The following is a 230,686-nucleotide window of genomic DNA, read 5'->3' as shown; positions in this document are numbered from 1 at the left end:
CCAGCACCTCAATGCTGTCTACATTGGCAAAATAAGACGCAATATGAGAAGCAGTTTCTTCAGCAAGGATGCGTTCAAAGCTGTATTTCACATCTTCAGCTGTCATTTCATTGCCATTGTGAAACTTAACGCCTTCACGCAGATTGAACACATAGGTCTGATCATCCGGCTGTTCCCACTCAACGGCAAGGTCGCCGACCACTTCCATTTTGTCATCGAACTTAACTAGACCATTGTATATTTGGGAATAAATGCGGACAGAAGAATGCGCTGGTGTTTTATGCGGATCCAGTCCAGCAGGCTCCTGGTCATTGGCAATCTTTAAAATTTGTTCCGCTTTTTTGCCGCCTTCACCGGCTTCTCCTGAAGTTTCACTTTTTCCTGAACAGGCTATTAACATCGATGCTAAAATAGCAAGTACAAACAGCAATTGAAAACCCTTTTTAGACACTTACTTTTCCCCCTTTTTTTATAAAAAATATTGCCGTATTTCTTCAAAAATCTCTCTTCTGAACGGATTGATATTCTTCGGCTCATCCACATGCAGCCGGTTCGTAAGAAGCACTGCCTGCAGATTTTTCTCCGGCACAATCCAAAGGGCAGTCCCGGTAAAGCCCGTATGGCCCACGCCTTCCGGAAAAGGATCTGAGCTGTGCCAGCCTAATCCCCTGTTTTCAACGATATTCTCCATGGATTTTTTGATCAGATCAGATTGGATAAACTCTGTATCTGCCGCATAACCCCTTTTCAAATACAAGTCAGCTATTCCGCTCAAGTCTGCAGCAGTTCCAAATAAACCTGCATGCCCTGACTCGCCGTTAAGAAAATAATAGGCATTCCCATCATTGACTTCGCCTATAATGGGCTTGCCCGTATCTCTCCAGCCCGCGAATTCCCTATGTCTGCTTCGGCACATGTCCATCTCTATCTGATTGCCAAACTCCGTGGCGGCAACATCAATCTTGTGAATCGGGCCATACGTCAGGCGGCTTAATTTCAGCGGGGAGGCCAGCTCTTTTTCAACGATTTTCTGCAGGCTGCTATCATGCATTTCTTTAAGAATTTCACCTAGTAAAATATAATTCAGATCACTATAGACGACCCGGTCTTCTTCCTGATGCTTCAGTTCAATGGAGTTTAAAATCTCATAGAGGCTACTGTTAGGCAGTTCTGTATAGAAGGGATACCAGGCAGTCAGGCCTGAAGAATGTGTTAATAATTGCCTGATTGTGAGAGGCGCCAGTATTTTAATGCCGGCCGCTGCAGGAAGACAGTGTTCTAATGTTGTATCCAAGGACAATCGGCCTTGACCTGCCAGCTTTAAAATCAATGTTGAGGTGATTATTTTCGTTACACTTGCCAGGTCAAATACCGTATCTATGGTAACTTCATCGCCCGTCATTGTGTTTCGCTTGCCATAGGCCTTGAACAATATTTCCTTATCATTCTGCTTAACGAGGCAAACACCGCCGGCCATATAATCTTTATCCATGTATTTCTGGAATATTTGGCTGATACTCTCTTCAAGAGAATTCATAGGATTTTCCTCTTTCGGGCTAACCATGATGTACCTGCTCCACGGCACCCCGGACAAATCCATCCGCTTTAGCCAATAGCTGCAGCGCATCTTCATATATAACGTCTGAGAGAAGCATTACGATGGCTGGTTTTACTGAATATTCCGTCTTTTCAAGAACTTCTGATGCTGTTTGATAATCAGTCCCTGTTGCCTCACAGACAATCTTCTTCGCCCGCTCCCTCAGTTTAAAATTAGAAGCATTAACTTCAACCATTAAATTTTTATAAGCTTTTCCCATTTTCACCATGGAGGCTGTACTGATCATATTCAATATCATTTTATGGGCTGTTGCAGCCTTTAATCGGGTCGATCCTGCCAGTACTTCAGGCCCTGTCTCCACTTCAATCTTTATGTCAGCATGCTTGCTAATTTCAGCATTTCTATTGCTGGTCAGGCTTACTGCCATAGCGCCGATTGAACGTGCATATTGAAGGGCTCCTACCACATAAGGGGTCCTGCCGCTTGCTGCAATCCCTATGACAACATCATTGGCAGTTAAGCCCCGTGCCTGGAGGTCATCCTGGCCAAGCTGTTCATTATCTTCGGCACCCTCCACCGCTTTCATGAGAGCCCGGTCGCCCCCAGCAAGGACACCTTGGACCATTTCGGGGTCTGTACTGAAAGTTGGCGGGCATTCTACTGAATCCATCAAACCCATCCGCCCGCTTGTACCTGCGCCTGTGTAAAACAGCCTTCCGCCTTTCCGGAACGAAGCAACAACAGCTTCCACTGTTTGTTCAATTTCCGGAAGTACCTCCTGGACTGCCTGTGGAATAAAAGAGTCTTCTTCGTTCATGAGTCTCAGTATTTCAATCGTCGCCATACGATCCAGCGCCGTGGATTTCTCGTTATACATTTCTGTTGCCAGTTTTGTTAAATCTTCCATTTACCTACCATCCTAATTGTATTGATAGAGTTAATAAATTGATTGAATCAGCTTTACCAGGCGATCTTGCCCATGATTACTTCTTTGGATGCCCCGGTAGCCGCTGGTAAATTATTAGGCTGCTTGTGGTAGCAAAGATATCCGAATATCGCAAAAGCAATCGCTTCTTTTGCATCGCTATTGATGCCAAGCTCCTTAGTAGAAGCGATTTTCACCGTTGCCGGCAAATAGTCTTTCAGTCCTTTTATCATACTCGTATTGTTAAGCCCGCCGCCGCTGATATAGATTTCTTCCACACCGTCGTCCTTGATGTGTTTCTCTAACGCTTTGCCAAGCGAAACAGCCGTCAGCGCAGTTGCAGTCGCAATCCTATCTAATTCCGGAATGTTTCTGCTCTCAGCCTGGTCCCATAGATCCCTCGCATACTCAATGCCGAATTGCTCCCTGCCTGTACTCTTAGGAGGAGCTTCTTTATAATAAGGATGCTCCAGCAGCTCCCTTAGCCACTCCTGGTCAACCTTTCCGTTCGCAGCAAGATTTCCGTCCTTGTCATAGCTTTGAGCTCCATTGGTATGCCAAGCAGTGAATGCGTCTATAACCATGTTCCCTGGCCCGGTATCATTCGCAGTCACTTTTTCACCGGAAGCATTCTTAGGAAGCACTGTGATATTGGATATCCCTCCAATATTGACGAGCACCCTTCCCGACTCTTCCGACCTGAACAGGATGTAATCCAGGAAAGGAACTAAAGGAGCACCCTGCCCTCCTACTGCCACATCGCGCGTCCGGAAATCGCCGGCCGCAGGGATTCCAGTCCTTTCGGCAATGACGGATATGTCACCGATTTGCAGTGTGTTTGGCCGGTAATAAGAATCGTTCTCCTTGTAAACCGGATCATGAAATACGGTCTGTCCATGTGAACTGACCAGGTCAATCTCCGACACATCAATTCCGGATTCTTTGATGGCAGCTAACACACCATCGGCAAAAACTTCCCCCAGCAGCATATTCATAGACGAAATTTCAGGAGATAAGGTATTGGGGACAACCACCTTTTCCAGGCGGGCTTTCAGTTCTTTCTCGTAGGGAATTGTTGTAAAAAAAACCAGCTCAAATTCCATCTTGCCGTTCACTTTTTGCACATCAACAATCGCAATATCCATCCCATCCAAAGAGGTACCCGACATGATACCGACCACTTTCATTCTCGGAAAATCCAAACTCTCACTCCTTTCAAAATTTTTGTAAGCGCTTAACTAGTATTCTATGGAAAACAAAATAAAATATCAATACTTTTATGAATTTTTTGAATTATTTTTTCAGAAATTGGGACATAGGGATTAAGGAAATTTTTTCACAATCTGTTACTTGCCAAACTTAAAGCTATTCCAACGACCCTTATTATTATAAGTATGAAGAAAGTATTGCTACAATAAACCTGCAAGTGGCGCTCAAGAGCAGTTTGCCCAGGGCATCCCGCTCGGCCGCTATGGCGAAAGTGAAGATATTGCCAGCCTGGTGGTATTTCTTTCTTCAGATGACAGCAAATTTATCACTAGCTCACAATATCGCTTCGACGGCGAAATGGCTGCGTTATAGCAATAGCAGAAAAAAGCTGACTCACCGCTTTTCGAGTCAGCTTTTTCTTTTGAAAAGATTAATGTGCTTTTATAGGTTTATCCGCCTATAGGAGTGGTAAAAACTTAGTTGAGGCTTATTTTAGAATTGAGGGGTACTAATACAATATGAATTCAAACGCTTTTACTTACAGCAAGTTCATGAATTTCGACGAAGCGGCGGACAGCATCCTAAGAATGATGAGCAGGATCTTAAATATAAACACACTTTTCATTGCTAAAAATGACCAAAGGACAAATGAGATTGTTAAGGTTGTTAATCATGGGGATATCTTGCTGAGGGAAGGAGATTCCCTTCCTTTTGAAGAAACTTTTTGCAAACTGAGTGTGGATCATGGCAAGAAGGTCCTGTTCATTCCTGATATTACAAAAAGCGATTTATCAAACGCGCTAAATGTGACACGGAATTTAGGAAGCGGCAGCTTTGTAGGCCTTCCTATTTTTTATGAGGATGGGAGAAATTACGGGACCATCTGCGGGCTGGATACGGAAACCTTTGAACTCACTGAAGAACATGTGGAGCTGTTTGAGACGATGAGCTCCCTGCTCTCCTATGTGCTGGAGCTGGACGATGCGAACAGGCAGATTCAAACACTCTCTGCACCGCTCGTGCCCATCACTACGGGAGTAGCCATTCTTCCGATTATCGGCAATATCAACGAATTCCGGCTGGAGACCATCATAGAATTGGCCCTCACCAGAAGCGAGAGCCTGTCACTTGAGTTTCTAATCATTGATCTGTCAGGGATACTCCAAATCAACGATATGGTAAGCTCTTCCCTATTAAAAGTTGCCAATATGCTGAGCCTTATTGGAGTAACCCCAATACTTACCGGTATCCGGCCGGACTTGGCATTAAACGCAATCAGCACAAATACAGATTTAAAATCAGTAAAAACCGAGGCCAGCCTGGAAAGTGCTTTGAAGACGATTGGGTTTACACTGAGCAGAGATGAAGGCAGAAACGGAGGGACTAGCTCACCGTCCCGCTCCCTTTTTAGGTGATACTTCATAATCAAACGTTTGATTAAATGCTCTTAAAGCCAGAGAGGGACAGTAATTCTGTCCCCTCCGGCCAACAGCAGCAAACTTTATGAAACATAGTTGTGAAACAAGATTTCTCGGGAGGTGCCTGTTACCCAATATTTTCCACAACAGCCTCTATCACCGAATCTACATCCGCTTTCCCGTGGTACCAAACATACATCACGGTTTTCCCCTTAGAAGCAAATACCTTTTTAATACCCTCTTCCTCATAAACAATCAATTCACCCAAAGCAGGATGCCATTTTTGCACATACTCTTCCATGCTATCTTCATACCTGTATCTTTTCACTAAATCAGAAAGAAGATTATCGGCGAGACCAGCTATGCTGAGCTGATAGACCTGTGTTTGAATGGAAGGTGAATATCTGCCGCTGCCATCACCCCACTTCTCTCCAATAACTTCTCCGTTTTCATCTGTTTCATATTGAACTGGTGCCAATGGACTCCAGTCATAGGAAATGCGGTTGCCCCAATCCACATCGTCATCTACATATGAGGGCTCAGCCCGGATCAAGTCCGGATTCTGTTCTATATCTGCCAATCTCACAATCGGCAAGTCTATGTTTCCTTCAGGCAATGTTTTAGTATCCATCATAAAAAGCTGTGCGAATGACATAGCAGCAGTGGAACCGGCTGTTACTATAAAAAGCAAGGCAATCACCGTATTCCGGCGGAAGCGCTTCTTCCACGGAGCACGGTGATCGATCGGTTTTCCTTCGGCCAGTTTTTTCCGCAGCGACCGAATAGAAAATGCCGCCTGGAGTGAATTGTATGCCGAGTAACCGAGAATGATAGTTAAAATTGTTTGTGTAAGCACATTGCCCTTCACCATCATCAAAATTGGTGTTCCGTCAAGGAACCATATAGAAGCCAGCATCCCAAACGTCAGCAGTATCAAAATCGTTACGGTCCAGGCAGTCTGAGCATACTTTTCGTCCAGTGCCTTTAATGTGTATGATTGCTCGGCTGGATCTGTATGGAGCTCAGGTGCATGAAGCTCAGCCTGTGAGGAAAAGACATGGAAATAACTATAGCTTGTAACATAATCCCATCCGCTTTCAGCATACATCTCGACTTGCTCACTGGTGATTTCTTTACTGAACGATACATCAATTCTGTACTTCATCTTCTTCGGTTCACCTTTGGCAAACTTAGCAAACCGGCTCCCCATCTTTTTAAGGTAAAGCCCTTCTGCTGCCATGTCTGTGAACCAGCTTTCATGCTCCCCGATCCGCCAATAGTCATCGGGCCGGAGTTTGCGCACAGTTTTACCCATTCCCCTCACCCTCCTCTAAAATCCGGCTGTCTTCAATCAGGGCTTTTAACCGGCCATACTCCACACGCAGGGCCTGTTCCCCATCAGTTGTAATTTTGTAGGTCTTCCTTCTGCCATCGTTTTCAGCCAGGGAAATGAGTCCGTCCTTTTGCATCCGTGAAAGCACTCCGTAAAGTGTTCCCGGTCCCATATTCACTCTGCTGTTTGAAACTTCAGTAATGGCTTGCATTAGCTGGTAGCCGTGATTAGGACGCATGAGTGCAAGGAGTACATAGTACATGGCTTCGGTCATTGGCCCTCCGGTGTATGCCATTGGTGGGTTCCTTCTTTCATTGTTGAATTATTTTGTTGCTCAATATTATGCAACACGATATATCGTATGACATAATATTACAGAATGAGATACCTTTTGTAAATACTTTCCTTTCCCTCTCTCGTGAACAATCAAATGACTTTGTTGAGTATACATCTTCTCTTCAAGTGTCTTTATCTAAAAATTTCTTGATTATATCACCATAAACCAAATACTCTTGTCTAAGCTTACAGTATTCCAAAAATACTCTCAGCATGGTGCAAAAAATTTTATACCTCGAGTTAACAGAGTATTCAAACGAATTCCACTTCACTAATAATGGGGAAGTGAATTTGTCTGTTCGGCATATGACAATATACATATAATGAGTGTAACCGGTTACAAGAAACAACTACTAGTAGAGTGGTGAATGTATGTTAACGGCAAGAGAATTCCAACTAACAAATAAGCTTCTGAATATGAAATCTCCTTTAAGGATAAGAGATTTATCAGTGGAGTACGGGGTTAGTACAAGGACCATCAAATATGATTTGGAAAATGTTCGCGGTTGGTTCAGAGAGCACGGACAGACTGTGAATTCTCAGACCAATAAGGGAATTTGGGTTGAATGTGATGATATTGAAAGAATGAATTTGAGAGGTATATTAGCGAGATTTGAACGATCCAATATTTTTCCTGATCAAACCATCCGTGTGAAAAAAATCATCGTATCTTTACTATTAGCGAATGGGTATAAAACGGCAGTTGAACTTTCAGAGGAACTAGAAGTCAGCAGAAATACGATTATAAGCGATCTTCTACAGGTAGAAGAATTCTTAAAGTTTTGGGCCATTGATCTGGAGCGAAAGCAAAGAACAGGTTATCGCCTCATTGGCAATGAGCTGCAGCTGAGACTCATGCTGGAACATCTCATTTACAACGACTTAGATGATTATGAAATCTACAAAATGACTACACGGATCACCAAAAAAGAACGGAAAGCCGAAATCGGCTTTATATTGGATGAGCAAATAAGGTCCGTCTATGAGCTTACCGAGAATCATATGAGCAAATTGTATACCCCCTCTCTGGCCCGGTTGATGCGCCTGTCTGATTTGCTGAAGCTGCTGCTGCGCATCACTTTTTCTGTTACAAGACTAAATATGGGACATACGATCAATAGCTATCGTGTTTTAGACAGGTCACATCATGAAGATGATCCCTCCTTTTTTCTGATTTCTGTAATGGAACAGGTATACACGGACATGAAGCTTCCGCTGTTGGAAGAAGAGTTTTTATATATTTCAGGCGGTCTGGAAAAAGAGATTGAGCAAATCGATATTGTTGAAATAACAGAAAACATTATCCATTATGTGAGCCAGGAAGAAGGAATCGACTATAAAAGAGACCCTAAATTATATAGTAACTTGCTCTCCCATCTGTCGCTTAGGCTGCAAAACGGATACTTATACCTGAATGAAATTAATCCAATAGAGGATGAAATAAAACGCAATCATTCTTCGTTGTTTTATAGTGTTCAGGATGCCTGCAGACATTTTATAAAGCAGCATGCGTTTATTGCTCAAGATTCTTTTATCTCCTTAATCGTTCTTCACTTCCTTGTATCCTATGAAAATACCTTTAATTCTAAAAGAAAAGTAAAGGTTTTATATGTATGTTCAACTGGAAGAGGTGTCGCACGCCTTATTAAAAATAGAGTGGAAAGAGAAATACCTGCTGTCGATATTGTCTCTTACTGTTCTTTATTGGAAGTTGAAGAGATTTGCCAGGTTGAAGAAGTCGATATGATAGTCAGTGTTTTTCCAGTAGAAACAAACATCCCGGTTGTCGTTGTAGAGCCGCTGCCCATTAAAAGGGATATAGAGTCGATCCGGGAACAAGTTCGACTGATCATTGGCTCAGATGCTGTGGAGACGAATCATCTCCTTGAAAATCATGGATTAAATCCAGTAAGTGAAGACAGTGAATCTATTAGCCAGGAAATCATCCTAAAGGGCTTTGAGATTGTTCATGCTTTAGGAGAAGCCTTCCCGATCGATCCAAAGGATTCTTGGAAAAATGCTTTTATGATGCATGTTTTCTTAATGGTTCACCGCTATCACTTTGATAAGCAATATGATCAATATCTATATACCAGCCATCAAATGCTGGACGGTGATGAGGAAATGATTAGGAAAGTACAAACTATTCTGGAAGAGAAGGGTCTTAATGTTCATGAAGCTGAAATCATCACCCTTCTGCAATACTTAAAAAAATGGAAGTGATTGAATGAATGAAGGTGTAATCGTACAAAACGGCTTTATTATTAATCCGGAAACCTCCGTTATTGAGAAAAATGATATTGGAATCATTAATGGAGTTTTCGCTGAAGTTGAAGATGTTAAAAATTCAGGAGACAACATTCAGTACATAGATGCATCAGGCTATTATGTCTCCCCAGGATTTATAGATCTGCATGCTCATCTTTTTAAAGATTATACCGAGTTAGGCATCGATCCAGATCTAGTTGGTATAGAACAAGGTGTCACAACAATCGTGGATGCCGGGAGTGCTGGATACGATAACTATCAGACCTTTAGAGAAACGGTTATTGAAAAAAGCCAGACTGAAATATTAGCTTTTTTAAATATATCGCGAAAAGGGCTATGTAATGGGCTTTCAGAGCTTTCCAATCTAAATGAGCTGATGTCCATCGAGGAAGCAAAAGAAATCTTTCAAAAAGAGGAAAGCATCGTTGGCTTAAAGGCACGCATGAGTGGATCAGTTGTAAAAGACAGCGGCATCAAGCCGTTAAAACATGCCAGGTATCTTGCAGATGAACTAGGGAGGCCTATCATGGTCCATATTGGAAATCCTCCTCCCAATCTTCAGGAAATCTTCCCTCTTCTTCAAAATGGAGACATTGTTACACATGCTTTCCATGGAAAGAAACATGGGATACTCACTGAATCGGGAGATATGATTCCAGAGGCAATGCGTGCGATTGAACGGGGAGTCCGATTTGATGTCGGGCATGGGACTTCGAGTTTTAGCTATAAAACGATGAGGAAGTTCAGGGACAAGTATGATATCGCCTTTACGATAAGCACGGATATCTACAAAAAGAACTATTCAAACCCTGTAGGCAGCCTTATGATCACGATGACGAAACTCCTTTCACTGGGATACTCACTAACAGAAGTTGTTAACGCTGTCACCAAACGGGCAGCAGATTCTCTCCATTTAACGGAGCAAGGAACACTCCGGATTGGATCAGTGGCGGATGTTACCATCTTTGGCCTCAACGAAGAAAGTGAATCTGCCTTAATAGATTCGGAAGGTGAAGAATTGAGTTGTTATCAGGAAATCACACCATATATTACCCTCAAAGCAGGAAAGGTGGCATACGCAAAGTAATATGGAAGGGAAAATACAAGAATTACACCAGAAAAGTGAAGACCCGCATTTATGCAAGGAAATTATGGCCTATGTTGAAAGTCAGTTAGATAAAGAAAATATTCAGATGACCGAAGCCCAGAAACTATCTTTATTGTCCCATGTTTCAGCAATGATCTACCGCTCCAAGCACCAGGAAAAGCTTCAGCCTGTTGATAAGATTCTGTTTCAGGAAGTATCAGATGAATCGATAGAGATGGCAGGCAATGTATGCAGTAAATTAGATAATCTTCATGAGGATGAAAAATACTTGCTTTCTATTCACTTTGAAACTGCTAAATTCAACAATTCATTATAAGGGGGAAATGTTAAAATGAACCAAGTTACAGTTGTTATTGGAGATCGATTAGGAAAAGGGCAAAATGTAGCAAAAGGAGTAGAAGCTGCAGGCGGCAAGGCAATCGTCATTTCCGGTGTCGGTGCAGATATGCGCCTTGGAGACGTAATGAATGCAGAAAATGCTGACTTGGGTATTTCGTTCTGCGGAAGCGGCGGTGCCGGGGCGATTACTGCACAAACTAAATACGGATATCCGGCACATTATGGCATGCGTTCTATCGACGAAGGAGTAACAGCCATTAATGAAGGAAAAAAAGTTCTGGGATTTGGATTTATGGATCTTGAAGAATTAGGAAAAAGAGTCACTGAAGCCTATCAAAAGAAGGTCCAGGGATAAATCGATGGAAAAAACAATTCAGCACAGAGTCAAAGTTGAAGGCAAAGGAAAATCCAAGGAACTTGCAATCAACACAGCGCTGGGACAAATCCAGAAAAAAGTAATGGATGAGTACAAGGCGATGATCATACGCATTGAACCTTTAAGCATCAATGTCATAGAAGCCATTGAACACATTTACACTGAACGCTTCCTATTATTCTTCTTCCCAAGAAAAAGGCATGTGTACAAAGTGGTAATGGACGTAGATGTTAATATTACTCTCCTAAAAGTACAAGACATCCATTTTACAACCACAGAGTCTCCAAGCGGGATTGTAGAGAGTATTATCCGAAATGAGCAGATGGCGAATAAATAAGGGGGAGAAGCTATGGAGATGTTTGAGGTAGCAATAAAATCAATTATTATTGGTGCCCTTGTCGGGATTGGTGTAGGTGCCGGGGCTGCCCGTATGTTCCATGCACCAAAATCGCAAGGAATGGGAGCGTTCCGAACTTTAGGGGAATTGAATGCCTGTGCAGGAGATGCTGCATCCCACTTTTCATTTGGATTAGGCTTCTTTTTCAATGCTTGGGCTTCCTCTGTTGGGGCCGGTGCCTTCACACAGGATGTGGACCACCGCATAATTCCTAACTGGGCGGCAGCCGTATTGATGCGCAAAGGAAAACGACCGGAAGACACGCTTCATAATCCGAAAAAAATGGCCATATCGGGCGCCATTATGGGCATTATTGTTGTTGCCTTTTTAAACCTGACTGCTTCAGCGATTCCGGAATCATTACAAGCAATCGCTGTAAAGGTACTCGTGCCTGCAGCAAACCTATTGATCAATCCGGTTATGCCGGTGATTTTCTGGCTGGCTGCATTGGATGCCGGCAAACGCTCAGGTTTTTGGGGAACGGTTTTCGGCGGTGCGGCACATATGATTATGGGTAATGCAGTTCCCGGGGTAGTACTGGGGATATTGATCGGCAAAGGTGTCGATGACAGCGGCTGGAATAGAGTAACCAAAACATTGATTACATCCGTTATTTTGCTTTTTGTTCTGAGTGCGTTCTTCCGCGGGTTCGATGTTCGCCTGCTGGAGAGCATGTATATCACTCCTCCAGAATGGCTGCTGGATTTCCATAAACTATTAGGATTAGAGGTGAAGTAACTTGACAACACAGACAGAGGCTTTAAATGAAAAAGATTTGTATAAAAACTTTTGGTATGCAGATTGGTCTTTCCCTATTTTTGTAGCGCTTCTTTCCGCAGGAATATTTGCTGGAACCCATATGTATTATGTTTACAAAATCGGCGCCTTCAATGATGTAGCGATCGTCGCCATGCTAGAAGCGGGGATTCAAGGAGCAGGATATGGGGCAGCAGCAGCTTTTGGGGCAAGCTTCTTATTCGCACGTGTTTTAGAAGGGGCGCTTGTAGGGATCCTGGATATCGGGGGATCACTTCAAACAGGTATTGGCATTGGGGTTCCTGCCATTTTGCTGGCATCAGGAATTACAGCTCCAATCGAAAACTTTGTCCTTTCATTAATTACAGGTGCCCTATTAGGTGTCCTTGTTGGATATGCTATTCTTGGAATCCGCAAATTTACAGTTGGACAGTCGAACTCTACGTTTGGTGCAGATATTATGATGGGAGCAGGAAATGCCGCCGGGCGATTCCTTGGACCGTTGATCGTTATTTCTGCTGCAAGTGCCTCTATTCCTATCGGTATTGGTTCAACCATTGGCGCAGCAGTCTTCTACATCTGGAAAAAGCCGGTAGCAGGCGGTGCCATTTTAGGGGCTATGATCTTTGGAGCCATTTTCCCAATTTCTTTAGAATAGGAGGAGCAGATAATGAGTATTTTTGAATCGTTTGGATTACGGAAAGTAATCAATGCAAGCGGCAAGATGACGGCGTTAGGCGCTTCTGCTGTCAGCGACGAAGTATCAGATGCACTAAAGCAAGCCGCTCAAGACTATGTAGATATTGATGAGATGATGGAATTTGCGGGCTCTGTAATAGCCGAATATACAGGGGCTGAAGACGGCTGCCCCACCTGTGGCGCTGCTGCAGGGATTGCCATATCAACAGCATCAGCTATTACTGGGAAAAACCTTTCTCTGATTGAGAGAATGCCAGATTCCGAAGGATTAAAGAATGAAATTATTATTCAAAAAGGACAACAAGTTCATTTTGGTGCCAGCATCGCTCAAATGGTCCGCATCGGCGGCGGGAAAGTAGTAGAAGTCGGCAATGCTAATAAAGTAGAGGCTGATCATATCGAACAAGCCATTACTGATAAGACAGCTGCCCTTCTCTATATAAAATCCCATCATGCTGTCCAAAAAGGCATGCAGACCATTGAAACGATGATGAAGATTGCAAAAGAACACAATATACCATTCATTGTCGATGCTGCGGCGGAAGAAGACTTTAAGAAATACATCCAAATGGGTGCTGATATCGTCATCTATAGTGGCGGAAAAGCGCTGGAGGGTCCTACATCCGGCTTTATATGCGGCAGCAAGGAATGGATGGAAGCCTGCCGGATGCAATACAAAGGAATCGGCCGGCCAATGAAAATAGGCAAAGAAGGCGTGGCAGGTCTTATTGCCGCTTTAAAGCAATATCCCTTTAAAGAAGATAATGCCGAGGAACAGATCGAGCGTATGACTAAGCTTAACCTTTCCCTGGCAGAGGTTGAAGGATTGACCTGCTCCATCAAGCAGGATGAAGCGGGGAGAGCCATTTATCGCGCACAGATCCAGGTGGATGCCAGCAAGACCGGTGTTTCTGCTCAAGAACTCCTGCATCGTCTTGAATCTGGCAATCCAGCAATCTATTTAAGACATCATTACGTAAATGTCGGCATTCTGTCAGTAGATCCCCGTCCCCTGCTTAAAGGCCAAGAGGACATCATAGCAAATGAAATCAAGAATATACTTAATGAGGTGCAATCTTAATGGAAGCTAAAGTCATTTTTAATGTATTAGCAAAAGATGTAGAGAATGCTAAAGAGATTGTAGAAGAAGCAGGCGATCGTGTGCTGGTCGGGATCATGGTCAAGAACTTTCCTACGACAGAAGCAGCCATTGAAATTGTTGATTTATATAAAGAAAACCATATCCCTGTTTCAGTGGGGCTAGGAGCAGGAGATCCAGCTATGTGGAAAAAGGTTGCTGATGTTTCAGCCAAAACCTTGCCGGATCATATTAATCAAGTATTCCCTGCTGCCGGCTATACACTTGGCCGCATGGAACAGCTTGATGCTTCCCGTACGCTTGTTAACGCGCTCATCGAACCATCTGGAACTCCTGGTGAAGTATATATCTCAACAGGACCGAACAGCTCAGACTTCAAAGAAAAGATATCCTGTGAAATGGCGGCAAATATGCTGGCTGAAATTGGAGTGGATTCTGTCAAATTCTATCCGATCAATGGTGACAAACGTTTGGATGAAGTGGCAGCAATGGTCAAAGCCGCTGTTAATGCCGGGATCAAGATTTTTGAACCAACAGGCGGAATTGAAGTTGAGAATGTCCATCAAATTGTCCAAACATGTCTTGATAACGGTGCTGAAACGGTTATCCCGCACTTATATACCTCATTAGTTGATAAAGAAACAAGTAATACAGAAATTAAAAAGATCCAACAGCTATTGCAGCTGGAATGGAACTGATCATAAGTAATAATGGTAAAAGGAGCTTTCTATGTGATGGCTCCTTTTATTTTTTCGGGAGGCTTAATAGATGGGGAAATATGCCGTCATCTTCGACATGGAGTTATTGTTGATAGTGAACCCGTTTACCGGATGTGGAGTCAGGAGTTATTTCAGCATTTAAATATCACTGCTCCGGAAGAAATAAGGGTACAGCTGATTGGAGGAAATGCAAAAAACAAATGGAGGATTATCAAAGAACGCTGCCAGCTGTCACAGACGGCAGAAGATCTTATCAAATTCCAGCATACCTTCTTTCATTCAAAAGAATTTTACTTTGGAGATATCCTATTTCCAGGAGTTCGCACATTGATCCAAAATCTAAAAAGAGAAGGAATTAAAATCGCACTAGCTTCTTCCTCTGATAAAGGTCGAATCTATAAAGTATAAAAAGACTGCGATATGGAACATTCATTTAATATGGTTGTATGCGGAGATGAATTTACGGACAGCAAACCACACCCTGATATATTCCTTCACACCGCCAGCTTATTAGATTTAAACCCGGATCAGTGCATCGGAATCGAAGACTAATGGCTTATTAGCAGCTACTCGGGCAGGCATGAAAAAAATTGGTGTTAAGCACAAAACTAAATCAATGGATTTATCATTGGCAGATTTAACTATTGCCTCATTTGAAGAGATAACTCTCGAGATACTAAAAAGATCGATCTAAAGACAAAAGTCTGGCACTCAATTCAGCAAAAATATTTGAGTGCCTACCTGCAAAAAGGGTTAGACCTTTCAACTAACAGTTTGCCAGCTTACTTTTTTGGAAATACACCACCCTAACCTGAAATCAGGCTTATCTCCTTCACCTTACTCTCAATCACCGATTCCACATTCTCCCCTCCATGAAACCAAACATACATCACTGTATTCCCTCTGGAGGCGAACCCACGTACAATCTATGGTCATTTGAGAATTGATGATGCCCATTAAATTCACTGAGGATTAAGCCGAAAACTATACAGCCTTTCCTGCCCCGAAACAAACAATACATCAATTAACCCTTCATATAATCAGCTGTGCTAAACAGAATTCAGCATACCAGTTCATCCATAACACTAGCTGACCGATAACTCATTTTACTATATGGAAATAATTATTAAGTTTGTTTTAATACTGGAATTTACACGACTTTAGCCATTCCCTTCATTACGAATGTTACAATATGATTGCAAATGGATAATATTTTAGGGGGATCATATTTATATGTTTGGCGTTATTTTGTTTTTAGCCTGGATTGTATTTTCAGTGCTGTTTATTGTTTCACTGGTTAAGAAAAATGGGAAGGCCAAAAGAAACTTTCTAATTGGGCTTGCTTCATTTGTACTTTTTATTGTGGTGATTTCTACTACCACTGAAACTGACTCTGATGCAGATGTTGCTGAAGAAACTGCTGCAACAACTCAGGAGAAAAAACCCGAGAAAAAAGAAGAACCTAAAGAAGAACTTTTTGTAAAACTCGAGTCCTCTGCATACAGCAAAGAAAAAGATGCGGTGACAATCAATCTTACAACCAACCTGCCCGAGAACACTGAGGTTTATGCCAGCTTCCGGGGAGAAGGAGAAACTGACTTCCCATTGGTTCCAGACAGCGGTAAAGTAAAAGGTGGAAAAGTTCAAGTTGTAATTGGTGATTATGAAGATGAATATGATGGTCCTGAATATGTCATCAATGGTACATACCCTGTATCAGCAAGCTTTTCTGTGAGTAAAGATTTGGAATCAAATAAGCACTTATTTGAATTACTTGGAGAATTTGAAGAAGTAAACAAACAATATGCATTTAATGGTGATCTGACAGAAACTGAAAAAGGCTATATGGTAGAGGACATTTCACTTGGGGAAATGGAAATTAAAGATGCCTATACGCAAGAGCAAGTTGATAAGATGAAGCTTGAAAAGAAAAAGAAAGAGGCAACAACAATAGACTTCAAGCAGCTTGATAAAAATCCAGACCGTTATACTGGTGAATATGTAAAGTACACAGGTGAAATTGTTCAGATCCTTGAAGGAGATGATATGACCAACATTCGCCTTGCCGTCACAAAAACTTCTTACGGCTACAATCCAGGAGATATCATCTTCATAGAATATGAAGGTTATACAGATTTCGTCGAGGAAGATGTTGTTACAATTTATGGAGAGGTTTATGGTAAATACAGCTATGAATCACAGGCTGGCTATAGTATTTCTCTTCCTGGGATTGTTGCGGATATTATTGAATAATTGATTTAGTGGAGACCATAGGTAGTATGGTCTCTTTTTTATGTAATGAGAGCGTTGTTTATATCGCACAAGCGTAAGGCTACTTAACATACTCTTGCATTTGATTTAAAAACAAAACATGGTGTATTTCTGGAATATAAAGTTTCCCTTTGAATTAATTCTAAAACAAACTAGGCATAAACACTCCTGTTTTTGAATGTATCTGCCTTGTTCATTATTTGGTTACTATCAAGGTGAAAAATATATTGTTTTATATTAACATCGTTTCTCCTTAATCAAACGTTTGTTTAAGTTAGGGCTCCCTCCTCAAACATCTCATTCTTTTACAACTCAATCCATCTCCTCAAACAATTCATCCTTCTTCACAGTGATCTTCTCCTGCGCATCCTCCTCAAGCTTCCCAATATATTCAGCCAGAACACTTAAACGCTCATCCGCCATTTCCGTTATCGCCTCTACATCCTCAGACTTAACTTTCTCCTGGCTCTCAAGCTCCTTAGCTGCCCCCTTCAGTACCTCATTCTCCAACCCAGCCATATTCATAAAATTACTTTTAAGCTTTTGTACGTCTTTACGGAGTTCGACACTCTTGAAATTGATATCAATGCCGTTCATTGCCTTTTCGTTATTTTTCCGAATGGAGGAGATTGCCTCACCCATCAGTTCATTGAGTGTATTGGTCAGCTCGAGCTTGGAGTTGACTGTATAATATTTTCCGTTGCCCGCTTCAGCTGTTTTCTTCAGCTGAGTCTGACCAGCATCATCCACATCAAAACCGATGATATGCACCTTCACATTCAGGTCGGAATCTGCCAAAGCTTTCGCTTCCTTTACCGGGTCGCCATCACAGGTCTCTATTCCATCACTTACTATATAGAGGATATTTTCTGTATCCTCTCCCGCTTTTTTCTTTAGGTCCTCGTATCCTGCCTTGATGGAAGCCGCCAAAGGCGTCCAGCCGCTCGGCTTGAATTTGCCTAATGCCGCCTTGAACGCAGCTTGATCATAAGTATTGGCGTCATACATAACCTCGGTGCTTGCACAGGACATGGCTTTATCCTTGTCATCCCCAGTCCCTTTGTGGCCGTAGGTACGCAGAGTCATGATGGTATCCTCTGGAAAACCGGCAGCAAAGTCCTCGACCGCCTCTTTGGCCAGGTTCATTTTCACACCGCCGTTTACCTGTCCATTCATGCTTCCGCTTGAGTCGATCTGGATGCTGATATTTTTTGTTTTCTGATCTTCCTCTTCTTCACCGTACTCCCCGAAGGCAGGCTCATAATTGGCCAATGCATCATTAACTTCAGAATAATCAAGTGCAAACCAATGTACCAGGCCGTTGTACACTTCTTCTGCAGTCATACCGTCAGCTTCGAAATCTGCCATAATCTCTTCCTCACTCATGTTTGCTTCGTCCGATCCTTCATCCATCGCCTTTTCTGTTACTTCCCCAATTTGCTGCTTTACTATTTCTTCTGCTGAAGTAGCCGCTTCAGGATATTGGATCGGCTCTTTCTCATCTTTGTCCTCTTTTTCAGCAGCTACTGAATCTTCCGCTGCTGACGGCTCTTCCTTTGAACAACCTGTAAAAACCAACAGGACTGCCAGAATAGACACATAATAGATTTTACGCAATGATAAAACTCCTTTTCATCCAATTTTAAGATAACCCTTAGCAAACGGAAAAGAATTGCCAAGCTAAGGATCAGTGACATTGAAAAACTTTCATTTTTCAAAAATTTCCTTTTTTGTACTATATATTAACTATCACGTGTTCTTAATTCCGTCAAATACACTCGCAGGATTGTCGAAGTTTGTCTGTGAATATCTTCCTGAAATCTCTTTTAAATCAAGATTTTCTTAACGTGACTAAAGTCCAGTATCAAGACAAAAAAGGAGAGTTAATGCTGGATGTAATGTAAGAAATCAAGCCACTTTTTAATTTCCGGATTTAAATTTTTTGGTCTTTAAGATTATTTTTAAGTAAATCCATAGCAAATTAGGCAAAAATAAATAGCGCTGCACGATCACTAAAATGTAATCCTGCAGTGCTATTTCCATCTACCTCTCACATGCCCAATTATCCTTATCCCGATCATGTGTTGACTCATAAGCAGGATGCCCTTTTGCTACACCGTCCGGATAATATTCTTTCATAGCAGTACAATTAGGAAAAGACGATGGTGCTCCTGGAATCACATAAAGCCCGTCTCCATGATCTACTGGCTTTGATGGTGAGCTTTTGCCTTCTGATTGCTGCTTCAGCAGTGCTAACTTAGCCTTGGAGGGTGTTTCGTATTTAACCTTATTGCTTTTAGGCACAAAGCTTCCCCCGCCTACTCCATAAAAACCGCCCTGGTTTCCTTTATAGCTGTAAACCCTGAATTCTTCTCCGGCTTTTAGTTTTCGAACAACTTTAGCAGATCCTTTTGCATCCAGGCTAACCAATTCAGTATTGGAAAGAATCGTTACCTTTCCAATCTGACCAAGCTTTAGCTCGGTTTTCCCCCACATTACTTTAGCGGCAGCATATGTATCAACCAATGAAAAACTTAAGAATGAAAAACCAAGGACAAGACCCATCACAAACTTTGCAATCCTATTCAATATCAATTCCCCCTGAGCAGATTAGTATTTTTGTACTATAATTTAAAATATACAAATATTGGAGAATTGTTGCAATAGTTTTTGGGATTTATTTGTATACTAATTTTTCTCCACCTTCTCCCTCTTAATCTATCACAAATTCGGTCCAAAACAAAACCATTTAAATCTCTCATTAACAGGATACAAATTATCTTATCAATGAACTCCCGACGTTTAATTCAAGACTAGTATTATAACCGGTTCGACAAGGGAATTTTTACTAGGACTTTTTGTATAAAATGTTGCTCCCTAAATATTGTTTTGATTGTATAATTGTTCTATAAGGTATAGGAGGAGAGAAATTTGTTTTCTAAGCTATTTAAGTCTTTCATCATGTTTTTGCTGTTAATTGGTTTTGCTTCTTACAGCGTTCAAACAGCCAATGCAGCTACTAAGATTATGTGGGGTAAAACAGAACTAAAAATAGGCCAGATAGGTAAGGTTACTATTTTATCAAATACAAACTTGGTTAAAATGGCCAGCAATGGTTCATTGACTACTGTCCGTACGTTGAAAAAAGGGGAAGAATACCGGGTTTACAGCTATAAGAGCAATCATGGCGGTCTATATGGCGTAGGCGGCGGGAGTTTTGTCCAAAAAAATACAAAAGTTAAATATGAAACTCCATCTAAAGCAAAACTAGCTCTGCTTAAGGCGCAAAGTGTACCTAGAGAATATACTGCAGCGCTAAAAACAGCGGAGTTATATTCGGATATGATGCACATGTCAAAGGCAGGAATTTATGATCAATTAGTATCTGAATATGGAGAGAACTTCCCTACAGCAGCCGCTCAATATGCAATCAATAACCTGAAAGTTGATTGGAAGCAAAACGCCTTAAAGAGTGCGCAATCTTACGCAGAATTGATGCATATGTCAGACGCCGAAATCTATGATCAATTAACTTCGGAATACGGAGAAAAATTCACTGAGGCAGAAGCCCAATACGCGATAGATCATTTGTAGAACAGGAAAAAGCCCGACCACAACTGTGGTCGGGCTTTTATTTTGAACTTTTGTTTGGTGATTCAAACAGACTTCATTCCAGCATTTTAATACTACACCGAATCTGGAGTCTGACCCCGATATTCTGGGCCACGGGACCCGTCCCCTTGGCTCGAAAGTGTTTTTAAATTTTATATATTACAAGTTGTTATGAACAGATGCGCCTGTTCCTTTCTGACGCAAAGAACCTTTCCTAACTAACAAGAAGTAAGACAAAAATGCCAGCAAGCTTGCAGCCAAAATTATAATCCCCATTGGAAGAGCGGAGTACTCACCCGCTACTCCAACAAGTGGAGCTGTTAAGGAACCAAGAAGGAACGGCAGCACCCCTAATAAAGCAGATGCACTTCCCGCCACATGCCCTTTCGTTTCCATGGCCAGGGAAAATGACGATGTGGCGATAATACTGATGGACATGACTAAAAAGAAAATAGGAAGCGCCACAAATAGAAGCGGTGCCTTTAGTAAAATGGCTATTAGCAATAATACAGCTGCTGTATTGGAAAGCCATAATCCAATTTTCAAGAATGTTTTTTCCGGTATATAATCTGATAATCGGCCAACCAGTTGAGTTCCTATGATTAAGCCCACTCCATTGACTCCAAATAAGAAGCTGAATACTTGAGGGGAAACTCCATAAATGTTTTGGTAGACAAAAGAAATACCTGACACATACGCAAAGATTCCGGCTGTTGTAAATCCTTGAGTAAAGGCATATCCAGCAAATTCACGGTCCTTTAATAGCATTCCAAAGTTCTTAATGACTTGCTTGAAATTTCCCGGCACCCGTTTTTCAGCTGGCAGCGTTTCTTCCAGTTTCAAGGAAACAATGAATGTGAAAATCAAGCCGATACTTGCCAGGACAATAAAAACTCCTTTCCAGCTCGTAAACGTCAGAATCGCACCACCTATTATTGGCGCGATAATGGGACCAAGATTTCCAACCAGCATTAAAGAAGCAAAAAACTTCGTTAGTTCCCTTCCGCTAAACAAATCCCGTACAACGGCTCTTGAGATAACCAATCCTCCTGCAGCTGCAAAGCCTTGAATAAAACGGGAGACGATCAATGTATAAATATTTGGTGCGATGGCACAAGTGACAGAGGATATAAAATACAAAGTAAGGAAGATGAGCAATGGTTTACGGCGGCCATGCACATCACTCATAGGTCCTATAACTAATTGACCTAATCCCAGTCCTAATAAACAAGTGGTCAAACTGATTTGGACCAATGAAGCATTTGTGTGAAATTCATTAACAATAGTAGGAAATGAAGGCAAATACGTGTCAATCGTAAATGGACCTAAAATGGCCAGAGACCCCAACAGAAAAGCTAGCTGTACTCTTTTAGTCTTTGATAAATTCAATTTTCTATCGCCTTTCTAATGAAGTAGATTAATGTTTGAGAGTTCCTTTGTCATTGTATAACTTTATGCAAGGTTTTTCACAAAATATGCCCAGTTTTAATTAAGCTTTTTTAGTTAACCTTTCATATAAATAGATTGAGTCCCACGTGGACCGGCTAAAAAGAACCAAGGTACCTGTCCCTGTGGCAGCTGAAAATTCTTCATTATTTTCAGCCGCTAATATCTCTTGATCGCTTTTGGCAGAGGTTTCTTTGGTGGATTGGTCATCTGTCTTAGAACTTTTATCTCAAGCAGGTTCGGATCACTTTGCTTCTCTTCAACAGACTCGGTATCATTTTTCTCTCTTTCTGGGAAAGTGTGATGTGTTAAGACCACTGAATGTATTCGTTTGTTTACTAACGCGCAAGGCTAGTGAGTCAGGGCCCCGCTTTCTTATCTTAACAAGAGTCAGGATTATGGTACCAAAAAGGGGACAAAGGCCAGCTCCAGCTGACTTTTGTCCCCTTTTAACTTATTACAGATAGAAGCCATTAATACCCATTCTCTAAAGCACCTGCCAGGCCATGAATTAACCTGTGAAAATGCTGTCCATTTCCAAGATTGTAAGGGGCCTCGTAGATATCCACGTATTCTTTTGCTGGTGGATAAATTCTATTAAATAATGTTTCTGATTCAACTGTATCCACATATGAAATTGGGAGTGCCCACGCATGAACTTGTCCTTCATCCACATATCTAACACCAGAAGCAGTAAGTAAACCGTTACTTATCTTTTCCATCGTATTAAGTGGGATACCGTTTTTATCTTTTTTTAGTTTATTATATTCATCTAATGCTTCTACTCCATTAATAGCAGCCTTATAAAATATCGAACTCTCACCAGCTGTATATTTGCCTACCACAGCCGAACCGAAAATACTTGATGAAAAATATCCCACATCCATGTTGCAAACACGTTCTCCGCTGCTTGCACCAATAAGCCATACACCATTAGCCTGCTGGGTATATTTTGTATACAAGCCGAATTCTTTCATCATCGCTTCATTATCAGCGCTTAGCTGCGCAATATTCTTATTGTAAGCTGCTAACCCTGCAGCATATACAGCAAGGACATTATTCGCTTTTGTATATGCTTTTAATCCGCCTGCACAAGAATAGTTATGCGTCGGGGGATTTGTCCAATCTGAGCTTTTAAAACCGAGTTTTGAAGATTTTTTTTGACTCATTTCATTAATAATATCCGTCATTAGATTTCTATACGCCGTATCTTTAGCGCTCCCTGGTTGAATTTTTAAGTATTCGATGCCTTTTGAAAAAGCAAACAATACTAATCCAGCATCAGGATTCTCAAAAACTTCAGCTTCCCATCCTCTGTTTTTATGCATCTCCATACGCAAATCATCCAAAAGAGAGATTGCATCCGTTCTTACACTGCTAGCTAAAGTAGGATTTGAGTTTTTAATAGTATTGTACAAAGTTGCCAAGAAAACTACATCAATTGCATTTCTTTGGAGTAAAACATCAAGCTCAGGCTGGTGCTTTCCACCCTTAAAGTATGAGTTATAGATACTTATTGATTCATTAACATAATTCATATTGTCCGCTGCTAAGGCCTTATTATTCCACGGAGCTGCTAACGATACCAGCAAAACGACTGCTAAAAGTTTCTTCAAAAATTTAGTCATATATTTCCTCCTCGTTTTTCATGTTAGGGCTTATCAGTATGCTCATTGTATCTTACTTTATAACTGTATCCAGTGATGGACGATAGTTATTGTGTTCTGAGTATACCCAAGCGTCTTTACCGATGCGGTACCAGCCATTACTATATTCTGAAACTAGATACTGGTCTTCTATATTTACATACCCATCGGCCCCTGCATCCGTATTGATTGGATAATCTGTTCCTGGACCTGTTCGGATCACTGATGCCTCGATACCTCTGACTGTACCTAAGCGCTGGTTTAGATTCAAGTCTGGCTTCACCTTAATTCCTTCAATCAAGACCTGTTTTGGAGTAGCAATGCTGCCAGAATTGGTGCCTTCCATCGTGATACTGATTGAGTTGGTCGGCCTATAGACAAAATGCTCTGAATATACCCAGCCGTTAGCTGCAACTTTGTACCAGCCATTTTCATAGCCGGAAACCAGATATTGATCTTTAGGATTAACATACCCGCTGTTCCCCAGAGCTTTGTTTATTGAATAAGATTTGTCCGGGCCTGTTCGGATCACGGTTGTTTCAAAATTCCGCACAACACCCAGTTTTGAATTTAGATTCAGATTGGGTTTAATATCTTCTATTGTAATAGAAGGGCCAGGAGTCGGTGTTGGTGTTCCTTCAGTAATGTAATTTAAAGGATTTACGGCATTTGTTTTATTTCCATTCCAAGTACCATTATGTACTTCGAAATGCAAGTGCTGTCCTTCGGAATCTCCGGTATTACCCATATAGCCAAGTGTCTGCCCCGTTGTAACCTTTTGACCGGCACTTACAGACCTGCTGGACATATGAGCGTAAACAGTTTCCCAAACAGCGCCATTTATCGTGTGTTTAATAAAGACTACATTTCCATATGACGTAGAATAATAGGAACGTGAAACAGTTCCTTCCCTCCCCGCTTTAATAGGTACAGATACTCTATTGGCAATATCTACACCATGATGATCAGGTCTGGAAGGTATCCTGAATCCATCGGTGATAGTGCCTTGAGCCGGCATAATAAAATAACCTGCAGCTGCACTTCCTTTTATGTTAGGAAAACTAGCTAACACTAAAACTAGCACAAGAAAAGAGGACAAAAATCTAATAGTTTTTTTCATGCTTACTCCCTTCGCATTTGTTATTTTCTTACAATAATCATCCTAAATTATTAGTAAGCTCAATACAACCTATTATTACCAAATAATTACTGGTAAATAATGTAATTATAGTTAAAAAAATTACTTGTATTCTATGTGAATTTTCTTTTATATGTCAGTTTATTAAAGAAAAAAGACTGCCAGAATTAAATCCAGCAGTCCTTAATAGGCATTCTTATTAACTAATCCAGCATATATAGTTTTAAAAATTATCTTAATATCAAAAAGAATAGTCCAGTTCTCAATATAAAAAACATCATGTTCAATTCTGTCAGCAATGGATGTATCACCTCTTAAACCAGACACCTGCGCCCACCCTGTAATGCCAGGACGCACATGATGTTTTATCATGTATTTAGGTATGTCCTGCCTGAATTGGTCGACAAAGTGAGGACGTTCCGGTCTCGGACCCACAACGCTCATATCGCCTTTCAAAACATTAAAGAATTGCGGCAGTTCATCCAGACTGGTTTTTCTTATAAAGCTCCCCAGCTTCGTTCTTCTTGGGTCATCAGCAACCGTCCATTGTGTATCAGACGCCGACTGTTCCATATGCTTCATGGAACGGAACTTATACATATTAAATGTCCTTCTATTTAAGCCGACTCTTTCTTGTTTAAAGATAATGGGTCCTGGGGATGTAAGCTTTAATACAGATCCAATAACAATCATAATAGGCAGGGTTAAAATTATGGCAATCAAGGCGAAAGCTATATCAAAAACCCTTTTTAAAAATTTGTTGGCAATCTCATCTAAAGGAACATCTCTGACATTTACAACCGGAAGATCCCCAAATAATTGAAAGTGAGGGGATGCAGGCAGAACATCATAGAAGTCCGGGATAATAGACACTCTGATTCCTGCTCTTTCGCATATCAATATAATTTCCCGATATTTAGGATAGGCACTAAAAGGAAGCGCAATAATTACTTCATCTATAAGTTTAGTTTCTAAAATAGCCTGTAAATGGCGTACAGATCCCAATACAGATTTATAGGGAGAAGGCAGGTCTTTACAATAATCATCCAGGAATCCAACGACATCCATTCCATACTCTGGATGGCTTTTCAGCATATCATAATATTTTCTTCCAAGCTTTCCTGCTCCAACTATTAAAACGAATTGCTTATTATACCCCTTTGCCCTCAAACGCCGCAGGGCTTGCTTTATAAAATAGCGATAAGCTGAAGTTGTAAATAAACTCATTAAAAAGAAGACAAGTAAGAATATACGGGAAATATCCACCGTTTTTAACGTAAAAAGGACACTTAGCAATATGAAAATACTAATCACATGAGCCTGAAATAGTTTTGCAAGCTCAGAGGCAAATTTTGTTTTTCTTTTTGAGGCATAAAGTGTACCAGTATACGCAGCTAAAACATAAATGATTGCATAGATGGCGCCCCAGAACCAATAATCAGCAAATGGAAGCCTAGCTGCAATATCTTCTTCCAAAAGGTTGAATCGAATTAACCATGCCAGCCCGAAAGCTATTTGGATAAATACAAAATCTACACCAGCATATACCTGGGATAGAAATTTTTCCCTTCCTCTTATCATTAAATCACCATTTTAATTATTTTTAATTAAATTTTTCATAAGAGCCAATCCGAGCTTAGCCGCAATCCCTGTAACAACAATCAGATTAACAAGTTTAGAATAATTGAAGGACAGATTTTTCTTATGAAATAAATACATTGCCCGATGGAATTCATATACAATTTTAATAGGTTTTTTCCGGCTGCTCGCACCTTTATAATGAATGATTTCAGCTTCGGGGTTATAGGTAATCTTCCATCCGGCATTCTTGATCCGAAAACACCAGTCTATATCTTCCCCATACATGAAGTACTCTTCATCAAGCATGCCCACTTCTTTAATTGCTTCCCTTCGAACTATCATAAATGCCCCTACTAGACAATCAATTTCATGGATCTGATCGAAATCAAGGTGATTTAGGTGATAGCCATTAAAACGTGGATTATTAGGGAACCTCTCATCAAGTCCCAAAAAGTAATACATAGAAGCAGATGGTGTTGGAAAGCCTCTGTGGCAAGCCTTATCAAGCTTCCCATCAGGCAGTGTGACTTTACACCCACTCGCCCCAACATCCTGATGTGAATCCATATAACTTATCATTGTATCTATAGACCTATTTTTTACAATTGTATCAGAATTTAGCAGCAAAGTATATCTCCCAGATGCCAATCTAATTGCCTGATTATTCGCTTTTGAAAAACCTGCATTCAGTTTATTGGATATTACCTTAACTTCAGGAAATTTTTCTCTAACAGCTTCCACGGATCCGTCAGAAGAATTATTATCCACCAGGTAGATTTCAAAACTATATTTATTCTCTGCAGCATAGATAGAGCGGATGCAGTCCACTGTAAGTTCTTTTGTATTGTAATTAACGATTATTATACTTACATCCAACTTTAAATCCTCCACTACCATATTCCTTGAAAATACTTAATGACATTTTGGCTTTTGGCAACGGAAGCTTTCAAATGAATCGCCTTCCTTTTCTTCCACATTCCAGACAGGTTTTTTATAAATAGCATCCATGCCTTCAATATTTCCGGCTCTCTAACCATTGCATAACAAAAACTTGTCATCTCATATACAAAAATAAAAGGAAAATGAATGAACAATCCTTTCAAGCTATCATTCTTAAATAAATAAAAATATCTATTAATATATGAATGCTGTCTAATTTTAACAGGAACTTGCTTCCGAAGCCGTTTCTCACTCCAGCCTCTTTTATGAAGCCCTACAGCTAAGGGGACAAATTCCCCTTTCCAGCCTGCCAGTCTCGCCCGCCAGCAAACATCTACGTCTTCCTTATATGCAAAAAAGGCCTGATCATAAAACTCATTATTATAGGATATATCTTGTATCATCTTTCTTTTATACATAGCTGCTGCCCCGGAAACACCAAAAACTTCGGATATGCTATCATATTGGCCGTCATCATAATCTCCTGCTCCCCTGTCGATTGCACGGCGGTTTTTCTTCATTATAATCCCGGTACTATCCAATATATTGTCCTCTACACTCCGATATAATTTTCCTGTTGCCATTCCTATTAGAGCACTTTCCTCCATCCTTGAGACAAGGAAGCGAATATAATCCGGATACAATATAACGTCCGGGTTTAAAACAAGTACGTAGTCAGTGTCAGTCTCTTGAATAGCTTGATTATGGGCTTCTGCAAAACCCGTATTTTTTTCGTTTTGAATAAGGGTGATATGATTTAAAGTCTGTACTTTTTGTATAGTGCCGTCAGTGGAGTTATTATCCACAACAACAATTTCATTTATCGGGTAGCTCTGCAAGTTCAAGGCTTCGAGGCACTGTGCTATATCGTTTTCACTGTTATAAGTGACAATATGTACACTGACTTTATTCATCCTTCTTCACACCTATCTAAAAATCTCATCTTTTATGATAATGGTTCTAACAAAAATAAACAATCTTATCAGGGATTGTTTACTTTTGAATTTATTTACTTTTCATTAGCTGAAAGGAACTCAGCTAAGGCCAGTTTCCAGTGGCGCAATTCTTTAAATCCATTCACCCTTAAAGCAAAATTATCTAATACTGAGTATTGCGGCCTTTTAGCCGGTCGAGGAAACTGTTCCGTGGTTAGCTGATTAACCTTTATATCCATATTCTTTATTTCAAAAATAGCTTCAGCAAATTCAAACCAGGAACAACTGCCGCTGTTGGTAGCATGATATGTACCAAACCTATCAGTCTGGATTAACTCTACAATGAATTCAGCCAAATCAAGCGTATAAGTGGGAGATCCATTTTGATCGGCTACTACACCCAGCTCTTTTTGTTTCTGTGCCAGGTTAAGCATGGTTTTTACAAAGTTTGGTCCATATTCACCATACACCCAGGCAGTCCTTACAATAAAGAACTTGCTGCTCAGTTGTTTTGTCAGCTCTTCACCAGCATATTTTGAACCTCCATAAACACCTAGAGGATTTGTTGTATCATACTCTCTGTAAGGTCTGTTTCCCTGGCCATCAAAAACATAATCTGTACTTATATAGCATACTTTTGAACCGATTCGTTCTGCTGCTGCTGCAAGATTTCTTTGGCCATAGGCATTTACTGCATATGCTAAATCTTCTTGCTCCTCGGCGAGGTCCACTTTAGTAAATGCAGCAGCATTAATAATGACATCGGGCCGGACTTTATCCACTTCTTCTATGACCAGCTTATCATTTGTTATATCCAGCTCTTCCTTTGTATACGCATAAGCCTCAAATGATGTCTGCCTCATTAGATTAACTAATTCCGATCCTAATTGGCCGTTTGCACCTGTAATCATTATTTTCATGACTGCAGTTTTTTCCCGTATTGTTCTTGATAATACTCTTGGTAGCTTCCTGAAATGATATTTGACCACCATTCTTTATTTTCCAGGTACCAGTCAATCGTTGCCTTTAATCCTGTTTCAAAACTGTAAACAGGCTCCCAGCCCAGTTCATTTCTCAGCTTGGATGGATCAATTGCATATCGTTTATCATGTCCCAACCGGTCTTCTACATACCTGATAAGAGTCTCAGGCTTATTTAGATCTTTTAATATTTCTTTAACAACCTCAATATTAGTCCGCTCATTATGTCCTCCGACATTGTAAACTTCTCCGGCCTTGCCCTTATGCAAAACCAGATCTATTGCTTTACAATGGTCTTCAACATGCAGCCAGTCCCTGACATTCAGTCCGTTTCCATAGACGGGAAGCTCTTTATCATTCAATGCATTAATAATCATCAAGGGAATAAGCTTCTCCGGGAAGTGAAAAGGACCATAGTTGTTAGAGCACCTTGTTATATTAACAGGCAATCCATAAGTTTCATAATAGGCACGCACTAAAAGATCTGCACTTGCCTTGCTCGCGCTATAAGGACTATTAGGTGCCAAAGGCGTTTCTTCTGTAAAGAACCCTGTTTCACCAAGAGTTCCATAGACTTCATCTGTCGAAATTTGAATGTACTTTTCAACTTTATACTTCCTGGCTGCATCCAGCAAAACCTGAGTCCCTTGAATGTTTGTCCTCACGAAAATCCCTGGGTCAGAAATACTGCGGTCCACATGAGATTCAGCAGCAAAGTTAATCACAGCATGAATGCCTTGCTCAAATATAGATTCAACTAAAACTGGATCAGCAATATCCCCTCTTATAAACTCATAATTTGATCTTTCCGCTGATTCACTTAGATTATACAAGTTTCCTGCATATGTAAGGGCATCGAGATTAATAACATGGTAATCAGGGTAAGTTCTTACCGTATAGTTTACAAAATTACTCCCGATGAACCCTGCACCGCCTGTTACAAGAATCTTTTTCATTTTTTAGAACTCCTAAAAATAAAATTATTTTCCGCTTGAGCTAAAGGTGGATGGGCTTGGTCTTTAGCAGATAATATTGGGTTCGTCACCGGCCAATCGATTTTCAATTCCTGATCATTCCATTGTATGCCCCGGTCGAACTCTGGGGCATAATAGCTATCAACTTTGTAAAGAACTTCAGTGTTTTTGACTAACGTGCAGAAGCCATGGGCAAATCCTTTGGGAACCAACAGCTGCCTTTTGTTATCCTCACTTAAAATAAAGCCCTGCCAGGACCCAAAAGTAGGCGATCCTTTCCGAATATCCACTATAACATCATAGATAGCTCCCCGAGTAGCTCTAATCAGTTTGGTTTGGGCATACGGTTCCAATTGGTAGTGAAGTCCTCTGACAGTCCCGGATTCTGCAGATAAAGACTGATTGTCCTGAATAAAACTGTAGTCTAAACCATTCTCTTCGAATGCGCCCGCATTATAGCTTTCCATGAAAAAGCCCCTGTTGTCTCCGAATACATTGGGTTCGATGATATATGCGTCAATTAAATAGGTTTTTTGCACTTTCATTTAATATCAATCCTTTTATTTGCTTCTTTTGACCAAATCCAATAAATACTTACCATAACCATTTTTCTTTAACGGTGATGCCAGTCGAGTAAGGTCATCCTTCGTTATATATCCTTTCCGAAAGGAGATTTCCTCCAGACAGGCCACTTTCAGGCTTTGTCGCCGTTCCACTGTCTCAATAAATGTAGAGGCTTCAAGCAGAGATTCATGTGTACCTGTATCAAGCCATGCAAATCCTCTCCCAAGCAGCTCTACGTCAAGCTCCCCTAATTCTAGATAGGCTTTATTGATATCCGTGATCTCCAGCTCTCCCCGGTCAGACGGTTTGATAGACTTTGCTATCTCAACAACACGATTATCGTAGAAATACAAGCCTGTAACAGCATAAGTGGATTTAGGGTCAGAAGGCTTTTCTTCTATAGAAATTACCCTTCCACTATCATTAAATTCAACAACTCCGAACCTCTCAGGATCCTTAACATTGTAACCAAAAACAGTTGCACCGGATTCTTTCGAAGCTACTCGCTCAAGTACCGAGGTAAATCCATGCCCATAAAAAATATTATCCCCTAAAATCAAAGCTACAGAATCGTCACCAATAAACTCTTCCCCAATAATAAAAGCTTGAGCCAAACCATCTGGTGTAGGCTGGACGGCATAGGACAAAGATATCCCTAAATCCTGACCGTCCCCCAACAGCTGTTCAAATCTAGGTGTATCCTCAGGAGTTGAGATAATAAGAATCTCCTGAATACCCGCCAGCATCAAAATAGACAGCGGGTAGTAGATCATTGGTTTATCATATATAGGCAGTAATTGTTTGGAGACTGACATTGTTAAAGGATATAGGCGTGTGCCGCTTCCGCCGGCTAGGATAATTCCTTTCATGTAACTCACAACCTTTATATCAAGTATAAATTCTATAATCTTAGGTATTCTTGTTCAAGTCTCCTACTATTCGAGGAATAAAAGGGAAAAGAACAGAGCTTTCAATAAAATTGTCCATTCTACTCTTTCCTTTAACCCCAACATTATTATCATTATTAAATTTATCACATAAATATAAAATGTCCTTGGAAATCAGTTCAGGAGTTAACATTGAAGTAGAATATATATTATCATGCCAATTAGTAAGATTTTTGTTTTCAAAACTATTTGTTAAAACAAGAATTCCAAAGTGCGCCATCTCTAGGGGAGGATAGCTAGGATGCGGTGAGACCATTAATGAGATCCCAATGGCAGAATCATTAAGTAGTTGAGCATAAGATACTATATCTAATTTCCCTAAAGACTTAACTTTCGCATTATTCCCTAGGTCAATATTTGAATGGTTTTCCCCAGCTGTTACAATCTCCCACTCTTCAATATCATCTTGAATCCAAACCCATCTTTTTAAAGCTTCAATTATTAATGTGAAAGCATTTCTTGATACAGAGGGCCTCCCATAAATCAGAACCTTCTTCTTTTTTTTGTTGCTTTTATCCACTCTAGATTTTAATTGGGGATGAAGCTGAGGTTCAAATGCATAAGTAGATGAAAATCTGTATCCTAAATCTGAGAAATAACTTTGTAAGATAGCTGTGTTGAAAACAGCAATTTGAGGACCATTATACATATATGTACTCTGACATAATACGTATTGACTTGACCAAGAATAGAATCCAGGTTCATAATCCTGAATAAAATATATTAACTTATTAATTGATTGACTAAACATGTTAGATTGCCACTGTACAACCCTTTGAGCAGCGTAAGCAGTCCACCATGCCGTAGCAATAAAATAATCATTACTGCCTATTGGTATAGTTTTATTATACCTATCACTAAAAGGAACAATTTGTTTCTCCGCACTACTATCTGACATGCAGTCTACAAGTTCGTAATCGGAAAATTGCGATATAGACTTTCCGTCGGGAATAGCATCAGTAAGAATTATTCTCTTGGTATAATTTCCTTCTTCCGCCAATTCATTAAAAAATCTAAGCGCCGTTGCTATCCCCCCAAACATATGCTCTTGGTTAATTGACGGGATAATTATGTTTATTCTTCTATTGCTATAAGTAGATTTTCGAGGATCAAAAGGAGTTATCTCGCCTATTGAAGTATTAATGAAGTGTGTTTTAGCACTATCATATGTCCTCTTCATTATACTGCTTTTCTTTGCAAATCTCTTTATTGTTGATAACATCCAATCTCCTCTTTCTTCATTTTTGGAACAAGACTCATTAAATCTAAATTATTATTAAAATAAGGATCTCCTTCTTCTCTAAATGGAGAATAATGTTCACTAGAATAGGTAAAATCGGATTCAGGTACATGAGAATCTCTAGTTTTGGATTCTAGATGATAGAGTTTAACATGTGGGTCATATATATTCACATAACCAAGTTTATAAGCTCTTACAGAAATTTCAACGTCACTACCACACACTATAAAATCTTCGTTAAACAGTCCAATTTTAGCAATTGTTTCTTTTGATATTGCTAAACACGCCCCTGTAGAAGCTAGAACATTTCTAGTGACCATAGGAGAAATAAAAGGCGAACTGAAATGAACAGGCTTACTTCCTTTAAAAACATGGTCTGCCCAACCTCCCATTCCAAGTATTACACCTGCATGTTGAATTGTTTCATCTTCATATAATAGTAATCCACCAACGGTACCAACATCAGGTCGTAAAGCTTTCTCAGCCAATCTATCTAACCAATTTTCCGTAATTATAACTGTATCATTATTTAGAAAGACATAGACCTCTCCATCTGCGGCTTTTATTCCATGATTATTTAATTTCGACCAATTAAAATCGTAAAAAGCATTCAGCACTTTTACATTATTGTTAGTTTTTACAATATTATCAAACCAAATATAAGTTTCTTGCTTTTCCGAGTTATTGTTTAAAATAATTATCTCGTAATTTGTATAAGTAGTCTTACCTAAAATACTCTTAATACACTGTTCTAGTAAGGATAAATTATCTTTGGTTGGAATAATAATACTAACCATGGGTTGAGGGTCTGGTAACTTGTATCTTACATCATATACGAATAAATCTTTTTCTTCATCCACCCAAGCATTACCATCTCCATATACTCGATTCACATGTTCTTGCAATGCTTTAAGGCCTGCAATTTGTGAATAAGGCTTAGATGCTGGATTAATTGCAGTTGAAGTTTCTATCTCTCGCCAAGAGTAAAGTACTTTGGGTATATGAAATATCTTAGATGTATGTTCACTCATTCTTAAAATCAGATCATAATCTTGACTACCATCATATTCTTTTCTAAAACCGCCAATACTTTCAAACAAAGACTTTTTAAAAACTATTAAATGCCCTAAATACATTTGTGATCTTAATAAATCAGGAGACCAATTTGGTTTGAAAAACGGAAGTTTTCTTTTACCATGTTTATCAATTTTATCTTCGTCAGAATATAAAATATCGGCATCTTGTTCATTTAAAGACTTTACTATCTCAAATAAAGCATCATTTGTAATCTCGTCATCATTATCCATTAAAGCAATATACTCTGCATCGGATAAAGAGATTGCTTTATTGGTAGCTTCTGATATTCCATTATTGCTTGGTGAGAAGAAAACTTTTATTTTATCGTTTTTTATATTCTTTAAATATTGTTTTGTCTCTTCGATGTCAGACCCATCATCAACTATACACAATTCCCAATTTGTATATATTTGGTTAACAATCGATTCAATAGCTTTCTCTAACCAAATGGGCTTAACATTATAGACTGGCATTGCAATTGAAATTTTAGGTTTATAGTCAAAATTATTTATTTTTGTGATGTAGTCATTCATATCAAATTTTGTCTCTGGTACATATATTTCCAATTCATTTTTTACCTTATTCTCGATTTTAAATTTGACGTTTTTTATTCCCTGCAACTTGATATCCTGTAAAGTTTTTTCCAATAAAACGGGATTAGCTTTTAACATTTGAAGAAGTTTAAAAAGTTTTTTTGATTTCCCTCCAATTTTAATTGGTCTTGCTAGCTTAAATAACCCTTTCACTCTATTTTTTATTCTTAATGCCTGAGCGACTTGTTCTAATTCATATACATGCTGCGTCAATGAATAATTACTCTCATTTAAATCTTTATTTTTCTGCAAAATAGTACCCAAAGTAATTTCTTTTTGCTCTATCTCTTGATTTAAATTCATTATTTTCTTTACTTGCACATCATTTATTTTTAATTGTTTTTTTAGTTCCACTTTTACATGACTTAATTCGTCTTTAAGTATCTCTATTTCTTTCTCAGTTTCTAGAGACTCTTTAACTTTATTAATGCCTTTTTCTATTTCGATCCTTTCTACTAATGAATAGAAGCTTTTCTCCAAATCATCTAGTTGGTGTAATACTTCTGTATTATTACTTTTAGAACTTTTAGCTATTCTTTCATTCATGATAAGTTGAACTCGCTCAATAATTTCATTCTCTTTTGAACAGACAATGAATTGTCGATAAGCTGGTGTACCATAGTCTCTGTCAAACATCTTAGAATTGTAGAAGTCATCTAATTTAAATCTGTATGGGTGCAACACAAAATTACTAGCACCCGCGAAGTGAACTCTCATTAATTTTTCCCAAACATTTAATGACCCGTGAGAAAAATGAAAATAATTTAAACCATTTTGCTGAACAGATTTTAACGTATCATCTAATTTGGGCAACCCTATTTCAATATGTTCATCTAACCATTTATAAGTTTGACCATACAGAACCTCATAATAACTATTTAATCTTATTTCCGTTTCTCTTACATCCTGAGTATGAAAAGGAGCACCGATAATAAACCCCAACTTTGAAACACGGCTTAATTCACTAATAAATGCCTCTTTCCTATTTAAAGGAATATGCTCGTAAACATCTAAAGCAACAATAAAATCGAATGAATTGTCATCAAAATCCATATTAGTAGCATCGCCTTCAATGTAAGCATCATTGCTCTTCAAATATTCTGGGACTACTAAGTCTAAATAAGTTATCTTTATATTTGGTAAAAATCTTTCTAAGTTTTTATGACTATTTGCTCCCACCTCAAGAATATTAATCTCTTTTAATTGTGGTAACATATTGAGGATTAATTGTACATGTTTATAACGCTGATATTGGTCAAAGGGTATATTCGATATCATTCTATAATTCTCCATTCATGTTCTATGTGTAATAATCCTTCTGTAAAGTAATTACTATCTACAGTGAATTGAGAAAACTCATTTTTGTAATCTATACAAACCAAACCACCATTAGTAAATAAGCCAATATCTAGAAAATAGGTTCCTGCTAAAAGGGGAATTCTTGGTATCCTATACTCTAAGGTATGGTTACCTAGGGTAGAAGGAATAATAGTTTTATCTAAGTAAGTGTTTGGACCGAAAATGTACTTTCTATCGTTACTATATATAGCAACTCCAGCTAAAAAGTTATCAATCTTTTTTTTATAAATTTGATAATCAATAGTAACAACTAATTCCTCGAATGTATTTAGTCTACTATTGTTCACTTTGACTGAATTAATTTTTGCTATTAAACTATCATCCAGACCATCTGTTTCTTCATCTTTAGAAATATTCACTGGATCTTTGCTGCTTTTAATAATTTCTAATTGAAGAGTATCCTCGTAATAATTGACTACTTCACTTGATGTTCCATCTAATACTAATTGGCCTTCCTTCAACCATATTGCTCTATCACAAAACCGTTTGACTTGTTCACCCGCATGAGATACAAATAAAATAGTTGCACCATTATTTTTAATCTCATTCATTTTTTCTATACACTTTATTTGAAATTTCGTATCCCCCACTGACAAAGCTTCATCAACTATTAACACGTCAGCATTTACATTTATGGATATTGCAAATGCTAACCTTACATACATCCCACTAGAATAAGTTTTGACTGGCCTGTCAATAAAGTCCCCTATATCAGCAAAGTCAGTGATATCTTTGAATCTCTCTTTCATCTCTTCTCTTGAGAGCCCCAGAATCGCCCCATTAAGGTATATATTTTCTCTCCCAGTAAACTCTGGATTAAATCCACTTCCTAGTTCTAGTAGAGCCGCAACTCTTCCATTTACCTTCACTTTTCCACTTGAAGGGGACAAAGTCCCTGCTAACAATTGAAGTAGTGTACTCTTACCAGAACCATTTCTTCCAATAATTCCAACTGCCTCTCCCTTATTAATTCTTAAATTAATATTTTCTAACGCAGTAAACTTCTGATAATATTGCTTCCTTTTAATTAATCCTTGCTTTAGTCTATCTATGGGTCGATTATATATTTGGTAGACCTTATTAAGATCTTTTACTTCTATAACAGTATCAGAGAACATCTGCAAAACCACTCCTTGTTTTTTTAAACCAAAGGAACCCTATTGCTGCAATTAATATCCCAATTATATTTCCAAAAATCAGCCATTCCCATCGTGGTAATAAGCCCCAGATAAATATCCTACGCATATCTTCAACCGTATAACTAATAGGATTTAAAAAAAATAAAAATTGAAGGTTTGTAGGAATTGAAGATATGGGATAAAATATAGGACTTAAAAACATTAAAGCAGGAACTCCTACATTTACAATTTGATTAATATCTCTAATATAAACCCCTAAGGAAGATATAAGCCAACCAAACCCAAGGGAAATGAGACATATTGGCAATATTACTAACGGAAATAATACAATAGTCCAATAAACTTGACCTAAAAAAATATAAACTGCAAGCAGTAAAATTATTAAACTTATTATTGCATGGAAGAGTGATGAACCTAACGCTACTATCGGCAGTATTTCTAATGGAAACACTACTTTTTTCACAAGATTTGCGTTACTCGTAACTAATGTTGGTGATCTAGTTACCACTTCTGAAAATACGTTGAATATTAGTAAGCCCGCAAATAATAAAAGCGCAAATTCAATTTTACTAGTGTCTTGATTAATGCCCCATCTTGCTTTAAAAACAACACTAAAAACGAATGTATATATTGCTAACATAAGTATCGGCGTAATAAAGGACCACATTATCCCTAAAAAAGATCCCTTATATCTAATAAATATTTCTCTTTTTATAAACTGGTTTATTAGATTTAGATTTTGAGTCAAATTTTTAATTTTCATAAATTATTTTTCCCCTTATTGGCAATTACTCAATTGCGTGCAGCCCTATCCCTATTAACATAGGAAAAGGATAGACCAGCATGTATCCAAAAAATAATGTTAATTCCTAATAAGGAATCATTAAACAAATATTGTGTTGCCCAAGCCAGCATGAATATCAGTAGCACGGAGCCAATTTTATAATTATTAATGACCAAAAAAAATAAATGTTTTAAAACCACAAATAGAAGTATGCAGAGTATTATTAAAGCAGGAATACCGCAGCCGAATGCTATTCCTACATATGCATTATGCGGCTTATCAACTACCACTGTATAAGTCTCAATATTCGCATGCTTACCAGGATCATTCTGAGGAAAATGATACGTGAAAGTATCTAATCCATAACCTAATAATGGACGTTCTTTAATTAGATCCCACGCTTTACCCCAAATGTATAGACGTCCAGAGCCTGCTCCTACTCCGGACTCTGGTAATTCCGGAAAATTATATTCAACTTTCTCTGCGGCATACACATGATGTGTAAATTGGCCGGTTAAACCAACATCTTTATTGTCATCAAACGGATTGTTAGAGACAAAAAAACCTATGCTTTCGTCCCATACTTTAGAATTATGACTGCTCATTAAGGACAAGATAAGGCCGCTTAAGAGCACAAAACTCATACCGACTATGATAAATTGTTTTTTGTTTTTTGATTTAATAATAAGTAATATGATTAAAGGTGAAACTGCTAATAAGGTTACAAACCCACTGCTCGATAATGAAGCCAGCAGCATAGAAAAAGCTGCCAATGAGAATAGTAGATTTATCAAGCTTCGTAGTCTGTTTTTGTCCAATAAAGACCAGGTCAAGAGTAGGCCAATAATAACAGCGGAAACTCCGCTTACGTAGTTTCCATGATTAATAGTGGAAATCAACTTCGAACCTTCATTTATATGTGAGCCTTCGGGCATATTTGAAAACAACAGATTCTTACCAAAGTCAGTCTTCAAAATATCAAAGCCATAGAATCCAAGCAACCCTAAGGTAGTATTGATCAATACAAATGGATACAAAACATAAATAAACCATTTAATATTCTTAGAGCTTAATGTTATGTTTGAAGCGATAAAAAAGAGGGTAATATAGCATAAGTAAGTTAGAGTACCTTCGTGACGATTGTACATTCCAAATAGCGCTAAACTCTTATTTGGGGCGAAAACTGCTGAAAGAACAATCAATACTGCAAGTATTCCAGTCAGCAGGTTAATTTTAGATTTTGGAATCATGTATCCCAAAATCACTACTTTATATAGGAAAACTATCGCTAACCCTATTGTTCCGATTAGAAGAACGACAAACTTATAAAAAGTAAATATATCGCTTTTCATTCCGGTATCAAGGGAAGTTCCAGTAACCAACGGGCTTGCAAATTCAGAAAAATGGACTCTTGCTATTAATGGGACAACTAATAAAATTAGCAATAATCCCCAAACTAATATGCTATCCGCTTTTTTCATCTCAAGCTGGTCTTCAGATAACTGCACTTCTTCCTTCCGATTAGATACTCTTTCTTTTATCTTTTCACCAAATATCTCATCAAGTTTTGACATATAATCACCTTTGCTGTTCTGTTTCTATTTGTGCTAATAATTCATCTGCCCTTTGCACATATTCATCTGGCAGCCCCACAGCTTTTCCGTGCTCGATATACTGCTGAGAAATACCCAACTCACCTTTATAAAACAACATTTCTCCAAATTGAAGCGAGAAAAGTGGATCTTGTACAATAAATGGCATCTGATCAACTGCCTTTTGATAATAAAGAGCTGCTTTCTCAAAATCACCTTCCATAGCATAAATTAACCCAAGATTTCTTGTTATATTAGCCTGGTCATGGTATTTATTATGCAGGTGTAACATTTTTTCCTTTGCGTTACCTATTTGGTCCTCTTGCATTTCACCTAGCGCTACTTGATACTGCTGAAAATCCTCTATATACCTTTTATCCTGATTTTCCCCAGCAATATATGTATATATAGTCCCTGCTCCCACAAGTGCAACTAAGCCTAATAGCACAAATTTTCGATATTTATCTTTCATATTAGACTCCTTTAACCAAAATTCTACAAATATTACTCTTACTAATTTTATTGGAAAATGTTTATATTATCAATAGAAGTTACCAGATTTGTAATTATATAATATTTACCAATAATTATATTAAAATAAGGGCATTTAAAAAGACCGGGGATAAAATCCCCGGTCGATCTTTCTTTATCCATTATTACTGGATAGAAATCTGCTTGAATGTTGTAGCATTTCCGTTTACATCAACAATATCGATTGTGTTTGATGCTTTAACAGAAAGACCAGATAAAGAAGATAGGCTTTCTGATAATGTGATAGTTACTTCATTACCGTTAATAACTTCACCTGTTAATGCTTCTGCTAAAGGAGTAGTAGAAGTACCTTGGAAAATTTCGAAGTCACTTCCCGGAGTGCTTCCATCTCTTACAGCTTCACTGAATGTAAGCTTAATAGTATCAGGGCTAGTTACTACTGCAGAAGTTACAGTTGGAGCAACATTTTCAGTCAGGTTAATAGTTCCCCTTGCTGTATTTTCAAGAATACCGCCTAATGCTGTTTTAACACCAGAAACTGAATAGTTGCGAAGACCTGTGAAAGTTACAGAGTCAGATTTAAGAGTTAAAGTAACGATCTTTTTCGCTGGATCTAAGATTTCTGCTTTTTCAACAACAGCTCCATCAATAGTGTAGTTTGCAGGATTTGTTGCAGTTGCACCGTCAACCTCTTGATTAAACGTTACTAAAACTTGGCTGTTTCCAGTACCTTTTGCAAATGTGTTAACAGCTTGAGGAGATACATTTCCAACTACTGAATCTGTTCCGCGTGTAAATTTAATTGCTCCTGTTTTTGCAGCATTTTCAACAGCAGAAACATTTTGAACTAATCCACTTGGAAGGTTAAGCGTGTACGCAGTTCCCTCTACCAGGTTAAGATCAGCTAGAGCTACTTTAAAGGAATTCGAAGAACCTTCAACAGCAACTAATTCATTAGCTTCAACCGTAACAGACGCACTATTGTTAGTTACATAGTCTTTAACACTGCTTCCAGTTAGTGTGAAACCATTTGTATCCTTAAGTGTAACAGCTTTATCAAAGGCAAGAACTAAATATTCTTTTCCGTCTTTAGCGTCTTTTGTTACTTGTGCAGAAGCTAAGACTGGAGCCACTGCATCAGCTTTAAATTCCACTAATTTAGAATATGCAGCACTAGTTTCTCCGCTTAGGTCAGTAACAGCACCCGCCACTAAACCAACTGTTTTAACACCATTTTGTGGAGCACTTAATGTTAATACATATTTTGTAGGGTCTGTTTCACTTTTTGTGATTTCTGAAACTGCAACACCCGTTACATCACTAGTAGTGAATCCAGTCACTTCTTCGCTGAATTTCACTTCAACTTTATTTGGAGCCACAACATTTAATGCAGATACTGTTGGTGCTACTCCATCTTTCTCACCTTTTTGTACTGCCACTGTAGCAGGGTTTGGCGTTAACAGGTTATTAGCATAGTCCATTGCACCAATAAACTGAACAACAATTGCTTTGTTTGTCTCAACTGTATTAGCAGAGAGGTCAACAGTTCCAAATTTACCAGAAGCGTCTAAATTGAAGCTTGCTCCAACTACTGCAGAACCATCAGTATATTTAAAGGAAACAGTTCCTGCATTTGAAATTGGTTCTGAGAAGTTAACTTTAGAAATTGTAGGGCTTACTCTTTCTGCACCTGCAATGGACGGAGCAGTAGTATCATTAACATTAAACTTAGAGATATATGATTGTACAAAATCTCCGTTAGTAGTCTCCACTGCTTCTTTATTTATGTTTACTGTGTATTCACCGTTCAAGCCAGTGTTAGCTGTAAGAACAACAGTCTTTTTGTCTGAGCTTAATTCAGCAGTGAAAGTTGGGCTGTTTGGGCCAGAAACTGTAATATTCTTTAATACCTTTGTAGAAGCAGTTATTACAGAATCAGCTTTGATTTCTTTGTTGAATGTAATTGATACTTCTTTAGCATTTAAAGCACTTACAGCTTTAACAACTGGAGTTAGTTGCGCTTCTACTTCTCCAATTGATTTTGTAAGTGTCGCTTTCATAGTTGCATTTTGAACTTGGCTGATGTATTTATTTGCTTCCGCTAAGTGTTTCTCAACTTCCGCCATATTGTTAGACTCAAGAGCCTCACCAGCAAGGTCTAATTCCATTTTTACTGTTACAGCATAAAGAGCGCTGTCGCGAACCGCTTCTGCAGCTTGCTTGTATTGTCCGCGGATTTCATCGCGAGTTGATTTACCGTATACGCGGTCCAGAAGCACACCTTGTTTGCGGATTTCTTTTGAAAGCTCGTGGTATGCAGTTTCAGTTGTATCGTTGATAGCGCCTTTAGCGATTTGAGCAGAAAGAACGTCTTGCTTTGCTTTAATCTTTTCGCCGGCTGTGATTGCATCGATATAGTACATAGCACGAGTGATATGTAGGTTCACGTTTGCTTCAAGGTCAGCCAGGTAGCCAGCTTTTTGAGATGCAGGCAACTTATTTACAGCAGCAACCGCTTTGTCTCGAGCAGCTTTAGCAGCATTGTATTGTGCCCATGGGCGAGTTGTGCCATCAGCTGAACCTTCAGTTGAGATAGCCCACTTTAATACTGTACCAGCATTCTTAGCTTCGTTAACTAATTTTTGAGCATCAGTTTGAACAGATGCGTCGGCTGGTGAAGTTGCTACAAATGCTGTAGCTGCAACAGCTGTTGCGCTTAATACCTTGATTGCGTTTTTCTTATTCACGGAAAAAGCCCCCTAATAAAGTTAGTGTGTAAAATTGACCAGTTGTTATTAAAAGCAGACCCTTAATCTAGATACCTAGGATAAAGTTTCTAAACTTTTAACAGTTTAATAGAAGTCGAGGTAATATCTAGCATTCCCTCTCCATAGAATATGGTAAATCATTATAGTATTTAGATAAATGATAAATTCTTTCCAATGATATATTTATTTGGATATACAGGAAATATAATACATACTATAATCAAGTTTCTTCTATTAATATAGTAAAAAACCCAGAAGAAAAATTTCTGGGTTTTTTATGAAGGAATTTTATTGTTGGCAATATTCTATTTGTCCTTTTCCTTTTCCGCTTCGTTTAAAGAATACTTCCAGAGGTCTGCCTGATTGCGGAAATATAGGTCGCCGTTGTAATTTTGGACTAGATCATAAGCTCCGTCCTCTTTTAAAATTTCATAGTATAGAGTTTTAGGATTCGCTTTGAAGAGCTTTCCTTCGACAGTCCCATAAATATTACCGTCCAAACCTTCAATAATATTACCGTTATGGAATCGGCCGGAAATGAGGTTAAGTATTTGCTGTGTCTTTATCTCTTTTGTGTCAGGGTTGTATGAAAACAAGGTTCCATCCGCCATTCCCCAGATCACATTATTCTTATCAACCATCAAACTTGTAATCATACTAGCACTCATTGGGAGATGAATGTATTCAGGTTGTTCTGGACTTTCTGGACGGAAGCGGAAAAATCTTGCTCCGCGATCATTCACTTTATAGTTGGCGTGGATAGATGTGCCTCCGTATACATAGCCATTGTGGTTGGTAAATGAAACCAAACTCTGATTATAGATATAATTTTCATGCACTTCATATTTATTTTCTTTTAAGTCGTATACTGCTAGAGCACCGCCGCCAATACTTGTCTCTGGATAAGTACCCACAAATACTTTATTCAGCTTTGGCATAGCCATTATGGCTGTAGATCTTGATTGACCAAAGTTGCCGAGCCTCATCATTTCCCGAGGGTTTGTAACAGACCATGGCTTTGTTAGATCAAGCTCCAATACACGAGCGTTTGGATATGCACCAATATATAGCTTATCTCCCATCAAAGACATAGATTCAATTTGGCTAATGTTTTGGAAAAGCTTTGACGTATTATCTTTCGTGTTATAAATGGCCAGCCCGCCGGACATATAGCCATTTATGAAGATATTTTCTTTCTTCTCATCAGCCAGCATCGTATACAGAGTGACTGGCTGGGCTGGGAGATCAAGCTTTGTAATCTCATAATAGCCTGTTTGAATATTGTATCTGAACATATTGCCTGCATTATCTATCTGGCCAACCAGTGTCAAACCAGGATATAACTCTTGATCATTCAATTCAACAAAATCCAGATTGAGCAGCTCCGTGCCTTTTAACAATGGAACTTGGAGATCTGTTGTCTCTTTGGTCAACAGGTTGTATTTAAAGAATGAATTGTCTTTTGAAAAGTAAATCTCATCCTCCAGAATATTTGAGACAGTTCTGGAGTTAAGCTCCAACTCATCAATCTTTTCCAATGTACTTTTGTCAAAAATGATTAACCTATTCGATGGATCCATTCGGGCAAACAAATAATTATCCTGGACCTTCAAGTCTCTTATGTACTTATCATCCTGGTACTCACTCGGAAGAAAAGCGGTCTTCTTTTTCGTTTGAAGATCATACTTCACAAGCTCTGCCTTTGAACCAACACCTATATATAGAGAATCATTTTCTTCATCATAGATAAGGGATTTCGCAAATTCTTTCTTATTCATAATCTGACCGAAGTTATTTAAGACTTCAGTCTCTGGTTCATATAAAAAGACAGATCCGCCATAAGCAGTTGAACCAAATATCTTTCCATTGGCTGCATCAATATCCTGAATAGCTGTGTCCTTCGGGTTTGTTAGCTTATTCCCGTGATCTACAAACTCTTTTGTATTCGGATCATAGCTATACACATTTCCATTCGTTGTACCGCCAACCCATACTATACCCTTTTCGTCAACATCTAAACCCCATGCGCTTGTAGAATTCGACAAAGTGAAGACGTCTACAGTTTGGTTTGTGTTTAGGTCGACAACTGCCAAGGCTGAAGGTGTGCCGTGCATGATGAAGTACATGTAGTCATTTCCAAGATTGTCAGTTCCAGAGGTGGCCGTTAGTGCTGATGTTTGGAAAACCTTTGGTCCTATGTTATCTATTGGGGTAAATTCATCTATATCTTGATTACTCCCTTGTGCTTTTACATCCACATTGCCCATAAACACTAGGGCCATTCCTGCCGCCAGTAAGTTTCTAATTAACATCTTTTCCCCCCTCAAAATAAAAAGAGAAGCTGCTATTCGCAGCTTCTCCTAAAACAGCAGTCTTATTGTACTCGAATTAAGCTTGGGATTTTCGCAAGCAGGTTATCTTGGTTGTTCACACCGTTTACAGACTTCAGGTAAACCGGTCCAGCATGATTGAATGAGTTATTCACAGCTGAAAGGTTAGAGTAAACTGGTTGGCCAAGAGTAACTGTTACACGGTTAGTTTTGTTAGTACCTGTTACTACTTTTGTATCAGCAGTTGCAGTTCCAACAGTGTAAGTAGCCTCAACGCCTTGGTTATCTACAAATGTTAATGTATCGCCATTTTCAAATGTAGCTGTATCACCAGTAGTGAATGTGAATGAAACTTGTGCTCCAACGTTAACTAGGTTAGTTGAAGTTACAGTTGTTACTTCAAACGCACCTTCTTTAACATAAACTACTTCGCTAACTGAAGATGTTGTTCCAGGAGCTTGGACTCCAGTTGGCAACTGAAGTACTCCAAATTGGTTAAGAGCATTCTTATCAAGGTTTACTTGAGTAGAATAGTTTCCAGCACCATCAACTGGTGTTGAACTATGAAGTACATAGTTAGTGCCATCGTAGCGGTAAATATGAGCAGTGTATCCTGCTTGACCTTTACCAGCTAAAACAAATTGCTCGTCTGGAGCTACACGGAAAGGATCTGCAGCTGTTGTATCGCGATTTGGATTAGTTACAGTTAAGTCAGAAAGAGTCTTCTTAAAGATTACATTAAAGTCAGAAATCTTGCTTGATCCACCATTGTTTTGGTAGTTTACTCTTACTTTGTTACCTTCTGCTAATGCTGCTTCAAAGTCAGCAAGGCTAACTGGTGTACCATTATCAAGTACTGTATCGTTAGTATCGTATGAATACCATTGAGGAGATCCAGAAGCAACAGTTCCAATAAAGAACTTGCCTGCTTTATCTACATAATTAACAGTTACTTCAGTGCTGCCAGTTGCAGTACTTGTATTTGACGCCTCAGTTACAAAGTGAGTTTTGCCTGTTTTAACTTCTTTTCCAGTTGTTTCGTTTTCAAATGTTAATGTTCCAACTGCATCAGAAGCTGTTGCTCCAGCACTCTTAGCAATCTTAACAGTAACTTTACCGTCAGCGTTAGGTACTGCAGTTGCAGTAGTCCTTGCAGTTACGTTAACTCCGTTAACAGCCACAATTGCCACATCACCTGTTGTAGTAAGGTTTACTACACCTCTGTATGCAGAGTTATCAGCGTTTTTGAATGTAGCAGTGAACACACGGCTGCCGTCAGCCTTTAAGTATACTTCAGAATTGTTGTCAATTACTAAAGAATTGTCAGCTGGGTTAGCAGGTGTAGAGAAAGCTACACTTGTTTTTGCACCTTTGTAAGACAGTGTGTAAGTTTTTCCAGCTGCTTGAGTAGTTGTTGTTAGTGTAACTGTCTTTGCATCTGATGATAATTTTGCATCAGTAACAGTAAGACCGTTATCAAAAGCAAAGTGTGCAATTGAAACAGCGTCAACAGCTTTGTTGAAGTTTACAGTTACAGTTGTGTTGTTAACACGAGAAACAGATACTGGTGCAAGTGGTAAAGAAGCCACTACATCGTTTCTGTCTTTAGTAAGTTGATCTTTGAAAGTCGCGCTAACTTGGTTCATCCAAGCATTAGCTTTTTCTACATGCTCACCAGCTTTTTTGTAGTCGCCAGCTTTAACTGCTGCAGCTGCATCAGCTAAGTGCATGTGAACAGTAACGTCTACTTGTACAGATTTAACTGCATCTTCTGCAGGTTTTTTAGTTTGATCAAGGATAAGCGCACGAGTTGATTGACCATACACACGATATAGTAACTCAGCTTGCTTACGAACTTCTTTAGTAAGAGCATGGTAGTTTGCTTCTACTTTATCAAGGTCTTTAGAAGCAATTGCTGCTTTCAACGCTGCAGTTCCTGCCTCAATTTTCTTTCCAGCAGTGATCCCGTCAATGTATGCCATCGCACGAGAGATTTGAACATCTGCAGCTTGTAAACGAGCTTCATAAAGTACTTTATCTTTACCGCTTGTTTTAGCAACAGCTGCTTTAGCTTTTGTAGTTGCATCTTTAGTTAAGTTGTAAAGTGCCCAAGGAGCGTTTGCTCCATCAGCAGTACCCTCAACTGAGATTGCCCATTTAAGAGCACCTGCTGCATTTTCAGCGTCTTTTACTAATGCTTCTACGTTTACAGCTGCATCAGCTTGGTTAGCTGGAGCCGCTGCTACGAATGCTGTAGCGGCGATTGCTGTAGAAGTAGCGAGTTTGATTGCTTTCTTCTTCATAAACTTGTATTCTCCCTTCAGCTATGTAGTGCTTTTTTATTTTGTAGCAATGAATACCATGGTTGTTTATACCTATTTATTCACCGCTTACCTAACTAGTAAAAAAGTATACTAGAGAGCTAAATTAATTGCAATAGTTTCCAACTAATTATTTTTTTGGTAAGACGGGATTAATTTGCCACCAATGGTCTTCTTTTCAATATTAATACATATCTTACTAAATTTCTACAATTTTCTGCTGAAAAATGCACTTTTTAATAAATTTGTAATAAATTTACTTTTGATTCTGGTAAAATCACACCCTGCTATTCTATTCACCTTTTTTCCAATTATACCTTAATAAAATAAAAAAATGGGTATATCGGAAAATTTTTCATGTACTTTCCTTCTAAATTTGGTAAACTATTCTTAAGAAGGTACTTTCCTTCCAAAAAGGATGCTGCTTTCTTTAAACTTGTATTTAGTACTGCGTACTAACCTTCTGCTTCAGCGCGGGGAAAGAGCTGCCAATTTATGGCGGCTTTTTTTCTTTTTAAGGGTGGTACATTGTTCCTATCCATTGTAAAATTACATTTATACATATATGGAAAGAAAAGGTGGATTACTATGAAAAAAGGATTAAACCTCTTTGTCACCCTAGTTTTAATTGGAACTGCTGTCATCTCTTTTCATACTGCAAAAGGATATGCAGCGACTATTCCATCAGTTGAGCACACCTATCCTTCATCCAATGATCAGTTTGTGCCAGTCGATACGGACATAAAGATTGAATTTAATGCCGCAGTCAGAAACGTAAATAGCAGTAGCATCACCGTTTATGAAAACGGAGTGTACCTTCCTTTAAGTGTAGATGCCTACAAAAAAAACGGGAATACGCTTTCAATTATTCTCAGCAAACCATTGGACTTCAATAAGACTTACTTTGTCAGCCTGTCCGGAAACTCTGTTGAACTTGCGAACGGGCAATATAATCAGAATTTAAACTTTTCTTTTAGAACGAATTACTATGACTTTTACGAACTGATGGTCATTAATGAAAAGCGTCTAAAGGACCTTCTGGCTGCTTACTCTCCCAGACAGATCATGGCCGTGGCTCCCAAAAAATATATCAATGAAGTAACCGTGCTGCATAAGAAGCAGGGATCACTGCAGGAAGATCAGTCTTCCACGAATGGTATTACCAATATAGATGTTGTTACTAAACCAGAGGATGTGGGTTATGTTCATGTTGATATTATGAAGGGAGATAAGGTTCTTAAGCATCAATATGCGAGCAAGGTGACCGCCGATCCAAACATCAAAGCTAAGTCAAAGAACAATACTTTTACCTTTGATGTTGGATTTTCTAAGATGCCAGATTTCTACGATGTGAGGGTTAAAGTCTTTAATCGGGCCAACGAGTTGATAGATACAAAAATCATTAAGTTTTCCGCAGCTGAAAAAGTCATAACGGAATACAGTGATTCTTATAAATACAAAACCGATGGAGCCGTGATATCTTTCCATGAACTGTTATCAGATGATAAGCTGTTCAGCACTCTTCTCAGCGAGCATGATATCCGTGATTTAAAAGTACAGGTAGTGGATAGATAATGTCTGTTAAAAAAACATTATTGATCCTATTAATTCTTTTAATTCCTATCAGCCTAAGAAGCTATGCAGCTACCGAAGAGGTCAGTCTTGATGAGAGAGTGATCAGCGATCCCCGGAAAAGCTGGGTCGTCACCTTCAATCACCCTATAAATTTGGGGTCAGTGAAAAAGGAAAACGTGTACATTATTGATCATATTGGAAAGCGGATTGACACCTCCTTGAACGTGCTGGGTGAGGGTAACAAGCTCAACATTTCCCCTAATACCCCTTATTCACTGGATAAAACCTATTTTTTGCATATTAAGGGAAATCTTCGGTCAGGAAAGAAACTTTACTTAAATCAGCATACAATTGTTCCTTTTGCTTTGGAGGGTGGAAAAGCAGCCAAAGCTATGGCGGTTGAGGCAAGTAAAGCTGCCGGGACAAGCAAGGGGCTTGGATCCAATAGCCCGAGTAAATCTTCCTCCAGTAATAAAGAGCCTGCAGATGCAGGCAGTGAAAAGGATGAAGAAAAGCCAAAGTTTATTCTGAATTCCGAGGTAAAGCAGCATGAACACTTTGCTGAAATTATTGTGACTGTCAGCGATGAGGTGACAAGTGTAAAAGCAGGCTCCGTTGAGCTGGATTATAAGGGAAATAATCAGTTTCTCCTCTATAAGCCTGGAGCGAAGCCAGGCGATACTATCCTGATTAAGGGATACAGTATGTCCAAAAAGGTACTGGAAACAAAGGAGATAAGCATTCCATAATGAAGAAAAAATCACCGTACAAATTAATGATGATCAATATGTTCGTTTTTACCATGATATTGGTGAACCTGGCTATCTGGCCATTGATTTTTTCACATTTTGATAATAAGGAAAACACAGGTAAAACCACTGAAGCTGGAGCAATTTCCGGACCAGCTGAAATAGATGCGGTTTCTGAGAGTCCTGCAGACAGTGAGTCTAATGAAGATAGTGAGCCTACGGAACCTTCAGGCAGCCAGGAGAAAAGCGAAGATCTTTTTAAAATTGTAGAGATTAAATGAAACTTTTTTTGGGGGTGCCTCGTCTTAATATATGACACTGGTACATTGAGCAGTGAATGGTCCATGGCTGGTGCTTACCTAACTTGGCAGATCGCTCTGCCCTTTTTAGCCGGTACAGAGATTTTCTCTGCTGCCGGCTTTTTCTTTTTTTTGCTTTGGGAATGATAAGGTGTGGTGATGTTTTTTGGATATTAAGTTAGTGGCTATCATATTGTTTACGATCATTATACATACAAGCGAGACGCTCGCTTACAGCATCCGCCTTGGCGGTGTGAGGCTGAGAAAGATTGCTGTGTCGCTCTCGCTTACGGGGATAGTGCTGCTTGTTGCGCGAACTTCCAACCTTGTTCAGGCTCCCCTGCTTGGCGGTGTCATTGACAGTGCCAGGGTAAACGAGGCAATTAATGTGGAGGGGACTTTTCGGCTTGTTCTGCTTAGTGCTTCTGCAGGTACACTTCTGGCCATTGTCCTGTTTCCTACTTTTACAAAACTGGCGATCTTTGTGATTAAGCGGTTTGAGGCTGAGGGTTCAGTGTTTGCTTTGGTCAGTGCCACTAATATAAGCAAGCTGAAAAAGACCGGCTCTTATGTGAGGCGGCCCAGGTTTCAAATGCTCGAGAGACTGAGGGTCGGCGGCATTCCGAAGCGGATCATGCTGATGAATATGATTGTGACGGCTATTTATACGACCGGGATTCTTTCAGCTTTGTATGCTTCGCTTGTAAGTCCCGATCATTCCACGGCTTCCAGTATGGCTACAGGGCTGATTAATGGGTTTGCAACAATCCTGCTGACATTGGTTCTCGACCCTCGTATCGCGCTTTTGACTGAGAAAGCACTCACTGAGGAAGGGGGCGCCGACAATATGGCTAAGATGTACGGCTGGCTTATGATTTCTCGTTTCTGCGGAACACTGCTTGCCCAGCTGCTGTTCTTGCCTGCTGCTTATTGGATTGCTTGGGTTAGCGGGGTTTTGAATTAGGGTCAGACCCCTACTAAGTACCTAGCCTTCTTTCTTATGTGCCACTATATCCCTTTTTCGGATTGATACTGGCTTAAAGATGGTAACGGCATATAGCAGGCACAACAGTCCCGGGAAGATGAAAAAGAAGATTGTCCCTGTACTGGTGTTTATAAAATCAAGGAGCCGGCCGGCTTTAGGAATGGTTATGCCTGTGTAGACGCCGGTGATTTGTTGTGGCTGGACTGCTTCCTTGTCAGGGAATTGATTCTTATCCCCTTTTGTTACAAATGACATCTTACCATCCTGATTACTTACGTGGACTATTCTATGAGTTACTGAATAGTCTTCTTTTGTGAAGGTAATGATATGCCTGCTTTTAGGCCTTCCAGAGTTATGTATTCTTTTCATAATGGCAATGGAGCCTGTTGGAATAACAGGCTCCATTGAACCGGATAAGACCTGTTTGGCTTCGTAGCCAAACAGGCTTGGGTCTTCTCCTGTTAGTTTGGATGAAAGAAGGGAGAAGATAATAACAATTGATAGAGTGAGAAAACTGTAATATAGAGATCTAAGCATCCCTATTAATCCGGTTGCCCTGCTGTGCTGCTTTCTTTAGCTTCTGGCTGCTGCTCAGCTTCAGCGGGTTTTTCCTGGGCAGGCTGTTCTGCTTGTTGTGATTCCTCTTTAGCTGGTTCCCCTTCTTTTTGCTCATTGTTGCCTTTATCCTCACCTGGCTTTTCAGCTTCTTCTTTCTTCTGTTGTTCTTCTGCTTTTTTCTTCTCTTCCTCTTCCTTCTTCTTTTCCTCCTCTAACTTTTTCTGTTCTTCTTCTTTTTTCTTTTCCTCTTCTTTTTTCTTCTCTTCTTCCTCCTTCAGCTTTTTGAGGCGTTCTTCTTCTTTTTGTTTTTCAATGAGCTGCTGGATTTGGGTGTCGATGTTTGCAATCTCCTGCTGAAGGATTATTATTTTTGATTTGAGACTCTCATTTGCCGCTTCAAGTGACTTGATATTGTCCTCAAATTGTTTGGATTGTTCTTCGAATTGTTTTACCTGCTCTTCAGTCTGCTTAATTGCTTCTTCCATTTTCTCTGTGTTCTTTTCATTTTTTCCTTCAATCACAATTAAAGCTTTCAAAATCATTGGGAAAAAGTCAGGATCATACGCGCATGGCAATTCTACCAGTTCCCTTGCCTCTTCAATAAATTTCTTAATTTCTTTAAACTGGTCTATTTTATTTTGGATGTCTTCTTTTACTTTAGGCAGCGCTTCGCCAGCTATCGTTCCCAGCTCCGTCTGCAAGGCTTGCAGGTCTGCTGTTAGCTCATTAATTTGGCTTATCTTGCCTGTATTGACTTGAATTTCACTCTCAGCCGCTGTAATTTCAGATGACACCTGAGCCTGAATGGCCTTCAAACCTTCAACGGTTGATGAATCGCCTGGAGGTACTGATGAGGATGGAGGGGCAGCCTCCCCTTCTGTATCTTTTGTTATCTCACCGGCTTTTTTGGTGAATTCCTCAATTTTGAGTTCCTCAATTGTACCCAAGGCCTCTTCAAGCACTTCCTCCATTTCTTTTGCCAGCTCTTCTGCCTTATCTTTCTGTTCTTCTATGTAACTAGGGAAGATTAAACATGCTTCAATCGCAATGTCCTGCTCTTCCGAATCATTAAATTCTCCGTAAGTTGTAGTCGTCAGTTTTGTACTTCCGAGCAATATAGAAGAAATAGCAATGCCTGAAGTAAACACTCTTCTTAACCGCCTTCTTTTTTCCTCGAGCCTTTTCTTAATGCGTACAGACCTGGGATCCATGAGCACCCCTCCTTTTATTCTTTATAAAGAACAACTAGTGCAAAAAATATCTGTTTTCCTTAATAATACTATAATTATACAACAACAGGTCAAATATTCAACAGTTTTTTCTTTATATAGAACTATTGTAAACTTAAAGATGATGAAAGATAAGGCACTAGATAGTCGACTTTTGGCTGGGTGTTCCCTTTGACGAACTTACTTATGGTATCAGGATTATCTTGAAGTATAATCAGTTCGCTGAATTCAGGCTGCTTCCCCTCTTTGATTATGGCGATTGAGTGCTGTTCGAATACTGTTTTAACTTGTTCTATATTTAATTGAGTTTTGCACTCGAATATGACAGCCCAATGGTCATACTCCCCACCGCTCTTCAAGTACATGGGGCGAATCCGGTATTGCTCGGGGTTCAGCCCCATTTCCTCCTGGATTTCTCTTTTAATATTTTCTTCCAGGTCAAAGCAGGTGCCGTTCAGGTCTGTTTCATCAATTCCTCCACCAGCAAACTGCAGACGGTGAGGTGTCGAGGTATGCTTATTCATCTGTCCGAAAATAAAATGGCTATCATTAGTATGCACAGCCGCACATGTATAGATAACTCTGCACGGATAATCACAACCAGGATGGTTGATGGTATATAGATAATGCATATAATCTGTTTTTTGTACTTGTATATGAAGTTTTTCCGAAGAGTGCTCGGCCTCTCCGATGCAATAAATAACACCGTTTTTTAGTGTGGGGTTTTCCTCTGTCCTTTTTTGCCAGTATTCCTCTTGGCTCTTACGGATTGCTTCAGGAAGGTTCAATGGTCTATCAACGTATTCGACTATCACTTTTTCTGGCATGGCTTGAATCTTTATTTCTTTCACTGTGTTCACCATTTTCCATTTTATTATTATCCCTTATGTAATATTCTACAGATAGCAGGAAGGCTCCTGCTCATTTCCAGTAAAATCAATTAAAGGAAAAGACCGGCAATAGATACGTCCCTTGCCGGTATTTTAGGTAAAAAGTAGGGGTCAGACCCCTACTTTTATCTCTAGATAGATACCCTTTGCCATCTTCTTGGCTGTGCTGCTTGTCCATTTTGGATGGATGAGAAGCAGGTATTGGCCTTTTGGCTGAAGCTTTGCTTTCGGCGTGATGGTCATGGTGCGCTTGTCATTTGATTTTACTTCGACCGCCACTTCTTGGCCGCCCAGTTGAATGAGCTGGACGTCGTCCGTTCTGAGGCCGGTCCAATTCATATCCATGTTCATGGCCACTTTAAAGGTTTTTGTTACTGGTACGTTGTTGAGCGCAGGCAGCTTTAGATAGCCTGGGTGCTGTGCTAAGAGCTGATCCCTGTGGGAAATTTGAAGCTCCTCGTTTTCTGTTGTAATCACGTCTGGCTTCACACCTATTTTGTTGACTGCCGTCCCTTTTGGTGAATAGAAATGGGCTGTTGTGAGCTTAAGAAAGCTGTTGTCGCTCAGGGCGAACAGGGTTTGCATGGAGCCTTTTCCGAATGAATTCTGTCCGTAGAGTACAGCTCCCTTCTGCTCCTTCACAGAAGCAGAAAGCATTTCAGAGGCACTGGCACTATATGGATTGATCAGTATATGGGTTGGCTTTGTGAAGTGGACCTTTTGCGGTATGGCTTTATAAACTTCTTCAATTCCGCTCTTATCCCGGAGCTGGAAAGCATCCTTTACGCCAGGAAAGAAGCCGGCTATTTCCTGGGCTGCCGTTACATGACCGCCTCCGTTGTTGCGGAGGTCGAATATCCAGCCTTTTACCGCTGGCATGCTTTTGATTGCCGCTTCAATCTGCGCTCTTGAATTTTCAGCAAAGCTGTTCAATCTCAGGAAGCCTATACCGCCGCCCAGCATGGCGGTCTCTGTGTTTGGCAAGTGAATGACCTCTCTGGTCATAGTAATTGTTATTTTCTCGTTTGTCTGTGCTTTTATTATCGAAAGCTCCACCGCGGTGCCTGCTTTTCCGGAGATCAAGGAAATGGCAAATTGCACAGACTCTCCTGCCAGGCTTTGGCCTCCTGCATGGGTAATGATATCCCCTGCTTCAAGCCCCGCCTTCTGTGCCGGACCTTCTTCAATGACAGAAAGAACCTTTATGCCAGCCTTATCTTCTTCCAATGTCACTCCTATCCCGACAAGCTCTCTTTCAATGGTATTGAAGAATCTTTCGTATTCCTCAGTGGACATGTAGACAGAGTATGGATCGAGATAGTCTGTAATCCTTTTTGCTGTAGGCTGCTCGAGAACATGATCCGGAACATCTTCTACGTAGTAATTACTTATGATCTGCCTGATTTCATCCAGCGGTTCTGCGGCTGATGCGGGCTGTGCGGAAAACACCAGCAGGAAAGCCATCAAAGACATTAATGCTGTTTTAAACTGTTTCAATTCTTTTCCTCCATCACTAGGTTGATATATGACTATTTTAGTATGATTATCCAAAATTTGATAGCTTTCGACAAGGTCTTTTTAATCTTGAAGTTTTTTAATTGATACTTGGCGGAGTTGAAAACTCTCCCTTTTGTTTGCCTGCTGTAATATAGCTGGGACCTCCATTCATATTACAGCTTGAGAGTGCCTTTTCTCCTATCTTATTCTTTGAGCAGAAATAAGGAAAATCGACACGTTTCCCCACTGATATACTGGGTAAAGGATATGGATTTATAACTTTATTTTGTGGAGGGATGTATACATTGAAGGTTAAAACTCTATCATTCTTAATTTTTACGGTGCTGCTTTTGACAGGACTGACGGTGGCAGACGGAGAGGCTTCGGCTAAAAAGCTGGATGCTCCGCACATCAAGCAAATGCCCGAGCTTCCGAGAGGCTGCGAGGTTACCAGTCTCAGCATGCTGCTTCAGGACCAGGGTGTGAACATCGGTAAAATGCAGCTGGCCAAGGAAGTGAAAAAGGTGCCATTCAAGACGAATGGCGTTTACGGGAATCCTTACGATGGATTTGTAGGGAATATGTATACATATGGCCTTCCGGGACTGGGCGTCTATCACGGACCAATCTTCGATTTGGCCAATAAGTATTTGCCGGGGAAAGTGGTTGATTTTACAGGCAGCAGCCCTTCTGCCATTTATAAGGCAATCGATATGGGTAGTCCTGTCTGGGTCATCACCAATACACAATTCAAGCAGCTGCCGGGCAGCTATTTCCAGACCTGGAATACTTCCAGCGGCAATCTGAAGATTACATACAAAGAACATTCTGTTCTTGTCACTGGCTATGACAGCCAATATGTCTACATAAATGATCCTTTATATAATAAGAAGAATCGCGCTGTTCCGCGCAAAAATTTCGAGGCTTCCTGGATCCAGATGGGCAGCCAGGCGATTGCGGCCATCCCAAAGGCGGATTGGGATAAAGAACTTTCGGCTGGCCAGATTGGCAAGCTGACCATCATGAAGCCGATTACGCTTTGGGACCGGACAAGCACCGGGCTGAAGGCTGGCCGTGTGCTGCAGCCATTTGAAACTCTTAAGGTGTGCGGCTATGATGGGAAATACGGCGGCCAGTACAAACTGTGCGGCGGAGGCTACGTTACCAATATGTCTGGCTTTATCCGTTATGAGACACCTCCTTCCAGCATGCTGCAGGAAAGGGCTGTGGCTGATGCACAGAAGGTCCTGGCTGCGGCGAAGTCCTATGCAGGGAGTCTGAAGTGGGAGATCCAGACGGATTATCGGAAAGGCAAATACCCTGGTGATGTGGCCGGTTATCCAAATATGACCTATTTCAATAAAACGAAGGAATATATGAATCTGTCACAGGCTGCCATCGGCCGGGTCGGGGATGCGGCAAAGAAACAGGCGCTGCAGAATGAACTGAATGCAGATGTTATGACTTATTATAAGCGGGCTGTCGGCTATATTGATGCTGTCACTTCCGGGAAGAAGCTTGTTGATATGGCTCATTCCATGGATGCTGCAGTCATGGCCGACCCGCTTGGGGATGCAGGTGAAGCGAAGTATCACCAGCTGTCTGCAGAAGTCCGAAAAAATGCGGTTCTTTTGTATCGAGTCTATGGACAATCGACGCGGGAGGCTGTGCTTACTGCCTATAAGAAGCCGGCAGAGGATATGATGGCGAAACACCGCTATACAGTTACAGCGAAAATGATGATGGATGACTTCAAAGCCCTTGATCAGGCGAAGGTGGCCCCTGAAGAGTATAATCTGCGGGCGGCAGAGCTGAAGGCTGTTGTTGGGCAGATTAAGGATGCTGGTGTTCGGGAGAGATTCCTGGCGGAGTTAAAGTAAAGGCTGGGGTCAGACCCCTACGAAAGTAGGGGTCTGACCCCAGTTTAAATGCATAGGATTAGAGGTATAGATTTAGGGTACATATACTTATTTGGGAGGTCATTATGTTTAAAAAAATCAGTTTATTGGGAATTGCTGCTGTATTGTCTTTTGGTTTGCTCTTTATGCCTTCTTCTTCTCCAGCCAGAGCAGCAGAGCTGATCGGGGTTCCTTGGGGGAAAACGATTTTGATTCCTTCACAGATCGGGAAAGTTACTCTTTTGAAGGATTCCCCTCTTTATAAGCTGTCAAGTGATGGCAAGCTTTTGCCCGGGGGCTCCAGGGTTAAGGGAAGTGAGTTCCGGGTGTATCAGTACCAGGATGTTCATGGCGGGCTTTATGGATTGGGGGCTGGCCTTTTTATCAAGAAAGATCCGGCAGCTGTTAAATATGAAACCCCTTCGACCCATAAAAAGATGCAGCTGGCAAGGGTAGTATTCTTTGATGGCAATATCCTCACCCAGCTGGAAAAAGGCGTCTTTAAGGGGCAGCCGTTCTCCATCGACGGAACCACCGATATCAAAAAGGTCTTTGATTATTACAAGAAAGTTCCTGTATCGATTGAATATCAAAACGATGCATTGGCCCAGAGGTTTGGGCAGTACAGCTATTATAACTATTACCCGTATGACCAGAATGTCCATGCGATCTCATGGTTCAATGATTATCTCGCCCCCATTACTCCCTATATGATCAGGGAACGGGTCGGCAAGCCTGACTGGGAGGGCATAAGCGATAAGGATGGTCTCTGGACGATCAAGTATACGCGAGGCGGCTACGAGATGTACTTTACCTTTGATAAAGGAAAAGATTCGCAGCTTAACAATATTTTACTGAAGAGAATTAATTAATTAATTAATTAATTAATTGATAGAAGAAGAGGGTCTGACCCCTACTTTCGTAGGGGTCAGACCCTCTTCTTCGTTTGCTTTTAGACTCCCGTTAAATGCGGTATAATAAAGGAATATGTATTTTGTCGGGATGTTTTTATTTTTATGTGCTTTTTTGTGTTTTTTCATCCGGTTTTTGCCGGGTTAAAGTATAGGGGGGATTATAATGGCGCAGATTCCTGAGCGGTATTTGGAGGGGCTGCAGTTTGCTGCGGGCGAGCTGAAGAGCCTGCTGAGGCCGGAGGACCAGGAAGATCAGAAGGTGGTCCAGAAGGGCCTGCTTTTGTATCATCAGGGGCTTGTGCATCAGCTGAAGTATGAGGGTGACCAGATTACGGCCGTGGTCCAGGATGTGACTCCCGCGAGGGTATCGCTTGATCTTGACTTCATTAACCATAGTGATTGCTCCTGTCCCCATGAAGGGTTCTGCCGACACCGGATGGCTGCGTTTTTCTATCTCTTGTCCCAGGGCAGCAGTGTGGCCGCCTGGCTCAATGACTGGCGCCAGCCGGTCAAGGAGACGAAGACGGCGGCCCTGCAAGGGCTAAAGACGGCAAGGGATCTGCTGAAGGCGAACAAACAGCAGGAAGAGCCGGATTATGATAACTGGAAATCTTCATTTGAAGAAAGCTTTGATAAAATCCTGCGGGGCCAGGGTGACCCGAAGCCCTATGTGATGGCAGAGCTGTTCCAGGTCCATCTGCGGCGCCTTAGGGCGGCGGCCCCGGTCGAGCAGGAATGGCGGCTCCTTTATATGCTGATTGCGCATATTGTCTCTTTTAAAAAGCTTATCTCCCTAAGCATGGAGCTCGGCTATTTCGAAGATACGATCAACCGCTATTACCGCCATCTCTTCCATCAGATGACCGAAGAAGCGGCTGACATTACAGGCAAACTGACGGTCCAGTCTGTGCCCTTTGCGTTTGATCAGTTCATCGGGAAGCTGAAAGAGGAAACAGCGGAGCTTCTGACGAACGATTTCGAGATTGAGTATGAACGCGCCCACCTCTACCGTCTGCTCTGGACCCATCTCTTTAAAAGCAAAGAATGGCGGGAAGAGGAAGTCAAGAAGCTTAACGGCCTTCAGGAGGAGACGACAATGCCCCTGGTTGTCGGGGTGACCCATCTTCATATCCTTCTTCGTGAGGATGAAGATGCGATGCGGAATATCCAGGTCCCTAACGCGGAGATGACGCCATATATGTTATACTGGCTCGACTATTTCACCGCCCTTAAGGAATGGAAGCGGATGGCTCCGTTTGCTGAGGTGTTTGTCTCACGGCTGAAGGAGTATCTGAGCTGGAACAATGAATATAATGCCAGCATGGATTTTTCCAGGACGGCTTTGAAGGCACTGCGCCCCTATACCGGCGAGATGCGGAGGCCTGATTTGTATGAGAAAGCCATGATCCAGACGCTGCCGTACAGCTACCGGGAATATGAGGATGTTCTTTTTGAACAGGAAAACTATGAAAAGTGGGCAGAGCTGCAGGCTTATATCGGCTTTGATATCAGCATGCTACCTTCAGAGCGGATCAAGAGGATTCAGCAATCCGAGCCTGAAATCCTGCTTGGACTTTATCATCAGTCTGTGCAGGGCCATATTAACATGAAGAGCCGGGATCATTACCGGGAGGCTGTCCGTAAGATGAAGAAACTGCGGACCATCTATAAGAAATTAAAGCGGCAGAATGATTGGGAGCTTTTTCTGGAAATGATTCTTGAAAAGACCAGGCGGCTGCGTGCTTTTCATGAAGAATGCAAAAGGGGTAAGCTGATCGATGCTTAAAACACGTTTTATAAAAGTGAACGTCCAACAATATGATAAAGATACTTTTTTCATTGGAGCTTCTGATGAGCACGATAAGTGGATGGTACCAAACGAATGGCAGAACCTGCTGTTCAACAATCATAAGGAAAGCTTTTTCGGGACGATGCTTGCACCGGCTGAGCTGGATGGCGCCCCCGGCCTCCTGGTCAACGGCTGGCAGCTCGCTACGCTGTTTGCGAACGAGCAGTTCAACCGCCTGATCGAATGGGACTGGGACGAAACGGCCGAGATCTGCCTGGCTGCCGGACATGCGCTTGAGGAATCCATTCTTGAAAAAGAGTGGGTGCCTGACTTCAAGGCTTGGGAGCGGAATGAATTTCACTGGGCGCTGCCTGAAAATGTTCTTTACGAGTTTGATGATTCCTTCTGGGAGCGTCCCCTTGATGAAGGAGAAGAGGAACGCTCTGTCAAAGCCTTCGTCCAGCATTGGTTTGACCGCTCTCTGAATGATTATTTGAACCGCAATAAAGAAATGAAAGAAATGTTCGGGAAAAAAATAGACAGCCTGCAGAATGAAGATATTGCGCCAAGCCAGCTGGCTGCTTATTTTGACGAAGAAAGCTGGCAGGAATGGATCGGGCTGAAGGAAAATGATGTCCCATTTACAATCGGACTTAAGCTTGAAGAGCCTGCTGATATCGACAGCTTCTGGGACTTGTCTATTTTTCTGCGAGGAAAAAAGGATCCCGATCTGTTTGTCGATTACCGGGATGAAAGCAACTATCCGCGCGGCTGGATGAAGTATCAGGAGGTCATTGAACGGGAGCAGCAACGCTGGATCAATGTCTTTCCATGGCTGAACGGCGACCGTGGCATCTCCACCCGCCTGACAGAGGATGAAGCTTGGACTTTCCTGACAGAAGCCAGCGAAACACTGCTTGCTCTTGGCGTTGAGATTCTCCTCCCTTCCTGGTGGCAGGCGATGAAGAATGCGAGCATGAAGGTGAAGGCTAAGGTAAAAGGAACCTCCGGCAGCCACCGCCCTTCCTTTGTCGGCCTGCAGGCGATGCTTGATTATGACTGGCGCTTCAGCATGAACGGAGTCGAGCTGTCAGAGGATGAATTCAATAAGCTGGTTGAAGAAAAGCGCCGCCTAGTGTATATTCGCGGCCGCTGGATCAAGCTTGACCACGGCTTTATCCGCCAAATCCAGGATTTGATGAAGAAAGCGGAAAAAGAGGGGCTTCATGTCCGCGATTTGATTGAGCAGGAACTGTCAGGAGAAGATGATTCCGAAGACGAGCTGGATAATCCGAAGGCATTCGCCCGTATCCAGATTGAATTGAACCGCCAGTGGAAGCAGATGGTGAAGCAGCTGCGCGAAGTGAACAATATCCCGCTCGCTGATCCGCCGGAAGCACTTCACGGCGAACTCCGTCCCTATCAGCAGCTTGGGATGAGCTGGCTGTTATTCCTTAGGAAATACGGATTTGGTGCCATTCTCGCTGATGATATGGGGCTCGGAAAAACCGTCCAGCTCATTTCTTATTTATTGAAGGTTCGCGAGCAGGAACAAGATGGTGCCTCTCTCATCATCTGCCCGACGTCGGTGCTCGGCAACTGGCAAAAAGAGATTGAACGATTTGCCCCTGATCTGAAGGTTTATCTCCATTATGGACAGAATCGCCTGAAGGGTCAGATGTTCACGGAAGAGGCTGAGAAAGCAGATATTGTTTTGACATCCTATGGACTGACCCATCTGGATTTGGCTGATTTCGAGGCTGTCACCTGGAGCTCGATCAGCATAGATGAAGCCCAGAATATTAAAAATGCGCAGACCAAGCAGTCCCGGGCAGTCCGGAAGCTGCGCGGCAAGCATCATATTGCCCTGACCGGGACGCCGATGGAAAACCGTCTCAGCGAGCTGTGGTCGATTTTCGATTTTACCAATCATGGCTATCTCGGCAGCCTCGGGCAATTCCAGAAACGGTTCATCCTTCCGATCGAGAAGGAAGATGAAAAAGAAAAAGTCCAGCAGCTCCAGGCAATCATCCGCCCCTTCCTCCTGCGACGGACGAAGAAGGACAAAGAAGTTGCCTTGAATTTGCCGGATAAGGTTGAGCAGAAGGAATATTGCCCGCTGACCGCAGAACAGGCATCGCTTTACGAGCAGCTGGTCAAAGACACTTTTGCCGAGATTGAGAAACTGTCAGGCTTTGAGCGCAAAGGGCTTATTCTCCAGCTGCTCAGCCGCCTGAAGCAGCTTTGCAATCATCCTGCACTTTACTTGAAGGAAGAGAAGCCTTCGCATCTGCTGGAACGGTCATCCAAACTTGAAAAGCTGAACGAGCTCGTCGATGCCGTCCTTGAGCAGGAGGAAAGCTGCCTCATTTTCACCCAGTATATTGAAATGGGGCATATGATCCAAAAGATCATGAAAAAGCGGCACGGAATTGATGTGCCATTCCTGAACGGGAGTGTCTCAAAGAATGAGCGCGACCGCATGATCACACGATTCCAGGATGGGGAGTTCCCTGTCTTCCTTCTGTCCCTGAAGGCCGGCGGGACCGGATTAAATCTGACAGCGGCGAACCATGTCATCCACTATGACCGCTGGTGGAATCCTGCGGTTGAAAACCAGGCAACAGACCGCGCCTACCGGATCGGCCAGGAACGCTTTGTCCACGTGCACAAATTGATCTGCACGGGAACATTGGAAGAAAAAATTGATCTTATGCTCGAGAAAAAGCAAACATTAAATGACCAGGTCATCCAGAGCGAAAGCTGGATTACGGAGCTGTCCACCGATGATCTTCGCGATCTTGTACATTTGGCATAAATATTATAGGGTCCGCTTCTGTCTTTTGTACTCCGCAAGAGATGGCAGCGGACTTTTTTCTTTCTTTTTTACACGGCTGTCAGGCATTTGGATGGCAAAAGCAACCTTCGTCCGCATAGTCCTATTCGGCATGCAGAAAGAAAGAGAGCTGCTGCGTCGGCTTCCTTCGTAAATCAAGGCTGGCTGATCTGTCAGCTTATCACTGTTGTGAAGAGGCAATAGGATATCGCTGGTTCTGCAGGAGTGTCCGGAGGTGCTTTGTTCAAGAGGAGTTTGGCCATAACAGTTTGCCTGATACGGCTTTAATAGCTGGAGGGCATCAAAGAAGCAGGGCTCAGAATCCAGTTTGATTTCCTTTGTGTCTATCTTATGAAGGTACAGCATATACTTTTGTTTTTTCTCCATTCATTCGCTCTCCTTTTTTTTGGGATATCTTTTCCAATTGTTATTTCGACATATTCCTGCAATTTCCTTCAATAATATAAAGAAATATAGGAATTTTTTACCACAAAATTCCTTCTAACAACAGGAGCTTGCAGCGACTTATAATGAATGAAAAGAAAGCTTTTACATTTTATATAAAGACAGGAGAAAACGATGAAAATCATTGCCCCAATATTGCTGTTCTGCCTCTTCATTGCCGATGTTCCCGCTGATGCAGCAGAACCCGCTGCAGCTTTCACCGGCCATGCCGCCCTGATTTCACCTTCAGGAGATTATGCTTATATTCAGGAATATAATTTGTACACAGGAGAATACACGACTTATTTGTATGATATGAAAAATAAAAGAAAGCTGTCTTCCTTCCCTCACAGGATCGACAGTGATTTTTCCAAAAGCGTCCATTTTACTCCTTTAGGAGAGTTAATGGTAACTACCCGTTCTGACGGCACCCATTTTTACCATCCTCGCACAGGCGGGCTGATCCGGACGCTTCCCGAGTCCAGTTCGCTAAATAACCACTCCTTTCAGCCGGGCGGGCACCTTCTCGCCCTGGCGAACCAGGAAGTGGAAAAATATGATCCTGAAGGCTATTATCTGGCAGTCTATGATACAAGGAACTATGAAAAGATATATAAGATCAATTTCCCTTATGCCCGCACAGCGGCTGCTGCTTTCAGTCCTTCAGAAGACATCCTTGCTGCGGGCAGCAGTTATGAAGACACCATTTCCTTTTACAAAGCTTCAACCGGTGAAAAGCTTTCTTATAAGCTGCAGGATACTTCCTTTATCGGGGTAGATGAAATTGATTTCTCCCCGGATGGGCAGCGTTTGTATATCCGAAATGAAAATAGTGTCCATCTTGCGGTGAAAGTAAATGGAAAGTGGCAATGGAAGCAGGCGCGCGCCCTCTTCTCCGCAAAAGACAGCCACCTTGGGAGAATTATTCCAAGCGATGATGGACGCTATCTGTTTGCCTATACAAATAATGGTTTCTGCACCTATGATGCCTTCAGCGGAAAGCTTCTTGTACAGAAGCCCGGGTTCCAGAATATGAGTCTCAGCTTGGACCAGGAATGGCTGATAGCCAATATCAACAATTACAGCAATATCCAGCTTTTCAGCACTGCAGCCCTTTTAGCAGGCGCTGATAGCAAAACAGCTGCCGAAATGCAGGCGGAAAGGTATCTGGAAGAAGCAGAAAAGCATGCCCGCGCCTTGAAGTGGCAAATTTCTGTTGAGTACACCAAGGTAGTTCAATATCCTGATATGTCTGTATTTAACTTAACAAAGGATCATTATATCCGGGCTAAAAACCTGATCAACAGCATGGACGGCACCTATGAGCTTGAGTACAGGCTCACCAATGATATAGAGCTGCATTATTTCCGGGCCATCGGCTATATTGATGCTATCACCTCCGGACAGAAGATCGTTAATCAGGCAAAGCGCTTCAATCAGCTTTACAGCACCGCTCCGGCAGCCGACGAAACTGAAGCAGCCTACCATGCCTTGTCCGGTGAGATCCGCAAGCAGGCTGTGCTCTTATACCGTGTATATGGACAGACAACCCGCAACAGTATCCTTGCCAAGTATAAAGCGCCTGGAGAAAAGGCTTTACAGTCAGCGCAAAAGGCCATTACCGCCAAAATGCTGATTGACGATTTGGCTGAAGCCTCCTCTGCGGAAGGAAAAGCAGAACTGAAAAAAAGCATTGAAACGCTGCTTGCCAACATGGACCAGGATGGGGCCTATCAAGCCCTGATGCTGAAATATAAAGCAGTAAAATAAAGCACAAAGAAAGCCGGCACTCCCCCTCAGGAAAGTGCCGGCTTTCATTTTACATTTCTTCTTTACCAGGGTCAGGCTTGCCCGGATTTTCCGGCTTTCCTGGAAGACCTGGCTTCTCAGGCTTTAAAGGATTGCCCTTATCAGGGACTGGAGCTGCTCCTTTATCAGGTGTTTCTCCTTTATCAGGCTCCTTTTCGCCTTTTTGCAGCTTATACAAATCAATTGTTTTCGCTGTTTTATTGCCTGCAAGGTCAACTGCTTCAAAGATGAACTGATTTGGTCCGTCCTTCAGCTCAAGCTTGACTTTCTTCAGGACCTTTTCAATATTCCTCATTGCATATGGCTCTTTGAACTCATTGTAGAATAGTTCGCTGCCATTTAATGAGATGCGAAGCTCATCGAAATTGTCTGTGACCTTAACATTGACAACCGGATCCTTCGCATTATGTTTTACATACATACTGGACGGAAGCCCGGTGACTTCTACTCCTGGAGCTGTTGCATCGACCATTACTGTACGCTTGAAGGAAATGGTGTTATCAGCAGCGTCTGTTGCTTTTACTTCAAAAGAATGGACACCGTCCTCGAAGTGAAGAGTTGAAGTGAATTCATATTGCTCTTTCTCTTCATTGTAAGTCAATTCAACTTCCTGCCCATTGATTGTGAATTCCTTCATATCGGATTCTTCTTTAATGGTGCCTGATACATTCAGATCATTTGTATTATAGACTTCTAGTGCAGCAGGCTCGTCCAGGTATACATATGGAACAGTTTTGTCATTGCTGCTTTCACCGAGTTCAGCTTTCGCTTCAGCCGAATTTCCAGCGTTATCGTATGCAACAACTGTCACTTCTTCTTTCTCGTCCAATGCTTCCGGAAGTTCGAATTCTTCTGTATCACCGCTTAAAGGCTCAGACAGAATAGTTTCTCCATTCACAAGCACATCGAGGTAGGATAAACCGGAACCATTTTCATTGTCAGCTGCTTCAATTTTTACAATGCTGTTATCTTCTACAAGATTCGCTTTCACACTTGGTGCCACAGTATCAACTTTTACAGGAATCCTGACACTCTGCCAATCAGCTCCCTTAAAGTCTACTACTGTCTTAATCTCAAAATAGTACTGTCCATCCTTCGCAACGGCATTGTTTAGCTTGCCGTCCCAGCCCCATGCAGGGTTCAGCGTATAGTTGGACCCGTTGCCGCGGTCATAATAATGCTTGCGGAGATTGTTCTCTGTACGAAGCTTCCTTAGTGTTTTGCCGCTTTCATCCGTAATGGCAAAATCTGCTTGTTTTGCATTTCTCAGGAATGACAGGACAGGGATGATCTGATCCTGTACTTTGTCCCCGTTTGGAGAAATGGCAATGGCTTCTTTCTGGAAAAGATCTTCTACAGGGTTATAGCCCAGATAGTTATAGTTGTCTGCGCTTTCGGAAACAGCCCCGGCCATTCCATAGAATGAGCTTTCGTCATATTTTGTTCCATCCAAGATCGGTGCCTTGTCCCAGTCTCCTTTAAATCCAACATAAGGAACGGTAAGTTCGGCATTTACATCATTAGGGTCTTTCAGTGTTACATATCCTTCTACAAAATAGCCGTTCGGGAACACTTCATCGATAGCTACCGGTGTCTCCCAGTCGCCAGTGATTGAAGGCTCTACTACCTTTGCATTGCTCACATCGACAGATACCTTTATGGTCGCAATGCCTTTCGCAGGGATATTGACAGTGGTTGCATCCTGGCCGTTCACCTTGATGGAAGAATCAAGGATCTTCTGTGCTTCAAGGCCGTCTGCCGCCCATCCAAACTCGCCGTATGCCGCAAAGTCTGTCTGGAGATTGGCAGCCACATCATACTTCACTTTCTTATTGCTGTAGTTTTTCGCTTTCAATGTGAATTCAAATGTATTTCCTACTTCTTTCAGTGCTACTTTAGCTTCATCTGTTGATGCTTCGGTTACGATTACCGGAGTCTGCAGGGCAGAGTTCAGTTGCATGATTCCTGCACCCTGGCGGCGCGGAGAGTATGGAAGTTCCCAGCCGAATGCCGCATTTACAGTTCCCTGGTCGATGATCGGCTTAGCTGTGTTCATCATAAGGTTTTTCGCAATATTGACACGGTCAAAGCCTTCCACAACAAATTCATTATCGACTCTTTCAAGAATCAGTGCAGAACCGCCGGCAACATGAGGTGCTGCCATGGAAGTACCGCTCATCATTCCGTACTCGTTGTTTTCAAGCGTAGAATAAATCTGGCCGCCCGGCGCCGTGATCTCTGGTTTGAAATCAAGGTTTGGGGTCAGACCCCATGAAGTGAAGGCACTCATTTTGCCTGCTTCCGGGTTGGCTGATTTTACTTTTTCTCCATTGAACGTCAGTGTTACCTTCTCTCCTGCTGCAAGGGCAGCCTGGAGCTTATCTCCATCCTGTTTCAGCATGAACAGCTGCGGGATTTTGATGGCAGGGTCTGACTGCATGTTGACGTAGCCGTCAGCATTGTTGTAAATGATGACGCCGACCGCACCTGCTGCCTGGGCATTTAATGCCTTTTCAGTGAAAGCAAGTTCGCCGCGCTTAATGAGGGCATATTTGCCCGCTACGTTAGAAAGCTCTTCTGGCTTTCCAAGTCCGCCATAAGCTACTTCAAATGTCTTTGTGGCCAGACTGTTCGGATGGACGCTTCCTGCAGACAGGAAAGCTGCTTTTCCGCTTTCCGAATCGAATGAATAATTTACTGCATCAAGGTCCATATAAGAATTTTCTACAGAAGCTACCTGCAGTGAATCATAGGAAACTCCAGGAGATCCTGAGACACCTACGTCAGGGTTGGAAGCCCAAGGATTGGCAAAGCCATTTCCGAAGTGGGCGGAGTTTCCTGCAGAGATGGACATAAGGATGCCGTTGTTAACCGCTCTTTCAACTGCTTTTTGCTCCTGGTCTTCCGGAGAAACGAAGCCGGCAGTAGAGCCCAAACTCATATTCAGTACATCTGCGCCCAATACGATGGCATCATCGATTGCTTTTACATAGATATCACTGTATGTGCTAGGCATATTCGGGTCATTTCCGAATACCTTCAAAGCGAGGATCTGTGCTTCAGGGGCAACCCCTTTGATCCCGCCGTTTTCTTCATCGCCATTGGCGCCGACTGTACCTGACACGTGCATTCCGTGCATAGAGGCATCAGGGCCGATATCGCCGATGATATTGTTTTCATCCATATAGTTGTAGCCGTAAGGCACTTTTTCGGTATAGTACTTTCCTTTAAGTGCATTGTTCTTCACGAATTTATTGACTTTGGACTTTGTCAATTCTTCTTTCGTTTCAGAGGAAAGTACCATGTCGCGGTGGTTCGGGTCCATCCCCGTATCAATGACACCGACAATCATGCCTTCTCCCTTGAAGCCATATTCCCTCCAGGCTTCCTGTGCCTGGACCAGCTCCTTGCTGTATACCATGTCCGGCTTTTCTTCCGGGCGTGTATATTCATTAACTACCTGTACATCAGAGACTTCGGCCAGTTCTTCGACCTTTTCGATATCCCCGTACATCATTTCGGCGCTGAAGCCGTTGACAACCGTTGTAAAGCTTTCATGCTCAATAAGCTTTACCCGGTTTTGCTTTGCTTTATTTTTGACCGCCTGCTGTTCAGTCAGCTTCTCGTTCTTAAGCTGTGTTTTTGTTGCATCAGGCAGCTCTTTATAGCGCTTGTTCTGCTTTTGTGCAACAAGAATCGCAGGCTCCGATTTCATTTCTACGATAACACGGACAATGTCAGTGTCTTTGTACTGCTTGTCCAATTCAGCCTTTTTGATCTGCTGGATCGTTTTCTGGTTCTGCTGCCCTTTTGTGCTCTTTGATTTTTCAGGCACAGCGGCTGCAGACACCGAGCTTGAAAACATTAAGAAAAATAAAGATAAAATAGCCAATAGCCTTTTGGTCGACTTCATGCTTTTCCCCCTTAAGCGGTAAGTTTATTCAGAATTTTTCTAATACTACATAAAGTTACCATATCGGAAAAAAGGTTATTAAGGGGAAATAGTCACGATTGTGTTCGCTTTATGCTAGTCCTATAGGCTTATTTGTTCGACTTCCGAAACAAATTCCGACAGCATTGCTCACTAAAAAAGAAAAATCCGGCGAATATCACCGGAAAATGTGGGAAGTGGGGATTAGATTGATTTTTTCTAATGAGGTTGTAGTGCGTGGATAAGAGGTGTTAATTAATGGATTCGGCGGATTTTTTGAGTTTGAAGATTCTCTTGCGGCATTTGGCGGAGGACAAATTCAAGCTGTTCAATCCTTTTTTCCAGCTGACCTATCCTTTCATTGGACCTGCCAGTCATTTTGATCAGCATTTCTATGAGTGCTTCCAGGTTTTGAACTGTGCTCAAACCTTCGCCGCCTCCTTTTGGCTGCTAATATCCCGTTTTTGTTCAAGGAAGCGGACCGAATCGGCCATAACCTCTGTCACATACACCCGCTTTCCTTCCTGGCTTTCGTAGTTCCTTGTCTGAATCCGGCCTGTTATGCCAATCAAGGAACCTTTTTGGCAGTACTGAGCAGTGTTTTCGGCTGTTTTTTCCCATAATGTGCATTGGACAAAATCAGCCTCTATTTCGCCCTTCTGGTTCTTGAATTGCCTGTTGACTGCCACTGTGACATTTACAACCGATGTACCGCCCGGGGTAATCTTCAGCTCAGGGCTTTTTGTCAGCCTTCCTACCAGAATCACTTGATTGATCATTTCTCATCTCCTCTCTATTTGATAATGTTATATTACAGGCTGTGCAGGAAATGGTAAAAAGCCGGAAACCGGCATTTGTGGGGCACTTTTACCGCTCGGAGGCTCTTTTGGATAGTTGAAATTGAAATTTCAGGTCATCTTCTCCATATAAAAATGAATTTTAGGAGCCGCGGCCATTATTTTTCGACATGGACAAAATTCGCTTTCAAAGTGGGCTGTGCTATAATTTTAGCAAGAACTATAAAATCAGAACGGAGGCAATGATAATGAAGACATTTAAGTTGATCTCCCTGCAGATTGTTGAAGAAGAAGGCTTGAAGGATATTGCGCTTGATGATGGCTTGATCATTAATAAAGAGGATGATTTAAGCAACTGGCTGATCGAAGCATATATCAGCAAAACTTATCTCGACTATTTCAACGCGGCGGAAGACGCTAACCAAGAATTGACCGTCCAGGCTGTTATCACGAAGAAAGAGAACGATCCGGCTGCCTTTATCACCACTGTTTCTTCTGTGAAAGAGTTGGAAAACCATATCAGCATCCTTCTTCAAGGAAGCTTAAGAAGAACAAAAAGCGATTATGCAGAGCTGCTTCTCGGTGACCTGGTACAGCAGGGATTGGATGGAGAGGCACTCGTCACTGAATTTAAAAATAAAATGAAAAGCAAGCCAAGACTGGCAGCAGCAAAGAAATAGGAAGCTCCTGAACGGGCTTCCTTTTTTTGTATAAAAAAGAGCAGGTTCCCCTGCCCTTCTCATTCATTATTTATCTTTATTATCGTCATCCTGCATGTCAAGATCGTCTTCCACCGCGTCTTCACCAGGATCATTATTATCTTCCATCATATCCTTGTCTTCGTCAGTGTTGATGTCGCCGTTTTCGCCATTATCGTCGATAACGCCGTTGTCATCTTCGCTGATATTGCCATTGTCTTCGTTATTGCCATTCATGTCGCCGTTTTCTCCGTTCATGTCGCCTTCTTCAACAGGCGGCGTGTTATCGTCTTCCGGAGGCGGCTCCTGGTCATTATTGCATCCTGCCAATACCATAGCTGAAAGCACCGATCCGCCAATTAATGTTAAAAGCCTTTTCTTCATAAGTAAAAAGCTCCCTTCTGGTTGTTTATATTGACCTTGGTCTTTTCATATGATGTCCAAAAAAAGAAACAACTTGCATATAAAAAATTATTTTAGGGGGATTTTTATATGCAAGTTGTCACCAGCTGGCCAGGATATTATATACATACACGTATATGGGACAAGCTAAACGTGTTAGTTTGTTTTTTGGCACATTAACAAAAGCGCAAGCGCCTTGATCACCCCCCACAAGCACAAGACAATCCTCCCGGAAAGGCGTTCTTTGCCTTTTTGATAGGTTTGGCTTGTGACATTGGTGCAGCTGCTGCACGTGGATCAGGAATTGATAATGATCCACAAGACTTACAATTAATAAGTACCTAAATATTAAAAAAGAATGCCCGGCATTCCGGACATTCTCATCATTTATTCCTGCTTATCTCCAAGGGCAAACGTCAGCTCTGCTTCACAGACAAGCTCCCCATCTACTGTTGCGGTGCCTTTCCCTTTTCCGATGGCTCCTCTTACACGTGTCATCTCAACTTCAAGGCGGAGCTGGTCGCCCGGCTTTACCTGTCTTTTAAAACGGCAGTTGTCTATGCCAGCGAAGAAGGCGAGACGCCCGCGGTTTTCCTCTTTTTTGAGCATGGCTACGGCACCGACCTGCGCCAAAGCTTCAACAATCAGCACTCCAGGCATAACCGGGTAGTCCGGGAAATGCCCGTTGAAGAATTCCTCATTCGCCGTCACATTTTTAATTCCGATTGCCCTCTGCGCCTCTTCAACCTCAAGGATGCGGTCCACGAGCAAGAAAGGATAGCGGTGGGGGATGATTTCTTTGATTTGGTTTATATCCAGCATAATTTAGTACCTCCTACTAATAATAGGTATTATGTATCTTTATTGTACTGTAAAAGAACAGAAAAAAGGAAGGGTAAACTCCCTTCCCGGCCAAAATTATTCTTTTATCACTAAATCCTTGATATGCAACCAAGTGGATTTTTCGAAGACCTCGGATGGTTTCCCGCCGCCCATCACACTATATCCCACGATTGTCCCAAGGATAAGGCTTCCGGCAATTAAAATCAGCACAATAATGATCCGAAGCCAGATTGGGACAAGGCGTATGCGGATGATCCGCTTGCCTGCGGTTTTTTCTTCCGATCTTTGCTTTTTCTTTTGCTCACGCATGCTGGCCGCTTTCTGGTTATCCTTCTCTACCATCGATTTTAATCCCCTTTACCTGATTCCGTTCACAAGCCCCATCATCTGGTCTGCCATTGAAATGGCCCGTGACTGGAACTGATAGGCCCGCTGTGTACTGATCAGATCGGTCATTTCTTTTTGCAAATCCACATTCGATTGCTCAAGGGCCCTCTGCTGGACAGCTGCCTGCCCTCTTAGGGCGCCTGCAAGATCTGTCATCACTTCATTACCCGCTGCTCCTGCGGCAAGTGCAAACAGATTGCCCCCCTGCTGCTCCAGGAACTGCGGTTTATTGACCTGGACAATCCCAAGGCTGAAAGTCTGTTCATTGCCATTTCCGTCCATCGCGGCAAGGAGGCCATTTTCTGTGATCCGGAATTCCCCTGACTGGCTGCTGATGTAAATCGGGCTGTCGTTTTCATCCAGGACCGCATGACCTGCACCTGTCACAAGCATGCTTTCTGTTTCAGAAACCGGAGACAGGTAAAAAGAGCCATCTCTGGTATATTGAACGGCTGCACCTGCATCCGTCTGGACAAGGACCTTATACAGCTGATTTTCCTTTGTAAAGGCTGTGTCAAGCTGGCGGCCTGTTTCCTTGATGCTGCCCTGATTCATTACAGCCTGGGACTGTGCCAGCATCGCTCCTGTCCCCATCCGGAGACCATCAGGAGTCAGCCTGTTTTCATCAGGCGAATTCGGCTGGTTCGCAAATTGCTGGACCATCAGATCCGAAAAGCTCGCTTCTCTGCGCTTATAGCCGACTGTATCTATATTGGCCATATTATGGCTTGTAATATCCATTTGTTTTTGAAGCTGTGCCATTGTATTGGCCGCTGTGATCATAATCCTGCTCATCGAACTCCCCCTTTTAGGGATTTAAAGTTTCTTACGGCCATCATCCGACCCTGCCGATTTCATTTGCGGCTTTTTCCATGCTTTTATCATATGCCTGGAGCACTTTTTGATTTGCTTCGAAAGATCTGTATGCAGTCAGCATGTCTGTCATTGTCCTGCTGGAATCCACATTTGAACCTTCAAGGAAGCCCTGCTTCAGCTGGAAGCCGGCGTCCGGGTTGCCTGCTGCATTTTCAAGAGGATTTCCGTCATCGGTGCGGTAAAGCCCGCCACCCTCTTTAATCAGCCTTTGCGGATCCGCCGCAAAAGCAATGCCGATGATGCCGGTTTCCCCGTTGGCGCCAGTAATCCTGCCGGCTTCATCAACCGTGAATTGATCACTTGCGAGCTGGATTCTGTTGTCTCCATCATCCAATATATACTGTCCTGACGATGTTGTGAGAAAGCCTTCCCCATCCAAAGTAAAATCGCCATTACGGGTATATCTTACCTGCCCGTCAGCTCCTTCTACTTTAAAGAAAGCCGAACCGGCAATTCCGGCTTCATTAATCGGCATCGCCAGATCAACTAGTGCGAGATCCGTTTTTTGATTGGTTTCCCTAATATCCCCTTGCAGGAAGTTTGCCATTGCTTCCTGCATATATACACCTGTATTAATCGGCCCGATCGGCTGATTGACTGGGACTTTATAGCCTTTCTCAACCGGCAGGCTATATTGGCCCGCACTTTGGAGAAGCATTTCCGGAAATGCCCTCATGGAAGCCTGATCTGCTTTGAACCCGGGTGTATTGGCATTTGCCATATTATTTGTCAGCATCTCCGTCTTCCGCTGCTGGGAAAGCATTCCGGATGCCACAGTATAAAAACCTCTGAACATGTTCCACCTCTATATATTGCCCGGTATGGACCAGGCATCATTTCCACCATCAAAAGGGACAGATAATTATAATACGCTACTCTCTATTATAAAAAAAATCCGCGGAAGAAACAGCAGATTTTTGCAAAAAAGTGTCAATATATGAAAAAAACTGTGGAATTTGCTGTAAGAATGGATTTTAAGTATGGGAGGGATGATATTTAGGGTGTTTATGAAGTTAGGAATAAATATGGCTGTATGCGGAATTATTATTTATGAATTTGGAATTATCATCTAAGAAATTGGAATGATTATAAATAAATATGGAATTATTAATCAGGATAAATGTACATCAGTGAAAATGCGACTGGATTTTGGAAGTTTCCCCTAAAAAAAATGTCTAAATCACAGCTTTGCTCCCTAAAAAACTCAAACTTCTGCACATTCCATTAAAAGAGCCTGGGTCCCGCTATCCAGGCCATAGAAAAAAGCGCACGGATCAGCCCGCGCGCTTTATACATTAACCCAATCTTCTCTTAGGCAGTCTATCGATATTGTCCAACATGATGCCGGTTCCGATTGCTACGCAATCCATCGGGTTCTCAGCCACAAGGACCGGCACTTTAAGCTCTTCTGCCAGCAGCATGTCGATGCCATGCAGAAGGGCTCCGCCTCCTGTGAGAATGACACCGCGGTCGATGATGTCGGCTGAGAGCTCAGGCGGTGTCCTTTCCAGGACTGTTTTGGCAGCCTGAACGATGACCGCGACGGATTCGCGGAGAGCCTGTTCGATTTCGCCGGAACGGACTGTGATCGTCCTTGGCAGGCCTGATACCATGTCACGGCCGCGGATATCGATTTCTTCATCCCTCGAATCCGGGAATACAGTTGCGATATTGATCTTGATGTTTTCAGCAGTCCTCTCACCGATCAGAAGCTTGTACTCACGCTTGATGTAGTTGAGGATTTCGGCATCAAATTTGTCGCCGGCCATCTTGATGGAAGAAGATGTAACGATATCGCCCATTGAAAGAACAGCTACATCTGTAGTTCCTCCGCCGATATCGACAACCATGTTTCCGCTCGGCTGGAAGATGTCCATGCCCGCGCCGATTGCAGCGACCTTCGGCTCTTCCTCAAGGTAGACTTTCTTGCCGCCGCTTTTTTCGGCAGCTTCCTTGATTGCTTTCTGTTCGACGCTTGTAATATTGGTCGGGCAGCAGATCAGGATGCGCGGCTTGGATAAGAATCCTTTTACATTCAATTTGTTGATGAAATGCTTCAGCATAGCTTCAGTCACATCAAAGTCGGCGATGACGCCGTCCTTCAGCGGGCGGATGGCGACAATATTGCCGGGCGTACGCCCTACCATGCGGCGCGCTTCTTCGCCGACAGCCAGCACTTTATTATTGTTCCTGTCAATCGCCACTACAGATGGCTCATTCAACACAATTCCCCGGCCTTTTACATGAATCAGTACATTGGCAGTACCCAGGTCAATTCCAATATCTCTAGCAAACATTTTACTTTTTTTCCTCCCTGCACTTAGCCAGCGCGGGCTTCCGGCTCCTGAATGAAGTCAATAACGATTTTTCCTGGCTGGCCAGTTGCCGCTGCTTCATATTTTTTATGGATGCCTCCTGCGCCTATCCTGCTTTTTGGCGGAAGCTGCCAAGCAGGTTCGGCCAGGCGGCCTTTATGCAATAGCTTTAAACCGCCGCAAATCCTTCCATTAAGGAAGCCTTTCCAATTCAAGGTTTCGGCGGCTGACGAAGCTGCAAAATATTTTTTTCCAAGTTCTATCCTAATTGTTTATTTTATCACAATCAAACCATAACTAGAAACATTTTGTAAAAATTATGTAGCATTCCCGCAAAATTTGTCGCTAAATTTCCAATAAAGCAGAAAAAAGCACAAATCCTGTCGGCTGCGCTTTCTTCCTCTCTCATATTCAATTCATAGCCTACTGAACAGGCTCGCCTTCCAGTTCCTCTTTCTTGTATTTCATTTTTGTTGCTTCTCCCCCGCGCAGGTGGCGGATCGATTTATGGTAATCAAGTATTTCCTTTACTTCGTTTGCAAGATCAGGATTGATTTCAGGAAGCCTTTCTGTCAGATCTTTATGGACTGTACTTTTGGATACGCCAAACTCTTTCGCAATCACGCGAACTGTTTTTTTCGTCTCCACGATATACTTTCCAATCTTGATAGTTCTCTCTTTGATGTAATCGTGCACACCACTCGCCCTCCCTAAATTGGTTGTGAGGAGTGTAAAATGAGACCCGTTTCGCTTTTTCGAAATTCTCCATTCCGCACATTCTGATACAACAGCTGGTAGATTCGGCTTTTTTTGCGGCAGAAAGCTGTGCTCTCTAATACTGCAGGGAATAAACATGTCCTTTGGGGCCTGCTCTTTGTTGGTGTCAAAACGACTCTGCACCTCATACTCTCTCTTTTGTGTAAGGTTTGTAACAGTTTATTAGCTTGGTTGAGATTATATGCACGATTACGGCAATAAGGACAAGGCACACCTGAAATTATTTGAAAAATCGGACATTCACTATTCTCTTATAAGTCTCCTCTGGAGATACCATCCAGATTCCTCCTCCCTTTGTCCCTTGGGCTATGAAGGGCGAAATAACCTTTTTTCGACATAACCCGACATTTCTCTGGGTGTTTCTGCCCTGCGTGAATTGTCTATCTTTTATCCACCTGCTCCTCTTAATAGGAAAACCTTTAATCATTTTGCTCTATATTTTCAGAGATAATCTGCTCAGAACTGGGCATAAATCCTCCTATGCAGGAAAAAGAATAGTGCTTCCAGCAGGATAGAGCCCCGCATTTATTCATGAGTTTATCCCTATTGCCGGAGGGTATTGATTACCATAAAATGAATTCTGGCTCAGCGTTCATAAATTTGGTTACACATCCAAACTTATCCAAACCATATAAAAAGGCGGGTTAATCAATGGAACATACAATTACGATGACGAGAAAGGAACGTATAGAAGCAAGCAGGAAAAAAGACAAGCACAAAGGCAAAAAGAAGGGTGCTGCCATTTCCCTGTCAGCGGCCATGACTTTGTCTTCTTTTATGGCGGCTGGCACCAGCTATGCAGCGGCCGAGGAACAAACGGTATACAGCGTGAAAAAGGGAGATTCACTTTATAAAATCGCAAGAACCTATGACGTTTCTGTTTCTGAGCTGAAAACAGCAAATAAGCTTAATGCTAATCTTATTTTTCCAGGGCAGGAATTGAAGATACCTGAAGCAGACAGAACGGCAGAACCACCGGCATCTGACCGGAAGACACGTGCAGATGTTTCCGTCTATACTGTGCAGGCAGGAGACACTCTCTGGGAGCTGTCTCAGCGTTTCCAGACCCCGATAGAGACGATCAAAAGGCTTAACGGCCTGAACAGCAATTTCCTCTTGATCGGCCAGAGACTGATCATTCATGAGGAAACTCTTTATGTAGATGCACAAGTAGTTGGGGCAGCAGATAACTTCACAGTGGAATTTAAGACTGAGGACGGATATGTGGCTTTAAAAGTGGCGTATGGAACCGCCCAGGACTATCAGAAGCTCTCAGGCCAAAAAGTATCTATTGCCTATAAAGACGGCGCACTTGTTTCTATGAAAAAATAATATTTCCCGAGAAATTTGTCGATAGGCGCAAAAAAAGCCGTACAGCTTCTCTAAAAAGAGAGAGCCGCACAGCCTTATTAGAAATCTGTTAAACGGATTTGGATTTCCCCTCATCCATCCATACTTCCCCATCTTTATAAATCATCTGTTCAGGATAGCGCAGATTGATTACTTCCTCCTGAATCTTTTTGGATGGGGCCTCGGTGGCCTTCGATACAATGATATTGGTCAAGAAGGCTGCTGCTGCCCCAAAGACGCCCGCTCCTGTATCGATAATGCCCAGGATAGTGAAGCCGCCGTATTTTGCGGCAAAGATATAAGCCAGGGTCACTCCCAGACCGACAAGGAGACCGGAGATGACCCCTTTTGCATTGGAACGTTTCCACCAGACACCAAGAACGAGCGCCGGGAAGAAGGTTCCTGTAGCCAGAGCGAATGCCCAGGCGACAATCTGGGTAATGGCTCCCGGAGGATTCAAGGCGATCAGGCCTGCCAGAAGCGTGGCGACCACAATGGACCAGCGGGCAACACTGAGCCTGGTTTTTTCAGTAGAATTAGGCTTCCAGACCCGATAGAAAATATCGTGTGCAAATGAAGATGAAATGGCGATCATCAGCCCGCCTGCTGTTGACAGGGCCGCTGCCATAGCACCGGCGGCAACAAGGCCGATGACGAATACACCAAGATTGGCAATCTCCGGTGTAGCCATGACGACGATATCATTAGAGATGATCAGTTCACTCCACTGCAGAATGCCGTCCCCATTGCCATCGGCAAGCTGCAGCTTTCCTGTGTCGACCCATGTTTTGGTCCAGGCCGGGAGCTCGCTGATGCTGCTGCCGGCAACCTTTGTCATCAGGATGAAACGGGAGAAAGCAGCATAAGCCGGTGCAGAAAGATAAAGCAATCCGATGAAGAGCAAAGCCCAGGCCCCTGACCAGCGGGCCGCCTTCATTGTAGATACCGTGTAGAAGCGGACAATAACGTGCGGGAGTCCTGCTGTACCCGCCATTAAGGTAAACATGAGGGCAAGGAACTGCCATTTAGTCCCGTTCGTAAATGGAGCGAAGTATTCAGAGATCCCAAGCTCCCTATCAAGCTCACCCATCTTGCCGACGAGCTCTCCATAAGAAATCCAGGGAAGCGGATTATTGGTAAGCTGCAGGGACATGAAGATGACCGGGATGAGATAGGCAATAATCAGAATGATATACTGGGCCACCTGTGTCCAGGTGATTCCCTTCATCCCGCCGAATGCGGCATAAAAGGCGATCAGTACAACACCGATCATAGTACCGAGCTTGGCATCGATCTCAAACAAACGGCCGATTACTACGCCCGAGCCTGACAGCTGGCCGATTGAATAGGTAAATGAGATGACGATTGTACAAATTGCGGCTATGACCCTTGCTGTATGGCTGTTATAGCGGTCGCCGATGAATTCCGGAACGGTATAGCGCCCGTACTTTCGCAGCTGGGGCGCCAACAGGAACGTCAGGAGCAGATAGCCGCCCGTCCAGCCCATAATATAGGCTAGGCCGTCGTAGCCGAGAAGCATGATCGTCCCGGCCATCCCGATAAAGGAAGCTGCACTCATCCAGTCGGCACCGATGGCCATTCCATTGAAAATCGGCGGGACACCGCGCCCTGCCACATAGAAATCTGAGGTGGCACGCGCCTTATTATAGACCGCAATGCCAATATATAAAGCAAATGTAGCCAGAATAATTGATAATGAGACCAAAAACTGTGTATCCATGTAATCCCCCTTAAAAGGTTTCTATCTACACAAAAGCATTTTAGTGGTCCAGCACCTTCCCTGAGCTGATCTGTTCGTTTTTATCCTCATCAATCCCATATTTGCGGTCAATTGAATCACTAAGTTTCGCATTCACAAATAATAGAATGATAAACGTGATGACAGCTCCCTGTGCACCCATGAAATAATGGAACGGGAAGCCATTGATCGTTATTTCACTGAGCGGCTCTGCAAATAGCACGACACCGTAGGAGACGATGAACCAGATAGCAAAATAGATGATCATGTTTCTCGTTTTTTCGCGAAAATAACTGTCTGCCGTTGCCTTATCAATTTTTTTCAAACCTTTGCACCTCGCAATTAATGGATTTCCCCTCATTTGGAAGCGTATTCATTTACCGGCTCGATTCCCTCCTTATTAAAGAGTTATATTCTAATCGGCCCGCCTTAAAGAAGGCAGGTCCGGATCAGCTGAGGCTGAAAATAAACTTGATGGTATCGAGAAAAGGCGCAGGGACCAGGATGATTTGTACGAGGAAGTAAACGAATATCCCTAGAAAAGGAATCGCAAGGAAGATAGTTTTCTTTTGGCGCAATGCCAGAAAGAGGCAGAATGCTGTCAAGAGCAGCACAATAATAAGAGTCGGCAAGTAGATCCCCCCATACTGGTGAAAATAAAAGACTAAATTTTATGAAAATTTTAACTATATTATCACTTGAAACTCTCTTGGGGTCAAGATATTTCCACAGACATATTTCTTCAAATCAAAAAGGTGTCCATTTCATTGAGGACACCTTTTCACTGTTAATCTAGATCTACTTGTAACTCCAGCCCTTCCAGCTTTGTTATATCTCTCTCTAGAACACTTACCATTAACTCTTCAGCTGGCAAAGGAGTTTTAAATTTTACTACATAGCCTTCAGCAGCTTTCTGATTGATTCCCCTTATTGATTTTCCTGAAGACTTGTCTGTTAGAATCGGGGTGGTTCCCATTCCCTTCAGCTCGCCTTCAGGCTGATAATATATCCAAACCTCTCCCTCTTTTTGTTTAACATTGGAAATCTCAACTCCCCCATAGGAATCTTGTTCAAGATAAAAAGGCAGCTTCTCTTTAAGCGGCTTTTCGTTATAACTGGCCTCTCCAAAAGTCCTTAAATATGGTGTGATTGTCAGGGACTTTGGCTGACTTTCTGCAGGCTCAAAATATTCATTGAACTCCTCGGAAAACATACCCTCCTCTTGGCTGCCCCCGGTGGCGCCAGAGATCAGATGAGCAACGCCTTTATCATCCTGGTCTTTGATATCAAAAACATAGGAACCGTTTTTAGCATTATATTTTTCCATTGATTCCCTCATAGTTATTACCACTTGGGTTCCGCTTGGAGCAAATGAGACTTTATTAAGAGTCATACTAACTTCGCCATTTTCTACTGTGTTATTAGGACTGGCTGAGTAGTAATCCTCTCCTGCTTTTTCCACTGGAAAATCAAAGCTCATTTTTGTACCTTTCTCTCCCAGAATCATTGCATCTATCCCGAGATTAAACTCCTCAGGCAAATTCCCATACAAATGAAACTCATATAAATATTTATCTTTCTCATCTGTAAAAGAATTCCCTGCTGAATATTCCATGTATGGTTTTCCATCTACAGATAAATTAAATTCAGGCAATAAAGGATAACCTAGTTTGTCCTCTATATTCTCTCCAGCGATAGAATATACAATCGCCAACCGGGTCCCATCATACAAGAACTCATGCAGGGTAATGCTTGTTCCATCTTTTTCAACAGTCTGATCAATCTTTGTAAAAAGACCTTCCTTTTTGGCCCGCTGAATTCCAATATCACCAAATAATTTCTGGTCTTCGTCTGTCTCATTAATGGCCTTCTCTGTATCTGGCGAATCCTGATTTTCTTTTGTCGGCAGAATGTTGTAACTTAGGAGCAGGAAAACGGCAATCAAAGGCGCTGCTATCATGATGAGCGGCGGACCAAACTTCATTTTCTTCCTGGCTGACTTTGGCGGCTGGCCTTGCGCTTTCTGCAAAACTTCCTGCATATCAGTGTCTGAAAAATTGAGGTTCTCCCCATATTTTTTTATAAATGCCTGTTCCAAGGATCTTTTCCTAGTCATAAAGAAATTCCTCCCTTAATTTAGGCAGCAGCTTATTTTTCCCTCTTCGGATCCTCGTTTTTACTGTTTCCACGGAAACAGATAGAACCTCAGCAATTTCCCTGGACTCTAGTTCATGGATATACCGCAAAATAAGAACTTCACGGTACTTTTTGCTTAAGCTCATAATTTCTGCCACGACTTGTTCGTCATCCAATTTGTCTATCGTGATGGTTTCAGGCGTATGATAGCTTGCCTGTTTCATCGTGCTGTTTTGGAGGAACATCCTCCTGATATACTGTGACTTCAAATAGTCTTTACATTGATTGATTGTGATTCTATAGAGCCATGTCTTAATGGAAGAACGCTTTTCGAATGTATGGTAATGGGTATAGCATTTTATAAAAACGTTTTGAATGATATCCTTTGAAACTTCTACGTCCTTGACATATGAGTAAGCCAAGATGGAGAGCTCTGTTCCGTAACTTTTCATAATACCGGTGATGATATTGTCCAAATCAACTTCCCGTATATCCTGTTGGTTCAACTTTAGTCCCCCTTTCTCATTCTTAGACGCCTCAGTGAAGTGAGGAGGTTCAAATTTCTTACAGAAAATCCAATAAGCAATTATGACGAAAGAAAAAGCCCAGCCAATTGGCTGAGCCTGCAACTTATCTTATACCAGCTCTTCTATCATCAGTTTCACTGCATCCTGCAAATCGCTGTCAGACCAGCTTGGCAGGCTGCGTTTGCTTTTGGCAGCGAGCTGGTGGGAGGCCGGAATGTGAATGAATCCAGCCGGGATCTCCCTCCCGCTCTTCTTTATTTCATGCAGGATGGTGTACATGACATTATTGCATAAGTATGTTCCTGCTGTATTGGAGATTTCAGCCGGCAGACCGTTCTCTTTTAATCTGTTGACCATCTTCCTGATTGGAAGAGTGGAGAAATAGCCGTCCGGCCCTTCTTCATCGATCGGCGAATCTTTCAATCTTGCTCCGCTGTTGTCAGGTTCGCCGTCGCGGCAGTTGATGGCGATCCGCTCTGGTGTGATGCTGTTCCTGCCTCCCGCAAGCCCGAGTGAGATGACAGCATCCGGCTGGTGCTCATGGTAGGCTTCCAGTATTTTAACCGGTGATTCTTTAAAGTCGACAGGAAGAAGGACTCCTGTAATTTCATAGTCTCCGATCTTTGTTCCGTTCAGGGCTTCAACGACCTTTTCTGTCGGGTTGATCGGAAATTCCAAAAAAGGCTCAAAGCCTGTTAAAAGCAGTTTCTTCATTATGATCCTCCTTTACCAGCTGGCAATCGTTCCATCTGTGCGCGGCTCTGTTCCGCCTGTCAGTACGCCTGTTTCCGGGTTGCGGGTGATGACCTGCCCGCGTCCGAAGCCGCCTGAATCGTGGGCCACCTTGATTTCGTGCCCTTTGGCGGCAAGCTGCTTCACAAGATGGTTTGGCATTGTATATTCAACCTCTATTTTATTGCCTTCAATCCACTGCCAGCGCGGTGCATCAAGAGCGGCCTGCGGATTCAGCTTGAAGTCGATCATGTTCATGGCAACCTGCACATGGCCCTGCGGCTGCATGTATCCGCCCATTACACCGAACGGCCCCACTGCGTCACTGCCTTTTGTAATGAAGCCAGGGATGATCGTATGATAGGTCTTCTTGCCTGGTGCAAGAGCATTTTCGTGGCCCGGATCAAGGGAGAAATCATGCCCCCGGTTCTGCAGGCCGATCCCGGTGCCTGGCACCACCACACCTGATCCAAAGCCCATATAATTGCTCTGGATAAACGAAACCATATTGCCTTCCCCATCCGCAGTAGACAGATAGACAGTGCCGCCTTTTGGCAGGGAGCCCGGCTCTGGGAGGCGCGCTTCGCCTGTAATTTTCCTGCGGGAGGCTTCTGCATAGCTTTCAGAAAGCATATCCTCCACCTTCGTTTTCATGAAGGCAGGATCGGTAATATAAGTTTTGCCGTCTGTAAACGCCTGCTTCATCGCTTCCAGCTGCAGATGGAGCTGTTCAGCGTCTTCACGATGGGTAAATTCATAGCCTTTTAAAATATTCAGGGCCATCAGTGCTACCAGCCCTTGGCCATTCGGCGGGATTTCCCAAATATCGTAGCCGCGGTAGTTAACGGAAATCGGGTCCACCCATTCAGCTTTATAGCCTTCCAGATCCTCTTTGGAAAGGAAGCCTCCGCCCTCTTCGGATGCCTTGGCAATCTTATCGGCGAGTTCGCCGCGGTAGAAGCTTTCAGCGTTCGTTTCTGCAATCGCTTCGAGCGTTCTTGCGTGATCTTCAGACTTCCACATTTCACCGATTTCCGGAGCTTTGCCATTCGGCGCGAACACCTTGAACCATTCTTCATATTCAGGGCCGGTAAAGCGCTTTTTATAAATTTTATGTGCACCTGTCCAATATTTCCCGAGAATCGGGGATACAGGGTAGCCATAACGTGCATAGTCGATGGCCGGCTGGAGCACCTCTTTCAAAGGAAGGCGGCCAAACCGCTTGGACAGCTCTGCCCATGCAGAAGGAGCACCAGGAACGGTGACAGGGACCCAGCCATGTGATGGCATGGTTTCATGACCCTTTTCCTTCACCTTATCAATACTGATGCTCTGCGGGGACGGTCCGCTTCCGTTCAAGCCGTACAGCGAATCATTTGTCCATACAAGCGCAAAAGCATCGCCGCCGATCCCGTTTGAGGTCGGCTCCACGACCGTCAGGCAGGCAGCCGTTGCGATTGCCGCATCAATGGCATTGCCGCCTTTTTTCATTATGTCGAGCCCAGCCTGGGCAGCAAGGGGCTGGGAGGTCGCAACCATCCCATTCCGCGCAATTGAAGCCATCCGCTGTGACTGATATGGATATGTAAGATTTGAAGACAAATTCTTTTCCCCCTCTATTGACGGTGCCAGGCACCAGCTAGGCAAAACCTTCGCCTTGCGAAATATTATACCAGAGAAAAGGGGGAGATGTCGAAAAATTATGAATGAGTGAGTATTCTGGGTATAGTTTTGGTTGGGGAGTACAGTGTTTAGATGAAAGAGGGGGGATTTTGAGTGTAATTGACCATTGGAGGAGCCGGGGATTTCGTTTATTAGCAACTTTTTGAGTTTATTAGCAACTTTTTCCATATATTAGCAACTTTTCCTTTTTATTAGCAACTAGCCTCAGAGAGCAACCAGCCCCATCGACCGAGCAGCCAGCCCCGCCTAAAAACCAACCCCTCATCCACAACGAAAAAACCCGCCATCATCACGGCGGGCCTTTTCATTCTTATTAAGCGTTTTCGTTGTTCAGGCTGGCGTCAGATGAATCTGTGGACTCTTCTTCCTGATCTCCGGAATTGTTTTTGTCCTGATCTTCTTTTTCGCCTGCATTTTCGTCTTCTTTATCTTCTGCTGCTTTATCGTCTTCAGCAGCTTTTTTCTCATCTGCTGATTCTTCTGTTCCAGTTGCGGCATCGTCTGCTTCTTCACCTTCAGCTGCTGCATCGCTGTCATTTTCTTCAGCGGCACCGCTGTCGTCGGCTGCACCTGTGTTATCGGTCGGGGCAGCTTCCTGTAGCGCGCTTAATGGCTTATTGAAGTAGTCAAGCGGGTTGACAGGTACATTGTCTTTGCGGATTTCAAAGTGTACATGGACGCCTGCTTCTTCGTTAAATAGGCTTTGGCCTGCTTTTGCAAGAGCTTGTCCTTGTTCAACCTGGTCGCCTTGCTTTACACTTACATCTGTAACAGATTGATATTGTGTTACAATACCTTTGTCATGCTCGATTTCGATGACATTTCCTAACAGCGCATCTTCATCCACTCTTGTAACAGTTCCGCTTAGGGCTGCTTTCACTTCGAAGGATTCGCCATCTTTTTGGGCGATATCAATTCCAGTGTTTGGATGGTACGTGTTATTGTAGAAAACCAATGCTGCTTCCTGTTCTTCTTTCTTGCCTGTGTAATCATAGAACTGCTTTTGGATTTCGACTGAATCCTGGTTGGCTACCGGCATTACGAAGTTTTCCATTGAGCGGGTTACTTCTACTGATGGCTCATCGTATTTCTTCTCGGCAACATCAGTATCGCTGTAATCATACTCATCAGACGCATTGTTCGAGTTTTGATACCAAAGAACCGCGGTTAGAATGATTGCTGCGCTCGCCAGATAGATAGCCGGGAATGCCCACCTTTTTTTCATAAAGCGCTTGAAACCTGAATCTTGAGAAGATCGTTGCTTTTCTTCCTCTCTCATTTATCATCACCTCAGCAATCATTCTGAACAGATTGAGGGTTTTATATACATACCGTGAAAAAAATTTTTAATGCTTATTTTTCGACAAAGCTTTCCGCTTTATGCATGAAAGATCAAAATAATTCTAAGGAGAAAAATAATGAAGTGGATCATACGAATTTTGCCCCTCTTATATATGGGTCTGATCTGGTTTTTATCGAGCATGCCGGCTGATGCTGTCGTCGCCCTGCCTGATTCAAAGGTCGACAGCTTCCTGAAGGAATCCATGCATCTGATAGAGTTTGCCATCCTTTATACCCTTTTGGTGCTTGCCTTTTTAACAGGAGGCTCTTTTACTAAAAAGCTCAATATCATCCTCGCGGTCATTGCCGCCCTGTACGGCGTGACAGACGAAATTCATCAATCCTTCATCCCGGCACGGTCTTCTTCGCTGATCGATGTGGCCAAGGACTGGATTGGCGTAGCTGCGGCTTATTATTTTGTCTATCAGGCCAGGTTCGGCGGACGCTTCAAGCTGCTTGCCAGCTTCTTAAAAAGAATAGAGAATATAAAAAAATAGGACTGGGGTCAGACCCCGGTCCTATTTTTTTGCGGTTATTTTCGTCAATGCCTGATCGGCCGAGGCAATTTCGACGCCTTTATAATAGTATGTGACGATATCCTTGAAGGTTTTCCCTTCTGCTGCCATCCCGTTTGCCCCGTATTGGCTCATCCCGACACCGTGGCCGAACCCTTTGGTGGTGATGACAATATTATTGCCCTTGCGCTCCCATGTGAAGTCGGTGGACCTCAGCCCGAGATCTGTGCGTATCGTCGTGCCTTCCAGAACCTTGCCGTTAATATCCACCTTGCCGACCCTCTTACCGGCCGTTCTTTCAATAACGGTCCCGATCGTATTGTCAGCAGGCAGCTTTACGCCAAGCTTTGCTTCGAATTCTGCCACCGTAATCTCTTTTTGCGCCTGGTACTTAGGCGTACCAACATCCCATGGGCTTTCAACACTTTTTAAATATGGCATGGCATTGGACCACACTTCTTCCGAGCTTTCGGTATACCCGTTTGCCGTGGAGAAGAATTGGGCTTCAATCGGTTTGCCTTCATATGTCAGGATCTGTCCGCTCGTTTCACTCACGGCCTCTTTGATTTTTTTAATCTTCCAGCTGTAATTTTCCTTCCAGAGCTTTTTCAGCTCAGCTTCATTCTTGTAGACCTGATGGTTCTCCGTGTCGGTAACGATGGCTCCATCCGGCAGCCCTTCTGTCACCTTGCCCATCATTTGCCTGACAATATAGGTCCTGGCTGTCAATGCCTGTGCCTTCAGGGCTTCTTTTTCGAAGTCGGCAGGCATTTCTGAGGCGACTACCCCGACTACATAATCCTCAAGAGGAAGCGTTTCTACTTTTTTGGCCATTGTGCGGTAAACAGACACGTCGATTGCCGGTCCGGCAGGCTTCGCCGCTGCCGGCGGCTCCTCCTGCTGCTGAAGCTCTTCGCCCAGCTTGCCGCTGACTTTCGCATCCTTAAATGGGAGGACGAGCAATGTCGGAATCATCAGGGTTGTTACGAGCAGTAGGGCGGATAGTAGTAGGATCGGTTTAAATTTAATCATGAATTATGCCTCCATATCGAATGATTGTCAAATAACCAAATGGCCATCTCCATTCATTCATATGGTCCGGGACAAGCTTTTATGACAAGAATCATCAGATGGGAGAAGGGTTTTGCATTGAGACCAGGATGATATTAAGAATAGGTTACATTCAGCATAATCAGTCGTAAAAACAGCTTTTCCGCATAAAATCAAAAAACCGCAGAACCTTATCGTCGGATATCAGACAACAAGGTTCTACGGTTTTATTGAACATCATCCGGAATGCTATTAAGCATTCATATCGGATACGTAAGTTTCTTCAGTAATTGTTTCTTCCACTTCTGTGATGCGTTCGATGTCAGCGCCAAGTGCTGCCAGTTTGTTGTGGAAGCCGACATAGCCTCGGTCAAGGTGCTTAAGCTCTGTTACACGGGTAACGCCGTCAGCGACCAGGCCAGTCAGGATCAGGGCTGCTGCTGCGCGAAGATCGGTTGCTGCAACTTCTGCTCCCTGCAGATTGGATGGTCCATTCATGACAACGGAACGGCCTTCAATCTTTACTTCTGCATTCATCCTGCGGAATTCCTCTACATGCATGAAGCGGTTTTCGAATACCGTTTCAGTGATCATGCTGGTTCCTTTTGCACGAAGCAAGAGGGCCATCATCTGGGACTGCATGTCAGTCGGGAAGCCAGGGTGAGGCATGGTCTTGATATCAACAGCCTTCAGCTTATCAGGGCCGATGACACGGACTCCTTCGCCTTCCTCGATGAAAGTGACACCCATTTCCTCCATTTTGGCAATCAGGGATGTCATGTGTTCCGGAACTGCATTCTGTACCAGCACGTCTCCGCCTGTGATAGCAGCTGCTACCATGAAGGTTCCTGCCTCGATGCGGTCAGGGATGATGTTATGGACTGCTCCGAAAAGCATGTCTACGCCTTCGATTTTGATCGTTCCTGTGCCTGCGCCTTTTACTTTTGCCCCCATTTTATTGAGGAAGTTAGCGAGGTCGACAATCTCAGGCTCTTTTGCAACGTTCTCGATGATGGTTGTGCCCTTTGCAAGGGTTGCAGCCATCATGATATTTTCAGTTGCCCCGACACTCGGGAAGTCCAGATATATTTTTGCTCCTTGCAGGCGGTCTTCTACTTCCGCTTCAATGAAGCCATTTCCTACTTTTACCTTAGCACCCATGGCTTCAAAGCCTTTAAGGTGCTGATCGATCGGACGTGATCCGATGGCACAGCCTCCTGGCAGTGCGACACGGGCACGGCCATTGCGCGCGAGCAATGATCCCATTACGAGTACAGATGCGCGCATTTTGCGAACATATTCAAACGGTGCCTCAACCTTAAGCTCTCTTGATGCATCCACGATGACTTCGTTATTTTTAAACTCCACTTCGGCGTTTAAATAGCGTAACACTTCATTGATGGTATATACATCGGAGAGAGTCGGCACATCACGAATTACGCTTTTTCCATCACTTGCTAACAGTGTAGCGGCGATAACAGGCAAAACAGCATTTTTTGCTCCTTCTACTTTAACAGTACCGCTTAGCCTTTTTCCGCCGCGGACGATGATTTTTTCCAAAGTGTATTCCCCTCCGCGTCCAATTTCTCTATATTAATATTCAATCGTAATGATTGGTGTTCCAACTACAAGGGTAGTCTTTCCGCCCAATCCTTGAGTTCTTAATCCAATTTGTAAATTCATCTCATCATTGTTGCTTTCAATCGACCCGGCAAACATTGGAGAATACGCCGATGCTGATATAAAAGAACTTTCTTTTAATGACTCAATTTCCTTTGCATCAAAAGCTTTCATCAATTCATTTACATTATCAGGCAAAGTCTTTTTCATCTTATCACCGAACTCGCCTTTAATACAAGAGAAAATTGTGGCATTTCCTCGAAATATGTCGGAGAGCTTATCGGAAAGTTCCTCTTTGAGGAAGGTCTCCGTTCCCTTCCCCCAGCCATGGCCTATGGCCTCATAAATTAAATACGTATGAGACTTGCCATTTGTGAGGGTTGTCAGGATTTTTATGCTCTCTTTTTTATTTCCGTCTGCCTGGAAAACCGCTGTATACTCGGCCTTATCCTTGCTGGAGCTTGATTTCCACTCCCAATCAGGATAATCTGCCTTCAATTTTCCGGCAAGCGTCTCGGCATCCCGAAAATTTTCGACATTTTCCATATTTTTTCTTGCATGGATCGTCCAGTCTTGAATCAAAATATCTTTGTTTTGAAGAACTGAGGCCATAGTCAATAGGTCATGCTTTCCGAAAGCTACAGTCGTCTTATTCCCAAGGTTTATAGTAACAAAACCAATAATGGCGATAATTAAAAAATAAAGTGTGTACTTTTTCAACATGTATCTCACTCCCCTTATTACCATTGTTGCCAAGCTGGGAGAGAGCATACCAGGGAAAAGTCGTCACTTTTTGACAAGTACAGAAGCCGGAAAGCTCACATTATGTTTATACGTGACTTTTTTCACAAAAGTGCGCATATGTATTTGCAGCAAGCAAGCTGCTGACATACAAAAAAGATTTTACTAAGATTCCTGCTGGAATGGAACATGCGTGAAGACCTATATTTCACATTTTTGTGCTGCCAAAACCTGCTTTTTATTGAAGAATGAGCGGCAGCTGCTGAGACCATAGCAGATAGTCGAGAAAAAAATTGCTGACAACCGATCCAATGACGATGGAAAGCATGACGAACAGCACTCTTGCCTGGAACACATGATGGGCTCTCAGAAACTTTTCATAGTTGACTGACTGCAGTGCCCACCAGGCAATCGCGATGAAAAACAAGTGTGAGATGATGCTTAGTAATGCCTGCTGGCCGAAGCCTGAAATCATTTGGCAATCCCCCTAGAACTTTTCAGTACTTAGATTGTAGCACCAATTGCCATGCAAATAAATCGGCTGGTGCATTGCTTCCCGAAATGCAGGCGAAGCGGATGCCTCCTTTCATTTGACGTAAGCTCCCCTGCAAAGGTTTCACACTTTTATAGAAAAAATAAAAAGGAGGCTGGCGCTTTTCACCAGCCTCCTTTTCTTCTCATTGAAGAAAATCAGCAAATTGATTGAAGTTGCTTTGCAGAAAATCAATGGCCAGATTCGGCAGGATCCCAAACACAATGACCGCACAGGCGCAGACGCCGATGACAATGGATACAGAAGCAGGCTGGGCCGGTTTCTCCTGATCGGCTGCTGGCCGGAAGAACATCTGCGTAAGGATCCCAAAATAATAATAGTAAGAGACAACCGTTGCAGCAATCATGATCGACACGAGCACATAGTGGGCCGGCTCTGTCATGAGGGCGCCTGTGATGATATTGAGCTTTCCGATAAAACCTGCGGTCCCCGGGATGCCTGCTAAAGAGAGGATGAATATCCCCATCGCAGCAGCAAGCAAAGGCGACCTTTTATAAAGGCCGGAAAAAATGCTGATGTCTTCTGATCCTGCTTTTTCAGAAACAGCCTGGATGACCGCAAAAGCCCCGAGGCTCATCAGCAGATAGGCACCCAGATAGAACCACAGCGAGTCGAACATAAATACCGATGCAGCCGAGATTGCAACAAATATATAGCCGGCATGGGCAATGCTTGAGTAGGCAAACAGCCGCTTGATATTCCGCTGCCTCAGGGCAATCACATTTCCAACGATCATCGTGGCCCCTGCCAGGAAGGCCATATAATCCTGGACCTTGATGATGAGCGGCAGCGAGCCCGGCCCTTCAGACGGTGCTGATAAGGCTATGACGAGCACCACACGTGCGATCAGTACAAATCCTGCTGTTTTTGAAACCACACTCAGGAAAGCAGTGACCGGAAGCGGTGATCCCTGATACACGTCCGGTGCCCACATATGAAAAGGCACAGACGCTATCTTAAAAGCGAGCCCAGTCAAAATCATAAAAAAGGCCAGACCGACAAGGTACAGGTATTGCGATTCCGTGATGGATGAGAGTGCCAGTCCGATTTCCTTCAGATTGGTCGTTCCGGCAATTCCGTACAAATAGCTCATCCCAAACAGAGTGATTGCAGTGGAAATCCCGCCATTGATGACATACTTCATGGCCGATTCATTGGACTGCAGATTCCTTTTCTGCATGCCGGCCAGGATATAGGAAGAAATCGACAGCAGCTCAAGCCCTGTGAAAAGGGTGATCAGGTCACCGCTTGAAGACATCATCATCGCACCAAGAAGCGCCGGCAGAAAGAGATAGTAAAACTCTCCCCTGTATTCCTCCAGTCCCTCTTTCCCTCTATATCCGAGAGCGAGCAGCATGACAAAAGCGGAGCCGATCAGGAGCAGCAGCTTGAATGCCTTGGCAAACGAATCGAGGCGGAAGGTGTCAAAAAGGATTGATTCCGTCCCGCTTCCCAGCAGAGCAAGAAGGGAAGCCAGTGCACCAAGGATGCCGGCTAAGGCAAGCCAGCCAAGGATCTGCCTGCTTTTCTTAGAGGGCATGAACAGATCGATCAGGGTTAAGATGGCTGTGCTGCCAAGGATGATGAATTCCGGTGTCATCAAGAGCCAATTATATGAAAGCAATGTTTCCAGGTCCATCCTTCATCACCCTCCCATTCCTGGCAAAATCGTTTCCAGCAACGGCTGGAGCGGCGCGCTGATGGCGAGCGGATACACGCCGATCAGGACGATGGCACCAACCAGGAGCACTGCCGGCATCATTTCCAACGCTTTTAGGTCCGTAACGTTCCCATAGTCGGACCTCGCTTCTCCGAACGTCATTCCAAGGACCGCCCTCAGAAGATAGACAGCTGTCAGAATGATGCCCAGTGCAGCAACAGCAGCCACTGCAGGCCGGTTTTCAAAGAGGCCGAGAAAGGCCATGAATTCACTGATAAATCCGGACATACCGGGCATGCCGAGCGAAGCCATCGCACCGGCGAGCAGGAAGCCGGCCGCAAGCGGCATCTGCCGGGAAAGCCCGCCAAGCTTCTTGATGGAAGAGGTCCCGACCCGCTCATATAAAGCACCGACAAGATAGAACAAAAGCGCAGAAATAAGTCCGTGTGATACTACTTGAAAAATAGCCCCCTGTACGCCCGCTTCATTTAATGCGCCTAATCCGATTAAGACGATCCCCATATGGGAAATGGAAGAATAGGCAAGCACTTTCCTGAAATCATCCTGGATGAAAGCAAGGAATGCCCCATACAGGAGATTGACTGCACCCAGTATGCTAATCAGCAGACCGAGCTGCTGGAATTGCTCCGGAAAGATTCCGAGACCAAAGCGGATGAGGCCGAATGCCCCGATTTTCAAGAGGATGCCGGCATGCAGCATCACAACTGAGGGTGGCGCCTCAGCATGGACACGGACCATCCAGCTGTGAAGCGGAAAAATCGGCAGCTTAACGCCAAATGCAATCAGGAGGGCAATGAACAGCCCCAGCTTCAGCTCCTCAGAGAAAGGCGAAATGGCCTGTGCTCCTCCCTGCATGATGATTTGAAGCTCTTCCATATTGGCCGTTCCGGTTCTGGCAAATAAAACAATGAACACAATCAGCAGGATGGCTGAGCCTAGGCCATTGTAGATCAGAAAGCTGAAGGCAGCTTTTTCTTTTTCAAACAATCCCCACTTTCCGATCAGAAAGAACATCGGGATAAGCGTTATCTCAAAAAACAGGAAGAATAAGAACAGATTTTCTGCGGCGAAAACGCCAAGCATCCCCGTTTCCAGCAGAAGGAAAAGCATAAAATAACCTTTCCATTCTTTAGTGATCCGGAACGATGCAGCCGCAGCAAGCAAAGCAAGGAAGCTGGTGAGCAGGATCATGATCATTGAGAAGCCATCGGCCCCGAGTTCATAGCTAATTTTAAAATAATCGCCAACGAGATCAGGATGGCCAAACTGGATCCAGTCTGCCCTTTCATCCATCTCTTCGAGCCCTGCTCCTGAATGGTATATAAAGTAGGCAGCGAGGGCGAGTATGGCAGCCGGCAATGCTGCGGCCAAGCCTATCCACTTTATCGCCCTTTCTTTGGCTTTTGGCACAGATAGGAGCACAAGCAGCCCTGCTAACGGGGAGAATACCAGCACAGATAGATAATAAGGAAATGTCATTTAAAGAACCCCCCTGTCAAAGCAAATACAGCTGTCAGGATGGCAAGGCCAATAAAGGCGGCCGCCCCATATGTCTGTACCTGCCCATCCTGGAGCCTGGAGCCTGCTTTTCCAAGGCTCTGCACCGCAGAACCGATTCCCTTTACGGCTCCTTCTACAATGAAAACTTCAATATAATGAAGGAAAAGACTGAACACCTTCATTCCCTGTACAATGCTGAGCCGGTAAAATTCGTCCACATAAAATTTGTTCAGCAGGATGCTGTGGGCAGAAGGCATATAGCTGCTGAGCCAGGTGCGCGATACCGTCCTCCTGCCGTACATCAGCCAGGCAAGAAGGATGCCGGCAAGCGAAACGGCAGTCGCTGCAATCATAATCCAGACAGGCGCTTCAATATGGCCATGCCCCAACAGATCATTGCCCTCTGTCAGCCAGTCTCCCAGGAAGGTACCGAACCAAGGGGTATTCACATAGCCTGCAATAATAGCCAGTACTCCCAGCACTATCATCGGGAAGATCATCACACCAGGTGATTCATGAACACTATCTGTTTTTGTACGAGGTTCTCCGGCAAAAACCATGAAGAACAGCCTGAACATATAGAAAGCGGTAAAGAAGGCGGCAAGCAGTGCAAGCCAGAACAGGACCGTATTTCCGTGCACCCAGGCAGACGCCAGTATTTCATCTTTGCTGAAGAAGCCTGAAAAAAGAGGAACCCCGCTGATGGAAAGCGTCCCGATCAAAAACAGCGGACCGGTCAGCTTCATTTTTTTCCATAAGCCGCCCATTTTCTCGATATCCTGTGTATGGACTGCATGGATGACGCTCCCTGCCGCAAGGAAAAGAAGCGCTTTGAAAAAGGCATGTGTCATCAGGTGGAACACCCCGGCCGTGTAGCCGGCCGAGCCGAGGGCAAGCATCATATAGCCGAGCTGGCTGACTGTCGAATAAGCGAGCACCCTTTTAATATCTGTCTGGACAAGACCGATGAGGGCGGCAAATACTGCCGTCCCTCCCCCAATGACAGCAACCGTGAATAATGCTGTTTCGCTGGCTGCAAATAGAGGGAAAAGCGCAGCAACCAGATACACACCCGCTGCCACCATTGTTGCAGCGTGGATGAGTGCAGAAACCGGGGTCGGCCCCTCCATCGCATCGGGAAGCCATGTATGGAGCGGGAATTGTCCTGATTTTCCTACTGCTCCGATAAAGATAAGGATCGCTGTCAGCGTGATCATCCCTTCAGAGATGGCACCTTCCGCGACAGCAGCAAAAATCTCGTCGTACTCAAAGCTTCCTGTCTGCCAGAAAAGCAATATAAGTCCGATCAGGAGGCCGACATCGCCGATCCTTGTCATGATGAAGGCTTTCTTGGCAGCCTGCTTTGCTTCATTTTTGTAAAAATAGAAGCCGATCAGCAGAAAGGAGCCTAGACCAACAAGCTCCCAGAAAATATAGGTCTGCAGGAGGTTGGGCGAGAGGACCAGGCCAAGCATGGCAAAGGTGAAAAGCCCAAGGTACGCGTAAAAGATATGGAATCTCCCGTCCCCGTGCATATACCCTTTTGAATACATATGTACAAGAAAACTTACCAGAGACACAATGATCAGCATTAATGCGTTCAATTGATTGACTTCGTACCCCGCTGTGATCTGCAGTCCGCCGATCTTGAGCCAGATTCCTTCCGCCTTGAAACTCGGGGAGGCAAATCTGTCAAACAGGACGAACAGGGATAACACAAAGGAGGCAAGGCTTAAGATCATCCCGATATAGGCGCTCGCTTCCTTGAGCCTCCTGCCGAAAAGCAGGAGTATGACAAATGATAACAGCGGGAACAGCGGTATGATCCATGCACTTTCCATCAATATCACGATCCCCTTTTGCACACCGCAAGCCGGCGTGCTGGATGGAGGCCAGCAGCAGGCAGCAGTATCATTTTTTCTGCCGGGCACAGCCTCTTTCTATCTGCTTGTTCCGATCCAGCGGACATCCGCTGATTTTTCCTAAGAGCTAATGTTTCATCGTATTCATTTCATCGATATTGACCGTCCTGCGGCTGCGGTAAAGAGAAATGAGGATGGCAAGGCCTACCGCCGCTTCCGCTGCAGCAACAGCTATGGCAAATAAGGCGAATACCTGTCCTGTGATTGACGGGACCATCCCATATTTGCTGAACGCGACAAGATTGATATTGACCGCATTCAGCATCAGCTCAATGGAAATGAGGACGATGACGGTATTCCGTTTCGTAAGGGCCCCGTATAGTCCGATGCAAAATAAGATGAGTGCCAGCGCGAGATAAGCTGAAACAGGTACACCTGTCATCTTCCATCCTCCTCCGTTTCCTCATCATCCTTCCTCGACAGGACAATGGCCCCGACTAGAGCGACCAGGAGCACCACTGATGTCAGTTCAAACGGAATGACAAATTCGGAGAATAAGCTGATCCCGATTTGCTCTGTATTGTTTTCATGAAGCAGCACCTCCTGCTCCGGAAAATCCAGGTTGTAGATGCCGATATACACACTGAAGGCAAAGGCCAGGATCGCCAGAAATAATAGAATCCTGCGCAGTCGGCCGGCTTTCTGCCCGCTCTCGTCATTATGGCGGGTAAGCATGATGCCAAACAGCATAATGATCGTGATGGCACCCGAGTAGATCAGCACCTGGACAACGGCAATGAATTCAGCAGACAAAAGGATATAAATGCCCGCTATGCTGATAAAAGTAAAGACGAGCGCGACCACCATATGGACCACTTTTTCAAGGTTGATCAGCAGGATGCCCCCGGTCACTGCAGCGATGGCCAGCCCCAAAAAGGCAAGCAGCTCTCCTGAAAATGTCATGCTTTATTCACCTGCCGTATGTTTTCATCATTTTCATCAAGCCACTCAAGGTTTTTGAACAGCTCATCCCGGCTGTATTCTGCCAGCTCGAAGTTATTGGTCATGATGATTGCCTCGGTCGGGCATACCTCTGTACACAGGTCGCATAAGATGCAGATCTCGAAATTGATGTCATAGGTGTCAATGATTTTCCCTTTTTTCGCAGGGTCAGGATGCTTCTTGCCTGTCAGCTGGATGCAGTCTGTCGGGCAGATATTGGCGCACTGATTGCAGACGATGCATTTTTCCGGATAGAATTTCTGGATGCCCCTGAACCGGTCCGGAAGCGGCAGCGGCTCTTTCGGATAATTATAGGTGACTTTTTTTCTTGCCAGATTACTAAGGGTATATTTGAGTCCCTTTGCCAGTCCCAGCATGCTTTTTCACCCTTTCTATCAGTCTGGAATATAAGCGGCATTCCCGGCATCTGCGCCGGGCTGCATTTTAGAAGAATCTGATCAGCTCTTTAATGATCGCGGTCAGGAAGATATTTGCCAGGGCAGCCGGCAGCAGCACCTTCCAGCCGAACTCCATCAGCTGGTCGGCGCGTATGCGGGGGAAGGTGACCCTGAACCAGATGAGCAGGAAGACAACCAGGCTGAACTTAAGTGCAAACCAGACTGCTCCGGGAATGAAGCCAAGGAATGGCAGCGGGAGCCAGCCTCCGAGAAACAGCACCGTGGTCAGGGAAGCCATTGCGAAAAAATACACATATTCCGCGAGCATGAAAAATGCCCATCGAAACCCTGAATATTCCACATGGAAGCCGGCAACAAGCTCCGATTCCGCTTCCGGGAGATCAAAAGGCGCCCGGTTCAGCTCTGCTACTGATGCGATGATGAAGATGATGAACGCCACCGGCTGCCAGATGATGAACCAGCCGCCCCGCTGAGCCTCGACTATTTCATTGAGATTCAGGCTCCCTGTCAGGAGTACGATACCGAGCACAGACATGACGAGGGGGATTTCATAGGAAATCATCTGTGCGGCCGCCCTCATGCCGCCGAGGAGCGCGTATTTATTATTGGATGCCCATCCCCCGGTCACGATCCCGATGGTCGTCAAACCGGAGATGGCAATATAGTAGAGCAGCCCGACGCCAATGTCAGCGAACTGGAATTTATCCGTGAACGGGATGACCGCCAGGACCATAAAGGCCGGCGTGAAGGCAATGACCGGTGCCAGGATGAACAGCGGACGGTCGGCCAGCTTCGGGATGGTGTCCTCTTTTATCAGCAGCTTCAGCACGTCAGCCACTGTCTGCAGCAAGCCCCACCGCCCGCCGACCTGGTTCGGTCCCTGCCTGAGCTGCATAAAGCCCATTACTTTCCGTTCGGCCAGGATGGCATAGGTGACAAAACCTAGCACTACGAGCAAAAGGACCGCAGCGAGCGCGAAAAAGATGCCAAAGTTCAGAAGGCCAGGTTCTGAACGGAGCAGTTCATTGACCATCAGCCGTCCACCTCCCCTAGTACAATATCAATCGCTCCTAAAATAGCAATCAGATTTGCGATATTCTCCCCCTCCAGGAGCTTGGGAAGAATCTGCAGATTATAGAAGGATGGCCTTCTGAATTTCAGGCGGTACGGCTCTTTTTTCCCGTTGCTGGCAATATAGCAGCCAATCTCGCCGCGTGGCGATTCAATCCTTACGAAGGCTTCACCCTTCGGCGCTTTGATGATTTTCGGAACCTTTGCTATGAAGTCCCCAGCCTGAGGAAATTGCTCTGCGGCCTGCTCCAGTATTTTAAGAGACTCTTCTATTTCTTCTAGGCGGCAATGATAGCGGGCCCAGGCATCCCCGCCTTCCCGTACAGGCACATCGAATTGGAAGCGGTCATAGATGGAGTATGGTTCATCCTTGCGGAGATCCCATTTGACGCCTGTACACCTAAGATTGGCGCCGCTCAGCGAATAGCTGAGGGCTTCCTCTTTCGTGTAGGTGCCCACTCCTTTTACACGGTTCATGAAAATTTCATTTCCTGTGACAAGATCGTGATAGCCTTTCAGCTGCTCCCTCATGTAAGGGACAAATTCTTTGACCTTTTCGATCCAGCCTTCCGGGGCATCCCATTTAACGCCTCCGACACGCATATAGTTAAAGGTCAGTCTGGCACCGCACAGCTCGTTGAGCATATTGATGATCATTTCCCGTTCGCGGAAGGCATACAGGAACGGGCTAACCGCCCCGATATCGAGCAGATAGGTTCCCCACCATACGAGATGGCTTGCAATTCTGCCGAGCTCCATCGAGATCACGCGAAGGTATTCGGCCCGCTCCGGGATTTCGATGTTCATCATCGTTTCCACTGCATGGACAATCACATAGTTATTCGTCATGGCAGCAAGATAGTCCATCCTGTCTGTATAAGGGATGATTTGTGTATACTGAAGATTTTCTGCCAGCTTTTCTGTACCTCTGTGCAGGTAGCCGATGACAGGCTTCGCTTCTTTAATGATTTCTCCGTCTATTTTGAGGACGAGCCTGAAAACACCGTGTGTACTGGGGTGCTGCGGCCCGACATTCAGGAGCATTTCCTCTGTTCGCAGCATCGGCTACACCTCCACATCATAGGGTTCATAATCTTTTCGGAGCGGATGGCCGACCCATTCTTCCCCGAGCATGATCCGGTACAAGCCTGGATGACCCTTGAAGCTGATGCCGAGCAGGTCATATGCCTCGCACTCCGGCCAATTCGCCCCCGCCCATAAAGGAGCCAGCGATTCAATAGCAGGGTCTGAACGGTCTATCTTTGTTTTCAATGCCACCGTTTGGCGGTTTTTATAAGAATACAAATGTACATAGACCTCCATATGGGTTTCAAAGTCAGTACCGTGGAGCTCGGAAAGATAGTCAAAGCCCAGCTGCTCGTTATAGCGCAGGAACTCTGCAATCTTGAAATATGTATCCTGCCTTGCGACAAGAGTCGGAACATCCTTCGAAAGCCTATTAATATAGGAGTCTTCCAATACGTCCCCTCCGAGATGTTCTTCAATTACCTTGTTGTACAGATCAAGGAAAGGCTGGTTTACGGAAGGCTTCTGTTCTGCTTCAGGCTCTGCGGCCGGCTTTGCGCCTGAAGCAGATCTTGCTTTGGCTGCTGCTGCGGCTTTCGCCTTGGCCGCGGCAATCGCTTTTGCTTTTTCATCATCAGCGCCGGCTCCTGAAGCTTTCGCGGCAGCAGCGGCTTTTGCTTTGGCTGCTGCCGCTGCCTTCGCCTTAGCGGCTGCAATAGCTTTTGCCTTTTCGTCATCTGTACCAGACTCACCGGCTTGCTTTGCCATAGCTGCCGCTTTTGCCTTTGCCGCGGCGGCTGCCTTGGCTTTCGCAGCGGCTGCGGCTTTTTTCTTGGCAAGATCCTCGTCCCCTGCTGCTTCCCCTCCTGATTCCTGTTCCTTGGCTTTCATTTTGGCGAGGGCTGCGGCCTTTGCTTTGGCTGCTGCGGCAGCTTTCTTTTTCGCTAGGTCATCTTCTGCTAACTCTGCAGGGATGCCCTCTGCCTTAGCTGCCAGTTCTTTTGCTTTCATTTTTGCAAGAGCAGCGGCCTTTGCTTTGGCTGCTGCGGCGGCTTTCTTTTTGGCAAGATCATCTTCCGGCTCATCTGGAGCAGAGGCCTCTTTCTGGGCTTCCTGTTCCTTGGCTTTTCTTTTCGCTAAAGCTGCGGCTTTTGCCTCGGCTGCTGCGGCGGCTTTTTTCTTTGCCAGGTCTTCCTCTGGATTTGAAGCTTCTTTTAGTTCAGCCTGTTCAGCTGCCCGCTTTTCTTCAAGCCGCTTTTTGGCGATTGCTTTGGCCTTTTCTGCTGCCTCTTTCTTCAGCTGCTCTTTATCCTTTTCATCGCCCATAAGCCTAGATCACCCGCTTCCCGGTCTTTGCTTCATATCGGATTTTTTCCTTCAGCTTGTTGATTCCGTAAATCAGGGCTGCTGGATTTGGCGGACAGCCTGGTATGTATACATCCACCGGAACGATCTGGTCAACGCCTTTTACAACTGAATAGGACTTTACATATGGCCCTCCTGCAGTTGCGCATGAACCCATGGCAATGACCCATTTAGGCTCAGGCATCTGATCATACAGGCGGCGGACAATCGGAGCCATCTTCTTTGTGACGGTACCGGATACGATCATGACGTCCGATTGGCGCGGCGAGGTACGGAAAAATGAGCCGAACCGGTCCAGGTCATAGTGGGAGGAACCTACCCCCATCATTTCAATTGCACAGCAGGCGAGCCCGAAGGTCATAGGCCATAATGAGTTGCTTCTGGCCCAGGCTTTGATTTGTTCAAGGGTGGCCATAAATACGTTCCTCTGCAGTTCCTGCATTTCTTCTGGTGTGATATTCTCAAGCTTTAAGTCCATTTGAGCACCTTCTTCTTCCATGCGTAGATTAGTCCGATGACCAGCATGATGGTAAAAATGAGCATTTCAATCAGGGCAAATATTCCGAGTTTTTCATAGGCGACGGCCCAGGGGTATAAAAATACGGTTTCAACATCGAAGATGACAAACATGAGGGCAAAAATATAATAGCGGACATTGAACTGCACCCTTGAATCATGGAATGGTTCAATTCCGCTTTCATATGTGGTGTACTTTGCTTCTGACGGCTTGCTGGGGCGAAGGAGCTTTCCCATGAATAATGCGACCACTGGAAGCAGGACACCTAGACATAGAAATACGAAGACAATCAGATAGTTATTTTGGTATAAGTTCAGCAAATCCATGTCTTTTCCTCCCGAAACATATGAATTTTCAAAACTTTTAGAAATGTAATCGTTATCATTATAGCATCGTTGGTTTTTACTGTCGATAAAGCTTATGTATTATTTGGAAATATTAAGGCCCTTGTACATTTTACGCAGAATCGTTGGAGTTATGACCTAAGTTTTTGTGATATAGGGACTGATGGTTAGTAAAATAATAAAAATGGTTGTGGGTTAATTCTTAAGAAGAGTGGGTTTGTGTTGGTAATGGGGCTGTTGATTTCCGTTGCAGGCACTTCGCTTTCCGTGGGGCGGCGCTGAGCCTCCTCACGCTTGCGCGTTGCGGGGTCTCAGCCCTGCCCCTATCTCCCACAGGAGTCTGCGTGCCTTCCACTGCAATCAACAGGTTTTTTTAATTTTAATGGATTTATGAAAAGATCACTGAGGAGCTAAAACTATTTACTTAAAAAACTCCGGCAGGCACTTAAGATAAGGGTATAAACAATTTATGTCCTTGGTTTTCTATTGGTATGGGGCTGCTGATTTCCGTTGCAGGCACTTCGCTTTCCGCGGGGCGAAGTTGAGCCTCCTCGCGCTTGCGCGCTGCGGGGTCTCAACATTTTCGCTTCAATCCCGCAGGAGTCTGCGTGCCTTCCACTGCAATCAACAGGGTTTTTTATGATATTTATGGATTCTTGACGAAAAAATAAACGGAGAAAATCCCTCTATTTTAAAAAATTCTCTAAAAATAGCTAAAATAAAGGGAGAAATTCCGGCTATCGACTCAAAAAACAGGTTAATGGGCAACTTCAGTCTTATTAACTGGAATTTCTCCGCTTATTTACACCCGACCGAGCCATGTTCAGCTGCATAACCGGAAAATCTCCGCTTATTTTTAAGCTTGGTGTCGCTTACTCAAGTAAGGATAAGACTTCCTTTTTTTTTAAAACCATTCTTTCACTATCCTGCCGCAAAGAATAAGACTTCTTCATCCGATACCCAAAAATGCATTTTACTCCTTGTTATCATTAAAAGCAACCAACAAAAAACCCCCGGCATTTACCGGAGGTTTTTAATTATATTCTTCTTTCAGCAACTGAAATACGGTTGACTGCCCTTTGGAGGGCTAGTTCGGCCCGTTTGGCGTCGATGTTGTCACGCTTTTGATCGGCGAGGCGCTGTTCGGCGCGCTGTTTGGCGCTTTTGGCACGCTCGATGTCAATTCCTTCTGATTGCTCAGCGGATTGCGCTAGGATCGTTACTTGATCCGGACGGACTTCGATGAAGCCGCCATTGACTGCCAAGAGTTCAGTATTTCCGCCATTCTTCAGGCGGACGGCTCCAATTTGCAGCGGTGCGACCATTGGAATATGTCCAGGCAGGATGCCAAGCTCGCCGCTTTGAGCTTTGGTGCTGACCATGTCCACATCTGATTCGTACACCGGGCCATCGGGAGTAACAACACTGACTTTGATCGTCTTCATTTTTTACCCTCCTGGTCCGAAATTAGACCTCTACGCCCATGCTTTTCGCATTTTCAAGCACGTCTTCGATCGTTCCGACAAGGCGGAAAGCATCTTCTGGAAGATGGTCGTATTTGCCTTCAAGAATTTCTTTGAAGCCTTTAACAGTTTCTTTAACCGGAACGTAAGAACCTTTCTGGCCAGTGAACTGCTCGGCAACGTGGAAGTTCTGTGATAGATAGAACTGGATACGGCGTGCACGGTGTACAACAAGCTTGTCTTCGTCAGAAAGCTCATCCATACCGAGGATCGCGATGATATCCTGAAGTTCTCTGTAACGCTGAAGCGTTGATTGAACCTGGCGCGCTACTGAGTAGTGTTCTTCTCCAACGATTTCCGGTGACAGGGCACGGGAAGTTGAAGCAAGAGGATCCACCGCAGGGTAGATACCCATCTCAGAAAGCTTACGCTCAAGGTTAGTCGTCGCATCCAAGTGAGCGAACGTTGTTGCTGGAGCCGGATCCGTATAGTCATCGGCTGGTACATAGATTGCCTGGATGGAAGTAACAGAACCTACGTTAGTAGATGTGATACGTTCCTGAAGGCGTCCCATTTCTGTTGCAAGAGTCGGCTGGTAACCTACCGCTGAAGGCATACGGCCTAACAGGGCGGAAACCTCAGAACCTGCCTGTGTGAAACGGAAGATGTTATCCATGAAGAAAAGAACGTCCTGTCCTTGGTCATCACGGAAGAATTCAGCCATTGTCAAACCTGTCAGGGCAACACGCATACGCGCTCCCGGCGGCTCGTTCATCTGGCCGAATACCATCGCCGTTTTCTTGATTACGCCTGAGTCGGTCATCTCGTGGTAAAGGTCATTACCTTCACGTGTACGCTCGCCGACACCGGCGAATACGGAGATACCGCCGTGCTCTTGGGCGATATTGTTGATCAATTCCTGGATCAGAACGGTTTTACCTACACCGGCACCACCAAATAGACCGATTTTACCACCTTTGATGTAAGGTGCAAGAAGGTCTACTACTTTAATTCCAGTTTCAAGGATTTCAACCTCAGTTGAAAGCTGCTCGAATTTAGGTGCTTCCCTGTGGATGGAGTCGCGACGGATGCCGGCTTGGAGTGCCGGATCAAGGTCGATTGTTTCACCAAGTACGTTGAATACACGTCCAAGAGTGATATCCCCAACTGGTACAGAGATAGGTGCACCAGTGTCAATAACTTCAGCACCACGGGTTAAGCCGTCAGTAGAAGCCATGGCAATAGTACGAACTGTATCATCACCTAAGTGAAGGGCAACTTCAAGGGTTAAGCTGATTGCAACTTCAGATTCGTTACGCGCAGGGACTGAGATTGTTAAAGCATTGTAGATTTGCGGAAGCTCGCCGCTGTCAAACTTTACGTCAACAACCGGACCCATGATTTGAAGAACGCGTCCTTTGTTCATCATTTTCCCTCCTAATATTTCAATTCAATAGAGGATTGCGCCTGGCATGATATCAGTCGGGCATCTCTATCTTGCTTGCCTGGCCTGTGCCGTAAGATGCAGATGCTATGGCGCCATCAGCAGTGAAGGCACCTAAGCAGCAGCTTCTATAAGCGTCCAGGACTGGCATTTATTATTCCAGCGCTGCCGCGCCGCCGACGATTTCGGTAATTTCCTGGGTAATGGCCGCCTGACGCGCACGGTTGTAGCTTAGGCTAAGCGAATTGATAAGCTCCTTCGCATTATCCGTCGCACTCTGCATCGCTGTCATACGGGCCGCGTGCTCACTGGCCTTGCTGTCCAGCAGCGCGCCATAGATCAGGCTTTCTGCATATTGCGGAAGGAGAACTTCCAGAATATCTTCTGCAGAAGGCTCGAATTCATAGGATGTAAGCTTTCCGCCGGAAGAAGAAATATCCGTCAGCGGGAGAAGCTTCTTCTCTGTTACATCCTGCTGAATTGCACTGACATAGTGGCTGTAGTAGATATATAGTTCATCAAATGTTTCGTCTGAAAACATGCCGACTGTTTTGCTGGCGATATCTTTGATCTCCGCAAAAGCAGGCTGGTCCGCAACTGCCACGATATCCAGGATGACGTTCATGCCGCGCTTCCTGAAGAAATCGCGCCCAATGCGGCCGATGGCGATGATTGCATACTCATCACTTGATTTATGGCGTTTTTGGATGGTCTGGTATACAGTCCGCAAAATATTGCTGTTGTATGCCCCGGCCAATCCGCGGTCGGAAGTGATGACCAGGTATCCTGTCTTTTTAACGGGACGGGATGTCAGCATTGGATGGGATACGTCAGTGCTTCCCAATGCGATGCTGGCAGTAACTTCCTGGATTTTTTCCATGTAGGGAACGAATGATTTAGCATTCATTTCTGCACGGTTCATTTTTGCCGCAGATACCATTTGCATGGCCTTTGTTATTTGGCTCGTCTTCTTTGTAGAAGTGATCCTATTTTTTATATCGCGCAATGATGCCACAGGTTCTCACCACCCTTTTCAAAGAATGTCAGGCTGAGAGCCTGCCCGCATAGGAGCAGCCCCGGCAGCCCTTCTATTGTCAGACCTTTAACAGCGATATCCATCCTCAAGGGAAAAAGCCTGAATCAGGCTTTTTCTGCTTGGGACTTGCGCTATTACTCGGTTACTGCGAAAGTCTTTTTGAAGCTGTTGATCGCAGAAGCCATATCATCGTCAGCAGGAAGCTCTTTCGTTGTAGCGATATGGTCTAACAAATCTTTCTTGTTATGGTCAAGCCATGTAAGGAATTCAGCTTCGAAACGGCGGATGTCCTGGACAGGGATATCGTCTAGGAAGCCGCGTGTCAATGCATACAGGATGGCTACCTGCTTTTCAACCTTAAGCGGCTTGTTAAGATCCTGCTTCAGTACCTCAACTGTACGGGCACCGCGGTTAAGCTTCGCTTGTGTTGCTTTATCAAGGTCAGATCCGAACTGGGCGAATGCTTCCAGCTCACGGTATGATGCAAGGTCCAGACGCAGTGTACCGGATACCTTTTTCATGGCTTTGATCTGTGCAGATCCGCCGACGCGTGATACAGAAAGACCAGCGTTGATCGCAGGGCGTACGCCTGAGAAGAACAGGTCAGACTGAAGGAAGATTTGTCCGTCCGTGATGGAGATAACGTTAGTTGGAATGTATGCAGATACATCCCCTGCCTGTGTTTCAATGAAAGGAAGTGCAGTGATTGAACCTGCTCCCTTCGCATCGCTCAGCTTTGCAGCACGCTCAAGAAGGCGGCTGTGCAGGTAAAATACATCCCCTGGGTATGCTTCACGTCCTGGAGGACGGCGCAGTAATAGTGAAAGCTCACGGTAAGCAGCTGCTTGTTTTGTAAGATCATCATATACGACAAGAACGTGCTTGCCATTGTACATGAATTCTTCACCCATTGTTACACCTGCATAAGGAGCAAGGAACAATAATGGAGCAGGCTGTGATGCAGAAGCTGTCACAACGATTGTGTACTCTAATGCACCAGTCTTGCGGAGCGTTTCTACTGCATTACGTACAGTAGATTCTTTTTGTCCGATTGCTACATAGATACATACCATATCCTGGTCCTTCTGGTTCAGGATTGTATCGATGGCAACGGAAGTTTTACCAGTCTGGCGGTCACCGATGATAAGCTCACGCTGTCCGCGCCCGATTGGCACGAGGGCGTCGATCGCTTTGATACCAGTCTGCAGCGGCTCATGAACAGATTTACGGTCCATTACGCCTGGTGCAGGGCTTTCGATCGGACGTGTTACAGTTGTATTGATTGGCCCCATGCCATCAACAGGCTGTCCAAGCGGGTTGACTACGCGCCCGATCAGCTCAGGTCCTACAGGAACCTCCATGATGCGGCCCGTACGGCGGACCTCATCTCCCTCACGGATTTCAGTATATGGGCCAAGGATGATAATACCGACGTTATTTTCTTCAAGGTTTTGTGCCATACCCATAACGCCGTTTGAAAATTCAACAAGTTCTCCAGCCATGACATTGTCGAGGCCATGAGCACGGGCGATACCGTCACCGATCTGGATAACTGTACCTACATCACTCACTTGAATTTCCGACTGATAGTTTTCGATCTGCTTTTTTATCAGCGCACTGATTTCTTCAGCTTTGATGCTCATGAGTTTCACCCCTATCTATAAATCTCAGCTTAATAATTGACGTTCCAGGCGTTCCAGCTTGCCGCGCATGCTGCCGTCGAAAATCCTGTTTCCGATGCGGAGCTTGATGCCGCCGAGCAGGCCCGGGTCCACGATATTCTCGATGCGGAGGGACGTTTTTCCGACCCTTGATGCAAATGCAGCAGATAGCTCGCTGCTCTCAGCCTCTGTCAGCGGACGGACTGAGTAGACCTTTGCTTCCGCAATGCCCCTTGCGTCATTCGCAAGGCTGATGAATTCCTCCGCAAGATCAGAGAATTGATCTTCACGGTGGCGGTCAATCAATAGCATAAGTGTATTAAGTACTAAAGGATTAACAGACGCGAAGGCAGTTTTGATGATCCCTTTCTTCTCATCATTCTCGAGTTTCGGGGATTTCAGGACTGCATCCAGGCCCTTATTATTGTTTACGACATCTTTGACGATGCGAAGGTCTTCTTCCATTTGGCCAAGAAGCTGATGTTCATTCGCAAGCTGGAACAGAGCCAACGCATAGCGCTTTGCTACTGTAGAGCCGCTCATCGGTTTTCTCCTGCCTCTTGAATGTATTCATTGATCAGCTTTTCCTGGTCTGCTGCACTCAGTTCCTTCTCAATAACCTTGGAAGCAATAAGGACAGACAGTGAAGCAACCTGCTCGCGGATTGCGGCAACTGCTTTTTCTTTCTGCTGATCGATTTCCAGCTTAGCTGATTCTTTGACGCGCTCTGCTTCAGCACGCGCTGCGGCGATGATTTCCTCGCGCTGCACGTCGCCTTGCTTTTTCGCACCTTCGATCAGGTTCTGAGCGTCTGTGCGTGCTTCTTTCAGAAGGCTTCTCTGCTCTTCCAGAAGCTTATTTGCTTCAACACGGCTTTGTTCAGCCGCGCCGATTTCATTGGCGATATGCTCTTCACGCTGTTTCATGATGCCCATTAAAGGACCCCATGCAAATTTCTTGAGCAATGCCAACAAAATGATAAACATAGCCAGCTGGAATAAGATATCCCCGCCGTTGAATGCTGTATGTGCTGCGCCTTCTGCAGCGCCTAATACTAAATTGCTTGCTAACACCCTCGATTCACTCCCTTCAAGAGTCTTCCACTTTCCCTATCAACAAGTTAACGAATTTCATCATATGAATTCGGTTCTTTCAGATTCAAAAAGCCAGTTTGCATCCGCCTGCACAGGCTAAGCGGACCTCCAAGATTAAGGCGCATCCGCACCTGGGCATAAAGGAATGGCGAAGGGTCACATCCATGATCTTCGCCATTATGTGTACTGCTTATAATTATTGACCAATAACCATGAACGCGATAACAACTGCGATGATCGGCACGGCCTCAACTAACGCTACCCCGATGAACATAGTTGTTTGAAGCATTCCGCGAGCTTCCGGCTGACGGGCAATCCCCTCAACTGTACGTGATACGATAAGACCGTTACCAATACCGGCACCTAGTGCTGCCAAACCAATTGCAATTGCTGCTGCTAAAAGACCCATTATAAATTTCCTCCTTAGGATTGTATAAAATAATATAGTGTTTGAATGTTTTGTTCATAGAATGAACAGGTATATATTAATGGTCAGAGCTCACTTTATGGGAGAGATAAACCATTGTTAACATACAGAAAATAAATGCCTGGATCGCGCCGACAAATATTGAGAACCCTTGCCATGCAAGCATTGGTACAATCGCGGCCAGATGTCCGACCCACCCTGTTGCCAGGCTTCCGGCAATCAGTGTCAGCAGGATTTCACCCGCATAGATGTTACCATAAAGACGAAGGCCGAGTGTAAGCGTGTTGGCAAACTCCTCGATGATCTTGATCGGGAACATGAACCAGAATGGACGGAAAAATTCTTTTCCGTATTCCCCTACTCCCCGAAGCTTTACACCGTAATAGTGCGACAATCCAACCACCATAACTGCCAAAGTCAGCGTTACGGCAGGGTCTGCTGTAGGCGATTTCCACCATAATTGGTCATTGATGACCACGGAGAACGGAAGCCCCAGCATATTTGAAACAAAAACATACATAATAATGGTGATTCCAAGGATATGGAATCTTCCGCCATCTTTCCAGTCCATCGTACTGTTGATGATGTTTTTTACAAAATCCATGACCCATTCGAAAAAGTTCTGCATTCCGGTTGGTTTCATGGCGAGCGTACGAGTGGAAAGAACAGCGATGATGAAAACAATGGCACTGGCAACTGTAATCATCAACATGTTTGCCAAGTTGAAGTTCAAACCAAGAAATTCAACTATAGGTGCTTCATGATGCACAGTATTCACCTCTCTTCCCGGCTATTTACGTAAAACAAAAAGTTGAAGAAAATAATCTATCATAATGACAATATATGATGTCATTAATCCCAGAACTACGCTGATCAGGTGCACCTCATCCGGGTACTTCATGCTGATCATGACGGCAAGCACTGCCGTCGCCATCCTCGACAGCATCCCGAGAGACCGCATCCTTTGGCCATTCGCTGCCGCTTCCCCAAGCTGGTCCGTCTTCCTTACCATCAGCCATAAATTGAACAGGCTCAGGCTTGTCCCCACTATCAGCCCCATAAAAATAGATTGATAAGAGGTGAACCCCCAGCCGAGAACATAGACTGACAGCAGTAGGAATATGTATTTGCGCTGCCGTATAAACATTGTTTTGAGGTCTGGCATAGGCTGTTAGTCTCCTGTAAAGAAACGTCTGACCAGGTGAAGCATGGCATAAGTCCCTGCGGCCAATCCTATAAGCAATCCGACTATCAGGAATAACGGCTCGGTTCCAATCACATCATCAAGCCATCTTCCAAGGAAGATGCCGATCAGGACAGAGCCTACTAATTGGGAAAGGATGGCGGACATTAAAGCCATGGCTTGAAACGGGTGGCGGTCTTTTCGACGCATGATAACGCATCCTCCACACTGGAAATGTATTCCTTTGACGTATTCATGTCTTGAGAATGCAGGGTTTCCTGCTAGTGAAAAGAGAATGGTGTTTGAATTGAGGTAAGTGTTTTCATTGTTGATATCATGCAGATTGCGGTTATTTTCTTCCGCATGAAATCTGTGAAAACCCTATCATTTTATACCCTTTGTAAGCATACAATAGGCATCTGTCAATGTCAATGCATTCGGAGTGAAAAAGTTCACAAACTCCAGTAACGGAAAAGTCTTTGTTCACACTATTTTCGAATTTTTTTTCGAATAATAACTTGCAATTGGAGCGAGGTATTATCTCGCTCCAATCGCACCCTCATCCTCTTCTTTTTTTACCTCCAGATAGGCCTCAATCATATCCTGCCTGCCGGCTTTCCTTGCAAAGACCTGAGCAATGTAGACGCCGTCCGGAGGCAGATCTTCGTTTGCTAATTCCTTGCGGATCTGGCCTTTGCCTGCTCCCCTCTTCCAGTCAAGGAACTGGATGAACCGGAGTGTATCAGGATCAAACAGCGCAATACCGAATTCTTCCGCTCCCCCGGGAAGGTAGACTTCATAGCGATAGCTCCCTCCATTGTCTCCCCTGCCAAAATCGAACCCCATGACACGCGGGTAATCCGGCTCTTCGAGGACATACAAATACGGGATGCCGACTTTCCTGCCTCCAGCGTTCAGGACAAGCCGCCCATCATGAATTTTCTGTTTGAATTCTTCCGGGTCTATTCTCATCTTGATAGCGACCTTCTTTTTCCCGCCGGGTTCAAGGCGAAAGGCGAGCGGCATCTCCCATTCAATCCCGCTTATGTTAGCAGGTACAGTGAATGAATACGATTCTGTTCGGCTGCCTGTATTTTTAACAGTCAGATACCGGACATGCTCATTCTCACGCCCGGCTATCTTGAACTTGCCAAACTGAAGTGAAGCCGGCGTCACTAAGGCAGGAGCCTTCACCGCGTCTTCGACCTGGATCCGGCCTGCCCCCTGTTCATAAGTCCTGTACAGCATGCCTTCTTCATTATAAAGAGGCAGAGCCGTATTCATGAGCGAGGCTTTGATTTCTTCCGGACTCCAATCAGGATGGGCCTGTTTAATCAGCGCACACGCACCTGCAACATGGGGGGAAGCCATACTCGTTCCCTGCAATGGCAAATAACCCCCGGGAACCGTACTGCTGATAGCCACACCTGGGGCAAGTACATCCGGCTTGATTTCCCAAGTATCGGTCACTGGTCCGCGTGAGCTGAAATCGGCAAGAATATCCTTTTCTTCTATTATATATGTCCGGGCCAGCACCGTTTCTTCCTGCAGGCGCTTCTTCAGCTGGTCCCCATCCTGCTTAGAGAGCGACACAACCGGAAGGCCGGCATCCTCCTCAAGATTGCCTGCAAAGCTTCCGGCTGTATTATTGTAGATAATGACTGCGATCGCGCCTGCCTGCCTTGCATTTTTGGCTTTTTGTGAAAAAGTAAGGCCACCCCTCTGAATGAGGGCAATCTTCCCTTTTACCCTCTTAAGCTCTTCAGGATTTCCAAGCCCGCCTAACGCCAGCTCATAGGAGCGGTCTAAATTCCAGAGAGAAGAGCCTTGAAGGGGATTCAGTTTTACTTTCTTTCCGCTGCCGAAATCAAGATAGGGAATCTGCAGCATTGGCGTAGAGGCGCCGACGGATATCGCTTTCGAAGCAGTACCCGGCGAGCCGACTGTCCAGGTATTCGGTCCTGAGTTTCCAGACGAAGTGACAGCGGTAATGCCCTTATCGACTGCCTTATTCAAGGCCAGGCTGATGGGCAGGTCCGGGCCATTGACACTATTGCCGAGCGATAGATTCAGGATGTCGACCTTATCATTGATGGCCTGTTCAATGGCTGCAATCACCTGCTCTGTTGTACCCGCACCGCCTGGACCGAGCGCACGGTAGGCAATGATCTTTGCATCTGGCGCCACTCCCCTCATTTTGCCATTGGCTGCAATTACTCCTGCTACATGGGTGCCGTGAAAAGTATCCTCTCCTGCCGTCCTCACCGTTTCCATCGGATCATCATCCTGGTCCACCAGGTCACGCCCTCCGGCGTAATTCCTCCGCAGGTCCGGATGATTATAATCAATTCCCGTATCAATCACACCGATTGTAACACCCTTCCCCGACAGCCGCTCCCCCTTTTCATCAAACAGCCCCCTGACTGTATGACTCCCAATCAGGCTGATGCCATCCTCACTTTCTGCCTGATAAGAGACCGCCTGGGATATGGTTAGGACTTCCTCTTCTTTGGCAAGCCGGTCCAGCGATTTGACCGGACCCTTTACTGAAAAACCGTTCAATGCCTCCTGGAAACTTTGCCTAAGAATTAAATCCGGGTACTGCCGGAGAAGGATATTCCGATCCTGTTCGGTTTGCCCTTCTTTCATCAGGACAATTGCCACACGCTCTGCATCCTCCGGTTCAGCCGGAAGCGGAGGGATTTGTAATGTCCTTGCATTCACATGAGGACTGAGCATAAGCGCAAACAGACTGATGATGAGGAAGATTTTTTTCATGGGAGGCTCCTTTCGGCATTTTTCCTTAGGGTTTGTCTTGAAGGGCGGGAGTATTCAGGAGGTTTTCGAGGTCCTCCCAGTTTTCTTCTGAGGGGGAATGGTATAGGCGGTTTTTGGTGGTGCCGGAGGATTGGAGGTTAAGGGAGGATAAGAGTTGGTGGATGTTCCTGCTGGAGTCATATAACAGAAAGTCTCTGCATTTCTGGCTGCTGACGGAATTATCCACGAGGAGAAAGTAATCAAGGATGGCACGGATATGGGCTTTTTTTGACTCGCCCGCACAAGCCGGGCAAATCCATCTGCCATGGAAGCGTGACATGGCGTACAGCTGGCATTCGGGACATTGCACTCCGCGAATGATTTCATCTGGTGAGATGCTATATTGTTCGAGAATGGATGTATAGAGCGGCTCATGGTTTTTCAGCAGGAGCCTTTTCACTTTGTTCATCTCTTTGCTGGTTAGAATTAGTGAGGGAGAGAACGGGCGGAGCTTTTCGAGTTTTCCGGGCAGCTGTTCAGCATGTATCACAGTTTTATAAATTCGCTCATTGCCTGTGCTGGTTTTAACAATCGTGGAATTAGAACTGATGATGACCAGCGGCTCGATCGGCAGTTCTGGAAGCTTCATTTTCTCCATCCACCCTTTGAGCTGAACTTTATGCCGCTGGACTTGAAGCAGTGGATTGGAAAACCCGTCCTCTCCCTTGCTGGACTGCCTGATTAGTTGATGGGAGTGTTTTTCAAAATATAGCGTCCCGGAAATGTTCTTGATTTCAGCTGCTGCGATAAATGAGGGAGCAAGTATGAGGGTATCTATCTGGAAGGGATGCTGATGGACTAAACGGAGGCCGTGGAATATGAGATATTCATCCGGCAGGAAGGAAATATGGTAATCTACATTCTTTTCCCCGCGGTATCCGGTGCGGCGCTTGATGAGTTCCTGCTCAATCAGGGGAATTTTGAGATGGTTCTGCGGCAATCTTCTCAACAATGCTTCAAGCTGCCTGATTTTTAAAGGAATGACTCTTTTTTTGGCAATCATATGGGCATTCACCTCTTTGGAATGGTATTTGGTCAGTATTTTATTCTCTGTTTTATACGGATTTCCTCTTTTATCGGGAATAAAGTATGGGGATTTTGATAGACTGATCAAAATTTTATAAAAATACATATGATCCACACCCAGTGAGGAGGTCTTCTTAATTTTGCAGAGGGGAATGTATGCTGATTCTACACAAATTTGCCGTTATTCTACCAATTATTCTGGTTTTTCTACATAAAATTAACATGATTCTACATAAATTCTACGTTATTCCACAAAAAAATACATTAATTACCATAAAAACAACAAGAAACCGGCCGCTCTCACGGCCGGTCCCAAATCATCTTACTATTTAGTTCCAAACAAACGGTCGCCAGCGTCGCCAAGGCCTGGTACAACATAGCCTTTTTCGTTCAGCTTTTCGTCAAGTGCAGCAATGTAGATGTCTACGTCTGGATGTGCTTCTTTCACTGCTTCCACACCTTCAGGGGCAGCAACCAGGCACATGAATTTAATGTTTTTTGCGCCGCGTTTTTTCAGGGAATGCATCGCTTCAATGGCAGATCCGCCTGTCGCAAGCATTGGATCGACTACGATGAAGTCCCTTTCCTCTACATCGCTTGGCAGCTTGGCATAGTATTCAACCGGCTGAAGTGTTTCCGGATCGCGGTAAAGGCCGATATGCCCTACCTTGGCAGCAGGGATCAGCTTCAAGATGCCGTCCACCATGCCGATTCCCGCACGCAGGATTGGCACGATTCCAAGCTTTTTGCCGGAAAGGACATTTGATTTTGTTACGCTGACAGGAGTTTCAATTTCGATTTCTTCCAAAGGCATGTCGCGTGTGATTTCAAAGGCCATAAGTGTTGCGACCTCATCAACCAGTTCGCGGAACTCTTTCGTGCCAGTGTTTTTTTCTCTGATGTATGTAAGCTTGTGCTGAATGAGCGGGTGATCAAAGACGTATACTTTTGCCATTGAAAATCTCTCCTTTATTCTTCGCTATGTTTCGTTTACACTTCGTCTAATTTTACAGAAAAATAAATGCAAGGGCAACTGAGAGCAGAAATTGTTAATAATTCGTAATGAGTCTTCGCTGCTCTCCGCAAAAAGAGCCCCCCGCAAAGGAAGGCCCTCCATTTTAAAGCTCTTTATAAAGGGTGAATCTGCCTGTGAGTTCCTCAACACGGCTGCTTGCTTCTGCAAGCTTTGCTTCGTCTTCATGGTTCTTGAGGGTGAAGGCAATCAGGGATGCGATTTCCTTCATCTCTTTCTCGCCGAAGCCGCGGGAAGTGACTGCAGCTGTTCCGATGCGGATGCCGCTGGTAACAAACGGGCTTTCCGGATCGAATGGAATCGTATTTTTATTAACAGTGATGCCGATTTCATCAAGCACCTTTTCAGCCACTTTGCCTGTCAGGCCAAGGGAGCGGAGATCAATCAGAAGAAGGTGATTGTCCGTACCGCCGGAAACGAGGTCGATGCCTTCCTCTTTCAGTCCTTCTCCCAAAGCTTTAGCGTTATTAATGATATTTTGCGCATAATCCTTGAAGCTGTCCTGCAGTGCTTCGCCGAATGCAACAGCCTTGGCTGCAATCACGTGCATCAATGGGCCGCCCTGGATGCCAGGGAAGATAGACTTATCGATCTTCTTCGCGAATTCTTCACGGCAAAGGATCATGCCGCCGCGCGGTCCGCGCAATGTTTTATGTGTAGTGGTTGTTACAAAGTCAGCATATGGCACAGGATTTTGGTGGAGTCCCGCTGCGACCAGGCCGGCAATATGGGCCATGTCGACCATCAGGTAAGCACCGACTTCATCGGCGATTTCCCGGAAACGCTTGAAGTCGATTTCACGCGGATAGGCACTTGCACCGGCTACAATCAGCTTCGGCTTATGCTCGCGCGCTTTTTCAAGGACATCATCATAATTGATTCGGTGCGTTTCTTTATCCACCCCGTATTCAACAAAGTTGTACTGGATGCCTGAAAAGTTGACAGGGCTGCCGTGGGTGAGGTGTCCGCCATGGGACAGGTTCATGCCTAGGACAGTATCCCCTGTTTCAAGGATCGTGAAATAAACAGCCATATTCGCCTGCGCGCCTGAGTGAGGCTGGACATTGGCATGCTCTGCCCCGAAAATCTGCTTCGCACGGTCGCGCGCCAGATTTTCCGTCACATCGACATGCTCGCAGCCGCCATAATAGCGTCTGCCCGGATAGCCTTCGGCGTATTTATTGGTCAATACAGACCCTTGCGCTTCCATCACCGCTTCACTGACAAAATTCTCGGAAGCTATTAATTCGATCTTCGTTCTCTGGCGCTTCAATTCATCCTGAATCGATTGAAAAACCTGCTCATCCTGCTGTGCTAAATGCTTCATTGTAATCCTCCCTTTTTGAAAAACTACATATGTATGCTTTTTTTGTAAAATCCTCTTACATTCTATCATGTTTTGGTTTTAAAAAGGAACCCAACTTCAACACCCCGCCAAAAACAGGCGGGGCTCTTTGATTATTCCGTCCAGTTCCAGTAATCCATCTCGCCAAGCTGGGCGCCGCGCAGCTCTTTTACCTCTCTCAGCTTCAGCAGCTCCTTGACTGGCCCCGTTACAACAGCTCCGTATACCTGAAAGCCATTTTCTTTCAGATAAGCATGCCTTTCTTCAAGATAGCCTAGTCCGAGGAATCTCTCATAATAGCTTTTCCGCTCTTCTTTTAGAAGCTTCTCCATCTGTCCGAGCATCAGCTCCTTATTTCTGCCGAGCATTTCCTGTGTAAACTCGTATTCACTTTCTGACATGCGGTCATTGCTGATTTCCCTTCCGCCCGTCAAACCGAAGGCAGGAATCGGAGAAATGGAATTGCCGCCGCTGCCTGTGTTTCCTTTAAAAGTCTTTAATTCCCCTGTATACAAAGGCATCCACAGGACATCCAAGTCATACGGCTCAAGGAGAGCGAAGAGCTCCTCCGGCTCCATAAACAGGTCTGTCGAAAAAGCTGCCTCTGCCACCGTTCCCTCATGAACCTTATCCAAGGCCTCCCAAATGCCATTATCGTCCTCGGCATCAAGCCTCTCCCCCGTCTTCGGATTTTCAGGAAAGTAGAAACGGAATCCTCCTTCCTGATCCGGCTGATAATAGGAAAGCGTGCGCGTCGAATAGCTGTTCAATAGCCCTTTCCTGATCTGCATTTCACCTGCTGGCTGTTCTTCTTTGCCGACCCGCCTTGTTACAGGGTAAGAAATCTTCTGCGTAAAAAATGGTGTGATTTCCGACTGTGCGAATCCGCCAAAGTCTTTATGGATATTCGGCTGGGTCCAATCCATCGCCAGCTGGGTGTAAAAAATATGTTTCCGATCCAGGTGCAGGCTGTCATAGCTGATTGTGACGGCCAGCATATATATCCAGAAGAAAAATAATGCAGCAATCAGGACTTTGACTACCCGGAATGTCAGGGCAAAACGGTATTTCGTCAGGATTTTCTTTTCTTTATCAGGGCTCCAGTCTGCCATCCTTTTTCCATCCTTTCTTTTCTGCGATTACAGCGAGCTTTTTCCTGGCACGATGAAGATCAACCTTCACCTGGCTTTCTGTCAGGTCAAGCGCTTCCTGTATTTCCTTATAGCTGAAATGCTCATATTCTCTTAAATAGAGGACCGTCCGGTATTTTTCCGGCAGCAGCCTCAGCATGTCAGCGGCGTCCTGCTCCAGCTCGGCAGCCAGGGCTTCTTTTTCCGGCAAGCCGTAGGGGGTGAGCATCTCTTCTTTTGAAAAAAGATAGTCTGCAAACGGCACCCATTTGCGCCGCTGCCGTTTTCGCCATTCGTCCAAGTAGGCATTCCGTGCCACCTTGAACAGCCAGGCCCGCACATCCTCCTGCTGGTAAAAGGAGAGTGAAACAGTTGCACGCACGAAAGTTTCCTGCACAAGTTCTTCGGCCAGATGGTCTGAGCCGGAAAGCTTGAGCAGGTAGTAGTAAAGTGGTTTTGCATAGTGTGAGTATAGGTCATCGAGTTTTTCTTTTCTGCGGGCGTCCAACTGTTTTTTCCCTCCTTTCTTTGAATGGCTATAATGATAACGCAGGGGGTTGCTATTTGTTACAGGTTTTTTAGGAAAAATAAAAAACAGCCTTGGAATGGCTGCTAAATACATAGATTTATATTTATTTATGGGGCTGTTGATTTCCGTTCCAGGCACTTTGCTTTCCGCGGGGCGGAGTTGAGCCTCCCCGCGCTGCGCGCTGTGGGGTTCAACTTTTCCGCTATTTCCCGCAGGACGTTGAATCCGCTCCTTCGAAACTTCATCGCACGAAGAAAATGCGCAGCATTTTATGAGGAGTCTTCGTGCCTTCCGCTCCAATCAACAGGGTTTTAAAAATTTTTTGCAGGTTTGCGGTACCAGGCAGTCTCTCTACAAATCAAAAAGGAGTACGTGTAATTTTACCCGTACTCCTTTCTCTAAAAAAGATATCTTTCATCTCAACACGATTCATTCTCCGGCAGCCTCTCATACACGGCCCGTCTTCCGCCGATGAGCTTAGGCCTTGTGGTGGCGAGGGTGACGTGGGCGCTGCCGATGCTTTTTTGTTTGGTTCTGATTGGGACTGCTACATGCTTCAGGTGCATGCCGATGAGGGTGTCGCCGATGTCGATGCCGGCGTCGGCCTTGATGAATTCGACGACGGCCGGGTCCTTGAATTGCCTGTAGGCATATGAGGCCATGGCACCTCCGGCCTGGCGCACCGGTACGACTGATACTTCCTCAAGATTCTTCTGATCCGCAGTCTGCCTTTCCACAACGAGCGCCCTGTTCAGATGCTCGCAGCACTGGAAGGCGAGTCTGGCCCCTGTCCGTTCGGCAAAATTCTTTAGCTCTTCAAAGAGGATGGCCGCGGCTTCATCTGTGCCGGATGTGCCGATCCTTTTGCCGATTACTTCACTTGTGCTGCAGCCGACCACAAGCACGCTGTTTTCGTTAAGCGCCACCTGTCCGCCGAACTCATCCAGGATTTCTCTCAATTCAGTCTGAATCTCTTCGAACATGGTATCACCCTTCCAGTTGCTTATAGATCTTCGTAGGTTTTGATTTTTCCGATCCGGTTCGCATGGCGTCCGCCTTCAAACTCGGTTTCAAGCCAGGTTTTCGCTATTTCCCGGGCAAGTCCCGGTCCGATCACACGCTCGCCCATGGCAAGGATATTGCTGTCATTATGCTGGCGGGTCGCTTTGGCACTGAATACATCATGGACCAGTGCACAGCGGATGCCCTTCACCTTGTTGGCGGAAATGCTCATTCCAATCCCTGTCCCGCAGATCAGGATTCCTTTATCAAATTCGCCTGATGCCACCTTCTCCGCTACAGGAAGCGCATAGTCCGGATAATCAACGGAGACGCCGCACTCGCAGCCGAAATCTTCATATTCAATGCCCATTTCTTCCATCAAATGTTTCATTTCTTCGCGGATATTCACTCCGCCATGATCTGAAGCAATTGCAACCTTCATTACAAGAACCTCCTAAATAAACACGATTTCTTCCTTTATTTTGACACAAGTAAGCTGAAATAGAAAGCTGGCCGGACTGTTTCTGCTGCTAAAAAAATTACAGAAAGGTAACGCCTATTCCTGAAACTGTAAACAATGCTTAACGATTTTTTTCCCGCTGCCATTTACAATTACCAATGAAGACAAACCAAAGAAAGAAGGAATTCAAATGAAAAAGAATCTATTCAAAGGCCTTGCTGCCGCTTCTGTGCTGATGGCAGGATTGTCCTTCCATTCAGCAGGTGCATCAGCAGACGTTTTCACCGATACTTTCGGGAAGCTCCAGCCAAAACTGAATGTTGAACAAAAACTAAATGTCGTCATTGAATATGCAGATGCGCTTACCCATGCAAAAATCAAATACAAATACGGCGGCACATCAGAGAAGGGATTTGATGCCTCCGGTTTTGTTCAGCATGTGTACGGCAAAGCAGGCGTTAAGCTTCCGAGGACTTCTGCCGCAATGCAGCAAACAGGGAAAACCATTCAGAAGAAAGACCTGAAGCCGGGTGACCTTGTCTTTTTTAACACAGCCGGCGGCAGCAGCAAAAAGGCTTCCTTCGTGGGCATCTATGCCGGTCACAATCAATTCTTCGCTGTTACCGTCAAAAAAGGCGTCACCGTTGTAAAGCTGACAGACTCTTATTGGGCGAAGAAATACCTGGGCGCCAAACGGGTTATGTAACCCGGCGGCCTTTCCATCGGGAAGGGCCTATTTCTGTTCCGGCAGTTCATTGACAATCTCTATAAAATGCTGCAGGATCCGGGCGGTCAAACCCCAAATGACCTTATCCTCAAAATAGTAGAAGCATTCTTCCATTGACCTTGTCTGCCAATTATAGTTTTCGCCGCCGGCAATCCGGTCGAAAGGAAAACCGTTTTCCGGTTCCAGCCTGAAATTCATTTTATAAATTTCAGGCTTGGCTTTCAGCAGATAGGAAAGCGGTACGGTGAATACTTCCCCCACCTCTTTCGGGTTCACCTGGAAAGGCCGGGAAGGCTTCAGCATTCCTGCAAAAGGGTAGATGATCATGCCAAACGGGGATACCATATAGTCAAGGGGAACTGTCCCTCTAATTTCATCCATGGGGATTCCCAGCTCTTCGGTTGTTTCCCTGATTGCTGTATGCTTCACGTCCGGATCCGATCTGTCGACCCTTCCCCCCGGAAAACAAATCTCCCCCGGCTGCCTGCGCATTTCCATGGACCGGACCTCAAAAAGGACATGGACACCGTCTTCTTTTTCAATTAGCGGTACGAGAACTGAATAGTTTATGAATTTATTGCTTCCCAGGATGGCCGGTGTCCTGCTGCCCAATCCTGCGATAATATCCTCTATATTCATTCACCCATCCACCTCCATTTATATTTATATCTATTCCCCTATTTATCCATCAGCAAAATCGCCTGCTGTGAAATAAAGAAGAATCCCCGCTTGTGCCGCAGAGATTCTTTCTTGTTGTTTAAACCCTGAACTTGGTGATCGTTTCCTTCAGCTTTTCCGCCTCATCCTTCAATTCAAAAGCAAGCTTCTCCACATTGGAAATGACCATTGATTGATTTTCAGTTGCAGAGGCGACCTCCTGGGCTCCGGCGGATGTTTCCTCCGCGATGGCTGCCACTTCCTGCGACTGGGTGGCAGAATGGCGGATGCCTTCCATCTGCTGCTCCACCAGGCTCGAAATCGTTGTGACAGACGAAGCCATCTGGTTGACGGTATTCGTCATTTCACCGATGACCTGATTGGTTTTGACTCCTTTTTTCCCCTCGGCCGATGCCGTTTCGACCTGGTCCGTAATTTGCCTAACAACATTTTGGACTTCATTCTGGATGTTTTTAATCAATTCGGAAATGCCCTGGACCGCTTTGGCGCTTTCATCAGCCAGCTTCCGGACTTCCTCTGCCACGACGGCAAAGCCTTTGCCGTGCTCACCTGCACGCGCAGCCTCAATCGAAGCGTTCAGCGCCAGCAGGTTGGTCTGAGCTGCAATATCTCCCACCAGCTGGATGATCTGCTCTACCTTCGCGGCATTATCTTCGAGGCGCTTGACGGTCTGCAATGATTCCTGATTATCTTCCGCCAGCTTGGTAATTCCAGTTACAAGAGAGTGGATGACTTTCTTCGATTCATTCAAATCATCGACTAGCTCACCGGAAACCTGCTGGGACGTTTTCGCCTGCTGCTGTACTTCTTCAGCAATTCTTGTTGCATCCTCGACCGACTCGGCAGTCGCCTGAATCGACACAGCTGAGCTGTCGGCACCCAGGGAAATCTCGCCGATTGTCCTGGAGATGCTTGCAGCCTGCTCGGCAGCAGCTGATGCTTCCTGTGAAATGCTGATTACTTTATCATTGGTATGCTGAAAATTTTCATCGATTTTCGCGACCATTTCCCGGAGATTTGAAAGCATATGGTTGAACGCCGCTCCGAGGGAACGGATTTCATCATCTGATTTGGAAAGCTCCGCGTCTTCCCTGATATCGCCTTCTGCCGCTTTCAGAGCTGTCTTCTCCAGCTTTTGCAGCGGTTTCGTGATAAAGCCGGCCGCAACGAATGTCAATACACCGGACCACATGGCCCCAAGAGAAAGCGTGATAATGTTAAAAGCCGCTTCCCCGAACGGCAGATACTCCTTCACAATTGGATAAAGACCATAAATGAACACCGCACTCGTGGTGTAGGTAATGAATGCCAGTATGGTCGTTAACAGCACAAGCTTTTTTCTCAACCCGAACTTATAGCGCTTCTTCTCCATAATTGCCCCCTGGTCGTTACTTCTCTAATTTGTTAATAATCTGTTCAATATGCTTTTTCAGTTCATTAAAGGTTTCTCTGTATATTTCAAGGCTTCCGCCGAATGGATCAAGGATCTCACCGCCGTGTTCCCCTGCAAACTCTGTCAGTGTAAAGGTTTTGCCCTCTGCTCCCTCAAACATGCTGACCACATTCCATTTATGCCCGGACGTCATCGTCAAAATGACATCTGCCCATTCAACCAGCTCTGCCGTCAGTGCGCTCGAGGTATGTACATGGGCAATCCCCTGCTCCTCAAGAACCTGCTTCGCATGTGCGGAGGCCTGTCCCCCATTGGCAGCAAACACACCAGCAGACTTCACCTCAATCCCCGGAAGCTCCCTGCTCTTCAAAATAGCCTCTGCCATCGGGCTCCGGCAAGTGTTACCAGTACAAACAAACAATACGCGTCTCATCGATGCAGCCCCCTTTCCCTCCATTATAAGCCAATTGTCACAGTTTCAATAGACAAGCATGGAAAAATTTATAGAAAGTTCACAACCGAAATGCGGAGGGGGCTTGCTCAGCCCTGACAAGCATAAGACGCTTTAGGATAGAAGGCGTTCTTTGCCTTCAATCCTAAAGTGGCTTATGACTCGAAGGGCTAGCACCCGGAGCTGGACAACACGAAGTGCGGAAGGGGCTTGCTCAGATTAAGGATCGCGGACTAAAAACGCCACGTCCTGTGGCAACGTCCGCATGACCCGCATCCTGCGGGCCCAGCATAAGGCGCTTAGGAATAAAAGGCGTTCTTTGCCTTTAATTCCTAAGTGACTTATGACTCGAGGCTCTAGCCCCTGGAGCCGGACAAACCGAAATGCGGAGACGGCTTGCCCAGGGCCGACAAGCATAAGACGCGCTAGAATAAAAGGCGTTCTTTGCCTTTAATTCTAGCGTGGCTTATGACTCGAGGCCCTAGCCGTCGCAGCTGGACAATACGAAATGCGGAGGGGGCTTGCTCAGCAAAAGGAACAACATAAAAAGACACCCGCCAGGATGCCTTTATTTTCTGCAATGAATGAATAGCCTCCCGCATTAAAAAAAAGGCCATAACAGCTTTATGCCGAAAGCGAGGAGGATGGCTCCGCCGAGTGCTTCGCTGTAGGATCCCAGCCATCCCTGAACCTTGCGTCCGGCCAATAGCCCTGCCCAGGTCAGAATTGCCGCGGCCGCACCAAAACACACCAGGACAAGCGCTGTTTTCGCTCCATAAATTCCAAGGGAGAGACCGACCGAAAAGCTGTCCAGGCTGACACTCAACGCAAAAATGAGCAGGCCGAAACCAACGGGTGTAATCAAGCTTGAATCATCATCCTTGATGCTTGACCAAATCATCTGGGCACCGAGCAGCAGCAGCAGCCCTCCCCCGATATAGGCCGCAATAGAGCCGAACTGCTCCGATAGGAACCTGCCGGCAATCATTCCTAACAGCGGCATGAAGACATGGAAAAGACCGATCGTTATTCCTATTTTAAAAATTTGCCTCAGGCGCAGCTCGAACATGCCCATGCCAAGCCCGACCGAAAAAGCATCCATCCCGAGGGCAAACGCCATTAACATCAACGTAATAAGTTCCCCAAAAAACGAAGTCATCCATTCTCCTCCTTGGACTTGCTAATTCAGCATATGCACGTCCAAGGGGAAATAGAATTAGAAAAGCGGAGGCGACTGTTCAGGTGCGACAAGCATAAGACGAGCAGGACGGAAGGTTGTTCTGTAACCTTCTGGCCTGCTTGGCTTATGACTCGAGCACCTAGGAGCCGGAGCTGGACAATAGAAAAGCGGAGGCGACTGTTCTATCGAGGAACGCGGACTAAGTACGCCACGTCGTATGGCAACGTCCTCATGACCCGCTTCCTGCGGGGCTAAGAAATGCCAGGCACCTCCCGCGGACAAATCACATTGAAATGTCCACAGACGGTGCCTGGCACTAAAATTATTTAATAATTCGATGGCCTGCTGCTTTGAGAAGCCGGTTCATAATGGCTTCACCGACACCTTCTGCGGGGAAGGATTCGCTGAAGATCACATCCACTCCAGAGCTGTTGAAGCTCCGTAATGCTTCGTAAAGGGAGGCTGCCACTGTTTCCAGATTCGCTCTCCTGCCGCATATAAATGTAAAATCGCTGTCGTAAAATTTTTCATTTTCGGCCGTTGTAAGCACACCGGCTTTCAGGCCTTCCGTATGCTGTTCGTTCACCAATTCTTGAATCCGTTCCCTTGTTCCTTCTACTATATATAAGGGAGCATCAGGTGCATAATGCCGATACTTCATGCCGGGGGAGCGCGGCGCCTCCTTCTCATCGGCAAGCGCAGGATCGGCCGCTACCTCTCCCACTACCTGCTCGAGCTGCTCTTTCGTCACTCCGCCAGGTCTCAGGATGACCGGAATCTCTCCCGTACAATCCAGGACAGTGGATTCAACACCTACTCCGGTAGGACCGCCATCCACAATTCCTGCAATCCTCCCGTTCAAATCTTCCTCCACATGTCCGGCAGTAGTCGGGCTGGGCCGCCCGGACCTGTTCGCGCTTGGAGCGGCTACCGGAACGCCGCTTTCACGGAGAATGGCGAGAGCCACCGGGTGATCCGGCATCCTGATTCCGACCGTATTCAGCCCTGCCGTTGCTGTCTCTGAGAGCTGCCCGTCTTTTTTATTGAATATAATTGTCAGCGGACCTGGCCAAAAGGCTTCCATCAGCTTATCTGCACTAGCCGGGACACTTTCCACAATCCCCTCAAGCTGCTCCCTGTCTGCAATATGAATAATGAGGGGGTTGTCAGAAGGTCTGCCCTTCGCTTCAAATATCTTCTTGACTGCTTCGTCATTTCTTGCATTTCCACCAAGTCCGTAAACAGTCTCAGTTGGAAAGGCAACCGTCTCATTTTGGGCTAAAAGAGCAGCTGCCTGTTTAATCTGTGGATAATCATTTAAACTATCCACATTTTTATCCACTGACCAAATTTCTGTCTTCATTGTTATGCCCACCTTCAATACTGTTCAAATTCTGTGTGGTATACCCTTTGTTTCAGCTTTTAAACCACAATCACTTTTGAAAGTATAAAAGAAGATGGAGGATAACTCAAGTTTTGTCCACAATTTGTGTATAACTTTTCGATAATGGTGGATAACTTTGTGGATATATCCACAATTCATAATGAAAGCTTCAGGAATGAAAAGTTATCCACAGTTAGAATATGCTGGACATGGGCGGAACTGTACAGTTCTTCCGGAAGCTCGCTTTTTTCATCCTGAAAGCCAAGCAGTTTGAAGAACTCTGCTGCTCCTTTTTTATTTGTCGCCATATATAGTGCCTCGAGTTCCCTTTCCCTCGCAAGCCGCAGAATCTGCTCCACAAGCAGCAGCAGATCTTTTTCAGATGCTCTTTCCGAAAGTACCAGTGAGCGGAGGAGGCCCACACTCCCTAGAGGCTCAATGCCTAATGTCGCTTTAATATTTTCCTCTTCATCTTCCATAAGCAAAAAATAATTGATAGAATCAGAAATGCCTTCTGTCCCCAGGTTGGCTTTTTCCAAAAATGCGGCCAGTTTATTTTCGTCTCCATTTTGTGCACAGCGGATCATTGTCTCCATACGCTCACCCCACTAAGATTTTGTAATCTAGTAATATATCTATGGGGCGCGGGAAAAAGTAGAACATAAAAAGAATAAAAAAACACGGCAGCCATCAGTTAACGGGCTGCCGTGCTATCTGGAATCTTTCAATTTAAACTTCCTTTACACTATAAACTTAGTCGTTGTTGTTGTTTCTTGAATTTCCGCCTTTTTCACCAATTTCGCGGTAGAAGTCTTTATCATGGTTTTCAGAAGTAGCTTCTCCGCCTTTTTGGCCGATCTCCTGGTAGAATTCCTTGTCATGGTTCTCAGAAGTAGCTTCTCCGCCCTTTTTACCGATTTCCTGATAGAATTCCTTGTCATGGCTTTCAGCAGTAGCTTCTCCGCCTTTTTGGCCGATTTCCTGATAGAATTCTTTGTCATGATTTTCAGATGTTGCTTCTCCGCCTTTTTTACCGATCTCTTGATAGAATTCTTTGTCATGGTTATTGCTGGTTGCTTCTCCGCCTTTTCGGCCTCTTTCCTCGCGGGACATTTTATCGTTGTTATTGTTGTTTGCCATGTCTTCCATCTCCTTTTCAGTAATTGTTGTTTTGGCTTACACTCCTTTAATATCCGCTTCTCCCAGAATCAAACATGCTCCCAGCATCTGTAAAAGGCTTGTCATGCACTTGTAACAATGGCATTAGCTTCTCTTGTGCCGTTTTTCCTATAAAAAGAAAAGCCGCTCTATGAAAAGAGCAGCATACTATCCGAAGATTTTATCCCATAATTCTTTGATAAAAAACTTAACTTCCGGCTTTTCTTCCTCTTCTTTAACAAAGACCGGCTCTTTTTCGCTCGATGGTTCTTTAGACTTACTATCTTCCAGCACATTCCCATCTAGTTCTTTTTTACCAACTTCTCCTTTTTCCTGATTTTCCTCTTCGAATCCATCACTTACAGCTACTCCATTCGAGAAATCAAGGAAGCATAGAGGAGGAAAAAGAACACACCACCAGTTCGCTCCATCGCCTTCACCAAGTGTAATTAAAATTGCTTCGTATTCGCCGGCAGGATATAGAAACTGGCCATAGAGCTTAGTAGGAAAATCCACTTTGCCGAAATTGGCTTTAACTGTCTGATCTGAATTTTCTTCTTCTACCACGTTCTCTGCTATCTCCTGGATTTCCGGCAGGCGCGACTTGATTAATGAACGGGCTTCTTCTATTGAAGTCAGTTCGCTGACCCATTCAGTGATTTCCTTATTGACTGCGTCCCTCACCAGCCGTTTCAGCGCCTGGTCTCCTTCGCTGTCACTGTTTGCGAGGATGCGTAGGCGGATGGCTTCCTGCGGTATGACGAGCGGGTCTTCCGCTGCTACCTCTGTTTTTGGTATGTATAGGCTTAGCATTGTTCCTAAGGATAAGATAATGATATATAATTTCGCTAATGATTTTGCTGTCATTTCCGACACCGTCCCTTCACTAATCCATTGTGGACAGGAAGGGGGATTCTTAAACTAGCAAAATATAAAAAAAAAGATCCCGTGTTTGAGATCTGTCATTTAGATTGCTAATAAATGGGGTCTGTTGATTTCCGTTCCAGACACTTCGCTTTCCGCGGGGTGGCGCTGCAATCCAGCAGGAGTCTTCGTGCCCTCACGGAAATCAACAGGCTTTAATATTTAGATGGCAGGTTTGTGTTTCATTCGTTTTCAAACGAAGAACAATGGCTTGCTCTTTTATAAAAACTTAGCAATCTTTCTTCACCCCATCAAACTGCCAGCCAATCTCCGCAAAAACCATCCGGTCCTTCCCATTTATGTCGTAGACTATGTCTATGTTGGCATCTGGGAATGCGGTCCGCAGCAGTTCTGATACGGCTTTGCTTTGGCCGGCGCCGACCTCGAAGCCGACGAGTGATTTTTCTTTTAGGACGAGCGGCAGTTCTTCCATGAAGCGTCGGTAGAGGTCGAGTCCATCCTGGCCGGCGAATAGGGCGCGGTGGGGCTCGTTTTCGGTGACGACTTCAGACATCCCTTCCATATCGCTGAGCGGGATATAGGGAGGATTGGATATGATAATATCGAATTTCCGGCTTTCCTCTATGAAAGGCTGCAGCAGGTCTCCTAAAATAAACTCGATTTCAGCACCGTTCTTGTCTGCATTTTCTTTTGCCGTGTCAAGGGAAGGCCCGTACACATCTGTGGCAGTTACCTGGAGGTCAGGCGATTCCAATTTCAGGGTTACCGCAATCGCTCCGCTTCCGGTTCCAATATCAGCAGCCGCAGGAGCAGCCTCTCTGCCGAAAAGCTTTTCCTTCCTCTTCAGGGCTTCCAGCACCAGCTCTTCTGTTTCCGGACGGGGGATGAGGACATTTTCATTCACAAGGAATGTCCGCCCATAAAATTCTTCTTTTCCAATGATATATTGGACCGGCCTGCCGTCCGCGTGCAGCTGGACTGCTTCTTTGAAGGCCCCTTGTATCCTCGGATCCAGCTCTTCCCTCATCTCCGCAAGCAGGCGGGAACGGCTCATATTCAGAAAGTGGCCCAGGAGGATTTCACCCGCGTTGGAATCTCTCCCTGCCGTTTCTAAAAAAGAAGAAGCCCACTTCAGGGCTTCATAGACTTTCATAGGCTGATCAGGCATCTGAAGCTTCCTTCAGCTTGGCTGACTGCTCTTCCATGATCAAGGCATCAATCACTTCGTCCAGCTTGCCTTGAAGAATCTGGTCAAGCTTCTGGATGGTCAGGCCGATGCGGTGATCTGTTACACGGTTTTGCGGGAAGTTGTAGGTGCGGATCCGTTCAGAACGGTCACCGGTGCCCACTGCGGATTTCCGCTGCTGGTCGTATTCCGCCTGTGCTTCCTGCTGGAATTTATCATACACACGGGCACGAAGAACCTTCATTGCCTTTTCTTTGTTCTTGATCTGTGATTTTTCGTCCTGGCAGGAAACAACCGTCCCTGTAGGCAAGTGGGTCAGGCGCACGGCTGACATCGTCGTGTTAACGCTCTGGCCGCCTGGTCCGCTTGAAGCAAATGTATCGACGCGGATATCTTTATCGTGGATCTCGATTTCAACTTCTTCCGCTTCCGGCAGAACCGCAACCGTTGCTGTCGAAGTATGGATGCGGCCGCCAGATTCAGTTTCAGGCACACGCTGAACACGGTGGGCCCCATTCTCGAACTTCAGCTTGCTGAAGGCACCGTTTCCGTTGATGATAAAAATGATTTCTTTGTAGCCGCCGACACCTGTTGAGCTGGCCTCGATCACATCTGTTTTCCAGCCCTGCACCTCGGCAAAGCGGCTGTACATGCGGTAAAGATCACCGGCAAACAGAGCAGCCTCGTCGCCGCCTGCCGCTCCGCGGATTTCCATAATAACGTTTTTATCATCGTTAGGGTCTTTCGGGATCAAAAGGATCTTCAGGCGCGCTTCCAGAGCTTCCACTCTGTCTTCGAGCTCTCCTATCTCTTCCTTCACCATCTCGCGCATTTCTGCATCGAGCTTCTCTTCGAGCATCGCTTTTGCATCCTGGTATTGCCCGCGGACTTCTTTATACTCGCGGTATGCCTCCACCGTTTCCTGGATGCCTGACTGCTCCTTGGAATATTCGCGCAGCTTCTTTGTATCATTAACAATCTCAGGATCGCTCAAAAGCTCATTCAGCCTTTCGTAGCGATCTTCTACAGCTTGAAGACGATCGTACACAGTCCTTCACCTCATTTTGATTCTATTCTATATAAATCGGCTTTCACACCTAAAAAAGCTCATAAATTCATAAAATAAGTCCATTAAACCATCATGCCCATAACATTCTAATTATAGTATACAGCGCATCCCAGGTCAAAACCTAAAAAGCCCCGGAAAACCAGGGCTGGAAGTGCATAGGCAGTGGTATAGGTGACAGGCACCTTTCAAAAAAGAAGTGGTATAGGTGACAGGCACCCAATTCAATACAAACCTACCCAAATCAAGGTCTTCGCACAGAAAGGTGGTACAGGTGCCTGTCACCATTTCAAAGAAGTGGTACAGGTACCTGTCACCATTTTTTCACCTTCTCCTACCGCTCACTCAACCGCACTTCAATGTTATACCGTGGAAGGGCTTTGGTGAGTGTTTTGTGCAGTTCGGCCTGGGCCTTGCGTTTTTCTTCGGCTGACAGGCTTTTGTCTGTGTGGGCCGTGACCCACATGCGGCCGCCGTTGATCCAGACTTCATCCGGCTCATATTCTGTGTATTGATTGACGACCTGGCGCGCTTTGTCAACATCAGATTGATCGTTGACCCGCCCTCCATCGATATTGAGGAAGTTCGGGTTCTGATCGCTCATCGTCCTGTCGCGGTCCTCGTCAGACACTTGATCAAGGCCCCTTTTTACCTGGCCCCCGCCGTCAGTGATCAAGTTTGTCCCATTCTGGTCTTCGTTCTGCTCATGGATCCCCGCCACATTATCATCCTGTGCACATCCTCCCAATAGAGCGGCCAAAAGGACTGCTGCAGCTGCGAAAATGGATTTCATCATTTCAAACACCTCCATTAATAGGTTTTCCTTTCCCGGAGGTGAATCCGCAACCCAAATTCAGGCAGTTTGCTGGAGGAATCCGGCCACTCAGACAGCAAAAAACCCTGCTTTCACTAAGCAGAGCCTGAGCTTTCATCTATTAGGATAACGTACGGGTCGTTTCCGAACTGTTGAGGACATTCGGCGATTTCGGAACTTCGTGGTGATGGCGGCAGCGCGGCTCATAAGCCTCTGATGCTCCGACAAGAATGACCGGATCATCGTATGAAGCCGGCTTTCCGTTAATGAGGCGCTGGGTCCTGCTGGCAGGCGAACCGCACACTGCACATACTGCCTGAAGCTTTGTCACAAGTTCTGCAATTGCCATCAAAGCCGGCATCTGGCCAAACGGCTCACCGCGGAAATCCTGGTCGAGCCCGGCAGCGATCACCCGGTATCCGCTATCAGCTAAATGCTGAATCACCTTCACAACTTCATCATCGAAAAATTGCACTTCATCAATGGCGATAATCTCCATATCTTCATCAATATGCTTGAAGATGTCCGTTGAATGGCTGATGGGTTTGGCAATGACTGATGTTCCATTGTGGGAGACAACTGCTTCCTCGCTGTAGCGGTTATCGATCTGCGGCTTGAACACAGCTATCTTCTGCTTTGCAAATTGCGCTCTTCTGACACGGCGGATGAGCTCTTCCGATTTTCCCGAAAACATGCTGCCGCAGATAACCTCAACCCAGCCGTGGTGCTTCATTACATACATGAGTGGCCTCTCCTTCCTTGCTAAAGAAAACACGGCGCCAAAGCGCCAATTCCCCTTTTACAACTTACACTTTTTGTTAAAAGTATAAACCTATCTAATCATCATATTCTTCTATCGGCAATAAAAAACAGGCAAGAAGTAAAAACTTGCCTGTTTTTTATCATTATTGCTGTTGACCTTTAAGACCGTATTTTTTGTTGAAACGATCCACACGTCCGCCTGCTTCAGCGAATTTCTGACGGCCAGTATAGAATGGGTGGCATTCAGAGCAAGTCTCAACACGAACCTCATCTTTTACAGAACCAGTTTCAAACTGATTGCCGCAAGCACATGTAACCGTGATTTTCTTGTAATTAGGATGAATTCCTGCTTTCATTTCTTTCATCTCCTTTTGCCCTGAGTCTTGCGAAACAGAGTTATATAGTACGATGCTTGGACACACCGTATAATTCAAAAACACACTGTTGTTATTATAACAAGGACATCATGTTTTTGCAAGATGGGATTTACTGACTTTCAGATTGTGAACAGATCAGGATTGGGAACGCCTGCCGTTCTTCATTTCTTCGCCGAGATTGGCAAAGAACTCTTCATTGGATTTCGTCTGCTTCAGCTTGCGGAGGAACTTCTCAGCAAAATCAGGCGCATCCGACATCGACTTCCTGATCGCCCACAGCTTGTCCAGATGCTCTTTCGGAATAAGCAGCTCTTCTTTCCGTGTACCTGAACGGCGGATATCGATGGCCGGGAAAATACGGCGCTCTGCAAGCTGGCGGTCAAGGTGAAGCTCCATGTTTCCTGTTCCCTTGAACTCTTCGTAAATGACATCATCCATCCGTGAGCCGGTATCAACAAGGGCTGTTGCTAGGATGGTCAGGCTTCCGCCTTCTTCAATATTCCTCGCCGCCCCGAAGAAACGCTTCGGACGGTGGAATGCTGCAGGGTCAATCCCCCCGGACAGCGTACGTCCGCTTGGCGGGATGACCAGGTTATAAGCACGAGCAAGCCTTGTGATGCTGTCCATGAGGATGATGACATCCCGTTTATGCTCCACGAGGCGCATTGCCCGGTCAAGGACAAGCTCGGCCACTTTAATATGGTTTTCGGGCACTTCATCAAATGTCGAGCTGACGACATCACCGGCAACAGAACGTTCAATATCAGTCACTTCTTCCGGACGCTCATCAATGAGGAGAACAATCAGCTCTGCCTCAGGATGATTCGTCGTGATGCTGTTGGCGATTTCCTTTATCAGCATCGTTTTACCCGCTTTCGGCGGAGCGACAATCAGTCCGCGCTGACCGAATCCAACCGGTGCCAGTACGTCCATGATCCTTGTGGACACATGCTTCGGCGTTGTTTCCAGCTTCATCTGCCTATCAGGATATAAAGGCGTCAAAGCCGGGAAATGGACACGCTCCTTGGCAGATTCCGGATCGTCGCCATTGACAGCTTCAACCTGCAGGAGGCCGAAATAGCGTTCATTTTCCTTTGGCGGGCGGACTTTTCCGGATACTTTATCTCCGTTCCTTAAATCAAATCTCCTGATTTGCGAAGCGGAAATGTAGATATCCTCTGAGCTTGGCGAGTAATTGATCGGCCTTAGGAAGCCAAAGCCCTCAGACTGGATGATCTCCAGCACGCCTTCCATGAAAAAGTAGCCTTCCTGCTCAGCGCGGGCTTTCAGGATGGCAAAAATCAGCTCTTTCTTTGTCAGCTTGCTGTAGTAGGAAACTTTATATTCCCGGGCAAGTTCATAGAGCTCTTTTAACTTCATATTTTCTAAACTGGATATATTTAATCCCATATTGACACCACTCTTTTGAATTTTAAATCATTTTCCCCATATAAAATGACAATATCGTACTGTATTAAGAATATGAAAGGAAAAAGGAAAGAAAGCGTTTGAGGTTCATCGAAGCATTGGAAGGATGATTCAGCTTGTTAAAAAGGATAGTATCTTTGGTATGTTCCTGGCACTCAGGCTTAAACAGACCATATCTGCACTGCATAATCATCATAACAGATTTCAAAAACAATCTCTATTTTACCCTTATACCTGAAAGTTAATCAATATAATTTTTTCGTTCTTTCATAGATTGCCTTGTTTCGGGGGAATATATAAAGGGACCGGCTTCAGCCGGCAAGCCAGGTCCCCTCTCTTATATCATTTTTTCTGCAGGCCGATTCCGATTCCCTTCAGTGAAAGGGTTTGCACCGGCATGCAAAAAAAATCTTTATTTCATGACAAGATGCGGCTTCTTCTTCAGGCTGTGACGCCCGTCGATGAAGCGGACCGTGCCTGATTTGGCGCGCATGACAAGTGAATGCGTAGAACCGTAAGAGCCCTTGAACTGGACTCCTCTCAGCAGCTCGCCGTCTGTGACGCCTGTTGCTGCAAAGATGGCATCATCACCTTTGACAAGGTCTTCCATGCGAAGAATCTTTCCAAGGTCAAGGCCCATGCTTTGGCATCTTTCAACTTCAGCATCGCTGTGCGGAACCAGCTTGCCCTGGATTTCGCCGCCCAGGCATTTCAGCGCAACTGCAGCGAGCACCCCTTCCGGCGCACCTCCGGATCCGAACAGAATATCTACACCTGTATGGTCAAAAGCGGTATTGATGGCACCTGCAACATCGCCATCATTGATCAGCTTGATCCTTGCCCCTGCTTCACGCAGCTGGCTGATGATATGCTGATGACGCTCCCGGTTCAGCACGGTTGCCACGACATCTTCAATATCTTTGTTCTTGGCCCTGGCGACAGCCCTCAAGTTATCGATAACAGAAGCATTGATATCAATTTCACCGACCGCTTCGGGACCGACTGCAATCTTATCCATATACATATCAGGTGCATGAAGAAGATTGCCATGATCAGCGACAGCCAGGACAGCAAGCGCGTTCCAGCCTCCGGAGGCTACGATATTGGTGCCTTCGAGCGGATCTACCGCTACATCGACGCGGGGGCCATAGCCTGTCCCAAGCTTTTCTCCGATATAAAGCATTGGCGCCTCATCCATTTCCCCTTCCCCGATTACAACAGTACCCTTCATTGGCACCGTGTCGAACACATCCCTCATGGCAGAGGTAGCAGCATCATCAGCTTCATCCTTTACGCCTCTTCCCATCCAGCGGGCTGAAGCAAGTGCTGCTGCTTCTGTAACACGGATAAGCTCCATCGATAAACTTCTTTCCATTCTGTTTTCCTCCCCGGGTTGTTTTCTCTATCTGTCTTCAGGCGTTTTTCATCTGCTCCATTTCTTCCTTGGTCAGATTCTCGCGCCAGATGGTCGCACCCAGCCCATTAAGTTTTTCAACAAGATGGCTGTAGCCGCGGTCTATATGCTCAAGTCCTGTCACTTCCGTTATACCTTCGGCTTTCAGCCCGGCAATGACGAGGGCGGCTCCCGCTCTGAGATCGCTCGCCTTCACCTTGGCCCCCTGCAGACGGATCGGGCCATTGATGATCGCTGAACGGCCTTCGACTTTAATGCTGGCATTCATTCTCCTCAGCTCATCAATATGCTTGAAGCGGGCACCGTAGATGGTGTCCGTCACCATGCTTGTCCCTTCGGCCCCTGTCAGCAAAGACGTGAAAGGCTGCTGGAGATCGGTCGGGAATCCCGGATACACAAGCGTTTTAATATCAACGGCCTTCATTTTTTCAGCTGGGCTGACAAAAATCTGGTCATCTCCCGCCTCTATGTTCACGCCCATTTCACGCAGCTTGGCAATCAGTGATTCCAAATGCTGGGGAATGACATTATCGATCAGGATCCCTTCACCCGCAGCAGCACCGAGGATCAGATATGTCCCTGCTTCAATCCGGTCCGGAATGATGGTGTGGCGGCAGCCGTGCAGCTGGTCCACCCCTTCAATTCTGATGACATCTGTACCCGCTCCCTTAATTTTCGCACCCATATTGGTGAGGAGCGTTGCCACATCGATAATTTCCGGCTCTTTTGCCGCATTTTCAATAATCGTCTTCCCTTTGGCCCTGACCGCAGCCAGCATAATATTGATCGTGGCACCGACACTGACGACATCCAGGTAAATTCTTGCACCTTTCAGCTCGTCTGCGCGGAGATAAATGGCACCCTGCTCATTTGTCACGCTGGCACCGAGCGCTTCAAAGCCTTTAATATGCTGGTCGATCGGACGCGGTCCCAGATGGCATCCACCGGGCAGGCCGATCACCGCTTTTTTAAAGCGTCCGAGCATCGCCCCCATCAAATAATAAGAGGCACGCAGCTTTTTAACTTTTCCATTGGGCAAGGGCATGGAAATCATCGAAGAAGGATCAACGGTCATATCGTTATCAGCAAAATCGACACTTCCGCCAATTTCCTCCAAAAGCCCTTTCAGTATTTGAACGTCAGAAATATCCGGCAAACCTTCAATTGTTACGGGGGAATCTGCGAGAATCGTAGCAGGGATCAATGCTACCGCACTGTTCTTGGCTCCGCTGATTCTAACAGTTCCTTTTAAAGGGTAGCCGCCCGCAATCATAAGCTTTTCCATTTTCGACTTCCTTTCCTGCCCTTAAGTGCCTTTGCAAATCTCTGAACATTGATTGCCAGCCTGCCGCTGCAGGCGAAAGTATAGCACCGTTGGACTTTTCATTCTCAGTATGGGATAGCTTGTCCATTATATCAAAAGCTACCGTATAGGGATAATTTTCCATGAGCAAAAGACGAATTCCGACATTATCCTCACCATCTAGTTTACACGAAAATTTAAACTTCATGTATGAGAATTGAAAAAAGTTAAATTTTTGAAGTATGCACTTACATTTCCGCCTATTCAGATAATTCCCGGCGCAGCAGTGCTCTCTTCGGGGTTATTCAGAACGCTTGTCCCAATCAGCCAAAAATGCTTCAATCCCTTTGTCAGTCAGAGGGTGATTAAACATTTGATTGATGACCTTAAGCGGGACGGTGGCAATATGGGCGCCTCTCAGGGCTGAATCCGTGACATGCTGAGGATGGCGGACTGAAGCTGCAATGATTTCTGTCTCGATTCCGTGGATATCAAAGATTTCCCTAATGGAAGTTACAAGGTCAAGACCATTATGGCCAATATCATCAAGCCGGCCAAGGAATGGAGAAACATAGGAAGCACCGGCCCTTGCTGCAAGCAAAGCCTGATTGGCGCTGAAAATGAGGGTTACATTCGTTTTGATCCCTTCTTTTGAAAAAGCATGGACAGCCTTCAGTCCATCCGGTGTCATTGGGACCTTGATGGTGATATTAGGGGCGATTGCCGCCAGTTCCTTCCCTTCTTTGATCATGCCTTCTGCATCAAGTGCGATGACCTCTGCGCTGACAGAGCCGGGTACAAGCTCGGCAATTTCCTTCAGCCTGTCATGGAAGGAAATATTTTTTTCTTTTGCCACTAAAGAAGGATTGGTCGTTACTCCTGCCAGTATTCCCAGAGCATGGGCCTCTTTAATCTCTTCCAGGTTTGCCGTATCAATAAAAAATTTCATTTCGCTTCCCCCTAAGATTATTCGACTTATTTTTTAAAATCGACATAAATGAATTGAAACCGCCTTTCAGAAAGGCGGTTTCAAGTCTATTTTAACATACTGGATCTGTATTAAGCTTTGTTAGAAGAACCGAATTCGCGCATTTTGCCGATTACTGTTTCTTTAATCGCTTCACGTGCAGGTCCTAAGTATTTGCGCGGATCGTACACTTCTGTGTCAGCCGCCAATACTTCGCGCACGCGCTTCGCGGAAGCAATCTGGTTCTCAGTGTTTACGTTGATTTTCGCTGTTCCAAGGGAAACAGCTTTCTGGATGTCTTTAGTAGGAATGCCTGTACCGCCATGAAGGACTAAAGGCATGCCTGTAAGCTTTCCGATCTCTTCCATTTCAGCAAAGCCAAGGTTTGGCTCGCCTTTGTAAGGACCGTGAACAGAGCCAAGTGCAGGAGCAAGGCAGTCAATGCCAGTACGCTTGACAAGCTCGTCACATTCTTTAGCATCAGCATAGATGACGCCGTCAGCTACTACATCGTCTTCCTGCCCGCCGACAGTTCCAAGCTCGGCTTCAACAGAAACACCTTTTGAGTGTGCATATTCTACCACTTTAGAAGTGATTTCCACGTTTTCCTCGAAAGGACCGTGTGAAGCATCGATCATGACAGACGTGAAGCCTGCATCGATTGCTTCTTTACATTTATCGAAGCTTGAACCGTGGTCAAGGTGGATGGCAACAGGAACAGTGATCTTATAGTCCTCAAGAAGCCCTTCTACCATTTTCACAGTTGTCTTGAAGCCGCCCATATAACGAGCTGCACCTTCGGAAACACCAAGGATAACAGGTGATTTCTCTTCTTCTGCAGCCTGAAGGATCGCTTGAGTGAACTCAAGGTTATTTAAATTAAATTGACCTACAGCATAGCCTTCTGATTTAGCTTTGTTCAGCATATCAGTCATGGAAACTAAAGGCATATTTCTTCCTCCTTATTAATGATTGCATCGTTCTTTGCAGGGATTCACATAAAGTTTTTCCCAGCATGCCCATGAATATGTACCCTATCTTGCAATAGGCAAAACGGACGCAATCCTTTGGAATTCATTTGTATCATACCAAAAGAGAATCAGAAATTCCATTAATCCAGCGCTATTTTTCGCTGCAGGACAGAATATTTTAAAGCAAACGCTATCATTTTAAATATTCATTTTTTTGGACCGGACCAGCATATTTTTTTAACCAGCTGGCATTTAACATTAGAATTTATCCGGACTCTCCTAAAATGAATTCGTGATAGGGACATACTTTTTGACAGCAGCCCTGATGTCATCAATATCAAATGGCTTGGCAAAATGGGTCAAAGCCCCCAGGTCCTTTGCCTCCTGGATCATGTCGAGCTCACCATAGGCAGTCATGATGATCACACGGATATCCTGGTCGATGACTTTCATTCTCTTCAGGATTTCAATGCCGTCCATGCCGGGAATTTTCATATCGAGCAGGACAAGATCCGGAGAATGTTTTGTAACGATTTCGAGGGCCTGGACGCCATTTGCAGCCTGATAGGTGTCATAGCCTTCCTTTTGCAGCACTTCATTCAATAGAATGCGGATGCCGAACTGATCGTCTACTATTAATATTTTCCCTTTCATACAGCCACCTCTTCCCTAAAATAGTTACATCTGATGCTGATAGACAGAAAGCGGAATTCTTATGTCCTGCCGGGCTTAGATAACCCTTCTATATTTTTGACAGCACATAAGAATTCCCGCTTTCCCGATAAGATAAGAAGCTCACTGCTGACACTTGCCGCTTCCCGCACGGAAGCTATGCAGACTGCTGTTATGCGGGATTCCAGCGCCAGTGAAATCAAACTCCTGCTTTTTTAAAAGTGACCATTGGTCATAGAAAATATATCCACTTCTCAACATTCTCCCTTTCCCGTCTGAATTCCTGCTTCTTTTTGTTCGATTCTGCCGAATATTTTACCTTTAGCTTTCATTTCACTATAATAAGACCACAAATAGTGTTCATGATCCTGCCGGGTTTATGACCTGCAGATTGATTATTGCACCAATTAGGAGGAAGTTCACATTGCTAAAAATGTTTTCAACCCAGCTGACGGGAATCTTCAAGAAGCTGATGGAAAAAGAAGAATTCAGCATTGAGGACGCAGCCCGGCTGCTGGCCCAGGCCCCTGCAGGCGAAGGCAGGATCCAGATTTATGCCACCCGCGAAATGAAGGCTGCTGCCCTGGAGGCAACCGAAGGAGCAGAACCGCTCGCATCTGCCGCCCAGTGGACTGATGCTCATTCAGAAAATGATATCGCTGATACAGACCGCTTTCTGATCATCTCCCGCCACTCTAATGATGAACAGGCAGTCGCCCTGGCAAAAGCACTTTCTGAAAAAATGATTCCGTTTGCCGCCATTTCCACTGCTGTAGAAGGAGAAGGCCCTTCCCTCGCTGAGCTTGCGGATGTCCATATCGACCTGAAATTAACAAAGGGACTGCTTCCCGATGAAGAAGGAAACCGCTTCGGCTACCCCTCTGCCATCGCTGCACTCTTTGTGTACCATGGTCTGAAGTTCACGATTGATGAGATATTGAGTGAGTATGAATAGCAGAACAGATGACTCCAAGTACAGTTTTCTGCCTCTAATGGGGCTGTTGATTTCCGTTCCAGGCACTTCGCTTTCCGCGGGGCGACGCTGAGCCTCCTCACGCTTACGCGCTGCGGGGTCTCAGCATTGCCGCTGCAATCCCGCAGGAGTCTTCGTGCCTTCCACTGCAATCAACAGGGTTTCTTACACTCTTTGGGCATCTTGCAGTTATTCACCCAGTTAAAAAACTAAGCCCCCTCAAATCCAGAGGGGGCTTTTGTATACTTAGTTATTTTCCTGATGCTTCAAGGATGCGCCGACGAAGTCGCGGAACAGCGGCTGCGGGCGGTTTGGCCTTGAGATGAATTCAGGGTGGAACTGGGAAGCGACAAACCAAGGGTGATCCTTCACTTCAATGATCTCAACAAGACGGCCGTCCGGGCTTGTACCAGAGAAGACAAAGCCTTTCTCCTCCATTGCCTGGCGGTAATGGTTGTTGAACTCATAGCGATGGCGGTGGCGCTCATAAACAACCTCATCCTGGTAAGCAGCATATGCATTTGTTTCTTCATTCAGCTTGCATGCCTGCAGGCCAAGGCGGAGCGTCCCTCCGAGATCTTCAATGTCCTTCTGCTCAGGCAGCAGGTCAATGATCGGATGCGGTGTAGAAGGATCAATTTCCGCTGAATGCGCTCCTTCCAATGAAAGGACATTGCGGGCAAATTCAATGGAAGCAAGCTGCATGCCAAGGCAGATGCCAAGGAATGGGCGCTTCTGCTCGCGTGCATACTGAATGGCAAGGATCTTTCCATCAATGCCGCGGTCGCCGAATCCGCCCGGAACAAGGATTCCGTCAGCATCCTGAAGAAGCTCCTCCACGTTACCTTCTGTTACTTCTTCTGAATTGACCCATTTGATTTCAATATCAGAATCATAGGAATAGCCGGCATGTTTCAATGCTTCCACAACAGAAATATAGGCATCCTGCAGCTCAACATACTTTCCGACAAGGGCAATCTTCGTTGTCTTGGACAGATTGCGGACCTTGTTCAGAAGCTCTGTCCATTCAGCCATATCTGCCTGTCCGCAATCCAGCTTCAAGTGATCACAGACGATCTGGTCAAAATTCTGCTCCTGCAGGGCAAGTGGGACTGCGTATAATGTATCGGCATCACGGCACTCGATAACAGCCTTCGGATCAAGGTCACAGAACAGACCGATTTTATCCTTCATATCCTGGGAAACCGGCATCTCAGTACGAACGACAATGACATTTGGCTGGATCCCGAGGCTTCGCAGTTCTTTTACGCTGTGCTGTGTCGGCTTTGTTTTCATTTCGCCTGCAGCTTTGATGTAAGGAATCAAGGTACAGTGGATATACATAACGTTGTCGCGGCCGATATCACTCTTGATCTGGCGGATCGCCTCAAGGAATGGCAGGGATTCGATATCCCCTACTGTACCGCCGATTTCTGTGATGACGACATCGGCATTGGTCTCATGACCTGCACGCATAACTCTTTCTTTGATTTCATTGGTAATATGCGGGATAACCTGGACTGTTCCGCCCAGATAGTCGCCGCGGCGCTCTTTTTTCAGGACAGTGGAATAGATTTTTCCAGTTGTCACATTATTGAACTTAGTCAGATTGATATCGATAAAGCGCTCATAGTGGCCAAGATCCAAATCCGTTTCGGCGCCATCGCCTGTAACGAAAACTTCACCGTGCTGGTATGGGCTCATGGTTCCCGGGTCAACGTTGATATAGGGGTCAAACTTCTGAATGGTGACATTCAAGCCTCTGTTTTTCAGCAAGCGGCCCAAAGACGCAGCGGTGATCCCTTTTCCCAATGACGACACAACGCCGCCTGTTACAAAAATATACTTTGTCATGTTATTTCCCCCTCATATTCAGTTTGTGCATTTTCTGCATCCTTTAGGTAAGGCTTTTCCTAAAAAAAATTTGCTGTTCCTGGTTGTAGCCAAGAACAGCTAAAAATAAAAAGCGCTCCCTACCAAACAGTAAGGGAGCGCTATTGCATATACATTCATATGGTCCTTTTTTAAGGAGCCCAAAAATGATTCTACAAGCCTGGCTTGGAAAAGTCAAGCGATTATAGATCTTCTTCGTCTTCGTCGAGGTCCTCGTCTTCTTCATCAAGGTCTTCGTCTTCTTCAATATCATCTTCAAGAAGTTCATCATCATCTTCGAAGTCGTCGTCTGAGTCCTCATCAAGATCGTCTTCGAGTAGATCGTCGTCATCCTCGTCCAGATCATCATCGTCATCAAGGTCATCGTATTCGATGTCTTCCTCGTCGAGCTCATCATACTCGTCCAGATCAAGATCGATGTCTTCAGCCTTCGCCGCTTTCTTGGCCTTTTTCTTCTTCGGCTTCGCTGCTGTCATTGTATCTTCTTCCATTGTATCAACAGGGTACCAGCTGCGAAGGCCCCAGCGGTTTTCTCCCATTGCAATGAAGCGGCCGTCAAGGTTCAGGTCAGTATAGAACTGGGCGATCCTTGAGCGGATTTCCTCATCTGATACTTCAAGACGCGTTTTATATTCGTTCATAATGTCGGTAAAAGAAACCTGCTGCTTTGTGCCTTTAAGCAGTTCGTAGGCAATATCGATAAAGGACATTTCCTGCAGCTCTTCTTTTGTGAATTGGTCTAGACTCACTATACGCACTTCCTTTCCCTATATAACACTCGCTATCGGAGCGCAAAATACTGTTAAGAACACCGGGGCTTCCCGGATATGCATTGCTTTTAAAAAGGCATAGGATTCAGCCTCTCCAAAAGCATCCCTAGATGAATAAAAGGCATAAGAATGCCTTTTGCAAGCTGGATAGACAGCTTATGTAAAATACATATTCTTCATTATAAACAAATTGCTGGTGTTTATGCTAGTTCTATCTCCAGTTTCCTTGCATTTTTGCTGTGAGACAAACTTTTGGAAGGCTTGCTGCTGCAGGTCTCCCGGATGGGTTCCTTCTTTTGCACGGGAAGAGCTTCTATCCGGGGACCCTTTCAGGTCTTTTTCCTCTTCCCCGGCCCCCTGCCTTTTCTTCCGGAGAGCTGGCCCATGGCCAGGTACAGAAAGTAGATGGACAGCAAAAAGAAAGCGACCGCACCAAGCTGCCTCTGGTATAAGAAGTAGAAGGCCGCTATCGCAGCAGCAAAAGCGCCTATTGAAAATATCTGTCTCAATCCGTTCACATCCTGCATATCAATATCACTTAGGACTGCATTCCCTTTCATTATAGCGGAGAAAAGCCTTTTATCCTAAACACATTATGATGTTTTCCAGAAAAATATATCCTTTTTCCGAATACAAGACAGAGCCATGGGCTGTCTTTGGCCCCTGGCTCTATCCTTGCTACATATTGCGGCGGTATTGTCCGCCCACCTCATACAGCGCCCTCGTGATTTGCCCGAGGCTTGCATACTTGACGGTTTCCATAAGCTCGGCAAAGATATTGCCGTCTGTCACCGCTGCTTCTTTCAGGCGGGACAGGGCTTCACCTGCATGATCCTTGTTCCGTTCCTGGAAGCTCCTGAGATTCCTGATTTGTGTTTCTTTTTCTTCCTTCGTCGCCCTTGCGATTTCCATGCTGTCCATCTGCTCTTCTGACGGAGGATTTGGATTCAGATATGTGTTCACGCCGATGATCGGGAGCTCACCGGTATGCTTCTTCATTTCATAATACATAGATTCATCCTGGATCTTGCCCCGCTGGTACTGCATTTCCATGGCACCGAGCACGCCGCCCCTGTCGTTGATCCGTTCGAACTCCTGCAGGACCGCTTCTTCCACCAGGTCTGTCAGTTCATCGATGATGAAGGCCCCCTGAAGAGGATTTTCATTCTTTGTAAGGCCATGCTCTTTTGTAATGATCATCTGGATGGCCATCGCCCGGCGGACAGATTCCTCCGTAGGCGTGGTGATTGCTTCATCATAGGCATTCGTGTGCAGGGAGTTGCAGTTATCATGGAGAGCCATTAATGCCTGCAGTGTTGTCCGGATGTCATTGAAATCAATTTCCTGGGCATGGAGTGAGCGCCCTGAAGTCTGGATATGGTACTTCAGCTTCTGGCTCCGCTCATTGGCTCCGTATTTATCCCTCATTACAGTTGCCCAGATGCGGCGGGCCACCCTGCCGATGACGGTGTATTCCGGATCGAGCCCATTTGAGAAAAAGAAGGAAAGATTCGGTGCAAAATCATCGATTTTCATGCCTCTGCTCAAATAGTACTCAACATAAGTGAAGCCGTTCGCCAGCGTAAAGGCCAGCTGTGACAGCGGGTTTGCCCCTGCCTCGGCGATATGGTAGCCGGAAATGGAGACAGAATAATAATTGCGGACCTTTTTATCAATAAAATACTGCTGGATATCACCCATCATCCTGAGGGCAAATTCTGTTGAGAAGATGCAAGTATTCTGTCCCTGGTCTTCCTTCAGGATATCCGCCTGGACGGTACCGCGCACCGTCTGCAGAGTCGCCGCCCTTACTTCTTCATGCTCCGCTTCGTTAAGCTTTCTGCCAAGCTCTCCTTCTTTCTTTTCCACCTGCTGCTCGACCGCCGTGTTCATGAACATGGCCAGAATGATCGGTGCCGGTCCGTTAATGGTCATTGAAACAGATGTGGACGGATGACAAAGGTCAAAGCCGGCATATAATTTTTTCATATCATCAAGCGTACAGATGCTGACACCGCTCTCCCCAACCTTGCCGTAAATATCCGGGCGGTAGTCCGGATCCTCGCCGTATAAGGTGACGGAATCAAACGCTGTGCTCAGGCGCTTTGCCGCATCGTCCTTTGATAGGTAATGGAAGCGGCGGTTCGTCCGTTCCGGTGTCCCTTCCCCGGCGAACTGGCGCTTCGGATCCTCTCCCTCCCGCTTGAACGGGAAGACGCCTGCGGTATACGGGAAGGCACCCGGCACATTCTCTCTGTAGATCCAGCGGATGATTTCGCCGTAGTCCCTGTATTTCGGGAGCGCGACCTTAGGGATCTGCAGGCCTGAAAGGCTCTTTGTCTTCAGGATGGTAATGATTTCTTTATCGCGGATCCTTGTTGTGAACTGCTCCCCGGAGTATTTCTCCTTGAGGTTTTCCCAGCCTTCCAGGATCTTTTTTGATTCGGCTGTCAGCTTTTCTTTTGTTTCCGCAGCCAGGTCCTCTAAGGAAACCAGAGTCTCTTCGCTTCCGCCTGACTCTTTTACGGCCTGGATTGCTCCTTCAAGCTGGAACAGCTTCCTGGCAAGGGCTGCCTGGTCTTCCGCTTTTTTATGGTAATTGCGGACCGTTTCAGATACTTCGCGCAAATAATAGCGCTGTTCATTCGGAATGATGACATTCTGCTTTTCGACCACTTCATTTTTGGAAAAAGAAGTGCTCCAGCCGAGGCCCGCTTTTTCATTCATTTTTTCGACCAGCGCGGCAAATAAAGCATTGGTGCCCGGATCATTGAACTGGCTGGCGATCGTGCCGTAGACCGGCATCTCTTCCAGCTCTTTCTCAAACAGCATATGGTTGCGCTGATATTGCTTCTGCACCTGGCGGCGGGCATCCTCTGAGCCCTTGCGCTCGAATTTATTGATGACGATCAGGTCAGCGTAATCGAGCATATCAATTTTTTCAAGCTGGGAAGGCGCCCCGAATTCACTTGTCATCACATACATGGACAGATCGCAGATTTCCGCGATTTCAGCATCACCCTGCCCAATCCCGCTCGTTTCGACGACAACCAGGTCAAAGCCGGCAGCCTTTACGACAGAGATGGCATCCTTGATGGCCAGCGACAGTTCGCTCTTGGACTTCCGTGTCGCAAGGCTCCGCATATAGACGCGCGGCGAAAAGATGCTATTCATGCGGATCCGGTCGCCAAGCAGCGCTCCGCCTGTTTTCTGCTTTGTCGGATCGACAGAAAGGATGGCTACTTTCTTTTCAGGGATTTCATTGATGAAGCGGCGGATCAGCTCATCCGTCAATGAGCTCTTTCCTGCTCCGCCAGTCCCGGTGATTCCGATAACCGGTGCCGTTTTTTCCAGTGTCTTGATTCTTTCCATGAGCGATTCTGCCGCAGCTGCCGCTTCTTTTTCAAGCCCGACGCCATGCTCGGCAAGCGTGATCAGCCTGGCGATGCTGTTCACTTCGCCTGCTTCAAGCTTTTCAAGCTCTGCTGCACTCTCCACTGAAACGGTCGGATAGTCGCACTCAGCGAGCATTTCATTGATCATGCCCTGCAGACCCTTCTGGCGGCCGTCTTCCGGCGAGAAGATACGGGCAATCCCGTATTCATGAAGCTCTTTTATTTCGCGCGGGATGATGACGCCTCCACCTCCGCCGTAGATGCGGATATGAGAAGCTCCCCTTTCCTTCAGCAAATCGTACATGTATTTAAAATATTCAACATGGCCTCCCTGATAGGAGGAAATCGCGATTCCCTGGACATCCTCCTGGATCGCCGCATTCACGACCTCTTCCACTGACCGGTTATGGCCAAGATGGATGACCTCTGCCCCGCTCGCCTGGATGATCCTTCTCATAATATTGATGGAAGCATCATGCCCGTCAAAAAGGCTTGAAGCGGTAACGAATCGCAAGTGATGCTTCGGCCTGTAAATTTCTGCTGTACTCATTCGTCTGACTCCCCCTGTTCCTGGATTTTACTGCCGGCAGGCACTTTTGCCTGATCATGCTTTATCCCTTGAATCAGAAGCTCTGTCTGCAGTTCAATATATTCATCAAGACTGTACACCCTCTGCAGCGCCCAGCGGCGGAATCCCCACATCTGGCCCTGCACGAAAATATTGTGGGCGATCATCTTAACCTCTTTTTCCGTCAAATCGAGTTCCCCGTTGTCCACACAGCGCTGAATGACATCTTCAAACATGGAGACCATTTCAATTTCTTTTCTCAGCACATATGGAAGGGCATCCTTTGACAGGGATTTTGCTTCCTGGTACATGACCAGGACTTCATCCTGCATATCATCCACAACCCGGAAATAGTAGGCGATCCCGAGCTTCAGGCTATCGAGCGTCCCCCTGTTGGCATCAAGGGCCTCCTGCAGCCTGTCGCGGACCGAATCATAGATGCTGTCACAGACAAGGTACAGCACATCCTCCTTTGTGCGGATATACTCGTAAAGCGTCCCGATGCTGAACCCGGAGGCCTTTGCAATCTCCCTTGTCGTGGTGCGGTGAAAGCCTTTTTGCTTAAAAAGATTCACCGCTCCCTTGATCATTTCGTCCCGCCGCTTTTTCACCAGCTTTTCATCTTTTACAGAAGCATGGACTTCCCGTTTTTTCATAAATTTGCACTGCCCTCCTCTGGCCGCTCTTTATGAGGCAAAAGTGGACCTTTCCCTACTGGTGGCTGTTTTCGCGGAGGTTGTTTATTTTAAATTAGGAAAGAGCCCTATCCTCTTATGTTCTATTTGGTTATCATCCTGGAAATGACAAGGCGCTGGATTTCCTGAGTGCCTTCATAGATCTGCGTAATCTTGGCGTCACGCATATATCGTTCGACCGGATAGTCCTTGGTGTAGCCATAGCCGCCGAAGACCTGTACGGCCTCAGTTGTCACTTTCATTGCCGCATCGCCTGCAAACAGTTTGGACATGGCCGATTCCTTGCCGTACGGCAGACCTTCCGACTCAAGCCATGCAGCCTGATAAGTCAGGAGCCTTGCTGCCTCTACACTTGTCGCCATATCGGCCAGCTTGAAGCCGATTCCCTGCTGAAGGGCGATCGGCTTGCCGAACTGCTCCCGCTCTTTCGCATAATCGACAGCAGCGTCCAATGCCCCCTGGGCAATGCCGACTGCCTGGGCTGCAATGCCGTTCCTTCCGCCATCAAGAGTCATCATGGCGATTTTAAAGCCTTCTCCTTCTTTGCCGAGCATATTTTCCTTTGGCACACGGCAGTCTTCAAAGATGATTTCGGTTGTCGGCGAAGATCTGATGCCCAGTTTCTTTTCCTTTTTGCCGACAGAGAATCCAGGAAAATCACTTTCAATGATGAAGGCTGTGGTGCCTTTCTGCCTGCTCTCCGGATCTGTCAGGGCAAATACGACATAGATGTCGGCGATTCCGCCGTTTGTGATAAAAATCTTTGAACCGTTCAGCACATAATGGTCACCGTCAAGGCGGGCCGTCGTCCTCATGCCGCCTGCATCCGAGCCGCTGCCCGGCTCTGTCAGGCCGTATGCACCGATCTTTTCACCCTGCGCCATCGGCTTCAAGTATTTCTGCTTCTGTTCTTCACTGCCGAACTTATAGATTGGCCAGCCTGCAAGCGATGTATGGGCAGACAAAGTCACCCCTGTGGATGCACAAACCCTTGAAAGCTCCTCGACTGCAATGCAGTATGCCAGATAGTCGCTTCCAATTCCGCCGTACTCTTCAGGCCAAGGGATTCCTGTCAGCCCGAGTTCGGCCATCTTATCGAAGATTTCACGGTCAAAGCGCTCTTCCTCATCGCGCTCTGCCGCGCTCGGCGCCACTTCATTCTTTGCAAAATCGCGGACCATTTTCCTGATCATTTCATGTTCTTCCGTCAGTCGGAAATTCATCGTATTTTCCCCCGTCCATTTCAATATTGGCCTGCCTCTTACTTACAGGTTTTTGCTGATGACAATTCTCTGAATCTCGCTTGTGCCTTCATAGATTTCGGTTATTTTACTGTCGCGGAAATACCGCTCGACAGGGTAATCTTCTGTATATCCATAGCCGCCGAACACCTGGACAGCTTCTATGCTCGTTTCCACTGCTGTTTTCGAGGCAAAAAGCTTTGCCATGCTGGCCTGCATCCCGCAGCGCTCGCCATTCTGGCGCATCATCGCTGCCTGGTAGACCAGCAGTCTTGAGGCTTCTACATTTGTGGCCATATCAGCCAGCTTGAAGCCGATGCCCTGCTGATGGCTGATCGGCTTCCCGAATTGGCTTCGTTCCTTCGAGTAGGCAACCGCTGCTTCCAATGCCGCCTCCGCGATGCCGAGGGCCTGGGCTGCAATGCCGATGCGCCCCGCGTCCAGATTGGCCATGGCAATTTTGAAGCCTTCCCCTTCAGCACCAAGGAGATTTTCTGCCGGAACCCTCATATCCTCAAAGTTGAGCTGAACCGTCCGGGAACCGTGAAGCCCCATCTTCTCCTCGTCCTTGCCGATCACAAGGCCGGATGTCCCTTTTCCAACAATGAAGGCAGAAACGCCCTTTGTCCCAAGCTCAGGGCTTGTGGATGCGAAGACGATATACACATCCGCTTCGCCGCCGTTTGTAATGAATACCTTCGAGCCGTTGAGGATGTATTCATCCCCGTTTCGGACCGCCTTTGTTTTCAAACTGCCTGCATCAGAGCCTGCCCCGGCCTCTGTCAGGCAGAATGCGCCGAGATATTCTCCCGCAGCAAGTTTCGGTACATACTTCTGCTTCTGCTCCTCCGTCCCGAAATACAGGATCGGGTTGGTGCCGACCGATGTATGGACAGACAGGATGACTCCGACGGTTGCGGATACCTTTGACAGCTCATTGATGGCAATGATATAGGAGGTGAAGTCCATTTCTGCCCCGCCATATTTTTCGGGCACGGGAATTCCCATCAGCCCGAGTCCGCCCATCTTTTTCAATATGTCACGGGGAAACTCCCCTTGCTCCATTTTTTCAATGAATGGCGCAATTTCGCTCTGGGCGAAGTCACGGACCATTTTCCTCATCATTTCCTGTTCTTCTGTAAACCGTAAATTCATGGCTAATCCCTCCTGGTGTCCATTCTGGGCTTTCCAGTTCAGCTGTACTGATAAAAGCCGCGGCCGGACTTCTTCCCGAGCCAGCCGGCCTTCACATATTTCCGGAGCAGCGGGCATGGGCGGTACTTATCATCGCCAAACCCTTCATGAAGCGTTTCCATAATGTAAAGGCACGTATCTAGACCAATGAAATCCGCCAATGTGAGCGGCCCCATCGGATGGTTCATGCCAAGCTTCATGACTTCATCGATTGCTTCCTTTTCTGCAACACCTTCATAGAGGGTATAGATGGCCTCATTGATCATCGGCATCAGGATGCGGTTTGAGACAAATCCCGGAAAATCATTTACCTCGACCGGCACCTTGCCGAGCTTATGAGTCATTTCCTCGATCGCTGTGTATACCTCATCGGCTGTAGCAAGCCCGCGGATGATTTCAACAAGTTTCATAACCGGGACCGGATTCATGAAATGCATCCCGATTACCTTTTCCGGACGCTTTGTCGCGGCAGCAATTTCCGTAATTGGCAGGGAAGATGTATTGCTTGCCAGGATTGCATGATCCGGGGCAATCCCATCAAGCCGTTTGAAGATATCGGCTTTAATTTCAATATTTTCTACGGCAGCCTCGATTACCAGGTCCACCCTGCCTGCGTCTTCCAGATTGTCAGAAGGCTGCAGGCGGCGGAGCACCTCTTCCATCTCGGCCTCTGTCATGCGCTCCTTGGATACCTGACGGGACAGGTTCTTCTTGATTACACCAAGCCCCCGCTCAATATATTCAGCCTTCAAATCATTCAGCAGCACTTCATATCCTGCCTGTGCACATACCTGTGCGATTCCAGAGCCCATCTGCCCTGCACCGATGACCATTACTTTTTTCACTTCCACGGTTACTCCTCCATTTCTCTTCCAGTCTTCTAATCTATTATTTCGCCGGAACTTCAATCATGATGGCATCTCCCTGGCCGCCGCCGCTGCAGATTGCCGCGATGCCGGTTCCTCCGCCCCTGCGCTTCAGCTCATAGATCAGCGTCAGGATAATCCTCGCACCGCTTGCCCCTATCGGATGTCCGATGGCAACGGCCCCGCCGTTCACATTCACTTTACTTTCATCCAGATTGGCAATCTTTCCGCTCGTCAGGGCAACTGCAGCGAATGCTTCGTTTATTTCAAACAGGTCAATGTCATCGATGGACTTGCCTGTTTTTTTCAAAAGCTCGTTGATGACAAGTCCTGGTGTTTTCGGAAAATCCTTTGCCTCAACAGCGATTGCCGTGTGGGCCAGTATATAAGCCTGAACTTCCTTGCCTTCCCGTTCAGCCCGCTCCTCGCTCATCAGTACAAGTGCGGCTGCGCCGTCATTCACTCCCGGTGCGTTACCGGCAGTGATCGTTCCATCCCCATTGAATACAGGGGCAAGCTTTGCCAGCTTTTCAACGGAGGTATCCTTGCGCGGTGCTTCATCCTGCTTTACGACAAGCGGATCGCCTTTGCGCTGCGGCACCTCTACTGCCACAATTTCTTCAGCCAGCCTGCCGCTTTCGATCGCTTCGACAGCCCGCTGGTGGCTTCTGTATGCCCATTGGTCCTGTTCCTCCCGCGATATTTCCATTTCCTTTGCCGTTGAATTTCCGTAAGTCCCCATATGGACGCCTGTAAAACTGCAGCTGAGGCCGTCATGAATCATCAGGTCCTTCACAGTCGAATCGCCCATCCGCAGGCCCCATCTGGCTTTAGGCAAAAGATATGGCGCATTGCTCATCGATTCCATCCCGCCGGCCACAATCACTTCTTCATCACCGGCCCTGATGATCTGGTCGCCAAGCGTCACACTCCTCATTCCTGAGGCGCAGACTTTGTTGATCGTTTCTGTTTTAACTTCCCATGGAAGACCGGCTTTATTGCCTGCCTGCCGGGAAGGTATCTGGCCCTGGCCTCCCTGAAGGACCGATCCGAGAATCAGCTCCCCAACCTCTTCAGGACGGACATCGGCACGCTTCAATGCTTCCTTGACGGCTGCAGCTCCCAAATCAGAGGCAGTCAGGCTGCTTAATGCCCCTCCCATTTTTCCAAAAGGTGTCCGTGCTCCGCTAATAATGACTGTTCTTCCCATCTGTATCCTCTCCTCAAGGCAAATTGGTCTTTAATTTGCTGGGCAAATTTAATTTTAATTTGTGGGCAATTTTTGATTGCCAGGTGAATTTGGTGTTCTGTTTTGACTGAACGCTCGCTCGAAATGAAGCCAAAGCCTGCTGAACTCAGCCTGTCTTCCAAGTCTTAAACAGAATAAGGACAAAAAGGAGACCATTCGAAAAGGTTCTCCATCTTTGTAAGCGCTTTATTTATATTTCCATCTTACTCCATCCGCAGCGAAAATAAAAATATTTTCCTGAAGATTCTTAATAATCACGGCATTATTTTTCTAAGAAAGGCCCGGTGCGCCAGGCCTTTCTCAAGTTTCAGCTCAGGATACAAGAGTCTGCGGCTCGCCGATCACGGCTTTTTCAAGCAGCTCTGCCACATCATAGGTTTGGACTGTTTCTTCCGCTTCTTTAGCCTTCGTGCCATCTGACAGCATGGTCAGGCAGTACGGGCAGCCGGAAGAAATGACTGAAGGATTGACAGCCAGTGCCTGCTCTGTGCGGGCAACGTTGACGCGGTGTCCTGTTTCTTCTTCCATCCACATAAGTCCGCCGCCGGCTCCGCAGCACATGCCTGTCTCCCGGTTTCTTTCCATCTCCACCAGCTTCACGCCAGGAATGGACTTAAGGATTTCGCGCGGCGGATCATACACCTCGTTATAGCGGCCGAGGTAACAGGAATCATGGAAGGTGATCGTTTCATTCACATCAAATTGCGGCTTCAGCCTGCCTTCTTTTACAAGATCGGCAAGCAGCTCTGTATGGTGATACACCTCTGCCTCAAGCCCGAAATCCGGATACTCGTTTTTGAAAATGTTATAGGCATGAGGGTCGATCGTTACAATTTTTTTGACTTCATTTTTCTCGAATTCCTCAATGTTCTTTGCGGCAAGCTCCTGGAACAGGAATTCATTGCCGAGGCGCCTTGGCGTATCTCCGGAGTTTTTCTCCTTATTGCCAAGGATCGCAAATTTCACACCGGCTTCATTAAGGAGCCTTGCAAATGATAAAGCGATTTTCTGGCTCCGGTTATCATATGAACCCATACTGCCGACCCAGAAGAGATATTCGAATTCTTCGCCGGATTTCTTCATTTCCTTCACAGTCGGGACGGATACATCTTCCCTTGCCTCGCGCCAGTCCTCGCGCTCTTTCCGGTTCAAGCCCCATGGATTGCCCTGGCGTTCAATATTGGTCATCGCACGCTGTGCATCCGCATCCATTTTTCCTTCTGTGAGAACAAGATAACGGCGCAGGTCGATGATTTTGTCCACATGCTCATTCATGACCGGACATTGGTCTTCACAGTTCCGGCAAGTCGTACAGGCCCAGATTTCTTCTTCTGTAATGACATCGCCGATCAGGCTTGGGCTGTATGCAAGGCCGGCTGCCGCTTCTTCGGCACCTTTCCCTGCAGCTGCAAGTGCAAGCTGGTTGCCTTTCGTATTAGAGAAAGCAAAGGTCGGAACCCATGGCTGCCTTGATGTTACGGCGGCCCCATGGTTTGTCAGATGGTCGCGCAGCTTCAGGATCAAATCCATTGGCGACAGCATCTTGCCTGTACCTGTCGCAGGGCACATATTCGTACAGCGGCCGCATTCCACACATGCGTAGAAGTCGATCATCTGCAGCTGGTTGAAATCCTCGATTTTGCCGACTCCGAATGATTCCTGTGACTCATCTTCAAAGTCAATTTTCTTCAGCTTCCCGGCATTCTCGGTCCGGTCAAAATACACATTTGCAGGCCCGGCAATCAAATGAGCGTGCTTGGACTGCGGTACATAGACCAGGAAAGCGAGGAGGAACAGCAGGTGGATCCACCAGGAAATATAGAAGATGACGATGCTGGCTGTCTCCCCGATCCCTGAAAATGCCCCGGCTATCAGCGAAGCAACCGGCTCTGTCCATGTCCCCTCATGGCCGTGCCAGATCATGCTCATACCGTTTCCAAGGAGAACGGACAGCATCAGTCCGCCGATGAAGATGAGAACAAGCCCTGCCTTGAAGTTGCGCTTCAGACGGACAAGCTTCTCTACATAGCGGCGGTGGAAAGCCCAGAGAACGGCGACAAGAATCATCAGCGTCACAATTTCCTGGAAGAAAGTGAACCCGGGATACAGCGGCCCAAGCGGCAGATGCGCCCCAGGCTTGATTCCTTTGATGATAAAATCGATCGCCCCGAATTGGACAAGGATGAATCCATAGAAGAACATAACGTGGATGGCCCCGCTCTTCTTGTCCTTCAGGAGTTTTTTCTGGCCAAAGACATTCACCCATATTTTCCCCAGGCGTTCTTTGACGTTTTTATCAAACTCCGCTTTCTTGCCGAGCTTAATATATTCAATTCTGGTTTTAACCACATAGACAAACAGGCTGACTGCGTAAGCGGTTACAAGCAGGAACGCAATTAAGTTGATCCATAGTAATCCATTCATGGCTGATAATCTCCTTTCGTCCTTTTTCCACCAGAAAATTTACAACCAACCAAATTTTCTGAAAAGATTCTTAGTACCATTATATAATGAATGAGCATTCAGTCAATAACTTTTTCTGCATTTTCCCACTTTTCCCAGTCTGCTCTCCTATTTCATAGAAACCGCCTTCAAAGGGGATGCTATCAGGAAAAGATCCGAGGGGGACATGCGACTTGAAAACTGCCATTATCATACTTGCCATAGGATTGGCGCTGCTGCTCTGGGTGTCATGCGATATGGCGCTCGGCCGGCGGAAGCAGCTGTCAAAGGTCCAGAGAAAAAACTATCCGGTCAGGCAGAGCAGGATCGATTTGATCACGGCCGGCCCGGACTTATTCGAGAAGCTGTTCCTTGATATCAAACATGCTAAAAAGCATATCCATATTTTATTTTATATTGTAAAAAATGATAAAATCTCAGGCGAGTTCCTTTCCCTGCTGAAGAAAAAGGCCGAGGAAGGCGTCGAGGTCCGGCTGCTGCTTGATTGGGTAGGCAGCCTGCGTGTAAAAAGGAAGCTGATCACCGGCCTGAAGGAAGCCGGGGTCCGTTTTGCTTTCTGTCATGTACCGAAGCTCCCCTACCTGTTCTATTCCTCCCAATCGAGGAACCACAGGAAAATAACCGTCATTGATGGGAGTATCGGCTATTTGGGCGGGTATAACATTGGCAAGGAATACGTCAACCTGGATTCGAAGCTGTGTCCATGGCGGGATTATCACCTTAGGATGACAGGAGAAGGCGTCAATGATCTTCAAAGCGAATTTCTTTGTGATTGGCGGGATGCATCCGGAACAGACCTGCTCAGGGATGCGGCCTATTTTCCAAGGCTTCCACAGGAAGGCCTCCGGCACCAGCATATCCCATCAGAGGCCGGCTATCTGGAAGAAACCTTCCTCGCCATTATCCGGAATTCCAGGAGGAAGATCATCATCGGCACTCCGTACTTCATTCCGAGCCCCGCTCTTTTCCAGGAGCTGCGGCGGGCATTGGACAGAGGCGTAAGGCTGAGCATTATCGTCCCTTCAAAAACAGACCATCCCCTTGTAAAGGAAGCTTCCTATCCTTATCTCAGGGTGCTGCTGAAGGAAGGGGCACGGATCTACCAATACATGAACGGCTTCTACCATGCGAAGATCCTTCTTTCGGATGATACAGTATGCGATATCGGGACGGCCAATTTTGATAAAAGAAGCTTGTATTTAAACCATGAACTCAACTGTTATATATATGACAAAGCATTCATCCAGAAAGCTGAGAAAGTCCTTGAGCAGGATATGAAGGACTCAAAACTGCTTATGCTCAAAAATATTTCGGGCTTTAATGCAATCCGGTGGCTGCGGGAAGGAGTGGCGAAATCTGTTTCGTACTTTCTCTGAGGGCTAACGCCTCTCCTCCCTCCAGTGGTGCCGGGCCCAGGCCATTTTTTTAAAGGAGTAATTATGAAAATACGATTCGGCTATGTTTCCCAGGCGGTAAGCCTATGGGAGGCATCCCCTGCGAGAACACTGACATTTACGAGATACAAGCAGATGACAAAGGAAGAAGGCATGCAGAAGCTGCTGGCTGCAACTGCAGAGAATCTGCGGAGCACGAGAAGGATGCTTTATTATAACCTCGCCCACGATATAGAATTGTACCGGTTCTCTAGCTCTATCGCCCCCCTTGCCACCCATCCGGAGGTCATGTGGGATTTTGTCGCCCCCTTCCGCGATGAATGGCAGGAGCTCGGCAGACTGGTAAAGGACAATGGCCTGCGGGTCAGCTTCCATCCGAACCAGTTCACCCTTTTTACCTCTCCCCGCAGCGAAGTCACAGCAAATGCGGTAATTGATATGGAATACCATTACCGCATGCTCGAGGCAATGGGATTAGAAAACAAGGCGCTGATCAATATCCATATCGGCGGAGCCTATGGCGATAAAGAGACATCCATTGAACGTTTTTATCAGAACTTGAAGACCCTTCCTGCACATATAAAAGCAGTTATGACCCTTGAAAATGACGATAAAACCTATAACGCCGAAGAAACGCTCGCCGCCTGCCAGCGGGAGCAGATACCGCTGATCTTCGATTATCACCATCATATGGCGAACTTGAGCGAAAGGCCGCTTGAGGATATGCTCCCGGATATTTTCCGGACCTGGGATCATTTCGGCATGAAGCCGAAGATCCATGTGTCTTCTCCTAAATCGGAAAAAGCCTTCAGGTCGCATGCTGACTATGTGGACGCCGAATTCCTGAAGCCTCTGCTGGATCACCTTCATGCGATCGGCGAGGATGTGGAATTTATGATAGAAGCAAAGATGAAGGACAAAGCTTTATTGAAGCTTGTTGAGGATATCAGCCGGATCCGCGGCGTGAAGCGGATCAGCGGCGGGGCGGTTGAGTGGAAATAGGTTTTTAGGATACACGAGGTGGGGTTTTTCGGCCGGGTCATGTACCTGTGGCTGCTTTTGGGATACATGAGTCGGGCTCTTTTCGTCCGGTCATGTATCTCAGGCTGCTTTTGGGGTACATGAGTCGGGCTTTTTTCGCCGGGGCATGTACCTCAGACTGCTTTTGGGATACACGAGTTGCGCTTTTTTCGCCGGGTCATGTATCTCAGACTGCTTTTGGGGTACATGAGTTGCGCTTTTTTCGCCCGGTCATGTATCTCAGACTGCTTTTGGGGTACATGAGTCGGGCTCTTTTCGCCAAGTCATGTAACCTTAGGCTGCTTTTGGGATACATGAGTTGCGCTTTTTTCGCCGGGTCATGTATCTCAGACTGCTTTTGGGATACATGTATCGGGCTTTTTTCGCCGGGTCATGTATCTCAGACTGGTTATGGGGTACATGAGTCGCGCTATTTTCGCAGCGTCATGTATCTCAGACTGCTTTTGGGGTACATGTGTCGGGCTTTTTTAGCCCGGTCATGTATCTCAGACTGGTTATGGGGTACATGTGTCGGGCTTTTTTCGCCGAGTCATGTATCTCAGACTGCTTTTGGGATACACGAGTCGGGCTCTTTTAGCCCGGTCATGTATCTCAGACTGCTTTTGGGGTACATGACTCCTCGTTTACACAAATTTTATGTACTACAGTGGCCACATGCTCACTCTTTTCGGGCGGGGCATCGCCCCCTGCCTCTCCTCGCTTACAGGATTCCGCACTCTCCCCCTGCATCCCAATTCTTTATTTTAAAAAGCTTTCAAACCAAGGGCCCACTTGTTCAAACGCCTTAAATCCCAAATAGATGCCGATGATTCCCACTACTCCAGCCAGTGCTGGCGGGGCGGGTATCGGCAGTTTGAACAGGGCAAAAATAAATCCGACCGCAAAGCCTGTTATAAGTGACAGCAGAACAATTTTCATCATATTCCTCCTAAAAGTAGGCTCGTGTTGTTCCATAAATATCCTTTATTATGTGCAATAAACGCTCCATCATTCCACCGCCACTAAAACAGAAAAAACCCCGCTTCAAGGAAGCGGGGCATGAGTCTTACATTTTTTCAGGTGCGGATACACCAATTAATTTAAGTGCGTTTCTTAATGCTGTTTGTACAGCCTTGATCAGGCCGAGACGGGCTTTTGTTTTTTCCGGATTGTCGCTATCAAGCACTTTTTCGGCATTGTAGAAGCTGTGGAAGGCAGATGCGAGCTCGAAAATATAGTTTGTGATGCGGTGCGGCATACGCTTTTCTGCAGCCTCTGCAACTGCCTGTGGGAATTCACCCAGCTTCTTCAGCAGGTCGATTTCCTTCTCGGCAGAAATGAGGGAGAAATCAGCGTCAGCACTTAATGCCATCCCCTGCTCTTCACCCTGGCGGAGGATGCTCGAGATGCGCGCATGTGCGTACTGGGCATAATAAACAGGATTATCATTGGATTGGGACACAGCCAGATCAAGGTCAAAATCCATATGAGTATCAGCACTTCTCATTGCGAAGAAATAACGGACTGCATCGAGTCCAACCTCGTCCACAAGGTCACGCATGGTAACAGCTTTTCCTGTCCGTTTACTCATCTTCATCTTTTCACCGTTCTTGTACAGGTGTACGAGCTGGATGATTTCGACTTCAAGGGCATCCTTGCCATAGCCAAGCGCCTGGATGGCAGCCTTCATACGCGGGATATAGCCGTGGTGATCGGCGCCCCAGACATTGATAAGCTTTTCGAAGCCGCGCTCAAGCTTGTCTTTATGGTAGGCGATATCAGGCGTCAGATACGTGTAAGATCCGTCATTCTTGATAAGCACGCGGTCTTTATCATCGCCGAATTCGGTTGAGCGGAACCAGGTTGCGCCTTCTTCTTCATATACATGTCCGTTCTCTTTGAGTGCTTTCAAGGCATCGTCAATCTTGCCGTTCTGGTAAAGGGAAGTTTCAGAGTACCACACATCAAAAGGTACGCGGAAATCTTCCAAATCCTTTTTCAGCTTTTCCATTTCGTATTTAAGGCCGTATTCGCGGAATGCATCGAAGCGTTCCTTTTCATCGGCATTCACATATTTGTCGCCAAATTCATCGGCAAGCCTTTGGCCGATGCCGATAATGTCTGCCCCATGATAGCCGTCGGCCGGCATTTCTTTTTCCATGCCAAGCGCCTGGAAATAACGGGCCTCAACTGACAATGCCAGATTATTGATCTGGTTTCCGGCATCATTGATATAATATTCGCGGGATACATCATAGCCTGCTTTGGCCAGGATGCTGCTCAGGGAATCGCCGACTGCTGCACCGCGGGCATGTCCCAGGTGAAGGTCGCCTGTCGGGTTGGCAGAAACAAACTCAATCTGCACCTTTTGGCCATTGCCTGTATTCGTTTCTCCGTACTGATCTCCGGCGTCAAGGACGGTCGGGATCAGGTTCGTCAGGTAGCTGTTGTTCATGTAAAAATTGATGAAGCCCGGCCCTGCGATTTCAATTTTTTCAATGGATGCTTTGCTGCTGTCAAAATTCTCGATCAGCTGCTCGGCAATCATGCGCGGCGCCTTTTTGGCTACACGTGCAAGCTGCATCGCCATATTGGTAGAATAATCGCCATGCGCCTTCTCTTTAGGCGTTTCCAGGATTACATCCGGGATCTGCTCTTCTGCAGCAAGGCCTGCTTTAATGACCGCCTGCTTGATTTCCTCTTTCAGATTGCTTTGCACTTGTTCGACTATATTCATTTTTCTTCCTCCTCAAACGTAATCGCCAAATGATATGTACCTGCCTGTGATCCCTGCATTTTCATTTCATATAGAAGGTCAAAGGCCCCTGTTCCGCTGCCGTCGTCAAAGGACTGTGAGAGCCCTTTGGTCAGAGTCAGCATTTCCATGGTGCCGAAGGGCATTTCATAGCTTCCCCTCATCTTTTTGTTCATCCGGAAGGGCAGCCTCATTTTCACCGCTCCTGAACGGAGAATCAGGGCTTCTCCCTCTGCCATTTTAACAATCGTCTTTACTGTTCCGGCTTCGTTTTCTTCATCATATTGAAGAAAGCGGGAGCCGTTTTTTTTATAGTATCGGCCAAACGCAGTCAGTTCAAAAGTTTCTTTGCTGCCTCCGGTGCGAATATCGGTTTTTACTTTTATTTTAACAGGTGTCTGTTCCGCTGGGCTATTGAGCAACGGGCACACTTCCTTTTCGATTAACTCTTTAGTATAACTTTTTAATTATAAATTTTTTGGGGTTGAAGTGCAAATGGAGTTTGGCGGTGGTGGGAATTGGTTTAAAAATGGGCTGTTGAATGACGTTGGCAGGGACAGGGGTTAGCTTAATTATGAGGCCTGTTGATTTCCGTTCCAGGCACTTCGCTTTCCGCGGGGCGACGCTGAGCTTCCTCACCGCTGCAACGTCTGCGGGGTCTCAGCATTGCCGCTTCAATCCCGCAGGAGTCTTCGTGCCTTCCACTGCAATCAACAGGGCTTATTAGAATTTTTCAGCGGTATAACCAAGTTTAAAAAATTTATGTCTCTCATGGATGAAGTTCTTTAAACGAATTTCCCAATTTTGAACTTCGGTATTAGTTAATAATGAGGCTGTTGATTTCCCTTCAAGGCACTTCGCTTTCCGCGGGGCGACGCTGAGCCTCCTCACCGCTGCGCGTCTGCGGGGTCTCAGCATGGCCGCTGAATCCCGCAGGAGTCTTCGTGCCTTCCACTGCAATTAACAGGCTTTTTTAACTTTTTCAGCGGTATAGCCAAGACTCTAGGAAAAAGGCTTTTAAAAGACTTTAATTGCTCACTTATGGAAAATGAAAAGGGGTACAGAATTCATTCTGTACCCCCTCGATTACTATGACAAAGGCTTTTGCCTCCGCTTTTCTATTTCACCCAGCCCAATATCATCTCACGAATCAACTTGCTGGCTGTGTTGGCTGTTTGTTCTGACGGGTCGTAGATTGGTGCTACTTCCACGAGGTCGGCTCCGACAACTTTTACTTGTGAGCGGGCGATTTCGTGGATGGACGCCAGGAGCTCCTTGGATGTGATTCCGCCGGCGTCGACGGTGCCTGTGCCTGGTGCGTGTGCCGGGTCAAGGACGTCGATGTCGATGGTAACGTATACCGGGCGGCCTGCCAGCTTAGGAAGGATTTCCTTGAGCGGCTGGTGCACATCGAATTTTGAGATATGCATTCCGACTTTTTTTGCCCATTCGAATTCTTCCTTCATTCCTGAGCGGATGCCGAAGGAGAAGATATTCTGAGGGCCGATCAGGTCTGCGGCCTTGCGGATCGGTGTTGAGTGGGATAATGGCTCCCCTTCATAATTCTCGCGCAGATCTGTATGGGCGTCCATATGGATGATGGCCAGATCCGGGTATTTCTTATACATCGCCTTGAAAACCGGCAATGAGACAAGATGCTCCCCGCCCATGCCTAGCGGGAACTTGCCGGCAGCCAATAGCTTATCGACAAACTCCTCGATCAGATCAAGGCTTTTCTGCGGATTCCCGAAAGGAAGCGGAATATCGCCGGCATCGTAATATTTAACCTCCGCAAGCTCGCGGTCAAGATACGCGCTGTATTCTTCAAGTCCGATTGAAACTTCCCTGATGCGGGTCGGGCCGAAGCGTGAGCCCGGGCGGTAGCTGACTGTCCAGTCCATCGGCATTCCGTAAAGGACCGCCTGGCTTTCCATAAAATTCGGATGGCTCCCGATGAATACATTTCCTGAATAAGCTTCATCAAATCTAACCAAAATGACTCCCTCGCTTTACATGCTGGTGCCTGGCACCAATCTTTATTTTACAAGATCCTGCACAAACTTAGGCAGCACAAACGCTGCTTTGTGCAGTTCTTTTGTGTAGTACTTTGTGTCGATTTCGTGGAAGCGCTCTTCGCTTACTTCAAGCGGATTGTGCTTCTTGCTTCCGATTGTAAATGCCCACAGTCCGCTTGGGTATGTCGGGATGTTGGCCACATATAAGCTTGTGATCGGGAAGATTTCTTTTACATCCTTCTGGACGGTGCGGATCAGGTCTGCCTTGAACCAAGGGTTGTCAGACTGCGCAACAAAGATGCCGTCTTCCTTCAAAGCCTTGGAAATGCCGGCATAGAAGCCTTTCGTGAACAGGTTCACAGCTGGCCCGACCGGCTCAGTGGAATCTACCATGATGACGTCATATTCATTTTCGCTGTTGGCGATATGCATGAAGCCGTCGTCAACCTTTACTTCTACTCTTTCATCGTCAAGCATGCCTGCGATTTCAGGAAGATACTTCTTGCTGTACTCGATTACCTTCCCATCGATTTCAACCAGTGTTGCTTTCTTAACGCTTGGGTGCTTCAGCACTTCGCGGATAACGCCGCCGTCGCCGCCGCCCACTACAAGAACGTTCTCAGGGTTCGGATGCGTGAATAACGGCACATGGGCCACCATTTCATGGTATACGAACTCATCCTTGATGGATGTCATGACCATATCATCCAAGAGGAGCATATTGCCCCATTCTTCTGTCTCTACCATATCAAGCTTTTGAAAATCAGTTTGCTCTGTATGTAAAGTCTGCTTCACTTTCATTGTGATGCCAAAGTTCTCTGTCTGTTTCTCTGTAAACCAAAGTCCCATTCTGAACATCCTTCCATTTTAAAAATTTGTATAGTGCGCATAAAACGCTCTCAAAACTTTTTAAAAGTTGTGCGGTTATCTTTATGCTTCCCTAACTGTTTAATTACAAACATGAGAAAAAGTATAGATGAATCTAGCAAAATTGCAAGAAAAAAATGAAACTCGCGAATAAATTCCTTCTCTTATTTCAATACTAGGAATAAAGACCAAATTTGGGTGCCGGAAACCATACGCGCACCGTTTATAAAAAGGGGTGAATTATGATGGAAGTCATGGCCGGTCAGCGGTACAAGAGAGCGAAGAAATATGTGCGGGCAGCCGCTGTCATCAGTTTAATAGGAATGATTGCTGCCGGGCTTGCCATCGGCGCCGTCCTGATATATGCCAAGATCCTTGGCCCTCCTCCGCTGGCCGTACCGCAGTCGACCTTGTATTACTCTGAGGACGGTGAAGTGATCGGGGAAAGCAGCAATGGCCAGAAGCGGTATTGGGTGGCGCTTGACCATATTTCCCCTCATCTGATTGATGCAACGGTTTCAGTCGAGGACCAGAATTTTCATTCCCACCACGGCTTTGATTATAAACGGATTGCCGGGGCTGCGCTTGCCGATTTAAAAGCGATGGCAAAGGTCCAGGGAGCCAGCACCATCAGCCAGCAGTATGCCCGGAACTTGTTCCTCGCACACGAGAAGACATGGAAACGGAAAATGATGGAGGCCTTCTACACAATCAGGCTTGAGATGAACTATTCAAAAGATGAGATTCTGGAAGGCTATATCAATACGATTTATTATGGCTATGGCGCTTATGGCGTACAGGCAGCAAGCCAGTACTATTTTGGGAAAGATGCTGAGGAGCTTAACCTTGCCGAGGCTTCCATGCTTGCCGGGATACCGAAGGGCCCTGGCGTCTATTCCCCTCTCGCTTCTTTCGAAAGGGCCAGGGACCGCCAGCGCATCATTCTGGATACAATGGCCATGCAGGGGAAAATCACCGCGGAGGAAGCTGATAGAGCTTTTGGGTCAGCGCTCAAGCTTGTCGGCGAATTTCCGCATAAAGCAATCGAAAAGGCGCCGTATTTTCAGGATGCGGTCAAAAATGCGCTGAAGAATCAGCTTCAGCTTGATGACCGCACAATAGAACTTGGCGGCCTGAAGGTATACACAACACTTGATACAAAAATCCAGGCAGCTGCCGAAAAAGCGGTAACCGGCAATATTAGCAAAGATTCGGAAATCCAGGTCGGGCTTGTGTCAGTCAACCCGAAGAACGGACATGTAAAGGCAATGGTCGGCGGAAGAGATTATAGCGAGAGTCCGTTCAACCGGGCGGTTCAGGCAGTCCGCCAGCCTGGCTCGACGATTAAGCCGCTTCTTTACTATGCTGCCCTCGAACAGGGATTCACCCCGGCAACCATGATGAGGAGCGAGCAGACCACCTTCCGTTTTGATGACGGCAGGCAGGAATACACACCGCATAATTTCAACAATCAATATGCGGATGGTGACATCACCATGGCACAGGCACTCGCTTTGTCGGACAATGTGTATGCTGTAAAGACCCATCTCTTTTTAGGCGAAAATACGCTTGCAGAAACAGCGAAAAAATTCGGCATCACTTCCAAAATGGCTGAGGTTCCTTCCCTGGCGCTTGGGACATCGGGTATTAGGGTCATTGAACTGGCCAATGCGTACAGCCTTTTTGCCAATGGAGGAAAAAAGGTTTCCCCTGTCCTGGTGACAAAGGTTGAAAATCATAAAGGCGAAGTGATTTATGAAGAAAAGAAAGAGCCTCTGCCGGTGCTGAAGCCGGAGGATGCATATGTTATGACGCAAATGATGACCGGCATGTTTGACCATAAGCTTGACGGCTATTCCAGCGTTACGGGCAGCACCATCATCAGCAAGATGACAAGGCCATATGCCGGCAAATCAGGGTCCACCGACACAGACAGCTGGATGGCCGGGTTCACGCCCCAGCTCGTTTCCGCCGTCTGGACCGGATATGACCAGGGCGAGCCCATCACATTGACGGCCGATAAAGCTTATGCAAAGAATATCTGGATACAGTTTATGGAGGATGCCCATAAAGATTTGCCCGTCAAACGGTTCAAAGGTCCAAAAGGAACGGTCGGCGTGTATATCAATCCGGAGAACGGAAAAATCGCCACCGACCATTGCCCGGTTCAGCGCCTGACCTATTTCACCGCCGGGACCGAGCCGACCGAATATTGCACCGATCATCTGGAGCATATGGAAGGAGAGCCGGAACAGCCTGTGAAAAAACCCAAGGAGAAGAAAACCTGGTATAAAAAGCTGTTTCAGTGGGGATCTTAGCATAGTCAATAAAAGGAAAAACCCCGGGTTTCCGCCCGGGGTTTTTCGTGTCCTAGTTCTATACAGTGCATCAACACTGTAAATAAGTTTACTTTTTTTATCGCCGCTCGGCAAGTAGGTTGGAATTTAAGTTCGAAAATCTGTCACAATTTCGTCAAAATTTTTAACTGGAAGCCAAATCTTTTTTCAGCTGGTCTTCTGCCCTTTCCCACATGCCCATATCGTGATTCTTCAGGAAGTCTGCAAGGATTCCTTTAGACTTGTCATCCATATGGTCGACGATGATATGGCGTTTGATGCTTTTATCAAGCCTGTTGACATGCTCAGGCAGCAGTTTATAGCCGCGGCGGATTTCCCGGTCCACCGTCATAAAGCAGGCAGTGACACCGGCATAATAAGGGCCTTCCTGCTTGCGGTCGATCGTCACCCATACGAGCCAGTAAGGCTTTCCGTTCGGAACGTCCTCCTGGTTGGTCAGGAACTTGATTCCTTTTTCTACAGTGCTTCTTGCATGCATGGCGCCGATATCAACATGGGCATCTCCCGCTTCCACATCCACAAAGACCGGTGACACATTATCAAGGCTGAGGGAGCCTCCCCCAAAGCCGCCATGCCCGTCTGTCGGGTCGCTCTTAATGATGTTGAAGCCAATATTTTTTTTCTTCTTTTCTTCCATTTGATGTATCCTCCTTTTAAAAAGGTCAGTTATCATAATTTGATCTTTAATTTTGACCTGATTTCCGAATCGTCAGCCGCGCAGGAACAGTCCCGAGAAGAAGTCATGCATCCCGTTGATCAGGACCGGCAGCACAGTGCCGAAAATCGGCTGGATCGTATACTGATCAAGTGGTGTGATGACAAGAATCAGGAATATAATCGAACCATATGCCTCAAACTGGGTGAGCTTAGGCCTGATCCCCGCCGGGGCGAGATCCTCAATGATCCGGTATCCGTCAAGAGGCGGAAAAGGCAGCAGGTTAAACACAAACAGCATGAGATTCAAGTAAATGAACAAATCCAGGAACTCGGGCACAAAATCAGGCAGGCCCGCTGCTGCTCCGGCCGCGGCCAGTCCGTACCAGATGCCAAGGCCCAGGCCCGCCATCAACAGATTGCTGAGCGGTCCGGCAAGCGAAACCGATATCCCCGCAAGCCTTGGATTTTTGAAATGGAAACGGTTCACCGGCACAGGCCGTGCCCAGCCGAATCCCGCTATAAAAATCAGGATGGTCCCAAGGGGGTCCAGATGGTGGATCGGATTGAGCGTCAGCCGCCCCTGCTTTTGTGCCGTCGGGTCGCCGAATTTATAAGCAACAAACGCATGGGCAAATTCATGGACCGTAAAAGCGATCATTAACGTCAGTGCTACATAGGGAATCTCCCTGAAAGAAAAGGCTAAAAATTGTTCCAATGGTTCCAACGGCCATACCCCTTTTTTATCTTGAATAAAGTCCTTTAGCATACAGGCAGCTGCCTGCATACTTATCTATTTTTCAGTATACATGAAATGCCGGGCGAAGGGAAAACTCCGCTTCCGGGAAAAGCCCGGCATCAGCCCGCGCCCCGAACTGGCACTTCCCTTAAGCCTTCTGCTATAGTAAAAAGTATAAAAAGGAGGAGTTTATTATGCCATATGTGACAGTCAAAATGCTTGAAGGACGTACAGAAGACCAGAAAAAAGCTCTTGTTGAAAAAGTGACCGATGCGGTCAGTGAAACGACCGGTGCTTCTAAAGACAAAGTCGTCGTATTTATCGAAGAAATGAGCAAAAACCACTATGCCGTCGCAGGCAAACGCTTAAGCGACGAAGATTAAAACATCTTAATGACGCCCGCCAAACAAAGAAAAAGCTAAGCACATCCCTAGTGCTTAGCTTTTTCTTTCAGCTTTTCAATATATTGATAGGCCTCTTCAACCTCTTCTTCTGTGTACTTCTGCTTGCTCTTTAAAGTGAATACCTTCTCCTGCACCTCTTCGCGGGGAAGATTATCAAAATATAAAACCGTTGAGACAAGCTCCAGGAATCTTGCATTCTGGCTGTTCATATCCTCCAGGCAGTCCGGCAGGCAAGGCATATCAACCTGGTTGACGGATAGAAATTCCCGGCCGTTGTCCGTCAGTGTGTACCGGTATTGAAAATAGCCGCCCTTCTTCTCTTTCACTTCATTCAGGAAGCCCATATTGCAAAGCTCCTCCACCCTCAATGTCAGCTCCTCTGAATAAGGCCCGTAAAAGTGGAACTGGAACCGCTCCTGAAAAGGAAAAGAAATCTTCTTTGCAATAAAAATCATCTTCTGAAGCTTTTTCCGGCCGATGACTTCCCCGGAAGCCGCCAAAGCGTGCACCAAATTGGCATGATCTTTTAACAAAACCCCTCATCTCCTACTCCAAAGTAATTACCGCTTCTATGTATGTCGATTAGATCTCCAGCATTTCACGGATTTTTTTCTTAATAGTCTTCTTGCTGCCCTCGTCCATAATCAAATCAGCAGGATAATATAATTTGTGGTCCGTCCGCCTTTTTCCGGATATCGCATCAACAATTTCCGATTCGCGCGACAGTTCCCGCAGGTCCCCGTTTTTCATCTGCAGGTGGATCGGAAGACGCTCCTCTTCCTCTCCCGGCCTGTAGAAGTCATACGGAAGATCTGAGGAGGAATCGACAACCAGATAATACTCAGGATCAAGCCCTGCCTTGCTGAACAGCACAGACAGCTCGGCCAGCTTCTTGTATTCCTTCGCCGGGTCAAATTCCACATATTTAAAGAGATTGCGGTCCATATACCTTTTGCACAAATCCCTCAGAATTGGATCTTCTTCTTCCTGCCACATCTGGAAATAATAGAGTATCACGGCTTCATCAAGCTTCAGATAGTCTTCCAGCGTCACTTCGCCTTCAAACAGTGTATAGAAATGGAGGGGAAGGTACTTGAATGCATAATAATTTTCATGGAGCTGTTTGGCCCTGTGCAGGATTTTCGTCAATATGACTTCCGCACTTCTTGTTACCGGGTGGAAATAGACCTGCCAGTACATCTGGTAGCGGCTCATGATATAATCCTCGACCGCATGCATCCCGCTCTGCTTGATGACAACCTGGTCCTCCCTCGGGCGCATGACCCGGAGAATTCTTTCCATATCAAAATGGCCATAGCTGACACCGGTGAAATACGCATCGCGCTGCAGATAGTCCATCCTGTCGGCATCGATCTGGCTGGAAATCAGGCTGACGACCTGCTTATTCCGGTAAGTCTTCGCAATCACGTCGGCTACATCCTTCGGAAAATCCTTCCCGGCTCTTGAAAGGACAAGATTTACTTCGGTATTGCCAAGGATGATTGCCTGTGTGTAATGCTCATGATCCAGGTCGAATACCTTTTCGAATGAATGGGAAAAAGGGCCATGCCCCAAATCGTGCAGGAGCGCCGCACAGAGGGATACAAGGCGTTCATTGTCATCCCACTCTTCCCGGCCGGCAAATACATCATCGATGATGCGCCTGACAATCTCGTAGACTCCGAGTGAATGATTGAAGCGGCTGTGCTCTGCCCCGTGGAAGGTCAGATAAGTCGTCCCCAGCTGCTTGATCCGCCGCAGGCGCTGAAATTCCCTCGTCCCGATCAAATCCCAGATCATTCTGTCACGAACATGGATATAGCGATGGACAGGGTCCTTGAATACTTTTTCTTCGCTTAATTTTTCCGTTGAATATGGCATCTTTTCCCCTCTTCCTGTGCACCAGCCCGGCCTATTCCCGTTTTTTTCCTTTGTATCTATTATAGCCAGTTTTCACCGCTAAATCATTACAAAATCTGCTGTAATTCCCTTTTCTTCGACAAAATCCAGACACAGCAAGGCTTTCGGAAAAATAAAATTTTCCCTGTGTTCAGATGATGTTCTTTTTCCACAAACAGGCAGCAGGCTAAACGTGCCGGGAAGAAAAGAAATTGCCCCATCTGCCGGAGCCGCACAGCATTTGGCGAATAAAAAATCACCTTAAGACAGGTGTCAAAGGCGATTTATTTTTTCAGCTTTTTTTCGATTTTCTCTCTTAGCTCTTCTTCTGACAATGCTGCCAGCGGACGGTTGTTGACAAATGCAAAAGTCTTCTTCCTGCCCGGCCCGCAATAGGATTGGCAGCCTACGTCCACTTTTGCCTCAGGGTCGATATCCTTCAGCATGGGGATCAGTGTTTTCAGATTAACTGCCTGGCAGTCGTCGCAAACACGGAATTCGTTTGCCATTTCGTACATCCCTTTCTCGGTCTATCATTTTTAAATTATCTATAGAAAATTTTAGTTGCTATCTCAATTAATCTGCCCGGAGGCACTAAAGGGTATTTTACATTTTCTGAACTTGTATTGCAAGCTGCAATCTTTAGCACCGCTGGCAGGCTGCAGGCATTTTTTCCAGCACATTCTCCCTTCTCCCCAGTCCCTGAATATATCAGAAAAAAAAACTACTATCCTTTTATTCCCTCTGTATAAAGAAAGAAAGATGTGGCCATGCTAGTGCTAGAAGGTTATATAAACCAATTTTGCCCAGGGAGTTGAAGAAAAAATGAAAGTAAGACAGGATGCATGGTCAGAAGAAAATGATTTATTGCTTGCTGAGACGGTATTAAGGCATGTCAGGGAAGGAAGCACCCAGCTGAACGCTTTCGAGGAAGTCGGAGATAAGCTGAACCGCACTTCTGCCGCCTGCGGATTCCGCTGGAACGCTGTTGTTAGGCACCGCTACGAAAAGGCGCTGCAGCTCGCCAAGAAACAGCGCAAACAGCGCAACAGGCTGCTCGGGAAAGAACAGGGCGGCAAGAAAAAGCTGCTGTACAATCCTCCGGTCCCAGCTGTTGAAGAAGTTGAATTGCTCACTGCTGATACACTGCCAATGCCGGAAGAAACAGAAGTCTATACGGAGACTTATACAGAAATAGATATAGATGCCGATGGAGATGCTGAAGAAGAAACAATCGAAGCTCCAGAACCAGTATTCTCTTATCCTGCTTATCAATCGGCGCCGCAGCCGCGGGCCCAGCTGAATCTGGATTCGGTCATCAGCTATTTGCAAAGCCTGAACGGCTCCACCCTCAGCGCTGATCTGTTAAAAAGCGAGAATGAAAGATTGAGGCGCGAAATCGCCATGCTGAGGAGCCAGAATGAGGAATTATCCGGAAAAATCGGCATGCTGGAACAGAATACCGTCACGATCCAGGAAGATTACGAGACGCTCATGAAAATTATGAACAGGGCAAGAAAGCTGGTACTATTTGACGAGGAAGAACGCCCGGCCACCAAATTCAAGATGGACCGCAACGGGAACCTGGAAAAGGTAGCAGAATAAAGGACCCCGCTGTTTTATAGACTCGGAGAGAAGAAATGGCAGCAGCCTGCCCCCTTAAACAGAAAACCGCCCGGATTAAAGGGCGGTTTTTCTATTCCTGGATGGTCAGGCGGGATCCTGAAGGGTGCCGAATACTTTTTCATTCCGCTCGGCGACCCGCTCATAATAGCTTTCATAAAGGCCGGCTTCTTCTTCATTCAGTCCTCCGGCATACAGCCTGCCTGATCTGCTTTTCAGCACGTTCAGGAACCTCATCATCACATCTGCGACCGTCAGCTCGGACTGGAGCAGCTCGCTGAGCGATGCCATGACCGGCGGTGTAATGTCAGGGTACAAGAACTTCGTTACCGCATCCTTTTTCGCCCTGCTGTAAAACTCCCGGACCAATTCAGCCCGCCCGCTGCCGCTGCCGTTTACGCATAAATAAATCTGGACTGCCACACCCTTGCGCAGCCTGCGCTGGGAAATGCCGGCGAACTTCCTGCCGCCTATGCTTAGATCATAGCTGCCGGGGCAATAAGAGCCGACAATTTCCCTTGCTTCTATTTCATATGGGAAATCGCTGAACATTTCTTTTATTAAAAGCCACATAGCATCATAGCCGCGGTTGATATCAATCCCTTTTTCTGATTCCGGAAAAATGAGCGACAGATTCAGTACACCCTCATCCAGCACAACTGCCAGGCCGCCCGAGTTGCGGACAATCGCCCGGTAACCCTGATTTTGCAGCCAGTCCACCCCGTCTTCCAGGTATGGAAGCCGTGAATCCTGGATGCCGAGCACGATCGTCCGGTCATGAACCCATGCTCTTGCCGTTGCAGGGGTTTTTCCCGATCCGACAGAAGCACAGAGCGTATCATCCATCCCGAACGAATGCATCGCATTCAAATGCAGTCCCGCACTCGACTGGTCTATTATCCGCCACTCCGGCTGCTGCAGCAGCTCACTTGCTTCGTTCATCTTCAGTACTCCTTTAAATAAACAATATGGGATTATTATAGCATACGGGCGGCGGGAAGAAGAAAAGGGGCGGAGCCGCTGATCGGGTGCGCAGTTGGTTATTGAGTTCAGCTTTTTGACTGCTTTTTCTGCTTTAAAACTGATCTCTCTGCCTGAAAAAAGCCTATCTTTGGGGGGGAAACAGCGCGGGAGCTGCTTTCTGTCCAATTCGGGGCATATTCTACCGGGTCCCCCCGGGAATCTACCAACTTGACGCTATATTCTACCGACTTCACACTGTAATCTACCGAATTGAGCGTTTTTTCTACCAACTGGCAGCTGACAGCCCCACCGCGCCGCTCCACAACACGCTGCACCGCAAAAAAGAACCGGCACACCAGAGTGCCGGCTCTCTTCTATTACTGATTCAATGCCTGAGCTGCTGTGATCAAAGCAAGCTTATACACGTCTTCCTGGTCACATCCGCGGGACAGGTCATTTACCGGACGGTTCAGGCCTTGAAGGATCGGTCCGACCGCTTCAAAGTTACCAAGGCGCTGGGCGATTTTGTAGCCGATATTCCCTGCTTCCAGGCTTGGGAATACAAATACATTAGCATCTCCCTGCAGCGGTGAATCCGGAGCTTTCTTTTCAGCAACAGATGGAACGAAGGCTGCGTCGAACTGGAATTCGCCATCCACGATGAGCAATGGCTCACGAAGCTTGGCTTCTTCAACTGCCTGGGATACTTTTTCCGTTTCAGGCGATTTTGCAGAGCCTTTGGTAGAGAAGCTCAGCATGGCAACGCGCGGGTCGATGTCGAACATTCTTGCTGTCTTGGCGCTTTCGATGGCGATTTCCGCTAGATCTGCGCTGTCTGGTGCGATATTGATTGCACAATCGGCAAATACATACTTTTCATCTTCGCGGACCATGATGAAGACACCGGAAGTCTTTTTGACGCCTTCTTTTGTCTTAATGATCTGAAGAGCCGGTCGGACTGTATCTGCAGTAGAGTGAGCTGCTCCGCTGACAAGGCCGTCTGCTTTATTGGCATAAACAAGCATGGTGCCGAAATAGTTTTCATCAAGAAGAATGCGGCGGGCATCTTCTTCTGTCGCTTTTCCTTTGCGGCGCTCAACAAATGCAGCAACAAGTTCGTCCATCATGGCAAAGTTTTTCGGGTCATAGATTTCGACAGAATCAAGGGATACATCCAATGATTTTGCTTTATCCTCGATTTGTGCAATATCCCCGATCAGAATAGGGGTAAGAATTTTGTCAGCTGCCAGACGGCCTGCTGCAGTCAGAATCCTTTCATCTGTTCCTTCAGGAAATACGATTCGCAGATTATTGCCGGAAACCTTATTCCTTAATCCTTCAAAAAGATCACTCATATGAAAATCCTCCTTTTATATGTAACAAATCACTCGGCTTAAGCGGCGCTGAGACTGCCTTTATCCATAGAAGTGGGCCTGCGTCCGCTATTCTCACTCCCTTAGGATACTCCTCCACTGTGAAAATTCAAGAACAAGGAGAAGTGGCAGCGGTTACACCTGAAAAGTTTTTGTTTTCTTAACATTCTTATATTTATATCTGGGAATCGATTCTCTCCGGACGATGTTAATATGGTCCTTTTTGCCGGAAAATATCCGATTTCGCGCCCGTTCTGGTTGCCTAATCTGCTATTCTTTAGAATCCCCTTGTTTTCCCGGCTGGAAACCTGATTGAGAATAATTTTTGAAAGCTGGTAAGCGACATATAATTTTCAAGTTTCAGGCAGACGTGTTATGGTGAAACTATGATATAGTATTGATGAGAATTCGAGTACATATATAGGAGTGATCAGAATGACTGAAGCAGCACAAACGCTTGATGGCTGGTATTGCCTCCATGATTTCCGCACAATGGACTGGACGACATGGAAAATGACTCCGAAAGAAGAGCGCGATGCAGCAATCCAGGAGTTTATGGGCCTTGTGGATAAATGGAATTCCGTGCAGAGCGAAAAGAATGGCAGCCATGCTTTATATACGATTGTTGGACAAAAAGCAGATTTCATGATGATGATCCTGCGCCCTACAATGGAAGAGCTGAATGAGATCGAGAATGAGTTCAATAAATCAAAGCTTGCGGAATATACCATTCCGGCACATTCTTATGTTTCCGTTGTGGAGCTCAGCAACTATCTGCCGGCCGGAGAGGATCCTTATCAGAATCCTCATGTCCTGGCACGCCTTTACCCGGAGCTTCCTAAAGCAAAATATGTTTGCTTCTACCCGATGGACAAGCGCCGCCAGGGTGAAGATAACTGGTATATGCTCCCTATGGAAGACCGCCGCAATATGATGCGCAGCCACGGCATGATCGGCCGCCAGTATGCAGGCAAAGTAAAGCAGGTCATCACCGGCTCTGTCGGCTTTGACGATTACGAGTGGGGAGTAACCCTCTTCGCAGACGATGTGCTTCAATTCAAGAAGCTTGTCTACGAAATGCGCTTTGATGAAGTGAGCGCCCGCTACGGCGAATTCGGCTCCTTCTTTGTCGGAAACCTGCTCCTGGAAGACCAGATAGGCAGCTTCCTGAATGTTTAATATATGAATCAGGCCTCGGCTTTTGCCGGGGCTTTTTTTATTGAAAAAAAAACCGTCACATTTACTGCAATTGGGCTTCCAATTTTTCTATCTATACAGTTACCAATAAATAGATTCCTGCTTATAGAGCAAGCGCCCTCCGCTTTTCTTTTTGTCCAGCTCCGGCTCCTAGGTGCTCGAGTCATAAGTCACTTTGGAACCGAAGGCAAAGAACGCCTTCAATTCCAAAGCGCCTTATGCTGGGCCCGCAGGATGCGGGTCATGCAGGCGTTGCCACAGGACGTGGCGTCTTTAGCCTGCGTTCCTTTATTCTGAACAAGCGCCCTCCGCTTTTCTTTCCCCCATCAGGCATAATACAGCATTTCCCACATATTTATGAAATAGTGAGTTTGGTTTTATACGGATACTTTCACTTACAGCCTTTGAATAGCTGCTGAGAGAGGTGAAGTTATGGCCGTTATTCCTTATACCGAAGAGGATGTGAAGCTTCTCGCAAGGCTGATGCGTGCGGAGGCTGAAGGGGAAGGAAATCTGGGCATGCTGATGGTCGGCAATGTCGGGGTGAACCGGGTCAGGGCCGATTGCCTGGATTTCAAAGAGATTCCTTCCATCCGGAAAATGGTTTATCAGCGGCCAGGCGGATTTGAAGCCACCATCAAGGGCTACTTTTATCAGCGGCCCCGTCAGAATGAGCTCGACCTGGCCAGGAAAGTCATCAAGGGGCAGCGCCATCATCCTGCCAGCAATTCGCTCTGGTTTTTCCGCCCCACCGGGGACTGCCCTGCCCAATGGTATAATCAGCCGAATGCAGGAAGATACAAAGCACATTGCTTCTTCCAGCCGGCCCAGGCAGACTGTCCCACTGTTTATTAATGACATTTAGGAGGGATTTATTTTGAAACAGCAATCTGTACCGCAGCAGCAATATGTTGATTACCGCACCTATCCGCCTTATCAGCAGCAGCAGCCGCAACAGCAGCAGCCTTACTATGGGGCCGGCACACAGGCACAGGGATACGGCGCCCAGCAGGCCTATCCGCAGATGCCGTCCGGTTCCATGCTCACCACATCTCCGCCTTCAGGTTCACCCGTTTCACAGGTTCCCGGGATGCTGCCTATTGAGCAATCCTACATTGAAAACATCCTCCGTCTGAACAAAGGGAAGCTGGCAACCGTTTACGCCACCTTTGAGAACAACAGGGAATGGAATGCGAAGATTTTCAAGGGAATCATTGAAGCGGCAGGAAGGGATCACCTGATCTTGAGCGATCCGCAGTCAGGCACACGCTATTTGATCCCGATGATTTATCTGGATTATATTACATTTGATGAAGAGATTGAGTATGACTATCCATATGGAGCGGCTCCAGGGCTGGCAGCCTTTCCGCCAAGATAATGAAAAGCCTGGCTTATGCAGCCAGGCTCATTTTTTTACAGATATTTAACTGCGGCAATGATCAGGAGAACCCATGCAGCAAGGAAGGCGACTCCGCCGAGCGGCGTGATGGCGCCGAGGACACTGATCTTTGTCAGCGTCAGGACGTACAGGCTTCCGGAGAAGAGGATGATTCCAATCAGCATCAGCCAGCCGGACCATGACAGTAAGGCCGTTGCCGGCAGTCGTCCCAGCAGAACACCGATGATCAGAAGTCCGGTGGCATGGAACATTTGATAGGTTACACCTGTTTTCCAGGTTTCAAGATACTTAGGTTCAACTTTTCCTTCCAGGCCGTGGGCGCCGAAAGCCCCAAGAGCAACAGCAAGGAACGCATTGATTGCACCGATTATGATAAAAATTTTCATGATTTCACCTCTTCATCGACTTCTTAAAAGTCGAAAATTGAATCTCCATTTGCTTCATTTTCCATATTCATCTTCCTGGGCTGCTGGATTGAAGCCAGCGGCACACTTTCCTGTACAGGCTGAGGAATATAAGATGCAGCCGGCCGCACCGGCTCTGAACTTGTCTTCTCACCTTCCAGAAGCAACTCGCATAAAGCCTTTATAGAATATACACGCTCCCGGATCATTTCCTCAGAAGAGCTTGATTTGGCCCCCTGCAGCTCCTTTTCAATCTTGGCAAGCAGATTTCCAACAGGTATCTGCATACTGTTCACCTCTTTTTCCTAAATCTCTACAGCTCCATTTTCGGCAGCAGGCACCCATGCTATTCAGGCAGCCGAAATTACTTGGACTTTCCCTCAAATTTAAGGCAAGGATGGCCTGAAGCCCTTTCAACCGCTTTGGACGGAAGCTGCCTTCCCTTAAATTGAAACGCCCTGCACCCTTTCGGAAACTGCCGGTCCCATGTCACGTAGAAATGCTTGCATTTAAAGCAATTTGGCTGATTGCTGTCCAATCCTGTCATCCTTTGCTGAGCCTTATTTCTAACTCATTTGGCTATCGGTTTCTATTTTACATGACTTGTACCCATTATACATCCTAAAACTCTGACAGTTCTTTGAATAGAGAAAGGCGGAAGCGTCTTGCCCGCCTTATTTTATACTTGTCTATTAAAAAATGCCGTCAGCTTTCGACGGCATTCTTCATATGCAATTTCCGTTCCACGTGAAACATGCCGGAATTAGAGATCTGGTATCTGCCAGTCTATCTCCTCTTCCCCATTATCCTTCAAAATCTGATTGGTTTTTGAAAAGTGATGGCTGCCAAAGAATCCTCTTCTTGCTGATAGTGGGCTGGGGTGGACTGATTTTAGGATAATATGGTGCGGATTATCAATCAGCTTGGCCTTTTCCTGGGCGGGCTTTCCCCAAAGCAGGAATACGACCGGCTTTTCCCTTTCATTCAGCAGGGCAATAACGCTATTGGTAAAAGTCTCCCACCCCTTATTTTTATGGGAATGGGCTTCCCCCTCCCGCACGGTCAAAACGGTATTCAGCAGCAGGACACCCTGCTCCGCCCAGCTGACCAGATACCCGTTATCAGGGATTTTGCAGCCAAGATCTTCATGAAGCTCCTTGAAAATATTCCTTAAGGAGGGGGGAATCCTGGTCTGCGGCTTGACCGAGAAGCTCAAACCATGGGCCTGTCCCGGTCCATGGTACGGATCCTGCCCCAGGATGACCACTTTTACATCCTCATAATCGGTATACTTCAGGCTGTTGAAGATATCTTCCCTGGCCGGATAGACCGTCTCGCTCGCATATTCTTCTTCCAGGAATCTTTCCAGTTCATGAAAATACGCTTTTTCGAACTCCTCTTCCAGAAGCTCGCCCCAGCGGTTATTTAATAGCTGCATCAGAATCCCCCTTATAGCTGACAGAGGCCTCATAGCCCAGCCTGCCAAAAAATTCGCTGATCGTTTTTTCTGCGTTCTTCTCAGCAAGTTCAAGAATCCCCTGGTCAATCGCTTCCGCTTCTACCAGTTCCTTTGCCTCTGCTGCAAGGCTGTATGCCTCATCCCAGTTCACATCATCCCGAAAAATCCCGGAAGCCGAAAAGGTCTGGACATGCTCAAGATCGAGCGACGGCTCCTGGAGGATGCTTGCCTTCGGAAGGGAAACTTCAATCCTCTTATCCTCTTCCGACACCTTGATATCCTTTTCTCCAACCTGCTCAAGATCGACCCCTGCCGTTACCGTTCCCGGGACAATAAGCAGAAGCTTGCGCTTTGTCCCCGGCAGATCCGTTTCTATCTGCCTTCCAAACAGTTCATTGTCTTCTTTTTCAATCACGGCCTTCACGAGCGCCTGTGATGATGCCAGCGTTGACAGGCCGCGCACCTGTTCTATAAAACTCCCTTTCTCTTCTTGAGCTGATGACCCTGTATAAAAATAAAAGATTCCTGCTGTAAGCAAAATTCCGATCATAATAAGCGACAATAAAAGCAGCCCGATTTTCCAGCTCCACTTCCTGAACCCGTAGCGCAAAAACCGTGAAAACGTGAACGCACCCCCGCTGCCTTCAAGAGCGGCGGCACTTGCAGCCTGCTTGCGGGAAGTTTTCAGTTCCTTCATAAGCGCCTCCATCTGTTCTAATACTTCCTGTTCTTTTTTCAATATCTCCGCTCCTTTTCTATACCCGTTCGTTTCCATTATAAAATGAGAACTGCCTTTTTTGTAAAATTTTGCTGAAACATTGTACACAAAGATTGAAGTTTAAGTATGGAAAAAAAGGATAAATAAAAGAATAAGCGGACAGGCACATTGTCCAAAAAAATTAGAGGAGGAATTATTCATGTATAAAATTGAGGTTTGTGAAAACGGCGTACAAGCAACGGATACTATTAAGACTTTAACAGCAGAAGGCTATGAAAAGGACAATATCTTTATTTTTGCGCATGACGAAAACCGTTCCGAAGATTTAACTGATGCTACCAACACTGGGAGCGTCGGCTTGAAGGAACAGGGCTTATTTGATTCTGTCGGCAATATGTTCAATAAGCGCGGCGACGAGCTCCGCAACAAGTTCGAAGCTCTCGGCCTTTCAAAGGTGGAAGCTGAGCAATACGAAAAGGTGCTTGATGAAGGCAAGCTTGTCATTGTAGGTTCAAACGAATAAGTAAGAAGGTTCTCCAGCCGTTCCGGGTCACCCCCCGGGACGGCTTTCTTACTGAAAAAAACAGAACCCCTCTGCAGCCAGGCAGAGGGGTTCCTGTATTTAACCCAGCAGACGCTGGTAGATGGCTTTTGCATGGGACTCATCCTTCGTGCCATGGATGAGGGCCCGGCCGTCACTGAAAAAGACGGCCCTTTCGGCACCCAGCTCGGCAGACAGAAGATAGGGATTGCCCTTTACTTCATAGCCGAGCCGGCCAAGCTGGCCTGCCAGCCCTTCAAGGTCAAGGTCCCGCTTACCAGGCGGGCGGATCTGGACCGTATCCCGGCCGCAGAGTACGGCTGTCCTGGTCCGGTTATCCTGCTCCAGGTAAGGATAGGTCCTTTCAGCGCCGCATGAAGGGCAGCCCGGATCCTTGGCTTTAGCGGTCCCCATATTTGTATACTGGCTGTGCCAAAGATCGAAGCTGACAAGCGAAGTCCTGACAGCGTCCCAGTCTTCTGCCAGGATTTTCAGCGCTTCTGCCCCCTGATGGGCTACGGTCATCTGGACGGCCGGTCCGATGATGCCGCCTGTATCACAGGTAAGCCCCTGCAGCGGAACAGCTTTCAGAAGGCAATTCAGGCATGGGGTCTTGCCCGGGATCACGGTAAAGCTCATTCCAAAGCTGCCGACACAGGCTCCGTAAATCCATGGTATTCCAAGTTTCTGGGACAGATCATTGATGACCATCCTTGTTTCAAAATTGTCAGTGGCATCAATCATCAGATCAGTTCCAGGCGCAAGCTCAGCCAGAAGTGAAGGATCTGCATCCCCAACAATGCAGCTTAAGCTGACGGAAGAATTTATTTCCTTCAGCCGCCTTTCTGCCGCCTTTGCTTTCGGCAGTTTTTCCCTGGCATCCTTCTCTGCATAAAGCTGCTGCCTCTGAAGATTGCTTTCTTCCACATAATCTCTGTCAATGATCGTCATACTCCCGACCCCCGCACGGATCAGGAGCTCTGCACAGCCGGAGCCCAGCGCCCCGGCCCCGATGATCAGGACATGCTTCCGGGCGATCTTCTCCTGTCCCGCCGTGCCGATTCCGGGAAAAAGCGTCTGGCGCGAATATCTTTCGTCCAACCTATTCCCCTCCTCAGCCGCCGCTGACCGGCGGGATGAAAGCGATGACGTCTCCCTCTTTGATCAGCTCGTGATCCAGGGCGAACTCTTCGTTCACTGCTGTCATTACGGTTTCCAGATTAAGGTGATAGGCTTCAGTTAAAATGGCTTTCAGTTCATTAATCGTCTTGCCCGCGGCGTCAAGCTCGATTTCTTCCTTGCCTGCACTTTCACGCAAGTGGGCAAACAGTTTGATGTTATTCATCCAGATCCTCCTTTTGCGGACGGCCAGCCGGATAAGAAACGGATTCAAGCTGGTTGCCGATCCATTCTTCCCCGTCCTCCCAATGTTCCTTTTTCCAGATAGGGACTATCTCCTTGATTCTTTCGATGGCATAGCGGTTCGCTTCATAGGCATCCGCCCTGTGCGGGGTAGATACAGCAATGACGACGGCTATATCGGTAATATCCAGCCTGCCTGTCCGGTGGGTGATGGCTGCCTTCGCGCCTTCCCATTTTTCTTCTATTTCATGGCCGATCTGCTCAAGCTTCTTCACTGCCATTGATTCATATGCTTCATAGACGAGATACAGGGTTTTCTTGCCGCCCGTCAGCTCCCTGACCGTCCCAATAAACACGGTGACCGCCCCAGCATTCCGCTGGATGACTTTATCAGTGACAGCCTGAACATCAATCGGTTCTTTTGATAGTTCAAAATCCATTTTCTCACCTCTTAGGATTCTCGAAGTTTTTATCTATATAGAATAGCAGGATTGGCTTCCCATTCCCAATTTTAAGATTCCCTGCCGAGCATACGCTTAGCCTGCTCGTATTCAGAAGGATGGTTCATATTGAAAAAACAGGCCTCCTCACCACCCCAGCCTTTTTCCAAAAGCTCTTTCTCTGATAAAATCCGGCTGTCCTCTGTGAGCAGATTCCTCATTTTGCGGTCGCCTGCTTCAAGCATTTCCTCTGCCCTCCGGTATAACCCCTTGTGATAGGCACCGAACAAGGGATGAAGCTGCCCGGAGATTTTCGGAACAGCGGCCTGGCATTCGCCCAGCTCGTTTAAAAGGATGCTGCCGAGCCCGGCTGAAAGAAAGGGCATATCACAGGCTGCGGCAAGATTATAGTCTGTTTGCGAATTTTTCAGTCCTGCATGGAGTCCGGCAAGCGGCCCTCCGTCCTGATAGATGTCACCAGCCATCAGGCAGCCGAGAAAATCGTAGTCTTCCGGGGAGTTGGTGACAATGATGATATCCTGGACTGCCTTTTTCAGCTCGTCACGCACCCGTTCAATGACCGTAATTCCCTCTAAGGTCATAAGCGCCTTATTCTGGCCCATCCGGCTTGAACGCCCGCCCGCAAGAATGATTCCTGTTGCTTTCATGCAGCAGCCTCCTTTTTGGTATATGTATCTATTGTAGCTTTCTTGATGGTGGATTAATAGGTAGTGGGAAAAACATCCATGGAGGGGTGTAAAAAGAGTTTAGTGGTAACAGAGAAAAAAAACTGCGGAATTATAAGGGATGCTTAAAAAGTTTTAGAAACCTGCTGTTTGGAGTGCAAGGCACGTAGACTCCTGCGGGAGATAGCGGCAATGCTGAGACCCCGCACCGCGGAGCGGGAGGAGGCTCAGCGTCGCCCCGCGGAAAGCGAAGTGCCTGGAACGGAAAACAGCAGCAAAGTGTTAAGACTAAATAGTTTTAAATCTACAAATATCCGCCCCCATTTTTCCACACAAACTGGATACTAAATCTCCTTGCGCTGAAAGTAGGTCATTCCTGACAGGAAAAACAGTACGAAGCCGCCGAGGATGACAATCAGGAGGGTTTCCATAGAGGCATTCAGTGCCCCGAATTCTTCTCCCATCCGCGGAATCATGGTCAAAAACGGCTGTGCCCAGGGATAGAACGGGCCGTAGGTTTCTGAGTTGGCTACCAGAATGTTTGGGAGTGTAAAGACCACATTGATGGCCAGCGGAGCGGCAAAGCTGGACCATGCGGCTGAAACAAACATTTGCAGGGCCGCGACCGGAAGGCAGGCAACCCATCCGCCGGCTATGCTTTCCAGGATGATTTTCCACGGAATCGGTGCATCGAATCCTTTCAGCTGTGCCACCAGCAGCAGGCCGCCTAAAAAGAGCAGCTGGGAGACAGCAATCAGCCCCATAACAAGACTGAATTTCACGATATATACATTTCTCCGGGAAACCGGCAGTGACAGCAGCTGCTTCCAGCCTCCGCCCAGATGCTCATAGCGGCAGACAAATGCAGAAAATACACCGGTCAAGAGCGGCAGGAACAGCAGCGCATGGACGAACGCCATGCTGCTGAGGGTGTAGAGCCATTGCAGCTCCCCCTCCACCCCGGGATGATCCGCTTCACCAAAGCCGGCCAACGCTGCCAGAAGAGGACTTATAAATATAAGCAGCCAGACAGAAGATTTTCTAAGCTTCAGCCATTCAGAGCTTAATAGATTGATCATGCTATTTCACTTCCTTTCTGGAAAAATCAATCAGCCCGGTCAAGTAGATGCCGATGCCGAGCAGGACGCCGGCCAGTGCCGAATAAAAAGGGCCGCCCCAGCTCTCAAGAAACAGCCATTTCAGCGGGACCCAGTCCGGGAACTTCACGGAAAACAGGGTCAGCACCGTCGCCAGAATGCCGGCCGTCAGCGGAATGGCCTGATTTTTCATGGTGATGGAAATCCATAACTGCAGTGCAATGAAAGGCATCCCAGCCAAATAAGGAAAGAACACGGATTCCGCCAGATAAAGGAAGGGAATGTCTGTGCCAAATCCGAGGATCAGTCCCAGAATGATCAGCCCAACGAATAGCAGTACACAGGAAATAAACAATAAGATGGCTGCCAATAGAAACTTGGAGGTAAATACCTTTCCTTTAGAAACAGGAAGGGCCAGGAGCTGCTTCCAGGCATTTGTCTGATGCTCAATATTGGCAATCATGCTGGTGACCAGCGCAAGCCCCAGCATGATCGCAGGGATGCTGAGGAAGCTGGCTTCACCGATCAAGCCTTTCCATAAATCTTTTGCATAAACTCCTGTCAAATACTCATAGCGGAGCCCGAAATTGACCGCTTCAAGAGCGACAACGCCAAAGGGGCCGAGAAAAACGAGAAACAGGATCATTTTTCTTTTGATTTTCAGAAAGTCGGCGGAAAGTATGTTCATCATCACAGGCTTCCCCCTTCTCCTGTCAGCTCCAGGAAGATGTCCTCGAGCGTTTTTCTCTGCTCCTGGACACGGTATACAGAAACATCATGGCGGACCAGTGTTTCCACAGCCGCGGCCACCTGGGCGTCTGTCCCGTCAAGCAGCAGGTGCTCCCGCTCTTTTTCTGCCTGGATGCCGTTTGACAGCAGCGCTCTCCAGGCTTTCTCTGTTTCATTGACTGTAATCGCAATCTGGCTGTTTGCCTTCTGCCTGAGAACATGGATCGAATCCTGGAAAATCATCGACCCTTTGGAGATGATCCCCACCTGTGTTGCCATTTGATCAATCTCTGATAATAGATGGCTGGAGACGAGGATGGTCATTCCATGCTGTGCCGGCATGCTTTTGATCAGCTCGCGAATTTCAAGAATGCCGGATGGGTCCAGTCCGTTCGTCGGCTCGTCCAGGATCAGCAGCTCAGGGTTCGCGAGCAGGGCGGCGGCAATTCCAAGCCGCTGCTTCATTCCAAGGGAAAAGCCTTTTACCGGCCGTTTCGCTTCCTTTGACAGGCGGACAATGGCCAGCACTTCATCGATCCGTGATTTTGGCACCTCGAGAATCCTGCGGAGAGCCTCAAGATTTTCGATGGCGGTCAGATGTCCGTAATAGGATGGATATTCAACAAGAGAGCCAACCTTGCGAAGGATCTGCAACTTCTCTTTTTTCAGATCCCTGCCAAAGATATGGATGGAACCGCCCGTCGGCCTGGCAAGCCCGAGCAGCATCCGGATCGTCGTTGTCTTGCCCGCACCGTTAGGGCCGAGGAATCCGTATATTTCTCCTTTCGCCAGCCGCAGATCCACATTTTCGACCGCACTCCGTTTTCCGAACTTTTTCGTTAAACCATTCGTTTCCAAGATTAATTCGCTCATTTTCTTCACCTCGGAACCATCTTATCCCGCGAAGGTTAAGCTGGGGGTGGGGGGAAGTTTAAATTTGGTTTAAAAAAAGGGGGGAAATTAGCATGCCTGCCTGTTTTTCGGCTGGTTCTGGGCAGAATTGAGGTATTTTGAGTTGAAAAATTCTAGCTGTCTAAGAACCCGATGGTGCTCACATCATAAATTCCGGCTGATTCTACCTAAATTCGGCGTTTTTCTACATAAATTTTCAATTACTCTACCAAAAAATTAAAAGATTCTACCTACTTTTTTGGTTATTCTAACTTTTATACATTATTTACCAATTGTAGCGTTGGAAATGCTGGAGCGAATCAACGACAAACCAAATTTTATAAACCCTGTTGATTGGAGTGCAAGGCACGTAGACTCCTGCGGGATTGCAGCGGCAAAGCTGAGACCCCGCAGCGCGGAGCGTGAGGAGGCTCAGCGCCGCCCCGCGGAAAGCGAAGTGCCTGGAACGGAAATCAACAGCCCCCATTCGAAGATATAACTCATTACAGCGACAAAAAGGCCCGGATATATGCAATCCGAACCCTCCACCAATAACTATCCATCCTTATACCCTTTTCCCAAATCCCCCTTCCTCCCAATCGCCATCTCCGTCCCGCCGCTGCTGCTGTTAATCTGAAGATCAAGATCCATCTCCTTCAGCATAAGAGCTGCAATGGAGAGACCGATGCCAGCGCCTTTGCCAGCAGACTCTCCTGTCATTCCCGGCCCTTTATCTTTTACGGCCAGAATTTCCTTTTCTGCATCAAGCAGGACACCGGCATATCTGCCCTGGGCGGCGTGCCGGAGGATATTCTGAAACAGATTATCGAGGATGCGGTTCATCCATTGCCCGTCTATATCCCAGTAGATGCTCTTGTCCGGCAGCTCAATATCAAGCTCGAAGCCTTCATTTTCAAAAACAGGATACCAGGCGGCTGCCGAGGTTTTTACGAGCCGGACGATATCCGTTTTTTCCGGATTGTATGGATACTTGCCTGAGGTTAATAGTGTATAGGAAAGCAGGTTTTCGATCAGCTGGCCAAGATAGCTGACTTTATTGTCAATGAGTTCGAGAGATTCCCGGCCTTTTTCGGAAGTGATTTCTTTTTTCAAAGAATAGGCATGGCCCCTGATTGTTGTCAGCGGGGTTCTGAGGTCATGGGAGAGATTGGCGATCAGCTGGCGCCTCAGCTCTTCTTCTTCCCGCTCCCGCTGCCTGCCTGTTTCAAGCTGGTCGATCATCCGGTTAAAAGCCCCTTCCAGCTGGCCGATTTCATCTTTCTTTTCAATGGCGATCGGCAGGGGGATCCCGCCTTCAGCCGGCTTGTCCATTGCCTCCTGGAGGCGGAGCAGCCTTTGGCGTATTCTGTAGAAGAAAATCCAGGATACAAACAGGAACAATCCCAGCACACCAAAGGTAGCAATCAGATAATAATAGTCATAGCTTCTGCTTACTTTCTCCCATTCTGTGTCCATTTCTCCCCGGGGCACCTGGATGACCATGAACCCTTCGGATTTCCCGGACCCGATGAATGAAACGACGGTATAGGGATCAGCTTCAAGGCCCCTATTCGTTTTCATGAAGTCGATTGTGTACAGCGGGTCCCACTGGGCAGGGATCTTTATTTGCTCTGGAAGCTTCAGCTTTGTGCTCCCCTGTCCGTCGACCCAAAAGATGCTTGCCTTATTGTACTTCTGCTTAAGCGCCCGAAGCCTCTCATTGATTTCTTCATCCGTCCTGCCGCCCAGCTTCTTTCCTTCTTCCTTCCACATTGATTCCATGCCTTTGCTGTCTTCATAGACATTCGGGTCATGCTCCTGCATGGAAAATGGGATATGGAATAAAACTGAAACGAGCGGAAAGGTGATTGGCATGAGCACCAGCGCCAGCAGGATGATGAGCAGGTATCTGCCCTGCAGTGATTTTGGCTTCATTGCTTCACCCTGTAGCCGATGCCCCGGATGGTTTCCAGGATGGCAGGCGAGCCTGGGTTTTCTTCAATTTTTTCGCGCAGGTAGCGGATGTGGACCATCAAGGTTTTATCTCCGTCCATATAGGGCTCCCCCCAGACTGCCTCAAAAATCTGCTCTTTTGTGAGAATCTGGTTCGGATGGCGGAGCATGTACATGAAAATCTGATGCTGCTTGCCTGTCAGGATGATCTCTTCGCCGCTCCTTGTATCGGTGATGCGATTCTCCCCAAGGCTGACTTCGAGATGGCGAAGCAGGAGCCGGCTCTGTTCCGGCTTTCCATACCTCCGGAGCAGCACATCGACCCTTGCAGCCAGCTCTTCCGGATGAAATGGCTTTGTCAGGTAATCATCGGCAAACTGCAGGCCCTGCAGCTTATCATCGACAGCCGTCCGGGCCGAAAGCATCAGGATAGGAATCCCCGGGGCATCCTTCTTCAGGCGCTGGCCGACCGTAAAACCGTCCAGACCTGGCAGCATTACATCAAGGATGACCAGGTCCGCTCTGGCAGCTGCCTGGGCTGCTCCCTCCCCTGACTGCAGCCAGTCGACCGAGTAGCCTTTTTCAAGGAGATAATCTTTCGTCCATTTGCCGATTTCTTTATCATCTTCGATATATAGGATGTTCTTCATCTTCATCACCGCTCAATCTTCTATTTCTGTTTTTATCATAGGTAAATTTTGGCGAAAAGAAAAGGGGTCCCTGCAATTCGTTCCAATTGTACTGAGATATAATATTGTTATAATTATAATTAGAACAATAATGGGAGGCGCATGACATGACTATGAAGAAAGTACTTACGATTGCTGGATCGGATACGAGCGGAGGAGCGGGCATCCAGGCGGACCTGAAAACATTCCAGGAACTCGGTGTGTACGGGATGACTGCACTGACAACGATTGTAACGATGGATCCGAAAGACCAATGGCATCATCATGTACATCCGCTGCCAATCGAAACGCTGAAGGCGCAGCTTGAAACCATCCTGTCTGTCGGCATCGATGCCATGAAGACCGGCATGCTCGGAACGGTGGAAATCATTGAGCTGGCGGCAAAGGTGATGGATGAAAATAAATTGAACAACACGGTCATTGACCCTGTAATGGTCTGCAAGGGCGAAGATGAAGTATTGAACCCGGAGACCACTGACGCGATGAGGGAGCTTCTTCTTCCGCGGGCAACAGTGGTAACGCCGAACCTGTTTGAAGCATGGCAGCTGGCACAGACCGGGCCGATCCGCACCATCGATGATATGAAGGAAGCGGCTGCGAAAATTCATGACATGGGTGCGAAGTATGTATTGATCAAAGGCGGCAGCAAGCTGAAGCATGAAAAAGCGGCTGACCTCCTATATGACGGAAAAGATTTCCTTTTGTTTGAAAACGAGCTGATTGATACTGTTTATACGCATGGGGCAGGCTGCACCTATTCTTCTGCAGTAACTGCAGGGCTTGCGAAGGGCCATAGCGTGACAGAAGCTGTCGAGACCGCGAAATCCTTCATTACGGAAGCAATCCGCCATGGGTTCCGCCTGAACGAGTATGTGGGTCCTACGATGCATGGTGCATATCGCAGCAATGGCTCAATCGAAAAAGCCGAGGGCCGGAAAATCTGATAGCGGAGGAAACACTGCCGCTGCTTAAAAGGAATGTGGAAGCGCCGATTTCGCTTTTCCATTCCTTTTTTAGTAAAATAATCTCATTCAAGGAACAGCAGCATTGTGCTGAAAGGAGGCATATATTTATGAAGCCTGTCGTAAAAGAAGATGTGCAAAAAGAGATTAGCCGGCTTGCCGGAAAGAACGTTTTTGTTCACCTCGAAACCACAAATGGGGCATACGCATCCCATTTTGATGAGTCTTTTTTCTCTGCCGGAGCCTATATCCGAAACGCATCCCTCAAATATGAGCTCGGAAAGATTACCGGAGACGGCCCGTTCAGAGTCGGTTTGAAAATGGAATTCGGCTGGGTGTATGCGGAGGGCATCACCCACTTTGAAGTGGATGAAATCGGCCGCCTGCTGATGGCTGGCCATGATAACAGCGGAAAGCTTGCTGTAGCGCTGCAGATCAGCGAGACTCCGTTTGAATAAAAGTGAAAGGAGAAATAGCTAATGGATAAGGAAAGACATGTACTCGTCATTTTCCCGCACCCGGATGATGAAGCGTTTGGCGTGTCAGGCACGATTGCTTCCCATGTTAACAGCGGGACCCCTGTTACATATGCATGCCTGACGCTTGGCCAGATGGGGCGCAATCTGGGTAACCCTCCTTTTGCAACGAGGGAGAGTCTGCCGCTGATTCGCCGCAAAGAATTGAAGGAGGCTGCCCGCGTCCTGGGGATCCAGGATTTGCGGATGCTCGGCTATCGCGACAAAACCATTGAATTTGAGGATGAAAAATTGCTCACCGACCACCTTTTTTCCATTGTGGAAGAAGTGAATCCGTCACTGGTCATTTCCTTTTATCCGGGATATTCGGTTCACCCGGATCATGATGCAACAGGGGCAGCTGTTGTAAGGGCACTTGAGCGCCTGCCTGAGCAGGACCGGCCGAAGCTGCATTGTGTCGCATTTTCCAATAACTGCGTCGATGAACTTGGCGAAGCGGATATTCTCAATGATGTCAGCGCCGTTGTCGACCAGAAGCTTGCTGCCATTAAAGCGCATCTTTCCCAGACACAGCTGATGGCTGCCCAAACGGAGGAAAAGCTGAAAAATAAGGACCCGCAGGCTACAGCCTGGATTCAGAATGAACGGTTCTGGACTTATAAGTTCCAATAAAAAAAGAGCCCCCGGGCTCTTTTTTTTTACTCTTCATCCCCCTGCAGCATCTGCTTCAGATAGGACAGCTGCCTGCCATCTTCTTTTTTTATAATCTTTACGAGCATTGGCTTTGTCAGGGACATGATGAAGCCGGATGTGTGGATATTGGCTTCGAGCTCCACCTGCGTGCCTTCATCAATTTCCGTGAATGTATAATCATACGTGACAACCAGCCCATTGGAATTGCTTTTTGCTGTATAGGACCTGTCCTGTTCAAATTGTGTATATTCAATTTCAGCCTTGACCTTCTTGCCCCTGATCATCCTTGTTTCAATGAATTTCGTCGATGGCCCGATCGGACCGTCCGTTGCCTTTTCCATTTTAACGACATTCGGCATAATTTCAGGCGCGTTGTCCGGGTTGGTGGCGTACTGGAAAACTTCTGCTACTGGTCTTCTTATAATGACAGTTGATTTAAAATCAGCCATATTTTGCACCCCGTTTAAAAGATTTGCTGGTACAGAGAACATTATACCTTTTTGAGGGATATGAGTCAGGTATTAATTTAAGAGATATGGCTCGAACGCTCATTATGTCAAAAAGAAGCATGGCTCTCTGAGCCTGCCTCTTTTCTATTCTGAAAGCTGGATTTTATACAGCTTATCATCGTTTGGCCCCGGGTTGCCGCGGCCATCTGTATTATTGCTGGCGAAATACAGGACATTACCGGAGAGCAGCACATCCCTGATCCTTCCGGCACCGGTGATGAGTTCCTTTTGCTCTCCTGACTCCAGGTTGAATTCAAGTACTGCAGTACCCCTCAGCGCAGCCGCATATAGCTTGCCGTCCTTGATGGCAATGCCGGATGGAGCCCAGGTATTGTCTTCCCCTGAGGTGAAGAGCGGCGTTTCCATGCCTTCCTTCTCTTCGTTGCCCTGGATGACCGGCCAGCCGTAGTTTTTCCCGGCCACGATCCGGTTGATCTCATCATTGGCGGATGGTCCGTGCTCAGAGGCATAAAGGGTGCCGTCTTCAGCCCAGGCAAGGCCCTGCGGATTGCGGTGGCCATAGCTGTATACATAAGATCCGGCAAATGGATTATCGTCGGGAACCGTTCCATCCAGATTCATCCGGAGGATTTTTCCGCCGAGGGAATCCAGATCCTGGGCGATTTCCGGATCGGCTGCCGCGTCGCCTGCGGTAGCATAAAGCTTGCCGTCAGGGCCGATTTTCAGGCGGCCCCCATGATGGTATTGCCCGCTCGGGATCCCATCCAGCAGCAGCCTTGTTTCCTCCCAGGCATCCTCCGTCTGCTTCAGGACGACGATCCGGTTCTGCTGTACGGATCCTTCTTCATACGTATAATACGCAAAGGCTTCTCCAGAGCTTTCAAAATCCGGGGAAAGGACAAAGCCGAGCAGGCCGGCCTCCGAAGCCTGTGAGAGTTTCTTTTTCAGGCGGACCTCCTGCCTCTGCCGGCTGCCTTCTTCTGCTTTTACAATGCTCCCTGTCCTTTCAGTCATATAAAAAGTGCTTCCTGCCTGGTCGATCGACCACGGGGTCTTCAGATCGGCCGCGAACTCTTCCGCCTCCGGCACGGCTGAAGCCGCCTCCTCGCTTTCCTGCGGCCTCGGCTCTGTCTCATTCGATTTGTCTTCTGCCGAGCAGCCCGCCGTTGCCAGCAAACCGAGCAGCATGAATAGGGCTGATTTTTTCACAGTATCTCCGCCTTTCAGTTAAAGGTTTCAAAACGCCCAAAAAACAGGCCGGTTCGTGCCGTCATTTCCCTATGCCTTAAGGGCATCCAGGATTGCTTTTGCCACTCCGCTTTCTTCATTAGTCAGCGTCACAAAGTCGCACTGTGCCTTGATGATTTCGTCTGCATTGCCCATGGCGACAGACCTGCCCACCCGTTTGAACATAGAAAGATCGTTATAGTTATCGCCTATTGCCATTGCATCCTGGATGCCTGTCCCGCTTTTTTCAAGGAAGGCTTCAAGCGCAACGCCCTTTTGCGCTTGTTTGCTAGTCAGCTCCAGGTTTTCCTCACCGGAAGAGCTGATGACGAGCCCTTCGTCCTCAAGCGGCACAAGGGCTTCCTTTGCCGCTGCAAGCCTTTCAGCGTCGAATGAGAAGGCAAGGAGCTTATAAATTTGATGCTCTGTATCATCAAAAAGGATATCGTAGCTGTCCACCTTTTGGACAAGCCCTTTTGTGAACCTTTCCTCTGCCGCCTTCATGACTTCATCCACATCAGCTTCAGGGTTTCCGCTCATAAAGATGTCGACGATGATAGAGACGCCTTTATCGGCATCAATCGTGTAAGTGCCTTTGTTTGTGTACACTTCAAAATAAACGCCATTTTGCAGGAGCGCCATGCCGGCTGTCCTTGCCGTCGACTTGTCAAGCGGATTGCTGGCTATTACTTCTTTATCGATGGACCTCACTTCGGCCCCATTGACGCAGATCATCGGGGTGTGTATCCCGGCTTCTTCCAGGACGAAGTTCGCTTCAAAATAGGATCGTCCTGTGGCGATGACAACCTCCACCCCTTCTGCCTGCGCCTTCTGGATCGCTTTTCTGTTTTCTTCTGTAATCTGCTGGGTTGCGGTCAGCAGTGTCCCGTCCATATCAATCGCGATGCATTTCACCATGATTTCTTCACCTACTAATTGTTTTTTCAATCTATGTAGCATTCTATCAGTTTTTCCTTCTTATTTTAAATATTTGCTACCCTCACGGATGCTCAAGGGTGCGAGCGGAGAACTGCTGATAAAGCTTCTGACTGACTCAGGGTTTGTCTTGCTGTACTCCCTCAAGGCCCAGCCGATTGCCTTTTGGATAAAAAATTCCTTGCTGCCGGCATTCTGGCTGATGAATTCATACAGGATGCCTTCACTTGTATTTTGCTTGTACCGGAGCTGAAAGATGATGCTTGTCCTTCTCAGCCATAGATGGCTGCCATAGGCCCAATCCTTCACTGTATCCTCAATGGTTTCAGGATGATCGGAGGCATTTCGGCCGACAGGGTGGGCAGCCAATGTATCAACAGTATCCCACCAGGACTTTTCCGTAATCAATCTCTCCATAAATAGCATGTCGTCTTTTACAAGCTTCTTCAAGGAGCTGAGGATATAGTCACAGGCTGCATATTGATATTCCCTTTCTTCCTTCTTCCATAGCTCTGACACAAACTCATGCTGAAAAGGCTCCTTTAAGATCTGAGTTTCTGCAAAAAACTCCTTCGTAAGCTTCCTGCGCTCCGGCGTCCTTATTCCCAGGAACGGGAAGTTGCCTTTCATATATTTTCTCATCGGCTCTGCCTGCTCAGCATTCCTGTGCAGGGTGAATTTTTCTTCCAAAGGTTTGAGATACATCTCATCCAGCTCCTATATCAGATTTTTTGCTAAATAGGTTGCTAACTTGCTTATTAGGGTATATATCTACATGAGGCACTCTCAAGGCGGCGAAATACCGGCTTTCCCGCCATATATTCTTGGATATTGCCATTTTCAGCTATTGATGGCGTTTTCTCCAGTCTTTTATACATGTTAAGGTTAAATATAGAGAAAAAACAGGGGGTATTCTATGAATGAACAGCAAGATAAGTCATTAAACAGTGTTTTTTGGGTCTCTGCTTCAGTGATCCTTCTGCTTGTCCTCACAGGCGTCTTCCTGCCTGACATTTTTTCAGGGGCCGCACAGAAAGCCTTCGATTTCACTACATACGCCTTTGGCTGGTTCTACCTGCTATCGGTACTCCTCTTTGTATTTTTCTGCCTATTCCTGGCCATCAGCAAATATGGCCGCATCCGGCTTGGCGGGAATGATGAAAGACCCGAATATTCCTTTTTCACATGGATCGGCATGCTCTTCAGCGCCGGATTTGGCATCGGCCTTGTCTTCTGGGGAATCGCCGAGCCGATGAGCCATTATTTTTCGCCTCCCATCGCTGATATGGAAGGACTCACGCCTGAAGCAGCAAGAACTGCCATGGGCTACTCTTTCTTCCATTGGGGCGTCAGCCAATGGTCCGTCTTCACGATTGTCGGACTCGCAGTCGGCTATTTCCAGTTCCGCAAAAAGCAGGACGGACTTGTTTCCACTACGCTCAAGCCGATCATCAGTACAAAAAAGGAGCGGTCAGGCCTCCGGAAATTCATTGATATCCTGGCTGTCATTGCCACTGTCCTGGGTGTAGCCACATCACTCGGGCTTGGGATCCTGCAGATTAACGGCGGATTGAATGCTGCCTTCGGGATCACTAACAGTGCTTGGGTGCAGATTATCATTATCGTTGTATTGACAGCCCTTTTCCTCTTGTCTTCTACTACAGGATTGGATAAAGGAATCAAGTATTTGAGCAATCTTAACCTTTCCCTTGCTCTGATCATCATGCTCTTTGTATTCATTGCCGGACCGACTGTTTTCATCCTGAATACGTTCACACAGGGCATCGGCGATTATATTACCAATTTCATTAACTGGAGCCTGCGCCTTACACCTTATAAAGGCGGTACATGGGTGCGTGACTGGACGATTTTCTATTGGGCATGGGCGATCGCCTGGTCCCCGTTTGTCGGCGCGTTCATTGCACGGGTATCAAGGGGGAGGACCATCAGGGAATTTGTCGTCGGCGTGCTGATCATACCGCCGCTCATCGCCCTTTTATGGACAGCCGTGTTTGGCGGGACCGCCCTGCATTTTGACCTGTTCCAGGGAACAAGCATAGCTGAAGCAGTCAATGCGGATGTTACCAGTGCTCTGTTTACAACATATGGTGAATTGCCGTTTACCTTTATTGTCTCATTATTATCGATTCTGCTGATTTTCACGTTTCTTATTACCTCAGCAGATTCGGCAACCTATATTCTCGGCAGCATGACCTCCAAGGGGTCACTGATGCCTCCCCTCGGTGTGCGCATCGTCTGGGGCATCCTGATCGGTGCGATTGCGGCCGTCCTCCTGCTCAGCAGCGGGCTTGAGGGACTGCAGACTGCCTCGCTTGTCGCAGCCCTGCCATTTACTGTCATCCTTGTCTTTATGTGCATTTCGCTCCTCAAATCATTGAGCAAGGAACCGCCTGCGCCAAGGACCAAAAAATAAACAGCGAAACTCCCGTATTTAAGCGGGAGTTTTTTTGGTATCAAAATTATTTTCCCCTAGTGCTTTGATATATAAGATTTCAGCTCCTGCATGTCAGTTGTACGATAAACAATCTTCTCCTGCTTAAAAACAAAATAGGAGGGAAGCTCGTTCAGTTCCAGTTCGGGATAAGCTTTTTGTAAATAATCCAATTCTCCAGATATGTATCCAGAGGCAAATCGATCGCCTGGTTTTTTATTGGCAAATTTAAGAGATGATGAATTGCTGACAGCAAATCCAATGACGGTTTGAACCTCTTTATCAGGGGCCAGAAGTTCCTGGTAAGAGACAATCTTTTCGGTTTTGACTCTGGTTAAATACGTTGCCTTGCCTTTATTCCACTCAGCCTTAATCACAAGAGTCACAGTTCCGGGACGGTTTGTAAAATGAAAGACAGATCCAACCAGTTTATAGATTTCTTCTTCAAGCCGCGGCTCCCAGGCGGAAATGGATATTAGATCAGGCTTCTCCGGAAAGGAAACTGAAAGATCTGAAAATGGTCCGACCGGCAATGCCTCCATGCTTTCCAGGGAGTCTGATAGATTAGCTTTATTCAATGCTTTGGATGTGTCCGTCCCGTTCCATGAATAATCAAACAAAACTGCTTGAGCTTCCTTGCCTTCTGACACTATTTCAGGGAATGGAGGCTTTTCTTCCTTATACAGTTTCCATTTATCGAAAGATAGCAATATAGCCAATAGCACTATCGCTCCAATTCCCCACTTCAAAGATTTCTTAGTCATAATCCGCCTCCTCCACCCCCTAAATGTTACCATATTTTCTTCGGCTCGGGACGTTTATCCAGATTTCCCAATATGATATAAGATTCAATTTTTCAAAAAAAAGCAGCCCTTCCTAAAAGGCTGCCATTCCCGCTATCAGCTATGAAAAATGATAGTATCGATAATCCCGTATTCTTTCGCTTCTTCGGCGCTCATGAAATAGTCGCGGTCTGTATCCCTGGCCACTTTTTCAACAGGCTGGCCCGTTTTTTCGGAAATGATTCCGTTGATATGCTCCCGGAGCTTCAGAATGCGTTTCGCGGATATTTCAATTTCAGTTGCCTGGCCCCTGGCCCCGCCGAGCGGCTGATGGATCATGATTTCGCTGTTTGGCAGGCTGCAGCGCTTGCCTTTCGTGCCGGCGAGCAGGAGCATCGCACCGAAGGAAGCGGCCATACCCGTGCAGATTGTCCTGACGTCAGGCTTGATGTACTGCATAGTGTCATAAATTGCAAAGCCTGCTGTTGTGGATCCGCCCGGGCTATTGATATAAAGCGATATATCCTTGTCTGGCGCATCTGCGGCAAGAAACAGGAGCTGGGCAATCACACTGTTTGCCACATGATCATTGATCTCTTCTCCAATCATGATGATCCTGTCCTTCAGAAGCCGTGAATAGATATCATAGGAGCGCTCGCCCCTGCTCGACTGTTCAATTACATATGGTATTGCCGTCATATCCAATCCTCCCTTTCTGCGGTCTACGCCGCGATAGAGAGTGTGCATTGCGGAGGAGACTGCCTGCGATGATGGCAAGGCTTTGGCTCAGCATGGACAGACAGGCTTTTCAGTGACGGCAGCATCGGGAGCGCCCTTAGAAGACAGCCTGGATCTTCTTCCTGGAGGGACTTTACCAGCAGCCTGGCAACAAAGGCAGCCTCTTCGCTCCCGGTGTCAGGACTGCCCGTGTCTGCATCTGACTGCAGCTGCCTGCGCGCCCGGCTTAAGGCCGACTTTACGGCAAATTCGGTTGTCTGCATCAGTCCGGCAATTTCCTTTGAGGTATATTGGAACCCTTCCTTAAGAGCATAAATGACTGCCTGCTTCAAGGTCAGGCATTCCAACAGCTTTTCGACAGCTTCACTGCTGACGTATTGCTTCTCTTCATTCCGGATGGGCTCCGGCGCCTCCTCCAGCTGCTCCTTTTTACGTTTGCGCGTCACATCCACCCAGCAGTTATAGGCAATTTTCTTCAAAAGTGCCTGGCTGACCCGTTCAGGCTCGTAGCTGCTGGCGGCACGGAGGAAAGCCTCCTGTGCAAGGTCATCCCCATCCCAGCTGTTCCGTGCGAGAAATCGGCTATAGCGCTGAAGGGCGGGATACATCTCATCCGCCTTCTCCGCCAATGCCGGCACCTGGTCTGCCTCTTCCTGCTTCATCACCATCGCTGCTCACTCCTTTTACACATCTCTGCCCCTTAAACGGATCAGGGAGGAAGAAAAGATACGGCCATTCAAATATATTTTATGCATTTTCATGAAAGAGTTCTCTAATAGTGTATTCTTCAGGAAGCCGCCCCAAACCTTCCCATTTTACTTCCCAACTGTGAAAAACTGGCCAAGGCACAGCTCCCCAGGGGTCCTGAACAGTCTTCCATAGAAAAACCGGGCCAGCCCGCCCGGCAGCTTTCCTTATGAACTTACCATCGTCCCGCCGTTGATATGAAGCACCTGCCCGCTCATATAGCGGGAGTCGTCGGAGGCAAGGTAAACATACGCCGGAGCCAGCTCAAACGGCTGGCCGGCCCTTTTCATCGGTGTATCTGTGCCGAATTCTGATACCTTCTTCGCAGAGAAGCTGGCGGGGATAAGCGGTGTCCATATAGGACCGGGAGCTATGGCATTCACCCGGATTCCTTTTTTCTCAAGCGACAATGATAAGGACCTTGTAAAGGTTACGATCGCACCTTTTGTCGAGGAATAGTCAATCAGATCTTTATGGCCTTCGTAGGCCGTAACGGACGTTGTATTGATGATGGAGCCCCCTGCCTTCATATGGGGAAGAACGGCTTTTGTTAAGTAGAAAAACGCGAAAATATTGGTTTCAAAGGTGTCGAAGAGCTGTTCCCTTGTGATATCGAGAATGCTCTTCTGCACAAATTGGACGCCATGGTTATTGACGAGGATATCGATCCTTCCGAAATGATGAAGCGTTTTTTCGACAATTTCCCGGGAAAAGTCCTCCCTTCTCATATCGCCGGCGATAAAAAGACTTTCCCCGCCAAGCTCCCGTATCCTTTCCTGTGTTTCCCTGGCATCCTGGTGCTCATTCAGGTAGACAATGACGACTTTGGCGCCTTCCTTTACAAACGCGTAAGCCGCCGCACGGCCAATCCCGCTGTCCCCGCCGGTGATGATGGCCACCTTCCCTTTCAGTTTCCCTGACCCCCGGTAGTCCGGGTCCTCCGAAATCGGTCTTGGCACCATCTGATATTCCAGGCCGGGCTGTACATCCTGATGCTGCGGCGGGAAAGACAGCGGCTTTTCTTTGCATTCCTCTTTTTTTCCGTAATAAGGATAGACTGGATACATGATCACCACTCCTGTTCATAGGCATATGACTATCCAGTGTATTCTGTGGATCCCCACTTGGTGAAAAGAGAAGATTAAGGAGCAAAAGAAGGAAAAATTAGAATATTACAGAAACTATATAGGGATTGTTTTTTAAAGGGGGAATTAATATGAAAGCTGTCGTCTCACTTTTTAACCGGATCATGCAGCGGTATTTGCCGGATCCATTCCTGTTTGTGGTGATCCTGACCTTCGCCGTTTTCGGCCTGGGGCTCATCTTTACAGAAAGCAGCCCGTATCAGATGGTCCAGTTCTGGGGAGGCGGGTTCTGGGGACTTCTGACATTCTCGATGCAGATGGTGCTCGTGCTGGTGACGGGCCATGTGCTGGCAAGCAGCCGCATTTTTAAAAAGGGCCTTGGCTCATTGGCAGGCCTGGCCAAATCTCCGGGGCAGGCCATCATCCTTGTCACTGTCATCTCCATGCTCGCGAGCTTGATCAACTGGGGCTTCGGCCTTGTGATCGGTGCACTTTTTGCCAAAGAGCTGGCGAAAAAGGTCAAAAATGTAGATTACCGGCTCCTGATTGCAAGCGCATACACCGGCTTTATTGTCTGGCATGGAGGCATTTCTGGTTCGATTCCGCTAACGATTGCAACAGCCGGGCATTTTTCAGAGGACCTCATTGGCATCATCCCGACAGACCAGACCATCTTTGCTTTTTTTAATATTGCTATTATCTTAGGCATTTTCATCATTATGCCGATTGTGAACAGAATGATGATGCCCTCCAGGGAAGACACTGTCGCGGTTGACCCTGCCCTGCTTGAGGAGGACCAGCCGGCCGCTGCTATTGAACAGGCGGCCCTGACACCGGCGGACCGCCTTGAGAACAGCAAGATCCTTTCCATGCTGATCGGCATTTTCGGGCTTGTGTTCTTATTCTATTATTTTGCTACAAACGGGTTTAAGCTCAATCTTGATATCGTAAACTTCCTGTTCCTGTTCCTGGGCATCCTGTTCCACGGGACTCCAAAGCAGTTCCTGAACGCGACGGTCAATGCCGTGAAAGGAGCCAGCGGCATCATCATCCAGTTCCCGTTCTATGCCGGGATCATGGGAATGATGACCACTTCCGGGCTTGCGGCTGTGATGTCAGAGGCATTTGTGTCCATTTCCAATGATTTCACCTTCCCATTCTTTGCCTTCCTTTCCGCCGGCCTGGTCAATTTCTTTGTCCCGTCAGGAGGCGGCCAGTGGGCCGTACAGGCGCCGGTCATGCTTGAGGCGGCACAAACGCTCGGTGTTTCGATACCAAAGACAGCCATGGCAGTCGCCTGGGGCGATGCGTGGACTAATCTGATCCAGCCATTCTGGGCACTTCCCGCCCTTGCCATTGCCGGGCTGAAGGCCAAGGATATCATGGGTTACTGCGTGCTTGCCTTATTTGTAAGCGGTATCATCATTTCGCTGGGAATGCTTTTTCTATAAGACTTCCGAAAACCCGCTCCGGCGGGTTTTTTTCATGCAGCCGGTTCCTGCTTATGGGCAGAGCTGCGGCTTGGCTATAATAGACTTAACCAATTTTTTAAAAAAACAGCTTGCATCTCACGCTGCGTGAGGTTTTAAGATAAAGACAGATAGATTAAGGGAGATGAAGAGATGGCTGGCAAATACTCAATCGGTCAATTTTCAAAGAAAACCGGCACCACGATCAGGACACTCCATTATTATGATGAAATCGGCCTCCTGGAGCCAACCGAAATAACAGATTCAGGGCGCCGCTATTATTCCGACCCTGATTTCACCGTGCTCCAGCGGATTGTGACACTGAAATACCTCGGCTATTCCCTCGAGCAGATCAAAGGGATGCTCCAGAATGAAAAATGGAGCCTGAAGGATTCTCTTGCCTTTCAAAGAGCGGAGATGATCCGTAAGAAGGAAGAAGTCGAAGGGGTCATCCGGGCTTTGGACCGGGCGCTCTATGTAATGGAGGATCAAAACGAGGTGGATGCTGGCATCTTCATTTCGCTCATCAACACTATCCACCGGGAGGATGAACAGAAAGAATGGCTGAAGAGCTTCCTCCCGGAGGAAAGAGTAGATTCGATTTACGCCATTCCCGAGGAGAAACAGCGGGAATATGAAAGCAGATGGGTTTCCATTTCAATGGGCTTGAAGGAGCTTGCTGGTTCAGACCCTGCTAGCGGGGAAGTTCAGGCTTTAATTGAGGCCATGATGGAGATAGTCGATGAAATCTCGGGAAACGATCCTTCGCTTCTGAAAGAAATCAGTTCGGTGGATTTAAGCGATGAGGATGACGGCGGTCTTTTCCATATCCCATTCTCCCCCAAGGAGGAAGAATGGCTAGCAGCTGCACTCGGTCTCTATCTGGAGAAGAAAGGAATGAATGTTGATGACGAAAAATGAAGATCCTGCACTCAAAAAAGGCAGCTGGAAAGCTTTCTGGGGTCTGCTGAAGGACTCCAAGCCCCCGCGCTGGATCCTGCTGTCGGCCATCATTCTCAGCATCCTGGAAACCGGTGCCGGGCTGATCGTCCCCCTTTTCACCAAGTCGATGGTCGACCAGCTTGCCGCATCTTCTTTGGAGATGAGCGTCGTGCTCCTCCTGGCGGGTGCCTTTATCATCCAGACCGTATCTTCCGGGTTTTCTTACTATTTCCTCAGCTATATCGGGGAAGCAGTTGTAGCGTCCATCAGGAGGAAGCTTTGGGGACAGATTCTTCATCTGCCGGTCCCTTTCTTTGACCAGCAGCAGTCAGGTGAAACGATGAGCCGGGTCACTCAGGACACAAATATTGTCAAAAACCTCATTACCCAGCATTTAATTTCATTCCTGACCGGAATTATTTCCATCATCGGCTCCGTGATCATCCTTCTGCTGATCGACTGGAAAATGACTCTTGTGATGATCATTGCTGTACCGCTGGCCATTGCTATGATTATGCCGCTGGGGCAGAAGATGTATAAGATTTCAAGAGCAACCCAGGATGAAATGGCGAGTTTTTCCGGCAATCTCGGACGGGTTCTTGCAGATATCCGCCTCGTCAAAGCCTATCATGCTGAAAAAGCAGAGCAGGAGAGCGGCGACAAGGGAATACGCCACCTATTCCAGTTCGGGCTGAGGGAAGCGAAAATCCAGGCAGTCATTTCCCCCTTCATGACCTTCATCATGATGTTTGTGCTCGTCATCCTGATCGGCTATGGCGGTGTACGCGTTGCTTCTGGCGCCCTGTCAGCAGGCTCGCTCGTCGCCATCATCATTTATATGTTCCAGATTGTAGTTCCTTTCAGCCAGATGGCATCCTTCTTTACAGCCTTCCAGAAGGCTGTCGGGGCAACAGAAAGAATCCAGCATATATTTGACACCGAAAAGGAAGTGGATAAAGGCACGGAGGCTGTGGCCAATCCAAGCCAGGATATCACTTTTGAGAAGGTGAGCTTCGCCTACAAAGAGAAGGAGATCCTTGGCGGGGCCTCACTGACTGTACCTGCCGGAAAGACCACGGCAATCGTCGGCCCGAGCGGAGGCGGAAAGACCACCCTGTTCGCCCTGCTGGAGCGCTTCTACCTCCCGCAGACAGGCCGGATCCTGCTCGGCGGTCAGGACATCAGCTCCTTCCGCCTCCATGCATGGCGGTCATCAATCGGTTATGTTTCACAGGAAAGCCCGATCATGTCAGGCACCATCCGCGATAATATTGCCTATGGAATGGAGCGGGAGGTACTGGATGAGGAAATTGAAAGAGCTGCGGAGCTCGCCAATGCTTCGGAATTCATCGATGCCCTGCCTGATGGATTCGACACACAGGTCGGTGAGCGCGGCATCAAGCTTTCCGGCGGCCAAAGGCAGCGGATTGCCATTGCCAGGGCGCTGATCCGCAATCCCCGCATCCTGCTGCTTGATGAAGCTACATCCAATCTCGACAGCACATCAGAGCATCTTGTCCAGAAAGCACTGGAGCATCTGATGGAGGGCCGCACCACCCTTGTGATTGCCCACCGGCTCTCCACCGTCGTAGATGCCGATCAGATTGCCGTACTTGAAAACGGAAGCATTACCGGGACCGGCACACACCGGGAACTGTATGAAAAACATTCTTTATACAGGGAGCTCGCAGAGCAGCAGCTGTCAGACCGCTCTGCCGCCTCAGGAGGCTGACTTTTCAGGTCAGTCTCTTTCTTTATAAATATATTTCTTTGGGAAAAAGGTTTAAAAACAAGGGAATCCGTGGAATTTAAGAGAAGTGGGTTGGCAATTCATACAGGATGAATTAAAATAACCTTTGTCTTATAAATATAAATTGTATTAAGGGTGAATGTTTTGATAGAATCTGCAGCGAGGAAAAAAGCATCAGGAAAAAGCTTTATGCTCTTCCTCATTCCTTCATTAATCGGCATCAGTTTATTTATGCTTCCTATTTCTTATAAAGGCGAAGTGACCATTCCTATCGCCATCTTATCGGGCCTTGTCCAGGACCTTCTGGCAGCCTATCTGCCGGCCATCATGACCGTGATCATTTTTCTGACTTTTGCAGGCACACTGCTGGCAAAGCTTGTAAAGCCCGCCTTCATCCGCAGAAGCGCGTTTTTCACTGCCCTGTTCGATGTTCCGGCGATCTGGTTTGCCGCAAGAGTGCTCGGCGCCATCTTTGCATTAATGACTTTTTACCAGATCGGCCCTGAATGGGTATGGTCTGAGAATACAGGAGGGCTTCTGCTTTACGATCTCCTTCCGGTCTTATTCTCGGTATTTTTATTCGCTGGTTTATTCCTGCCCCTGCTTTTGAACTTTGGGCTGCTCGAGCTTTTCGGCTCCCTCCTGACGAAAGTGATGAGGCCCTTGTTCAGGCTGCCGGGCCGCTCTTCGGTTGACTGTGCGGCATCCTGGCTTGGCGATGGCACGATCGGTGTCCTTTTGACAAGCAAGCAGTATGAGGAAGGTTTTTATACAAAGAGGGAAGCGGCTGTCATCGGCACGACCTTCTCTGTTGTCTCCATTACCTTCAGCCTTGTTGTTATCTCCCAGGTGGATTTGGGGAGCTATTTTGTTCCATTCTATCTGACTGTCCTCATAGCCGGCATTGTGGCAGCCCTTATCTGTCCGAGAATTCCGCCGTTGTCGACCAAGCCTGACACCTATGTTACAGAGGATGCTCCCCAGCTTGATGAAACAATTCCGGAAGGCTATACACCTCTTAGCTGGGGTATAACACAGGCAACAGCCAAAGCGGCAACAAACCGCGGCATCAAACAATTCTTTGAACAGGGTGCGAAAAATATCCTCGATATGTGGATGGGTGTGGCGCCGATCGTCATGGCGCTCGGCACATTGGCGCTGATTGTAGCGGAATTCACGCCGATCTTCAAGGTGGCTGGTATGCCGTTCATCCCGCTCCTGGAGCTTATGCAGGTGCCTGAGGCGAAAGCAGCATCAGAGACGCTTGTAGTCGGATTTGCCGATATGTTCCTGCCTTCTGTTATCGGAAGCGGGATTGAGAGCGAGATGACCCGCTTTATCGTCGCCTGTACGTCCGTTACACAGCTGATTTATATGTCAGAAGTCGGCGGACTCCTGCTTGGAAGCAAGATTCCTGTCTCCCTGAAAGACCTGATCATCATTTTCCTTGAACGGACCATCATTACCCTGCCGGTCATCGTGCTGGCAGCGCATCTTATTTTTTAACGAAGCGAAGACCCCTTCAGGATGGCTGAAGGGGTCTTTTTTATTAGGCAATCTTTTCTCAGGTGCAGCGGAATGAGCGGATCCGGCTGGTATCTGTGCCGTAATACTCCCAGCGGAATCCTCTCCACCTCCAGCCGGCGACAGAAGTCCTGCCGACGAATGTTGGATAGAACCAGAAGCTTCTGCCGTTATTCAGCCATAAATAGGTGAACCGATATAAGCAGCCTCTGATGGCGCCGGGATCGACGGCAAAGACGGAGGCAGACTGTGTCTGGAGTTCAGGCGTAAAGGATGGAGGCGGGCTGCTTGGCGGTCCTCCCGCCTGGCCCTGGGCTTCTCCTCCACCAGGGAATCCTGGCTGGCCTCCTCCACCTGGAAACCCGGGCTGGCCTCCGCCTCCCGGAAAGCCTGGCTGGCCAGGGAATGGCGTCCCTCCTGGAAAACCTGGCGGAAATGGAATGCCCGGCTGGCCCCCGCCACCTGGGAATACATTAAATCTTTCCGGCGTCTGCTGCAGGTCTGCCTGAGGCAAAGGATAGTACAGTCCTTGATAAGGGTAATAATTCAATGAGTCGTTCCCCTTTCTGCTTTCAGTTAGTCGGCATAGATCGGATGGGGAGTTTCAACACGGAGAATCTTCTCCTCAATCCTGCCGCGGATCGTGTCCACAATTGTATAATCCATGGCTTCTGAATAAATCTTCTCCAATTCATCATTCAGCCGCTTGGCGTCTGCCAGACAGCCTGTTGCCTCTGTCATCTTCGCTTTATATTTAGCGGCGATTTCTTTGATTTCATCAGCAAAAATTTCATCCGTCCCTGGGGCGATCAGCTGTTCATACATATCAATGATTTCATCCCCATCCCTGCTCGGGAAATATTCATGAGGGGCCGTACTGTCGAATATGGCAAGGCCAAGCTCACGGATAATCAGCATGTCAAGGCTATTGGGATCAAATCCGCAATGATAGACTTCAATGTCAAAACCGCGCTTTTCAGCTTCGGCAGCCAGCTTTTTCAAAAGCGTTGACTTGCCTGAGCCGGGACGGCCTTTGATGAAGTAACGCTTATGGATATCAAGAGTCAGGTTCGGGATGCAGTCTACCGCTCCATTTGGTGTAGCAGCACCCAAAAATCTATGCTTGACGGAAGAGATCTTATTCAGGGTCATTTTACCGAAAAATACCTGTGTCAGCTTTGAAGTAAGCTGGTTCGCTTTCTCAAAGTCCATGCTGTCGATATAGAATTTCTCCCAGTCATCATGGATTTTCAATGCCTCTGCAAAGGTACTGTATGCCTGTTTATAGAAGGCTTCGATCTTGCTGTTGAGCCTGAGTATTTTCCCTTTCTGAGTGGCCAGCTGGGCAGAATCCCACGCTTCCCCAAGGTTGACATACTCTTCTATGGCCCCCGGCGCTTTCGGTTCAATCACCTGCGGCGCAGTGCCGTCTACAATTCCGATCTTCAAAGCTGGGATGATCACACCGCTGACAGAGTCATTGTCCGATGGACTGTGGATGAGCTCAATGTTAAAGCCTTTATCAAGCCATTTAGAGCCGATTCCTTTCATGAGTGTTGATTTCCCGGTACCTGGTCCGCCCTTAAGTATAAATAAACGCGATAAATCCTGAAGATTGGATTCATATAGACTGTGGAAGCCTCTTGCGGTATTGCCGCCTGCAAAATAGTCGATAATTTTTCCTGCCACATTCACACATCCTTTTTCAGTTGATTGCTGAATGGTCCTGCCTCTTTACTGTATGCCGGGACATCATGATGGGTGAACGCCCAGGTGCAGAAAATTGCCGGTGGAGGATGTACTTTTTTTAGGGACAAAATAAAAAGCCCCCTATCGTGCAGAGGCTTTTGGATATTGCTATTCTTTTACAAGGTCCTTCCATTCGGCTTTAATCAATTCCTTCAGCCTCTCAGGAGCCAGTTCGATTTGGAGGCCGATCTTCCCGCCGCTGACGATGATGCTTTCAAGCTGCTCCCCCTGTGAATCGATAAAAGTCGGATACAGCTTTTTCATGCCGACTGGCGAGCAGCCGCCGCGGATATAGCCGGTAAGCTTTTGAATGTCCTTCACAGGAATCATCTCAACTTTTTTCTCGCCTGCCGCCTTCGCAGCTTTTTTGAGGTCCAGCTCAGCTTCCACCGGAATAATAAAAACATAGACATTCCTGCCGGCCTGGGCGACCAGTGTTTTATAGACCAGTTCCGGGTCCCTGCCAATTTTCCCGGCAACCGAAACGCCGTCAATCTTGCCGTCCTTGCTGTCATAGGATAATGAATTGTACTCCAGCTTTGCTGCATCCAGCAGCCTCATTGCATTTGTTTTTCCCTGTGCCATTGCTATTTCCCTCCTGGCGTTTTTCCTTTATAGTAGCATCTCCAATGGGTTCCAGGCACCTGTGAAACAGAAAAAAACCTTCCCGCTGCGGGAAGGTTCTTTTGGAAACTGGTCTAGTGGTGGTATAGGTGCCTGTCACCAGAATACTGCACTTCTGGCCGGGCATTCGGGACGGCCGATGGAGATGTAGCGGATATTTGCGGATTCTGCTTCCTGCAGTGTATAACAGTTCCTTCCGTCCAGGACGAGGGGATCTCTCATGAATTCTTTGTAGGCGCTGAGCGGGAAGCGGCAAATTTCAGCCCATTCGGTAGTGATGAAGGCCAGATCTTTTCCATGGATGGCCTCATGAATGGATGCCGCGAAATGAACACTGTCAGGCAGGACCCCCTTAGCCCTGCTGGATGCTATTGGATCATAGACCGAGACGCTGGCCCCTTCATCCACAAGATCCCGGATCAGTTCAATGGAAGGAGCTTCACGATATCATCTGTATTCGGCTTAAAGGCCAGCCCTAATACAGCTGCATTCTTCCCGGCCAAAGGCATGATGCTTTTGGCTTTGTGCAGCAGCACTTTCTTTTGTATCGCATTAACTTCCATAAGGGCTTTCAGGATCCGGAATTCATATTGATGTTCCTCCGCCATCATGCCCAGCGCTTTTGTATCCTTCGGGAAGCAGGATCCCCCAAATCCTGCTCCCGCCTGGAGAAACCGGCTGCCTATGCGCTTATCCAGCCCCATTCCTGCTGCTACATCATCAATATTAGCCCCCAATCTCTCGCACAAGTGAGCCATTTCATTAATAAAGCTGATTTTGGCTGCCAGGAAGGCATTTGAAGCGTATTTGGCCAGCTCCGCACTTTTGGCATCCATATGGACAATAGGCACGGAAAATGGTGCATAGATTTCTTCAACTGTTCTTGCTGCCTTCAGGCTGTCTGATCCAATGATGATTCGATCGGCCTGGAAGGTATCCCTGATTCCTGATCCTTCACGCAGGAATTCAGGATTCGAGACCATATGGACCGGGATGGACAGATTCTGTTTAAAAAAAGCCCGAAGCTTTTCATTGGTCCCGGCCGGAACTGTACTTTTGATGGCAATGACCGTCTCATGTCCAAGTTTATCGGCAATCATCCCGCACGCACTGTAGATAAAACTAAGATCTGCAGAGCCATCTTCTTTTTCCGGTGTTCCGACTGCAAGAAAGATGCATTCAGGATTTCTATAGGCAATCTCCGGATCAGAAGTGAAGGCAAGCTTTCCTTCTTTCATATTCCGGTCAAGCATTGCCTCTAATCCAGGTTCATAAATTAAAGGAACCCCGGCAGAGAGGGCGGCTGTTTTCTCTTCATCATGGTCATAGCATATGACCATATGCCCTTTCTCTGCAAGGCAGACACCTGTCACCAGCCCCACATACCCTGTTCCGGCTATGGTTATATTCATAGAGCGGCTCCCTGCCGGTTCATCAGCATCTTTTCAAGGTAAACAATCAGATCTGTCCTTATGTCAGCCTGCAGCATAGCCATCTCAATGTTCGCTTTTAAAAATCCCATCCTGTCGCCGATATCATAGCGGCTGCCTGACAGCACCACTCCATACACAGGTGTGATCCCTGCTAAAAACCGGATAGCGTCTGTCAGCTGGACTTCCTTATTGGCACCCGCCGGGAGAGTTTCCAGGATAGAGAATATTTCGGGCGGGAGAATATAGCGCCCCATTAAGGCATAGCTGGAGGGCTCCAGCCCTTTAGGAGGTTTTTCCACAAGGCTTTTGAGCTTCATGAGCTGCCTGTCGATAAATTTTTCCGGTTCCACTACTCCATATTTGCATAGTTCTTCAGCAGCGACCTCCTGTACTCCTACTACAGTGCCGCCATATTGCTGGTGGGCCTGCAGCAGTTCTGACAGGCAAGGGCGTTCCCCCTGGACCACATCATCTCCCAGCATAACGGCAAAGGGTTCATCACCTATATAGCTGCGCGCGCAATAGATCGCATCTCCCAGCCCCTTCGGCTCTTTCTGCCTGACATAATGAATGCTGGCGAGGTTCGAGACAGCTTCAACCGCCTCCAAGAGCTCATGCCTGTTCTGTTTGGCCAGCGTTTCTTCAAGCTCATAGGATTTATCAAAATGATCCTCGATCGCCCTTTTTCCCCGCCCGCTGATAATGATGATATCTTCGATCCCCGAGGCAGCCGCCTCCTCAACGATATATTGGATGGCAGGCTTGCCGGCGATCGGCAGCATTTCTTTGGGCTGGGCTTTTGTTGCCGGCAGGAATCTGGTCCCCAGACCGGCTGCTGGAATGATGGCTTTGCGAACGTACATGATTTACCCCCTCGAATGATATTGGTGCTTCTTTCCACTACCATAGGATCCGTCATGATGATCTACACGCAAACTAGCAAATAAGGCTTTACATCTTCAGTATAAAAAGCAATATTTAAAGCTTTATCTACTTTGTGCAAAGAAATTGTTAAGATGAGCGACACGTGCCTGTCTGGCAAACAAAAGACTTTGTCCTCTGATCGGGAATTAAGGAGGTTCAAGTGTATAAAAGTGGTATAGGTGCCTGTCACCGTTATAAACCAAAAACCCCCGTCCCGGATGGGATTGGGGGCTGCAGCTGGTCTAGTAGTGGTATAGGTGCCTGTCACCTAAATACGGTATACCCGCGCCTCATAAGGCTTCAAAGTAACGCTTTTCCCTTCTGCTTCTGCTGCCGGATAGTTGTTCAGGAGCAGATTCTCAGGTTTTAAGGCGAAGCCGCTTGTAAAGACGGCTTCTTTAGCGGACAGATTGGTGATGACGATAACCTGATCGTCTTCCAAAGTGCGTGTATAGGCATAGATCTGCTTGTCATCTTCAAGCAGCAAATCGTATTGTCCATAGGTAAAGACTTCATTGGCTTTTTTCAAAGAAATCATTTTTTTATAGAAAGACAGAATGGATTCTTCATCCTTTTCCTGCTTTTCAACATTGATGTTTGTGTAATTGCTGTTCACCTTCATCCAGGGACTGCCGCTGCTGAAGCCGGCATTGGCTGTGCTGTCCCACTGCATCGGTGTCCGGCTGTTGTCGCGGGATGAGGCCCAGATGATCTCCATGATTTCCTGGTGGCTCTTGCCTTCTTCTATTTTAAGCTTGTAAAGATTCTTTACGGCCACATCGTCATAATCGTCAATGGAAGGGAACTGGACATTCGTCATCCCGATCTCCTGGCCCTGGTAGATGAAAGGCGTCCCCTGCATCAGGAAATACATTGCAGCCATCGAGGTGGCGCTTTCCCGCCAGAACTCCTGGTCATTGCCCCATGTTGATACAACACGCGGCTTATCATGGTTTTCAATGAATAATGCATTCCAGCCGTCTTTTTCAAGGCCCTTCTGCCAGCGGGTCAGCACTTTTTTCAGCTCGACAATATCCAGCTCAGGATTTGTTTCCGCATCCCACAGACCAAGATGCTCAAATTGGAAGATCATATCCATCTTTCCGTTTTCAGAGCCTACCCATAAGTCTGCTTCGTCCACAGTGACGCCGTTTGCTTCGCCGACAGACATGCTGTCATAGTTTGCATATGTCTTTTCCTTGAACTCCTGAAGGAACTCATGGATGCCTTCCTGGTTCATATGCATATCGAAGGAAGAAACATACTTCTTATTTTCCGGATTCGGCAGGTCAGGCATGCCGGGACGTTTCTTGATATGGCTGATGGCATCGATCCTGAAGCCATCGATTCCTTTTTCCAGCCACCAGTTCACTACATCATAAAGCGCCTCGCGGACTTCGCTGTTCTCCCAATTCAAGTCCGGCTGCCTTCTTGAGAACACATGGAGGAAATATTGCTGAGTCAATTCATCCCATTCCCAAGCAGAGCCTCCGAAGATGCTTTCCCAGTTATTCGGTTCAGCACCCTGTTTGCCGTCGCGCCAAATGTACCAGTCCCGCTTTGGCGAGGTTTCGGAAGACCGTGATTCTATGAACCATGGATGCTCATCGCTCGTATGATTGAGGACCAGATCAATGATCAGCTTCATGCCGCGCTGATGGACCTCTTCGAGCAGCCTGTCGAAATCGGCCATCGTTCCGAAATCTTCCATGATGTCCTGATAATCGGAAATATCATAGCCGTTGTCATCGTTCGGCGACTTATAAACAGGACAGATCCAGATCACATCAATGCCCAGATCCTTTACATAATCAAGCCTTTCAATGATTCCCTGAAGATCGCCGATTCCGTCTCCATTCGAATCCTGAAAGCTGCGGGGATATATTTGATAGCCTACTGCTTCTTTCCACCAGATTTTTTTCATATGAACACCCTCAAGTAAATTAATGTTTGTATGCGCAAACGTTTGCATTAAAAAGCAAAAAAAAACCGCATACATCTATATGTAGTGTAACGCTTACATAGAATTTAATCAATATGAAAGTAGATTGACTATATAGGAAAATGTGACCCTTTGAAGAATCATTATAAGAAAAATGCCAGCAAAAAACCGGTCATCCTCCTGGATGCCGGCCTACACAGCTTCAGCGGCTTCTGCCTCAAGCAGCTCCATATAGGGCTGAAGCGAATGATAGATGATGGTTTTTACAAAAGCAATATTAATATGCCCCAATAGTTTTTCAGCAAATTCCCAAGCATTTTCTTCAATAAGGAGAGCTAGCTGGTTTCTTTCCACTGAAGTGGCTGCAAGGTCAAAACGGTCTGCAAGCTCCCCGAGCTCCCGGTCTTCGGCATGGCCGATTTCATGTGCGCAAACGACTGCAAAATACTCTTCAAAATGATCAAGCGAGGAAAAAATCTGCAGGCACTGCTTTTTAATTTCCTCTATATATAATGTAATGGTATGGGTCCCCATGCTGTATTTGCCACCCGCAAAACGGTTTCCCCCGAAATAATCCTCCAAAACGACAACGGCCGTGCTCCCTGCTTTTTCAAGAAGCTCATCAACGATTAGTTCAAGCCTTTTATTCGCCATTCTTACACCTTTCTTTGCAAATAAGCTAATAATCCATCACAGCGAATGAAAGGGAAACAAATCCTTTACCCTATTAACTCTGTAATGAAACATTATCTTACCATTATTTTTGTGACTTTGCACCCTTTTTATCCATATACTGTATGGCACAGCAGAACGGAACAGGAGGGATACCGGAAATATGAAGCCATCATATCAGGATGCCCTTGCTTTTTTCGGAATGGGCGGCGCTCACCCGGGCGGTTTGGCTTTGACGAAAAGAGTTTTGGGAATGGAACAGCTCTCAGGCAAGGCAAAGGTGCTTGATGCAGGCTGCGGCACCGGGCAGACAGCTGCCTTCATAGCCAAAACTTTCAATTGCCAGGTGACGGCGATCGACCGTCATCCTCTGATGATCGGCCAGGCAAAGAAAAGATTTGCCCACGAAGGCCTGGCAGTCAATGCCCTTAGGGAAAACATTGAGAATTTATCTTTTGCTGATAATAGCTTTGACTATATTATCGCCGAATCTGTCATTATTTTTACCAATATTGAGCAATCTTTGAAAGAAATTAAACGGGTTCTCAAACCAGGCGGGATATTCCTTGACCTCGAAATGACAGCTGAGGAGCCATTGAATCCCCAGGAGAAAAACCAAATCCAGAGTGTATACAGCATCAAGCGGCTGCTGACAGAGGGTGAATGGCTGCAGACTTATACATCAGAAGGTTTCCGGTCTCCAAGGACGGTAGCTGCCAATTCCATTTATACTGAAATCATCAACTCGCCATGGGACCAGCAGCCGGAAATCGCCAACCCGCATCTTGTTAATCCAAAATACGAGCATATACTGATTGAGCACCAAAAGCTGCTTGCCATCTATGCCGAACGACTGGGATACCGGGTGTACCGGATGCAGAAATAGACGTGATTATACAATCTATGCATAAAGCGGGCATTGTATGTATGGTGTCCACCCGGAAAGCACAGCGGCATCCGGAGTGTTCATTATAATGAACACTCAGAAGAAACCCAACAGGATCTCTTTTGGAGTGCAAAAACAAATCACGCAGTAAAAACATGATGATTAGCAAAGTAATCATCATGTTTTTTTATATAATTCTTGATACCCGATCTGATAAATAGACGGAGAAATTCCGTCTATTAACTTAAAAAGCATTAAAATGGGAGATTTGCTCGGCATAACCGGAAAACCTCCCCTTATTTAGCCCGCAACGAGCTCCATTCTAAATTTAACCGGAAAATCTCCGCTTATTTTCTTTCGCCGTCTTTCCATTTAGGTACGCTCATAACAGTCTTAATTTCCACTAAAATTGCCATAAACGGTTTTACACCAATAAAAAAATAGCATGCTAAATCATATATGATTTAACATGCTATTTCACGGTTGCACTTCACCCTGTTATTCAGAAAAAATCAGGGTGTGCCTTTTATGCATTATTTATTTTCCTCCGCCAGGATGGACTTATGAATCCAAATCGCCGCCTGGGATCCGTCTCCCATTGCAATGGTCACTTGTTCTGAATGGGCAACCACATCTCCTGCAGCCCATACATTCTTGACGTTAGTCATTTTGGAACGCGAATCAACATTTATATGCTTATTTTCAAGCCTTTCCACCTCCAGCTGCTTTGCCAGGTCTGACTTGACTTCATTTCCTCCAAAAGCCGTAAAGCCCCGCTCTCCCATAACTCTCTTGCCATTCTCAAGCAAAAATCCCTGGATGTTCGGCCCGTCAGCTATGGCTTCCGCAATCGATTCTTCCATGTATTCAATATTCAGCTCGCGCAATTTGTCCATCAGCTCTTGGCTGACTTCCTTTTTCTCATGATTGATAAAGACCAGTTCGTCTGTCCAGTAGGAAAGTGTAACAGCCATATTGGCCCCAGGGTTACCAGAGCCGATTACAATTGTCCTTTTATCTTTAATTTCATAACCGTCGCAGTCCGGACATACATACACACTGACGCCGAGCGTTGGATAAAGATTAGGAAATTCCGGAATCCTGTCCATCACCCCCGTTGATAAAAGCAGCCTTTCGGACTCAAGCTGTCCCCCGTCCTCAAGCGTAATTTTAAACCCGCTTCCCTTTTTCTCCGCCTTCTCTGCTTTTCCCAGCTTAAATTCCACTCCAAGCTTTTCTGCATGAGACCGCCCGATGTCCCTGAGCTCCTGGCCGCTCACCCCATCAGGATACCCGAGGATATTATGATAGCTTTTGCAGATGGTTGACCTGCCATGGTTTGAGTCCACAACCAGCACCCTGTGTTTATACCTTCCCAACTGAATCGCAGCCTGCAGGCCTGCAATCCCTCCGCCGATGATAATGCAATCGTATGTCATTCTGTGGCCTCCTTGAGCCTTTTAGGTATTTATAGGTAATTTACCCTCATTGACCCTCAATTAACGCATGGACAGATGATTTTAGCTGTTGAAAAAAAGACTTGAGACCCATCAAACCACCGGCCTTCCCCAGACCAGGCTGTTTGAAATTGTCAAAAAACAATAACATTTTTCCATATATCCCCTTACAGGAAATGTTACACTAATTAATACCATCTGTTTTAGATTGGAGGATTTATGAAAGCGAAAAAGACACACAGATTAGTAATGAGGTCGATCATTTTATTGGTTTTATTCTTTGCAGCAGGATACACTTTGTACCAGAATTTTTTCTTAAAAGAATCCGGCACAAAAGCTATGCTCAATGAAAAAGCTCCTGACTTTGCGCTTCAAGCACTGGATGGCGGGAAGACAAAATTAAGCGAGTACAACGGAAAGCCCGTCTTGATCAACTTTTTCGCCACCTGGTGCGCACCCTGCAAAAATGAAATGCCCTCAATCCAGTCCACTTATGAAGAATTTAAGGATGACGGGTTTGAGGTGCTGGCAGTCAATCTGAGCGAACCAGAAATATCAGTAAAAAACTTAAAAGAGCAACTCGGAATAGACTTTCAAATCCTACTAGATAAGAACAATGCAGTAGAAAGCATGTACGATGTTTATAAGATCCCGTCCAGCTTCTTTATAGATTCTTCAGGGAAAATCGCCAGAGTGTATGAAGGGGAAATGAGCGAAGAAGATTTGAATGACTGGGTAGGCGAATTGGTTGATTAGATAAGATCAGCATTCGCCCGCCCTACCAGAATCCTATTGGTAATAAAAGAGACAGGCCATTGTGCGCCTGTCTCTTTCTTCATCCTATTTATTCATATGAGCAAGGAAATCTCCAAGAAGGTCTTCCATGCTTTCTTCTTCCTGGTCCTCGTCTTCAGCCGAACGGTCTATTTGTACACTTGACCAATCAATATCATCCAGATCGTCATCAGCACCATCTGTGTACGCAGGTATTGCATCCTCTACTTCCTGCACAGGAGGGGAGGGAGGTGGAACATCCGCCTGATAGACCGGCTTCTCTTCCCTTTCCTTCCGCTCTTGCAGATAGAGAGCTTCATCTATATCGGTCGATTTGCTGTTCAGGCTGGCAAGCAGCGCAGCAGACCGTACCGGGTCTGTGATCAGCTGGTAGATGATGCTGCCGAGAAGGGCTTCGGAGTGCTCGTGCTTAAGCCAGTCGCGCTGCATCTTGCTGAGCGCCTTCGGCAGCGGAATTGTAACTGTTTCCTGTTCCTGTTTGACTGATTGGCTGACACCCTGCATGACATAGTCGGCAATCCTGCTGGAAAAATTCCTTTTTTCAGCTTCTTTAAGCTTTTGCAGCTGTTTAACTAAGTATTCCGGGGTATCAGAAGGTACACGAAACGCAATCGTCTGGCCTCTTTCGATCCCCTTGGATGAAGATTTTGTCATGTTACCACCTTATTTTATGCTTTTACTGGCTTCTTCTCATCCTGCTTGTCCGGCTTGGATGTTCTCTTCAAATGATCGGCAACCAGCTTGTAATAAGCATTTGCCATCATCCAGATGCTCTCTTTTTCATCCTCAAAGAAGTCGATATTATATCCATCAAGGCTGTTGTTCAGTGATTTGATATATTCCTTCAATACAGCAGATCCTCCGCCCACGAAGTAGCAGATCTCCGTCTGTGAATTCTTCTGCCAGACATTGCGGAGCAGGCGGTACTGCTTTTTGGCAAGGTCGAACAGGATGCGGTCAGTGATGTCATGAACGCTTGTCCTGCTTCCTTTAACCATGATATGGTTGCGGTCATTTTTCTTGGTGATGATCTCCACCACATCGCGGCGGCTGTCCAGCTCAACGCCATGCTTGGATCTGATTTCCTCACGGATCATTTCCAATGATTCCGATACACCCAGGTTGAAGCCCTGCGCCTTGTCATCATCAACTGTGCGGTTTTTGATGACAGCGATATCTGTAGATAGGCCCCCGATATCCTGGATGAGGATACGCTTATCGATCAGTTCTTTATTAATAATGTTCAGGTCGTTATCCATTACAAGATTGATGAATGCCGCGAATCCTTCAGGATAAACCTTTACATCGCTGAATTTCAGATTGACTTTGATGCCCTGGTATTTAGGCGTAACCAGGAATTCTACCTGGTGCACTGATCCAAGCAGCTTCGAGCGGTAGCCCGCATCTTTCCCTTCCTTCACTTCACGAAGAGGGAGCCCTGTGCCCAGGATGTAATTAGTATCGATTATATTGTTATTTTTCGGGAACAAACCAGCGTTCTCTTCCCTTACCGCATCAAGGGCAAGTGAAACAAAAAGCATAACAAGCGTCTGGTCCTCTTCAGATTTGCTGCTGCCGGGATCGAGCTCGGAAGCATTGTCGCTTTTAGTCGCCAGTGTTCCTACACGATAGATTGCATTATTGTCTTTTAATGCTGGGGAATGAACTTTAACATGAATCCCGTCCAAAGGTTCTTTGCTGTCTAATTCTTCTATGCCGATTACCGGTCTGTCCGCAACATCCCTTGCAATGACATTCGGTATATTCAATTCATAATCCAATTTTCCGAATAAGGCTTTCAGCGAATCATTGCCCACGTCTACCGCTGCTATTCTCGGGTTTTTCAAATCTACCATTCCTTTCACATTGTACCTTGCTTATCGTACAAGCAATTATCTTAAGCTTAATTAATATTTGGAAAATATTCAATGAGTTTCATATAAAGTAATATAAATGTTAGATTGTAAACATTACGCAAACTTCGCCTCTATATCCAAAAACATTGAAACATAAGCATCTAAACAGCTTTGTAAACTTGTAAACATTTTTATAAACATCTTGTATGCATTTTGTTTGCAAGTTTACAATATTGTTTTCTTTTGCAAACATGAAAGTAAACAAGTATACAAATTTGTTTTCAATCCATCTTCTCTCTTATTAATCTCTTTAAAAATCATTCCCCCTCCCCTTGCAAGAATGTTCATCAGTAAAAACAGTCCTCTTGACGACCGTTCCAAAAATAGGATAATTTTAATACATTAACAGTTTACTAGACAAAAGGAGAGCTTGATGGAGATGCTTAATTGCCGCGAAGAAACTTTGGCCTTTACAAAACAGCTGGTCAACATTGAAAGCATAGTGAATACAAATGGCGAGAAGGTGATCGCCCATTCTTTATATACACTCTTATCCTCGTTTCCCTATTTTACGGAGAACAGTGGACAGCTCGTTATAGAGCAAACGATAGATGATGAATTGGAACGGTATAATGTACTGGCTTTTGTGAATGGAACTAAAAGGAAAAGCAGCCGTACAGTCATTCTGATGGGCCATATGGATACTGTCGGAATCGATGATTTCAATCAGCTCCGCGATGCAGCATGCGACCCGGATCAGCTTGCAGACCTGTTCAGGATGGAAGAACTCCCTTCCGGAGCAAAGGAGCAGCTTGAATCCGGAGACTGGATGTTTGGCAGAGGCGTGCTTGATATGAAGAGCGGTCTTGCAAGCCATCTTTATCTTTTAAAATACTATTCTGAGCATCCGGAAGAATTAGAAGGAAATCTCGTCTTTCTTGCAGAATGTGATGAAGAGGACGGTTCACATGGAGTCCTGTCTGCTTTGAAGACCTTGAAGAAATGGAAGGATGAGCATAAGTTCCATTATGCTGCTGCCATCAATGCAGACTTTGTCTCCCCCCGATTTGAGGGAGATACAAACAGGTATATCTACAAAGGAACGGTTGGGAAGCTCCTCCCCTCTTTCTTCATAACAGGTGCTGAAACACATGTCGGCTCCTGTTTTGAAGGGCTCGATCCGAATTTCCTTGCTGCAGAACTGACAAGGCAGATCAGCTACAACCCGGAACTAAGCAATGAGGCGCTTGGGGAAACGACCGTTCCTCCGGTTTCACTGAAGCAGACAGACCTGAAGCCTTCTTATACGGTACAGACTGCATTAAGTGCCTATGTCTATTATAATTTCTTTATTCATTCCTGGTCCCCAAAGGAAGTACTCGAGAAGCTGAGGGAGCAAGCGCATATTGCCTTTAGCAATGCGCTCTCTTCCTTTGAGCAGCGGAACAGGCAATTTGCCGAATTAAGCGGGGAACCATATGCCGAGCTGCCTTGGCAGCCTCGCATCTATACGTATGAAGAAATGCACCGGATGCTTATGGAAGAATACGGGCAGGGCTATATAGCCCATATGGACGCTTTTAAAGAAGAGCTTCTCCTTGATAAGGAACTGGATACAAGGATGTATGCCGCGAGAGTCGTGGAAGAGGCCTGGAAATGGATGAAGGATAAAAGCCCGGCGATGATACTCTTCTACTCTTCTTTATACTCGCCGAGAATTGAGCTGTCCGGGAAAACAGAGGATGAAAGAAGGCTTATAGATGCCTTGGATCAGGCAGTGGAAGAAATCCAGCCTTCCTATCCTCATCCAATCATCGCCAAGAATTTTTTCCCTTATATATCAGATATGAGCTTTATAGCGCTCAGCGATGATGAAGCAGGAATCAGTGCTGTAACTGACAATAACCCTGGCTGGGGCACAAAGCATTATGTCGAATACAGCGACATCCGCGAGCTGAATGTACCTGTCATCAATATTGGGCCGTACGGACTGGATGCCCATAAGAAACTGGAGCGCATGGAAATGAAGTATTCACTTGAAATTGTCCCTAACCTGACAAACCGGGTGATTCAGCAGGTACTAAAAGGCTAGGTTTCCGGGGAAATAATTTCAACATAATAGTGAGGAGATGTTTTTATGGCAGGAAAAAGAATTGACCATGTTGGAGTAATGGTTAAAAACATAGAGAAATCAATAGAGTTTTATACAAATGCTGTCGGCATGGAGCTGAAGGCAGAGGTGCCTCATTCAAACGGTGTCATCAAGCTTGCATTCCTAGGCTTTACCGGAAATGAAGAAACTGAGCTGGAACTGATTCAAGGCTATAATGACCATCTCCCGGAGGAAGGTACGGTCCATCATTTTGCGGTCAGCACCGATGATGTGGAAGGAGAATTCACACGTCTCAAGGAGCTTGGAATTGAACTCATAGACCAGGAAATCACCACCCTCCCGAATGGCTATAAGTATTTCTTCTTTTATGGGCCGGACAGGGAATGGATTGAGTTCTTTCAGCGTTAATGTTAAAGAGTTATTTAGGATTAAAGAAGCTGGTTTGTTTATTCTTTTTTGTTTAATAATGGGGCTGTTCATTTCCGTTCCAGGCACTTCGCTTTCCGCGGGGCGGCGCTGAGCTTCCTCGTCGCTGTTGCTCCTGCGGGATCTCAGCTTTGCCGCTGCAATCCCACAGGAGTCTACGTGCCTTGCACTCCAATCAACAGGGCTTATCAACTTTTTTTACCAGCTCCATTAATATGGCCAAAAACAGGTTTGTGACAAGTCAGCCAATTCAATCTCCATTTTTCAAAAAACACGGCGCAAAAGTTCTGCTTTTGTGCCTTTTTTTATTCGCTTCCCGAAACAAAAATGATATGATGAAAGAAAAAAGCTAGGAGTGATTTTAGTGAAAAAAAACCTGATTGAACGATTGGTTTCGTATGCAAAAATGGACACACAGTCAGACGATAACAGCACCACCTGCCCTTCCACCCCTGGACAGCTGGAGCTTGGCAGAAAGCTTGTAGAAGAGCTTAAAAGCATCGGTATGCAGGATGCGGAGATGGATGACAATGGCTATGTCATGGCCACTCTCCCTTCCAATACAGAAAAGCAGGTGCCTGTCATCGGCTTCCTTGCCCATGTGGATACAGCAACAGACTTTACCGGCAAAAACGTCAGCCCGCAGATTACTGAAAATTATGACGGCGGAGATATTGTCCTAAACGACTCTTTACATATTGTTCTTTCACCGAAGGATTTTCCAAGCCTGGAGCAGTATAAGGGCCATACACTTATCACAACTGACGGCACTACCCTTCTCGGGGCCGACAATAAGGCAGGAATCGCTGAAATCATGACGGCAATGGAATACCTTATTAAACACCCTGAAATCAAGCATGGAGCAATCAGGGTCGCTTTTACACCAGATGAGGAAATCGGCAGAGGGCCGCATAAATTTGATGTGAAGGCATTTAATGCTGCCTATGCATACACCATGGACGGCGGACCGCTCGGTGAGCTTCAGTACGAAAGCTTCAGCGCAGCGGGAGCCAAGATCACCGTTAATGGCACCAATATCCACCCTGGCTCTGCCAAAGGAAAAATGGTTAATAGCATCAAAATTGCGATGGAGCTGCAAAACAGCCTGCCGCAGGAACAGGCGCCTGAACTGACAGAAGGATACGAAGGCTTCTTCCACCTCGGCTCATTCAAAGGGGACGTGGAAAAGACAGAGATGAGCTATATTATCCGTGATTTTGACCGTACGGAATTTGAACATAAAAAAGAGCTGCTGGAAAAAGCTGTTGCTTCACTGCAGGAGAAATACGGAAAAGAGCGGATCCAGCTGGAGCTTAAGGACCAGTACTATAACATGAAAGAGAAAATCGAGCCGGTCATCGAAATCGTCGACATTGCCGGAGAGGCGATGAAAAAGCTTGATATCGAGCCGCAAATCCTTCCGATCAGGGGCGGCACGGACGGTTCACAGCTTTCCTATATGGGGCTTCCGACGCCGAATATTTTTACAGGCGGCGAAAATTACCACGGCAAATATGAATATATTTCAGTTGATAATATGGAAAAAGCAGCTAATGTCATCATAGAAATTGTAAAGCTGTTTGAAGAAAAAGCATAGTATCAGGGGGCGGGGATTTAATCTCCGCCTTTTTTCTTCCTCCAAATCCTGAATTGACCGGGACACATCCACAAGATACATTTTTTCAACTGGATGTGTAAATACTTTTTGTATGGGTATAGGTATATGGCGCAATGTCGAAAAATGCGCCAATTCAGGCTTTTATTACAGGGGGTTTAGATAGCAGCATTATGGACATCTACTTTGAACAATATGGTCAGCTGAACATCAGGCAGAGATGGGGCAGCCCCAGCCAAAAAATAAATAGCATCACTTATGATTCCCGCAATGCAGGCCCTCAATCGGTCTTTGTCTGCATGGGCGGCGAAAATCATGACGGCCATACATTCCTGGAAGAGGCCATTGCAAAGGGCGCAGCTGTCCTTGCAGGCGAGAATGCTGCCATTCTTGAAGAGTTCAGCAGAAAATTCCCGGAGCTTACTTTTCTCCAGACTGAAGACGCACGGGCTTTCCTTGCCCAATTATCGATTATATTCCATGGAAGGATCCATGAAAAAATACATACTGTCGGCATTACCGGCACTAACGGCAAAACGACTGTTGCGGCCTTTGTGAAATCACTGATGACGGCACTCGGCATCCCCTCCGGTTCGATTGGCACCAACGGGGTGCTCTCGTCCATGGGCCCGGTCAGCTTTGTCCAGTCCACACCGACTACTCCTGAGGCGAGCGACCTGCATGCCATTTTTGCTGATTTCGCCAAGCGCGGAGACCAGCTCGCCGCCATGGAGGTCTCTTCCGTTGCCATTGAGCAGCAGCGGACCGCCGGCATCAACTTTGATGTGGCTATTCATACGAATCTGTCGCCAGAGCATCTTGAATTCCATAAAACCTTTGAGAATTATAAGCAGGCAAAGCTGAAGCTGTTCCGTCAGGCGAAGCGGGCCGTCGTAAACCTTGATGACGAAGGGATGGGCGCTGACATCATCAAGGACTTCCAGGGCAGCCTTCTCACCTACAGCCTGAAAAAGGATTCTGCTGCCGATGTTAAAGCTTCAAACATCAGAGTGACAAATGATGGGACCAGCTTTGAATTGAAGCTTGGGAATGATTCTTATATCGTTCGGACGCCTGTGTTTGGCAGCTATAATGTGGCAAACCTCCTTTCGGCCATCTGTACGGCCATGCACCTTGGCTTTACGATCGGACAGATCATTGAGGCCCTCCCGCGCGTAGAAAATCCGTCAGGGCGCTTTGAAGTGCTGAAGGAATTCGGCCGGAGGAAGATCATCATTGACTACGCGCACACGCCTGTTGCCCTCAAAAGCCTTCTGAAGGAAGCGAAAAAGCTGCCGCATAAGCGCCTTATTGTCATGATTACCGGAATCGGGATCAGGGATAAAGAGAAAATGCCCCAGATGGCACAAGCTGTCGAGAATCAGGCGGACCAGGTAATCGTATCGGTCGATCATCCTGGATTCCTCGATCCCTGGGAAGTGGTCGGCCATGTGATGAAAGGCTTCTCCAATCCGCGCGCCGGGAATATCCTGCAGGAGCCGACGCGAAGAGACGGCGTCCTTGCAGCATTATCTGTCAGCGATGAAGATGATTTAATCCTTCTCACAAGCGGCTGCATCAATGGTGCCCAGATTGTAAAAGGCGAGAAAATACCTCATTCTGACAAGGAGATTATCCAGGAATTCTTCCGGAATCTTGAAGAAAGTAAAGCACTTGAACGCTATGAAGCATAAGAACGGGCAGGCCGGGGGCTTGCCTGTTTTTTTTGCAAGGCTACAGGAACCCCGAAAACAGCAAAAAAGCCGAAAAGCACATTCAGTATGCACTTTTCGGCCAGCCCTTAATTAATAAAACCGTCAAAAAACTCCAGCACTTTCCGGTAAACTTTGATTTCGTTGTCTTTCTTGGAAAAGCCGTGGCCTTCGTCATCCAGGACGAGGTATTCGACTTCCCTCCCCTTCTCCTGAAGCGCAGCTACGATCTTGTCGGATTCTGCTTTGACAACACGGGGGTCTTTGGCTCCCTGGATGACGAGCATCGGTTTTGTCATCGTTTCAAGATAAGTGATCGGTGAGTATTCGATCAGCTTTTCCTTGTCTTTGACCGGATCGCCGACCCATTGGTTCATAACAGGCTTCCAGTGCTCAGGAACCGATTCAATGAAGCTGAACAGGTCGCTCGGGCCGAAGATATCGACAACCGCTTTAAAGTACTCAGGATGCCTGCCGTGCAGGAGCAGGGCCATATAGCCGCCATAGCTTCCGCCCATGAGCAGGAGCTTCTCCCGGTCTGCATAGCCGTTCTTGATGAGCCATTCAAGTCCTTCAATATTATCCAGCCGCGGGCCGTAGCCCCAGTCGCCTTCGACCATCTTCATATAAGAGAGCCCATAGCCTGAGGAGCCCCTGAAATTCGGTGCAAAGATGCTATAGCCCCTGTGGACCAGGAACTGGAACAGAGAGCGGAAAAAGGCCCTTTCTGCCGCCTGAGGACCGCCGTGCGGCCAAAGGATGACATGTCCGTTGCTGTTTTCCTCCGTGGCCCTGAAGAAGAGCGCCTCGATCTCAAGTCCGTCGTACGAAGGGTAGTGCAGGATTTCCGGCTCAGCCATTTCCTCTTCACTGACGCCAGGCACACGATTATTGGTCAGCTGTGTCCACACGCCCTTTTCATATTTATAAAGATTAGGAGGAGTGACTGCAGACCTGCCGAGCAGGTAAAGGTTTCCGGACTCTGCCACTGACAGCCCGTCAATGGTGCTCGCAGGGAGCTCCAGCTGCTCTGCCTTGCCTTCCTCAAGCCCGTAGCGGTAGAGATGATCCTCTACTCCTTTTTGGCTGCTGATATACAGGGTGCGGGCTTTTTTATCAAATTTCAGCCCTGAAAAGTCTTCCCCATCAAGCGAAAGCAATTTTGTGAATTCGTTTGTATCCAGGCTGAATTTAGCTAAATAAGATAAGTCCTCTTTATAGTTGGTGACAAGATAGATATCGTTTTCTGAAGTAAAGACAGCATCTGTGACTGTATGCTGAGGCTCTGCTTCAGGCGTCAGCAGAACCTCATTCTCGCCATCCCAGGCATAGGCTAGTGAGTATGTATTCGCAAACATCCTCCCAAAGACAAAGCGCTTCTCATCAGGACTCTTGGCTGTCAGGAAGGTCGCGGCGTCCCGGCCGTGAAGCAAGACCTCCTCTTCCCCAGTCTCCATATTGTAGGCATATGCCTTCAAAAAAGTGGCATCTTCCTTGCTGGATGTATAATAAAGTGTCTTTCCGTCCTTAGAGGCGATCAGACCCATATGCCGGGCATTTTCATGTGTGCGGATAGGCTTCAACTCGCCGCCATTTCTCGGCAAGGCATAGATCTGGCCGTTTTCATCGCCGTCCGAGTCGATGACTGCAAGCAGGAAGCGCCCCTCCTTATCAAACTCGATTTCCTCACAGTTTTGGTTCTGGAAACTTAACGGATAAGGATAGAGATTGGGCAGATCCATCGCCCATAGATTATATTTTCCGTTCAGATTTGTACTGAACACAAGCTGCGATTCATCCGGGCTTACAGCGAATGTCTGGATCCCAAAGGTCTGGAAAAAATATTCTACATCTGGTTTTGAAAAAGACAGCATTCTAGTTTTCCCCCTTCTTCTCTGTTTTTACTAGATTCGGCAGTGATTCTGTATAATAGATTTGCCGGCATCTCTATCCTATTCGGGAAAAAAGGCCGGAATCCCTATCTTTTTGCAAGAATTTTCTTGAAAATAAGAGCAGAAGGAGGAGTTTTTGCTGAAATATATCACATTTTATCAGGTGGATGCCTTTACTGATCAGGCATTTGGCGGCAATCCAGCCGGCGTAGTCCCGGAAGCCGCAATCCTTGAGGAAGAAGAGATGCAGCTGGCTGCGCGGGAATTCAATTTGTCTGAAACTGCTTTTCTATCTCCTTCCGGCAGCGAAAATGCCGATATCAGGGTCCGCTATTTTACACCTTCCTGCGAGATTGATTTTTGCGGCCATGCGACCCTGAGCGCAGCGTGGATCATGGCGTCTGAATTAGATTGGCTCAGGCACAGCAGGGAAATCCGTTTTGAGACCAATATCGGCATTGTGCCGGTTATCTTCCAAACAGAGGGAGAAAAGCTTGTTTCTGCAGAGATGACTCAAATATCACCGAAAATAAAAGAAATAGAATACAGTCTGGAAGAGCTGTGCCAAATGATCGGCGTTTCTTCTGCCGACATTGACGACCGCTTTCCCATCAGGCTGGGGTATACAGGGAACTGGCATCTGCTTGTCCCCTTGAAAACGAGGGAAGCAATCGATGGGGCAGCACCCCAGTTTGATCTGGTAGAGGAGCATAACCGCCGGCTGGGGATCAGCAAGACCCATTTGTTTACTTTTGATGCTAAGGGCATGGAATATGACATCTATACAAGGGATTTTGCTCCTGCTGCGGGCATCAGGGAGGATCCTGTCACAGGCTCCGCGAATGGCGCCCTTGCCGGTTATCTAATGCTTGAGAATATTCTTGAACAGGGAAAAAACCACATGCTGGCCATTGGCCAGGGGCATGCAGCAGGCAGGCCCGGCCTGCTTCAGGCGGGCATCAGCTCTGATGGGGAAAGCATCAGGATTACAATCGGCGGCAGTGCAGTACCAGTCATCTCCGGAACGCTTGCGTTTTAGGCATCCTTTTCCTAAGCCTGGACTGCCTCCAGGCCGGAGAAAGCCTTAAGCCTTTCCAGGTCGCCCCGCTTCACAAGGAAAAGGAAGACCCTCATATTGAGAGGCAGAAGCTTTTCCGTTTTATCATCTACCCAGCTGTTTAAAAATCGGTTCAGTTCACTGAGCCACAGGAATTTTTCATCGAGACTCATTTGAGAGCCGGCAAACAGGATGCTTCTTCCGGTTGTCAGCTCTTTCTTTAAGTACTTTGCCTTTAACAGATTGCGTTTCTTTTTATTGTCTGCGTATCGGTGGATGACCTTCACCGATTCTTCCAGCGTCTTATAATAGTCCCTCGGCTGGACCTGGATGACGCTCGCATGCTGCTTATCTTTATGATTGACCACATAATAGCATGGATAATCCGCTACGATTGAAATGCCGCGTGCCAGGACATAGGCCTTTACCATGAATGGCTGGTCCTCTGCTGTGCAGATTCCTACCGGGAAGGTAATATCATTTTCAAGCAGAAAGCGGCGGCGGAACATTTTTGTAGGGCCGATCGCTTCGAGCACATTTGATTCATACACATTGGTGAACGGCTCGTTTGCTGCAAACATTGACTTGGCCACCCATCTCCCATTCACGCCTGTAAATTTTCCTACAATAATGTCAGAATGATTATCATTCCCCATCTTGTACATCCGCTCCAGCGCCTCCGGACCCAGATAATCATCCGCATCCACGAAAAAGATAAACTCTCCCCGGGCTTGTTTCATAATTGTATTGCGCGGGGCGCCCGGCCCTCCTGTATTCTCCTGATGGATGACAGTGATGTTCGAATGGGAGCTTGCATAGCTGTCCAGCACTTGTCCGGAACTGTCGGTCGACCCGTCATTCACCATGATGATCTCAATGCTCTCCTGTTCCATTGACTGGTTCAGGATTGAATCCAGGCAGATGCTGATATGATTGGCAGAGTTGTAGACCGGAATCCCGACAGTTACTTTGATTTGGCTCATATGGGCCTCCCCCTTTACTATATATGTATAGTTTTTTACATCTTTTCCCTCCTTTATCTTATCTCCAAACTGGAATATATCGGAAAAGACTCCTTTAAAATTAAGCACACAAAAAAAGGACCTACTTTTTAGGCAGGTCCAAGGCTTGATAGGCAGTCTGATATTTTCCCCCGTCTGCAACCTCTGCGTGGTACAAGGCTTTTAGAGCGAAGTTTTTTTCAAGCATATGCTCTTTTTCGAGCTCTTTTAAACGCAGCTGCAGTTCTTTGTTCTGCTTGACCAGCTGCTTCATTTGCGATTTCAGAAATTTCATGGTCTGAGCTCCTTTTGCCGGATATGTCTGGCAAGTATAGCACAGGATGATGGAAATGCGAAACACAGCCTGGAGGGCTATTTTTTCTTCGCGTGCTTTCTCATATCAAAGGCGACCGCGACGATGATGATGGCGCCTTTTACAATGAATTGGATATATGGGCTGACGCCAAGGAAGGCGAGTCCGTAGTTAATGATCTGGAAAATCAGTACGCCGGTGATGACGCCCGGCACGGTGCCGATCCCGCCGGACAGGGATACCCCGCCGACCACACAGGCCGCAATGGCATCGAGCTCATACATATTTCCTGTATTATTCGTAGCACTTCCTACACGCCCGGCTTCAAGGGTGCCGGAGAATCCGTAGAGAAGGCCTGCGATCAGGTAGATCAGGATGATATTCCTTGCAACATTGACGCCTGAAACCTTTGCTGCCTCAGGATTTCCGCCGATTGCGTACATATTTTTCCCAAGCTGGGTCTTGTTCCAGATCACCCAGATGATGATGGAAACAATAGCCGCATAAATGACAAGGTATGGCAGTTCATACTGGCCGATCGGGATTCCCCGCTGGGCGAATGTTGTAAAGCTCTGGCTCAGTCCGCCGATCGGCTGGGCACCGTATGGCGGGCGGTCAAAGTAGATCGAAGTGACGCCGTATACGCCAATCATCATGCCAAGGGTGGCAATGAACGGGGGCACATGGAACTTGGAAACAATAACACCGTTCAGTGCCCCGAACAGGCCTGTAACTGCCATGGCGATCAGAATCGGTACGATGATCGGCAGCTCAGCAAGATTCGGGTACATTTTATAAGCATAATCCGAAGCCTGCAGCATCGATGCTGACACAACAGCGGCGAGGCCGACAAGCCTTCCCGCTGACAGGTCTGTCCCGGCAGTAATCAGAATGCCTGCTACCCCGAGGGCAATGATGATCCTGGATGAAGACTGGCTCAGGATATTGATAAAGTTCGTGATTGATAGAAAGTCAGGTGACGCGATGATGATCCCGATGACAAGCAGGACCAGAACGACATATATGACATTGTCGACGAGCCACTTGGCTGCATCGAATCTTTTTTCCGCTTTGTTCATGTGTGTTTCCTCCTAGTACATCGCAGCGAGCCGCATGATTTCTTCCTGCGAGGCTTCTGCAGTATCCAGTATCCCAGCCAGCTTCCCGTTGCTCATGACCATGATCCGGTCGCTCACGCCCAGCAGCTCGGGCATTTCGGATGAAATGAAAATGATCCCCTTGCCTTCTGCCGCCAGTTCGCTGATCAGCTGGTATATTTCAAATTTGGCCCCGACGTCGATTCCCCGCGTCGGTTCATCCAGCAGCAGGATTTCAGGCCTTGTGAGGAGCCAGCGGCCGATGATGACCTTCTGCTGATTCCCTCCGGACAAAGAGCCGATGGAAGTTTTCTGTGACGGTGTCCGGACATTCATAGAATCTATGACCCATTTCGTATCCTCCGCCACCTTGCCGTCCGAAAGAAAGATGCCTTTTCGGTATTTCTTCAGATTGGCAATGATAGAGTTGAAGCTGATGCTCAATTCCGGGAAGATGCCGGTAGATCTTCTTTCCTCTGTAACAAGTGCAAAGCCGTTCTTGATGGCATGCTGCGGGGAATGGTTCTGGACTTCCTTGCCATGAAGCTCAACCTTTCCTGACTTCACGCCCCTCATGCCGAACAGGGCTTCCACCACCTCTGTCCGCTTCGATCCGACCAGCCCGGCGATGCCAAGGATTTCTCCCTGCCTCAGTTCGAAGCCGATATCAGAGAAAGAATGCTTTGCTTCTGCTGTGAGGCCGGAAACCTTTAAAATGACCTCTCCCGGCTTGTTCACCTTTTCCGGGAAGCGCTGTGACAGATCACGTCCGACCATGAGACGGATGATTTCATCCGTTGTCAGCTCCTCGGCGCTCTTTGTCGCGATATACTGTCCATCGCGCATGATCGTCACTTCGTCGGATATCTGGAGGATTTCCTCCATTTTGTGGGATATATAGATGATGGCTACATTTTCGCTTTGCAGCTTTTTAATGATTTTAAATAAATGATTCACTTCTTTTTCTGTCAGTGAAGAGGTCGGTTCGTCCATGACAATGATTTTGGACTGATAGGAAACCGCCTTGGCAATTTCAACCATCTGCATCTCCGAGACGGAGAGCGAACTTACCTTGCTGGACGGATCAATCCGGATATCCAGGCTTTTAAAAATGGCTGCCGTATCTTCATACATCTTCTTCTCATCAATGAAGATGCCTTTCTTCGGGTAGCGGCCAAGCCAGATATTATCCATGACATTCTGCTGGCGCACCTGATTGAGCTCCTGGTGGACCATGGAGACCCCGCTCTCCAGCGCCTGCTTCGAGCTGGCAAAGGCTACCTCCCGGCCTTCGAGGAGGATCTGTCCCTCGTCCATTGAATAGATGCCGAAAAGGCATTTCATCAAAGTTGATTTGCCTGCTCCATTTTCCCCCATCAGCGCATGCACTGTCCCTGCCCTTACCTTAAGGGAGACGTTGTTCAGGGCGATGACCCCGGGGAATCTTTTTGTTAGATTTTTCATTTCCAGCAGCACTGCTCCGTTTGTTTCCGGCATGAGTGCACCTCCTTGCTTGCCCTTCTGCATGTGCCGGCACTGCCTGTTATGGCTGTTTCAAACTGCCGGCTTATTTTTGGAAAACAATGAGAGACCCGCACAGCAAGCCCCCCATTGTTGGAAAAACTCTTTTTATCTATTGTTCTGCTGCCATCAAATTGAGGCGCAGTTCTTACTTGTAAGCATTCTTGCCGACGTCGATATTATCTTTCGTCACTTCTACGTAAGGAACGCGGACGGCTTTGGCTTCGTCAAGCTCCCATTCTGTTCCGTCAAGCACGTCTTTGCCATTTGCAGCGTTGACCGCAAGCTGGACGGTCGCTTTCCCTTGGTTCTGTGCATCATTCAGGACTGTTCCGACCATTTTGCCGTTTTCGATCATATCCAATGCTTCCGGAATAGCGTCGACGCCTACGACAGGCATGAATTTATCTCCGGAGAAATAGCCTGCTTTTTCAAGAGAAGCAATTGCCCCGAGTGCCATGCCGTCATTGTTGGCGATGACGAATTCAATCTGGTCGCTGTATTTTGCCAGCCAGGCATCCATTTTTTCGGTTGCCTTCGTTGCATCCCACATACCTGTATCCATTGCCAGTTCTTCTGTTTCAATGCCGATGCCCTTGACTGTGTCAATTGCATATTTGGTGCGGGCTTCGGCATCCGGGTGGCCCGGCTCGCCTTTGAGGAGCACATATTGGATTTTGCCGTCTCCATTTTTATCCCATGCCGCTTCATTCGCTTCCCACTGCTTGGCAATCAGTTCACCCTGGATTACACCTGATTCGGAAGAAGTCGTCCCGACATAGTAAGCTTTGTCATAACCATTCATGACCGCTGCATCCGGCTCTTTATTGAAGAAGATAACCGGCAGGTCCTTTGCTTTTGCTTTATCAATAACGGTCTGTGCCGCTTTTGGATCAACCAGGTTGATGGCCAGAGACTTAGCTCCTTTGGCAATCAGTGTATCGACTTGCTCGATCTGCTTTGCCTGGTCGTTCTGGGAGTCATTGAGCATCAGGTTAGCCTGATCCTTTGCGGAATCCTCCATTGCGCGTCGTACATAGGACATGAAGTTATCATCAAATTTGTAGATGGTTGCGCCGACAGCCGGAAGGCCGTCTGCCTTGCCTGAATCCCCTGAACCGCCAGTTGAATCACTGCTGCAGCCAGCAGCCAGCATGATGCTTGATGCAACCGTAAGTGATAAAAGCAAACCCTTTTTCTTTTTCGCCATTTTCCCAATCCCCTTTTGGTTTTAGTTTGTAAGCCCTTACAAACATAGTAGCAGGAGAGTAGGAGATTTATATTTGGAATAACTAGCATTAATTTGTGATTTTCTAGATTATTTTGTGAAAGCGCGTTCATGAGCGTGGGTTAGGATATTTCTGTTGAAGGTGCTATTTGGAAAAAAGAAAGGCGTATGAATAGGCACAATACAAGGAGCCTTCCAGTTTGTAAGGAAAAGGTGTTATGGTAAGAACTCTCTCTTTACTTGAAGGCTCTTTTCGTAAAGATTAGCTTTTAATTATAACAATTAAAAATTTACATTTTTCGGAAACAGAACCTGATTTGAGTAGCCACCAAGCCTTAAAATAAGCGGAGAACTTCCGGTTAAGCTGCTGAATATGGCATGGATGGGTGTAAATAAGCGGAGGAATTCCGGTTAAGAGGAACGAAGTTGCCCATTTTCCTGTTTTTTGAATCAATAGACGGAATTTCTCCGCCTATTTGAGCTATTATTAAAGTTTTTTTGAAATTAGAGGGAATTCCTCCGCTTATTTTTCAACCTCAATGATTCTCTCATTCAGGTGCGAAAAGAGGCTGCTCTTTTATGACTGGACGGGGAAGAAACTGTTTTCTGAAAGAGTATCTTATCACATCTTATAAGGATGGCAAGATAGCAACAATCTATGTGAAAAGAGTCTACTTGTATGACCTAATTAGGAGGGTAATTGCCCAACTAATTTTAAAAACCTGATGATTGGAGTGCAAGGCACGTAGACTCCTGCGGGATTGCAGCGGCAGAGCTGAGACCCCGCAGGAGGGACGACGAGGAGGCTCAGCGCCGCCCCGCGGAAAGCGAAGTGCCTGGAACGGAAATCACCAGCCCCATTTAAAAAATAGAACTAGTACTAAACTCACTTTTTCCAGCAGAAAAGGACCCCTCATATGGAGTCCTTCAGCTTTCCTTGCGGTATTCGGTTGGCGATAGGCCGGTGTGCTTTTTGAAGACGCGGCTGAAGTAGTTGGGATCTTTGTAGCCGATGCTGTAGCAGATTTCCTTCAGGCTGAGGGAGCCTTCCTTGAGGAAATGCTTTGCCTTCCTGATCCGGACGTCGGTGACGAAATCGATGAAGGTCATCCCAAAGCGGTCTTTGAACAGCTTGGAAAAGTAGAACGGGCTCAAGTCTACATATTCAGCTGCCGACTCAAGGGTAAGCGCCTCGGCATAGTGGGCTTCGATATATTCCTTTGCTTTATAGAGCATATCTTTGGCATGGCTGTTCCGCCATGCCTGTACATGCCGGACTATGCGGAGGAGATGATTCTTGCCCTGCTCAAACAGGACCGCGCTGTCATGATAATCGCTGAGCTCGGGCACCTGCCTGTAATCAATGCCGAGTTCATAGAGCATTCTTGATACCAGCACAAACAGCTCTTGAAGAGACCTGCGGATGTCTGCCGTTTCCTGCGCTTCCTCAGCATGGCTGCCCATAAAGCGGTCAAAGGCGGACAGGACATGGTTCACATCCGCCTGGCGCACTGCTTCCAGCAGCTCTTTTTCCGCGTTATAGCCAGGCGGCGGGCTTCCTGCAGCTGTTTTCCCCTGCTTCTCCCCGAATAAATAAGACCGGCCGGGCAGCTGCTTGATCTTTTGAAGGGCCAAAGCGCTTTCGTGGTAGGATTTAGTCAGTTCCTGCGCGTCCTCGTACGGATGGCCGATTCCTGCTTTTAATTCCGCTTCTCCGAATTTCTTGGAGAATCTGGCAAGGAGGGCATCCAGTACGGTTTGGGACTTGGATTTGAAATGCAGTTTTTCAGCCGGTTTTTGACAAAGGAATAATACAGGGACCTGATCTTCAACGAGAGGCCCGACCATTGCCTCCTGATGCTCAGGCAGGCTGGCGAGTGTTTCTTTCAGCCAGCTGTACCACTCTTTTTTCCGGTCCTCTGAAGCTTCCCTGCCAGGCTTCGGCTGGTAGCTGAACAGCATGATATAGCCTGAGAGGATCTCCTTGCCCAATAGCCTGCCCCAGCTTTCAAAGGTGATATCCTGCACCTGGTTCATCATCAGGGAAGCGACCCATTCTTTTTGGGCAATGGACACCGCTTTTTCAAGGTTTTCCTTCAAGCTCCGTTCTTCTTCCATTTTTCGGCGCTCTTCCATGATTTCACCGGCCGCGCTTTCAAAGGCTGCGGTAATGTCCACCTTTGAGCTCGGCTTCAGGATATACTGCTTTACTCCCTGCTGCATCACCTTCTTGGCATATTCGAAGGTATCAAAAGCCGAAACCATGATGAATCTCGTTTCCGGCCTGATCTTCCGGATTTCCTGGACAGCCTCGATTCCGTCCACGCCCGGCATCTTAATGTCCATAAATATAATATCCGGCTCATGCTTTACTGCCATTTCAATCGCAATCCGTCCATTGGCTGCTTCCCCTACCACTTCGGCATGATTGAATGAGCTGCGGATCATTTTGGCTACGGCCTTTCTCTCCAATACCTCATCATCAACGACCAGTACTTTGAGCAAGCTTTTCTCCCCCTTTTGCCATGGCTGGGATCACCAGCCTGAAAGTTGTTCCCTTCCCCGACCCTGATTCGATCTCCACGACATTCCTTTTCTGATAAAACAACTGCAGCCTCTTCATGACATTCCTGACTCCGATGCCTGTCGAATGCCCGCTTGGCTGCTCCTTGGGCACAGTCTCTTCCAGCCCCTCTGCATAGGCCAGCAGCCTTCTTTTTGCTTTCGGGTCCATCCCGGGGCCGTTATCGCTGACTTCTACATGAATCTCCTCACCTTTGCGAATGATGTCCAGGCGGATAATGCCATTTTCTTCGTACTCTTCCACCCCGTGTATGAAGGCATTTTCAATTAAAGGCTGGAGGGTCAGTCCCGGTATTTCAATGTCCAGGCAGTCTTCCTCAATGTCAGTGACAAAGCGGATGCGGTCTCCAAAGCGCGTCTGCTGGATATAAAAATACTCCTTGACCACCCTGACCTCTTCCCGGAGAGTCGAAGCTTTGTCCAGATCCCCCAGGTTGTACCGAAGGAGGGCCCCGACGGATTCAATGAGGCGCGAGGTTTCTTCGGCATCTTCCAGATATGCCATTTTAGATATCGTATTCAGTGTATTGAACAGAAAATGCGGATTGATCTGATTCTGGAGACTCCTAAGCTCCAGCTCCTTCAGCAGTTTGTCCAATTCTGACTTCTGCTTGATTTCGATGACCAGTGTCCTGAGGTTTTTCCTCATCTGATTAAAGGTATCTGTCAGCAGCTTGAGTTCATCCTTGGCCGCCACTTTGATTTCTTCGCCTTCCAGATTCCCTTTTGCAATCTGCCTCGCCGCCTCTGAAAGCTTGGAGATTGGCTTGGTGATCCCTCCTGATATCCAGAAGGCCAGCAGCGTGCTTAAAAAGAAGGCTGCGGCAAAGAGGGACAGGGAAAGCATTTTATAATAGTGATTCTGCTGCTCCATCTGTCTATAGAAGGAGCGGTAGTCGGTCAATTTATTGTTTAGCAGGGCAAGCGTATTTTCCTGGAGAAAACCGCCGATCTTGAGCACCTCATTCAGATGGCCCGAATAGGTGTTGATTTCATCCCGCTGGAAGGCTTCGAGTGAGGCATCTGCTTCCTCCAGAAAGCTGTCGATCATGTTTTTATAGTTAACGAGCGTCATATCGCTGGTATCCATAATCTCATAGAGCCTTTTCTGGTCATCTACAAGCTTCGTCTTTTCCTGCTCATATTGGAGCAGATAGGTATGGTCCTTATCTGTGATATAGGCCTTCAGCTTCTCGGTCACCAAATCGGTACGCTGTGAGATATCATTAAGAAGCAGGAATCTCTCAAAGCTGTTGTCATATTCGGTGACCAGTTTTTCGCTGGCTTTATAGAAAAACAGGCCGACAGAAGTCAGGAGAGCGACGAGGACAATAAAATATAAGAGCAGCTTTGACCTTATCCGGAACAGCATATTAGTGGACCTCCCTGATTTGTTCCTGGCTGCTGATCGGCAGGTCTGCTTTTCTCAGAATCTTTGTATCCGTATGGACAAGAGGCGGAACCTCCCTGCCTTCAAGCAGGTCAATCATCATCCTGACAGACTTATAGCCCATCTCGAACGGCTCCTGAACGACCGTTCCCTGGATGGTGCCATCCTTCATATAGTCAAGGGTTT

The 230,686-nt window shown here is 46.2% G+C and carries 215 protein-coding genes and 4 pseudogenes (2 of these 219 only partly in view); 54 read left to right on the top strand and 165 right to left on the bottom strand.

All coding sequences use genetic code 11. The annotated features are described in order from the left end of the window. The 4 genes in view from ABU165_RS06370 to ABU165_RS06355 are tightly spaced (at most 53 nt apart) and all read right to left on the bottom strand, a layout consistent with a single transcriptional unit that may run on beyond the window. On the bottom strand, positions 1–451 hold the 5' end (the start) of the coding sequence (locus ABU165_RS06370) for an ABC transporter substrate-binding protein (RefSeq protein WP_318059816.1). Its footprint begins 1,097 nt before the window's first position; only the first 451 of its 1,548 coding nucleotides appear in the window; the start codon lies at positions 449–451; its stop codon lies off the left edge, out of view. Between the two features lie 18 nt (positions 452–469). Next, entirely contained in the window at positions 470–1,537 is a 1,068-nt protein-coding gene (locus tag ABU165_RS06365; protein WP_318059815.1) for a serine hydrolase domain-containing protein, read from the bottom strand. Between the two features lie 19 nt (positions 1,538–1,556). Next, positions 1,557–2,465, bottom strand: coding sequence for an N-acetylmuramic acid 6-phosphate etherase (murQ, locus tag ABU165_RS06360; RefSeq protein ID WP_318059814.1), 909 nt, complete (start codon positions 2,463–2,465; stop codon positions 1,557–1,559). Positions 2,466–2,518: 53 nt separating this feature from the next. Continuing rightward, positions 2,519–3,685 carry an anhydro-N-acetylmuramic acid kinase gene (locus ABU165_RS06355; protein ID WP_318059813.1) on the bottom strand — a complete coding sequence of 389 codons (1,167 nt, stop codon included), beginning with the start codon at positions 3,683–3,685 and terminating at the stop codon, positions 2,519–2,521. Between the two features lie 238 nt (positions 3,686–3,923). On the opposite strand from ABU165_RS06355, the pseudogene ABU165_RS06350 reads away from it, so the two are divergent. Both ABU165_RS06350 and ABU165_RS06345 read left to right on the top strand, forming a co-directional pair. Beyond that, positions 3,924–4,064 (top strand): annotated as a pseudogene (locus tag ABU165_RS06350) (SDR family oxidoreductase); the annotation flags it as partial. Positions 4,065–4,210: 146 nt separating this feature from the next. After that, positions 4,211–5,107 carry a GAF domain-containing protein gene (locus ABU165_RS06345; RefSeq protein ID WP_318059812.1) on the top strand — a complete coding sequence of 299 codons (897 nt, stop codon included), beginning with the start codon at positions 4,211–4,213 and terminating at the stop codon, positions 5,105–5,107. A gap of 130 nt (positions 5,108–5,237) precedes the next feature. Here ABU165_RS06345 and ABU165_RS06340 read toward each other — a convergent pair whose 3' ends face one another. Both ABU165_RS06340 and ABU165_RS06335 read right to left on the bottom strand, forming a co-directional pair. Next, on the bottom strand, positions 5,238–6,425 hold the full coding sequence (locus ABU165_RS06340; protein ID WP_318059811.1) for a DUF2812 domain-containing protein: 1,188 nt from the start codon (positions 6,423–6,425) through the stop codon (positions 5,238–5,240). Next, positions 6,418–6,738 (bottom strand): PadR family transcriptional regulator, encoded by a 321-nt coding sequence (locus ABU165_RS06335; RefSeq protein WP_318059810.1) that lies wholly within the window; start codon positions 6,736–6,738, stop codon positions 6,418–6,420. The genes ABU165_RS06340 and ABU165_RS06335 overlap by 8 nt, the downstream gene beginning before the upstream one ends. Positions 6,739–7,196: 458 nt before the next feature. Here ABU165_RS06335 and ABU165_RS06330 point away from each other — a divergent pair, with 458 nt between their 5' ends. The 11 genes and pseudogenes from ABU165_RS06330 (at position 7,197) to ABU165_RS06280 (ending at position 16,793) form a co-directional block, all read left to right on the top strand. Continuing rightward, positions 7,197–9,002 (top strand): BglG family transcription antiterminator, encoded by a 1,806-nt coding sequence (locus tag ABU165_RS06330; RefSeq protein ID WP_318059809.1) that lies wholly within the window; start codon positions 7,197–7,199, stop codon positions 9,000–9,002. A gap of 4 nt (positions 9,003–9,006) precedes the next feature. Next, positions 9,007–10,134 (top strand): amidohydrolase/deacetylase family metallohydrolase, encoded by a 1,128-nt coding sequence (locus ABU165_RS06325; RefSeq protein ID WP_318059808.1) that lies wholly within the window; start codon positions 9,007–9,009, stop codon positions 10,132–10,134. Between the two features lies 1 nt (position 10,135). Further along, entirely contained in the window at positions 10,136–10,471 is a 336-nt protein-coding gene (locus ABU165_RS06320; RefSeq protein ID WP_318059807.1) for a PRD domain-containing protein, read from the top strand. Positions 10,472–10,486: 15 nt separating this feature from the next. Then, a complete protein-coding gene (locus ABU165_RS06315) occupies positions 10,487–10,849 on the top strand; it encodes a glycine-rich SFCGS family protein (protein WP_253618688.1) in 363 nt (120 codons plus the stop codon). A 4-nt stretch (positions 10,850–10,853) separates the two neighbouring features. Next, positions 10,854–11,207, top strand: coding sequence for a DUF4312 family protein (locus tag ABU165_RS06310; protein WP_318059806.1), 354 nt, complete (start codon positions 10,854–10,856; stop codon positions 11,205–11,207). 12 nt (positions 11,208–11,219) lie between these two features. Beyond that, positions 11,220–12,005 (top strand): DUF4311 domain-containing protein, encoded by a 786-nt coding sequence (locus ABU165_RS06305; RefSeq protein ID WP_253618691.1) that lies wholly within the window; start codon positions 11,220–11,222, stop codon positions 12,003–12,005. Between the two features lies 1 nt (position 12,006). Continuing rightward, positions 12,007–12,681: a DUF4310 family protein gene (locus tag ABU165_RS06300; protein ID WP_253618693.1), complete on the top strand. Its 675-nt coding sequence runs from the start codon at positions 12,007–12,009 to the stop codon at positions 12,679–12,681. A gap of 12 nt (positions 12,682–12,693) precedes the next feature. Beyond that, positions 12,694–13,803 (top strand): DgaE family pyridoxal phosphate-dependent ammonia lyase, encoded by a 1,110-nt coding sequence (locus tag ABU165_RS06295; protein ID WP_318059805.1) that lies wholly within the window; start codon positions 12,694–12,696, stop codon positions 13,801–13,803. Further along, positions 13,803–14,519: a KDGP aldolase gene (locus ABU165_RS06290; RefSeq protein ID WP_318059804.1), complete on the top strand. Its 717-nt coding sequence runs from the start codon at positions 13,803–13,805 to the stop codon at positions 14,517–14,519. Before ABU165_RS06295 ends, ABU165_RS06290 begins: the two co-directional genes overlap by 1 nt. A gap of 12 nt (positions 14,520–14,531) precedes the next feature. Beyond that, a pseudogene (locus ABU165_RS06285) lies at positions 14,532–15,092 on the top strand (HAD family hydrolase). A gap of 681 nt (positions 15,093–15,773) precedes the next feature. Beyond that, positions 15,774–16,793, top strand: a complete 1,020-nt coding sequence (locus tag ABU165_RS06280; RefSeq protein WP_318059802.1) for a hypothetical protein — start codon at positions 15,774–15,776, stop codon at positions 16,791–16,793. Positions 16,794–17,123: 330 nt separating this feature from the next. On the opposite strand, the gene ABU165_RS06275 is transcribed toward ABU165_RS06280, so the two are convergent. Then, on the bottom strand, positions 17,124–18,428 hold the full coding sequence (locus ABU165_RS06275; RefSeq protein ID WP_318059801.1) for a vWA domain-containing protein: 1,305 nt from the start codon (positions 18,426–18,428) through the stop codon (positions 17,124–17,126). A 426-nt stretch (positions 18,429–18,854) separates the two neighbouring features. Further along, positions 18,855–19,400 carry an excalibur calcium-binding domain-containing protein gene (locus ABU165_RS06270; protein WP_318059800.1) on the bottom strand — a complete coding sequence of 182 codons (546 nt, stop codon included), beginning with the start codon at positions 19,398–19,400 and terminating at the stop codon, positions 18,855–18,857. Between the two features lie 342 nt (positions 19,401–19,742). Here ABU165_RS06270 and ABU165_RS06265 point away from each other — a divergent pair, with 342 nt between their 5' ends. After that, entirely contained in the window at positions 19,743–20,405 is a 663-nt protein-coding gene (locus ABU165_RS06265) for an Ltp family lipoprotein (RefSeq protein ID WP_318059799.1), read from the top strand. A gap of 177 nt (positions 20,406–20,582) precedes the next feature. Here ABU165_RS06265 and ABU165_RS06260 read toward each other — a convergent pair whose 3' ends face one another. The 19 genes from ABU165_RS06260 to ABU165_RS06170 form a co-directional block, all read right to left on the bottom strand. After that, positions 20,583–21,812, bottom strand: coding sequence for a Bcr/CflA family multidrug efflux MFS transporter (locus tag ABU165_RS06260; protein ID WP_318059798.1), 1,230 nt, complete (start codon positions 21,810–21,812; stop codon positions 20,583–20,585). 530 nt (positions 21,813–22,342) lie between these two features. Beyond that, on the bottom strand, positions 22,343–23,497 hold the full coding sequence (locus tag ABU165_RS06255) for a hypothetical protein (protein ID WP_318059797.1): 1,155 nt from the start codon (positions 23,495–23,497) through the stop codon (positions 22,343–22,345). 52 nt (positions 23,498–23,549) lie between these two features. Continuing rightward, entirely contained in the window at positions 23,550–24,635 is a 1,086-nt protein-coding gene (locus ABU165_RS06250; RefSeq protein ID WP_396349959.1) for a peptidoglycan DD-metalloendopeptidase family protein, read from the bottom strand. A gap of 201 nt (positions 24,636–24,836) precedes the next feature. Then, positions 24,837–26,234, bottom strand: coding sequence for an undecaprenyl-phosphate glucose phosphotransferase (locus ABU165_RS06245; RefSeq protein ID WP_318059796.1), 1,398 nt, complete (start codon positions 26,232–26,234; stop codon positions 24,837–24,839). Between the two features lie 12 nt (positions 26,235–26,246). Next, a complete protein-coding gene (locus ABU165_RS06240) occupies positions 26,247–27,110 on the bottom strand; it encodes a glycosyltransferase family 2 protein (RefSeq protein WP_318059795.1) in 864 nt (287 codons plus the stop codon). A 14-nt stretch (positions 27,111–27,124) separates the two neighbouring features. Then, complete coding sequence (locus tag ABU165_RS06235) at positions 27,125–28,087, bottom strand: glycosyltransferase family 2 protein (protein WP_318059794.1); 963 nt, start codon at positions 28,085–28,087, stop codon at positions 27,125–27,127. A 95-nt stretch (positions 28,088–28,182) separates the two neighbouring features. Beyond that, on the bottom strand, positions 28,183–29,028 hold the full coding sequence (gene rfbD / locus ABU165_RS06230) for a dTDP-4-dehydrorhamnose reductase (protein ID WP_318059793.1): 846 nt from the start codon (positions 29,026–29,028) through the stop codon (positions 28,183–28,185). Continuing rightward, positions 29,025–30,044 (bottom strand): dTDP-glucose 4,6-dehydratase, encoded by a 1,020-nt coding sequence (rfbB, locus tag ABU165_RS06225; RefSeq protein ID WP_318059792.1) that lies wholly within the window; start codon positions 30,042–30,044, stop codon positions 29,025–29,027. Before rfbB ends, rfbD begins: the two co-directional genes overlap by 4 nt. After that, positions 30,041–30,607: a dTDP-4-dehydrorhamnose 3,5-epimerase gene (gene rfbC / locus ABU165_RS06220; protein WP_318059791.1), complete on the bottom strand. Its 567-nt coding sequence runs from the start codon at positions 30,605–30,607 to the stop codon at positions 30,041–30,043. Before rfbC ends, rfbB begins: the two co-directional genes overlap by 4 nt. A gap of 15 nt (positions 30,608–30,622) precedes the next feature. Beyond that, positions 30,623–31,495, bottom strand: coding sequence for a glucose-1-phosphate thymidylyltransferase RfbA (gene rfbA / locus ABU165_RS06215; protein ID WP_318059790.1), 873 nt, complete (start codon positions 31,493–31,495; stop codon positions 30,623–30,625). Positions 31,496–31,535: 40 nt separating this feature from the next. Then, positions 31,536–32,795 carry a rhamnosyltransferase WsaF family glycosyltransferase gene (locus tag ABU165_RS06210; protein WP_318059789.1) on the bottom strand — a complete coding sequence of 420 codons (1,260 nt, stop codon included), beginning with the start codon at positions 32,793–32,795 and terminating at the stop codon, positions 31,536–31,538. Beyond that, positions 32,780–35,761 carry a glycosyltransferase gene (locus tag ABU165_RS06205; protein WP_318059788.1) on the bottom strand — a complete coding sequence of 994 codons (2,982 nt, stop codon included), beginning with the start codon at positions 35,759–35,761 and terminating at the stop codon, positions 32,780–32,782. The genes ABU165_RS06210 and ABU165_RS06205 overlap by 16 nt, the downstream gene beginning before the upstream one ends. Further along, positions 35,758–36,960, bottom strand: coding sequence for an ABC transporter ATP-binding protein (locus ABU165_RS06200; protein ID WP_318059787.1), 1,203 nt, complete (start codon positions 36,958–36,960; stop codon positions 35,758–35,760). Before ABU165_RS06200 ends, ABU165_RS06205 begins: the two co-directional genes overlap by 4 nt. Next, entirely contained in the window at positions 36,950–37,744 is a 795-nt protein-coding gene (locus ABU165_RS06195) for an ABC transporter permease (RefSeq protein WP_318059786.1), read from the bottom strand. The genes ABU165_RS06200 and ABU165_RS06195 overlap by 11 nt, the downstream gene beginning before the upstream one ends. A 29-nt stretch (positions 37,745–37,773) precedes the next feature. Next, positions 37,774–39,339: an O-antigen ligase family protein gene (locus tag ABU165_RS06190; RefSeq protein ID WP_318059785.1), complete on the bottom strand. Its 1,566-nt coding sequence runs from the start codon at positions 39,337–39,339 to the stop codon at positions 37,774–37,776. A 4-nt stretch (positions 39,340–39,343) separates the two neighbouring features. Next, complete coding sequence (locus ABU165_RS06185; protein WP_318059784.1) at positions 39,344–39,829, bottom strand: tetratricopeptide repeat protein; 486 nt, start codon at positions 39,827–39,829, stop codon at positions 39,344–39,346. A gap of 184 nt (positions 39,830–40,013) precedes the next feature. Continuing rightward, complete coding sequence (locus ABU165_RS06180) at positions 40,014–42,596, bottom strand: Ig-like domain-containing protein (protein WP_318059783.1); 2,583 nt, start codon at positions 42,594–42,596, stop codon at positions 40,014–40,016. 326 nt (positions 42,597–42,922) lie between these two features. Then, positions 42,923–44,929 (bottom strand): ligand-binding sensor domain-containing protein, encoded by a 2,007-nt coding sequence (locus ABU165_RS06175; protein WP_318059782.1) that lies wholly within the window; start codon positions 44,927–44,929, stop codon positions 42,923–42,925. Positions 44,930–44,991: 62 nt separating this feature from the next. Continuing rightward, complete coding sequence (locus tag ABU165_RS06170; protein WP_318059781.1) at positions 44,992–47,250, bottom strand: hypothetical protein; 2,259 nt, start codon at positions 47,248–47,250, stop codon at positions 44,992–44,994. 606 nt (positions 47,251–47,856) lie between these two features. Between ABU165_RS06170 and ABU165_RS06165 the strand changes: the two genes are divergently transcribed. From ABU165_RS06165 to ABU165_RS06150, 4 genes are all read left to right on the top strand, one after another. Next, positions 47,857–48,843, top strand: a complete 987-nt coding sequence (locus ABU165_RS06165; RefSeq protein ID WP_318059780.1) for an Ig-like domain-containing domain — start codon at positions 47,857–47,859, stop codon at positions 48,841–48,843. Then, entirely contained in the window at positions 48,843–49,592 is a 750-nt protein-coding gene (locus ABU165_RS06160; protein WP_318059779.1) for a hypothetical protein, read from the top strand. Before ABU165_RS06165 ends, ABU165_RS06160 begins: the two co-directional genes overlap by 1 nt. Further along, complete coding sequence (locus ABU165_RS06155) at positions 49,592–49,873, top strand: hypothetical protein (protein ID WP_318059778.1); 282 nt, start codon at positions 49,592–49,594, stop codon at positions 49,871–49,873. Before ABU165_RS06160 ends, ABU165_RS06155 begins: the two co-directional genes overlap by 1 nt. 184 nt (positions 49,874–50,057) lie before the next feature. Then, positions 50,058–50,855, top strand: coding sequence for a lipid II flippase Amj family protein (locus ABU165_RS06150; protein ID WP_318059777.1), 798 nt, complete (start codon positions 50,058–50,060; stop codon positions 50,853–50,855). 21 nt (positions 50,856–50,876) lie between these two features. On the opposite strand, the gene ABU165_RS06145 is transcribed toward ABU165_RS06150, so the two are convergent. From ABU165_RS06145 to ABU165_RS06130, 4 genes are all read right to left on the bottom strand, one after another. Next, entirely contained in the window at positions 50,877–51,413 is a 537-nt protein-coding gene (locus ABU165_RS06145) for a signal peptidase I (protein ID WP_318059776.1), read from the bottom strand. Positions 51,414–51,418: 5 nt separating this feature from the next. Then, positions 51,419–52,645, bottom strand: a complete 1,227-nt coding sequence (locus ABU165_RS06140; protein ID WP_318059775.1) for a hypothetical protein — start codon at positions 52,643–52,645, stop codon at positions 51,419–51,421. Between the two features lie 122 nt (positions 52,646–52,767). Then, positions 52,768–53,514, bottom strand: coding sequence for an NUDIX hydrolase (locus ABU165_RS06135; RefSeq protein WP_318059774.1), 747 nt, complete (start codon positions 53,512–53,514; stop codon positions 52,768–52,770). 150 nt (positions 53,515–53,664) lie between these two features. Next, on the bottom strand, positions 53,665–55,050 hold the full coding sequence (locus ABU165_RS06130) for a S41 family peptidase (RefSeq protein ID WP_318059773.1): 1,386 nt from the start codon (positions 55,048–55,050) through the stop codon (positions 53,665–53,667). A 296-nt stretch (positions 55,051–55,346) separates the two neighbouring features. Here ABU165_RS06130 and ABU165_RS06125 point away from each other — a divergent pair. The 5 genes and pseudogenes from ABU165_RS06125 to ABU165_RS06105 form a co-directional block, all read left to right on the top strand. Continuing rightward, positions 55,347–56,015: pseudogene (locus ABU165_RS06125) on the top strand (C39 family peptidase); the annotation flags it as partial. Next, complete coding sequence (locus ABU165_RS06120; protein ID WP_318059986.1) at positions 55,989–56,930, top strand: hypothetical protein; 942 nt, start codon at positions 55,989–55,991, stop codon at positions 56,928–56,930. The pseudogene ABU165_RS06125 and the gene ABU165_RS06120, both read left to right, overlap by 27 nt. A 104-nt stretch (positions 56,931–57,034) precedes the next feature. Next, positions 57,035–57,820 carry a DUF4309 domain-containing protein gene (locus tag ABU165_RS06115; protein WP_318059772.1) on the top strand — a complete coding sequence of 262 codons (786 nt, stop codon included), beginning with the start codon at positions 57,035–57,037 and terminating at the stop codon, positions 57,818–57,820. Between the two features lie 205 nt (positions 57,821–58,025). Further along, positions 58,026–59,648, top strand: coding sequence for an SWIM zinc finger family protein (locus ABU165_RS06110; protein ID WP_318059771.1), 1,623 nt, complete (start codon positions 58,026–58,028; stop codon positions 59,646–59,648). Beyond that, the gene (locus ABU165_RS06105) at positions 59,641–62,469 is read left to right on the top strand and encodes a DEAD/DEAH box helicase (protein WP_318059770.1); all 2,829 of its coding nucleotides are present in this window, start codon (positions 59,641–59,643) and stop codon (positions 62,467–62,469) included. Before ABU165_RS06110 ends, ABU165_RS06105 begins: the two co-directional genes overlap by 8 nt. A 3-nt stretch (positions 62,470–62,472) precedes the next feature. Here the strand turns inward: ABU165_RS06105 and ABU165_RS06100 are convergent, their stop codons facing one another. Then, complete coding sequence (locus ABU165_RS06100) at positions 62,473–62,874, bottom strand: hypothetical protein (protein ID WP_318059769.1); 402 nt, start codon at positions 62,872–62,874, stop codon at positions 62,473–62,475. 192 nt (positions 62,875–63,066) lie between these two features. Here ABU165_RS06100 and ABU165_RS06095 point away from each other — a divergent pair, with 192 nt between their 5' ends. Then, positions 63,067–64,701 (top strand): hypothetical protein, encoded by a 1,635-nt coding sequence (locus ABU165_RS06095; protein WP_318059768.1) that lies wholly within the window; start codon positions 63,067–63,069, stop codon positions 64,699–64,701. A gap of 49 nt (positions 64,702–64,750) precedes the next feature. Here ABU165_RS06095 and ABU165_RS06090 read toward each other — a convergent pair whose 3' ends face one another. The 3 genes from ABU165_RS06090 to ssb form a co-directional block, all read right to left on the bottom strand. Beyond that, on the bottom strand, positions 64,751–68,653 hold the full coding sequence (locus tag ABU165_RS06090; RefSeq protein ID WP_318059767.1) for a S8 family serine peptidase: 3,903 nt from the start codon (positions 68,651–68,653) through the stop codon (positions 64,751–64,753). Between the two features lie 273 nt (positions 68,654–68,926). Next, positions 68,927–69,097: a hypothetical protein gene (locus ABU165_RS06085; protein WP_318059766.1), complete on the bottom strand. Its 171-nt coding sequence runs from the start codon at positions 69,095–69,097 to the stop codon at positions 68,927–68,929. Then, on the bottom strand, positions 69,094–69,450 hold the full coding sequence (ssb, locus tag ABU165_RS06080) for a single-stranded DNA-binding protein (protein ID WP_318059765.1): 357 nt from the start codon (positions 69,448–69,450) through the stop codon (positions 69,094–69,096). Before ssb ends, ABU165_RS06085 begins: the two co-directional genes overlap by 4 nt. A 266-nt stretch (positions 69,451–69,716) precedes the next feature. Between ssb and ABU165_RS06075 the strand changes: the two genes are divergently transcribed. Beyond that, positions 69,717–70,148: a YwpF-like family protein gene (locus ABU165_RS06075; protein WP_318059764.1), complete on the top strand. Its 432-nt coding sequence runs from the start codon at positions 69,717–69,719 to the stop codon at positions 70,146–70,148. A gap of 66 nt (positions 70,149–70,214) precedes the next feature. Here the strand turns inward: ABU165_RS06075 and ABU165_RS06070 are convergent, their stop codons facing one another. The 8 genes from ABU165_RS06070 to spoIIID form a co-directional block, all read right to left on the bottom strand. Continuing rightward, positions 70,215–70,550 (bottom strand): hypothetical protein, encoded by a 336-nt coding sequence (locus tag ABU165_RS06070; RefSeq protein WP_009792675.1) that lies wholly within the window; start codon positions 70,548–70,550, stop codon positions 70,215–70,217. Positions 70,551–70,955: 405 nt separating this feature from the next. After that, a complete protein-coding gene (gene fabZ / locus ABU165_RS06065; protein ID WP_009792674.1) occupies positions 70,956–71,390 on the bottom strand; it encodes a 3-hydroxyacyl-ACP dehydratase FabZ in 435 nt (144 codons plus the stop codon). A gap of 96 nt (positions 71,391–71,486) precedes the next feature. Further along, positions 71,487–71,753: a DNA-directed RNA polymerase subunit beta gene (locus tag ABU165_RS06060; RefSeq protein ID WP_318059763.1), complete on the bottom strand. Its 267-nt coding sequence runs from the start codon at positions 71,751–71,753 to the stop codon at positions 71,487–71,489. A 15-nt stretch (positions 71,754–71,768) separates the two neighbouring features. After that, entirely contained in the window at positions 71,769–72,593 is an 825-nt protein-coding gene (locus ABU165_RS06055) for a flagellar hook-basal body protein (RefSeq protein WP_094769177.1), read from the bottom strand. A 40-nt stretch (positions 72,594–72,633) separates the two neighbouring features. After that, on the bottom strand, positions 72,634–73,470 hold the full coding sequence (locus tag ABU165_RS06050; protein WP_094769176.1) for a flagellar hook-basal body protein: 837 nt from the start codon (positions 73,468–73,470) through the stop codon (positions 72,634–72,636). Between the two features lie 499 nt (positions 73,471–73,969). Beyond that, entirely contained in the window at positions 73,970–74,971 is a 1,002-nt protein-coding gene (gene mreB, locus ABU165_RS06045) for a rod shape-determining protein (protein WP_094769175.1), read from the bottom strand. Positions 74,972–74,994: 23 nt separating this feature from the next. Continuing rightward, positions 74,995–75,204 (bottom strand): hypothetical protein, encoded by a 210-nt coding sequence (locus ABU165_RS06040; RefSeq protein WP_094769174.1) that lies wholly within the window; start codon positions 75,202–75,204, stop codon positions 74,995–74,997. Between the two features lie 208 nt (positions 75,205–75,412). Further along, on the bottom strand, positions 75,413–75,685 hold the full coding sequence (gene spoIIID, locus ABU165_RS06035) for a sporulation transcriptional regulator SpoIIID (protein WP_009792667.1): 273 nt from the start codon (positions 75,683–75,685) through the stop codon (positions 75,413–75,415). A 732-nt stretch (positions 75,686–76,417) separates the two neighbouring features. On the opposite strand from spoIIID, the gene ABU165_RS06030 reads away from it, so the two are divergent. Next, positions 76,418–77,098, top strand: a complete 681-nt coding sequence (locus ABU165_RS06030; RefSeq protein WP_318059762.1) for a LysM peptidoglycan-binding domain-containing protein — start codon at positions 76,418–76,420, stop codon at positions 77,096–77,098. A gap of 88 nt (positions 77,099–77,186) precedes the next feature. Here ABU165_RS06030 and ABU165_RS06025 read toward each other — a convergent pair whose 3' ends face one another. The 8 genes from ABU165_RS06025 to spoIIQ form a co-directional block, all read right to left on the bottom strand. After that, positions 77,187–78,857 carry a sodium:solute symporter family protein gene (locus ABU165_RS06025; RefSeq protein ID WP_009792663.1) on the bottom strand — a complete coding sequence of 557 codons (1,671 nt, stop codon included), beginning with the start codon at positions 78,855–78,857 and terminating at the stop codon, positions 77,187–77,189. A 40-nt stretch (positions 78,858–78,897) separates the two neighbouring features. Next, on the bottom strand, positions 78,898–79,200 hold the full coding sequence (locus ABU165_RS06020; RefSeq protein ID WP_101549662.1) for a DUF4212 domain-containing protein: 303 nt from the start codon (positions 79,198–79,200) through the stop codon (positions 78,898–78,900). 124 nt (positions 79,201–79,324) lie between these two features. After that, entirely contained in the window at positions 79,325–79,507 is a 183-nt protein-coding gene (locus ABU165_RS06015) for a hypothetical protein (protein WP_009792661.1), read from the bottom strand. A gap of 155 nt (positions 79,508–79,662) precedes the next feature. After that, positions 79,663–80,991 (bottom strand): DUF4179 domain-containing protein, encoded by a 1,329-nt coding sequence (locus tag ABU165_RS06010; protein ID WP_318059761.1) that lies wholly within the window; start codon positions 80,989–80,991, stop codon positions 79,663–79,665. Then, positions 80,984–81,517: a sigma-70 family RNA polymerase sigma factor gene (locus ABU165_RS06005; RefSeq protein WP_318059760.1), complete on the bottom strand. Its 534-nt coding sequence runs from the start codon at positions 81,515–81,517 to the stop codon at positions 80,984–80,986. Before ABU165_RS06005 ends, ABU165_RS06010 begins: the two co-directional genes overlap by 8 nt. A gap of 129 nt (positions 81,518–81,646) precedes the next feature. Further along, complete coding sequence (gene pcp, locus ABU165_RS06000; protein ID WP_318059759.1) at positions 81,647–82,252, bottom strand: pyroglutamyl-peptidase I; 606 nt, start codon at positions 82,250–82,252, stop codon at positions 81,647–81,649. 12 nt (positions 82,253–82,264) lie between these two features. Beyond that, positions 82,265–83,833, bottom strand: coding sequence for a gamma-glutamyltransferase (gene ggt, locus ABU165_RS05995; RefSeq protein WP_129613039.1), 1,569 nt, complete (start codon positions 83,831–83,833; stop codon positions 82,265–82,267). A 433-nt stretch (positions 83,834–84,266) separates the two neighbouring features. Beyond that, on the bottom strand, positions 84,267–85,232 hold the full coding sequence (spoIIQ, locus tag ABU165_RS05990) for a stage II sporulation protein SpoIIQ (RefSeq protein WP_318059758.1): 966 nt from the start codon (positions 85,230–85,232) through the stop codon (positions 84,267–84,269). Positions 85,233–85,371: 139 nt separating this feature from the next. Between spoIIQ and ABU165_RS05985 the strand changes: the two genes are divergently transcribed. Continuing rightward, positions 85,372–85,791, top strand: coding sequence for a VanZ family protein (locus ABU165_RS05985; RefSeq protein ID WP_318059757.1), 420 nt, complete (start codon positions 85,372–85,374; stop codon positions 85,789–85,791). 21 nt (positions 85,792–85,812) lie between these two features. On the opposite strand, the gene spoIID is transcribed toward ABU165_RS05985, so the two are convergent. The 7 genes from spoIID to nuoL form a co-directional block, all read right to left on the bottom strand. Further along, positions 85,813–86,841, bottom strand: a complete 1,029-nt coding sequence (spoIID, locus tag ABU165_RS05980; RefSeq protein WP_318059756.1) for a stage II sporulation protein D — start codon at positions 86,839–86,841, stop codon at positions 85,813–85,815. 270 nt (positions 86,842–87,111) lie between these two features. Beyond that, the gene (gene murA / locus ABU165_RS05975; protein ID WP_009792654.1) at positions 87,112–88,419 is read right to left on the bottom strand and encodes a UDP-N-acetylglucosamine 1-carboxyvinyltransferase; all 1,308 of its coding nucleotides are present in this window, start codon (positions 88,417–88,419) and stop codon (positions 87,112–87,114) included. Positions 88,420–88,452: 33 nt separating this feature from the next. After that, positions 88,453–89,202 carry a YwmB family TATA-box binding protein gene (locus tag ABU165_RS05970; protein WP_318059755.1) on the bottom strand — a complete coding sequence of 250 codons (750 nt, stop codon included), beginning with the start codon at positions 89,200–89,202 and terminating at the stop codon, positions 88,453–88,455. Positions 89,203–89,458: 256 nt separating this feature from the next. After that, positions 89,459–89,695, bottom strand: coding sequence for a DUF1146 family protein (locus ABU165_RS05965; RefSeq protein WP_094769165.1), 237 nt, complete (start codon positions 89,693–89,695; stop codon positions 89,459–89,461). 202 nt (positions 89,696–89,897) lie between these two features. Next, positions 89,898–91,412 carry an NADH-quinone oxidoreductase subunit NuoN gene (gene nuoN, locus ABU165_RS05960; protein ID WP_318059754.1) on the bottom strand — a complete coding sequence of 505 codons (1,515 nt, stop codon included), beginning with the start codon at positions 91,410–91,412 and terminating at the stop codon, positions 89,898–89,900. 6 nt (positions 91,413–91,418) lie between these two features. Next, a complete protein-coding gene (locus tag ABU165_RS05955; protein ID WP_318059753.1) occupies positions 91,419–92,933 on the bottom strand; it encodes a complex I subunit 4 family protein in 1,515 nt (504 codons plus the stop codon). After that, positions 92,930–94,795, bottom strand: coding sequence for an NADH-quinone oxidoreductase subunit L (gene nuoL / locus ABU165_RS05950; RefSeq protein ID WP_318059985.1), 1,866 nt, complete (start codon positions 94,793–94,795; stop codon positions 92,930–92,932). Before nuoL ends, ABU165_RS05955 begins: the two co-directional genes overlap by 4 nt. On the opposite strand from nuoL, the gene ABU165_RS05945 reads away from it, so the two are divergent. Then, positions 94,776–94,940 carry a hypothetical protein gene (locus ABU165_RS05945; protein WP_170939557.1) on the top strand — a complete coding sequence of 55 codons (165 nt, stop codon included), beginning with the start codon at positions 94,776–94,778 and terminating at the stop codon, positions 94,938–94,940. The genes nuoL and ABU165_RS05945 overlap by 20 nt on opposite strands. 3 nt (positions 94,941–94,943) lie before the next feature. Here ABU165_RS05945 and nuoK read toward each other — a convergent pair whose 3' ends face one another. From nuoK to rpiB, 26 genes are all read right to left on the bottom strand, one after another. Then, positions 94,944–95,258 (bottom strand): NADH-quinone oxidoreductase subunit NuoK, encoded by a 315-nt coding sequence (gene nuoK / locus ABU165_RS05940; protein WP_318059752.1) that lies wholly within the window; start codon positions 95,256–95,258, stop codon positions 94,944–94,946. Next, the gene (locus ABU165_RS05935) at positions 95,255–95,779 is read right to left on the bottom strand and encodes an NADH-quinone oxidoreductase subunit J (protein ID WP_318059751.1); all 525 of its coding nucleotides are present in this window, start codon (positions 95,777–95,779) and stop codon (positions 95,255–95,257) included. Before ABU165_RS05935 ends, nuoK begins: the two co-directional genes overlap by 4 nt. Continuing rightward, a complete protein-coding gene (gene nuoI, locus ABU165_RS05930; RefSeq protein WP_009792644.1) occupies positions 95,776–96,195 on the bottom strand; it encodes an NADH-quinone oxidoreductase subunit NuoI in 420 nt (139 codons plus the stop codon). Before nuoI ends, ABU165_RS05935 begins: the two co-directional genes overlap by 4 nt. 67 nt (positions 96,196–96,262) lie before the next feature. Continuing rightward, positions 96,263–97,270 (bottom strand): NADH-quinone oxidoreductase subunit NuoH, encoded by a 1,008-nt coding sequence (gene nuoH, locus ABU165_RS05925; RefSeq protein ID WP_009792643.1) that lies wholly within the window; start codon positions 97,268–97,270, stop codon positions 96,263–96,265. After that, positions 97,270–98,370: an NADH-quinone oxidoreductase subunit D gene (locus ABU165_RS05920; protein WP_009792642.1), complete on the bottom strand. Its 1,101-nt coding sequence runs from the start codon at positions 98,368–98,370 to the stop codon at positions 97,270–97,272. Before ABU165_RS05920 ends, nuoH begins: the two co-directional genes overlap by 1 nt. A gap of 3 nt (positions 98,371–98,373) precedes the next feature. Beyond that, complete coding sequence (locus ABU165_RS05915; RefSeq protein ID WP_318059750.1) at positions 98,374–99,660, bottom strand: NADH-quinone oxidoreductase subunit C; 1,287 nt, start codon at positions 99,658–99,660, stop codon at positions 98,374–98,376. A gap of 4 nt (positions 99,661–99,664) precedes the next feature. Then, entirely contained in the window at positions 99,665–100,177 is a 513-nt protein-coding gene (locus ABU165_RS05910; RefSeq protein WP_022544498.1) for a NuoB/complex I 20 kDa subunit family protein, read from the bottom strand. Then, positions 100,168–100,542 carry an NADH-quinone oxidoreductase subunit A gene (locus ABU165_RS05905; RefSeq protein WP_022544499.1) on the bottom strand — a complete coding sequence of 125 codons (375 nt, stop codon included), beginning with the start codon at positions 100,540–100,542 and terminating at the stop codon, positions 100,168–100,170. Before ABU165_RS05905 ends, ABU165_RS05910 begins: the two co-directional genes overlap by 10 nt. A 1,055-nt stretch (positions 100,543–101,597) precedes the next feature. After that, positions 101,598–102,005, bottom strand: coding sequence for a F0F1 ATP synthase subunit epsilon (locus ABU165_RS05900; protein ID WP_009792638.1), 408 nt, complete (start codon positions 102,003–102,005; stop codon positions 101,598–101,600). 22 nt (positions 102,006–102,027) lie between these two features. Then, a complete protein-coding gene (gene atpD / locus ABU165_RS05895) occupies positions 102,028–103,449 on the bottom strand; it encodes a F0F1 ATP synthase subunit beta (RefSeq protein ID WP_009792637.1) in 1,422 nt (473 codons plus the stop codon). Positions 103,450–103,621: 172 nt separating this feature from the next. After that, positions 103,622–104,482, bottom strand: coding sequence for a F0F1 ATP synthase subunit gamma (locus tag ABU165_RS05890; protein WP_009792636.1), 861 nt, complete (start codon positions 104,480–104,482; stop codon positions 103,622–103,624). Positions 104,483–104,637: 155 nt separating this feature from the next. Then, positions 104,638–106,146, bottom strand: a complete 1,509-nt coding sequence (atpA, locus tag ABU165_RS05885) for a F0F1 ATP synthase subunit alpha (RefSeq protein ID WP_009792634.1) — start codon at positions 106,144–106,146, stop codon at positions 104,638–104,640. 24 nt (positions 106,147–106,170) lie between these two features. Further along, positions 106,171–106,707 carry a F0F1 ATP synthase subunit delta gene (locus ABU165_RS05880; protein WP_009792633.1) on the bottom strand — a complete coding sequence of 179 codons (537 nt, stop codon included), beginning with the start codon at positions 106,705–106,707 and terminating at the stop codon, positions 106,171–106,173. After that, positions 106,704–107,237, bottom strand: a complete 534-nt coding sequence (gene atpF / locus ABU165_RS05875; RefSeq protein WP_009792632.1) for a F0F1 ATP synthase subunit B — start codon at positions 107,235–107,237, stop codon at positions 106,704–106,706. Before atpF ends, ABU165_RS05880 begins: the two co-directional genes overlap by 4 nt. Before the next feature lie 217 nt (positions 107,238–107,454). Beyond that, the gene (atpE, locus tag ABU165_RS05870; protein ID WP_009792631.1) at positions 107,455–107,667 is read right to left on the bottom strand and encodes a F0F1 ATP synthase subunit C; all 213 of its coding nucleotides are present in this window, start codon (positions 107,665–107,667) and stop codon (positions 107,455–107,457) included. Between the two features lie 76 nt (positions 107,668–107,743). Further along, on the bottom strand, positions 107,744–108,454 hold the full coding sequence (gene atpB, locus ABU165_RS05865; RefSeq protein WP_009792630.1) for a F0F1 ATP synthase subunit A: 711 nt from the start codon (positions 108,452–108,454) through the stop codon (positions 107,744–107,746). 21 nt (positions 108,455–108,475) lie between these two features. After that, complete coding sequence (locus ABU165_RS05860; RefSeq protein ID WP_094769156.1) at positions 108,476–108,850, bottom strand: ATP synthase subunit I; 375 nt, start codon at positions 108,848–108,850, stop codon at positions 108,476–108,478. Positions 108,851–108,856: 6 nt separating this feature from the next. Next, on the bottom strand, positions 108,857–109,078 hold the full coding sequence (locus ABU165_RS05855) for an AtpZ/AtpI family protein (RefSeq protein ID WP_022544500.1): 222 nt from the start codon (positions 109,076–109,078) through the stop codon (positions 108,857–108,859). A 327-nt stretch (positions 109,079–109,405) separates the two neighbouring features. After that, positions 109,406–111,646, bottom strand: a complete 2,241-nt coding sequence (locus ABU165_RS05850; RefSeq protein WP_318059749.1) for a S8 family serine peptidase — start codon at positions 111,644–111,646, stop codon at positions 109,406–109,408. A 25-nt stretch (positions 111,647–111,671) separates the two neighbouring features. After that, the gene (locus ABU165_RS05845; RefSeq protein ID WP_318059748.1) at positions 111,672–112,817 is read right to left on the bottom strand and encodes a nuclease-related domain-containing protein; all 1,146 of its coding nucleotides are present in this window, start codon (positions 112,815–112,817) and stop codon (positions 111,672–111,674) included. A gap of 219 nt (positions 112,818–113,036) precedes the next feature. Then, entirely contained in the window at positions 113,037–113,666 is a 630-nt protein-coding gene (gene upp / locus ABU165_RS05840; protein WP_009792624.1) for a uracil phosphoribosyltransferase, read from the bottom strand. Positions 113,667–113,829: 163 nt separating this feature from the next. Next, positions 113,830–115,071: a serine hydroxymethyltransferase gene (locus ABU165_RS05835; RefSeq protein WP_318059747.1), complete on the bottom strand. Its 1,242-nt coding sequence runs from the start codon at positions 115,069–115,071 to the stop codon at positions 113,830–113,832. A gap of 131 nt (positions 115,072–115,202) precedes the next feature. After that, complete coding sequence (locus ABU165_RS05830; protein WP_318059746.1) at positions 115,203–116,201, bottom strand: anti-sigma factor; 999 nt, start codon at positions 116,199–116,201, stop codon at positions 115,203–115,205. After that, on the bottom strand, positions 116,182–116,727 hold the full coding sequence (locus ABU165_RS05825) for a sigma-70 family RNA polymerase sigma factor (protein ID WP_318059745.1): 546 nt from the start codon (positions 116,725–116,727) through the stop codon (positions 116,182–116,184). Before ABU165_RS05825 ends, ABU165_RS05830 begins: the two co-directional genes overlap by 20 nt. 440 nt (positions 116,728–117,167) lie before the next feature. Beyond that, entirely contained in the window at positions 117,168–117,731 is a 564-nt protein-coding gene (locus ABU165_RS05820; protein ID WP_318059744.1) for a TIGR01440 family protein, read from the bottom strand. 20 nt (positions 117,732–117,751) lie between these two features. Then, the gene (rpiB, locus tag ABU165_RS05815; protein WP_094769150.1) at positions 117,752–118,192 is read right to left on the bottom strand and encodes a ribose 5-phosphate isomerase B; all 441 of its coding nucleotides are present in this window, start codon (positions 118,190–118,192) and stop codon (positions 117,752–117,754) included. A gap of 208 nt (positions 118,193–118,400) precedes the next feature. On the opposite strand from rpiB, the gene ABU165_RS05810 reads away from it, so the two are divergent. After that, on the top strand, positions 118,401–118,916 hold the full coding sequence (locus ABU165_RS05810) for a C40 family peptidase (protein WP_009792618.1): 516 nt from the start codon (positions 118,401–118,403) through the stop codon (positions 118,914–118,916). 27 nt (positions 118,917–118,943) lie between these two features. Here the strand turns inward: ABU165_RS05810 and ABU165_RS05805 are convergent, their stop codons facing one another. The 19 genes from ABU165_RS05805 to ABU165_RS05715 all read right to left on the bottom strand — a co-directional run bounded on the left by ABU165_RS05805 (position 118,944) and on the right by ABU165_RS05715 (position 137,008). Continuing rightward, positions 118,944–119,576, bottom strand: a complete 633-nt coding sequence (locus tag ABU165_RS05805; protein WP_094769149.1) for an NUDIX hydrolase — start codon at positions 119,574–119,576, stop codon at positions 118,944–118,946. A gap of 118 nt (positions 119,577–119,694) precedes the next feature. Beyond that, entirely contained in the window at positions 119,695–120,987 is a 1,293-nt protein-coding gene (locus ABU165_RS05800; RefSeq protein ID WP_009792616.1) for a methyl-accepting chemotaxis protein, read from the bottom strand. A gap of 16 nt (positions 120,988–121,003) precedes the next feature. Continuing rightward, the gene (locus tag ABU165_RS05795) at positions 121,004–121,441 is read right to left on the bottom strand and encodes a low molecular weight protein arginine phosphatase (protein ID WP_035401974.1); all 438 of its coding nucleotides are present in this window, start codon (positions 121,439–121,441) and stop codon (positions 121,004–121,006) included. Positions 121,442–122,060: 619 nt separating this feature from the next. Next, a complete protein-coding gene (locus ABU165_RS05790; RefSeq protein ID WP_022544503.1) occupies positions 122,061–122,618 on the bottom strand; it encodes a manganese efflux pump MntP in 558 nt (185 codons plus the stop codon). 343 nt (positions 122,619–122,961) lie between these two features. Beyond that, positions 122,962–124,002 (bottom strand): L-threonylcarbamoyladenylate synthase, encoded by a 1,041-nt coding sequence (locus ABU165_RS05785; protein WP_318059743.1) that lies wholly within the window; start codon positions 124,000–124,002, stop codon positions 122,962–122,964. 176 nt (positions 124,003–124,178) lie between these two features. Next, a complete protein-coding gene (locus ABU165_RS05780) occupies positions 124,179–124,619 on the bottom strand; it encodes a GNAT family N-acetyltransferase (RefSeq protein WP_318059742.1) in 441 nt (146 codons plus the stop codon). A gap of 157 nt (positions 124,620–124,776) precedes the next feature. Beyond that, the gene (gene gsiB, locus ABU165_RS05775) at positions 124,777–125,163 is read right to left on the bottom strand and encodes a glucose starvation-inducible protein GsiB (protein WP_022544504.1); all 387 of its coding nucleotides are present in this window, start codon (positions 125,161–125,163) and stop codon (positions 124,777–124,779) included. Positions 125,164–125,349: 186 nt separating this feature from the next. Then, positions 125,350–126,048 (bottom strand): stage II sporulation protein R, encoded by a 699-nt coding sequence (gene spoIIR, locus ABU165_RS05770; RefSeq protein WP_306010004.1) that lies wholly within the window; start codon positions 126,046–126,048, stop codon positions 125,350–125,352. A 286-nt stretch (positions 126,049–126,334) separates the two neighbouring features. After that, positions 126,335–127,234, bottom strand: a complete 900-nt coding sequence (gene prmC, locus ABU165_RS05765) for a peptide chain release factor N(5)-glutamine methyltransferase (protein WP_318059741.1) — start codon at positions 127,232–127,234, stop codon at positions 126,335–126,337. Beyond that, a complete protein-coding gene (gene prfA / locus ABU165_RS05760; protein WP_009792606.1) occupies positions 127,227–128,300 on the bottom strand; it encodes a peptide chain release factor 1 in 1,074 nt (357 codons plus the stop codon). Before prfA ends, prmC begins: the two co-directional genes overlap by 8 nt. Before the next feature lie 352 nt (positions 128,301–128,652). Then, entirely contained in the window at positions 128,653–129,114 is a 462-nt protein-coding gene (locus tag ABU165_RS05755; RefSeq protein WP_142385234.1) for a hypothetical protein, read from the bottom strand. Positions 129,115–129,253: 139 nt separating this feature from the next. Next, positions 129,254–129,874, bottom strand: a complete 621-nt coding sequence (locus tag ABU165_RS05750; protein ID WP_094769143.1) for a thymidine kinase — start codon at positions 129,872–129,874, stop codon at positions 129,254–129,256. 163 nt (positions 129,875–130,037) lie between these two features. After that, entirely contained in the window at positions 130,038–130,250 is a 213-nt protein-coding gene (gene rpmE / locus ABU165_RS05745) for a 50S ribosomal protein L31 (RefSeq protein WP_009792603.1), read from the bottom strand. Between the two features lie 156 nt (positions 130,251–130,406). After that, on the bottom strand, positions 130,407–131,681 hold the full coding sequence (gene rho, locus ABU165_RS05740; protein ID WP_009792602.1) for a transcription termination factor Rho: 1,275 nt from the start codon (positions 131,679–131,681) through the stop codon (positions 130,407–130,409). A 430-nt stretch (positions 131,682–132,111) separates the two neighbouring features. Beyond that, a complete protein-coding gene (gene glpX, locus ABU165_RS05735) occupies positions 132,112–133,074 on the bottom strand; it encodes a class II fructose-bisphosphatase (RefSeq protein WP_009792599.1) in 963 nt (320 codons plus the stop codon). Between the two features lie 37 nt (positions 133,075–133,111). Continuing rightward, positions 133,112–134,398 (bottom strand): UDP-N-acetylglucosamine 1-carboxyvinyltransferase, encoded by a 1,287-nt coding sequence (locus tag ABU165_RS05730; RefSeq protein ID WP_009792598.1) that lies wholly within the window; start codon positions 134,396–134,398, stop codon positions 133,112–133,114. A gap of 319 nt (positions 134,399–134,717) precedes the next feature. Then, complete coding sequence (gene fsa / locus ABU165_RS05725; RefSeq protein WP_009792597.1) at positions 134,718–135,365, bottom strand: fructose-6-phosphate aldolase; 648 nt, start codon at positions 135,363–135,365, stop codon at positions 134,718–134,720. A 110-nt stretch (positions 135,366–135,475) separates the two neighbouring features. Then, positions 135,476–136,333 (bottom strand): class II fructose-bisphosphate aldolase, encoded by an 858-nt coding sequence (locus ABU165_RS05720; RefSeq protein WP_101548883.1) that lies wholly within the window; start codon positions 136,331–136,333, stop codon positions 135,476–135,478. 300 nt (positions 136,334–136,633) lie between these two features. Further along, positions 136,634–137,008 (bottom strand): response regulator, encoded by a 375-nt coding sequence (locus tag ABU165_RS05715; RefSeq protein WP_009792595.1) that lies wholly within the window; start codon positions 137,006–137,008, stop codon positions 136,634–136,636. 442 nt (positions 137,009–137,450) lie between these two features. Between ABU165_RS05715 and ABU165_RS05710 the strand changes: the two genes are divergently transcribed. Beyond that, positions 137,451–137,981 (top strand): DUF2529 domain-containing protein, encoded by a 531-nt coding sequence (locus tag ABU165_RS05710; RefSeq protein ID WP_318059740.1) that lies wholly within the window; start codon positions 137,451–137,453, stop codon positions 137,979–137,981. Between the two features lie 264 nt (positions 137,982–138,245). Here the strand turns inward: ABU165_RS05710 and ABU165_RS05705 are convergent, their stop codons facing one another. The 10 genes from ABU165_RS05705 to ABU165_RS05660 form a co-directional block, all read right to left on the bottom strand. Then, the gene (locus ABU165_RS05705) at positions 138,246–139,853 is read right to left on the bottom strand and encodes a CTP synthase (RefSeq protein WP_094769141.1); all 1,608 of its coding nucleotides are present in this window, start codon (positions 139,851–139,853) and stop codon (positions 138,246–138,248) included. A 221-nt stretch (positions 139,854–140,074) separates the two neighbouring features. Beyond that, complete coding sequence (rpoE, locus tag ABU165_RS05700) at positions 140,075–140,641, bottom strand: DNA-directed RNA polymerase subunit delta (protein ID WP_009792590.1); 567 nt, start codon at positions 140,639–140,641, stop codon at positions 140,075–140,077. A 350-nt stretch (positions 140,642–140,991) separates the two neighbouring features. After that, entirely contained in the window at positions 140,992–141,171 is a 180-nt protein-coding gene (locus ABU165_RS05695; protein WP_224948820.1) for a hypothetical protein, read from the bottom strand. Between the two features lie 169 nt (positions 141,172–141,340). After that, positions 141,341–144,607: a fused isobutyryl-CoA mutase/GTPase IcmF gene (icmF, locus tag ABU165_RS05690; protein ID WP_311225307.1), complete on the bottom strand. Its 3,267-nt coding sequence runs from the start codon at positions 144,605–144,607 to the stop codon at positions 141,341–141,343. After that, positions 144,604–145,281 carry a TetR/AcrR family transcriptional regulator gene (locus ABU165_RS05685; RefSeq protein ID WP_101548877.1) on the bottom strand — a complete coding sequence of 226 codons (678 nt, stop codon included), beginning with the start codon at positions 145,279–145,281 and terminating at the stop codon, positions 144,604–144,606. The genes icmF and ABU165_RS05685 overlap by 4 nt, the downstream gene beginning before the upstream one ends. Before the next feature lie 122 nt (positions 145,282–145,403). Then, positions 145,404–146,543, bottom strand: a complete 1,140-nt coding sequence (locus tag ABU165_RS05680; RefSeq protein ID WP_094769199.1) for an acyl-CoA dehydrogenase — start codon at positions 146,541–146,543, stop codon at positions 145,404–145,406. A gap of 42 nt (positions 146,544–146,585) precedes the next feature. Beyond that, positions 146,586–147,716: an acyl-CoA dehydrogenase gene (locus tag ABU165_RS05675; RefSeq protein WP_009792585.1), complete on the bottom strand. Its 1,131-nt coding sequence runs from the start codon at positions 147,714–147,716 to the stop codon at positions 146,586–146,588. Between the two features lie 38 nt (positions 147,717–147,754). Further along, a complete protein-coding gene (locus ABU165_RS05670) occupies positions 147,755–148,606 on the bottom strand; it encodes a 3-hydroxybutyryl-CoA dehydrogenase (RefSeq protein ID WP_311225305.1) in 852 nt (283 codons plus the stop codon). 37 nt (positions 148,607–148,643) lie between these two features. Next, positions 148,644–149,831 (bottom strand): acetyl-CoA C-acetyltransferase, encoded by a 1,188-nt coding sequence (locus ABU165_RS05665; protein WP_318059739.1) that lies wholly within the window; start codon positions 149,829–149,831, stop codon positions 148,644–148,646. A gap of 351 nt (positions 149,832–150,182) precedes the next feature. Next, positions 150,183–152,294: a (Fe-S)-binding protein gene (locus ABU165_RS05660; protein WP_318059738.1), complete on the bottom strand. Its 2,112-nt coding sequence runs from the start codon at positions 152,292–152,294 to the stop codon at positions 150,183–150,185. Between the two features lie 275 nt (positions 152,295–152,569). On the opposite strand from ABU165_RS05660, the gene cls reads away from it, so the two are divergent. Further along, complete coding sequence (cls, locus tag ABU165_RS05655; protein ID WP_009792579.1) at positions 152,570–153,709, top strand: cardiolipin synthase; 1,140 nt, start codon at positions 152,570–152,572, stop codon at positions 153,707–153,709. Positions 153,710–153,772: 63 nt separating this feature from the next. Beyond that, complete coding sequence (gene uvsE, locus ABU165_RS05650) at positions 153,773–154,729, top strand: UV DNA damage repair endonuclease UvsE (RefSeq protein ID WP_318059737.1); 957 nt, start codon at positions 153,773–153,775, stop codon at positions 154,727–154,729. A 777-nt stretch (positions 154,730–155,506) separates the two neighbouring features. Here uvsE and ABU165_RS05645 read toward each other — a convergent pair. The 5 genes from ABU165_RS05645 to speE all read right to left on the bottom strand — a co-directional run bounded on the left by ABU165_RS05645 (position 155,507) and on the right by speE (position 160,366). Continuing rightward, positions 155,507–155,686 carry a XapX domain-containing protein gene (locus tag ABU165_RS05645; RefSeq protein ID WP_129613044.1) on the bottom strand — a complete coding sequence of 60 codons (180 nt, stop codon included), beginning with the start codon at positions 155,684–155,686 and terminating at the stop codon, positions 155,507–155,509. 127 nt (positions 155,687–155,813) lie between these two features. Then, complete coding sequence (argS, locus tag ABU165_RS05640) at positions 155,814–157,484, bottom strand: arginine--tRNA ligase (protein WP_318059736.1); 1,671 nt, start codon at positions 157,482–157,484, stop codon at positions 155,814–155,816. Continuing rightward, a complete protein-coding gene (locus ABU165_RS05635) occupies positions 157,481–157,933 on the bottom strand; it encodes a YwiB family protein (protein WP_318059735.1) in 453 nt (150 codons plus the stop codon). The genes argS and ABU165_RS05635 overlap by 4 nt, the downstream gene beginning before the upstream one ends. Positions 157,934–158,620: 687 nt before the next feature. After that, complete coding sequence (gene speB / locus ABU165_RS05630) at positions 158,621–159,496, bottom strand: agmatinase (protein ID WP_094769437.1); 876 nt, start codon at positions 159,494–159,496, stop codon at positions 158,621–158,623. A 42-nt stretch (positions 159,497–159,538) separates the two neighbouring features. Then, a complete protein-coding gene (gene speE / locus ABU165_RS05625; protein ID WP_009791651.1) occupies positions 159,539–160,366 on the bottom strand; it encodes a spermidine synthase in 828 nt (275 codons plus the stop codon). A gap of 263 nt (positions 160,367–160,629) precedes the next feature. On the opposite strand from speE, the gene ABU165_RS05620 reads away from it, so the two are divergent. Next, a complete protein-coding gene (locus ABU165_RS05620; RefSeq protein WP_318059984.1) occupies positions 160,630–162,702 on the top strand; it encodes a transglycosylase domain-containing protein in 2,073 nt (690 codons plus the stop codon). Positions 162,703–162,865: 163 nt separating this feature from the next. Here ABU165_RS05620 and ABU165_RS05615 read toward each other — a convergent pair whose 3' ends face one another. Then, entirely contained in the window at positions 162,866–163,378 is a 513-nt protein-coding gene (locus ABU165_RS05615; RefSeq protein WP_022544515.1) for a YwhD family protein, read from the bottom strand. Positions 163,379–163,450: 72 nt separating this feature from the next. Beyond that, on the bottom strand, positions 163,451–164,113 hold the full coding sequence (locus tag ABU165_RS05610) for a site-2 protease family protein (protein ID WP_035401327.1): 663 nt from the start codon (positions 164,111–164,113) through the stop codon (positions 163,451–163,453). Positions 164,114–164,328: 215 nt separating this feature from the next. Between ABU165_RS05610 and ABU165_RS05605 the strand changes: the two genes are divergently transcribed. Further along, on the top strand, positions 164,329–164,517 hold the full coding sequence (locus ABU165_RS05605) for a 2-hydroxymuconate tautomerase (protein ID WP_009791655.1): 189 nt from the start codon (positions 164,329–164,331) through the stop codon (positions 164,515–164,517). 47 nt (positions 164,518–164,564) lie between these two features. Here ABU165_RS05605 and ABU165_RS05600 read toward each other — a convergent pair whose 3' ends face one another. The 3 genes from ABU165_RS05600 to ABU165_RS05590 form a co-directional block, all read right to left on the bottom strand. Further along, on the bottom strand, positions 164,565–165,071 hold the full coding sequence (locus tag ABU165_RS05600) for a YwgA family protein (RefSeq protein WP_009791656.1): 507 nt from the start codon (positions 165,069–165,071) through the stop codon (positions 164,565–164,567). 49 nt (positions 165,072–165,120) lie between these two features. Beyond that, entirely contained in the window at positions 165,121–166,419 is a 1,299-nt protein-coding gene (locus tag ABU165_RS05595) for an HD domain-containing protein (protein WP_009791657.1), read from the bottom strand. A 302-nt stretch (positions 166,420–166,721) separates the two neighbouring features. Next, the gene (locus ABU165_RS05590; protein ID WP_022544517.1) at positions 166,722–166,946 is read right to left on the bottom strand and encodes a YuzB family protein; all 225 of its coding nucleotides are present in this window, start codon (positions 166,944–166,946) and stop codon (positions 166,722–166,724) included. Positions 166,947–167,262: 316 nt separating this feature from the next. Here ABU165_RS05590 and ABU165_RS05585 point away from each other — a divergent pair, with 316 nt between their 5' ends. After that, a complete protein-coding gene (locus tag ABU165_RS05585; protein WP_094769433.1) occupies positions 167,263–168,042 on the top strand; it encodes an RsfA family transcriptional regulator in 780 nt (259 codons plus the stop codon). A gap of 105 nt (positions 168,043–168,147) precedes the next feature. Here the strand turns inward: ABU165_RS05585 and lipL are convergent, their stop codons facing one another. Both lipL and pta read right to left on the bottom strand, forming a co-directional pair. Then, on the bottom strand, positions 168,148–169,002 hold the full coding sequence (gene lipL, locus ABU165_RS05580) for an octanoyl-[GcvH]:protein N-octanoyltransferase (RefSeq protein ID WP_318059734.1): 855 nt from the start codon (positions 169,000–169,002) through the stop codon (positions 168,148–168,150). 398 nt (positions 169,003–169,400) lie between these two features. Further along, a complete protein-coding gene (pta, locus tag ABU165_RS05575; RefSeq protein WP_009791662.1) occupies positions 169,401–170,378 on the bottom strand; it encodes a phosphate acetyltransferase in 978 nt (325 codons plus the stop codon). 453 nt (positions 170,379–170,831) lie between these two features. Between pta and hemQ the strand changes: the two genes are divergently transcribed. From hemQ to gerQ, 3 genes are all read left to right on the top strand, one after another. Continuing rightward, complete coding sequence (gene hemQ, locus ABU165_RS05570; protein ID WP_353762595.1) at positions 170,832–171,575, top strand: hydrogen peroxide-dependent heme synthase; 744 nt, start codon at positions 170,832–170,834, stop codon at positions 171,573–171,575. A gap of 450 nt (positions 171,576–172,025) precedes the next feature. Further along, positions 172,026–172,448, top strand: coding sequence for a cell wall hydrolase (locus tag ABU165_RS05565; protein ID WP_148949894.1), 423 nt, complete (start codon positions 172,026–172,028; stop codon positions 172,446–172,448). Positions 172,449–172,470: 22 nt separating this feature from the next. After that, positions 172,471–172,971: a spore coat protein GerQ gene (gerQ, locus tag ABU165_RS05560; protein ID WP_009794338.1), complete on the top strand. Its 501-nt coding sequence runs from the start codon at positions 172,471–172,473 to the stop codon at positions 172,969–172,971. Between the two features lie 35 nt (positions 172,972–173,006). Here the strand turns inward: gerQ and ABU165_RS05555 are convergent, their stop codons facing one another. From ABU165_RS05555 to ABU165_RS05540, 4 genes are all read right to left on the bottom strand, one after another. Then, on the bottom strand, positions 173,007–173,378 hold the full coding sequence (locus tag ABU165_RS05555; protein ID WP_009794339.1) for a DUF423 domain-containing protein: 372 nt from the start codon (positions 173,376–173,378) through the stop codon (positions 173,007–173,009). Positions 173,379–173,401: 23 nt separating this feature from the next. Further along, positions 173,402–173,683: a YwdI family protein gene (locus tag ABU165_RS05550; RefSeq protein ID WP_094769431.1), complete on the bottom strand. Its 282-nt coding sequence runs from the start codon at positions 173,681–173,683 to the stop codon at positions 173,402–173,404. A gap of 476 nt (positions 173,684–174,159) precedes the next feature. Then, complete coding sequence (locus ABU165_RS05545) at positions 174,160–174,834, bottom strand: uracil-DNA glycosylase (protein ID WP_396349958.1); 675 nt, start codon at positions 174,832–174,834, stop codon at positions 174,160–174,162. Beyond that, positions 174,818–175,594 (bottom strand): DUF4230 domain-containing protein, encoded by a 777-nt coding sequence (locus ABU165_RS05540; protein ID WP_022544521.1) that lies wholly within the window; start codon positions 175,592–175,594, stop codon positions 174,818–174,820. The genes ABU165_RS05545 and ABU165_RS05540 overlap by 17 nt, the downstream gene beginning before the upstream one ends. Positions 175,595–175,772: 178 nt before the next feature. Here ABU165_RS05540 and ABU165_RS05535 point away from each other — a divergent pair, with 178 nt between their 5' ends. Next, entirely contained in the window at positions 175,773–176,096 is a 324-nt protein-coding gene (locus tag ABU165_RS05535; RefSeq protein ID WP_009794344.1) for a YflT domain-containing protein, read from the top strand. 99 nt (positions 176,097–176,195) lie between these two features. Here ABU165_RS05535 and ABU165_RS05530 read toward each other — a convergent pair whose 3' ends face one another. From ABU165_RS05530 to ABU165_RS05490, 9 genes are all read right to left on the bottom strand, one after another. Then, positions 176,196–177,215, bottom strand: a complete 1,020-nt coding sequence (locus ABU165_RS05530) for a ThiF family adenylyltransferase (protein WP_318059733.1) — start codon at positions 177,213–177,215, stop codon at positions 176,196–176,198. A 13-nt stretch (positions 177,216–177,228) separates the two neighbouring features. Beyond that, positions 177,229–177,459, bottom strand: coding sequence for a molybdopterin converting factor subunit 1 (gene moaD, locus ABU165_RS05525; protein WP_101548855.1), 231 nt, complete (start codon positions 177,457–177,459; stop codon positions 177,229–177,231). Next, entirely contained in the window at positions 177,452–177,916 is a 465-nt protein-coding gene (locus tag ABU165_RS05520; protein ID WP_101548853.1) for a molybdenum cofactor biosynthesis protein MoaE, read from the bottom strand. Before ABU165_RS05520 ends, moaD begins: the two co-directional genes overlap by 8 nt. Before the next feature lie 71 nt (positions 177,917–177,987). Next, a complete protein-coding gene (mobA, locus tag ABU165_RS05515) occupies positions 177,988–178,584 on the bottom strand; it encodes a molybdenum cofactor guanylyltransferase (RefSeq protein ID WP_129613026.1) in 597 nt (198 codons plus the stop codon). Between the two features lie 362 nt (positions 178,585–178,946). Beyond that, positions 178,947–179,681 carry an ABC transporter permease gene (locus ABU165_RS05510; RefSeq protein ID WP_094769427.1) on the bottom strand — a complete coding sequence of 245 codons (735 nt, stop codon included), beginning with the start codon at positions 179,679–179,681 and terminating at the stop codon, positions 178,947–178,949. A gap of 1 nt (position 179,682) precedes the next feature. Next, positions 179,683–180,390, bottom strand: a complete 708-nt coding sequence (locus ABU165_RS05505; protein WP_094769426.1) for an ABC transporter permease — start codon at positions 180,388–180,390, stop codon at positions 179,683–179,685. Beyond that, positions 180,390–181,301, bottom strand: coding sequence for an ABC transporter ATP-binding protein (locus tag ABU165_RS05500; RefSeq protein ID WP_148949896.1), 912 nt, complete (start codon positions 181,299–181,301; stop codon positions 180,390–180,392). Before ABU165_RS05500 ends, ABU165_RS05505 begins: the two co-directional genes overlap by 1 nt. Positions 181,302–181,874: 573 nt before the next feature. After that, on the bottom strand, positions 181,875–183,254 hold the full coding sequence (locus ABU165_RS05495; protein ID WP_318059732.1) for a sensor histidine kinase: 1,380 nt from the start codon (positions 183,252–183,254) through the stop codon (positions 181,875–181,877). Next, positions 183,251–183,928, bottom strand: a complete 678-nt coding sequence (locus ABU165_RS05490; RefSeq protein WP_009794353.1) for a response regulator transcription factor — start codon at positions 183,926–183,928, stop codon at positions 183,251–183,253. Before ABU165_RS05490 ends, ABU165_RS05495 begins: the two co-directional genes overlap by 4 nt. 140 nt (positions 183,929–184,068) lie before the next feature. Here ABU165_RS05490 and pdxK point away from each other — a divergent pair, with 140 nt between their 5' ends. The 3 genes from pdxK to bshB2 all read left to right on the top strand — a co-directional run bounded on the left by pdxK (position 184,069) and on the right by bshB2 (position 186,071). After that, positions 184,069–184,905, top strand: coding sequence for a pyridoxine/pyridoxal/pyridoxamine kinase (pdxK, locus tag ABU165_RS05485; RefSeq protein WP_101548846.1), 837 nt, complete (start codon positions 184,069–184,071; stop codon positions 184,903–184,905). A gap of 128 nt (positions 184,906–185,033) precedes the next feature. Next, positions 185,034–185,381: a YojF family protein gene (locus ABU165_RS05480; protein WP_022544523.1), complete on the top strand. Its 348-nt coding sequence runs from the start codon at positions 185,034–185,036 to the stop codon at positions 185,379–185,381. 21 nt (positions 185,382–185,402) lie between these two features. Continuing rightward, positions 185,403–186,071, top strand: coding sequence for a bacillithiol biosynthesis deacetylase BshB2 (gene bshB2, locus ABU165_RS05475; RefSeq protein ID WP_009794356.1), 669 nt, complete (start codon positions 185,403–185,405; stop codon positions 186,069–186,071). A gap of 26 nt (positions 186,072–186,097) precedes the next feature. Here bshB2 and ABU165_RS05470 read toward each other — a convergent pair whose 3' ends face one another. From ABU165_RS05470 to ABU165_RS05455, 4 genes are all read right to left on the bottom strand, one after another. After that, a complete protein-coding gene (locus tag ABU165_RS05470) occupies positions 186,098–186,541 on the bottom strand; it encodes an SRPBCC family protein (protein ID WP_022544524.1) in 444 nt (147 codons plus the stop codon). Between the two features lie 144 nt (positions 186,542–186,685). Beyond that, positions 186,686–187,771, bottom strand: coding sequence for a PQQ-dependent sugar dehydrogenase (locus ABU165_RS05465; protein WP_253618793.1), 1,086 nt, complete (start codon positions 187,769–187,771; stop codon positions 186,686–186,688). 69 nt (positions 187,772–187,840) lie between these two features. Next, on the bottom strand, positions 187,841–188,707 hold the full coding sequence (locus ABU165_RS05460; protein ID WP_022544525.1) for a Cof-type HAD-IIB family hydrolase: 867 nt from the start codon (positions 188,705–188,707) through the stop codon (positions 187,841–187,843). 60 nt (positions 188,708–188,767) lie between these two features. Continuing rightward, positions 188,768–189,430 (bottom strand): DNA alkylation repair protein, encoded by a 663-nt coding sequence (locus tag ABU165_RS05455; protein WP_318059731.1) that lies wholly within the window; start codon positions 189,428–189,430, stop codon positions 188,768–188,770. 211 nt (positions 189,431–189,641) lie between these two features. Between ABU165_RS05455 and ABU165_RS05450 the strand changes: the two genes are divergently transcribed. After that, positions 189,642–191,159 carry a glycine betaine uptake BCCT transporter gene (locus ABU165_RS05450; protein ID WP_318059730.1) on the top strand — a complete coding sequence of 506 codons (1,518 nt, stop codon included), beginning with the start codon at positions 189,642–189,644 and terminating at the stop codon, positions 191,157–191,159. A gap of 56 nt (positions 191,160–191,215) precedes the next feature. On the opposite strand, the gene ABU165_RS05445 is transcribed toward ABU165_RS05450, so the two are convergent. The 4 genes from ABU165_RS05445 to ABU165_RS05430 form a co-directional block, all read right to left on the bottom strand. Continuing rightward, positions 191,216–191,941: a hypothetical protein gene (locus ABU165_RS05445; protein ID WP_318059729.1), complete on the bottom strand. Its 726-nt coding sequence runs from the start codon at positions 191,939–191,941 to the stop codon at positions 191,216–191,218. Positions 191,942–192,076: 135 nt separating this feature from the next. Beyond that, on the bottom strand, positions 192,077–192,658 hold the full coding sequence (gene clpP / locus ABU165_RS05440; RefSeq protein ID WP_009794366.1) for an ATP-dependent Clp endopeptidase proteolytic subunit ClpP: 582 nt from the start codon (positions 192,656–192,658) through the stop codon (positions 192,077–192,079). Positions 192,659–192,681: 23 nt separating this feature from the next. Further along, complete coding sequence (locus tag ABU165_RS05435) at positions 192,682–193,365, bottom strand: sigma-70 family RNA polymerase sigma factor (protein ID WP_101548840.1); 684 nt, start codon at positions 193,363–193,365, stop codon at positions 192,682–192,684. Positions 193,366–193,611: 246 nt separating this feature from the next. Continuing rightward, on the bottom strand, positions 193,612–194,511 hold the full coding sequence (locus ABU165_RS05430) for an SDR family oxidoreductase (RefSeq protein ID WP_094769415.1): 900 nt from the start codon (positions 194,509–194,511) through the stop codon (positions 193,612–193,614). A 149-nt stretch (positions 194,512–194,660) separates the two neighbouring features. Between ABU165_RS05430 and ABU165_RS05425 the strand changes: the two genes are divergently transcribed. The 4 genes from ABU165_RS05425 to ABU165_RS05410 all read left to right on the top strand — a co-directional run bounded on the left by ABU165_RS05425 (position 194,661) and on the right by ABU165_RS05410 (position 200,196). After that, entirely contained in the window at positions 194,661–195,980 is a 1,320-nt protein-coding gene (locus tag ABU165_RS05425; RefSeq protein ID WP_318059728.1) for a short-chain fatty acid transporter, read from the top strand. A gap of 171 nt (positions 195,981–196,151) precedes the next feature. After that, entirely contained in the window at positions 196,152–196,919 is a 768-nt protein-coding gene (locus ABU165_RS05420) for a MerR family transcriptional regulator (protein WP_318059727.1), read from the top strand. After that, positions 196,906–198,672 carry an ABC transporter ATP-binding protein gene (locus ABU165_RS05415; protein ID WP_318059726.1) on the top strand — a complete coding sequence of 589 codons (1,767 nt, stop codon included), beginning with the start codon at positions 196,906–196,908 and terminating at the stop codon, positions 198,670–198,672. The genes ABU165_RS05420 and ABU165_RS05415 overlap by 14 nt, the downstream gene beginning before the upstream one ends. 207 nt (positions 198,673–198,879) lie before the next feature. Then, a complete protein-coding gene (locus ABU165_RS05410; RefSeq protein ID WP_101548829.1) occupies positions 198,880–200,196 on the top strand; it encodes a YjiH family protein in 1,317 nt (438 codons plus the stop codon). A 58-nt stretch (positions 200,197–200,254) separates the two neighbouring features. On the opposite strand, the gene ABU165_RS05405 is transcribed toward ABU165_RS05410, so the two are convergent. The 7 genes and pseudogenes from ABU165_RS05405 to ABU165_RS05370 all read right to left on the bottom strand — a co-directional run bounded on the left by ABU165_RS05405 (position 200,255) and on the right by ABU165_RS05370 (position 207,540). After that, positions 200,255–200,728: a hypothetical protein gene (locus ABU165_RS05405; protein WP_170939576.1), complete on the bottom strand. Its 474-nt coding sequence runs from the start codon at positions 200,726–200,728 to the stop codon at positions 200,255–200,257. 62 nt (positions 200,729–200,790) lie between these two features. Then, complete coding sequence (locus ABU165_RS05400) at positions 200,791–201,903, bottom strand: PRK06851 family protein (RefSeq protein WP_094769410.1); 1,113 nt, start codon at positions 201,901–201,903, stop codon at positions 200,791–200,793. 168 nt (positions 201,904–202,071) lie between these two features. Then, positions 202,072–202,548 carry a Cys-tRNA(Pro) deacylase gene (gene ybaK / locus ABU165_RS05395; protein ID WP_224948772.1) on the bottom strand — a complete coding sequence of 159 codons (477 nt, stop codon included), beginning with the start codon at positions 202,546–202,548 and terminating at the stop codon, positions 202,072–202,074. A gap of 135 nt (positions 202,549–202,683) precedes the next feature. Then, positions 202,684–203,999: pseudogene (locus tag ABU165_RS05385) on the bottom strand (UDP-glucose dehydrogenase family protein). Beyond that, a complete protein-coding gene (gene galU / locus ABU165_RS05380; protein ID WP_009794378.1) occupies positions 203,996–204,883 on the bottom strand; it encodes a UTP--glucose-1-phosphate uridylyltransferase GalU in 888 nt (295 codons plus the stop codon). The pseudogene ABU165_RS05385 and the gene galU overlap by 4 nt, the downstream one beginning before the upstream one ends. 329 nt (positions 204,884–205,212) lie before the next feature. Next, positions 205,213–206,868, bottom strand: a complete 1,656-nt coding sequence (locus ABU165_RS05375) for a glycoside hydrolase family 13 protein (protein ID WP_248138179.1) — start codon at positions 206,866–206,868, stop codon at positions 205,213–205,215. A gap of 210 nt (positions 206,869–207,078) precedes the next feature. After that, positions 207,079–207,540, bottom strand: coding sequence for a hypothetical protein (locus ABU165_RS05370; protein WP_009794380.1), 462 nt, complete (start codon positions 207,538–207,540; stop codon positions 207,079–207,081). A 181-nt stretch (positions 207,541–207,721) separates the two neighbouring features. Between ABU165_RS05370 and ABU165_RS05365 the strand changes: the two genes are divergently transcribed. Then, the gene (locus ABU165_RS05365) at positions 207,722–208,444 is read left to right on the top strand and encodes a class I SAM-dependent methyltransferase (RefSeq protein WP_009794381.1); all 723 of its coding nucleotides are present in this window, start codon (positions 207,722–207,724) and stop codon (positions 208,442–208,444) included. A 533-nt stretch (positions 208,445–208,977) separates the two neighbouring features. Here ABU165_RS05365 and ABU165_RS05360 read toward each other — a convergent pair. Further along, positions 208,978–209,883, bottom strand: a complete 906-nt coding sequence (locus ABU165_RS05360) for an NAD(P)/FAD-dependent oxidoreductase (RefSeq protein ID WP_318059723.1) — start codon at positions 209,881–209,883, stop codon at positions 208,978–208,980. A 237-nt stretch (positions 209,884–210,120) separates the two neighbouring features. Here ABU165_RS05360 and resA point away from each other — a divergent pair, with 237 nt between their 5' ends. Then, a complete protein-coding gene (gene resA / locus ABU165_RS05355; protein WP_318059722.1) occupies positions 210,121–210,657 on the top strand; it encodes a thiol-disulfide oxidoreductase ResA in 537 nt (178 codons plus the stop codon). A gap of 84 nt (positions 210,658–210,741) precedes the next feature. Here resA and ABU165_RS05350 read toward each other — a convergent pair whose 3' ends face one another. Both ABU165_RS05350 and ABU165_RS05345 read right to left on the bottom strand, forming a co-directional pair. Continuing rightward, positions 210,742–211,350, bottom strand: coding sequence for a hypothetical protein (locus ABU165_RS05350; protein WP_009794385.1), 609 nt, complete (start codon positions 211,348–211,350; stop codon positions 210,742–210,744). 14 nt (positions 211,351–211,364) lie between these two features. Continuing rightward, positions 211,365–212,543 carry a ParM/StbA family protein gene (locus ABU165_RS05345; protein WP_087944255.1) on the bottom strand — a complete coding sequence of 393 codons (1,179 nt, stop codon included), beginning with the start codon at positions 212,541–212,543 and terminating at the stop codon, positions 211,365–211,367. A 448-nt stretch (positions 212,544–212,991) separates the two neighbouring features. Between ABU165_RS05345 and ABU165_RS05340 the strand changes: the two genes are divergently transcribed. The 4 genes from ABU165_RS05340 to ABU165_RS05325 all read left to right on the top strand — a co-directional run bounded on the left by ABU165_RS05340 (position 212,992) and on the right by ABU165_RS05325 (position 218,400). Further along, complete coding sequence (locus ABU165_RS05340) at positions 212,992–214,644, top strand: M20/M25/M40 family metallo-hydrolase (RefSeq protein ID WP_318059981.1); 1,653 nt, start codon at positions 212,992–212,994, stop codon at positions 214,642–214,644. A gap of 45 nt (positions 214,645–214,689) precedes the next feature. Then, positions 214,690–215,073, top strand: coding sequence for a VOC family protein (locus ABU165_RS05335; RefSeq protein WP_009794388.1), 384 nt, complete (start codon positions 214,690–214,692; stop codon positions 215,071–215,073). A gap of 382 nt (positions 215,074–215,455) precedes the next feature. Then, on the top strand, positions 215,456–216,688 hold the full coding sequence (pepT, locus tag ABU165_RS05330) for a peptidase T (RefSeq protein WP_318059721.1): 1,233 nt from the start codon (positions 215,456–215,458) through the stop codon (positions 216,686–216,688). 191 nt (positions 216,689–216,879) lie between these two features. Next, complete coding sequence (locus ABU165_RS05325; RefSeq protein ID WP_165352637.1) at positions 216,880–218,400, top strand: UDP-N-acetylmuramoyl-L-alanyl-D-glutamate--2,6-diaminopimelate ligase; 1,521 nt, start codon at positions 216,880–216,882, stop codon at positions 218,398–218,400. Between the two features lie 107 nt (positions 218,401–218,507). Here the strand turns inward: ABU165_RS05325 and ABU165_RS05320 are convergent, their stop codons facing one another. Further along, the gene (locus ABU165_RS05320) at positions 218,508–220,292 is read right to left on the bottom strand and encodes a S9 family peptidase (protein WP_318059720.1); all 1,785 of its coding nucleotides are present in this window, start codon (positions 220,290–220,292) and stop codon (positions 218,508–218,510) included. A gap of 157 nt (positions 220,293–220,449) precedes the next feature. On the opposite strand from ABU165_RS05320, the gene ABU165_RS05315 reads away from it, so the two are divergent. Then, positions 220,450–221,349: a PhzF family phenazine biosynthesis protein gene (locus ABU165_RS05315; protein ID WP_396349962.1), complete on the top strand. Its 900-nt coding sequence runs from the start codon at positions 220,450–220,452 to the stop codon at positions 221,347–221,349. An 11-nt stretch (positions 221,350–221,360) separates the two neighbouring features. On the opposite strand, the gene ABU165_RS05310 is transcribed toward ABU165_RS05315, so the two are convergent. The 8 genes from ABU165_RS05310 to ABU165_RS05275 form a co-directional block, all read right to left on the bottom strand. Next, the gene (locus tag ABU165_RS05310) at positions 221,361–222,350 is read right to left on the bottom strand and encodes a glycosyltransferase family 2 protein (protein ID WP_318059718.1); all 990 of its coding nucleotides are present in this window, start codon (positions 222,348–222,350) and stop codon (positions 221,361–221,363) included. Positions 222,351–222,471: 121 nt separating this feature from the next. Then, positions 222,472–222,663: a hypothetical protein gene (locus tag ABU165_RS05305; RefSeq protein ID WP_009794397.1), complete on the bottom strand. Its 192-nt coding sequence runs from the start codon at positions 222,661–222,663 to the stop codon at positions 222,472–222,474. A 77-nt stretch (positions 222,664–222,740) separates the two neighbouring features. Continuing rightward, on the bottom strand, positions 222,741–223,760 hold the full coding sequence (mglC, locus tag ABU165_RS05300; RefSeq protein WP_009794398.1) for a galactose/methyl galactoside ABC transporter permease MglC: 1,020 nt from the start codon (positions 223,758–223,760) through the stop codon (positions 222,741–222,743). A gap of 12 nt (positions 223,761–223,772) precedes the next feature. Beyond that, positions 223,773–225,275, bottom strand: a complete 1,503-nt coding sequence (gene mglA, locus ABU165_RS05295; protein ID WP_148949915.1) for a galactose/methyl galactoside ABC transporter ATP-binding protein MglA — start codon at positions 225,273–225,275, stop codon at positions 223,773–223,775. A gap of 172 nt (positions 225,276–225,447) precedes the next feature. Next, positions 225,448–226,509, bottom strand: coding sequence for a galactose/glucose ABC transporter substrate-binding protein MglB (gene mglB, locus ABU165_RS05290; protein WP_009794400.1), 1,062 nt, complete (start codon positions 226,507–226,509; stop codon positions 225,448–225,450). Positions 226,510–227,454: 945 nt separating this feature from the next. Beyond that, a complete protein-coding gene (locus ABU165_RS05285) occupies positions 227,455–229,032 on the bottom strand; it encodes a response regulator (protein ID WP_318059717.1) in 1,578 nt (525 codons plus the stop codon). Beyond that, positions 229,010–230,482 (bottom strand): sensor histidine kinase, encoded by a 1,473-nt coding sequence (locus tag ABU165_RS05280; RefSeq protein ID WP_318059716.1) that lies wholly within the window; start codon positions 230,480–230,482, stop codon positions 229,010–229,012. Before ABU165_RS05280 ends, ABU165_RS05285 begins: the two co-directional genes overlap by 23 nt. 1 nt (position 230,483) lies before the next feature. Continuing rightward, on the bottom strand, positions 230,484–230,686 hold the 3' end of the coding sequence (locus tag ABU165_RS05275) for a sugar-binding protein (protein ID WP_148949917.1). The gene runs 796 nt beyond the window's last position; the window shows 203 of its 999 coding nt (coding positions 797–999); the start codon falls outside the window, past its right edge — the gene reads right to left on this strand; its stop codon occupies positions 230,484–230,486.

Origin of the sequence: Cytobacillus sp. T106 (assembly GCF_040492155.1) — a bacterium.
GTDB classification, from domain to species: Bacteria; Bacillota; Bacilli; order Bacillales; family Cytobacillaceae; genus Bacillus_AB; species Bacillus_AB infantis.
The sequence above is the reverse complement of the archived record's forward strand: the minus strand, read 5'-3'. Positions and strand labels throughout refer to the sequence as shown.

Coding starts and splice junctions, on each gene's coding strand:
- ABU165_RS05970 (WP_318059755.1), bottom strand. CDS start 89,202: ATGTTGAAAAAGTACACACTTTATTTTTTAATTATCGCCATTATTGGT.
- ABU165_RS05945 (WP_170939557.1), top strand. CDS start 94,776: ATGATCCATGCACTTTCCATCAATATCACGATCCCCTTTTGCACACCG.
- ABU165_RS06345 (WP_318059812.1), top strand. CDS start 4,211: ATGAATTCAAACGCTTTTACTTACAGCAAGTTCATGAATTTCGACGAA.
- ABU165_RS06160 (WP_318059779.1), top strand. CDS start 48,843: ATGTCTGTTAAAAAAACATTATTGATCCTATTAATTCTTTTAATTCCT.
- ABU165_RS05510 (WP_094769427.1), bottom strand. CDS start 179,681: ATGATCAATCTATTAAGCTCTGAATGGCTGAAGCTTAGAAAATCTTCT.
- fabZ (WP_009792674.1), bottom strand. CDS start 71,390: ATGCTGGATATAAACCAAATCAAAGAAATCATCCCCCACCGCTATCCT.
- ABU165_RS05415 (WP_318059726.1), top strand. CDS start 196,906: ATGACGAAAAATGAAGATCCTGCACTCAAAAAAGGCAGCTGGAAAGCT.
- ABU165_RS06255 (WP_318059797.1), bottom strand. CDS start 23,497: ATGACTAAATTTTTGAAGAAACTTTTAGCAGTCGTTTTGCTGGTATCG.
- ABU165_RS06210 (WP_318059789.1), bottom strand. CDS start 32,795: ATGTTATCAACAATAAAGAGATTTGCAAAGAAAAGCAGTATAATGAAG.
- ABU165_RS06060 (WP_318059763.1), bottom strand. CDS start 71,753: ATGGTAGAGAAGGATAACCAGAAAGCGGCCAGCATGCGTGAGCAAAAG.
- ABU165_RS06310 (WP_318059806.1), top strand. CDS start 10,854: ATGGAAAAAACAATTCAGCACAGAGTCAAAGTTGAAGGCAAAGGAAAA.
- ABU165_RS05790 (WP_022544503.1), bottom strand. CDS start 122,618: ATGACTTCGTTTTTTGGGGAACTTATTACGTTGATGTTAATGGCGTTT.
- ABU165_RS05590 (WP_022544517.1), bottom strand. CDS start 166,946: ATGGCAAACGAATTCCGTGTTTGCGACGACTGCCAGGCAGTTAATCTG.
- ABU165_RS06010 (WP_318059761.1), bottom strand. CDS start 80,991: ATGACTAGGAAAAGATCCTTGGAACAGGCATTTATAAAAAAATATGGG.
- ABU165_RS05500 (WP_148949896.1), bottom strand. CDS start 181,301: ATGAGCGAATTAATCTTGGAAACGAATGGTTTAACGAAAAAGTTCGGA.
- ABU165_RS06155 (WP_318059778.1), top strand. CDS start 49,592: ATGAAGAAAAAATCACCGTACAAATTAATGATGATCAATATGTTCGTT.
- ABU165_RS05920 (WP_009792642.1), bottom strand. CDS start 98,370: ATGCTGCGAACAGAGGAAATGCTCCTGAATGTCGGGCCGCAGCACCCC.
- ABU165_RS05780 (WP_318059742.1), bottom strand. CDS start 124,619: ATGGAGACAATGATCCGCTGTGCACAAAATGGAGACGAAAATAAACTG.
- atpE (WP_009792631.1), bottom strand. CDS start 107,667: ATGGGTCTTTTAGCAGCAGCAATTGCAATTGGTTTGGCAGCACTAGGT.
- ABU165_RS05715 (WP_009792595.1), bottom strand. CDS start 137,008: ATGAAAGGGAAAATATTAATAGTAGACGATCAGTTCGGCATCCGCATT.
- icmF (WP_311225307.1), bottom strand. CDS start 144,607: ATGAGTACAGCAGAAATTTACAGGCCGAAGCATCACTTGCGATTCGTT.
- ABU165_RS05420 (WP_318059727.1), top strand. CDS start 196,152: ATGGCTGGCAAATACTCAATCGGTCAATTTTCAAAGAAAACCGGCACC.
- ABU165_RS06090 (WP_318059767.1), bottom strand. CDS start 68,653: ATGAAGTCGACCAAAAGGCTATTGGCTATTTTATCTTTATTTTTCTTA.
- ABU165_RS06320 (WP_318059807.1), top strand. CDS start 10,136: ATGGAAGGGAAAATACAAGAATTACACCAGAAAAGTGAAGACCCGCAT.
- glpX (WP_009792599.1), bottom strand. CDS start 133,074: ATGGAAAGAAGTTTATCGATGGAGCTTATCCGTGTTACAGAAGCAGCA.
- ABU165_RS05450 (WP_318059730.1), top strand. CDS start 189,642: ATGAATGAACAGCAAGATAAGTCATTAAACAGTGTTTTTTGGGTCTCT.
- nuoN (WP_318059754.1), bottom strand. CDS start 91,412: ATGGACCTGGAAACATTGCTTTCATATAATTGGCTCTTGATGACACCG.
- ABU165_RS05665 (WP_318059739.1), bottom strand. CDS start 149,831: ATGGGAAGAACAGTCATTATTAGCGGAGCACGGACACCTTTTGGAAAA.
- ABU165_RS05805 (WP_094769149.1), bottom strand. CDS start 119,576: ATGAATATAGAGGATATTATCGCAGGATTGGGCAGCAGGACACCGGCC.
- ABU165_RS06365 (WP_318059815.1), bottom strand. CDS start 1,537: ATGAATTCTCTTGAAGAGAGTATCAGCCAAATATTCCAGAAATACATG.
- spoIIQ (WP_318059758.1), bottom strand. CDS start 85,232: ATGAGAGAGGAAGAAAAGCAACGATCTTCTCAAGATTCAGGTTTCAAG.
- ABU165_RS05370 (WP_009794380.1), bottom strand. CDS start 207,540: ATGGCGAATAAAAGGCTTGAACTAATCGTTGATGAGCTTCTTGAAAAA.
- ABU165_RS05495 (WP_318059732.1), bottom strand. CDS start 183,254: ATGAAGCCAAAATCACTGCAGGGCAGATACCTGCTCATCATCCTGCTG.
- atpD (WP_009792637.1), bottom strand. CDS start 103,449: ATGAACAAAGGACGCGTTCTTCAAATCATGGGTCCGGTTGTTGACGTA.
- rfbB (WP_318059792.1), bottom strand. CDS start 30,044: ATGAAAAAGATTCTTGTAACAGGCGGTGCAGGGTTCATCGGGAGTAAT.
- ABU165_RS05350 (WP_009794385.1), bottom strand. CDS start 211,350: ATGACAAAATCTTCATCCAAGGGGATCGAAAGAGGCCAGACGATTGCG.
- ABU165_RS05470 (WP_022544524.1), bottom strand. CDS start 186,541: ATGGCTGATTTTAAATCAACTGTCATTATAAGAAGACCAGTAGCAGAA.
- ABU165_RS05645 (WP_129613044.1), bottom strand. CDS start 155,686: ATGAAAATTGTTCTGCTGTCACTTATAACAGGCTTTGCGGTCGGATTT.
- ABU165_RS06030 (WP_318059762.1), top strand. CDS start 76,418: ATGGAACATACAATTACGATGACGAGAAAGGAACGTATAGAAGCAAGC.
- ABU165_RS05320 (WP_318059720.1), bottom strand. CDS start 220,292: ATGCTGTCTTTTTCAAAACCAGATGTAGAATATTTTTTCCAGACCTTT.
- ABU165_RS05910 (WP_022544498.1), bottom strand. CDS start 100,177: ATGGACTTAAAGCTTGAGAATATCACACCAGAAGAAATGCAGGAACTG.
- ABU165_RS05850 (WP_318059749.1), bottom strand. CDS start 111,646: ATGAAAAAAATCTTCCTCATCATCAGTCTGTTTGCGCTTATGCTCAGT.
- ABU165_RS05555 (WP_009794339.1), bottom strand. CDS start 173,378: ATGAAAATTTTTATCATAATCGGTGCAATCAATGCGTTCCTTGCTGTT.
- ABU165_RS05335 (WP_009794388.1), top strand. CDS start 214,690: ATGGCAGGAAAAAGAATTGACCATGTTGGAGTAATGGTTAAAAACATA.
- ABU165_RS05935 (WP_318059751.1), bottom strand. CDS start 95,779: ATGACATTTTCAGGAGAGCTGCTTGCCTTTTTGGGGCTGGCCATCGCT.
- ABU165_RS05755 (WP_142385234.1), bottom strand. CDS start 129,114: ATGATGAAATCCATTTTCGCAGCTGCAGCAGTCCTTTTGGCCGCTCTA.
- ABU165_RS06055 (WP_094769177.1), bottom strand. CDS start 72,593: ATGAGCAGGATTATGATCACAGCGGCCAATACAATGGCACAGCTTCAA.
- ABU165_RS05310 (WP_318059718.1), bottom strand. CDS start 222,350: ATGAGCCAAATCAAAGTAACTGTCGGGATTCCGGTCTACAACTCTGCC.
- ABU165_RS05365 (WP_009794381.1), top strand. CDS start 207,722: ATGAAGCCATCATATCAGGATGCCCTTGCTTTTTTCGGAATGGGCGGC.
- ABU165_RS05900 (WP_009792638.1), bottom strand. CDS start 102,005: ATGAAGACGATCAAAGTCAGTGTTGTTACTCCCGATGGCCCGGTGTAC.
- ABU165_RS05435 (WP_101548840.1), bottom strand. CDS start 193,365: ATGGTGATGAAGCAGGAAGAGGCAGACCAGGTGCCGGCATTGGCGGAG.
- argS (WP_318059736.1), bottom strand. CDS start 157,484: ATGAATATAGTCGAACAAGTGCAAAGCAATCTGAAAGAGGAAATCAAG.
- ABU165_RS06295 (WP_318059805.1), top strand. CDS start 12,694: ATGAGTATTTTTGAATCGTTTGGATTACGGAAAGTAATCAATGCAAGC.
- ABU165_RS05660 (WP_318059738.1), bottom strand. CDS start 152,294: ATGAATGGATTACTATGGATCAACTTAATTGCGTTCCTGCTTGTAACC.
- galU (WP_009794378.1), bottom strand. CDS start 204,883: ATGTACGTTCGCAAAGCCATCATTCCAGCAGCCGGTCTGGGGACCAGA.
- ABU165_RS05340 (WP_318059981.1), top strand. CDS start 212,992: ATGCTTAATTGCCGCGAAGAAACTTTGGCCTTTACAAAACAGCTGGTC.
- mobA (WP_129613026.1), bottom strand. CDS start 178,584: ATGAAAGCAACAGGAATCATTCTTGCGGGCGGGCGTTCAAGCCGGATG.
- ABU165_RS05360 (WP_318059723.1), bottom strand. CDS start 209,883: ATGACATACGATTGCATTATCATCGGCGGAGGGATTGCAGGCCTGCAG.
- fsa (WP_009792597.1), bottom strand. CDS start 135,365: ATGAAATTTTTTATTGATACGGCAAACCTGGAAGAGATTAAAGAGGCC.
- ABU165_RS05915 (WP_318059750.1), bottom strand. CDS start 99,660: ATGGGCGATGAAAAGGATAAAGAGCAGCTGAAGAAAGAGGCAGCAGAA.
- ABU165_RS06305 (WP_253618691.1), top strand. CDS start 11,220: ATGGAGATGTTTGAGGTAGCAATAAAATCAATTATTATTGGTGCCCTT.
- cls (WP_009792579.1), top strand. CDS start 152,570: ATGGCGCTCGGCCGGCGGAAGCAGCTGTCAAAGGTCCAGAGAAAAAAC.
- ABU165_RS05820 (WP_318059744.1), bottom strand. CDS start 117,731: ATGTTCGAAGAGATTCAGACTGAATTGAGAGAAATCCTGGATGAGTTC.
- nuoI (WP_009792644.1), bottom strand. CDS start 96,195: ATGCTGGGACTGGCAAAGGGACTCAAATATACCCTTAGTAATCTGGCA.
- ABU165_RS06115 (WP_318059772.1), top strand. CDS start 57,035: ATGTTTAAAAAAATCAGTTTATTGGGAATTGCTGCTGTATTGTCTTTT.
- moaD (WP_101548855.1), bottom strand. CDS start 177,459: ATGAATAACATCAAACTGTTTGCCCACTTGCGTGAAAGTGCAGGCAAG.
- ABU165_RS06315 (WP_253618688.1), top strand. CDS start 10,487: ATGAACCAAGTTACAGTTGTTATTGGAGATCGATTAGGAAAAGGGCAA.
- ABU165_RS05305 (WP_009794397.1), bottom strand. CDS start 222,663: ATGAAATTTCTGAAATCGCAAATGAAGCAGCTGGTCAAGCAGAACAAA.
- ABU165_RS05985 (WP_318059757.1), top strand. CDS start 85,372: ATGAAGTGGATCATACGAATTTTGCCCCTCTTATATATGGGTCTGATC.
- ABU165_RS06175 (WP_318059782.1), bottom strand. CDS start 44,929: ATGTTAATTAGAAACTTACTGGCGGCAGGAATGGCCCTAGTGTTTATG.
- ABU165_RS06025 (WP_009792663.1), bottom strand. CDS start 78,857: ATGGATACACAGTTTTTGGTCTCATTATCAATTATTCTGGCTACATTT.
- rfbD (WP_318059793.1), bottom strand. CDS start 29,028: ATGAAAATAATGATTACAGGTGCAAACGGCCAATTAGGATCGGAATTA.
- ABU165_RS05445 (WP_318059729.1), bottom strand. CDS start 191,941: ATGACTAAGAAATCTTTGAAGTGGGGAATTGGAGCGATAGTGCTATTG.
- ABU165_RS06185 (WP_318059784.1), bottom strand. CDS start 39,829: ATGAAAGATAAATATCGAAAATTTGTGCTATTAGGCTTAGTTGCACTT.
- rpiB (WP_094769150.1), bottom strand. CDS start 118,192: ATGAAGGTTGCAATTGCTTCAGATCATGGCGGAGTGAATATCCGCGAA.
- nuoH (WP_009792643.1), bottom strand. CDS start 97,270: ATGGTCAATGAACTGCTCCGTTCAGAACCTGGCCTTCTGAACTTTGGC.
- ABU165_RS06325 (WP_318059808.1), top strand. CDS start 9,007: ATGAATGAAGGTGTAATCGTACAAAACGGCTTTATTATTAATCCGGAA.
- rho (WP_009792602.1), bottom strand. CDS start 131,681: ATGGGATTAAATATATCCAGTTTAGAAAATATGAAGTTAAAAGAGCTC.
- lipL (WP_318059734.1), bottom strand. CDS start 169,002: ATGAACGAAGCAAGTGAGCTGCTGCAGCAGCCGGAGTGGCGGATAATA.
- nuoK (WP_318059752.1), bottom strand. CDS start 95,258: ATGACAGGTGTACCTGTTTCAGCTTATCTCGCGCTGGCACTCATCTTA.
- ABU165_RS05905 (WP_022544499.1), bottom strand. CDS start 100,542: ATGGATTTGCTGAACTTATACCAAAATAACTATCTGATTGTCTTCGTA.
- ABU165_RS05835 (WP_318059747.1), bottom strand. CDS start 115,071: ATGAAGCATTTAGCACAGCAGGATGAGCAGGTTTTTCAATCGATTCAG.
- ABU165_RS05860 (WP_094769156.1), bottom strand. CDS start 108,850: ATGCCAGACCTCAAAACAATGTTTATACGGCAGCGCAAATACATATTC.
- hemQ (WP_353762595.1), top strand. CDS start 170,832: ATGACTGAAGCAGCACAAACGCTTGATGGCTGGTATTGCCTCCATGAT.
- ABU165_RS06165 (WP_318059780.1), top strand. CDS start 47,857: ATGAAAAAAGGATTAAACCTCTTTGTCACCCTAGTTTTAATTGGAACT.
- ABU165_RS06330 (WP_318059809.1), top strand. CDS start 7,197: ATGAAATCTCCTTTAAGGATAAGAGATTTATCAGTGGAGTACGGGGTT.
- mreB (WP_094769175.1), bottom strand. CDS start 74,971: ATGTTTGCTAGAGATATTGGAATTGACCTGGGTACTGCCAATGTACTG.
- ABU165_RS05675 (WP_009792585.1), bottom strand. CDS start 147,716: ATGAATTTACGGTTTACAGAAGAACAGGAAATGATGAGGAAAATGGTC.
- ABU165_RS06105 (WP_318059770.1), top strand. CDS start 59,641: ATGCTTAAAACACGTTTTATAAAAGTGAACGTCCAACAATATGATAAA.
- ABU165_RS05430 (WP_094769415.1), bottom strand. CDS start 194,511: ATGTATCCAGTCTATCCTTATTACGGAAAAAAAGAGGAATGCAAAGAA.
- ABU165_RS05720 (WP_101548883.1), bottom strand. CDS start 136,333: ATGCCTTTAGTTTCCATGACTGATATGCTGAACAAAGCTAAATCAGAA.
- ggt (WP_129613039.1), bottom strand. CDS start 83,833: ATGGCTTCAATTGCGCGGAATGGGATGGTTGCGACCTCCCAGCCCCTT.
- ABU165_RS05410 (WP_101548829.1), top strand. CDS start 198,880: ATGCTCTTCCTCATTCCTTCATTAATCGGCATCAGTTTATTTATGCTT.
- ABU165_RS05460 (WP_022544525.1), bottom strand. CDS start 188,707: ATGGTGAAATGCATCGCGATTGATATGGACGGGACACTGCTGACCGCA.
- ABU165_RS06290 (WP_318059804.1), top strand. CDS start 13,803: ATGGAAGCTAAAGTCATTTTTAATGTATTAGCAAAAGATGTAGAGAAT.
- ABU165_RS06205 (WP_318059788.1), bottom strand. CDS start 35,761: ATGATATCGAATATACCCTTTGACCAATATCAGCGTTATAAACATGTA.
- rpmE (WP_009792603.1), bottom strand. CDS start 130,250: ATGAAAGCAGGAATTCATCCTAATTACAAGAAAATCACGGTTACATGT.
- ABU165_RS05750 (WP_094769143.1), bottom strand. CDS start 129,874: ATGTATGTAATGAAGCACCACGGCTGGGTTGAGGTTATCTGCGGCAGC.
- clpP (WP_009794366.1), bottom strand. CDS start 192,658: ATGACGGCAATACCATATGTAATTGAACAGTCGAGCAGGGGCGAGCGC.
- ABU165_RS06245 (WP_318059796.1), bottom strand. CDS start 26,234: ATGATAAGAGGAAGGGAAAAATTTCTATCCCAGGTATATGCTGGTGTA.
- ABU165_RS05490 (WP_009794353.1), bottom strand. CDS start 183,928: ATGAAGATGAAGAACATCCTATATATCGAAGATGATAAAGAAATCGGC.
- ABU165_RS05605 (WP_009791655.1), top strand. CDS start 164,329: ATGCCATATGTGACAGTCAAAATGCTTGAAGGACGTACAGAAGACCAG.
- ABU165_RS06235 (WP_318059794.1), bottom strand. CDS start 28,087: ATGAATAAAGTCAGTGTACATATTGTCACTTATAACAGTGAAAACGAT.
- ABU165_RS05730 (WP_009792598.1), bottom strand. CDS start 134,398: ATGGAAAAGCTTATGATTGCGGGCGGCTACCCTTTAAAAGGAACTGTT.
- mglC (WP_009794398.1), bottom strand. CDS start 223,760: ATGAACAAAGCGGAAAAAAGATTCGATGCAGCCAAGTGGCTCGTCGAC.
- ABU165_RS06140 (WP_318059775.1), bottom strand. CDS start 52,645: ATGGATCCCAGGTCTGTACGCATTAAGAAAAGGCTCGAGGAAAAAAGA.
- ABU165_RS05375 (WP_248138179.1), bottom strand. CDS start 206,868: ATGAAAAAAATCTGGTGGAAAGAAGCAGTAGGCTATCAAATATATCCC.
- ABU165_RS05795 (WP_035401974.1), bottom strand. CDS start 121,441: ATGAGACGCGTATTGTTTGTTTGTACTGGTAACACTTGCCGGAGCCCG.
- ABU165_RS05520 (WP_101548853.1), bottom strand. CDS start 177,916: ATGGATTTTGAACTATCAAAAGAACCGATTGATGTTCAGGCTGTCACT.
- upp (WP_009792624.1), bottom strand. CDS start 113,666: ATGGCAAAAGTATACGTCTTTGATCACCCGCTCATTCAGCACAAGCTT.
- spoIID (WP_318059756.1), bottom strand. CDS start 86,841: ATGATTAAATTTAAACCGATCCTACTACTATCCGCCCTACTGCTCGTA.
- ABU165_RS06250 (WP_396349959.1), bottom strand. CDS start 24,635: ATGAAAAAAACTATTAGATTTTTGTCCTCTTTTCTTGTGCTAGTTTTA.
- ABU165_RS05680 (WP_094769199.1), bottom strand. CDS start 146,543: ATGAATTTCCGACTGACGGAAGAACATGAAATGATCAGGAAAATGGTC.
- ABU165_RS05325 (WP_165352637.1), top strand. CDS start 216,880: ATGGACATCTACTTTGAACAATATGGTCAGCTGAACATCAGGCAGAGA.
- ABU165_RS06280 (WP_318059802.1), top strand. CDS start 15,774: ATGTTTGGCGTTATTTTGTTTTTAGCCTGGATTGTATTTTCAGTGCTG.
- ABU165_RS05615 (WP_022544515.1), bottom strand. CDS start 163,378: ATGGAAGAAAAGAAGAAAAAAAATATTGGCTTCAACATCATTAAGAGC.
- ABU165_RS05855 (WP_022544500.1), bottom strand. CDS start 109,078: ATGCGTCGAAAAGACCGCCACCCGTTTCAAGCCATGGCTTTAATGTCC.
- ABU165_RS06120 (WP_318059986.1), top strand. CDS start 55,989: ATGGGCAGCCAGGCGATTGCGGCCATCCCAAAGGCGGATTGGGATAAA.
- rfbC (WP_318059791.1), bottom strand. CDS start 30,607: ATGAAAGTGCAAAAAACCTATTTAATTGACGCATATATCATCGAACCC.
- spoIIR (WP_306010004.1), bottom strand. CDS start 126,048: ATGACAGCAAAATCATTAGCGAAATTATATATCATTATCTTATCCTTA.
- ABU165_RS05595 (WP_009791657.1), bottom strand. CDS start 166,419: ATGCCATATTCAACGGAAAAATTAAGCGAAGAAAAAGTATTCAAGGAC.
- ABU165_RS05685 (WP_101548877.1), bottom strand. CDS start 145,281: ATGAAAAAACGGGAAGTCCATGCTTCTGTAAAAGATGAAAAGCTGGTG.
- pdxK (WP_101548846.1), top strand. CDS start 184,069: ATGACTATGAAGAAAGTACTTACGATTGCTGGATCGGATACGAGCGGA.
- ABU165_RS05785 (WP_318059743.1), bottom strand. CDS start 124,002: ATGAAGACAGAAATTTGGTCAGTGGATAAAAATGTGGATAGTTTAAAT.
- bshB2 (WP_009794356.1), top strand. CDS start 185,403: ATGGATAAGGAAAGACATGTACTCGTCATTTTCCCGCACCCGGATGAT.
- pcp (WP_318059759.1), bottom strand. CDS start 82,252: ATGAAGAAACTGCTTTTAACAGGCTTTGAGCCTTTTTTGGAATTTCCG.
- ABU165_RS06075 (WP_318059764.1), top strand. CDS start 69,717: ATGAAGACATTTAAGTTGATCTCCCTGCAGATTGTTGAAGAAGAAGGC.
- ABU165_RS06095 (WP_318059768.1), top strand. CDS start 63,067: ATGAAAATCATTGCCCCAATATTGCTGTTCTGCCTCTTCATTGCCGAT.
- nuoL (WP_318059985.1), bottom strand. CDS start 94,795: ATGGAAAGTGCATGGATCATACCGCTGTTCCCGCTGTTATCATTTGTC.
- ABU165_RS05280 (WP_318059716.1), bottom strand. CDS start 230,482: ATGCTGTTCCGGATAAGGTCAAAGCTGCTCTTATATTTTATTGTCCTC.
- uvsE (WP_318059737.1), top strand. CDS start 153,773: ATGAAAATACGATTCGGCTATGTTTCCCAGGCGGTAAGCCTATGGGAG.
- ABU165_RS05845 (WP_318059748.1), bottom strand. CDS start 112,817: ATGTATTTTTATAAAATTTTGATCAGTCTATCAAAATCCCCATACTTT.
- ABU165_RS05810 (WP_009792618.1), top strand. CDS start 118,401: ATGAAAAAGAATCTATTCAAAGGCCTTGCTGCCGCTTCTGTGCTGATG.
- ABU165_RS05505 (WP_094769426.1), bottom strand. CDS start 180,390: ATGATGAACATACTTTCCGCCGACTTTCTGAAAATCAAAAGAAAAATG.
- ABU165_RS05565 (WP_148949894.1), top strand. CDS start 172,026: ATGGCCGTTATTCCTTATACCGAAGAGGATGTGAAGCTTCTCGCAAGG.
- ABU165_RS06070 (WP_009792675.1), bottom strand. CDS start 70,550: ATGAAGAAAAGGCTTTTAACATTAATTGGCGGATCGGTGCTTTCAGCT.
- ABU165_RS05965 (WP_094769165.1), bottom strand. CDS start 89,695: ATGATTTCAGGCTTCGGCCAGCAGGCATTACTAAGCATCATCTCACAC.
- mglA (WP_148949915.1), bottom strand. CDS start 225,275: ATGCCGGAAACAAACGGAGCAGTGCTGCTGGAAATGAAAAATCTAACA.
- ssb (WP_318059765.1), bottom strand. CDS start 69,450: ATGATCAATCAAGTGATTCTGGTAGGAAGGCTGACAAAAAGCCCTGAG.
- prmC (WP_318059741.1), bottom strand. CDS start 127,234: ATGCCTGATCAGCCTATGAAAGTCTATGAAGCCCTGAAGTGGGCTTCT.
- ABU165_RS06190 (WP_318059785.1), bottom strand. CDS start 39,339: ATGTCAAAACTTGATGAGATATTTGGTGAAAAGATAAAAGAAAGAGTA.
- pta (WP_009791662.1), bottom strand. CDS start 170,378: ATGAGTGATCTTTTTGAAGGATTAAGGAATAAGGTTTCCGGCAATAAT.
- ABU165_RS05585 (WP_094769433.1), top strand. CDS start 167,263: ATGAAAGTAAGACAGGATGCATGGTCAGAAGAAAATGATTTATTGCTT.
- ABU165_RS06195 (WP_318059786.1), bottom strand. CDS start 37,744: ATGAAAATTAAAAATTTGACTCAAAATCTAAATCTAATAAACCAGTTT.
- murQ (WP_318059814.1), bottom strand. CDS start 2,465: ATGGAAGATTTAACAAAACTGGCAACAGAAATGTATAACGAGAAATCC.
- ABU165_RS06050 (WP_094769176.1), bottom strand. CDS start 73,470: ATGTTCAGAGGTTTTTATACTGTGGCATCCGGAATGCTTTCCCAGCAG.
- ABU165_RS05800 (WP_009792616.1), bottom strand. CDS start 120,987: ATGGAGAAGAAGCGCTATAAGTTCGGGTTGAGAAAAAAGCTTGTGCTG.
- rfbA (WP_318059790.1), bottom strand. CDS start 31,495: ATGAAAGGAATTATCCTAGCCGGCGGAAGCGGCACACGCCTATATCCT.
- ABU165_RS05880 (WP_009792633.1), bottom strand. CDS start 106,707: ATGAGCGGCTCTACAGTAGCAAAGCGCTATGCGTTGGCTCTGTTCCAG.
- ABU165_RS05535 (WP_009794344.1), top strand. CDS start 175,773: ATGTATAAAATTGAGGTTTGTGAAAACGGCGTACAAGCAACGGATACT.
- ybaK (WP_224948772.1), bottom strand. CDS start 202,548: ATGGCACAGGGAAAAACAAATGCAATGAGGCTGCTGGATGCAGCAAAG.
- ABU165_RS05480 (WP_022544523.1), top strand. CDS start 185,034: ATGAAGCCTGTCGTAAAAGAAGATGTGCAAAAAGAGATTAGCCGGCTT.
- mglB (WP_009794400.1), bottom strand. CDS start 226,509: ATGGCGAAAAAGAAAAAGGGTTTGCTTTTATCACTTACGGTTGCATCA.
- ABU165_RS05620 (WP_318059984.1), top strand. CDS start 160,630: ATGGAAGTCATGGCCGGTCAGCGGTACAAGAGAGCGAAGAAATATGTG.
- ABU165_RS06145 (WP_318059776.1), bottom strand. CDS start 51,413: ATGCTTAGATCTCTATATTACAGTTTTCTCACTCTATCAATTGTTATT.
- gsiB (WP_022544504.1), bottom strand. CDS start 125,163: ATGGCAAACAACAATAACAACGATAAAATGTCCCGCGAGGAAAGAGGC.
- ABU165_RS06170 (WP_318059781.1), bottom strand. CDS start 47,250: ATGAAGAAGAAAGCAATCAAACTCGCTACTTCTACAGCAATCGCCGCT.
- ABU165_RS05705 (WP_094769141.1), bottom strand. CDS start 139,853: ATGACAAAGTATATTTTTGTAACAGGCGGCGTTGTGTCGTCATTGGGA.
- ABU165_RS05455 (WP_318059731.1), bottom strand. CDS start 189,430: ATGTATCTCAAACCTTTGGAAGAAAAATTCACCCTGCACAGGAATGCT.
- ABU165_RS06200 (WP_318059787.1), bottom strand. CDS start 36,960: ATGTTCTCTGATACTGTTATAGAAGTAAAAGATCTTAATAAGGTCTAC.
- ABU165_RS05955 (WP_318059753.1), bottom strand. CDS start 92,933: ATGACATTTCCTTATTATCTATCTGTGCTGGTATTCTCCCCGTTAGCA.
- ABU165_RS05550 (WP_094769431.1), bottom strand. CDS start 173,683: ATGCAGATACCTGTTGGAAATCTGCTTGCCAAGATTGAAAAGGAGCTG.
- ABU165_RS06340 (WP_318059811.1), bottom strand. CDS start 6,425: ATGGGTAAAACTGTGCGCAAACTCCGGCCCGATGACTATTGGCGGATC.
- ABU165_RS05425 (WP_318059728.1), top strand. CDS start 194,661: ATGAAAGCTGTCGTCTCACTTTTTAACCGGATCATGCAGCGGTATTTG.
- ABU165_RS06335 (WP_318059810.1), bottom strand. CDS start 6,738: ATGGCATACACCGGAGGGCCAATGACCGAAGCCATGTACTATGTACTC.
- resA (WP_318059722.1), top strand. CDS start 210,121: ATGAAAGCGAAAAAGACACACAGATTAGTAATGAGGTCGATCATTTTA.
- ABU165_RS05830 (WP_318059746.1), bottom strand. CDS start 116,201: ATGGCAGACTGGAGCCCTGATAAAGAAAAGAAAATCCTGACGAAATAC.
- ABU165_RS05545 (WP_396349958.1), bottom strand. CDS start 174,834: ATGCAGCTATTAAATAACCGCTGGGGCGAGCTTCTGGAAGAGGAGTTC.
- atpA (WP_009792634.1), bottom strand. CDS start 106,146: ATGAGCATCAAAGCTGAAGAAATCAGTGCGCTGATAAAAAAGCAGATC.
- ABU165_RS06100 (WP_318059769.1), bottom strand. CDS start 62,874: ATGGAGAAAAAACAAAAGTATATGCTGTACCTTCATAAGATAGACACA.
- speE (WP_009791651.1), bottom strand. CDS start 160,366: ATGGGACTTTGGTTTACAGAGAAACAGACAGAGAACTTTGGCATCACA.
- ABU165_RS06110 (WP_318059771.1), top strand. CDS start 58,026: ATGGCGCAGATTCCTGAGCGGTATTTGGAGGGGCTGCAGTTTGCTGCG.